The sequence below is a fragment of the Streptomyces rubradiris genome, assembly GCF_016860525.1.
GTDB classification, from domain to species: Bacteria; Actinomycetota; Actinomycetes; order Streptomycetales; family Streptomycetaceae; genus Streptomyces; species Streptomyces rubradiris.
This window is the reverse complement of record NZ_BNEA01000015.1, coordinates 919,276-1,149,961: the sequence shown is the minus strand read 5'-3', so window position 1 is coordinate 1,149,961 and position 230,686 is coordinate 919,276. Positions and strand designations below refer to the sequence as shown.

At 71.0% G+C, this 230,686-nt stretch carries 183 protein-coding genes, 1 tRNA gene and 11 pseudogenes (1 of these 195 cut by a window edge); 86 read left to right on the top strand and 109 right to left on the bottom strand.

Annotated elements, in window-relative coordinates; all coding sequences use genetic code 11:
- The first annotated feature begins 124 nt into the window (after positions 1-124).
- On the top strand, positions 125-970 hold the full coding sequence (locus Srubr_RS18320; RefSeq protein WP_189999579.1) for a class I SAM-dependent methyltransferase: 846 nt from the start codon (positions 125-127) through the stop codon (positions 968-970).
- A 176-nt stretch (positions 971-1,146) separates the two neighbouring features.
- On the opposite strand, the gene Srubr_RS18315 is transcribed toward Srubr_RS18320, so the two are convergent.
- Positions 1,147-1,623 (bottom strand): DUF4265 domain-containing protein, encoded by a 477-nt coding sequence (locus tag Srubr_RS18315; RefSeq protein WP_229926995.1) that lies wholly within the window; start codon positions 1,621-1,623, stop codon positions 1,147-1,149.
- A gap of 384 nt (positions 1,624-2,007) precedes the next feature.
- On the opposite strand from Srubr_RS18315, the gene Srubr_RS18310 reads away from it, so the two are divergent.
- From Srubr_RS18310 to Srubr_RS18300, 3 genes are all read left to right on the top strand, one after another.
- On the top strand, positions 2,008-2,154 hold the full coding sequence (locus tag Srubr_RS18310) for a hypothetical protein (protein ID WP_189999591.1): 147 nt from the start codon (positions 2,008-2,010) through the stop codon (positions 2,152-2,154).
- A gap of 19 nt (positions 2,155-2,173) precedes the next feature.
- Positions 2,174-2,973, top strand: a protein-coding gene (locus Srubr_RS18305; protein WP_230426674.1) for an IS5 family transposase whose coding sequence is annotated in 2 segments (ribosomal slippage) — positions 2,174-2,509 and positions 2,512-2,973 — 798 coding nt in all. Because the reading frame shifts where the segments join, the coding sequence is not laid out codon by codon here.
- 307 nt (positions 2,974-3,280) lie between these two features.
- On the top strand, positions 3,281-4,354 hold the full coding sequence (locus Srubr_RS18300; protein WP_229927038.1) for a PP2C family protein-serine/threonine phosphatase: 1,074 nt from the start codon (positions 3,281-3,283) through the stop codon (positions 4,352-4,354).
- Between the two features lie 51 nt (positions 4,355-4,405).
- Here the strand turns inward: Srubr_RS18300 and Srubr_RS42045 are convergent.
- The 5 genes and pseudogenes from Srubr_RS42045 to Srubr_RS18280 form a co-directional block, all read right to left on the bottom strand.
- Positions 4,406-4,570: pseudogene (locus Srubr_RS42045) on the bottom strand (DUF4158 domain-containing protein); the annotation flags it as partial.
- 10 nt (positions 4,571-4,580) lie between these two features.
- Complete coding sequence (locus Srubr_RS18290) at positions 4,581-4,733, bottom strand: hypothetical protein (RefSeq protein WP_189999986.1); 153 nt, start codon at positions 4,731-4,733, stop codon at positions 4,581-4,583.
- Positions 4,734-4,760: 27 nt separating this feature from the next.
- Positions 4,761-5,120: a hypothetical protein gene (locus Srubr_RS18285; protein WP_189999987.1), complete on the bottom strand. Its 360-nt coding sequence runs from the start codon at positions 5,118-5,120 to the stop codon at positions 4,761-4,763.
- Between the two features lie 223 nt (positions 5,121-5,343).
- Entirely contained in the window at positions 5,344-5,472 is a 129-nt protein-coding gene (locus Srubr_RS41445; protein ID WP_268257613.1) for a hypothetical protein, read from the bottom strand.
- Positions 5,469-6,268 (bottom strand): IS5 family transposase gene (locus Srubr_RS18280; protein ID WP_230426674.1). Its coding sequence is split into 2 segments (ribosomal slippage): positions 5,469-5,930 and positions 5,933-6,268, totalling 798 coding nucleotides; the frame shifts between segments, so codons are not numbered across the junction. Before Srubr_RS18280 ends, Srubr_RS41445 begins: the two co-directional genes overlap by 4 nt.
- 35 nt (positions 6,269-6,303) lie before the next feature.
- Here Srubr_RS18280 and Srubr_RS18275 point away from each other — a divergent pair.
- Together Srubr_RS18275 and Srubr_RS18270 are read left to right on the top strand one after the other, a co-directional pair.
- Positions 6,304-6,624 (top strand): DUF6233 domain-containing protein, encoded by a 321-nt coding sequence (locus tag Srubr_RS18275; RefSeq protein WP_189999947.1) that lies wholly within the window; start codon positions 6,304-6,306, stop codon positions 6,622-6,624.
- Between the two features lie 51 nt (positions 6,625-6,675).
- Positions 6,676-6,870, top strand: a complete 195-nt coding sequence (locus Srubr_RS18270; protein WP_189999946.1) for a hypothetical protein — start codon at positions 6,676-6,678, stop codon at positions 6,868-6,870.
- 267 nt (positions 6,871-7,137) lie between these two features.
- On the opposite strand, the pseudogene Srubr_RS18265 reads toward Srubr_RS18270, so the two are convergent.
- Positions 7,138-7,400: pseudogene (locus Srubr_RS18265) on the bottom strand (transposase family protein); the annotation flags it as partial.
- A gap of 44 nt (positions 7,401-7,444) precedes the next feature.
- The gene (locus Srubr_RS18260) at positions 7,445-8,350 is read right to left on the bottom strand and encodes a helix-turn-helix transcriptional regulator (protein ID WP_189999945.1); all 906 of its coding nucleotides are present in this window, start codon (positions 8,348-8,350) and stop codon (positions 7,445-7,447) included.
- Between the two features lie 193 nt (positions 8,351-8,543).
- On the opposite strand from Srubr_RS18260, the gene Srubr_RS18255 reads away from it, so the two are divergent.
- The 3 genes from Srubr_RS18255 (at position 8,544) to Srubr_RS18245 (ending at position 11,306) form a co-directional block, all read left to right on the top strand.
- Positions 8,544-9,278, top strand: a complete 735-nt coding sequence (locus Srubr_RS18255) for an SDR family oxidoreductase (RefSeq protein ID WP_189999944.1) — start codon at positions 8,544-8,546, stop codon at positions 9,276-9,278.
- Between the two features lie 142 nt (positions 9,279-9,420).
- Positions 9,421-10,398 (top strand): aldo/keto reductase, encoded by a 978-nt coding sequence (locus Srubr_RS18250; RefSeq protein ID WP_189999943.1) that lies wholly within the window; start codon positions 9,421-9,423, stop codon positions 10,396-10,398.
- Positions 10,399-10,454: 56 nt separating this feature from the next.
- On the top strand, positions 10,455-11,306 hold the full coding sequence (locus tag Srubr_RS18245; protein ID WP_189999942.1) for an aldo/keto reductase: 852 nt from the start codon (positions 10,455-10,457) through the stop codon (positions 11,304-11,306).
- A 157-nt stretch (positions 11,307-11,463) separates the two neighbouring features.
- Here Srubr_RS18245 and Srubr_RS18240 read toward each other — a convergent pair.
- Together Srubr_RS18240 and Srubr_RS18235 are read right to left on the bottom strand one after the other, a co-directional pair.
- Positions 11,464-11,842: pseudogene (locus Srubr_RS18240) on the bottom strand (NAD(P)/FAD-dependent oxidoreductase); the annotation flags it as partial.
- A gap of 93 nt (positions 11,843-11,935) precedes the next feature.
- Positions 11,936-12,931, bottom strand: a complete 996-nt coding sequence (locus tag Srubr_RS18235) for an ATP-dependent DNA ligase (RefSeq protein WP_189999941.1) — start codon at positions 12,929-12,931, stop codon at positions 11,936-11,938.
- 478 nt (positions 12,932-13,409) lie between these two features.
- On the opposite strand from Srubr_RS18235, the gene Srubr_RS18230 reads away from it, so the two are divergent.
- From Srubr_RS18230 to Srubr_RS18220, 3 genes are all read left to right on the top strand, one after another.
- The gene (locus Srubr_RS18230; protein ID WP_189999940.1) at positions 13,410-13,703 is read left to right on the top strand and encodes a hypothetical protein; all 294 of its coding nucleotides are present in this window, start codon (positions 13,410-13,412) and stop codon (positions 13,701-13,703) included.
- A gap of 12 nt (positions 13,704-13,715) precedes the next feature.
- Complete coding sequence (locus Srubr_RS18225) at positions 13,716-14,534, top strand: SPDY domain-containing protein (protein ID WP_189999948.1); 819 nt, start codon at positions 13,716-13,718, stop codon at positions 14,532-14,534.
- A 739-nt stretch (positions 14,535-15,273) separates the two neighbouring features.
- Complete coding sequence (locus Srubr_RS18220) at positions 15,274-15,552, top strand: hypothetical protein (protein WP_189999939.1); 279 nt, start codon at positions 15,274-15,276, stop codon at positions 15,550-15,552.
- Between the two features lie 292 nt (positions 15,553-15,844).
- Here the strand turns inward: Srubr_RS18220 and Srubr_RS18215 are convergent, their stop codons facing one another.
- The 14 genes from Srubr_RS18215 to Srubr_RS18150 all read right to left on the bottom strand — a co-directional run bounded on the left by Srubr_RS18215 (position 15,845) and on the right by Srubr_RS18150 (position 30,483).
- Positions 15,845-16,540: a hypothetical protein gene (locus Srubr_RS18215; RefSeq protein ID WP_203855036.1), complete on the bottom strand. Its 696-nt coding sequence runs from the start codon at positions 16,538-16,540 to the stop codon at positions 15,845-15,847.
- A gap of 77 nt (positions 16,541-16,617) precedes the next feature.
- A complete protein-coding gene (locus tag Srubr_RS42040; RefSeq protein ID WP_373313336.1) occupies positions 16,618-16,926 on the bottom strand; it encodes a hypothetical protein in 309 nt (102 codons plus the stop codon).
- A gap of 301 nt (positions 16,927-17,227) precedes the next feature.
- Complete coding sequence (locus Srubr_RS18205; protein ID WP_189989753.1) at positions 17,228-18,151, bottom strand: recombinase family protein; 924 nt, start codon at positions 18,149-18,151, stop codon at positions 17,228-17,230.
- A gap of 316 nt (positions 18,152-18,467) precedes the next feature.
- Complete coding sequence (gene gcvH, locus Srubr_RS18200) at positions 18,468-18,857, bottom strand: glycine cleavage system protein GcvH (RefSeq protein WP_189989751.1); 390 nt, start codon at positions 18,855-18,857, stop codon at positions 18,468-18,470.
- A gap of 71 nt (positions 18,858-18,928) precedes the next feature.
- Positions 18,929-19,864: a carbon-nitrogen hydrolase family protein gene (locus Srubr_RS18195; protein WP_189989749.1), complete on the bottom strand. Its 936-nt coding sequence runs from the start codon at positions 19,862-19,864 to the stop codon at positions 18,929-18,931.
- Positions 19,865-20,077: 213 nt separating this feature from the next.
- Positions 20,078-23,212, bottom strand: coding sequence for a Tn3 family transposase (locus tag Srubr_RS18190; protein WP_189989748.1), 3,135 nt, complete (start codon positions 23,210-23,212; stop codon positions 20,078-20,080).
- 136 nt (positions 23,213-23,348) lie between these two features.
- On the bottom strand, positions 23,349-25,070 hold the full coding sequence (locus Srubr_RS18185) for a relaxase/mobilization nuclease domain-containing protein (protein WP_189989745.1): 1,722 nt from the start codon (positions 25,068-25,070) through the stop codon (positions 23,349-23,351).
- Positions 25,067-25,540 carry a plasmid mobilization protein gene (locus tag Srubr_RS18180; protein WP_229926421.1) on the bottom strand — a complete coding sequence of 158 codons (474 nt, stop codon included), beginning with the start codon at positions 25,538-25,540 and terminating at the stop codon, positions 25,067-25,069. Before Srubr_RS18180 ends, Srubr_RS18185 begins: the two co-directional genes overlap by 4 nt.
- 149 nt (positions 25,541-25,689) lie before the next feature.
- Positions 25,690-25,893, bottom strand: coding sequence for a hypothetical protein (locus Srubr_RS18175; protein ID WP_308439875.1), 204 nt, complete (start codon positions 25,891-25,893; stop codon positions 25,690-25,692).
- Positions 25,894-26,016: 123 nt separating this feature from the next.
- On the bottom strand, positions 26,017-26,208 hold the full coding sequence (locus Srubr_RS18170; protein WP_189989742.1) for a hypothetical protein: 192 nt from the start codon (positions 26,206-26,208) through the stop codon (positions 26,017-26,019).
- The gene (locus Srubr_RS18165; RefSeq protein WP_203855034.1) at positions 26,205-28,073 is read right to left on the bottom strand and encodes an ICP22 family protein; all 1,869 of its coding nucleotides are present in this window, start codon (positions 28,071-28,073) and stop codon (positions 26,205-26,207) included. The genes Srubr_RS18170 and Srubr_RS18165 overlap by 4 nt, the downstream gene beginning before the upstream one ends.
- Entirely contained in the window at positions 28,070-28,714 is a 645-nt protein-coding gene (locus Srubr_RS18160) for a WhiB family transcriptional regulator (RefSeq protein WP_189989738.1), read from the bottom strand. Before Srubr_RS18160 ends, Srubr_RS18165 begins: the two co-directional genes overlap by 4 nt.
- A gap of 162 nt (positions 28,715-28,876) precedes the next feature.
- Entirely contained in the window at positions 28,877-29,569 is a 693-nt protein-coding gene (locus Srubr_RS18155) for a zinc finger domain-containing protein (RefSeq protein ID WP_189989735.1), read from the bottom strand.
- A gap of 2 nt (positions 29,570-29,571) precedes the next feature.
- Complete coding sequence (locus tag Srubr_RS18150; RefSeq protein WP_189989733.1) at positions 29,572-30,483, bottom strand: helix-turn-helix domain-containing protein; 912 nt, start codon at positions 30,481-30,483, stop codon at positions 29,572-29,574.
- A 747-nt stretch (positions 30,484-31,230) separates the two neighbouring features.
- Here Srubr_RS18150 and Srubr_RS18145 point away from each other — a divergent pair.
- The gene (locus Srubr_RS18145; protein ID WP_189989731.1) at positions 31,231-31,644 is read left to right on the top strand and encodes a helix-turn-helix domain-containing protein; all 414 of its coding nucleotides are present in this window, start codon (positions 31,231-31,233) and stop codon (positions 31,642-31,644) included.
- Between the two features lie 12 nt (positions 31,645-31,656).
- Here Srubr_RS18145 and Srubr_RS18140 read toward each other — a convergent pair whose 3' ends face one another.
- On the bottom strand, positions 31,657-32,562 hold the full coding sequence (locus tag Srubr_RS18140) for an MmyB family transcriptional regulator (protein WP_189989730.1): 906 nt from the start codon (positions 32,560-32,562) through the stop codon (positions 31,657-31,659).
- A gap of 620 nt (positions 32,563-33,182) precedes the next feature.
- Here Srubr_RS18140 and Srubr_RS18135 point away from each other — a divergent pair.
- From Srubr_RS18135 to Srubr_RS18125, 3 genes are read left to right on the top strand one after another with little or no spacing between them, the layout of a single operon-like run.
- Entirely contained in the window at positions 33,183-33,710 is a 528-nt protein-coding gene (locus Srubr_RS18135; RefSeq protein ID WP_189989728.1) for a secondary metabolite protein, read from the top strand.
- Entirely contained in the window at positions 33,707-34,891 is a 1,185-nt protein-coding gene (locus Srubr_RS18130; protein ID WP_189989726.1) for an MAB_1171c family putative transporter, read from the top strand. Before Srubr_RS18135 ends, Srubr_RS18130 begins: the two co-directional genes overlap by 4 nt.
- Positions 34,888-35,487 (top strand): hypothetical protein, encoded by a 600-nt coding sequence (locus Srubr_RS18125; RefSeq protein ID WP_189989724.1) that lies wholly within the window; start codon positions 34,888-34,890, stop codon positions 35,485-35,487. Before Srubr_RS18130 ends, Srubr_RS18125 begins: the two co-directional genes overlap by 4 nt.
- A gap of 132 nt (positions 35,488-35,619) precedes the next feature.
- Here Srubr_RS18125 and Srubr_RS18120 read toward each other — a convergent pair whose 3' ends face one another.
- From Srubr_RS18120 to Srubr_RS40825, 15 genes are all read right to left on the bottom strand, one after another.
- On the bottom strand, positions 35,620-36,450 hold the full coding sequence (locus Srubr_RS18120) for an SDR family oxidoreductase (protein ID WP_189989721.1): 831 nt from the start codon (positions 36,448-36,450) through the stop codon (positions 35,620-35,622).
- A 187-nt stretch (positions 36,451-36,637) separates the two neighbouring features.
- A complete protein-coding gene (locus Srubr_RS18115; RefSeq protein WP_189989719.1) occupies positions 36,638-37,537 on the bottom strand; it encodes a GNAT family N-acetyltransferase in 900 nt (299 codons plus the stop codon).
- A gap of 65 nt (positions 37,538-37,602) precedes the next feature.
- Positions 37,603-38,925, bottom strand: coding sequence for a UDP-glucose dehydrogenase family protein (locus Srubr_RS18110; protein WP_189989716.1), 1,323 nt, complete (start codon positions 38,923-38,925; stop codon positions 37,603-37,605).
- 93 nt (positions 38,926-39,018) lie between these two features.
- Positions 39,019-40,260, bottom strand: coding sequence for an SIR2 family protein (locus tag Srubr_RS18105; RefSeq protein ID WP_189989714.1), 1,242 nt, complete (start codon positions 40,258-40,260; stop codon positions 39,019-39,021).
- Positions 40,261-40,442: 182 nt separating this feature from the next.
- Entirely contained in the window at positions 40,443-41,738 is a 1,296-nt protein-coding gene (locus tag Srubr_RS18100; RefSeq protein WP_189989712.1) for an aminotransferase class III-fold pyridoxal phosphate-dependent enzyme, read from the bottom strand.
- A 176-nt stretch (positions 41,739-41,914) separates the two neighbouring features.
- Positions 41,915-42,841 (bottom strand): SAM-dependent methyltransferase, encoded by a 927-nt coding sequence (locus Srubr_RS18095; protein WP_229926420.1) that lies wholly within the window; start codon positions 42,839-42,841, stop codon positions 41,915-41,917.
- A gap of 55 nt (positions 42,842-42,896) precedes the next feature.
- Positions 42,897-43,880 carry an endonuclease/exonuclease/phosphatase family protein gene (locus Srubr_RS18090; RefSeq protein ID WP_230426663.1) on the bottom strand — a complete coding sequence of 328 codons (984 nt, stop codon included), beginning with the start codon at positions 43,878-43,880 and terminating at the stop codon, positions 42,897-42,899.
- Positions 43,881-43,926: 46 nt separating this feature from the next.
- Positions 43,927-44,997 (bottom strand): threonine ammonia-lyase, encoded by a 1,071-nt coding sequence (locus Srubr_RS18085; RefSeq protein WP_189989710.1) that lies wholly within the window; start codon positions 44,995-44,997, stop codon positions 43,927-43,929.
- A gap of 511 nt (positions 44,998-45,508) precedes the next feature.
- Positions 45,509-46,177: a hypothetical protein gene (locus Srubr_RS18080; protein WP_189989708.1), complete on the bottom strand. Its 669-nt coding sequence runs from the start codon at positions 46,175-46,177 to the stop codon at positions 45,509-45,511.
- A complete protein-coding gene (locus tag Srubr_RS18075) occupies positions 46,174-46,635 on the bottom strand; it encodes a DUF6082 family protein (protein WP_189989706.1) in 462 nt (153 codons plus the stop codon). The genes Srubr_RS18080 and Srubr_RS18075 overlap by 4 nt, the downstream gene beginning before the upstream one ends.
- Positions 46,632-47,039 (bottom strand): DUF6415 family natural product biosynthesis protein, encoded by a 408-nt coding sequence (locus Srubr_RS18070; RefSeq protein WP_230426662.1) that lies wholly within the window; start codon positions 47,037-47,039, stop codon positions 46,632-46,634. The genes Srubr_RS18075 and Srubr_RS18070 overlap by 4 nt, the downstream gene beginning before the upstream one ends.
- Positions 47,027-47,494, bottom strand: coding sequence for a LuxR C-terminal-related transcriptional regulator (locus Srubr_RS18065; protein ID WP_229926417.1), 468 nt, complete (start codon positions 47,492-47,494; stop codon positions 47,027-47,029). Before Srubr_RS18065 ends, Srubr_RS18070 begins: the two co-directional genes overlap by 13 nt.
- Positions 47,495-47,549: 55 nt before the next feature.
- On the bottom strand, positions 47,550-48,020 hold the full coding sequence (locus Srubr_RS18060; protein WP_189989702.1) for a hypothetical protein: 471 nt from the start codon (positions 48,018-48,020) through the stop codon (positions 47,550-47,552).
- A complete protein-coding gene (locus Srubr_RS18055) occupies positions 48,020-48,403 on the bottom strand; it encodes an ATP-binding protein (RefSeq protein ID WP_229926416.1) in 384 nt (127 codons plus the stop codon). Before Srubr_RS18055 ends, Srubr_RS18060 begins: the two co-directional genes overlap by 1 nt.
- An 83-nt stretch (positions 48,404-48,486) precedes the next feature.
- A complete protein-coding gene (locus Srubr_RS40825; protein ID WP_229926415.1) occupies positions 48,487-48,813 on the bottom strand; it encodes a hypothetical protein in 327 nt (108 codons plus the stop codon).
- Positions 48,814-49,311: 498 nt separating this feature from the next.
- Between Srubr_RS40825 and Srubr_RS18045 the strand changes: the two genes are divergently transcribed.
- Complete coding sequence (locus tag Srubr_RS18045; RefSeq protein WP_189989696.1) at positions 49,312-50,214, top strand: helix-turn-helix domain-containing protein; 903 nt, start codon at positions 49,312-49,314, stop codon at positions 50,212-50,214.
- Positions 50,214-50,426, top strand: a complete 213-nt coding sequence (locus tag Srubr_RS18040; RefSeq protein ID WP_189989694.1) for a DUF397 domain-containing protein — start codon at positions 50,214-50,216, stop codon at positions 50,424-50,426. Before Srubr_RS18045 ends, Srubr_RS18040 begins: the two co-directional genes overlap by 1 nt.
- A gap of 187 nt (positions 50,427-50,613) precedes the next feature.
- Here the strand turns inward: Srubr_RS18040 and Srubr_RS18035 are convergent, their stop codons facing one another.
- The gene (locus Srubr_RS18035) at positions 50,614-51,900 is read right to left on the bottom strand and encodes a helix-turn-helix domain-containing protein (RefSeq protein ID WP_189989692.1); all 1,287 of its coding nucleotides are present in this window, start codon (positions 51,898-51,900) and stop codon (positions 50,614-50,616) included.
- A 174-nt stretch (positions 51,901-52,074) separates the two neighbouring features.
- Here Srubr_RS18035 and Srubr_RS18030 point away from each other — a divergent pair, with 174 nt between their 5' ends.
- Positions 52,075-52,512, top strand: a complete 438-nt coding sequence (locus Srubr_RS18030) for a hypothetical protein (RefSeq protein ID WP_189989690.1) — start codon at positions 52,075-52,077, stop codon at positions 52,510-52,512.
- A gap of 370 nt (positions 52,513-52,882) precedes the next feature.
- Here Srubr_RS18030 and Srubr_RS40820 read toward each other — a convergent pair whose 3' ends face one another.
- Together Srubr_RS40820 and Srubr_RS18020 are read right to left on the bottom strand one after the other, a co-directional pair.
- Positions 52,883-53,536, bottom strand: coding sequence for a hypothetical protein (locus Srubr_RS40820; protein ID WP_229926414.1), 654 nt, complete (start codon positions 53,534-53,536; stop codon positions 52,883-52,885).
- Between the two features lie 4 nt (positions 53,537-53,540).
- The gene (locus tag Srubr_RS18020; protein WP_229926413.1) at positions 53,541-53,984 is read right to left on the bottom strand and encodes a hypothetical protein; all 444 of its coding nucleotides are present in this window, start codon (positions 53,982-53,984) and stop codon (positions 53,541-53,543) included.
- A 493-nt stretch (positions 53,985-54,477) separates the two neighbouring features.
- Here Srubr_RS18020 and Srubr_RS18015 point away from each other — a divergent pair, with 493 nt between their 5' ends.
- Positions 54,478-54,915 (top strand): MFS transporter, encoded by a 438-nt coding sequence (locus tag Srubr_RS18015; protein WP_189989688.1) that lies wholly within the window; start codon positions 54,478-54,480, stop codon positions 54,913-54,915.
- On the opposite strand, the gene Srubr_RS18010 is transcribed toward Srubr_RS18015, so the two are convergent.
- On the bottom strand, positions 54,834-55,277 hold the full coding sequence (locus Srubr_RS18010) for a hypothetical protein (protein WP_189989686.1): 444 nt from the start codon (positions 55,275-55,277) through the stop codon (positions 54,834-54,836). The genes Srubr_RS18015 and Srubr_RS18010 overlap by 82 nt on opposite strands.
- 906 nt (positions 55,278-56,183) lie before the next feature.
- On the opposite strand from Srubr_RS18010, the gene Srubr_RS18005 reads away from it, so the two are divergent.
- The 8 genes from Srubr_RS18005 to Srubr_RS17975 all read left to right on the top strand — a co-directional run bounded on the left by Srubr_RS18005 (position 56,184) and on the right by Srubr_RS17975 (position 71,990).
- Complete coding sequence (locus Srubr_RS18005; RefSeq protein WP_189989684.1) at positions 56,184-56,381, top strand: helix-turn-helix transcriptional regulator; 198 nt, start codon at positions 56,184-56,186, stop codon at positions 56,379-56,381.
- A 203-nt stretch (positions 56,382-56,584) separates the two neighbouring features.
- A complete protein-coding gene (locus Srubr_RS18000) occupies positions 56,585-57,766 on the top strand; it encodes a tyrosine-type recombinase/integrase (RefSeq protein ID WP_229926412.1) in 1,182 nt (393 codons plus the stop codon).
- Between the two features lie 675 nt (positions 57,767-58,441).
- Entirely contained in the window at positions 58,442-59,065 is a 624-nt protein-coding gene (locus Srubr_RS17995) for a tyrosine-type recombinase/integrase (RefSeq protein ID WP_189989682.1), read from the top strand.
- Between the two features lie 441 nt (positions 59,066-59,506).
- A complete protein-coding gene (locus tag Srubr_RS40815; protein ID WP_229926411.1) occupies positions 59,507-59,923 on the top strand; it encodes a tyrosine-type recombinase/integrase in 417 nt (138 codons plus the stop codon).
- Positions 59,887-60,594: a tyrosine-type recombinase/integrase gene (locus Srubr_RS17990; RefSeq protein WP_229926410.1), complete on the top strand. Its 708-nt coding sequence runs from the start codon at positions 59,887-59,889 to the stop codon at positions 60,592-60,594. The genes Srubr_RS40815 and Srubr_RS17990 overlap by 37 nt, the downstream gene beginning before the upstream one ends.
- A 485-nt stretch (positions 60,595-61,079) precedes the next feature.
- Positions 61,080-63,317: a hypothetical protein gene (locus Srubr_RS17985; protein ID WP_229926409.1), complete on the top strand. Its 2,238-nt coding sequence runs from the start codon at positions 61,080-61,082 to the stop codon at positions 63,315-63,317.
- Between the two features lie 99 nt (positions 63,318-63,416).
- Positions 63,417-69,443: a hypothetical protein gene (locus Srubr_RS17980; RefSeq protein ID WP_189989678.1), complete on the top strand. Its 6,027-nt coding sequence runs from the start codon at positions 63,417-63,419 to the stop codon at positions 69,441-69,443.
- 885 nt (positions 69,444-70,328) lie between these two features.
- Entirely contained in the window at positions 70,329-71,990 is a 1,662-nt protein-coding gene (locus tag Srubr_RS17975) for an N-6 DNA methylase (RefSeq protein WP_189989676.1), read from the top strand.
- 12 nt (positions 71,991-72,002) lie between these two features.
- Here the strand turns inward: Srubr_RS17975 and Srubr_RS17970 are convergent, their stop codons facing one another.
- The 7 genes and pseudogenes from Srubr_RS17970 to Srubr_RS17940 all read right to left on the bottom strand — a co-directional run bounded on the left by Srubr_RS17970 (position 72,003) and on the right by Srubr_RS17940 (position 83,024).
- Complete coding sequence (locus Srubr_RS17970) at positions 72,003-74,132, bottom strand: UvrD-helicase domain-containing protein (protein ID WP_189989674.1); 2,130 nt, start codon at positions 74,130-74,132, stop codon at positions 72,003-72,005.
- 40 nt (positions 74,133-74,172) lie between these two features.
- Positions 74,173-75,384, bottom strand: coding sequence for an McrC family protein (locus Srubr_RS17965; RefSeq protein WP_189989672.1), 1,212 nt, complete (start codon positions 75,382-75,384; stop codon positions 74,173-74,175).
- Positions 75,381-77,198 (bottom strand): DUF4357 domain-containing protein, encoded by a 1,818-nt coding sequence (locus tag Srubr_RS17960; protein ID WP_189989671.1) that lies wholly within the window; start codon positions 77,196-77,198, stop codon positions 75,381-75,383. Before Srubr_RS17960 ends, Srubr_RS17965 begins: the two co-directional genes overlap by 4 nt.
- A 72-nt stretch (positions 77,199-77,270) precedes the next feature.
- On the bottom strand, positions 77,271-78,542 hold the full coding sequence (locus tag Srubr_RS40810) for a hypothetical protein (RefSeq protein WP_229926408.1): 1,272 nt from the start codon (positions 78,540-78,542) through the stop codon (positions 77,271-77,273).
- Positions 78,543-78,612: 70 nt separating this feature from the next.
- Positions 78,613-80,454: a UvrD-helicase domain-containing protein gene (locus Srubr_RS17950; protein WP_189989670.1), complete on the bottom strand. Its 1,842-nt coding sequence runs from the start codon at positions 80,452-80,454 to the stop codon at positions 78,613-78,615.
- Positions 80,455-80,528: 74 nt separating this feature from the next.
- A complete protein-coding gene (locus Srubr_RS17945; RefSeq protein ID WP_189989668.1) occupies positions 80,529-82,418 on the bottom strand; it encodes an ATP-dependent nuclease in 1,890 nt (629 codons plus the stop codon).
- Between the two features lie 121 nt (positions 82,419-82,539).
- Positions 82,540-83,024: pseudogene (locus tag Srubr_RS17940) on the bottom strand (ATP-binding protein).
- Between the two features lie 168 nt (positions 83,025-83,192).
- Here Srubr_RS17940 and Srubr_RS17935 point away from each other — a divergent pair.
- Positions 83,193-84,064 (top strand): annotated as a pseudogene (locus Srubr_RS17935) (helix-turn-helix domain-containing protein).
- Positions 84,061-84,246, top strand: coding sequence for a DUF397 domain-containing protein (locus Srubr_RS17930; protein ID WP_189989666.1), 186 nt, complete (start codon positions 84,061-84,063; stop codon positions 84,244-84,246). The pseudogene Srubr_RS17935 and the gene Srubr_RS17930 overlap by 4 nt, the downstream one beginning before the upstream one ends.
- An 18-nt stretch (positions 84,247-84,264) precedes the next feature.
- On the opposite strand, the gene Srubr_RS17925 is transcribed toward Srubr_RS17930, so the two are convergent.
- The 13 genes and pseudogenes from Srubr_RS17925 to Srubr_RS17865 all read right to left on the bottom strand — a co-directional run bounded on the left by Srubr_RS17925 (position 84,265) and on the right by Srubr_RS17865 (position 112,550).
- Entirely contained in the window at positions 84,265-85,440 is a 1,176-nt protein-coding gene (locus Srubr_RS17925; protein ID WP_189989664.1) for an EcsC family protein, read from the bottom strand.
- Positions 85,441-85,680: 240 nt separating this feature from the next.
- Positions 85,681-87,798 (bottom strand): Hsp70 family protein, encoded by a 2,118-nt coding sequence (locus Srubr_RS17920; protein WP_189989662.1) that lies wholly within the window; start codon positions 87,796-87,798, stop codon positions 85,681-85,683.
- Positions 87,795-88,409, bottom strand: a complete 615-nt coding sequence (locus tag Srubr_RS17915) for a hypothetical protein (RefSeq protein ID WP_189989660.1) — start codon at positions 88,407-88,409, stop codon at positions 87,795-87,797. The genes Srubr_RS17920 and Srubr_RS17915 overlap by 4 nt, the downstream gene beginning before the upstream one ends.
- The gene (locus tag Srubr_RS17910; protein ID WP_189989658.1) at positions 88,406-89,893 is read right to left on the bottom strand and encodes a hypothetical protein; all 1,488 of its coding nucleotides are present in this window, start codon (positions 89,891-89,893) and stop codon (positions 88,406-88,408) included. Before Srubr_RS17910 ends, Srubr_RS17915 begins: the two co-directional genes overlap by 4 nt.
- Positions 89,894-90,060: 167 nt before the next feature.
- A complete protein-coding gene (locus tag Srubr_RS17905; protein WP_189989656.1) occupies positions 90,061-94,209 on the bottom strand; it encodes an Eco57I restriction-modification methylase domain-containing protein in 4,149 nt (1,382 codons plus the stop codon).
- Positions 94,209-97,145 carry a helicase-related protein gene (locus Srubr_RS17900; RefSeq protein WP_189989654.1) on the bottom strand — a complete coding sequence of 979 codons (2,937 nt, stop codon included), beginning with the start codon at positions 97,143-97,145 and terminating at the stop codon, positions 94,209-94,211. The genes Srubr_RS17905 and Srubr_RS17900 overlap by 1 nt, the downstream gene beginning before the upstream one ends.
- A gap of 29 nt (positions 97,146-97,174) precedes the next feature.
- On the bottom strand, positions 97,175-103,477 hold the full coding sequence (locus tag Srubr_RS17895) for a protein kinase domain-containing protein (protein ID WP_189989653.1): 6,303 nt from the start codon (positions 103,475-103,477) through the stop codon (positions 97,175-97,177).
- A gap of 2,342 nt (positions 103,478-105,819) precedes the next feature.
- Positions 105,820-106,627, bottom strand: a pseudogene (locus tag Srubr_RS17890) (IS5 family transposase).
- A 272-nt stretch (positions 106,628-106,899) separates the two neighbouring features.
- Entirely contained in the window at positions 106,900-108,120 is a 1,221-nt protein-coding gene (locus Srubr_RS17885) for an IS701 family transposase (protein WP_373313334.1), read from the bottom strand.
- Between the two features lie 62 nt (positions 108,121-108,182).
- Positions 108,183-108,428 (bottom strand): hypothetical protein, encoded by a 246-nt coding sequence (locus tag Srubr_RS17880; RefSeq protein ID WP_189989652.1) that lies wholly within the window; start codon positions 108,426-108,428, stop codon positions 108,183-108,185.
- Between the two features lie 397 nt (positions 108,429-108,825).
- Complete coding sequence (locus tag Srubr_RS17875) at positions 108,826-109,575, bottom strand: hypothetical protein (RefSeq protein WP_189989850.1); 750 nt, start codon at positions 109,573-109,575, stop codon at positions 108,826-108,828.
- A gap of 76 nt (positions 109,576-109,651) precedes the next feature.
- Positions 109,652-111,865, bottom strand: coding sequence for a glycoside hydrolase domain-containing protein (locus tag Srubr_RS17870; protein ID WP_189989651.1), 2,214 nt, complete (start codon positions 111,863-111,865; stop codon positions 109,652-109,654).
- Between the two features lie 142 nt (positions 111,866-112,007).
- On the bottom strand, positions 112,008-112,550 hold the full coding sequence (locus Srubr_RS17865; RefSeq protein ID WP_189989650.1) for a hypothetical protein: 543 nt from the start codon (positions 112,548-112,550) through the stop codon (positions 112,008-112,010).
- A 473-nt stretch (positions 112,551-113,023) separates the two neighbouring features.
- Between Srubr_RS17865 and Srubr_RS17860 the strand changes: the two genes are divergently transcribed.
- Positions 113,024-113,221 carry a hypothetical protein gene (locus tag Srubr_RS17860; RefSeq protein WP_189989649.1) on the top strand — a complete coding sequence of 66 codons (198 nt, stop codon included), beginning with the start codon at positions 113,024-113,026 and terminating at the stop codon, positions 113,219-113,221.
- A gap of 529 nt (positions 113,222-113,750) precedes the next feature.
- Positions 113,751-114,449 carry an alpha/beta fold hydrolase gene (locus Srubr_RS17855; RefSeq protein WP_189989648.1) on the top strand — a complete coding sequence of 233 codons (699 nt, stop codon included), beginning with the start codon at positions 113,751-113,753 and terminating at the stop codon, positions 114,447-114,449.
- Between the two features lie 213 nt (positions 114,450-114,662).
- Here Srubr_RS17855 and Srubr_RS17850 read toward each other — a convergent pair whose 3' ends face one another.
- From Srubr_RS17850 to Srubr_RS17825, 6 genes are all read right to left on the bottom strand, one after another.
- Positions 114,663-115,976 (bottom strand): MFS transporter, encoded by a 1,314-nt coding sequence (locus Srubr_RS17850; RefSeq protein ID WP_189989647.1) that lies wholly within the window; start codon positions 115,974-115,976, stop codon positions 114,663-114,665.
- A 267-nt stretch (positions 115,977-116,243) separates the two neighbouring features.
- Positions 116,244-117,197 (bottom strand): catechol 2,3-dioxygenase, encoded by a 954-nt coding sequence (locus Srubr_RS17845; protein ID WP_189989646.1) that lies wholly within the window; start codon positions 117,195-117,197, stop codon positions 116,244-116,246.
- Complete coding sequence (locus Srubr_RS17840; protein WP_189989645.1) at positions 117,194-118,276, bottom strand: 4-oxalomesaconate tautomerase; 1,083 nt, start codon at positions 118,274-118,276, stop codon at positions 117,194-117,196. Before Srubr_RS17840 ends, Srubr_RS17845 begins: the two co-directional genes overlap by 4 nt.
- The gene (locus Srubr_RS17835; protein ID WP_189989644.1) at positions 118,273-118,968 is read right to left on the bottom strand and encodes a 4-carboxy-4-hydroxy-2-oxoadipate aldolase/oxaloacetate decarboxylase; all 696 of its coding nucleotides are present in this window, start codon (positions 118,966-118,968) and stop codon (positions 118,273-118,275) included. Before Srubr_RS17835 ends, Srubr_RS17840 begins: the two co-directional genes overlap by 4 nt.
- On the bottom strand, positions 118,968-119,726 hold the full coding sequence (locus tag Srubr_RS17830; protein WP_189989643.1) for a PIG-L deacetylase family protein: 759 nt from the start codon (positions 119,724-119,726) through the stop codon (positions 118,968-118,970). The genes Srubr_RS17835 and Srubr_RS17830 overlap by 1 nt, the downstream gene beginning before the upstream one ends.
- Before the next feature lie 48 nt (positions 119,727-119,774).
- Positions 119,775-120,428, bottom strand: coding sequence for a GntR family transcriptional regulator (locus Srubr_RS17825; protein WP_189989642.1), 654 nt, complete (start codon positions 120,426-120,428; stop codon positions 119,775-119,777).
- 113 nt (positions 120,429-120,541) lie between these two features.
- Here Srubr_RS17825 and Srubr_RS17820 point away from each other — a divergent pair, with 113 nt between their 5' ends.
- Complete coding sequence (locus Srubr_RS17820) at positions 120,542-121,144, top strand: hypothetical protein (protein ID WP_189989641.1); 603 nt, start codon at positions 120,542-120,544, stop codon at positions 121,142-121,144.
- Between the two features lie 548 nt (positions 121,145-121,692).
- Here the strand turns inward: Srubr_RS17820 and Srubr_RS17815 are convergent.
- On the bottom strand, positions 121,693-122,748 hold the full coding sequence (locus tag Srubr_RS17815) for a YncE family protein (RefSeq protein WP_189989640.1): 1,056 nt from the start codon (positions 122,746-122,748) through the stop codon (positions 121,693-121,695).
- Between the two features lie 225 nt (positions 122,749-122,973).
- Between Srubr_RS17815 and fes (Srubr_RS17810) the strand changes: the two genes are divergently transcribed.
- On the top strand, positions 122,974-124,242 hold the full coding sequence (gene fes / locus Srubr_RS17810) for an enterochelin esterase (RefSeq protein ID WP_189989848.1): 1,269 nt from the start codon (positions 122,974-122,976) through the stop codon (positions 124,240-124,242).
- On the opposite strand, the gene Srubr_RS17805 is transcribed toward fes (Srubr_RS17810), so the two are convergent.
- From Srubr_RS17805 to fes (Srubr_RS17760), 10 genes are all read right to left on the bottom strand, one after another.
- Positions 124,169-124,927 (bottom strand): 4'-phosphopantetheinyl transferase family protein, encoded by a 759-nt coding sequence (locus Srubr_RS17805; protein ID WP_189989639.1) that lies wholly within the window; start codon positions 124,925-124,927, stop codon positions 124,169-124,171. The two genes, fes (Srubr_RS17810) and Srubr_RS17805, sit on opposite strands and share 74 nt — an antisense overlap.
- The gene (locus Srubr_RS17800) at positions 124,924-125,118 is read right to left on the bottom strand and encodes an MbtH family NRPS accessory protein (protein WP_189989638.1); all 195 of its coding nucleotides are present in this window, start codon (positions 125,116-125,118) and stop codon (positions 124,924-124,926) included. The genes Srubr_RS17805 and Srubr_RS17800 overlap by 4 nt, the downstream gene beginning before the upstream one ends.
- A complete protein-coding gene (locus Srubr_RS17795; RefSeq protein ID WP_189989637.1) occupies positions 125,115-128,993 on the bottom strand; it encodes a non-ribosomal peptide synthetase in 3,879 nt (1,292 codons plus the stop codon). The genes Srubr_RS17800 and Srubr_RS17795 overlap by 4 nt, the downstream gene beginning before the upstream one ends.
- On the bottom strand, positions 128,990-129,217 hold the full coding sequence (locus Srubr_RS17790; RefSeq protein WP_189989636.1) for a phosphopantetheine-binding protein: 228 nt from the start codon (positions 129,215-129,217) through the stop codon (positions 128,990-128,992). The genes Srubr_RS17795 and Srubr_RS17790 overlap by 4 nt, the downstream gene beginning before the upstream one ends.
- A gap of 3 nt (positions 129,218-129,220) precedes the next feature.
- Positions 129,221-129,853, bottom strand: a complete 633-nt coding sequence (locus tag Srubr_RS17785) for an isochorismatase family protein (RefSeq protein ID WP_189989635.1) — start codon at positions 129,851-129,853, stop codon at positions 129,221-129,223.
- A gap of 19 nt (positions 129,854-129,872) precedes the next feature.
- Positions 129,873-131,501: a (2,3-dihydroxybenzoyl)adenylate synthase gene (locus tag Srubr_RS17780; RefSeq protein ID WP_189989634.1), complete on the bottom strand. Its 1,629-nt coding sequence runs from the start codon at positions 131,499-131,501 to the stop codon at positions 129,873-129,875.
- Positions 131,498-132,697, bottom strand: a complete 1,200-nt coding sequence (locus tag Srubr_RS17775; protein ID WP_189989633.1) for an isochorismate synthase — start codon at positions 132,695-132,697, stop codon at positions 131,498-131,500. Before Srubr_RS17775 ends, Srubr_RS17780 begins: the two co-directional genes overlap by 4 nt.
- A gap of 39 nt (positions 132,698-132,736) precedes the next feature.
- Positions 132,737-133,510, bottom strand: coding sequence for a 2,3-dihydro-2,3-dihydroxybenzoate dehydrogenase (locus tag Srubr_RS17770; RefSeq protein WP_189989632.1), 774 nt, complete (start codon positions 133,508-133,510; stop codon positions 132,737-132,739).
- The gene (locus Srubr_RS17765) at positions 133,507-134,493 is read right to left on the bottom strand and encodes an ABC transporter substrate-binding protein (RefSeq protein ID WP_189989631.1); all 987 of its coding nucleotides are present in this window, start codon (positions 134,491-134,493) and stop codon (positions 133,507-133,509) included. The genes Srubr_RS17770 and Srubr_RS17765 overlap by 4 nt, the downstream gene beginning before the upstream one ends.
- 65 nt (positions 134,494-134,558) lie before the next feature.
- Positions 134,559-135,875 (bottom strand): enterochelin esterase, encoded by a 1,317-nt coding sequence (fes, locus tag Srubr_RS17760; RefSeq protein ID WP_189989630.1) that lies wholly within the window; start codon positions 135,873-135,875, stop codon positions 134,559-134,561.
- A gap of 200 nt (positions 135,876-136,075) precedes the next feature.
- Between fes (Srubr_RS17760) and Srubr_RS17755 the strand changes: the two genes are divergently transcribed.
- Together Srubr_RS17755 and Srubr_RS17750 are read left to right on the top strand one after the other, a co-directional pair.
- The gene (locus Srubr_RS17755) at positions 136,076-137,143 is read left to right on the top strand and encodes a FecCD family ABC transporter permease (protein WP_189989629.1); all 1,068 of its coding nucleotides are present in this window, start codon (positions 136,076-136,078) and stop codon (positions 137,141-137,143) included.
- A complete protein-coding gene (locus tag Srubr_RS17750) occupies positions 137,140-138,216 on the top strand; it encodes a FecCD family ABC transporter permease (RefSeq protein ID WP_229926405.1) in 1,077 nt (358 codons plus the stop codon). The genes Srubr_RS17755 and Srubr_RS17750 overlap by 4 nt, the downstream gene beginning before the upstream one ends.
- Before the next feature lie 214 nt (positions 138,217-138,430).
- On the opposite strand, the gene Srubr_RS17745 is transcribed toward Srubr_RS17750, so the two are convergent.
- Entirely contained in the window at positions 138,431-140,206 is a 1,776-nt protein-coding gene (locus tag Srubr_RS17745) for a lipase family protein (protein WP_189989628.1), read from the bottom strand.
- Positions 140,207-140,432: 226 nt separating this feature from the next.
- On the opposite strand from Srubr_RS17745, the gene Srubr_RS17740 reads away from it, so the two are divergent.
- Positions 140,433-141,821 (top strand): HEAT repeat domain-containing protein, encoded by a 1,389-nt coding sequence (locus Srubr_RS17740; RefSeq protein WP_189989627.1) that lies wholly within the window; start codon positions 140,433-140,435, stop codon positions 141,819-141,821.
- A 112-nt stretch (positions 141,822-141,933) separates the two neighbouring features.
- On the opposite strand, the gene Srubr_RS17735 is transcribed toward Srubr_RS17740, so the two are convergent.
- Complete coding sequence (locus tag Srubr_RS17735; RefSeq protein WP_189989843.1) at positions 141,934-143,337, bottom strand: MFS transporter; 1,404 nt, start codon at positions 143,335-143,337, stop codon at positions 141,934-141,936.
- 226 nt (positions 143,338-143,563) lie between these two features.
- Between Srubr_RS17735 and Srubr_RS17730 the strand changes: the two genes are divergently transcribed.
- The 3 genes from Srubr_RS17730 to lysA all read left to right on the top strand — a co-directional run bounded on the left by Srubr_RS17730 (position 143,564) and on the right by lysA (position 145,925).
- Positions 143,564-143,998 (top strand): winged helix-turn-helix transcriptional regulator, encoded by a 435-nt coding sequence (locus tag Srubr_RS17730; RefSeq protein WP_189989626.1) that lies wholly within the window; start codon positions 143,564-143,566, stop codon positions 143,996-143,998.
- 227 nt (positions 143,999-144,225) lie between these two features.
- Complete coding sequence (locus tag Srubr_RS17725) at positions 144,226-144,567, top strand: SAV_915 family protein (RefSeq protein WP_189989625.1); 342 nt, start codon at positions 144,226-144,228, stop codon at positions 144,565-144,567.
- A gap of 23 nt (positions 144,568-144,590) precedes the next feature.
- Positions 144,591-145,925 (top strand): diaminopimelate decarboxylase, encoded by a 1,335-nt coding sequence (gene lysA, locus Srubr_RS17720; protein ID WP_189989623.1) that lies wholly within the window; start codon positions 144,591-144,593, stop codon positions 145,923-145,925.
- A 129-nt stretch (positions 145,926-146,054) separates the two neighbouring features.
- On the opposite strand, the gene Srubr_RS17715 is transcribed toward lysA, so the two are convergent.
- From Srubr_RS17715 to Srubr_RS17690, 6 genes are all read right to left on the bottom strand, one after another.
- Entirely contained in the window at positions 146,055-147,485 is a 1,431-nt protein-coding gene (locus Srubr_RS17715; RefSeq protein WP_189989621.1) for an endo-1,4-beta-xylanase, read from the bottom strand.
- A 267-nt stretch (positions 147,486-147,752) separates the two neighbouring features.
- Positions 147,753-148,973: a metallophosphoesterase gene (locus tag Srubr_RS17710; RefSeq protein ID WP_189989619.1), complete on the bottom strand. Its 1,221-nt coding sequence runs from the start codon at positions 148,971-148,973 to the stop codon at positions 147,753-147,755.
- A gap of 228 nt (positions 148,974-149,201) precedes the next feature.
- On the bottom strand, positions 149,202-150,413 hold the full coding sequence (locus Srubr_RS17705) for a helix-turn-helix domain-containing protein (RefSeq protein WP_189989617.1): 1,212 nt from the start codon (positions 150,411-150,413) through the stop codon (positions 149,202-149,204).
- 210 nt (positions 150,414-150,623) lie between these two features.
- Positions 150,624-151,565: a hypothetical protein gene (locus tag Srubr_RS17700; protein ID WP_189989615.1), complete on the bottom strand. Its 942-nt coding sequence runs from the start codon at positions 151,563-151,565 to the stop codon at positions 150,624-150,626.
- A gap of 47 nt (positions 151,566-151,612) precedes the next feature.
- Positions 151,613-153,223 (bottom strand): DUF6801 domain-containing protein, encoded by a 1,611-nt coding sequence (locus Srubr_RS17695; protein WP_189989613.1) that lies wholly within the window; start codon positions 153,221-153,223, stop codon positions 151,613-151,615.
- A gap of 123 nt (positions 153,224-153,346) precedes the next feature.
- Positions 153,347-153,982 (bottom strand): hypothetical protein, encoded by a 636-nt coding sequence (locus Srubr_RS17690; protein ID WP_189989611.1) that lies wholly within the window; start codon positions 153,980-153,982, stop codon positions 153,347-153,349.
- Between the two features lie 652 nt (positions 153,983-154,634).
- Here Srubr_RS17690 and Srubr_RS17685 point away from each other — a divergent pair.
- From Srubr_RS17685 to Srubr_RS17605, 17 genes are all read left to right on the top strand, one after another.
- Positions 154,635-155,642, top strand: a complete 1,008-nt coding sequence (locus Srubr_RS17685; RefSeq protein WP_189989609.1) for an ABC transporter ATP-binding protein — start codon at positions 154,635-154,637, stop codon at positions 155,640-155,642.
- Positions 155,639-156,403: an MlaE family ABC transporter permease gene (locus Srubr_RS17680; RefSeq protein ID WP_189989607.1), complete on the top strand. Its 765-nt coding sequence runs from the start codon at positions 155,639-155,641 to the stop codon at positions 156,401-156,403. Before Srubr_RS17685 ends, Srubr_RS17680 begins: the two co-directional genes overlap by 4 nt.
- Before the next feature lie 6 nt (positions 156,404-156,409).
- Positions 156,410-157,216 carry an MlaE family ABC transporter permease gene (locus Srubr_RS17675; protein ID WP_189989605.1) on the top strand — a complete coding sequence of 269 codons (807 nt, stop codon included), beginning with the start codon at positions 156,410-156,412 and terminating at the stop codon, positions 157,214-157,216.
- 1 nt (position 157,217) lies between these two features.
- On the top strand, positions 157,218-158,471 hold the full coding sequence (locus Srubr_RS17670) for an MCE family protein (protein ID WP_189989603.1): 1,254 nt from the start codon (positions 157,218-157,220) through the stop codon (positions 158,469-158,471).
- The gene (locus Srubr_RS17665; RefSeq protein ID WP_189989601.1) at positions 158,468-159,526 is read left to right on the top strand and encodes an MCE family protein; all 1,059 of its coding nucleotides are present in this window, start codon (positions 158,468-158,470) and stop codon (positions 159,524-159,526) included. Before Srubr_RS17670 ends, Srubr_RS17665 begins: the two co-directional genes overlap by 4 nt.
- Positions 159,523-160,611, top strand: a complete 1,089-nt coding sequence (locus Srubr_RS17660; protein ID WP_189989599.1) for an MCE family protein — start codon at positions 159,523-159,525, stop codon at positions 160,609-160,611. Before Srubr_RS17665 ends, Srubr_RS17660 begins: the two co-directional genes overlap by 4 nt.
- Positions 160,608-161,630, top strand: coding sequence for an MCE family protein (locus Srubr_RS17655; protein ID WP_189989597.1), 1,023 nt, complete (start codon positions 160,608-160,610; stop codon positions 161,628-161,630). The genes Srubr_RS17660 and Srubr_RS17655 overlap by 4 nt, the downstream gene beginning before the upstream one ends.
- The gene (locus tag Srubr_RS17650; protein ID WP_189989595.1) at positions 161,627-162,892 is read left to right on the top strand and encodes an MCE family protein; all 1,266 of its coding nucleotides are present in this window, start codon (positions 161,627-161,629) and stop codon (positions 162,890-162,892) included. The genes Srubr_RS17655 and Srubr_RS17650 overlap by 4 nt, the downstream gene beginning before the upstream one ends.
- On the top strand, positions 162,889-164,166 hold the full coding sequence (locus Srubr_RS17645) for an MCE family protein (protein WP_189989592.1): 1,278 nt from the start codon (positions 162,889-162,891) through the stop codon (positions 164,164-164,166). Before Srubr_RS17650 ends, Srubr_RS17645 begins: the two co-directional genes overlap by 4 nt.
- On the top strand, positions 164,163-164,675 hold the full coding sequence (locus Srubr_RS17640; RefSeq protein WP_189989589.1) for a hypothetical protein: 513 nt from the start codon (positions 164,163-164,165) through the stop codon (positions 164,673-164,675). Before Srubr_RS17645 ends, Srubr_RS17640 begins: the two co-directional genes overlap by 4 nt.
- Before the next feature lie 236 nt (positions 164,676-164,911).
- Entirely contained in the window at positions 164,912-165,589 is a 678-nt protein-coding gene (locus Srubr_RS17635; RefSeq protein ID WP_229926430.1) for a hypothetical protein, read from the top strand.
- 26 nt (positions 165,590-165,615) lie between these two features.
- The gene (locus tag Srubr_RS17630) at positions 165,616-166,164 is read left to right on the top strand and encodes a hypothetical protein (RefSeq protein ID WP_189989587.1); all 549 of its coding nucleotides are present in this window, start codon (positions 165,616-165,618) and stop codon (positions 166,162-166,164) included.
- A 44-nt stretch (positions 166,165-166,208) separates the two neighbouring features.
- Positions 166,209-167,039, top strand: a complete 831-nt coding sequence (locus tag Srubr_RS17625) for a hypothetical protein (protein WP_189989585.1) — start codon at positions 166,209-166,211, stop codon at positions 167,037-167,039.
- 69 nt (positions 167,040-167,108) lie between these two features.
- Complete coding sequence (locus Srubr_RS17620) at positions 167,109-168,377, top strand: lytic transglycosylase domain-containing protein (protein WP_189989583.1); 1,269 nt, start codon at positions 167,109-167,111, stop codon at positions 168,375-168,377.
- 251 nt (positions 168,378-168,628) lie between these two features.
- Positions 168,629-168,991 (top strand): hypothetical protein, encoded by a 363-nt coding sequence (locus tag Srubr_RS17615; protein WP_189989581.1) that lies wholly within the window; start codon positions 168,629-168,631, stop codon positions 168,989-168,991.
- A gap of 95 nt (positions 168,992-169,086) precedes the next feature.
- Positions 169,087-169,860, top strand: coding sequence for a restriction endonuclease (locus Srubr_RS17610; protein WP_373313332.1), 774 nt, complete (start codon positions 169,087-169,089; stop codon positions 169,858-169,860).
- A 61-nt stretch (positions 169,861-169,921) separates the two neighbouring features.
- Positions 169,922-170,242, top strand: coding sequence for a DUF6191 domain-containing protein (locus Srubr_RS17605; protein ID WP_189989579.1), 321 nt, complete (start codon positions 169,922-169,924; stop codon positions 170,240-170,242).
- Between the two features lie 101 nt (positions 170,243-170,343).
- Here the strand turns inward: Srubr_RS17605 and Srubr_RS17600 are convergent, their stop codons facing one another.
- Positions 170,344-172,098 carry a M28 family peptidase gene (locus Srubr_RS17600; RefSeq protein WP_413790258.1) on the bottom strand — a complete coding sequence of 585 codons (1,755 nt, stop codon included), beginning with the start codon at positions 172,096-172,098 and terminating at the stop codon, positions 170,344-170,346.
- Positions 172,099-172,519: 421 nt separating this feature from the next.
- Here Srubr_RS17600 and Srubr_RS17595 point away from each other — a divergent pair, with 421 nt between their 5' ends.
- Positions 172,520-173,452, top strand: a complete 933-nt coding sequence (locus Srubr_RS17595) for a helix-turn-helix transcriptional regulator (RefSeq protein WP_189989576.1) — start codon at positions 172,520-172,522, stop codon at positions 173,450-173,452.
- A 184-nt stretch (positions 173,453-173,636) separates the two neighbouring features.
- Here the strand turns inward: Srubr_RS17595 and Srubr_RS17590 are convergent.
- Positions 173,637-174,317, bottom strand: a pseudogene (locus Srubr_RS17590) (polysaccharide deacetylase family protein); the annotation flags it as partial.
- 67 nt (positions 174,318-174,384) lie between these two features.
- Positions 174,385-175,080, bottom strand: a complete 696-nt coding sequence (locus Srubr_RS17585; RefSeq protein ID WP_189989572.1) for a glycoside hydrolase family 11 protein — start codon at positions 175,078-175,080, stop codon at positions 174,385-174,387.
- A gap of 379 nt (positions 175,081-175,459) precedes the next feature.
- On the opposite strand from Srubr_RS17585, the gene Srubr_RS17580 reads away from it, so the two are divergent.
- Positions 175,460-176,545: an endo-1,4-beta-xylanase gene (locus tag Srubr_RS17580; protein WP_189989570.1), complete on the top strand. Its 1,086-nt coding sequence runs from the start codon at positions 175,460-175,462 to the stop codon at positions 176,543-176,545.
- Positions 176,546-176,867: 322 nt separating this feature from the next.
- Here Srubr_RS17580 and Srubr_RS17575 read toward each other — a convergent pair whose 3' ends face one another.
- Complete coding sequence (locus Srubr_RS17575; protein WP_189989568.1) at positions 176,868-177,890, bottom strand: LacI family DNA-binding transcriptional regulator; 1,023 nt, start codon at positions 177,888-177,890, stop codon at positions 176,868-176,870.
- Positions 177,891-178,044: 154 nt separating this feature from the next.
- Between Srubr_RS17575 and Srubr_RS17570 the strand changes: the two genes are divergently transcribed.
- From Srubr_RS17570 to Srubr_RS17555, 4 genes are read left to right on the top strand one after another with little or no spacing between them, the layout of a single operon-like run.
- Positions 178,045-179,331: an ABC transporter substrate-binding protein gene (locus Srubr_RS17570; protein ID WP_373313342.1), complete on the top strand. Its 1,287-nt coding sequence runs from the start codon at positions 178,045-178,047 to the stop codon at positions 179,329-179,331.
- 7 nt (positions 179,332-179,338) lie between these two features.
- Positions 179,339-180,295 (top strand): carbohydrate ABC transporter permease, encoded by a 957-nt coding sequence (locus Srubr_RS17565; RefSeq protein WP_189989565.1) that lies wholly within the window; start codon positions 179,339-179,341, stop codon positions 180,293-180,295.
- A complete protein-coding gene (locus Srubr_RS17560) occupies positions 180,292-181,110 on the top strand; it encodes a carbohydrate ABC transporter permease (protein ID WP_189989563.1) in 819 nt (272 codons plus the stop codon). The genes Srubr_RS17565 and Srubr_RS17560 overlap by 4 nt, the downstream gene beginning before the upstream one ends.
- Positions 181,107-183,500: a beta-xylosidase/alpha-l-arabinosidase gene (locus Srubr_RS17555; protein ID WP_189989561.1), complete on the top strand. Its 2,394-nt coding sequence runs from the start codon at positions 181,107-181,109 to the stop codon at positions 183,498-183,500. The genes Srubr_RS17560 and Srubr_RS17555 overlap by 4 nt, the downstream gene beginning before the upstream one ends.
- A 76-nt stretch (positions 183,501-183,576) precedes the next feature.
- On the opposite strand, the gene Srubr_RS17550 is transcribed toward Srubr_RS17555, so the two are convergent.
- A complete protein-coding gene (locus Srubr_RS17550; protein ID WP_189989837.1) occupies positions 183,577-184,932 on the bottom strand; it encodes a cellulase family glycosylhydrolase in 1,356 nt (451 codons plus the stop codon).
- A gap of 213 nt (positions 184,933-185,145) precedes the next feature.
- Here Srubr_RS17550 and Srubr_RS17545 point away from each other — a divergent pair, with 213 nt between their 5' ends.
- Together Srubr_RS17545 and Srubr_RS17540 are read left to right on the top strand one after the other, a co-directional pair.
- On the top strand, positions 185,146-186,048 hold the full coding sequence (locus tag Srubr_RS17545; RefSeq protein ID WP_189989560.1) for a sugar phosphate isomerase/epimerase family protein: 903 nt from the start codon (positions 185,146-185,148) through the stop codon (positions 186,046-186,048).
- Positions 186,049-186,172: 124 nt separating this feature from the next.
- Entirely contained in the window at positions 186,173-186,376 is a 204-nt protein-coding gene (locus Srubr_RS17540) for a hypothetical protein (RefSeq protein WP_189989558.1), read from the top strand.
- A gap of 57 nt (positions 186,377-186,433) precedes the next feature.
- Here the strand turns inward: Srubr_RS17540 and Srubr_RS17535 are convergent, their stop codons facing one another.
- The 4 genes from Srubr_RS17535 to Srubr_RS17520 all read right to left on the bottom strand — a co-directional run bounded on the left by Srubr_RS17535 (position 186,434) and on the right by Srubr_RS17520 (position 189,821).
- Positions 186,434-187,438, bottom strand: coding sequence for a Gfo/Idh/MocA family protein (locus Srubr_RS17535; RefSeq protein ID WP_189989556.1), 1,005 nt, complete (start codon positions 187,436-187,438; stop codon positions 186,434-186,436).
- Between the two features lie 85 nt (positions 187,439-187,523).
- Positions 187,524-188,675 (bottom strand): Gfo/Idh/MocA family protein, encoded by a 1,152-nt coding sequence (locus tag Srubr_RS17530; RefSeq protein WP_189989554.1) that lies wholly within the window; start codon positions 188,673-188,675, stop codon positions 187,524-187,526.
- Positions 188,676-188,807: 132 nt separating this feature from the next.
- Entirely contained in the window at positions 188,808-189,152 is a 345-nt protein-coding gene (locus Srubr_RS17525) for a cupin domain-containing protein (protein WP_189989552.1), read from the bottom strand.
- A 90-nt stretch (positions 189,153-189,242) separates the two neighbouring features.
- Positions 189,243-189,821 carry a TetR/AcrR family transcriptional regulator gene (locus tag Srubr_RS17520; RefSeq protein ID WP_189989550.1) on the bottom strand — a complete coding sequence of 193 codons (579 nt, stop codon included), beginning with the start codon at positions 189,819-189,821 and terminating at the stop codon, positions 189,243-189,245.
- 297 nt (positions 189,822-190,118) lie between these two features.
- Here Srubr_RS17520 and Srubr_RS17515 point away from each other — a divergent pair, with 297 nt between their 5' ends.
- On the top strand, positions 190,119-191,549 hold the full coding sequence (locus Srubr_RS17515) for an MFS transporter (RefSeq protein ID WP_189989548.1): 1,431 nt from the start codon (positions 190,119-190,121) through the stop codon (positions 191,547-191,549).
- 45 nt (positions 191,550-191,594) lie between these two features.
- Positions 191,595-191,668, top strand: a tRNA-Pro gene (locus Srubr_RS17510).
- A 318-nt stretch (positions 191,669-191,986) separates the two neighbouring features.
- On the opposite strand, the pseudogene Srubr_RS17505 reads toward Srubr_RS17510, so the two are convergent.
- Positions 191,987-192,705: pseudogene (locus Srubr_RS17505) on the bottom strand (YihY/virulence factor BrkB family protein).
- A gap of 65 nt (positions 192,706-192,770) precedes the next feature.
- Positions 192,771-193,175: a hypothetical protein gene (locus Srubr_RS41690; protein WP_189989546.1), complete on the bottom strand. Its 405-nt coding sequence runs from the start codon at positions 193,173-193,175 to the stop codon at positions 192,771-192,773.
- A 297-nt stretch (positions 193,176-193,472) separates the two neighbouring features.
- Between Srubr_RS41690 and Srubr_RS17495 the strand changes: the two genes are divergently transcribed.
- On the top strand, positions 193,473-194,114 hold the full coding sequence (locus Srubr_RS17495) for a carbonic anhydrase (RefSeq protein ID WP_189989544.1): 642 nt from the start codon (positions 193,473-193,475) through the stop codon (positions 194,112-194,114).
- Positions 194,115-194,633: 519 nt separating this feature from the next.
- Here the strand turns inward: Srubr_RS17495 and Srubr_RS17490 are convergent.
- Positions 194,634-195,068: a hypothetical protein gene (locus tag Srubr_RS17490; protein WP_189989541.1), complete on the bottom strand. Its 435-nt coding sequence runs from the start codon at positions 195,066-195,068 to the stop codon at positions 194,634-194,636.
- 389 nt (positions 195,069-195,457) lie between these two features.
- Here Srubr_RS17490 and Srubr_RS17485 point away from each other — a divergent pair.
- Positions 195,458-195,739: pseudogene (locus Srubr_RS17485) on the top strand (condensation domain-containing protein); the annotation flags it as partial.
- Positions 195,740-196,060: 321 nt separating this feature from the next.
- On the opposite strand, the gene Srubr_RS17480 reads toward Srubr_RS17485, so the two are convergent.
- A complete protein-coding gene (locus tag Srubr_RS17480) occupies positions 196,061-197,824 on the bottom strand; it encodes a HEAT repeat domain-containing protein (RefSeq protein WP_189989539.1) in 1,764 nt (587 codons plus the stop codon).
- A 410-nt stretch (positions 197,825-198,234) separates the two neighbouring features.
- Positions 198,235-198,939, bottom strand: coding sequence for a glycerophosphodiester phosphodiesterase (locus Srubr_RS17475; RefSeq protein WP_189989537.1), 705 nt, complete (start codon positions 198,937-198,939; stop codon positions 198,235-198,237).
- A 705-nt stretch (positions 198,940-199,644) separates the two neighbouring features.
- Here Srubr_RS17475 and Srubr_RS17470 point away from each other — a divergent pair.
- Positions 199,645-202,668 (top strand): helix-turn-helix transcriptional regulator, encoded by a 3,024-nt coding sequence (locus Srubr_RS17470; RefSeq protein ID WP_189989535.1) that lies wholly within the window; start codon positions 199,645-199,647, stop codon positions 202,666-202,668.
- 65 nt (positions 202,669-202,733) lie between these two features.
- On the opposite strand, the gene Srubr_RS40800 is transcribed toward Srubr_RS17470, so the two are convergent.
- Complete coding sequence (locus tag Srubr_RS40800; RefSeq protein ID WP_229926403.1) at positions 202,734-203,639, bottom strand: helix-turn-helix transcriptional regulator; 906 nt, start codon at positions 203,637-203,639, stop codon at positions 202,734-202,736.
- Positions 203,640-203,800: 161 nt separating this feature from the next.
- Positions 203,801-204,814, bottom strand: coding sequence for an AraC-like ligand-binding domain-containing protein (locus tag Srubr_RS17460; protein WP_189989533.1), 1,014 nt, complete (start codon positions 204,812-204,814; stop codon positions 203,801-203,803).
- A gap of 345 nt (positions 204,815-205,159) precedes the next feature.
- Here Srubr_RS17460 and Srubr_RS17455 point away from each other — a divergent pair, with 345 nt between their 5' ends.
- The 10 genes and pseudogenes from Srubr_RS17455 to Srubr_RS17410 all read left to right on the top strand — a co-directional run bounded on the left by Srubr_RS17455 (position 205,160) and on the right by Srubr_RS17410 (position 217,235).
- Entirely contained in the window at positions 205,160-206,131 is a 972-nt protein-coding gene (locus Srubr_RS17455; RefSeq protein WP_229926402.1) for an alpha/beta hydrolase, read from the top strand.
- 383 nt (positions 206,132-206,514) lie between these two features.
- Positions 206,515-207,483 carry an alpha/beta hydrolase gene (locus Srubr_RS17450; protein ID WP_189989530.1) on the top strand — a complete coding sequence of 323 codons (969 nt, stop codon included), beginning with the start codon at positions 206,515-206,517 and terminating at the stop codon, positions 207,481-207,483.
- A 190-nt stretch (positions 207,484-207,673) separates the two neighbouring features.
- Positions 207,674-208,315, top strand: coding sequence for a GPR1/FUN34/YaaH family transporter (locus tag Srubr_RS17445; protein ID WP_229926401.1), 642 nt, complete (start codon positions 207,674-207,676; stop codon positions 208,313-208,315).
- Positions 208,316-208,477: 162 nt separating this feature from the next.
- Positions 208,478-208,801 (top strand): annotated as a pseudogene (locus Srubr_RS17440) (SsgA family sporulation/cell division regulator); the annotation flags it as partial.
- Between the two features lie 75 nt (positions 208,802-208,876).
- Entirely contained in the window at positions 208,877-210,775 is a 1,899-nt protein-coding gene (locus Srubr_RS17435) for an amidohydrolase (protein ID WP_189989525.1), read from the top strand.
- Positions 210,776-210,973: 198 nt separating this feature from the next.
- Entirely contained in the window at positions 210,974-211,636 is a 663-nt protein-coding gene (locus tag Srubr_RS17430) for a hydrolase (protein WP_189989522.1), read from the top strand.
- A gap of 39 nt (positions 211,637-211,675) precedes the next feature.
- Entirely contained in the window at positions 211,676-212,218 is a 543-nt protein-coding gene (locus tag Srubr_RS17425; RefSeq protein ID WP_189989520.1) for a DoxX family protein, read from the top strand.
- 179 nt (positions 212,219-212,397) lie between these two features.
- The gene (locus Srubr_RS17420) at positions 212,398-213,252 is read left to right on the top strand and encodes an alpha/beta fold hydrolase (RefSeq protein WP_189989518.1); all 855 of its coding nucleotides are present in this window, start codon (positions 212,398-212,400) and stop codon (positions 213,250-213,252) included.
- A 28-nt stretch (positions 213,253-213,280) separates the two neighbouring features.
- Positions 213,281-214,162, top strand: coding sequence for an alpha/beta hydrolase (locus tag Srubr_RS17415; RefSeq protein ID WP_189989516.1), 882 nt, complete (start codon positions 213,281-213,283; stop codon positions 214,160-214,162).
- 301 nt (positions 214,163-214,463) lie between these two features.
- Positions 214,464-217,235 carry a LuxR C-terminal-related transcriptional regulator gene (locus tag Srubr_RS17410; protein WP_189989514.1) on the top strand — a complete coding sequence of 924 codons (2,772 nt, stop codon included), beginning with the start codon at positions 214,464-214,466 and terminating at the stop codon, positions 217,233-217,235.
- Between the two features lie 43 nt (positions 217,236-217,278).
- On the opposite strand, the gene Srubr_RS17405 is transcribed toward Srubr_RS17410, so the two are convergent.
- Positions 217,279-218,199, bottom strand: coding sequence for a helix-turn-helix transcriptional regulator (locus tag Srubr_RS17405; RefSeq protein ID WP_229926400.1), 921 nt, complete (start codon positions 218,197-218,199; stop codon positions 217,279-217,281).
- A gap of 471 nt (positions 218,200-218,670) precedes the next feature.
- Between Srubr_RS17405 and Srubr_RS17400 the strand changes: the two are divergent.
- A pseudogene (locus Srubr_RS17400) lies at positions 218,671-219,024 on the top strand (response regulator transcription factor); the annotation flags it as partial.
- Positions 219,025-219,378: 354 nt separating this feature from the next.
- Positions 219,379-220,536, top strand: a complete 1,158-nt coding sequence (locus tag Srubr_RS17395) for an oxygenase MpaB family protein (protein ID WP_229926399.1) — start codon at positions 219,379-219,381, stop codon at positions 220,534-220,536.
- A gap of 173 nt (positions 220,537-220,709) precedes the next feature.
- Here Srubr_RS17395 and Srubr_RS17390 read toward each other — a convergent pair whose 3' ends face one another.
- Entirely contained in the window at positions 220,710-221,861 is a 1,152-nt protein-coding gene (locus Srubr_RS17390; protein WP_189989509.1) for a Dyp-type peroxidase, read from the bottom strand.
- Between the two features lie 214 nt (positions 221,862-222,075).
- Between Srubr_RS17390 and Srubr_RS17385 the strand changes: the two genes are divergently transcribed.
- Positions 222,076-223,287, top strand: coding sequence for a right-handed parallel beta-helix repeat-containing protein (locus tag Srubr_RS17385; RefSeq protein ID WP_229926429.1), 1,212 nt, complete (start codon positions 222,076-222,078; stop codon positions 223,285-223,287).
- 7 nt (positions 223,288-223,294) lie between these two features.
- Here Srubr_RS17385 and Srubr_RS17380 read toward each other — a convergent pair whose 3' ends face one another.
- Positions 223,295-223,975: a hypothetical protein gene (locus tag Srubr_RS17380; protein WP_189989831.1), complete on the bottom strand. Its 681-nt coding sequence runs from the start codon at positions 223,973-223,975 to the stop codon at positions 223,295-223,297.
- Positions 223,976-224,253: 278 nt separating this feature from the next.
- Entirely contained in the window at positions 224,254-226,803 is a 2,550-nt protein-coding gene (locus Srubr_RS17375; RefSeq protein WP_189989505.1) for an SdrD B-like domain-containing protein, read from the bottom strand.
- 753 nt (positions 226,804-227,556) lie between these two features.
- Here Srubr_RS17375 and Srubr_RS17370 point away from each other — a divergent pair.
- The 3 genes in view from Srubr_RS17370 to Srubr_RS17360 are tightly spaced (at most 43 nt apart) and all read left to right on the top strand, a layout consistent with a single transcriptional unit that may run on beyond the window.
- Positions 227,557-227,802 carry a hypothetical protein gene (locus Srubr_RS17370; protein ID WP_308439873.1) on the top strand — a complete coding sequence of 82 codons (246 nt, stop codon included), beginning with the start codon at positions 227,557-227,559 and terminating at the stop codon, positions 227,800-227,802.
- A gap of 28 nt (positions 227,803-227,830) precedes the next feature.
- Complete coding sequence (locus Srubr_RS17365) at positions 227,831-229,585, top strand: sodium/solute symporter (protein ID WP_189989501.1); 1,755 nt, start codon at positions 227,831-227,833, stop codon at positions 229,583-229,585.
- 43 nt (positions 229,586-229,628) lie between these two features.
- Positions 229,629-230,686: the 5' portion of a sensor histidine kinase gene (locus Srubr_RS17360; RefSeq protein ID WP_189989498.1), read on the top strand. Its footprint extends 244 nt past the window's final position; 1,058 of the gene's 1,302 nt are visible here — the first part of the coding sequence; the start codon lies at positions 229,629-229,631; its stop codon lies off the right edge, out of view.

The following is a 230,686-nucleotide window of genomic DNA, read 5'->3' as shown; positions in this document are numbered from 1 at the left end:
CGGTTGAGTCCAGTAGCTCACAGGGACGGCACAGGATCGTGAAGAACTGCGTATGACTACGCGGTGGGGCGCTTTCGGGAGGTGCGACACAGTGTCAGGCGGTGTTCGGCGGGTTCGTCCCGCCATGCGGCCCGTGGTACAGGAGACGTATGGTCCGGCTGATCTAAGCGGCCATCGGATCTTCGCGGGGGGATTCATCAACTTCGGGTACTGGCAAGCCGTGGACCTTGGCCTGCCGCTCAGCGAGGTGGAGCGGATCCGCAGCCAGGAGGATCTCTACCGTCATGTCCTGGACGCCGCGGGGCTGCCGCGAGGGCCGAAGGTTCTGGAAGTGGGCTGCGGGCTTGGCATGGGATGCGTGGTGACCTTGCGGGAGTACGGATCCACCACGGTTACCGGCATGGACATTCATCCGGAGCAGCTACGACGGGCGCGCAGCGCGCATGCCGACCTGCTTCGGGAGGAGCCGGCACGGCTGCGGTTTGTCCAGGGGGCTGCGGAGAGCATGCCGTTGGAAGACGGTGAGTTCGACGCTGTCATCAGCGTGGAAGCCGCTCAGCACTTCCCGGATCTCAGCGCCTTCGCAGCGGAGACGTGGAGGGTGCTGCGACCGGGGGGCCGGGTGGCTGTCGCCAGCTTCTTCACCGTGGACGACGCGCCCTCTCGGCCCGAGGAACTCGCGCGGCTGCTGGATACGTACGCCAGCGGCCTGGACATCGCACGGCCGGTGAAGGCGCTTGCTGACGCGCTCATGGAGGCCGGGTTCACGAGCGTGCGCGTCGAGTCGATCGGGCCGCATGTCTGGCCGGGGTGGGACCTCTGGCTCAGCCAGTGGTGGGCCCCGGGAACCTGGCCGCGGAACTTTCTGCACGCCTACGAGCAACGGATCCTTGACTACTACCTCGTCACGGCAGGTCGGCCTGGGCAGAACGCCGACGCTGGGACAGCCACCGCCGCTTTGGGTTCGTGATGACGCCACTCGAGCCAGGAGACCGGGAGCACAATTGAATGCTCAACTGGCCAAATGAAGCGCTCAGTCACATCAGGACGCTCGGCCCCCGCCCGTGCGAGACCCCCGGCACGTTGTCCTGTGACATCGAACATTGATCGTGTGCCACCGAAGTCTGAGCGCGAAGGTTCAGGGAGTCAGGCGTTCCACCACTCGTCGGTGCCGCAGCCGACTTCGTAGTGCCACCAGCCTTCCTCCTTCCCTTGGTTCAGGAGTGCCTTGATCCCGGCAAAGTCCGCTCCGGCCGGCGCAGTGAGAGCCACCATGGGGAAGTCCTTACTGAACACTTCGCCGCCGAGACGGAAGACGGAAAGCCGCTGGTGCACAGCCTGGGGGCTACGCCCCAGAGGGCCGCTGGGAATGGGCACTACCCGGATCGTGCAGTTGCCGCCAGAGGTCACCCGCCCGACGGCCCAGTGCAGCCCGTCGGAGTCGGTCTGGAAACGCACGACGTCACCCTCAGCCACTCCGTTCTGAAGAAAAGGAACGTTCTGAACTCTGGCCGTATCGGCACTGAGCCTCGCCGCCCACAGGCCCTCCGTGTCCTGCGGGAACCAGCCCTCGCGCGGGACGAACCGAAACCACACCTTGATCTTCTCGGCAGTGCTGTCCATGTCGGCAATCATGCGCTGACACGCCTCAGCATCTCGCCATCGGGTCTCAGCTGGGCGATCAACCTTCGCTGTCACTGAACGGCCGATGCTCAACCTTCAGTGGCAAACGGTCAAGGTTCAGTGGCAGAGGACACACGTATACCGGTCAGCCATGAGTCGGGATGCGACAGAAATCGAACAAGTGATTGAATTCAGTCATGAGTCTCATCCCGAACGACCTCGCCCGCGCGCAAGAGGAGTGGCATACCGCCTACCGCCAGCTCGCCGAGCGACCGCACACCGCGCTGCGTCGTCGGCTCCTCCACCTGTCGGCACAGGTAATGTTCCATCCGTACTGGCAGAGTCGGGGGCACGGAGCCTGGGCAGTGCTGCACGGTGCCCGCCATGACCGAGCTGCCTCCTGACCCGCCACGCCTGCGGGCGATCCTCGCGCACCTGGACCGGCAGGTCGCGGAGAACGACACGATCGGCCGATACCTGCGCCTCCAGCGCGATGCCGTAAGACGCCATCTCATTTGGCTGATTCGGTAGTCTGGGGCTCGTGGTGGGGATCGTTGAGCGGCTGGTGCCGGACGAGTTGTGGGAGTTGTTCCAGCGAGTGGTGCCCGAGGCTCCTTCACGGCCCCAGGGCGGTGGCCGACGGCGGCATGGTGACCGGGAAGTGCTGGCCGCGATCGTGTTCGTGGCCACCTCGGGCTGTACGTGGCAGCAGCTGCCGTCCGCGTCGTTCGGGCCGTCGGGAGCGACGGCCCACCGGCGTTTCTCGGAGTGGACGAAAGCCAGGGTGTGGGCCAAACTTCACCGCCTGGTCCTCGACGAACTCGGGTCCCGGGGCGAGCTGGACTGGTCCCGCTGCGCGATCGACTCGGTGAACATGCGGGCCCTGAAAAGGGGGACCTGACAGGTCCGAATCCTGTGGACCGGGGCAAATACGGCTCGAAGATCCACCTGATCACCGAGCGGACCGGTCTGCCCCTCTCTGCCGGGATCTCGGCAGCGAACCTGCACGACAGCCAGGCCCTGATTCCCCTGGTGAAGGGCATACCACCGATCCGCTCACGCCGCAGACGCAGACGGCGCAAGCCCGCCAAGCTCCACGGCGACAAGGGCTACGACTACGCCCACCTGCGGCGATGGCTACGTGAACGCGGCATCACCCACCGCATCGCACGCAAGGGTATCGAGTCCTCGCAGCGGCTGGGCCGCCATCGCTGGACCATCGAGCGCACCATGGCCTGGCTCGCGGGCTGCCGCCGACTCCATCGACGCTACGAACGCAAAGCCGACCACTTCCTCGCCTTCACCAGCATCGCCTGCACTCTCATCTGCTACCGCAGACTAACCAAATGAGATGGTCTCTAATGACGCGCTGGGTATTCAGGCCCTGGAATACCAGCTGGACCTCTGAGGCCGGCCGCTCCCGGGGCCGCTGCGTCCCGTGTTCCGCGGAGAGCCGTCGGGCGGTGCGTTGGTGCCGTACAAGATGTGCTCACTCGTACATGATGCTCACTGAAGCTTTGGACCGGGAGCTCGTGAGAGACGGGGTGACAGTGTGGGTGTAGGGCGGGCTGCGGCGCTGCGCAGACAGTGGGAGGAGGAGCACCCCTGGCCGCCCCGATGGCTCCGCTGGGTCCCGCCCGCACTCGTCGTGGTGACCATGGTGCTTGACCAGGCGACACCGCCGCACTACTTCTTCGGCTCGTTGCTGGCGGCCTCGGTGGTGCTGTCCCTCTTCACGTACCCGCCGTTCGGTGTTCTCGCCATCGGCGTCGCCGGATGTGTGCTGCTGGCGGTCACCCAGTCGCTCGAGGACTACATCGGTCCGATGACCATCGTGGCCCTGACCGTCCTGGCCACCATCACTTTGCTGTCGGCATCGCTGGGTGTGGTGCGCCGACGGACCGAGGGCCGTTTCCGCCGCGTGCAGGCGGTCGCCGAGGCCGTGCAACTGGCCCTGCTGCGTCCGCTGCCCGAACGGATCGGCCCGTTGCGCCTGGCCGGCTTCTACCGGGCGGCCGACGACGAGTCGCTCATCGGCGGAGATCTCTACAGCGTCCGCCCGACACCGTTCGGTATCCGGGTGATCGTCGGGGATGTCAAAGGCAAGGGCATCAGTGCGACGCAGACCGTGGCCACGGTGATCTCTTCGTTCCAGGAGGCGGCGTTGCTCCATCCGTCGCTGAGCCAGGTGGCCGAGCGGATCGACGTGGCCCTGCAATTGGACCGCGACAACCCTCCGATGGAGCCGATGGGGGGCGGCCGGCCGGCCTACATGCCGGGGGACACCCCGGGGCCGGCGGAGGAGGTCTTCGTCACGGCCGTCCTGCTCGAGTTCTCCGCGGACGCGTGTACCGTACGGGTCCTGGAACGGGGTCATCAGCCTCTGCTCATCATCCGGCACGGCACGGTGTCCGTCGTGGAGGCTGACCACAGCCTGCCGTTGGGCATGGGCGACCTGCTCACCGCGCCTCCGCGTACCGTGACGCACACCCTGGACCCCGGTGACATCCTGATCGCCTACTCCGACGGGGTCACCGAGGCGCGCGACAGCGCCGGAACGTTCTACCCGCTGCGCGAGCGCCTCCAGGGCCACTGCGCCAGCAGTGCCGAGCCGGTCTCCCCCGCAGGTCTTGTCACCTTCCTGGAGGAGGACGTCGTCCGGTGGGCGCCCACCCTGGTCGACGACCTCGTCGCCATCGCATTCCAGCCCGCCCCGTCCGGCGACGAGTGATCCGTCCCCGGCACGGGCGGGGAGCCCGGGCCGCATCGGGGACGAAGCGGCCCGGACTCCCCGCCCGAGCCGGTTGTGGTCACCGCGCCGCTTCGCCACCAGCTTGCGGTCCTCGTCGTCGAGGAAGAAGAACCGCTCCAGCTCCGGCCGGGTCGGCTCCTCGTTGAACTTCCCGTACGAAGCCGCCTGCTCGTCGGACAAGAACTCCACTGGCATGGACCTGACGCTAACGACGCCCGCAGCCGCTCAACGATCTTCCGCCGAACCCCGGCGGCAGGCCGATCGTGCTCCAGGTCCGGATCTTGACGCCGTCGCTGTCGGCCGGAGTCTGGGCGAGCAGAGCGATACCGGGCGCCCATCGAAAGCGGTAGAGGTTCATGGAGGCGGACCGTACGAACGGGCCCGCTCACTGTCGCGTCACGCCGGACTCGTGCTCGGTGAAGGCGCGCTCCAGGGCGTCGAGGACCGCCACGGCGTCCGGCACGGTGGCGAACGAAATGACGACCCGGCCGTGCCCGAGCGTGCCGAGAACGAACTCGAACTGCCCGCCCGACCCCTCGCACTCGTAGACGTACGTGCCCGGCGGTGCTTCGCACAGTGGCCCGTCGGCGTAGTCGAGGTACGGGAACCTGACCTCGTCGACGGCGTGCGCGATCACCTCGTTGGGCACCTGGTCGAACTCGACGTTGGCGCGGCCCTCGTCGTCGAGGCAGACCCGCCCGCCGCCGCGGCCCGTCCTCCTCGTACTCCAGCCGGATGTCGTCACAGCCGACGTATCGCGGGTGGTCGCCAAGGTGAGGGAAGGCGGTCTTCAGCGCGGTGACGGCCGCGTCCTGGGTCTGGTGCCAGTGCTGCTCCCAGGTGTCGATGGCCTGGAGGACGGCGGACTGCATGTGCTGCTCCGTTCGTTCACCGGGCAGCGGCGCGCCAGGGGGCGGCCGTGTGCCCGGCAGGGGTAGTGCAACGGAGCAGCATCCGCGCGATGAGACCTAACGTCGCGCTGACCTGGGGTCATGTGCTGGGAAGTGGTGTTCGTGGACGACGTTCATCAGGTCCAGGAGCAGGGAGTCGGCCGCGATCTGCTCCCCGCGGTCGACCGCCTTTAGAGACCATCTCATTTGGTTAGTCTGCGGTAGCAGATGAGAGTGCAGGCGATGCTGGTGAAGGCGAGGAAGTGGTCGGCTTTGCGTTCGTAGCGTCGATGGAGTCGGCGGCAGCCCGCGAGCCAGGCCATGGTGCGCTCGATGGTCCAGCGATGGCGGCCCAGCCGCTGCGAGGACTCGATACCCTTGCGTGCGATGCGGTGGGTGATGCCGCGTTCACGTAGCCATCGCCGCAGGTGGGCGTAGTCGTAGCCCTTGTCGCCGTGGAGCTTGGCGGGCTTGCGCCGTCTGCGTCTGCGGCGTGAGCGGATCGGTGGTATGCCCTTCACCAGGGGAATCAGGGCCTGGCTGTCGTGCAGGTTCGCTGCCGAGATCCCGGCAGAGAGGGGCAGACCGGTCCGCTCGGTGATCAGGTGGATCTTCGAGCCGTATTTGCCCCGGTCCACAGGATTCGGACCTGTCAGGTCCCCCTTTTCAGGGCCCGCATGTTCACCGAGTCGATCGCGCAGCGGGACCAGTCCAGCTCGCCCCGGGACCCGAGTTCGTCGAGGACCAGGCGGTGAAGTTTGGCCCACACCCTGGCTTTCGTCCACTCCGAGAAACGCCGGTGGGCCGTCGCTCCCGACGGCCCGAACGACGCGGACGGCAGCTGCTGCCACGTACAGCCCGAGGTGGCCACGAACACGATCGCGGCCAGCACTTCCCGGTCACCATGCCGCCGTCGGCCACCGCCCTGGGGCCGTGAAGGAGCCTCGGGCACCACTCGCTGGAACAACTCCCACAACTCGTCCGGCACCAGCCGCTCAACGATCCCCACCACGAGCCCCAGACTACCGAATCAGCCAAATGAGATGGCGTCTAAAGAAGGCCCTGGCCCGCGCCGAGCAGCCGTCCCCCCGGCGGCAGCGGCCCGCCCGTCCGGTGAAGGGTGCAGGCGCCCTGCCCGCCTTCGCGCCGGCGTACATCCGCACCGGCTTCGTCATACAGCAAAAACGCACCCCGGCAGGCCCGGAGCCGGCGCTCATCCACCTCGCGGACTGCTCGATGATCGAGGGCGCGCCGCACCGGATCCGGGCGGACGAGGCCCGCGCCGCGCTCACCGAGCCCACCGTCGCCCCCTGTGCCTTCTGCCGCCCGGACACCGAACTCGGCATCGATCTGGCGTGAAGGATCACTGCTTGAGCGCTGTGCCGCCTATGGCTGGATATATTCGTACACATGGACAGAGTTCTTGAGCGCATCGACCCGGCGGTGGACCGGACCGCCGCCGCGCGCCTGCTGGGCTGCTCGCCCGACGAGGTCGGGTACTGCCCGCGCTGTCAAGGGCTCACCCGCCGATACGGCCGCAACGCCCAGGTCATCTGCCCGGCGTGCCCGGACGCGCAGCATCCGGCGGCCGGTGCCCCGGCCTGAGGGCGTCCGGCCGCCTCGCCGCGGCACCGCTGCCTTCTTCGCGGTTGCGGGCCGTTCGCGATGGGGAATCTCCGCCGACGTGCTCAGTCGGAGAACCCTGGCACGTCTGCCGCCGTGAGGTCCTCGCGAATAGCTGGTACCCGACACGTATTCCTAGGCTGCGGTATTCGCACCTGAGCAGGGTCCCAGGGGGAACCTTGCCCACGTAGGTGCCAGCCCACCTGGCAGCCGCGCGCTGCGATGTTGGGGCGGCGACAGTGAGCGCTTTCAACGTTGCCGCTCCAGGGTAAGGACGGCTTTGGCGATGACGGTCATGCGGTTCGGGCTGATACGGGATCTTTGGAAGATCTGCCAGGACTTCAACCGTGCCACGCCTCGTTCGACCGGTACCCGCGCTGCGGTTAGGGCTCGGTTGACGGTGCGCTGGGTGAGGGTGAGTTCACCTTCTGGTGGCCGTTTGACTCCGTGGTGACCCAGGGGCCAGCGCCCGTGTAGGCACGGGCGGCGAGAACGAGGACACCCTGACGTTGGGCTGAGCCGACGCACGATAGTTGTCGCAGAGGCAGGCTTGTTGTCACTGGCGGGCCTGCAGGCCGTTTGAGTCGTTCCCGGTTACTGAGGACTGTGTCTCGGAGGAGGGCGTGGAGGCGAGGCTGCCGAGGAGCCGGATGCGTTCTTCGGTCGGGGACCCGGCGGCGCTGGTGTAGGCGAACATCGTCCATCCGGGGTGGTCGGGGAGGTTCATGGCCTCGTAGGTGAATTCAAGGTCGCCGACGTCGGGGTGGTGGATGTGCTTGGTGCCGGTGGTGTGGAGGCGAACGTCGTGGGCCGACCAGCGGCTGCTGAAGGCGTTGCTGCGGGTGACGAGCTCGCCGATGAGGTCGGTCAGGTGTGTGTCGCGGGGGTTGCGGCCGGCCGCTGTGCGCAAGTTCGCGGCGGCGGCGTCCGCGGCGTGTTCCCACTGCGGGTAGAAGGTGCGGGCGGCGGTGCTGAGGAAGATGAACCGCGCGGTGTTGTTGCGGGCGTCCGGGTCGTGGAGCAGGGGGGTGAGCAGGGCGCGGCCGAGGGGGTTGAGGGCGATGATGTCGGCCCGCTGGTTGACGATCCAGGCGGGTGCTCCGGTGATCGCGTCGAGGAATCGCTGGAGTGAGGGGCGGATCGTCGAGGGTGCGGGGCGGGAGCGGCGTCGGGCCGGTGTGGAGTTCGCGGCCCGGGCGAGGTCGTGCAGGTGCTCGGTCTCTGCGTCATCGAGGCGTAGCGCGCGGGCGAGGGCGTCGAGGACTTCGGGGGAGACGCCGGCGAGGTTGCCGCGTTCCATCTTGGCGTAGTAGTCGCTGCTCATCCCGGCGAGCATGGCGACTTCCTCGCGGCGCAGGCCCGGCAGGCGCCGGCGTCCGCCGCCGACGATCCCTGCCTGCTCGGGGGTGATGCGGTCACGTCGTGTGCGCAGGAAGTCCCGCACCTCGGCCTGGTGGTCCATGGATTCCACGGTACGGCCGGATCGACTGCTGAAGGAGTGACTGCCAGTACACGTATAAGCGGTCCCTCGCCCCCTGTCCGGGCCGGTGCTGGAATGGCTGTGTCGGGGTGATCCGGACCTTTCGGACCGCCGAGCATCAGTCACAGGTAGATACCCGACCACGCTAAGTGACCGCTAAGGACAGGAAATCTTTATGAGCCAGGACCACACTCAGGGGCGCGTTGCCGTCATCACGGGGGCCTCCTCCGGCATCGGCGCCGCGACCGCCCGGGCTCTGCACGCCGCGTGCTACCGTGTCGCGCTGCTCGCCCGCCGCACCGACCGCATCAAGGCCCTGGCTGACGAGCTCGGCGACGGCGCGATGGCAATCTCCGCGGACGTCACCGACCGCGACGCCCTGCTGGCGGCGGCCGGACAGGTGAAGCAGGAGTTCGGCGGCACGGACGTGCTGGTCAACAACGCCGGCGTCATGCTGCTGGGCCCGTTCTCGGCCGAGCAGCGCGAGGACTACCGCAAGATGATCGAGGTCAACCTGCTCGGAGCGATCACGGCGACCGAGGTGTTCCTCGACCAGCTCAAGGACGGCGGCGGCGACCTGATCAACATCTCCTCCGTCGCCGGCCGGGTCGCGAACGTCGGCAGCGGTGTGTACGCGGCCACGAAGTTCGGCATCAACGGCTGGTCGGAGTCGCTGCGCAAGGAACTGCTGCCCGACGTCCGCGTCACCGTGATCGAGCCCGGCGTCGTCGCCACCGAGCTGCCCACCCACATCACCCACGAAGCCACCCGCCAGGGCGCCCAGCAGCTCTACGACGTCGCCCAGGTCACCGCCGAAGACGTCGCCGAGGTCATCACCTTCGCCCTCCAGCGCCCCCGCCACCTGGCCATCAACGAGATCCTGCTCCGCCCCGCCGACCAGGCACTCTGAGCTCAATTTCGCCGCGGGCGACCGCAGAAGCCGCTTGTCCTGCCGCAAGCAGCAGGAAGCAGCCGGCCATGCGTCATGGCGTTCATGAGCGGGCTGACCCAAGTGAACGCCGCTGGCAAGGACAACATCCGAAGGAGAGCAGATGCGGTACATCAAGCTGCGTGACCTGGAGGTTTCCCGGATCGGGCTGGGCGCGATGGGCATGTCCCACGGGTACACCGACTCCGGCACGGACGAGGCGGAGTCCATCCGCACGCTGCACCGGGCACTGGAGCTGGGCGTCACGCTCATCGACACCGCCGAAATCTACGGCCCCTACACCAACGAGGAACTGCTGGCCCGGGCGCTGAAGGGGCGGCGCGAGCAGGTGGTGCTGGCGACGAAGTTCGGGCTGGTGGCGCACTCCGGGGCAGGCCCGGGGAACCTGGACTCCAGCCCGGCCAACATCCGCACGGCCGTCGAAGGCTCCCTGAAGCGGCTGGGCACCGACCACATCGACCTGTACTACCAGCACCGCGTCGACCCCAACACGCCCATCGAGGAGACCGCCGGAGCGGTGGGCGAACTGATCGCGCAGGGCAAGGTTCGCGCCTTCGGCCTGTCCGAGGCCGGCCCCGACACCATCCGCCGCGCGCACGCCGTCCAGCCGGTCACGGCCGTGCAGTCGGAGTACTCGCTGTGGACCCGCGGCATCGAGGACCGCATCCTGCCGGTGCTGCGGGAGCTGGGCATCGGCCTGGTGCCCTTCGCGCCGCTGGGGCACGGCTTCCTCACGGGGCAGATCCGCTCCACCGACGGCTTCAAGGAAGGCGACTTCCGGCACGGCAACCCGCGCTTCACCGGCGAGAACTTCCAGCGCAATCTGGCCCTGGCCGACGAGGTCCAGGCTGTTGCCGCCGAAGCCGGCGCCACCCCCGCGCAAATCGCGCTGGCCTGGCTGCTCGCCCAGGGCGAGGACATCGCCCCGATCCCCGGCACCAAGCGGGTCCACCGCGTCGAGGAGAACACTGCCGCCGACAGCGTTCAGCTGACCGCCGAGCAGCTGTCCAGGCTCAGCAGCCTGCCTCCCGCCGCCGGCGAGACCCACAACGAAGCCGGACGGCAGATGCTCGAACGCTGATCCCCATCATCCGATCCCCTCACCCCCCACGCATATCAGCGACAAGGAAGATCACCATGCAGACCGTCACCCTCAACAACGGCGTGCAGATGCCGATCCTCGGCTTCGGCGTCTTCCAGATCCCAGCCGAAGAGACCGAGCAGGCCGTCACCGACGCCCTCGCAGCCGGCTACCGGCTGCTGGACACCGCGGCCGCCTACGAGAACGAGGAAGCCGTCGGCCGCGCCATCAAGGCCAGCGGCATCCCGCGCGAGGAACTGTTCGTCACCACCAAGCTGTGGGTCCAGGACGCCCCCGCCGAGCAGAACACCCGCCGCGCACTGGAGACGTCCCTGGCCAAGCTCGGCCTGGACCACGTCGACCTGTACCTGATGCACCAGCCCTACGGAGACGTCTACGGCCAGTGGCGCGCCATGGAGGCCGCCCACCGCGAGGGCCTGACCCGGGCGATCGGCGTGTCCAACTTCTACCCCGACCGGCTCCTGGACCTGATCCTCAACAACGAGATCACCCCGCAGGTCAACCAGATCGAGACCCACCCCTTCTTCCAGCGCACCGCCGACCACGACCTCATGCGCGAGCACGGGGTGCAGCACCAGTCCTGGGGCGGCTTCGCCGAAGGCAAGAACGACCTGTTCACCCACCCCGTCCTCACCCAGATCGGCAAGACGTACGACAAGTCCGCCGCCCAGGTCGTCCTGCGCTGGCTCATCCAGCGCAGCATCATCACCATCCCCAAGTCGGTACGTTTCGAGCGCATGGCCCAGAACCTCGACGTCTTCGACTTCCAGCTCACCGACGACCAGATGGCACAGATCGCCGCCCTCGACACCAACACGACCCTGTTCTTCGACCACCACGACCCCGAGATGGTCGCCTGGCTCGCCAAGCGCCGCCTGGACGCCTGAGCAACCAGGCCAGATGGCAGCCTGGGACCTCGGTAACGGTGACCACCAGGCTGCCTCGGCTGGCCCTCATCACCAGCTCATTCGGCCTCGCCGGTGCCAACTGCTGGACTGCTTCTCACCGGTCACCCGATCAGTGGCCACGCTGAAAACGCTCAGTGATGTAGCCCTCGGCGTCGAGGTCGAGTTGGCCGGTGAACAGTTCGGTGCGCGAGTCGTGGCCGATCGCGATGAACAGCCCCGTCACGTCCAGGTCGCAGGTGGCACAGGTGAAGACGCCACGCAGGACGATGCCGACGAGCATGCCGTTCGTGTCCTCGATCTCGGCTATCTCGCTGTCGAACGCAAAGGAGATCTTGTCAGGCCCGCAGGGTGTAGCGGCGGTGGACGACGGTGACCGACTTGGCGAAGCGGGTGAGGAAGGTGGCTACCTCCATGGCGGTGTCGCCGCCGCCGACCACGACGATGCCGCGGTCACGGAAGAAGAACCCGTCGCAGGTCGCGCACCAGGACACGCCCCGTCCGGACTGTTCCTTTTCAGGTCGACTCGCCCTTCCATGGGATGCATTCAATGCATCATCGATGCGTCACATCGGTTGATCAGGCCGAAGACCACCTCAACGCCGTAATCGCTATATGTTCGGATCGCCCCCACCAGGGACTTCACCGGATTCTTCGAACCTCGGCACTTGCATTGGATGCATCTCCGCCCGGATCCTGATGAAACGGACAGGGTGGCGGTAGTGCCCCGCGTCCACGGCTGTGTCCGCGAGGAATTCCGCCACCAGCTCCGGCGTCACGGGGTCGTGCATCAGCTCTCCGCGGGTCCCCCAGCCGACGGAGAAGCGGCGGCTGGCCCAGGGGTGATCCGGTGTGGCCGGCGTCAGACACTCGGTCAGCTCGCGCCGGACGCTGGCGGCCAGGGGCGTCGTTCGTGCGACCAGCCGGAGGTCGTCGGAGGCGTCGTACCGTCCCAGCAACAGGGCCAGCGGCGCCGCCAGAGAGCCGGTGACCCCACCGATGACCGCTTCCGCGGTGGCTTGGGAGCGCACCTTGATCCACGACCTCTTCCCCGGCAGATAAGGCTGACTCAGGCCCTTGAGCACCACACCTTCGATGCCTGCGCTTCCCCAGGCCGGGTCGAGCCAGTCCTGCGCCATTGCACAGTCGGTCGTGGCGGGACACAGCGTGAAGGGCGAGTCGAGCGCTCCGGTGGCGAAAAGGGATTCGAGCCGAGCGCGCCGGTCCCGGTAGGGCAGCGGCATCAGGTTGGTGCCGTCCGATTCCAGTACGTCGAAGGCGATCAGGTAGGCGGGGTCCGCCGCGGCGGCCTGCCCGGCGCTGCGGCCTCGGCGACGGGCGCGGCGCTGGAGTGCGGCGAAGTCCAACCTCCCCTGACGGTGGACGACCAACTCACCGTCCAGGACGAGGCTGTCCCCGAGGGCCCTGGCCGCCCGGGCGATATCGGGAAACGCCGAGGTCAGGTCCGCGCCCTGGCGAGACTGCACCATCACCAGATCACGCCGGGCGAAGACGATGGCACGGAACCCGTCGGGCTTCTGTTCCGCGACGATGCCTCCGGGCAGGGCATTGGCCGGCGGCAGCTGCCGCCGGGCCTCAGCAAGCATTGGCTCGATGGGAGGAGTCAGGGACACACTTCTACCTCTACGCGCCCCTCACCCGCACCGCGCGCCGAAAGAGCACGTTCTCGTTCGCCGAAGCGATCACGGCGTAGGGTCCGAGCGCGCTGGTGGCGGAGTCCGCCACCAGTGGCACTCCGCTCCGCCGACAACGGCGGTGTACAGCAGTTCGCCCGGGGCAGACAGGAAAGATCCGCGAAAGACTGGCCAACGCGTCCGGGGCATGTCAAGGTAGACGACCTCCCCGGAAAAGCCCAGGTCAGGAAGGCTATCGGCGCCCGACGTCAGCCGCAGAGGGCGGCATGCCACCGCGGTCGGGTCGGGGAGTGGATGGCCTTCGAGGCCGAGACTGCGGAGGGCGTTGTCTCCGCGCCGTGCTCCGCTCCGTGCAGGCGCCTTCCTGTTTGACCGACGGTTCATCTGGCCGAGCGTCGTATCCGCCGCTTTCCCTCTTGAGGAGGCTTCCGTGTCGTCCGCGGAAATGACCGTCCAGGATCTCATCGACCTGCTGTCCGCCTGTGAGCGTGATGCTCCGGTTCGGCAGGCGCTGAATCCCTTCTTCCCGATGGAGCACCGGCTCGCTCAGGTCATCCAGGCCATGGACGCGACCGGGAAGACGGTCGTCTATCTCGCCGAGGGAGGTGATGAGCACAGCCAGCTCGGTGCCCTGCCGCCCGAGGTCGCCGTGAAACTGGCCTGGCAGTCTCCCGTTCAGCCCCCACCGCGTCGTGCCCGCCGCACCGCCCGCGGCGGCCAGTAAATCCCCTCACCCCTGGAGGTGCCCCTGAACCCCGACGTCCCGCTCGACCCCGCCGCCCACGACCAGTTCCCGGCGGCCTGCTGGGTCGGCCCCCGCCACCTGGCCGGCGACGACGGCCGCCTCTACGACACCGTCGCCGACACCCTCTCCACTCTGGGCTGGACGAGCCTGACGATGGTCCGCGGCCGGCAGGAGCCGGACGAGGAACCGGAGAACCGGCAGGTTGTGCGCAGCACCGTCCTGCACCTGAGCCCCGACACCCTCCGGTGGGCCCAGTGGGTCCTGGCGGACGAGCCGTTCCTGCTGGGGGATCTGCCGATCGCCTGGCATGTATCGGCCCGAGCGGACACGGGCAGTCCGCTCGCGCAGTGGTCCGCGTACTTCACCCCCGATGTCCCCGGGGAGGCCGTCGCCGACTTCCTCGTCGCGCTCGACGCACGCCGGCACCCCGCAGCGCCGTCCGGCGGTAGGGAGCTGGTCCTTGAGGCGGTTACCGGGCACGGGTGGCTTCTCGACATCGACCAGCCGCAGGCAGGGGCGATGGACGCGACCTTCACCACCCACATCAGCTACGGCACGGTGCCGCCCCTCATCCAGGACGGCGACCCGCAGACCCTCACCCGCAAGGTGGGGGAGGAGCTGGACGGGTGGCAGGCGTGGTCCGAGCCGGTGCTCGGCGGGCGGTGCCTGTGGGCGGCATCCTTCAGCTCCAGCGTCCCCGACGACCTGGTCGCGGCCTTCGCCCGCTCGGTCAGCTCCACCGCACCGGTCCTGCGCCAGGTGCTCCCGGAGAGCACCCGGGACCGGCTCCTGCGCGCGCCGGCCATCTGACGGCCCGGGCCCGCGCAGGCGGTGCGCAGGCGGCCGTAACCCTGAAGGGCCGGGGCCGTCGCGAGTCCGAACACGACATGGTTGCCCAGCCACCTTTGCCTGCCGAACATGGTGAAGCCCGGCCATCCCATGGGATGGCCGGGCTTCACCATGTTCGGTGGACATCGCCAAGGCTGGCATGGCGTAGCAGCGGCAGGGTAGCCTTTTTGACTCCTCACAGCCCCCCCGCGATCTGCCGGGAGCAATCGGTTGTCGGTACCTGCTCGTGGCGGGATGGGTGGTCTTCATGCCAGCTTTCGCTGCCGTTGCTGGCCGAAATACGGCCATCCGTTCGGGTGAGCGGTCACGGTTTTCCGTGATCCCGGCAACCGGATAGCCGTGATCGCCCGAGCATCCTGAGGAAAGCATCAGTTCGCGTCGGCTGCGCCGTCACCCTTAGCCTCGCCACGCCTGACTGGTCCTTCGGCATGGACTGCTCCCGGCGCCGAGGCCGATCACGATCACAGCGCACGTGACACCACCCCCTGTTGGGCACAACATCACGGTCATCATCGCAGCCCCGGAAGTGTGACCGAAGAGACCGTCCCTCATGTGCTGGAACAGGCACACATCTGTACAGCCTGCAGAGGATTGATAGGGCCGAAACTGCTCTACACAAGTTCGGGCCCTGTACCTACTGTCATTAGCGACATGCCAAGGCGGGGGCAAAGCATGTCCCCAGGCCAGAGGGGGAACGAACATGAAGCGTAGACTTCAGCGCATTGCAGTGGCGAGTGGTCTCGCTGTCTCAGTAGTGGTAGTGCCCGTTGCCGTCGCTGCGCCCGCGCAGGCGAACACGTCGCAATGTGTGAACTACCTGTATTCGAAGGGCTACGTCATCGGCCCGAAAGTGAAGAAGAACTGCAAAAAGGCCGCCAGCGACTTTTGGTACTTGGATGATGCGAGGCGCAACCTACGGAAGTTGGGCGTAAAGAAGAAGCACGCCGAGCGTGCCGTCCAGTACGCTTACTTCGGGTAGCCCCCGTCCTCTTCATGCGGGGCGAACAAGGCGTAAGTGTCTAGGCTTCAATCGCCCCTTCGGGTTCCACGTGTAGGGGCGATAGTGAATAATTCACTCGTCTCGCCGTAGTGGTGGCCAGCAGGTGCTCCCGGACAGCACCCGGGACCGGCTCCTGCGCGCGCCGGCCATCTGACGCGCCCGGCCGTGCCTGCCGGCCCGGAACCGCGAAGCCCGGCCATCCCGATGGGATGGCCGGGCTTCTGGCATACCCGCACGCAACGGGCAGTCGGCGGCGCCTCGACGGCGGACGCTAACGCGATATGGCCTTGGCGAGGGCCTTGTCGAGGTGGCGGTCGACGAGGGCGGGGGAGCCGGAGACGATGACGAGGACGTTGCCGTCGCGGATCGCGGTCTGCTTCATCACGCTGTCGTGTCCGCCGGCGGAGAAGGTCAGCAGCTGGCTCCACTGCTCGTCACCGAGGTGGGGCGGAGTCGTCTTCCGGGTGGCGATGTCGATGGCGGAGCCGCCGACGAGGATCTGGTACTTCGGGCATCCGGTCATGGCGTCGAAGATCCTCCCCATGCCGTCGGACAGTTTGCCGGGGGTGTCGCTGTACAGCTCTTCGGAGACTTCCGAGTCGTCGCCGCCGGCGTAGGTGAAGGCGGTCGTCGCCTGGCGGGGGAAGTCGAGTGATCCTCCGGTGGCCGCGTCGCCGCCGAGTTCGTCAAGGGCGGGGCAGCCGAGCACGGTGACGTCGTCGTTGTGCTCGGCGCGTTCGAGCTTGCGGGTGTAGCCGCTGCCCAGGTCGCCGGCGGCGAGCAGTCGCTCCGTGAGCGCGGCTGACGACAGCGGGCTGCTGCCCGGCTCCGGCACGGCCGGGCTGGTGGCGCGGGCGGAGGAGGACGTGGCGGAAGGTGTCGTTTCGGCGTCGGAGGAGCAGGCGGGCAGGACGAGGAGGGCGGCGGCGGTGATGCCGGCGGCGGTGGTGGTGACGCGCACGCGCACGAGGTGACCCCTTTTGTGCTGGGAGGCGGTTGGGCAGTGCGGGCCCGCGGGCCCGGTGGGGTGGTAGGGGTAAGGGGTCAGTGGCCGAGATGGCGCAGGCAGTCCTCGAACGAAAGGAGCGTGTTGTCGGCGGCCGGCCCGGGGTGCCGGTTGAACCAGGCGACGTCCAGACGCCTCTCCTGCTGCTGGTGACCGGCGCGGCAGCGCAGCCAGATCTGGGCGCGGGTGGCCATGATGATCCAGTCCCGGTAGGCGCCGCATCCGGTGCACGTGACGACCTCGCCGTCCAGGACGAGAGGCCACGGCCACGGCATCATCCACCCGTCGACCTGGTCGTGGCTGGGCACCCGCAGCTCCGGGGGAAGGAAGTCGTCCACCTCGGCCACCGGCTCCGACGCCCCCGCATCAACCTGTGACTGCGGGGGAACCGGACCGGCCTGCGGCGCCGGCGCCGGGGGACAGGGCATGCGCTGCGCCATCTCCCACATCTCCTGGTGCCGGCGCCGCGCCTCGATGACGAATGGGTCCTGCTTACGGCGTCGTATCCGGTGAAACACCCTGGTGTCCTCCTGCGTTTCGTCCTGCTCGCGTCAAGATCGTCCCCCAAGGATCCGGCCCGTTCAACTCACAAAAGCCCTAGTCCGGCCTCGGGGAACATCGGTACAGCGGTTAACGCTAAGCCGGTGATCATGGTCCGGGTGTGAGCGTGCTGACGCGGTTCTCGTACTCGCGGCGGGCCTTGCGCTGGGCAGGGATCGCGGGGAGGCCGTGGCCGCCGTCGAGGGGCTGACAGCGGGCGAGGAACTGGCGGTGTACGGAGGGGATGGCGGTGACACGCAGGGTGTACCCCTGGCCGCGTCGTACGGTCACGCCCTGGTCGAGCGCGGTGCGCTCGACGGCGTCCAGCTCGGCGCTCCGGAGGAAGTCGGCGACCTTGCCGGGCATGTCGAGGGTGACCGGCAGCTCCGGCGCCGGGGTCTCTTCCGCTGCGACGACGTGCTCCGGCAGGAGGTCGTCGACGGCGGTGCGTACGGCGCCGCGGCTGACGTTGTGCTCGCGGGCCAGGGCGGCGATGGACCGACCCGCCAGGAAGGCGGTGCGCACGGTAGTGATCGTTTCGCCCGCGAGGGCGGGTCGGCGTCCGCCCTTGTTGCCCTTGGCCTCGGCGGCGCGCAGTCCGTCGTAGGTCAGTTCGCGCTGGAGGTCGCGTTGGAGTTCGCCGGCGGCGGCGAGGGTCTGCACCATGAACTTCACGGTGGACAGCAGTTCTCCGGTGCGCGGGTGGCGGGCGGTGAGGTCCATGGCGGAGAACGCGCCGTCGTGGATGCGCAGGGCGAGCTGGTCGCGGTGCAGGACTTCGAGGACGTCGAGGATGTGCTGGTTGCCGCGTACGAGGCGGAACATCTCGGAGATGTGCACGGTGTCGCCTGGCCGCGCGTACGTGAGGAGTTCGCCGAACTTGGGGCGCTGGAGCGGGTGGAGGCGGCTGGAGGTACCCGGGTCCTCCTCGAAGACGACCGGGTCCTCGATCCCGGCCTCGGCGAGGACGAGGTCCTGGCGGGCGGTGGACTGCTGGTCGGTCGACACCCGCTTGTAGACGAGATTGGCCACGCTGTTTCCCCGCTTCTGCCGCCGCATCGGACCTTGGGTGTCATCTAACCCTGTCGTCATCCGTCATCGGATCTCATTGGATCGGAGCCGCCGTCAGACCCCGGAATCACCGGGTTCATTGGACGACCGCCGCGCCTGTCGTCATTCGATCGTTTGCGGACAGCGGAGGAGCGCGTCCCCTGCTCCGGAAACGAGCGTCCGGTGACAGGAACCCGGACCGATTGTCATCGGAGTTGGACCGCTAGCTGGCTGTCACCGGTGATAAATGGGCCATCCCCTCCTGTGAGGTGGCGGTCTCTCGGCATGGCCGGTTCCGCTACTCGTCGATGAAAGCGACATAGGCGTCGGCATCCAGGAGCCTCGAAAATTCGTTCGCGTCTGATGCCTTGACGCGGAAGAACCATCCGTCCCCATAAGGCTCAGCGTTGACCAGTTCCGGGAAGTCGGCCAGAGCTTCGTTGACAGCGACGATTTCACCGGAGATGGGGGCGTACATGTCGCTGGCCGCCTTGACCGACTCAACCACCGCGCCAACTTCACCTGCGGAGACGTTGGCGCCGACTTCGGGCAGGTCGTCAACGGCGACCAAGCCTGAGAGCAGCTGTTGCGCATGATCCGTCAAGCCGACTGCGTACTGCCCGTTGCCCTCATCGCGTACCCATGCGTGTGACGTGGCGTACTTGAGCTCCGTCGGAACGTTCGACATCTGTCTCCCGTGTGTAGTCACTGTGCCGTGAGTGGACCGGGTGCACTGTCCTCAAGCTGTTCGGACCCGTTTCAGAGACGGTCTTTGTTGGGGTCATCTGCGGACAGAGCGCCGTACAGCTTGGGGTTGCGTTCCCGCCGGTACGGGTTGTTGCCGCGGGAGGCTTTCAGGAAGTTCCGGTCGACGGTGCCGAAGATGAGCTCGTCGTAATCGCCGAAGACGAGCTCCTCGCTGCGGCCGGAGGACACCTTGTCCCTGCCGCCGCGCCCGGCGCGCGCCAGGGCCGTGCCATCGGGTGCGGCCAGCGTGGAGCGCCCCACGTACTCAAGCTCCCCCTCATTAGGGTGCTCCTTGCCGATGCGGTTGGCATAGGCGATGTACATGTTGTTCTCGTAGGCACGGGTGAGCACGAGGTGGTCGAGGGAGAACGCGTAGGGGTCCATCGTCGCGGTCGGCGCCACGAGCAGATCGGTGTCCGCGATGGCGTGAGCGCGGACGGTCTCCGGGAACTCCACGTCGTAGCAGATCAGGAACCCGAGCTTCAAGCCGTTCAGGTCGGCCTGGACGACGAGGTTTGTGCCGGCCTCAAAGTGGTTTTTCTCAAAATCGCCGAAGAGGTGCGTCTTGCGGTAGTTCGCCAGCGAGGAGCCGGTGGAGTCGATGAGCCGCACCGAGTTGTACACAACCGGGTCGCCGTCTGGGCGCTTCTTACCGGTTTCGTCGAGCTCGGGGTAGCCGATGGCCACCGCAATTTTGTTGCCGGCCGCAATCTCGTTGACCCGCCCGGCGGATGAGCCTCCTGATGCAATCTCTGCCGCGCAGCTCCTTACGTCGTTCACGTACCCGCCGAGGAACAGCTCCGGGGTGACCAGTAGGTCGGCGCCGGCGGCAGCGGCCTCGCCCGCGGCACCTTCCAGCCGTTTGAGGGTCCGGCCGACGTCGCTCGGAACCCCCAGGCTCTGGAGCAGTGCGACACGGAGCTTGCCCGTAGCTGATGCGGTCGACATAGAGATCCTTTGCAGAGGGAGAGGGGAAATTGCGTATCAAGGCTATATCTGCACGGACATGCCTGATCGGTTCATTTCGTCTCTATGCTCGATGTATCACTCGAATGAGAAGCGACGCAGTCCCCACCGGTCTGAAGTGCCAGGGCCTGAACGACCGCCTTACCGAGCAGACGGAGCATCACGCTCCCACGCTCCCGAAGAAGGCTGACCCGATCACTCCTCCCCACCCTGGTCATCGTCGTCCAACTCGGGCGTATCCGGGTCGCGCAGCGGGCGCAGGGCGCCGGCGGCCGGGGTGGAGGCGGTGAAGCTGTAGCGGCCGAGCAGGTTCAGGTTGCGGTGCTTGAGCGGGGACAGCCGGGCGATGTCCTCGTCGCGCAGTTCGTGGCCCTCGGCGCGGAGCTGGGCGACGGCGGCGTCGATGTACTTCGTCGTCCACAGCACGATGGCGTTGAGGACCAGGCCGAGCGCGCCGAGCTGGTCCTCCATGCCGTCGCGGTACGCCTGGTGGATGGTGCCGCGCTTGCCGTGGCACACGTCCCGGGCCAGCTTGTGGCGGGACTCCTGCACGGTGAGCTGCCGGTTCATCTGCCGCCGGTAGGTGTCGTCCACCGGGTCGACCACCCGCAGCAGGTGCTCGGTCTTGGCGATCCGCCCGTACTCCGCGAACGCCGCCCCCAGCGGCGTCGGGCGCCCGTCACGTCCGAACATGCGCAGCAGGTCGTAGGCGCGGACCTGGTTGGTGACCAGGGAACCGGCGACCTTCAGCATGTCCGGCCAGTGCGTGATCACCTTGTTCAGATTGACCCGGTTGCGGGCCAGGTCCTCCACCGCGCCGTAGTGGCCGGTCTCGACGCCGGGCATCGTGGCCCGCCAGAACCGCTGGTCGTCCAGGTCGCGGAAGCGGGGGCTGAAGTTGTAGCCGAGGATCTTGAACAGGCCGAACACCATGTCGGAGTACGAGGCGTTGTCGGTCGCCACCATCTCCGGCTTGACCCCGCCGTCGAGGTTCAGCAGGGCGTCCAGGATGTGCAGGGAGTCGCGCGGGGTGCCGGGGACGACCATCTGCCCGATGCCCGCGACTTGGTCGTTTACGGCGTTGAGCCAGGTGATGCCCCGCTTGAACCCGAAGTACTTCGGCGACGGGGCGGCGTTGATGGTGCGCACCGGCACCTGGAAGCGCAGCCCGTCCACGGAGGCGAGCAGCCCGTCGCCCCAGTAACGCACGATCGGGATGCCGGCCTGGGCAGCGATCAACGCGGCGTTCGCCGCGGCGATGGTGTCGGCGCGCAGGTAGTACTGGTCGACGTGCACGAGCCGGGCCCGGGTCAGGGCCTCGTAGCCGGGGTTCACCACCGGGGCCAGGCCGATGTTGCACGCCTCCGACACCAGCAGCGCGACCACCGAGGTGGGCAGGTCCTTCATCCGGGTGGTGCCGTCGCCGAGGTGGACAAAAGCGTCGAGGAAGCCGGTCCAGGCGTTCACCTCGAACAAAAGGTCCGGCAGGTCGATCTTCGGGAGCATCTTCTCGACCCGCTTGCGCAGCCAGGTCAGGGACTTCGGCTCGCCGAGCGCGCCGAGCTTGTCGACGTTCAGCTTCACCCGCCCGTCCTCCTGCACCTCGATGGAGACCTTCGCCGCCGGCCCTGCTTCCTCCAGGCGTGTCGCGAGCTGCTTCCACCCGGCGTCCAGGCCCCGCACCAGCTCCGCCAGGTGCTCCTGGACGGGCATGTTCAGGCTCAGGGCCGCCAGGACGTCCTCCTCGACGGCGTCCCAGTCGGGCCCGTCCAGCAGACGGGCCCGCGGGTTGGACCAGCGGTGCGAGGGCGAGGCGAAGACGTCGCGGTTGTTCAGGGCCCGGTGCAGCTGCTCCAGCACGCACACCACGTACGCGTCCCGGTCCACCGCTCCCTGCGGCAGATCAGGGTTGGCGTACACCGCCTTGCGCCACGCGGGCGGCACGAGCTTGTCGTCCACCTCCCGCGGCAGCAGCGGCTTGACGCCCACCTTCCGCCGGGCCAGCGCCGGCAGGCCCCGGACCCCGGCCAGGACCCGCTTCCCGGCACTTGCCGCGTCCAGCGCCTTCGACTCGCCCAACAACGCGAGGAACGGGCGGACCGTGGCGTACCGGGTCGCCAGCGCGGCCCGCATTGCGACGTCGGCCGTGTTCTCATCCTCGGGCACCAGGGTCACCACGGTGGCCGCCGCGCTCATCACGGCGGCGCGCGGGGCGACCTCCTCCACCGCCGCCCACAGCGCGGCCACGTCCAGGTCCGCCTCCTGCTCCTCGACCAGCTCCAGCTCCTCGAACAGCACCTTCGCGGCCCGTGCGAGCGTGCGCGATGCCTTCTCCAGCTGTGGCAGCGTCGATAGCCGCTCCTTCTCCGTCTTCCGTTTCGCGGCGTTCAGCAGCCGGGTGGCCATCAGGACCTGGAACAGGTCCAGGGCCTCATCGATGGCCTTCGCCTCCAGGTGCCGCATCACCGCGGTGAGCATCGCTGTGCGCTTGGGCTCCGCCGCCCGCTCCAGCAGCGGCGCCTTCGAGCCCAGCGCGTACCGGGCCAGCGCCGCCATCCGGTTCGGCGGGATCTGCGACAGCCTCAGCCGCCCGAGCCGGTACGCGCCGATCTCGTCCACCCGCTCCAGCGCGCGGGCGAACGCCGTCCCGGTCGTCCGCGTCGGCGGCCGGCGCAGACGCTCCAGCTCCGAGAACCGCGAGCCCTCCGGCGTCTTCAACGTCGCCACCAACTCGCCCGGCAGCGCCGGGTCGGCGCGGCGGGCCGCGCCCGCGACGGTGGCGTGCAGCCGCTTCTCCGCGACCTTCCGGGCCTCCGACACCTGCCGGGCCAGCACGCTCACCCCAGGCAGCAGCACCCGGTGTCGGCGCAGCCAGCCCACCGCCTGGTTGAACAGCGCCACCGGCCCCTCGGCGTGCGTCCACGCCCGCCCGTGCAGGAACGTACGGAACCGGCGCGACCACTCCGCATCCTCGTACTCGCGGTACTCGTAGGCGTCCCGGATCTCCCACGCGTGCTCGTACGGCGTCGGCTTGCGCTCGGTGTACCGCTTCACGCACGAGACGTCCTCGATGCCGAGCTGCACGGCCAGGTGCTCGACTACGACCCACGGCACGTCCAGCGGGTCGTCCGGGAGGAACCGGCCGATGTAGCGCACGGTGCACATCTGGAGAGCGAACCCGAGTCGACTGTGGTCCCCGCGCCGTTTCGCGATCAGCTTGCGGTCCTCGTCGTCCAGGAAGAAGAACCGCTCCAGCTCAGGCCGGGTCGGCTCGTCATTGAACTTGCCGTACGACGCCGCCTGCTCGTCGGTCAGGAACTCCACTGGCATGGACGCGAAGCTATCTGCGCCCACAGGCGCTCAGGGATCTTCCGCCGAACCTCGTCGCCGGGCCTGCCGCCCGTGGTAGAGGCCATGATCACCGGCTTAGCGTTAACGGCTGTACCGATGTTCCCCGAGGCCGTAGTCACCGGCCGCGCCCGGATCCGGCCCGGGTATGAGCTTGGCCGGTGGTGCGGCCGGCGGTGCGTCCGGTACGGCGGTCGGCGACCACCGTGTTGCTGGTGTCGGCGGGCAGGTCGGAGCTGCGGCGCAGGCGCCACACCAGTACGTCGCTGACGGACTCGGCGGTGTCGAGTTCCCTGCGCCCGGCGGCGTCGGCGAGGAGCGCGGCGGGATCATGACCGGCGGCTTCGGCGTCGGCGAGGGTCGCGGCGAGCGCGTACCAGCCGGGCTCGGCCAGAATCTGCTCCGCCAGCTGGGGCACGGCCTGGCGCAGGACGGCCGCCTGCCGCTGCAGAAGCGGGCGGCCCAAGCGCCGGCCGCGCTGATAGAGGGCGCCCAGCGGCTGGGCGGCGGCGGCCTGGTAGGCGGCACGCAGGTGCTCGGCGGCCTGGCGGGCGGCGGCGGCCTGCTGAGCGTGGCCCTTCTTCGCGTGCCAGTGGAAGGCAGCGGTGACAAGGAAGAACAGCATGTCGATCACCATCGCGGTGGTCGCCCCGTCCTCCCCGCGGCCGAGCGCAGGACCGCCCTGGACGAGGTCACGGGCGGCCTGCCGCAACGCCCGGTCGTGACCACGCTCGGCCCGCACGTGCGACCTGGAAGCCCGCTCGAAGGCGATGGCGGCCTCCCGCAGCTTGGCGCGGGTGTGCGCGGCGGAGGTCTTCGCGAGCGCGTCCAGGACCTCGCCGGCCGAGGCGATGTACGCGGCGGCGACCGCGTCGTCCTCCTGCTCGATGACGAGCAGCGCCTGCCAAGCCGCCGAAGCCGTCCGGCGGCGGGCGGCGGACGGGCCGCCCGGCCCCGTAGGCGAGGGCGGCTCGACGGGCGTGGCGCCTTGCCCGTCATCGAGGGCGCTGGTGAAGCGTTCCCGGATCCGGGGCAGGGAGAGGTCCGGGGCCAGACGCGCGCCGGGGTAGAACACCGGCTCGCCGTCCTTGTTGCGGTCATCAGGCAGGGCGACCTTGTAGCCGAGCAGGTCACCCGAGGGCGCGGTGCGCTTGCGCACGAGCAGGCCGGCGGCGGCCAGCCGGTCGAAGAACTCCTCCTCACCCGCCGCACCGGCCACCGCGCGCCGTACGGTCTCGCGCAGTTCCTCGCGGGCGGTGCGTTCGCGGCCCTGGCGCTCGGCCTTGTGCCGCTCGGCGCTGGTGGGCCGCTGGGCGGCGGTCCCGTCGCCGGGCGCGACCTGGTGCAGCCCCAGCTCCTTCTCGATCAGGCGGCACTCGGCCTGGGCGCGCCTGCCGGAGCGGTAGTCGTCGGGGCGGCTGCCGTCCTCGCACACCAGGGTGGCGACGATGTGGATGTGGTCGTCGGCGTGGCGGACGGCGGCCCAGCGGCAGCCGGGCCGGCCGCCACCGGGATCGATACCGGTGGCGGCCACGATCCGGCGGGCGATCTCGCCCCACTCCTCGTCGGTGAGGATCCGGTCGTCCGCCGCCGCGCGCACGGAGGTGTGCCAGACGTGCTTGGCGGGACGGGCGTGCCGGGGGAGGGCCATGACGGGCTGGTCGAGGAGCTGCTGGAGGTCCTTGAGGGTGGCGGCCGGGTCGCGGCCGGGGTCGGGGGACATGCCGTCGAACGAGGCCACGAGGTGCGGATCGGTGTGCTCCTCGTGCCTGCCGGGCCCGTAGAGGTAGGCCAGCAGGCCGATCGTCCGGGAGCCGGACTCGTTGACGCTGGGGATCACGACGTGCGCTGCTCGATCAGTTGTGTGGCGGCGGCGTGGACGGTCTCGGCCGCCCGGCGGACGGCGGCGATGGCCGTCTGGAGCTGCGGGGCTTCGGCGCCGGAGTTGAGGGCCTTGACCGCCTGGTTGAGGTTGCTGCCGGCCCAGCCGAGCTTGCGCCGGCTGTCGAACAGGGCGGTGATCACTTCTCGTTCGTCGGCGATCTCGGCGCTGGTGCGGTCGAGATCACGGGCGGCGGCGAGCGCGGAACGGGCGAGGAACCCGGCGACGGACAGGTTGCACCGGGCGGCGGCGGACTTGATCAGATCGAACTCTTCGTCGTTGAAACGGGTGTTGGGCTGGTGCAGGCGCTTCTTCTCGGGCGGCTGACGCGGACGCTGACGGGCGCGGACAGCGCGCTCACGGCGACTGCGGCGCTCGGTCGGCTTCTCCTCCTGCCCCGGCTTCGATCCGCCCCCGGTCGAAGCCACCAGGACCTGCGCCCCCCGGTGCAGGTCCCCTCCCGCCCCCTCGGGGGCGGGTTCGGCGGAAGCTACGCTTCCGCCCCAACTTGCTCGCGCCGAGACCGAGTTGAGGTCCCGAGCGGGATTCGGGGCGGAGCCGTTCTCGATCGGGTTCGTCATCGGCTTTCGGGCCTCGCTGCGCGGAGCCGGCGCTGGATGGCGGCGGCCAGGCCGAGGACGTCGGCCGGTCCGTCGAGGAGCCGGACGGGACCGTGCGGCTCGTGCTGGACGAGCCACCCGCCGGTCGGCAGGCCCACCATGGCGTGGACGAGGTGTCGGCGGACCAGGACGGTGGCCCAGGCAGCCGCCTCAGCGGCCACGTCCTGGGGAGCGGGAGCAGGACGGGGAATCACGTCGTGCCTTTCGGTGCGCGGGGCGGTGGCCCGGCATACGGCCGGACCACCGCGAATGATCGAGGGAAGGGACCCGCGGGATCGGGCGGGTCAGCCGCACTCGGGGCAGCGAGCGACATGGCCGCTGAGCACCCGGGCCATCCGCGCCTTCGTTGACTTCGCGTACGTCGCGCTGGCTTTCGCCGACGACTTGCCGGCATGCCGCTGGGAGTGCGCGCTCAGATAGCCGATCTCCCGTTCGTACTCCGCACGCATCGCCGCGAACTGCGGGCACGTCCTCATCTGGTACTCCTTGCCGTCGTGCTGTTCTGGTTGCGCAGAGCCGCCAGGACCAAGCTCATGCGGTCGTTCCTGAGGCCGGGCAGGTTCTGGTCCCGCAGGATCTTCCGGAGCTGGACACGGGTCACGGTGTCGTTGCCGTCCCGGTCGAGCAGGGCAGGCACGTGGGGACGGATCAGCTCGACCAGCTGGTCGACGTCCTCCTCAGGCGCCCGAGGAGGACGCTGCGCTTGCGGCCCGCGGGACCCGCCACTCCGCTTCGCCCGCCCCTTTCCCTTCGAAGCCGGCGACCGGCGTACGTGTTTGCTGTGCCGGTCCCCGTGGTCGGTCCCCGGCTCCCGGTCCCCGTGGTCGGTCCCCGGTCCCCGGTCCCCGTGGTCGGTCCCCGGTCCCCGGTCCCCGTGGTCGGTCCCCGGCTCCCGGTCCCCGTGGTCGGTCCCCGGCTCCCGGTCCCCGTGGTCGGTCCCCGGTCCCCGGTCCCCGTGGTCGGTCCCCGGTCCCCGGTCCCCGTGGTCGGTCCCCGGTCCCCGGTCCCCGTGGTCGGTCCCCGGCTCCCGGTCCCCGTGGTCGGTCCCCGGTCCCCGGTCCCCGTGGTCGGTCCCCGGCTCCCGGTCCCCGTGGTCGGTCCCCGGTCCCCGGTCCCCGTGGTCGGTCCCCGGTCCCCGGTCCCCGTGGTCGGTCCCCGGTCCCCGGTCCCCGTGGTCGGTCCCCGGCTCCCGGTCCCCGTGGTCGGTCCCCGGTCCCCGGTCCCCGTGGTCGGTCCCCGGCTCCCGGTCCCCGTGGTCGGTCCCCGGTCCCCGGTCCCCGTGGTCGGTCCCCGGTCCCCGGTCCCCGTGGTCGGTCCCCGCGTGGTGGGGTGGGGATCCCTCGTGCTGCTTGGCGGTTTCGCTGCCCGGTCCCTGTTGAGCCTGCTGTTCGCGGCCTCCGGTCTCCCCGGTGTCAGTGCGGGGACCGCCGCCGGGGGCCGGGCTGCTCTGGCGGTTTGCTGCGGGGACCACGGTGGCCATCTCCCCGGTCGGGCCCGGCGACCAGGGGGAGGCGAGCGGGACCGTGGCGAGCGTGAGGGCGTTGCGGCGGGCGGCGAGCTGGGCGAGTAGTTCGGCGCGCTGGTCGGGGTCGGTGCCGACCGAGGCCCGGCCGATCGCTTTCGACAGCCGCCGGGTCAGGCGCCGGCCCCGTCGGCTCTGCCGCTGCTCGGTGCTGAGGTCAGCGAGCCGGGTGGCGAGGTCCACGGCGCGGATGGTGGCGCGGTCCCGGGTGATCTGCGCCGCGTCGCGGTCCCGGGTGGCGATCCCGAGACGGGACAGCAGCCGCTCGCGTGCTTCCCGTCCGAGGGTGGCGACCAGGCCCTTGGAAGCGGCTCCGGGGGTGCGCAGGCGCAGCTCGATACCCATGGCCAGGTGCCAGAGCATGCCTGCCATGACCGGGCCGACGAAGGCGCGGACGGTGCCGCCGACCACCCCGCTCTCGGCATAGGCGGGGATGACCTGTACGCCGCTGATGACCCAGACCAGGGTGCCCGGCATGCCGGGCGTGCCCTGGGTGGTCAGGTTCTGCCGGGCCATCAGGGCGGTTGCGAACAAGCCGAGTTCCGCGGCGGCGAACATCCCGGCGCGTTCGGCGGTGCCGGCTACGTCGAGGTAGTCGGCGGCGAAGCGCCAGCTCGTGTCGGCGCTGTAGGCGGTGCAGCCGAGCGCGGCCAGGGCGGCGGCCACCACCGCCTTGTTGCTGGATCGTTTCTGCGAGCGTCGTGCCCGCCGGGCTGCCCAGCCGGTCAGGGCCAGGGCGGTGGCGGCGCCGGGGATGCCGAGAGTGAGGAGGAGGGAGGGGTCGGTGCCGGCACCGAGGGACAGGACGTGCTGGGTCATGCGGCCTTTCCGACAGGGGCGTGCGCCGGAGTGGGCGTCGCCGGGCGGGCCAAGGGCTGCTGCGTGGAAGGCGGTGCGGTCGCGGGCCGGGGCCGCCGGGCCACCGTGGTCTTCTTGACGGGGTTCTTCCGCCGGGGCACGCCGAGGGTGCGGTCGCGGTCGAAGACCCTGTTGGCGGCCTGCCGCAGCAGGTCCCGGGCGTGCTTGGTGCTGATCTGCAGGGCGGGGGCGAGCCGGTCGGGGCGCCATCCGCGGACGTAGGCGTGGTCGATGACGACCTGCCGCTCGGCGTCGGTGAGGTGGACGTCGCGGCCGTTGAAGAAGGCGGCCACGCGGCGGTAGTCGAGGCGGCGGGGCAGTCCGTCGTGCCAGGGCCGGCGCTCGGCTTCCGTCAGCCCGCCCCAGATGCCTTCCTTCAGGTCGTTCTCCAAGGCGTAGTTGAGGCAGTCGCGGCGGACCGGGCACGGGCCGCACAGCTCCTTGGCGTCCGCGATGGCCTCGTGGTCGCGGGGCAGCGGGAAGAAGGTGGCGTCGGCGTCCTCGGGGTCCATGCCGTGGCACACCCCGTGGGGCTGCCAGCTGGTGTCGCCGATGCCGCGCAGGCCGGTGGCCGGCGAGGTGTGGGTGGTGATGTGGCGCAAGAGGGTCTCCGGTGTGCTGCCGCGTCGGCCGGTCGGAGGGATGGTGGTGGGCGGACGCGGCGTCGGGCGCCTGCCGTGGCACCGGGCAGGGGCGCCGCGGCAGGGGCGGGACGATGGTGTCGCGCGGGTGCACCAGGCGGTGGTGCACCACGTGCGGGCCGGTCAGGCCGTCGCGGTCTGCTGCCGGTGCTGGGCGGCGGCGAGGTCCTTGCGGCCCGGGTGCGGCTTCTCCCGAAGTGCGCTGCCGCGTGCGAAGCCGTCGGGGTCGATCCGACGGCGGCGGCAGGGCTCGCCGACCGGTGCCTCGCACCAGTCGCAGGGCACCGACAGCGCGTCGGGTCGGCCCTGGGCGAGGGCCTCTTCGTGGGCCGCGCGGGCGCGGCGGAAGGGCGCGAGGGCGGCGCGGGCCTCCGGCGGGATGTAGGAGCCGACCTGCTTCAGCCGGGCTTTCAGCCTGGGGTTGGTCCGGCCTTCGGTGAGCTGCTGGTAGGCCACGGGCTGTGCGGTGCCGGTGGCGACGGCGTGGCGGGTGCCGACCAGCTCGGCGGTCCAGGCCGCCTGGTCGTCGGGGTCGGCCACCGGGATCGGGTCGGTGTGCCGGTGCAGGCGGTCGCGCTTGTAGTTCTCCCACGGGCGGGCGATGTCCGCGGGCAGGATCTGGTACGGCGAGACGCGGATGTGTCGGCGGGCGACGACGCAGGCGTCCCAGCCGTGCGGCGTGGCCAGCGGCACGTCCTCCAGCAGCTCGTGCCACTGGGCGAGCTGGTCGCGGGCCTCGGCGTGGTCGGTGCGGATGGTGCGGGGGTCGAGTCGGCCGATGTAGGCCAGCAGGGCGGCGATTTCGCGGCGGTCCATGGCTACTCCGTTCCGGTCGGCATCGGCTCGTTGAGGGCGGCCAGCAGGGCGGCGGTGTGGGCCTCGGAGCGGGTCATGCCGCCCGCCGGGGCGGACCCGCCACCGGGCAGGGCGTAGAGGTTCGGGCGGACCGGAGCGTGCTCTCGGGCGATCCAGGCCCGCCAGTCGGCAGCCCAGGCAGCCGCCGCTCGGGGTGCGTGCCCGGCACGGTGGGCGCGCCACTTGGCGTCGGCGGCGCGCAGGCCCTCCTCGCCGAGGCGGTCGAGGTGACCTTCCTGGCGGGCCCAGGTGTGGCTGGCTGGGTCGACCTGCCAGTCGGTAGCCGAGGTGACGGCAGCACCACTACTGCTGCCTTTACGGTTCACCTTCGGTTCTCTACGGTTCTGGGGGTCGGATTCCGTACCGTGGTGGGGTCGGATTCCGGCACGTCGAGGGGTCGGATTCCGTCGGGAGGGGTCGGATTCCGTACCGGCCGGATTCCGGCGGGAGGGGTCGGATTCCGTACCCTTCTTCGGCCAGATCCCGTACCGCCGCAGGTCCTTCTCATCGTCGTCGTCCAGCTCCGGCACCGGGTCGGAGTCGGTCGGAGGCTCGACGTACGCCTCGGGGTCCTCGCGCCTGGCTGCGGCGACCTTGGCCAGCCACGCGGCAGCCCGGGGCAGCCGGTAGACCGTGGTGCGCTGCGGGCCCTCCAGGTGGCTGAGGACCTTCAGCTCGCCGCTCTTGTCGAGCGCGACCAGCGCGTCCCGCACCGCAGTACGGCTCGCGTTCGTTCGCTCCACCAGGCTCGCCACCGACGCCCAGGCGACGCACTTGCCGTCCGCGACCCGGTCGGCGATCGACAGCAGGACCAGCCGTGCGGTGCCCCGGCTGGAGCTGTGCTCCCACACCCACTCGCGGGCATTGACACTCATCGGCCACCCCCGGCCGCACGGTTCGAGCGTCGCTGCGGGGACGCCGAGCTGTCACTGAGCGTGACGATGCTGTGGGATGTCGAGGAGGAGGTGGCTGCCGCGCCGGCCGGATGTCCGGGCCTTTTGCGCAGGGCGGGAGGCATGCGAGAATCCCCTTTGCAGTGTTGCCGCGCTGACGCGCCCCGTGGAAAGGGATCAGCGTGGTGATGGTGGGCAATCTCCGCCCCGTCGGGCCTAGCCGGGCCCGCCCCAGGGCGGTACGTGCCGCTACGCGTTCGGCGTCCTGGAGTAGCCGCTCCTGGGCGCCGTCGCTGTATGCGGACCTGCGGGAGTTGGTCGGTACCCGCCGCGTTCCTCGCGTTCGCGGGTGCCCCAGGCGGGCTGCCCGGGGGACGACGAACATACGCACGGACCCGCGTCAAGGTCCAGACTTGACTCTTAAACTCTGTACTAGTTGCACAGCGTGACGAGGGATGAAGTGTGCGTGCAGGGCGTGCGGATCACGGCATGGCCCGGACGCGGCCCCCTCGCGGCGGGTGACCAACATGAAGACCCCTTCTGACCTGGTCGTCAGCACTTAAGTGTTGACGGGTGGGGCGACTCTACGGCGAGACGTCAGGGCCTTGTCAACACTAAAGTGCTGGCCTGGGGTGGGGTGGCGTGCGGAATCCGCACTTGAGTACACTGCGCAGCGACGCTGTGATCGGAGGTGAGGCGGCCGTGTCGGAGACAGTCCGCGGTGCTGGCATGGACGTGCCTCTGGAGGCCGGCAGGGTGAAGGTGCGGCTCAACGCCCTGTTCGCCGGTGTGGAGAACCCGGAAACCGGCCGCCCCTACACCGTTGCCGAGGTGGCTGGCGCCACCGGAATCTCGGAAAGCGCCATCCGTCAGCTCAGGCAGGGCTCGAAGCAGAATCCCACACTGAAGACGGTTGAACTCCTGGCGGCCCACTTCGGGGTTCAGAAGGACTACTTCTCCAAGGAGATGAGCGGCGCGGATGTGGACCGCGTCGTGGCCGGCCTGAAACTCCTGGACGTACTGGAGAAAGCCGGCGTTCAGGATGTCTTCGCCCGCGCCGGCGAGCTTTCCGCGGACAGCATGCGAATGGTCGCTGCTGTCATCAATAGCGCCCGCAAGGCCGAAGGGCTCGATGCGGACTGAGGGAGAGCGCCGTCAGGAAGACTGCTTCACCCCTGTCGCCCGTAGCGTTGGCGCTCGTGTTGATGCCGGCGCAGACGGTGTGTCCCGAGCCGGAAGGATGACGGTCAGCCGATAGGACGGCATGTCCTCGACCCTCATCGTCAGAACACTGACCAGGAATTCTCTCGTTCCCTGTCGCGGCAGATACAGCGCGCGAGGCTGTGCGGCGCTGGGATGGGAGACGGCTGGCAGGTCGGGGGAATCCCACAGCCTGCGGGCTGTGGGGTCATTCTGCACCGTCCGAATGACGGCCTGAAGCCCGAGGTCGTTGCCCCGCCGCTCGGCCTCCAGCCGCAGTTCGGCGATCATCGGAATCGCCCAGTCCTCCTCCCAGCGGATGAGCTGGGTGCGAGCCTCCGGGTAAGTGAGAACCCAGACCGCCACATTCGTCCCGTAGAGCATCCACGGGAAATCGCGGCCCGCCGCACGGTTGAAGAGCGAGACCTCCCAGTGGCGGTCCCGCAGATATGCGGGCCAGGGCTGCGATTCGATGAACCGCCGCACCGCCGGCGGAGGCGTCTGGCGGGCCGGCCTTCGGGCGGGCGCTCCCTCTTCACCGGCGTCGGGCGCCGGTCTGCCGTACGTCAGCTGCCAGACGGTCTCCCACTCGTCCTCGGTCAGGGCGAGGATGCGGCGCACCCGCTCCAGCAGCGTCTTGGAGAAGGTTCGGGGTTTGCCCAGTTCCAGGTTCCGGTACCACTTCGTGGACACGCCGAGAAGTTGGGCAACCGCATCCTGTGTGAGGCCGGGGCCGCTATGCGGGCCCAGAAGCGCGGCGGCCCCCGGAATGTCGTGAGGATCGATGCGACGCCGGGCATGGCGCAGAATCCGCGTAATCGTCGTGCGCGGCGCGAGGTCAGGGGAGTTGGTCTCAGGCATAGCTCGTCGGTCTTGAGATATAGGTCACAGCTGGTGGTGACCTCTTGGCGGCTTTCCCCCGCCGGGAAGGTTAACAGGGCGAAATGTCGGGCTGTAACGGACCGATCGTCCTGTATCTTGGTTCAACGTTCAACCGTACTCGCATTGTACAGCGTAAGGGGAACTGTCAGTTCCCCTTACGTGATCTTGCCCCTGCGCGGGGTGGGGTGATGCGCCTAAGATTCTCTCCGGGGGGAGAAGTTGGGGAATTCCGAGGAAGAGGAAGGCGGTCAAGTCATGTGGCGCGTACGTGCGTTATATGAAGCCGCCCGTTTCTCGTCAGCCGTCTGACCCCCTTCCACCGCCCGCCAGGCGACGGAGGAAACGGACCGAACGTTCGCCTCTCGGTCGCTGACCCGCTACGTGCGCACAGGCATCGACTGGCTCACCAATTCGTGGCCGGGCCGTGGTGCCCTGCGGGTGTAGCGCCGCCCGGAGTTGCTCCGTGGACCGCTGGACCGAGAGCCCTGTGGACGCCTGTGCGCCGGTCACCGCCCTGAGCAGATAATCCAGTTCCGTGCAGTTAAGGACCACCCATGTTTCTTCGCCGGAGGCATGAAAAGCGCGCCCGCGTAACGGGGTTGGGGGAGCACGAGTCCCGGCTGTGGCGCGTATGCGAGGACGCCCTGCGGGGCGTGCGGGTGCAACGGCCCTTCACGATCGAGTCGTTCTGCGAGGCGCTGTCGGCGCAGCGCGGCCGGCAGCTGGTCCTTCGGGAACTGCCGGACAGTGACGGGCTGCGGCTGCCGTGCGGCCTGTGGGTCGCCTATCCCGACGAGGACCACATCTGGCACATCGCCGCCACCAGCCAGCGCCACCGCCAGCAGGTCGTCTTCCACGAGATCGCGCACATGCTGCTCGACCACAAGGGCAGCTCCGCCGTGTCGAGCCTGCTGGCGGCCCTGCCGCCGGAGATCGCGCCGTCCCGCATCAGCGCGGTCTTCGGCCGGACCAACTACTCCACTGACCAGGAACACGACGCCGAACTGACGGCGACCATCCTCGACGAGATCGTGGACCAGCTGCCAACCGCGCCGTCCGCCTCTCCGCACGGTCTGCTGGACCGCGTGGACGCCACGATGGCCCATCCGCGAAGGAACTGCCGATGAGCCACCAGATCCTTGTCGCCACCATGCTGTGGGCAGTGGCTCTGTGGAGGGCACCCTCGCTGCGCCACTCCCGCAAGCAGCGGGCCATCTCCCTGGCCTTCCTCAGCCTCGCCGCGGCGATGACCCTGGAGGTGCCCGCAGTCTCGGCGCGCTTCGACTCCGTGACTGGCATCGCCAGCACCGCCTACCTGCTCAAGCACATGCTCGGGCTGATCTCGGCCGCGGCGGTCCTGGAATTCGTGATCGCCGTGGTCCGCCCCCAAGGGTTCCTCCAGCGCTCCCGCCACGGGCTCGAAGCCGCGTGCCTGCTCCTCATGCCTGCCGCATTCGCCCTGGCCCCCGACGACGCCCGAGTCCCCGACGCCATCGTCTTCGCCCACGACACCTCCCGGTGGGCACTGCTGCACGTCGGCGTCTTCACCCTGTACATCGGCTGCGCCATGACGATGACGGCCGTCCTCTTCCTCCACGCGGCCCGCCACGCCCGCGACCGGTGGATCCGCGCCGGGCACAGCCTGCTCAGCCTCGGAGGCGCCATCGGTGTCCTGTATGCCCTGCAGCGCCTCGTTCACCTCGCCCACATCGCCACCGGCGACGCCACGGCAGCCGACGTCCACCGTGCGGACGCCGTATCGACCACCCTGAAGGTCGCCGCCATCGCCGCTATCACGGCCGGCAGCTGCCTCTCGCCCCTGTCCGTCGCGGCCACCGCCCTGCGGCAGCGACGGGCCCTTCCACGGCTCGATCCCCTCTGGCGCACCCTGACCGACGCCGTGCCGTCCGTCGTGCTGCCCATCAACCCCGGGCAAGCCCGCACCCGCCTGCTGCTCCACCGCCGGCTCGTGGAGATCAGCGACGCCACCCTCACCCTGCGCGAATACGTCCCCGCCGACCTGCAGCACCGCGCCCTGGATATGGCGAGGAGCGCCGGCTACCCGCCACGGGCGCGCTCCGCCGTCGCCGAGGCCGCCTGGCTGAAGACCGCCGTGCTCATCGCCTCCTCCTCCGCCCCCTACAAGGGCGAGCACCCCCGCTCGGGCAGTGACGGCCTGAGCCCGGCGGCCGAACTGCGGTGGACCTGCCAGGTCAGCGCCGCCTTCGACCGCTGTCCCAGCGTCGCGGCCTTCGCCCGAGCCGAGGCCGCCCACCTCCAGGACCAGACCCGGAAGCAGCCCGCATGAGCCTCACGTCGACAGCACCGACCACCCGCCAGGACATCGCCCGGACCATCAGCGACCGGCTCCACCCCAAGACGTGGATCGTGATCGTCTGCCTCGCCATCGGCTGGCACGTCGACCGCTGGAGCGGCCTGACGTGGAGCCTCGTCGCGGTGGTGTTCGCCGCGGTCATCCCCATCCTGTTCATCGACCACGGCATCAAGAAGGGCCGATGGGGCGACAGGAACGTCGGCGCGAAACGGGCACGGCTGCTGGTAATGGCGGTCATCCTCACCTCCGTGCTGACCTGCCTCACCCTCATGGCCACCCTGCACGCCCCCCGCGCCCTGATCGCCCTGGTCGCCAGCATGATCGCCACACTCGCTGCGCTCGCCCTGGTCACGCTGACCTGGAAGATATCCGTGCACCAGGCCGTCTCCGCCGGCGCCGTCATCATGCTCGCCCAGACCTACGGCCCCTGGGCCCTGTGCGGCTACGCCCTGGTCGCCGTCGTCGGATGGTCACGCGTCGCGCTGCGCGACCACACCCCCGCCCAGGTGATCGCCGGCACCATCCTCGGCTCCGCGGTCGCCGCAGCCATCTTCGCCGCGCTCCGCTGACAGCCACCACCGATTGCTCATCTGCCCGCGTCTGCGTGGACATGGGGCCTCAGCCCTCTATCTCGTCCTGCAGACGGTGGATCCGGCGTACAGTCCATCGCGCTTGGCCAGCAGCTGTCGGACGGCTCCTCCTCAACCCTTCCTGGTGAGGAACTGGCGGGCGCCGCGCAGCGTGGTGCGGATCTTGCGCTGGGTGGCGCGGCTGTCGAGACGCACGTCGAGCGCCCCCGGAAGATCGCTGTCTGCCCGGAGACCCGCGGGCAGCCGGGAGGCATCGAGCCCGTCGCGCTGGGCGATCAGGACGCCAAGCTCGTGACGGTTCACAGCGTCGGCGCCTGCCAGATGGTGAACACCGTGCGCGTCATCGCGGACCGCGAGTTCCAGAAGGGCGGCGGCCAAGTCGGAGACGTCCACTGGGCAGCGGACATCGTCGGTGAACAGGACACCGTGGCGGGTGCCGGCGGCGAGGCCGTACACGACCTGCTCATGGACGGAGCGCCCGTGGCCGATGATCAACGAGGTGCGGACGACAGCGGCCTGCGGATTCACGGCGAGGACCGCGGTCTCCGCCGCCGCCTTCGCGGCTCCGTACGGAGTGACGGGGTCCGGGAGGCTGGTCTCGTCGTAGGTGACTCGGGCGCCGGAGAAAACCGCGTCGCTGGACACGTGGACCAGGCGGCTTCCGTGCTTTGCCGCCGCCCGGGCGAGTCGGGCGGGGCCCTCCGCGGTAACGGCCCAGTCGGCACCGCCGCTCGATGTGTTCACGACGACATCCGGGCTTACCTCGGCCGCGACGGCGTCCAGTCGTTCGTGATCCCGCAGGTCAAGGGAGTACCAGACCGCCTGGGAGGCGTCGCCGGGTTTGGTGGCGTACGTGGCTGCCGTGATGTGCCCGGCCGCTGTCGCTTGCTGGACCAGTTCGGTCCCGAGGAAGCCGCTGCCGCCGATGATCAGAGCTTTCATCCGCGACACGGTAGACCGGATTCGGTCGGCGCCGACGGAGGTTCGCCGTACTCGCCGCGATGCGGGCCGCGGACGGTATGCGGCGGATCCCAGTGACTCGTCGGCCGGGTGGCGGCTCCCCGGGTTCGCTCAGAGCGACCGGAAGCATGCGCCGGACCGTGCCGGCGCGGCTGCTGATCACCGGCTGTCAGGCATCGGCGGGTGAGAAGTCGTACAGGGCGAAGGTGGCGACGGGACGGTACCCGAGCCGTTGCACCAGGGCGTTGCTGGTGGGGTTGGCCAGATTGGTGAAGAGGAGCACGTCCTGCGCACCAGCGATCACAGCAGCGCGCGTCACCTCGCTGATCACGGCTCCGGCGTAGCCGCGGCCTCGTAGAGGCTCGGGGGTGTAGGCGATGGACAGACGGATCTGGCCCGCGACCATCGGGTTGGTGCCAGCCATCGCCAAGGGGGTGCCGTCCGGGGCTTCCCACAACGTGACTCCTCCGAAGGCGATGCGCGTGTCCGCCCACTGCAAGGGCTCCCTGGTGGGCGGTTCGCCGATGGACTGGGCGAAGTCCCGGTACAGGCGCGCGACTTTCTCCCGGTCCCCTTCGTTGGCAACGCGGGCACGGCCTTCCGGCAACGGCCGTGGTGGGGTCAGGGTGCCCAGGCGGTACAGGCACTGCCGCTCGTGGAGTGTCCGGAGGGCGCCTGTGTGGCGGTGCCAGGCGGTGGCAAACGCCGTGGCGGTGTCGTGGTCGGCGTAGACGCCGGGGAGCCGGTGGCCGAGGTCAGCCAGGTGGAGGGCGAGAGTGTCGGCTTCCTCGGCTGTGAGGGGGGTGAGGTTCATGCGGTGCGGCGGCGCGTGGAAGAGGGTGGCCCGGACTGTGCCCGCGTGCTCCAGCAGGCCCAGGAGGGGGGTCTCGGGCCCGTAGGCGTGCGGTCCGCACATCCGCACTGTCTCCGTCAGCGTCAATGGGAGGGTGTGCAGTACGGGCCGCGACTGTATGAAGGGCTCGGCCCGGGTGAGGAAGTGGTTCAGGTCGTCGGTGAGATGCCAATCGGCCAGGTCGCCGAGGTGGTGGCGGGCGATGCTGGTGGTCATGGTCGGCTCCATGGGGATGCGGTGGGTGGGACACCCGCGCGGGTGTCCCACGGCTGGGTATGCGGCTACTTCCCGGGGCGGCCGAGCTGGTGGACGGTCCAGCCGGCCGTCCGCCACGGGTCAGGGTCGAGGGTGGTGCGGCAGTCGACGAGCAGCGGGGTGGCGGGGCGGTCCACGAGGGCCTGGGGGTCGGCCTGCTGGTACTCGGGCCACTCGGTGGCCAGGACGATGAGGTCGGCTCCGTCGACGGAGGCGGCGAGGTCGTCGGTGTAGTCGAACTCGGGGCTACGCCTCATGGCCGTGGCCACGGCCTGCGGGTCGTGGACGGTGACGTTGGCGCCGGCCTGCCGCAGGGCGTGGGCGAGTGAGAGGGCCGGGGACTCGCGGACGTCGTTGGTGCCCGGCTTGAAGGCGGCGCCCCACACGGTGGCCCGCGTCCCCTGGACGGGGCGGTCGGCCAGGGCCTGGGTGATGAAGCCCATGGCCACGTCGGTGCGGCTTTCGTTGATCTTCTCGGCGGCGCGCAGGAGAGTCGCGGCCTGGTCGGCGCCGAGCTGCCGGGCGGAGGCGGTGAAGGCGCGGATGTCCTTGGGGAGGCATCCTCCGCCGTATCCGAGGCCCGGCCGCATGCCGCCGCTGCCGATGCGCGGGTCGATCCCCAGGATGTCCACGATCTGGGAGATGTCGCCGCCCGCGGCCTGGCACATGTCGGCGACGGCGTTGATGTAGGAGATCTTCAGGCCGAGGAAGGTGTTCGCGGCCCCCTTGGCGAGTTCAGCGGTTGGCGGGTCGGTGACGAACAGGGGGACACCGGCGTCCAGGATGGGGGCGTAGACGGCCCGGACCGCTTTCTCGCCCTCGATGGTGGTGACACCGGCGATGATGCGGTCCGGGCGCAGTGTGTCCTGGACGGCATGGCCTTCGCGAAGGAACTCCGGGTTCCACACGACGTCGACGGATGTGCCGACGGGGGCCAGGCGCTGGGCGAGAGCGGTGATCTGGCTGGTCGTGCCGACGGTGACCGTGCTCTTCCCGACGATCGTGCACGGCCGGTTCAGGTGGGGGGCGAGCTGCCGGATGGCACCGTAGACCTGTGCGGTGTCGTAGGAGCGGCCGTCGGCGTCGATGGGGGTGCCGACGCCGATGAAGTGCAGGTCGGCGAAGTCGGCGGCCTCGCGGATGCTGGTGGTGAAGCGCAAGCTCCCGCTTGCGGTGTGGCGGGCGAGCAGTTCGGGCAGGCCGGCTTCGTAGATGGGGCACGAGCCGGTATTGAGCCGGTCGACCTTGGCCTGGTCGACGTCGACGCCGATGACCTCGTGGCCGAGTTCGGCCATCGCCGCCGCGTGCGGGATGCCGAGGTGGCCACAGCCGATCACGGAAAGGCGCATTGCAGTTCCTTGTCTGGGAGGGGGCACACCGTGCTCGATGTGCCCCCGGAAGCTAGCGGTGCGGGGCCGGGGCCGGACGCGCCCCGGTTTCGGTCAGATGTGCACGTTGAGGAGTTCGGCCAGGTGAAGCAGGGCGGGGGTGGCCTCGGAGCGGACCACGATGTCGCCCTCCCGGGCGCCCTCGATGAGGTAGGGCTTGTGGACGCCGTTCTCGGTGACGCCCTCGGTGTCCAGGTAGAAGATCGGCAGGCCGCGCTCGCGGGCGCGGGCCTGGACCGCGCGCCGGTCGGCGTGCAGGCCGATGACGAGCAGGGCCTTGGCCTCGTCGGGGAAGGGCATGTGCGGGGTGCGCTGGTCGTAGCGGCGCATGAACGCCTCCGGCAGCCCGGCCTTGGCGAAGAGGCGGTCGAAGTTGTGGGTGGCCACGGGGCCGACCATGTGGCCGGCGTCGTGGAGTGCCTTCAGGACGCGGTGCGCGCTGGTCGGCTCGGCGAGGACCACGGTGCGGAACATGCTCACCATGTCGTCGACCTTGCGGGCCGTGTCGGTCAGGACCTCCTTGACCAGGATGTCGTCGGCCGGGGCGAGGGTGAAGGCGTAGCCCTGGGTGAGGTCGTTGCCCGTGCGGGCGGTGACCCGGTAGACCTCGTGCAGCCAGTGCAGCGGCGGGATGCCGGCTTCGATGCTGGTGCCGCACCCGGCTTCCACGACGAACGGCAGGTGGTCCAGCAGACCGGACAGGTCGTCGGCGTAGGTCGGGTTCCCGCGCTGCTCCTTGACCCGCATGCCGCCCGCCAGCACGTCCCACGGAAGGTTCCGCGCGGCCCGGGTGAGGGTGTAGTCCTCGGAGTGGATCGTGACGTCGACCGACGCGAACCCCTCGGGGGTGTCCCGGTCGGCGCGCTCGTCCTGCGGGTGGACGGCGTACTCGTTGATCGTGACGCGCAGGTCGCCGCGGCGCCAGGAACCGTCCTCCCCGGCGGGCTTCCACCGGCCGTCGGCGAGCCACTTGTCCAGGTCACGCCGGTGGGCCTCGATCTCGGCGGCCGGGGCCAGCCACGACACGAACAGGTACAGGTCCTCCAGGACCAGGCGCTCCATCGGCTGGGTCCGGTCAAGGCCGTAGTGGAGCCGGTAGTGCACGACGCGCCGGCGCCCGGACTCCTCCTCGGTCCACCCGGACAGCTCCCGGTTGCCCGGCTCCTGGGTGCGCCTCCAGATTCCCTCCTCGATGGCCGGGCGACGCTGCCCGCCGGCCTCGGGGGAGAAGTGGGCGTCCCACATACGGACCTGTTCGGGGGTCAGCGAGTCACACACGGGGTGGGGCAGGAACACGATGGTCCTCCTCGATGGCAGCAGCCTGCGCGCGGTCCGCGCACGGCAGTCCGGAAGAACAGGTGATTGGTGGTCAACGAGGGCGTTGCTCGCCTCGTTGCAGCGGCGGCGGGATGCCGCCGGGTGCTCGATGCGGCGCCTGGGTGATGCCGGTGCCGGCCGGTAGAGCCGGGCTGGCCGTATCAGCCCAGGGCGCTCACCGCATCGCAAAGCGCCGTGGTCAGAAAGGTGATCTCCTCGTCCGTCGAGGTCAGCGGAGGCGCGACGACCAGGCCCTCGCTGCGCGGGTGACCGGCTCCGGTGAACGGGTAGAAGAAGACGTCGCGCTTCTCGGCCTCCTCCATCAGGGGCCAGAGCAGGCCGGGCTCGACTTCGACCCCGTACAGGTGCCCCAGGCCCCTCACCTCCCGCACCGGCCCCAGCCCGGTCAGGGCCCGCAGGGACTCCCCGAGCCGTACCCCGCGGGCCGTGAAGGCGTCGAGGTCCATGGACTCCAGCTCGTCCAGGACGCCGAGGCAGGCCGCCGCCTGGAGCGGGTGCGCGGCCATGGTGCCCATCGCCGGCAGCGGGTCCGCCTCCGTGTGCCGGAGCAGCGGCGCGATCTCGGGCGACACCAGCACGGCGCCGACCCCGGTGTACCCGGCTCCCAGGCCCTTGGACAGGATGCACAGGTCCGGTTCGGCACCGTCCCAGTGGGTGCTGGCCAGGGGGGTGCCGGTGCGCCACAGCCCGGTCAGCACCTCGTCGTGGATGACAAGGACTTCCCGCTCCCGGCAGATCTCCGAGACACGTCGCAGGTATCCGTCGGGCGGCACGTAGGCACCACCGGTCGTGCCGTTGACGGGCTCGATCAGAACCGCGGCCACGTTCTCCGCACCCCTGCTGTCGATCGCGGTCGCCACTTCGTCGGCACACGAGGCATCGCACGCCCGCCCCTCATGGCCGTGCGTCGGCGGGTAGGGCGCGGGAAAGGCCGGACCGAGACCGAGCCCATCCTCCGGACGGGGCCGACGGGCATGGTTCCCGGCGAGCGCGAGGGTGAGCGCGCTGTTCCCGTGGTAGCTCAGGGTGGACGTCAGGATGTCCCCCCGCCGCTTTCCCTTGCCGCGTACCCGGGTGATGTTCCGGGCCAGGCCCACGGCGACCTCCACGCCGAGCGTTCCGCATGTGGTCAGAGCGACGGAGTCCTGCGGGCGCCCCACGGCACGGCACAGGCGATCCATCAACTCCATCTGGACATGCGGCTGGACCACGGCGGCGCCCCCGAACGAGTAACGGAAGAACTGCTCCTCGACCCGAACGAGGACCTTGGGGCTGCTCTGCCCCACGTTCGCGCACAGGAGACCGCTCGATCCGTCGAAGACCCGCCGGCCGTCGGCACGGTGGAGCCAGGGTCCGCTCGCAGCTGTGACTTCGAAGTCCGCCATGGGTCTGGACGACGTCAGCAGCCGCTCGCGGCGGGGTAAGTACCGATCCATGGAGCAGTCCTCCTTGCTTGGGGCCGACTGGTACCAGGGCACCATCGGCACGGCGGCGGTGGTGATCGGTGGTCAGCTCGTGCACGCCGTTTGCAGGTTCTGCACGCGCAGTTGCGGGGCCGGGATGGGCCCGGTCGTCGTCTGGCGGAGGCGGGCCCATCCCGAGCCGGGTGGGCTCATGGGGCCGTGACCGGATAGGCGCCGGAAGGCGTTGTGCTCTCGGTCGGCAGGGCCCGGGGGCTGGGGCTGCACGGGTCGCGTACCGGCGCCGCCCCGTTGGTGATCACGGCGGCGTAGGCGTGGGAGTGCTCCCCGGGGGGCAGCCCGGCCTCCTCGGTCGGCCGCCACTGGCCGGTCAGGACGATGCCCGGCGGCAGAAGGTCCCACGGGCCCAGCAGGTCGGTGATCTCGCCGAGCGAGCGCGGCCGGTACGAGATGTCGGCTGCCGCGTAGTGGCCGACGAGTTCTTGCATCGTCTCGGGTGCCCAGTCCGCAGTGGCATGGGTGACGGAGATGGCGCTGCCCGCCGGCAACCACTCCCGCAGCGTCGCCATCACCAGATGTGCCTCCGCGTCGTTCAGCCACGGCAGCAGGTCGTGGAGGAGAACGGCGATCGGCGCACCCCGGTCCAGACCGGCGTTCCCGAGGTGGTCGAGCAGTCTGTCGACGTCGCGGATGTCGCATTCGACGGCCGCGGTCGTCGGGTACTCGTCCAGCACCGTGCGGGCGTGCCCGCACACTGTTGGGTCGTTGTCGACGTAAACGACCCGGGGCTCGTCGTGTACGGCGCTCGCGGCGTCGTACACGGGGGCCCCAGGCTCGTAGCGCTTCCGTGCCCGGCTCCACCTGGGCGGCAACCCGCATCCCAGGTCGGCGAACTGGGTGATGCCGAAGTCACGAGCGAGAACGAGGACGACGCGAGGACGGTACTGGCCGTTGATCTCGACCATGTCCTTCAACCACGGTGCCGAATACAGGAGCTTCCGCGCCAGCTCCCGGTCGAACTCGAAGTTTTCTGTCTCCCCGAGCATCCAGTTGTCGATCCGCGCGACGGCGGGGCGCCCCCAAGAGTCCTCCGCCAGCATCGGGTTTGTCCCCGTCACGTTGTTCTCCTCGTTGAGTGTGATGCGTTCGAAACGCTGGGCCTGCCGAGCGCGGTCACGATGGTGGGAAGGCGGCCCACTGCGGCGACGGCACGGGATCGACCTCCCGCCGCAGCGCCTGTGTGAAGAGGCGGCGGGAGTACACGGTCTCGACGGCGTCGTGGTCGCTCCATGGGGTCCGATGTGTGCGGACACGCAGCACAGCCCGCGTCAGGTACGCGTCGGAGTAGGGCCGGTCGATCCGGATCGGTCCACCCTGGTCGGGCCGGTCGTGCCCCGCCGTCGCCGCGAGGGCGCCGGTCTGCTCGAGTTCATGCGCGGCGTAGCGTGCGGCGTCGCGCAGCCCCACGGTCTCCAGCGCCCGGTCCCAATAGGTGCAGCTGACCCGGGACCCGTCGGGCGCTAGGGTCGTGCGGTGGTGGAGGTGACGTGTGTCCGTGACCGTCGACCAGTCGACGGGCGGCTGGACCTCACCCTCGGGGACCAGGACCTCACCCTCGGGGACGGGGTACTCATTGCAGTCCCCGCCGCCGATGAATCCTCCGCCACGTCTGGCCATCCGGTCCACGAACGCGGTGACCTCGTCGGCCTCCCTCTGGCGGCCTGAGGGGCTGTTGTACGCGGCGTGCCACGACATCAGCAGCACCTCGGTCTCGGGGACGTCAGCGAAGCGCGCGGAGACGATCGTCGGCGGGGTCCGCCAGAACCGTGCGTCGTAATCGACGCGCTCGCTGACCGGGAAGGTGGCCGGCCGGACGAAGAGGGCGGTCGGGTGCCTCCCCGCGCCGTTGCGCGCCAGGTAGCCCCGCATGCCCAGAATTTCCCCTGCCGCTTTCAGACGCGCGTTTTCTCGCAGGTGGCTGTAGGTGGCCTCCTGCCTCAGCAGCACGTCGGGCTTGAGGCCGGCGAGGAACTGGTGGGCCTCCTCCCAGTCCTGGGGGAAGAACCCGCCCGGCCTGTCCTTGCCGCCGTCCTCTTTCAGGTTGTAGATGACGAGCCTCACGACGGGCTCGCCGTACTCATCATCGTCGGATGCCACGGGGTTCCTCCTCATTGGCGACTTGTCGGTCACGTGGCGCGACAGCTCAGCCGCTGGTGCGGCCGGAGCCGGACAGGCCCACCAGCGCGCTGCTGGCTGGCCGGCTGGCCGCCTGCGCGGGGGAGCGGCGCACCGCGGGCTGCCGGGTGGCGCGTCTTGGCCGTTCCAGGGAGACGTCGAGCGCCTTGCGGTACAGGTCCCAGTCGACGTTTCCGCCGGAGATGATCACGCCGATGCGGCCTTCGGGGAGACGGCGTGCGGCACGTATCAGTCCGGCGAGGGCTACCGCACCGGACGGCTCGGCGACGAGGTGGCAGTGCTGCCACAGAAGGGCCATCGCGTCGGCGATGTCGGTCTCCGAGACCGTGATGACGTCAGCGAGGAACCTCTGGTTGATGGCGAAGGCGATCTTCGCCGGCTCGGTGTGGCGCAGGGAGTCCGCGATCGTCGCCGGAGGCGTTATCGACGTGATCCTCCCGGCCCGCAGTGACCGGTGGGTGTCGTCCGCGCCGACGGGCTCGACCCCGAACACCCTCAGCCGCGGGTTGTGCGCGGAGGCGATGAGCGCGGTGCCGGCGGCCAGGCCACCACCGCCCACGGGGACCAGGATCGCCGCCAAGTCGGGCAGGTCCTGCACCATCTCCAAGGCGACGGTGCCCGCGCCGGCGATGACCTTCGGGTCGTTCGCCGACGGCACGACGGTCAGCTTGTGGCGGTGCGCGATCTGGTGGACGATCGCGTCGCGGTGGTCGCTGAACCGGTCATAGGTAGCGATCCGCGCGCCGAGCGCCCGGATGGCTTCGTGCTTCGCGGTGGGCACATCGGTGGGGAGGAGGACCGTGGCCGAGGTGTCCAGCATGCGGGCGGCCAGGGCGAGGGCCTGACCGTGGTTGCCGGCGGAAGCTCCCACGACCCCTGCTTCGCGCTCTGTTCTGCCCAGGGCCAGCGCGTTGTAGGCGCCGCGGAACTTGAACGACCCGGTCAGCTGATGGGTCTCCGCCTTCAAAAAGACCCTGCGGTGCACGAGGTGGTCGATCGCCGAGGAGGTCAGGAGCGGGGTGCGCACGACGGCATCGCGTAACCGCTGGGCCGCGTACAGCACGTCGTGGTGCGTCAACGTCGCCATGGTGGTGGCCGCCGATCTCACGCGCGAGGGCGCTGGAGGACGAGGGCGCCGCGCCGGCCGCTCAACAGCGACTGGTCGCGTTGCATGACCTGCCTGTCTGTGACAACGGCGGGGGACAGGGGGCTTGTGCCGGAGGAGGGCGTGGTGCTGGTCATGTGTCGTTCCCGAGGAGGAGAGGGCAGGACGTGCAGAGCGGGTTGAGGGGGGAGGGGGTGCGGAGGGAGGGACAGGGAGGAGGTGCTGTCCCTCCCCACGCGTCATCCGGTACCGAGCCGTGTTCCAGGTCTTGTACCGGGTGGTGCACCCGCCCGCCGACCGGGACCGTCATGCACCGGTCGGCGGGCGGGCGGCTGTGGGCCGGCCGCTGATCTTCCCCACGGAGTGCGGCCGGGGCGCTGGCCGGGCGCCGCTTCCTCCCCCGCGTGGGGACTTCGTGGCCCACTGCGCACCGGCGCGGTGGTGCACGAAGCCGAGAGGAAGCCCCGGTCTGTGCCGTTCGCCGTTACCGGCGCGCGACGGGTTTGAGGTCGTCGAGACTGACGACGTCGTACTCCGTCAGCTCGCGCACGAGCTGAGAGGCCAGGAACCAGCCGAGCTGGGGGTGACCGTAGGGCATGGGCAGTTGCTCCTCCGCAGGCAGAGGCGTAAGCCCGAGCGAGCCGAACCGGTACCGGGTGCCGATGACCCCCCACAGGGGGGCTTTGCGGGCGAGGAAGGCGACGTGGCCCTTGCTGAGCCGGGGGCACAGCGAGACCGCGAGGTGTGCGTGTTCGAGGCACACCGGCGGCTGGCCGGTCCTCACCGGTTGACCAGGCTCACGCGGTTTTTCGTCGGCTGTCTCCAGGAAGAGGTAACCGCCGGAGGACAACTTGGCTGGGCAGGCCCGGACTTGGCACCGCAGGAACCTCATCGCCTTCCGCTGCCGGACGGGGTGCACCAGGCGCCACTTCGGCCGGCCGGTCGGCTGGCCGAAGGTGTCGAGTGACTGCCGGAAGCGTTCCCACAGCTCACCGCGCGGACCGCGGTCGTCTGCCGTCTCGTCCTGGTAGGCGAGCCCCATCGAGAGGTCCGGGCCCAGGCCGACGGTCAGGCGGGACCACGGGTCCGGTTCCTCACCCTCGCGAGAGGTGACGTACGGGACGTTCCTCAGCATCTCGGCCGTTGTCGTCATGCAGCGGCCTCCGCCTGTGGGCGCCGGGACGGGCGGACGGCCTTGTCATACGCGGCGGACATGATCTCGTTGAACCTGGCGTCCGTGGAGTCCATCGCCTCTTCCTCCCGGAAGCCGCCGTACGTCTCCCAGTACCTGCGGACGGCCTCGCGCTCCATGGCCGCTTTCGCCTGGACCCCCAGCGACTCCTCGTTGAGCAGGCCCACGCGGAACTTCACGGACAGGAAGCTGACCAGCCGGTTGACGTGCAGGAGCAGCGTGTACTCGCTGCGTTCGCCGCCCGGCGGCATCCAGACCTCCTGGATCTCCGGGTTCGCCGCCACCTCGGCGATCAGCTCCTGGTGCATCTGCGCGGCGTGCAGCGCGTTCCGCCGCTGGCTGTGCTGCTCCAGCCGCCAGATGCCGACGGCTCCGACGGCAGAGGCAATGAGGACGGCGGCAGGGGTGGGGATCTTCATCGGATGCCTTTCGCAGCGGAGTGTTGGTGTCGGCCGGTGCGGTCCCGTTCGTTGCTGACGGCTTCGACCGCGCGGAGCAACGCTTCGAAGAGGCGGGCGAGGTTCTGCGCCCGGTGGGCGGCTGCCCGGGGGGTGCCGGCCGGAGGCGGAAGGTACAGTCGGCCGGACGCTTCGCCGAGGGTGACGTGCGCGGCCTGCCCGACTCGCGAATCGTCGGGAAGGCCCAGGCACAGATCACGGAGGTCACCGGCGAGGTCCCGGCCGAAGGTGGTGAACTGTTCGACCAGGCCCAGCGCTTCATCGACTGGCGGGAGGCTGGAACCGTCGAGGTCCCAGTCGAGTACCAAGCCGGTGGCCGCGAGGATCTGCTCCTCGTCGAAAGCGGGGGAGGTCACCGGTACCACTTGATCACCTGCTCCGCGGTGAGGAGGCGGAACTGCCATGAGCGGGTGATCAGGTGGGGTCGGTTGCGGGCGTTGAGGGTGCTGAGGAGATCGCGGCTGTCCGCGCGGACATCGGTGACCGGCCGGCGCAGTTGTGCGGCCATCTGTTCGGCGGTCATGCCGCGGGCGATATACGGCACGAGGTCTCGTTGCTCCCGCGGCATGAACAATTGCTCTGGGTCTTCGAGCGGGGGCCGGGCGATGACTTCCAAGGCAAGGCCGATGGCGACCGCGGCCTCGGTCTCGCTGACGCCGTAGAGCTTGTCCTTCGCGTTCCGCAGGTAGCTGACGACGGTGCCCTCGCTGAGGCGGAGGTCCTGCCCCACCATGGCCACCGTGTCGCCGGTGGCCAGCCGTTCGAGCACCTGCCGCTCCCGGGGCGAGAGGCTGATCATCGTGGCGGCCGTGGTGGTCACTGTTCAACTCCTCTGTGCAGGTGCCTGGTGTTCCGGCTGGCAGGGCAACGGCGCGTCATGTGTCATCCCCCATGGCGTCGAGCACGTCGAGGATGGCGAGGGCGTACCGCCGTAAATAGGGCAGGTACTCGACGGGGTTCCCCAGGTCCGGCTGTTGACCGCGTAAGACCCGCAGCAGGTGCAGCTTCTCCGTCGGTGTCCACGACACGCGGTACGGCACGACCTGTACGAGTTGGGTGGTCGCTCTGCGGAACCTGTCGCAGATCCGCGTGGCCTCGTCCACGGTCAAGGAGGGAGCCCTGCCTGAGCGGCGGCGCAGCACGGCCCACACGCGGCGAGGGGCGCCGGGTGCGGCATCTGGGTCTTCGCCCAGCGCTTTGTCCAACGCGTCATACAGGTCGTCGCTGATCCCTTCGGCGACGAGCGATCGGCGGAGGGAGGACAGGTACTGCTGTATCGTCCCCACTTCCGAGGCGGCCGGCTGACTCAGCAGGACGGCGGCGGTGCTCTGGTCTACGGCGACCATCACGGCCTCCCCGCGGGGACGCGGAAGCGGCACCACGTCGTCTTGCCGTCACGGCTGACACCCCACGCCTGCGCCACGACCGATACGAGGACCAGCCCCCGGCCGCGCTCAGCGACGGCGGTCGGGGTGCGCAGCCGGGCGGGGGCCGGGTTGTTGTCGATGACCTCCACCAGGAGGGAGCCCCCGGTGTGGCGGACCCGCAGGCGGACCGTCCCGTGTCCGTGCTCGATCGCGTTCGTGACCAACTCCGAGACGACCAGCACAACGTCCTGCACCAGTGGGGTGGGCAGGGCTCGGTACCGCAGGGTGGCCCTGGTGATACGCCGGATCTGGGCGACGCGGAACGGGTCCGGGGCGATGACCACCTCAAAGGCGTACGGCATCTGCGGCCCCGGCGTTTCAGCCGACGCTTCGTCGGCGGTGGCCGAACTCACGGGAGCGGACCCGGTGTCGGGTGCCTGGACCTTCATGCCCGCCCCCTGTGGGCCTCGGGGACCACCAGGGCAACGAACCCGCAGTGCTGGCCGAACCAGTCGATCTCCCGCCGGTACTCGCCGAGCTGGGTGCTGATGACGGAAGCGGTGACCACCACGACCCCGTCCGCGTACCCGGCTCGGATCTGCTGCCGCACAAGGCCCCAGCCCGGCCGCAAGTCGGGCGCGACCGCGCCGTCATGGTCCGTGTAGGACTGCTCCGCGCCCACCTGCCAGGACTGGCACCGGGCGTAGTCCGCCAACGCGTCGAGAGAGTGCCGCGGTTCGTGCCCGCGGAAGGAGAGCGCGTACAGGCACACCCTCGGCTCCCGGCCTCTGGCGCGAACCCGCGCGACAACTCGTTCAAGGTGCTCGCGCCGCGCAGCCGCGGCAGGCACGAACGGATCGGCTTCGACAGCGGCGCGGAAGGCATGTAACGGCGCTTCGTACTCGCGGACCCTGTCCATCCGGGTCTGGTTCCTGCTGGTGATGCTCTGGCGCATTGCTGGCCTCGGCTTCGTGAGGTTCGTGGGTTCGAACACGATGCGTCACGTGGTGGGTGCGCAACGCGAAGGATGGGCACGCTGAGTGGCGGCGAGGTGGCACAGTGCACTCAACCCGCAGACAGCATGCCAGTAGAACGTCTACGGTGGAACCCTGTAGACAGAATTCTGCGAGACGAGTTGCTTGACGAACTTTCTTTCGAGGGTGGGAAGTTGCTCGAATCGCTCGAACGTTGCGCGACGTCGTGGAACCTGCGTTGCGCTCCTCGAACGTTCACCGTCAGACTGTGGAGCGATACTCGGGAGGGTGCGGGGATGATCGAGACCGCTGAGTCGGCGACGCCGGCCTTCGAAGCAGCAACGCCTGCCTTGTGTCGGCTGCAACTCGGTAGCGAGCTTCGACAGCTGCGCAACCAGAAGAAGATGACGGGTGCGGAGGTATGTCGTCTACTCTCCTGGGCGGCGTCGAAGCTGACGCGGCTGGAGACAGCGGACAACGGCGTTGTGGAACCGGCGGACGTCATCGCTCTGTGCCAGATCTACGGAGCGGCACCAGAGAAGCAGCGAGTCCTCGTCGGGTATGCGACCGTCACCAAGACGAAGAAGGACTGGTGGCAGTCACCTGAGGTTCGCGACGTCATCCAGCCCGGTTTCAAGGCGTACCTCGACTTGGAGGCGACAGCCGAGAAGTTGGAGAACTACGAGAGCGAGTACATCCCTGGCCTGCTCCAGACCGAGCCCTACGTCCGCGCCATCCATACGCGGGCGCACACCGGCCTTCCCGCTGAGCAGATTGATCGCCTCGTCGCCGTTCGCATGACCCGTCAAGAGGTTCTCCATCGTGAGGTTGACCCGCTCGGCTTCATAGCGATCATCAACGAAGCGGTCCTGCGGCGTGTGGTCGGCAGCCGCGAGGTGATGAAGAAGCAGCTTGAGCACATCGTCGACCTCGCCAGCTCCGTGCCCAACATCAAGGTCCAGGTCGTGCCGTTCGACATCGGTGCTCACCCTGGCATGAACGGCCCGTTCATCGTGCTCAAGTTCGGCGTGCCGAACCTGAAACCGATGGTCTACCTCGAAAACCTCGTGGGCGCCGGTGTCTCCCGTCGCGATGACGACGTGAAGAAGTACGAGGCGGCATTCAGCGACCTTCAAGCACTTGCTCCGGGCTACCAGAAGTCCCTGAGCATGATCCACCACGTAAGCAAGGAGATGTAATGCACACCAGGGCCGACGACCTCCAGGTCAACTGGTTCCGATCGAGCTACAGCAACGACCAGGGGGGTGCTTGCGTGGAAGGTGGTCGGATGCCCAACGGCTCGATGGCAGTCCGCGACTCCAAGATCCCGCATGGTGCAGCCTTCGTGGTCCCGGCTGACTCCTGGGCTCAGTTCATCGCCAGCGTGAACAACGGACACTTCAGCGCGTAATCGAGCAACCGATACGCAGAGTGGCCCGTCTCCCCCCGCCCTCAACGGGGGGAGACGGGCCACTCTCGTACAGCCGTACCTATGGGTTAGTGGAGCGTACCCCTGCCTGATCAGCCGCAGGAAGACTTTGCAAGGAGCTGCTTCGCACACACGTGTCCTACCCGCTGTCCCCGAGCGGCCAGTCGTATCAGCGCGACGGCGAGAAGACGGCGGTGTGCAGTTCCCGAACCCCGGCAGTGCGCGGGTGCCGTTCTGCCAGCTCGGTGACGATGCTGCGGATGGTGGGCCGGTCCCGGACTTCCCCGGGGCTGGCGCGGTATGCGGACAGCAGGGCCTGGGCCGTCTGGGCGGGGCGCTGCCATGCCCACCAGGCCCGTGCCATGTCGGTGCCCAGGCGCGCCTTCCGCTCGGCTGTCGTGAACTGGGCGGGCCGCAGGTCCTTGCCGGCTTCCAGGGCGGCGCCGGCGTCGCCGAGTGCCCAGTGCACGCCGACGGCGTACAGGTCGACGGCGGCCGGAGCGATGGGGAACAGGCGGCCGGCTGGAGCGCTCGCCGGTAGCCGGCGGGCGGCGCGGCGTGCTTCCTCGGTCATCGCCAGGGCCTCGGTGCGACGCCCGCCGCGGGCGGCGGTGTAGGCCAGGGTGCAGAGCATCTGTGCGTACGCCGACGTCGAGGCTTCGGTGCGTAGACCCGTGGCTTCTACTCGTGCAGCCGCTGCCGTCATGAGGCGCTGGGCTTCTTCGTTGCGGTCCTGGTGGCGCAGCACGATCGCCAGTTCCCGGACGGCTGCCGCGGATGCGAGGGGGGAGCCGGATACTTCGGCCCAGGTGCGGGCTCGGTCCGCGGTGAGCCGTGCCTGCTCGTAGGAGCCGACCTTGACCAGTACCGCGGCGGCCAGGCTGTAGACGGAGGAGAGCCGGGCCTGGTCGAGTTCTCGGCGAGACGAGGCGGCGGCGTGCCCGTCGCCGATCAGGCCGGGCAGGACGGCGAGCAGACGACCGTGCGCGCCCTTGTCGTACAGCTCGCGGGCGGTGGCCAGCCGGGCGTCCAGCGGTCCGCCGCCGGTCGGGGCGGGGGTGTCGGCCAGGGCCTCGTCCAGGCCCATCAGCAGGGCGGCCGGTCCGGCCGCCGTGGCGGCGAGCAGCGTTCGGCGGCGCATGGGGTCCTCCTCGGCGTGCGGGCTGGCCGTCACTCTAGTGGCCTCCGGTGCCGCCGGGGCGGCTGGCGCCAAGGAGTGCATCAAGATGTGTCGTGGGACGTCGACTTCGAGTGCGGCGCGGTGTACCAGGGTCAGGTCGACGACCCGGGTGCTGCGCTCCAGCCGGGACACCGTGGCCGGCGAACAGCCGAGTCGTTCACCGAGGTCGGCAAGTGTCCAGGCGCGGTGTTCACGGCCGAGACGGATGAGTGCGCCGGGGCGCCGCCGCTCGGCTAACTCGCGCGCCTTGGGGGTGTTCCATGGGTCACCGGGCACAGGTCCCCTCCCACGCCGCACGACCGGGGCCCCCACGGTACGGGTGCCGGAGAGCGCCGTCGAGACGGCTTGCACGAAGTGCAAATCCCTTGCGGGGCACGGTGTTTGACCTCGACGGTGCCAGCCGCCACAGTGTCCTGGGCGCAGCGTCCCAGGCTGTGGAGCGCCGCCCGCATGTTGTTCGATGAGGACTTTATGGAACTGACTGCCAAGGTGACCTGCCGCGAGTGCGCACGAGTTGTTGAAATCACCGTGCGCTCGGCTGAAGCCGCCGAGAAGAAATTGAAGTCGGCCGGTTGGGTGTCGGCAAAGGTGGGCGGGGACCGCGACCTGTGTCCCGAGTGCTCGAAGCCGGCCGAACACCCGTCTCGCCCGTCTTGGGAGGCCAAGCCGGAGAACACCACATGGGGGCCCGCGGAGATCGCACCCCTGCTGTTGGAAGGCGGCTTCGCGCACGAACCGGGGGCTGACGCCTGGAAGAACGGACCCGACTTCTGCTGGATCGAGGCCATGCGAAAAGACGAGTGGATCGAGGGCGCCGACCTGTGTGTCCGGGTCCACTACGCGCTGGGGCCGGCCAAACGGCGTCGCCGAGCCTCGCAGACCCCATGACGGCAGAAGACGTGCGCCAGCTCCGCGAGGGCCTGCGCCGGCTGACCCGCTACCTCGCCGAGAAGGGGTTCGACGCTAAGACGGATGCGCGAGGCAGGGAAAAAGAGCACCTGATCGTCTACCGAATCCCAGACAAGCCCGAGAGCGCGTCCACCGGCACGTCGCCTGGACCTGCCGCAGCACGCCAGCCCGACGACGCTCAAGCAGCTGGACACCCTGCTGGCGAACGACGGCGCGCCTAGCGCCCGCGTCATCATCCTTCAGCCCGTGATGGCCTCCCGGCTCCTTCGCCGGAACACCCACAACCGCAACGTGCGGACCTCCGTCATCGAGGACTACGTCCGCGACATCCAGGCCAAGTGCGGTGCAGTCACCAGTCGGTGACGTCCACCACGTACCGACAGTGGGGATCGATCGCGTCCTTCGAGATTCGGTACTCCTCATCGAGCAGGGACGGCAGAGCCGCCAGCACAGCGGTCAGCGCACCACCCGGGCGTACGTCGGCGGCGATCACTCCGGGAACCTCGTCGCTGTCCATGTACAGGCGCAGCAGACCCTCCTCGCGGAACAGGAAGCCGCGTAGTCGCGCCCCGTGCCGGTCCTCGGCCGGATCAGTCGGACGGGCCAGGCAGCGCAGGAGTGTGGCGGCCCAGTCGTCCGTGGTGAACGGGGCCTCCGTCACATCGGCCGGGTCGACCAGGTAGAGGTCCATCCCCATGACCGAGGTGACCCGGCTGCGCGGGTAGATGTGGGTGCCGGTGTGCGCGGCCCGGAGCAGTGCGACGACGTCGTGCGGCGTACGCAGATCCTCGCCGTCCCGGAGTGGGATCTCGTAGGCAGTCAGCCGTTCCGGCCTGGTCTCACCCCGGTCACCCAGCACTCCCCGGACGGCCGGCGCCTGCGACGGGGCGGGCAGGACTCCGCGTACGTGCTGGTCCTCCAGGAGCGGGGCGTAGACGTGGTCCGACAGGAGGGAGGCCACCTCGACCTGGCGGTCCGCGATCTCACGCTCGACTTCGTCCACCGGGTTACCCATTCACCCAGTTCGGGCACTTCCGCATGCCCTTGCAGTACGCGGTGATCACGCCGATCACCTGCCTTTCTCCGGCGTCGTAGCGCCCGTCGTCCGTCAGGCGAGCGTAGCGGGCCTTGACGATGATCTTGACGCGACCGTGAGCCCGGTCCGAGGCCCATCCCCAGTACTGGAGGTTGTGCCCGTCCACCTTGTCAACCTTGTCCCGGAGAGGAATGTTGACGAGCGCGCACTTCTTGATGTTGTGCTTACCGGAGAAATGGTTCCAGCCCAGCACGCCGTTGCCCAGACGGGTGGGAATCCGGCGGCCATCCGGGTCGGTCGCCTCACACTTGATGCGCTTGTTCCAGTAGGGGCCCGCGTGCACGGGGAAGGCGGCACCGCTGAGAAAGAGCGCCGCTACGGCGACGGGTGATGTGAATGCCGTGAGCTTCCTCATGCCAAGACAATGGCGTCGCCCGTGTCGGCGTGTGCATTATCTCCCGCGGGATTCATCATATTCAGGTTCCGTCGCACATGTGTCCAGCCCTCTGTCGGTCCCCTCGGTAGCGGCCGACGCCGGCGTCCGTGACGCGGGCAGCGGCGTGCCGTCACCGATAATGCCGGGCATGACGGCGAGCAGACGTCCGTGCGCGCCTTCGTCGCACAGTGCGCGGGCGGTGGCCAGCCGAGTGTTCAGCGGACCGCCGCCGGTCGGGGCGGGAATGTCGACCGGAGCCTCTACCAAGTAAGGCAAGTTCTCTTGGTGGCCGTCTGCTCCAGGCGCGGCACGGCTGCGGTAATGGATGAGACAGCGGTAGGCGGTAGCAGTGGTTCCGGTTCGCGCACCGGCGCGACGGCTCTGCCGGGTGGCTGTTGGTGCGTCTGCGGAACACGATCTTCGGGTCGCTCTAGAGTCGGGACGACCTTCCCGGTGGCGTCTCGCTGCCGGGATGATCTGGAAGCCGCGCCAGGCCGGAATCGTCGTCTGCGCGGGCACCGGCTCCATGGCGGTGCCGCTGGCAGCGATGGCCACGACCGTGCCGCTGCTCGTGCTCGTGGTCGCCACGGCGATGGCGGGCACGGGGCTGGCGGTCAGCATGACCGTGTGGGCCTCGCTGGTGCAGGAGAGGATTCCGGCGGACCGGCTGGGCCGGACCCTGTCCTACTCGACGCTCGGGCAGCTCCTGCCCGTGCCCTTCGGTTATCTCCTGGCCGGCCCCGCCTCTCACCTGGTCGGGCTCCGCACGACCCTGGCGACGGGCGCCCTGATCATCACGGCCGCCGCCATCGTCCCACTGGCCATTGCTCAGGTCCGAGGGCTCTGCCTCGCGCTGGAGGGGACGAAGGTCGCCGACGGGTCCGTGTCCATGGCGCGGGCGGAGAGGTAGAACGCTCGGGCCACTTCGACGGCGCCGGCGAAGTCGCGGAATGCCCGGTCCCGGGCCGCCGCGTCGAGCACGGCCCGGTCGCATCCCTCGGGGAGCCCCCAGCGCTGGGTGGGATGAGAGGCGATGCGGTCGGCGTTCAGGTGGGCCGGGGTGTGGTGGGGGTCGGCCGCCTCGATCTCGGCGTTGCGGGCGAACGCGGCGGTCACGGCGTCAGCTGCCAGGGGAACGGAGCCGAGCAGGTCGTCCGCTTCGGCCACCGTGGCGGGCCACACCGTCCAGGCCCCGTCGAGGCGGGCGGAACGGACGACGACCCGCACCAGCGCTTCCTCGGGCTTCGCCTCCGACGCCTTCCGTACCGCCATCTCACGCTCATGAGTGCTGGACCGCTTTCGGGAACACGCCGTCGGCGAAGCCGCCATCTTCGTGACCCATAACCTGGAAAAAACGCCCGCAGTGTGGACCGTATCGTCGTCCTTGACCACGGTCGGATCTCCGGATTCGAGACCGAACCTTCAAATGCCTTTTGGATGCGGCAAGACTGTTCGCCAGGCTGTACAGAATTGCCCAGGAGCGCTGAAGTCTCCACATGGTCGGCATTCGCTCACGGCAGACGAGTAAGGCGTGCAAAAGACTGGACACCTGCCCAGTGCTATGTCAACGTATAACACGCCGGAAGAAAGCAGCAGGAGACCGTAGCGCCGGGTAGTGACGGAGGAGTTCCCGATCTCAACGTACGGACTTTCCATTCCGTCACGGTGTCGTGGTTCCCGTTTGGCTCGCACGCCGAGGTGTCAGTGGCAGTGGGAGGTCACAGCGTTCATCGCATCCTCCACTGGGTGCTGCCTGGACCGTCGGCGGGGCCTTCCACCGGCTCCGCGGGTAGCGAGACGGGTCACCTAGCTGGGCGGCGAGCGCAACATAGACGATGATCGCCGGTTAGCCAAACCGGCGATCATCATCATCATTGATGGTGTTCGTCTTCGGCTGCTCTTGGCGGTGGAGCCGTAGCGGATGCAGGGGCCCGCGTGAGCGAAGGAGAGTCGCTAAGGGCCCTGCTTGACAGCGTCTCCGCAGAGGAGGAACCGCTTCGCGTGTTGCGCGCGATGCCGAGGCTGTCGCTTCTGTCCCGTCTCTCCTCGTCTCCGAGCAAGGAACATCCGATCCATGTACCCACCGGTGATCTGCCCTGCCCTTGTCGACCGCGGGCTGATCAGGTTCCGTAAACGACATGGTGATGCCATGCCCTGCCTGAAGGGTGAGGCCGCCCTGTGTCGGTAGCTGGCAGGCTAGCGCAGAAGCTGACGGTGGACGAGGTTTGCGCCGAGCTGCAAATCGCGCGTTCGACCTTCTACGAGTGGCGGCAAAAGGGGCGAGCCCCTCGCTGTATTCGTCTCCCTAATGGCGCGCTGCGCGTGCGTCGGGGAGATTTGGAAAATTGGCTTACCGATTGTGAGGACCACCCCTGATAGAGGGAACCTTTGACGTCCGTGTCTACGGCATCGAGCCGCGTAAGCGGGCAAACGGCTACACATACAAGGTCGTATGGAAGGTAGCCAGCAAGAAGCACAGCAAAACCTACGGCACTAAGGCCCTCGCGGATGCTCGGCGTTCTGAGCTGCTGACAGCGGTCAAGCGCGGAGAGCCGTTCAGCCCCGTTACCGGGTTGCCGGTGTCGTACTCCAGCAAGGCGGCGGAGACCAACTGGTACGACTTCGCGGTTGAGTACGTCGACCGGACATGGGCGCGCACGTCGGCAAACCACCGGAAGAACGTCGCCAAGGCGCTCACAGCAGTCACGGTTGCGCTACTGCGGACGCCGCCGAAGCAGTTCGAACCGGTGAAGGTCCGCACTGCCCTCCGGGAGTGGGCCTTCAACCACAAGCGTCGGACGGACCCCGGCCGACCCATGCCGGACGATGTCCGAGTGATCCTGGACTGGGTCCAGAGGAACACGCTCCCGATGTCCGCGTGGGAAGATCCCGAGAAGGTGGACGCTGCCGTCTCCGCCCTCGGGACTCTTCTGGATGGCACCGCCGCGAAGGCCAGCTCAGTGTCCCGGAACCGCCGGATCATGAACTTGGTCATCGGCTATGCGATCAAGCACGGCATCCTGCGGTCGAACCCCTTGCCGAAGGGCAAAACCGAGGGTGCAGGCCCAAAGGTTGCCCAGGCTATCGACAAGCGCTCCTTGCTCAACCCGCAGCAGGTCGCAGCGCTCCTCGAATGGATAGGTAAGCGGCCTCGCCGAGGTCTGCTCTACCAGGCGTTCTTCGCCACGCTCTGCTACGCCGGCCTTCGCCCGGAGGAGGCTGTCGCCCTCCGGGTCAGCGACGCAACCCTCCCCGAGGTGGGCTGGGGTGAGTTCATCGTCCACGAGGCTCAGCCTGAGGTGGGCAGCCAGTGGACGGATACGGGTGAGGTTCACGAGGAGCGTGACCTGAAGGGGAGGGCCGAAGGCGACACGCGGACAGTGCCCATTCACCCCGATCTCGTGGCCCTGCTGCGGGAGGTCATCGCGAAGCACAAGCTGGACCCGACCGACCTGCTCTTTCCGGGTGAACGTGGAGGCATGCTTGCCGGCTCCGTCTTCCGCCGCGTGTGGGACAAGGCGCGCAAGGCCGTCCTGCCGCCCCACGAATACGAGTCTCCTGCGGGGAAGCGGGTGTATGACTGCCGTCACACCTGCCTTACCGGCTGGCTGAACGAAGGCATCCCGCCCGCCCAGGTCGCCGAGTGGGCAGGTAACAGCGTGCCGGTCCTGCTGGCGATCTACGCTCGCTGCATCGTCGGCCAGCTGGCCGACTACCTCAAGCGGATCGAAGGCATCCGATACCTGCCGAGTGCGGCGTAAAGCGGTTGGGAGGGCCACGAAAGTGGCCCTCCCAACCGCTTTCGTCGTAGTTGCTAGAGGGCCGGCGGCGGGGGGAGGACTGGGGGACGCATGGGGGACGGACACCCGTAGAGACGTGGTTCCAGCCGGTGCCAACCGGACTCGCGGGGCTCCAGACCGGTGACGTGCTAGTGACCGAAAGGGCAGGGGAAAGCCCCTCTGACCTGCGAAAACGGCGCCCTCTTCGCAGAGTGTCAGTGGCGCCCCCGGCAGGACTCGAACCTGCGGCCAAGCGCTTAGAAGGCGCCTGCTCTGTTCTGGCGTACACCAGCGATTCCGAGAGTTGCCGGTCCTATCCGTGTGCTGCGCTCTGCCGCTGCCCCTGCTGGCGGGGTGGTGGCAGACGGCTCCTCTGGCCGACTCGTCATGGCTGAGGACGTTGATTCGCCGATGGCAGACACATTTGCCGCCGGTAGGGACTGGAATACGGCGGCGAAGCAAGTAAACCTAGAGCGGTCCTGGGAAATCCCGGTGACCTATCTCATGTCCTAGGCGTATCAGCGGGGTGCGCCGAGCGCCGGACTGGGCGCAACATACCCGACGATCGCCGGTTGGCCAAACCGGCGTTTCTTCGGACCATTGAATAACCAGGGGACGCAGTGCGTCCCGATATCTCGTGTAAGGAGTCATGCAGTTTTGTCACAGCTCGCAATAGACGAATCGACCTTGCTTTCCGAGCGGCGCATCGGTGCCCTGCTGCGGTGGGCGCAGGAGAATGCCGGGATACCGGGGGCGGTCTTTCCCTTCCTCGCTTCCATGGCGGGTGCGGCCCTGCTGCCTGGTGAGGCCACCCGGCTCCGGGTGCACGATGTGACGCTCCCGGAGAAGGGGTTCGGTGAGGTCCGGGTCCGCGCCGGTGAGAGCCGCAGCGTTCCTCTCACCCCGGAGATCGTGGGTGTGCTGCGGCAGTGGATCGACCAGGCCGGCTTGAAGCCGGGTGATCTGCTGTTCCCCGGCGAGCGCGGTGGGCCGCTTGCGTCTTCGGTGTACCGGAAGGCGTGGAAGCAGGCGTGCGGGGCGGTGCTGAGCGGCGAGGAGCGTGAAGCGGGAGTGGGGGAGAGGGTAGCGATTCTCCGCGAGTCCTGCCTGGATCTGTGGCTCAAGGCGGGTGTGCCTGTCTGGGTTGTCGCTGAATGGGCTGGCCTGAGCGCTAGCTGGTTCGCTCAGCGCTACCCGCATCGCTTCCGGGTAGAGGACGTCGAACTCGACTGGGAGCACCTGGCGAAGCTCACGGCTCTGCCCGACTCGCTCAACCGGTAATTTCCCGCCCCGGTCCCCGGCCGGCGCGCGAAGGCGGGGCCCCACACACCACGCCTCTGGAGCGGCGGTTGCTCTGACGGCAATGACCTTCGTCCTGGTCCGTCTCGTTGCCCGGCTGGGCCGGAACGCCGGCTGCCCCTTTTCCCTCGTCAGCTCCCGCGAGGACTCATCGATGCCTGCCCGTTTGCTGTCCGTTCCTGCCGTAGCCGCCGCTCTGGACGTCGACCGGCGTACCGTCTACCGCTTCATCGCCGCCGGGGAACTGCCGGTTGTCGACCTGCGTACCGGAACGGCCGCTCCCGTGTCCGTGTGCCTGTCGGCGGGCTGGAGGAGTTCATCGCCAGCAGGTCGGCCATTTCCCCGCGCAACCGTCGCTGACCTCGTGCTGTCAGCCTGTCCCCCATCCCCGAACAAAGGAGTAGTACCGCGTACCTGCGCAAGTTGACGTCAGGCAAGTGGCAGGCGACCGTACGCAACCGCAGCGGAGACCGGTTCAGCGAGAGCTTCCCGCTCAAAGCCCAGGCCCGTGCCTGGGGTATCGAGATGGAGACCCAGTTCGCCCGCGGCACCATGCGTGATCCGCGGGCCGGTGAAATGGCCTTCCGCGAGTGGCACGACCGGTGGTGGAACGCCCGTGTGGTCGAGCCCCACACCCTACGGGGAGACGCCTCCAGCATCAAGAACCACGTTCTGCCCTACTGGGCGGATTGGGAGATGCGGGCCATCACCCGCATGGACGTCCAGAGCTGGATCCGGTCCCTGATCGAGAAGGGCACGGGCCCCGCGGCCATCAAACGGGCCTACAACCTGACGTCTCGATCATGCGGGCGGCCGTCGACGACGACGTCATCGCGGTGAGTCCGTGCCGCAGCATCGACCTGCCCCCGATAGCCGTGAAGCCGCCGCAGTGGTTCACGCTCGACCAGGCGCAGAGCATCCTGGATGAACTCCCCACCGCGTGGAAGACGATGTGCCTGCTCGGCTTCTACACCGGGCTCGGCTGGGGTGAACTCTCCGGGCTGCACTGCCACCGCATCGACCGGCGCCGTTCGCGCCTGTTCGTGGTGGAGGTCAACACCAAGAGCGGCATCAAGGAGTACCCCAAGAGCTCCAAGAGCCGACGCGAGGTCCCGCTCCCGCCTCACGTCCTGGAGGCGCTCGAACGCCACATCCACCGGCTCGACCGTGACGCGCTGGTCTTCACCACCATCACCAAGGGCCGGGCCGGCCGCCGCCTGGACGACGGCAACTGGCGCCGGCAGACCTGGTGGCCGGCCGTCGACGCCGCCTGCTACTTCGACAGCGACGGCGAACAGCAGCCCGTCCCGCACTATCCGCCGCACTCCATGCGCCACACCTGTGCCTCATGGCTGGTGCAGAAGGGAGTCTCGCTCTACGAGGTCCAGCACCTCCTCGGCCACGAGAGCTTCCAGACCACCCAGCGCTACGCCCACCTCCAGCCCGACGCCCACAAGGCCGTCCTCGGCGCGTGGCAGCGCCTGGACTCCCCGCTCGTCATCGCCGCGTAAACACGCCTCCGCCCTGTCCCCTCAAGGACAGGGCGGAGGCGTTCGCGCACTCAAGAGGGTTCCGTGAGCGCTTCGTCGGGCGGCGTCCAGCGGCCATCACTGTCGTACGGCCAGGGGTGGGCGCAAGGATCCGCCTGGAGCTTGTCATGCCGCCATGGGATCGGCCTACTGCGTGGCCGGCTGGCCCGCTCCTGCTGGTAGGAGCTTCCCTGTCGCGGCAGGTGGTGGCGCTGGTGTACCTCTCCGGCCGGGCCGTGTTCGTGGCGTTAACGCTCCGGTTCTACGGCGTGCGTGAAAGCAATGGGCGGATTTGAGCGTCGTGGGCCATCGCAAAGTGATGAAAGCGCCACAGGAAACCCAAGGATGGGCATACTCTGCGGGAATCACCGCAAGCGGGCCGGGGCGACCTGTAGTGCGGCGGAGGTGTCATGGGTGGGGAGCCGTGTGTGTCAGCAATAGGGGTCGGAGAACGCGAGTGGACGGGGGTGCTGGATCCGTACGGTGACCAGGCTCTCCTGACCTCTGCCATGGCGGAGGGCTACGACGCCGTCCCCGGCCGGGAACGCAGTCGGCTGCAGAGCTATCTTGAAGCGGTTGTCGCGGCCCGTCCGGCGCCGGTGCACACCACGGTCGCCTTCAACGCCGTGTACTTCGGGTACGAGCTCGGCGGCGACGGCTACGGCGGGAGCCCGCTGTGCCTCGACGACTTTCCCGTCATCACCTTCGGTGAGTGCGCTCCCGTGCTCCCGGTCGGTGCCATGGTGTGTGTCGCCACCGGGTCGGACCCGCTCTACGCCGAAATCGTCTACCGGGAGGGCGCGCACCCTGAGGTGAGCGCACTCGGTGACGTGCCGGCTTGGGTTTCGGGGGCGCCCGCGGGTGCCGAGGGCTCGGGCAGGCCGGGTGTAGACGCCGAACCGCGGCGCAGGGAGCTGCTGGTCCCGGACCTCCACGCCTTCGGCCCGGCACTGAGCCTGTCACCGGCCCAGCTTCATCGCTTACGCACGCGTGGGCGATGGATCAATGAGGACGGGCATGTCGTCGTCGACGTGTGCTACCCGTCCTCCCAAGCAGCCCGGCGCGACGATCTGACGGCGTACGCGGACCATCTCCTGACGACGGCTCGGGAGCAGCTTCTCAGCCCCTTCGTCCCTGTTTCCCTTGCTTCCCTGGTGGGCGGCACGCACGACGACGATCTGCGGGCGGGGCTGCTCGGTCTCCTCGACACGGTGCGGGGTGTTCTCAACGCCAGTGCCGCGTTGCGCACTTGGGGTCACTACGCAATGACTCGTTCTTCCCTCGCGGACTGCTGGCGGGACACCGGACCGCTGGGCGGCGACGACCTCAGGTCTCTCGTGGCCGCGGTCGAGCGCGCGGCCACCCCGGCGAGGCGACGACGCGGCCTCAACGCTCCGAGCACTGTGTACACAGCGGTCGGACCACGGCTTCGGGGTTTTCCCGGGGCGGCGGAGCAGCTCAGGGGAGCGGGGTATGCCGCTGCGGTGTGTCGGGCGAACGTGGCGCTCGCCGACGTGGTCCAAGGGGATAGCGACCGTGGCTTGTTCGGCAACGGCTCCCGGATCTCGCTTGACGATGCCTTCGAGGGCGGAGGGGTGTGGCGATCCCATCATCCTGGTGACGCAGAGGCACCCGGAGACCCTCTGGTCCCGGCCGGGTGCGGCTGGAACTCCACACTGCACGCACTGCCGGAGCCAGAAACGGAAGTGGAGCTGGAACCGGTAGATGCGCCCCTCGCCGACGACGACGCCCTCGGCCTCGGAGAACTCCTGCGAAGCGACGCGCAGGAGATCGTCTGGCGGGCTCCCCTGCGGCTGGCCCATCTCATCGGCGGCTGGTTTCCCCTACACCCGTTCGTCGCGGAGGAGCTTTGTCAGTCCCACGGCGCGCACCCCCCGCTTCGCCTCGAACTCGACCATGCTGGTGAGACGTTGGACGAGAAGGTGGCGGCGCAGAACGTCGCGGCCAAACTCAAGGAGGACTCGGGTCGGTTAACGGGAGTCGTCTGGCCCGGCGACTTCTTCCCTGGCCTGATGCTGGAGCTACGCCGCCTCCGGGGCGACACAGTGATCCGCCTCGCTACGACGCAGCTGAACGAACGCGTGCAGGCCGGTGACCGTGAGACGGGGCACTGCTACGACCGTCGTGTGCTCACCAGGGAGGACGTGCCGGGCAGCAGCCGCCACGGTGACAGCGCGATCGGGCTGGGGCCCCGGCAACTGGTAATGCGCACCGTGCGCCGCTGCGGTCTGCTCACCCTGGACGGTCATGCCCTGATGGACCGGTCGGCCCTGCCGAGCGCGGTCTATGGGCGCCGACCCGCCCGGTCGCAGGCCGCCGCCCTGGACTCGGCCGTCGCGGAACTGCTCGCGGAACGTCTTTTGGAGCCGGCTCTCGGCAGCCGGGACGCCTGGGGGCAGCCGCACTTCCCACCGCGTGACGGGCAGCGGACCATTCCCCTCATCGGCTACCGCCCGGTCAGGCCGCGGGTGATACGTCCGTGGGGCGGTGACGAACCGGGCGGTGAGGGACTGCGCGGCGCTCAGTTCGTCGCTGGTCACCTGCGCCGCCTGCGACCAGGGTTCCTGCCCAGTGACCTTCAGCGCGCGGCCTTCCGGGAACACTGCCGCAGGCTCGGCAAGGCGGACGGCTGGGAACTGCCGTACGGCTACACGTTCGTGACTGAGCACGCGCGCGGTCGCTGACCTTTCACGGCTCTCGCGTGTCTATGGCTCCGGCCCCCTCTCTTCTTCCCGTGACCCACAGGCTTCTTTTCGCCACCCACTGAAACGGAGTGCGTGTACATGCAGGACCGCTACCGCGTCGTCACAGGGCCGCCGTGGTCCCCGCCGAGCGTCTCGGCCGAGGACCTGGAAGGCCTGGCCGCCGCGCTTAATGCCTTGGGATCACCGGCCGCCGCCGCCCTCAACGACCTGACGGCGGACATGGTGGAATTCGCCTTCAACTCCCTGCGGCCCAAGCACCGTCAGGAGTTGCTCACCAGTCTGGGCATCCGCATGTCGGCTCCTCGACGGGTAAGCAGCGCCCTCTGCCGGGACGTCCTCAGCAGGCTACGACGCCAGTCGCGGCAGCACACCTGCACATGCGGGATCAAAGGACTCACCGTCACCGTGATGAACCAGGTGGGCGACTTCGTCCTGACGCACGACGGGGAGCCGGTTCCCGACCCTGTTGCCCGGTGGGGCGTCACGCTGGTCCGGGCCACCGTGTTCGCGTGGTGCAACGCCTCCGTCACTGACGCCCACATCCTTGCCTGGGCGGCGGACCAGGACTGGTTCGGCGCGACAGCCGACGACGAGGGGGCGGCCCGGCTCGCCGCCGTTGCTGCCGCGGCGCGGCCCCTCGTGGAGGCGTACCCCGATTTCGCCCTTGAAGCGGCGGAAGACGATGGGCTGGCGCTTGCGGAGAACGGTGAACCAGGGGGCGCTGCCATCGCCGACCGGCTGGGCACCAGGGCCCCCGCACCGGAGACCGCTGCCGCGTGCGACAACACCGGGATCGCAGCGGGGACAGCTCCCGAGGAGGCATGTCGGCAGCTGGCGTCCGCCTTGGCGGGGGCTCGCCAGGCCGCGGAGAAGGTCACCGACGCGGTGATGGACGGCCGCCCTCCGCAGGACGCGGACCTGGCTCCGCTCGCTGCGCTGAGCACTGTCTTCGACGACGTGGACGCGGTGTTCCGGGCCGCCGGGATCGAGGGGGTGCCTCGTCGCCTGGAGGACATGTCGCTCGCCGCACGCGCACACCGGACAGCGCAGGAGCGTGACCTCCAGGCCCGCGAGCCGCTGCGGGAACTGCTGGATGTCGCCTGTCGCCCGGATAGCTCTGCCGCTGCCGCCGCCGCCGCTGAGGCCGTGCGCGGCGCGGCCAGCCGCCTGCTGGACCTGCCGGTGTGGGAAGAGCCGCAACGGGAGGAGAGCGCCGCGCTTGCCGCCCTGGCCCGGCTCATCAGGTTGGGACGACAGGCGGATGCCGCGACGGAGATCCTGGCACTGCAGGTGCAGGTCGTACGGGTCCTGCCCACGTGCGCCATGGCGGTGCTCATCGCTCCCGAGCTGACGCTGGACCAGCTGGTGGACGGTGATCCGCACCCTGCCGGGATCGACGACGCGCACGGCACCGCTGAGCACGCCGACGCCGAGACGACCGCAGGACCCGGAACCGTGCAGTCGGCCGCACCGACCGAGGCGATCGCGCTCCAGCCCGCCGCCGAGCCGGAAGCCACGACGACCGCCGAGCCGCTTCACGCCCCTGACGCAGACTCCGCGCCGGCCGCCGACAGCGACTCGGCGCCCGCTACGTCGGCTGACGTGCCTGTCCAGGCATCCGCCGCACCGACGCCTTCTCCCGTGCAGGACACACCCGTCCGGGAAGCGGCCCAGGCGGCGGACGACGCCACCGATGAGGCCGCGATCGAGGGGGTATTGGCGCAGCTGGTCGTGGAGCGGCGCTTCGGACTCGCCCACCATGTGGCGCGGGCCGCTGGCCACCCCGAGCCCCAGGTGGCGGCGATCCGCCTAGCCGCTGCCGCCGCGCTGCTCACCTCCGGGGACAGCCAGAGTGCCCGGCTGACGGCGGACCTGCTCCAGAAGTACGGCGGATACGCGGGCCAGGACAGCGAGGGCAGCGAACTCCTCCTGCTCCCTGCCCTGCTGCGTACCGCGCTGATCACCGGCGACCACACTGCGGGCGCTCAGCTCAAGGCACTGGTGCCCCGGCTCCCGGACCGGCTGGGGGAAGCGGCGACCGCCGTTGCCGACCGTGCCCTCAGCGGCGCCTTGTTGAGTGCCTCTCCACTGGTCGCCGACGTCTCTGAGGCGGAGGCTCGACTGCGTGAGCTGCGCGAGCAGAGCCGTGTCCTGCTCGCGCCGCAGCGGCTGCGGTTCGCACGGGCGACGGAGATCGCCAAGCGCTGGCTCGCCCCCGACGACGGGATGCTCGGATCGCTGCTCACGACCGTCGTCGGTGACGACCGCCACGCGCTGCAGCAGGTGCGGGAGCAGGCCGATCGGCTGTCGAAACTGGCCGAGGTCAACAGCGAGATCGACCGCATGGACCGCAGGTACCGCTCGTCCAGCGGCAAGCCGCTCCAGGGTTCCGGGCGGCAGGACCTGGTGCATCTCGTGGAGCGGGCCGTCAGCTTGGTCAAGGAGTGGTGTCTGGCGGTCGACGGCACCCGTCGCGGCGACCGTTCCGACGGCAGCCGGGCGGTCAAGGAGATCTCCTCCCTGCGCCAGTCCCTGCTGGACGGCAGGGAAGCGGCGCTGGGGGAACTGGAGCGGTTGACGCGGCGCCCGGATGCCCTCTCGGGCGCGATGGCTTGGGCCGCCCACGCCTCGATGGAGGAGCTGTTCGCTCTGCTGGCCGGCGACACTGTGACCACGCGTTCCAACGGTTCCGTCGACCCAGCGCTCGTGCTGGACGCGGAGCTGCTGAAGGTGTGTGACACCCGTGACGAACGGCCGTCCCCCGACGAACTGCTGACCGCGGTCCACCGGAGCTGGCAGGAGGCTCTGAACGAGCGGCTCTCCCACGACGCGTTTACTGCGGCCCGTGACATCGTCGAGCTGGCCGGACGAGGGCTGCTGCCGGCCGCCGGGGCGTCGGAGTTCGTTCCGCCCGCGAAAGCCGAGATCGACGACAGGGAGAATGCCCGGCGTGCGCAGTTGCGGAAGGTACACGACGCACTCGTCGCCGAGCTGCACCGTGCGCAGGCCGATGGCGCCGTGACCGAGGACCAGGACCTCGGTCTTCAGGAGCTGCTCGCCGACGCCCACAACCGTCTCGAAAGCGCCGACCAACACGACCTGCTGCACGTGCGGCGGGCGCTTGACACGGTACGGAGTGGCCTGCCGACCTTCCGGGAGCAGGCGGCGGACCGGATCCGGGCTCGGCTCGACGTCCTGGACCCCTCCGTGGAGGAGCGGGCCCAGGTCCTACGGCGCCTGGAGACGAACGACCTGGCCACCGCTGCCGACCTCGTCTACTTCCTCGAGATCGGCGAACCGGTCCCGGAGATCGAGGGCGGCGAGTCCCATCTGACCGAGTTCTTCCCGGCCGTGCCCGAGGGCCTGCCCGCAGGGATCGACCATGAGCTCGTCGAGCTGGTGCGGTCCGGCGGCAAGCATCCGATGGTCCCCGTCCTGGACTACGGCGGCCTCTCCACCGACGAGGCGGCGCTGGCGGCCGACGCGCTCGACGAGTGGCGCGCGCTTGCCGCCACCGAACGGAAGGACCGGCTCCAGGTGGCTCCGACGCGGCAGGTGCCGCCTCTCCTCAAGCTCCTCGGCTACGACGCCAAGAGCGCCAGGCCGCTGGACGACCGATCCCAGCACCGGCGGGAATACCGTCTCTTCGAAGCGACCGGCGTGGAGATCAACGGCAGGGCGAAGGCGCCCGCGTTCGGCTCACAGATCAAAGAGCAGGGCGGCAACCTGCCGGTGATGATGGTCTGGGGCAGGCCGCCCGCCAAGGTCGTCATGAGCTGGGCGGAGCGGGACACCAGCGGAGCGAGCCTTCTCATCATCTACTTCGGCACGTTGAGCCGTGAGGCCCGAGTCGAACTCGCCGCTGGGTCCGACCGGTTGCAGCCGCTTCTCGTGGTGGACGACGCGGCCCTCGCCTATCTCGCGGCCCGCGGCAACCGCCAGGTCAGCGCCACCACCCAGACTCTGCTGCCCTTCTCCGGCGTCAACCCGTACATCAGGGAGAAGCGCGGCAGGATCGGCGGCGAGATGTTCTACGGTCGCGACGCCGAACGCAAGAGCATCCTCGACCCGCGCGGCACCCAGGTCATCTACGGCGGCCGGGGCCTAGGCAAATCGGCGCTGCTCGCCGATGCCGGGGAACTGTTCACGGAGCAGCGACCCGGCTATCACCAGACGGTGTATGTCAACCTCGACCAGGAGAACATCGGCAAGGGCAGCTCGCGCGGGCCGGAGGCGCTGTGGAGTGTCCTGCTGAGGGAGCTGACCGTGGCACAGGTACTCGATGACCGGCCACAGGGGCGCGGAAAGCGACAGGAGACCTCAGAGCGGGTGCGCGCCGGCATCCGGAGCTGGCTGAACGGGGACTCCCGTCGCCGACTGCTGATCCTGCTCGACGAGTGCGACCAGTTCTTCGAGGCCGACGCCCCGCGGTTCGATCAGACCAAGAAGCTCAAGGGCCTCGGGTCCGACACCAAGGACGCCGCGAAGGTCGTCTTCGCAGGACTGCACTCCGTGCAGCGCTTCTCCAAGCTCGCGAGCAACGGGCCGTTCGGCCACCTCGCTCAGACCCCGAAGGTGATCGGCCCGCTGGCTCCTCAGTCGGCTGCAGAGCTGCTGGTCGAGCCTATGCGGGCGCTCGGGTTCGAGTTCAAGGACCTGGATCTTGTCAACCGTGTGCTCGGCTACTGCTCGTACCAGCCGTTCCTGCTGCAGATGTTCGGGCACCGGCTGGTCGAGCTGATGCACCGCAAGCGGACGCGACGCGGCGCCGGGGAACCCCCTTACGAGGTGGAGGTGACCGACATTGAGATCGTGGAGTCGGACGCCGCACTCCGGGACGGCATCTCGGCGGCCTTCAAGGACACGCTGAGCCTCGACCACCGCTACGACGTGATCGCCAATGTGCTGGCGTACCACGCCCGCCATCACGGCCTGGAGGTGCGGCTGAGCGACACCGAGTTGCGCGAGGAGTGCGAGACGTACTGGCGCAAGGGGTTCGAACAGCTCGACACCGAGGGTTTCCGCGCCTATCTCTCCGAGATGGTGGGTCTCGGTATCCTCGCGCCCAACCACGACGGACTGGGCTGGCATCTGCGCGGTCCCAACGCCCTGCGCATGATCGGTACCTCCCACGAGGTCGAGGCACGTCTGCTTAGGGCCGAACAGGACTGTGAACTGCAGGAGAGCATCGTGCAGGAGGGCCGCCCCGAGTTCACCGACGGCCGGCCGGCTCCGCTGACCAACACCCAGCTCGACGACCTCCTGGGCGAGCGGTCCAACCGGACCCGAGTCGTCCTCGGCAGCACCGCCACCGGAGTCACCGACGTCGCCCGGACCCTGCGTACGATCGCTGAACCGATCGACGGCTGGACGCTGCCACCCGTGGGCAAGCCCAGCGTCTACAAACAGGAACTCACCGGCGGACGCCCCCGAGAACGACGGGTCGTCATCAGCGACTTCGTCAACTACCGTGAACCGGTCCGGCCCGAGACCTGCCGCGAAGCACTCGACCTGGCCGAGACGCTGCTGCCCGTCACTCCGGGGGTCACCCGCGCGGTCGTCCTCGTCACCGACCCCGCTCAGCTCGCCTTGTGGCGCTCCTTGCTGACGGGAACCGAACCTACCTCGGCCGCCCCGGTGGTGCTGCGTAGGCATGACCACCGCAGTCTGCGCGGCTGGGCCCAGCGCATCAACATGTTCCACACGGAAGACCGTCTGGACCGTCTCTACGAACTGACGGGCGGATGGCCGCTCTTGGTGAACCGGGCCCACCATCTGCACGAGGAATTGGGCGACCCCGACGAAGTGTTGCGCCGTCTGGCCGACCTCCGCGCGGACCGGGCCGAGGCCCGCGCATTCGCCGAGGCGACCGGCGTGTACGCGGATCCGCTGCTGGCCGCCGGATACCGGGCCCTAAACGACGAGTTCAAGGACGACCTCTTCGACCTGGAAGGCGCGGTGACCGCCATCGCACTCAAGATCGATGACGAGGACGAGGCAGGGTGGACGGTCAACTGTCTTGACGCCCTCCAGGTTTTCGACCGCCAGGACACCCAGCTGCGCCTGGAACCGGTGCTCCGGGAGTGCGTGGCGCTCAACGGGTAACAGAGCCACACGTGAATCGTGACCGGACATGGCCGTAGAGATCGCGGGCATGCCGGTCGCGGTTCTGCAGGGGGCGGCCTGTTGCGCCGACGAGAGCGGGGCAAGCCGAAGCGAAACCAGGAACCCTGCAGGCCGCGCGACCTCATCCGTGCTGCTCAGATGGAACAGACTGTCGCACCCAAATCATCCCGAGGGATGCGCCTCTCTCTCGCCCGCGAGGCCGGGTAGCCCGACACCGACCAGGCACTGTCCGCCGTGACGCTCGTTTGACGCTCTGTGCGCCCTCAGGCTGCACAGCGAGCCGAGAAAACGCCTCTGACCTGGCCTTTCCTGTGACGCCCCCAGGCCGACATCTTTCCGATGACGCATCATGTGGAGTGCGTGGCGATCCTGGAGCCTGCCGAAAAGGGTCGCTGACCTGTTGGTTCTTCTGATTTCCGAGTTTCGGGCGAGTCAGGTCGACTTGTTTTCCTGAGTGCACAACGTGAACCTGGCCCGCGCTCCTGGTACCCCGCTGACCTGCCGTTTCACGAGGTGCGCGTAGGTGAGGGACACGCCTCATCTGTCCAGGCACGCGCGGCCGCAGGTTATCTTGACGCTCAGGTGACGCCCGTACTGACGCCCTGTCAGCGATGCTGCGGCCGGACGAGGACGGCGCGCAGCTTCGGCGGACGACTCAAGGCATTCCCGTACTGATGACCTGCGCATGGCAGGAGTTGGCGTTCCACTCCACACACAGTCGGAGTGATGACTACGTGCCCCGCGTCACGTCGGTGGACGGCATCGGCTGCATTCGTCGAATGGTCCACACGTCTTTGCATGTTTGTTGACGACGTCAACGAGTGGCTCTTGGAAAGGAGGGACGGCTCTGTGTACGGTGGGCGCATGTCAGAAACGCCCGCTCACCAGGCCGGACCATTGGTCACGGGCTCGGAGATCGCCCGGCTTGCGGGCGTCACCCGTGCTGCTGTCTCCAACTGGCGACGGCGTTACGACGACTTTCCCGCGCCCGTCAGCAGTGGCGCGGGCAGCCCGGTCTTCGCGCTTGCCGAGGTGCAGGCCTGGCTGGACAGGCAGCGTAAGGGGCATGACGTCGCGGAGGACGTGCAGCTGTGGCAAGCGTTGCGCGGTGCCTACGGCGACGACATGCTCGGCGCGCTCGCTGACGCGGCTCGACTGCTGTCCGACCCGGTGGGCGAAGTGCCCAGCGCTCTGCCGTCGGACGCTGTCCGGCTGCTCCGCGCCGCGGCGGAGCGGGACGCGGGAGGAGCGATGGCGGATGCTCTTGCCGAGCGCTTCACTGACTCCGTCCGCCGTGCCGGATCCGATCTGGCGACCTCACCGCGCATCGTTCGTGCCGTGCGGCACCTCGTCGGGGACGTCGCAGCCGACGCGACCGTCTTCGACCCCGCCTGCGGTGTCGCAACGTTGCTTCTGGCCGTCGGGGCCGAACAGGGAACGCGCCGCTACGGTCAAGAGGCTGACGCACGGAGCGCTCGCTTCGCGCAGTTGCGAGCCGAGCTCACCGGTCGCACCGGAGTCGATGTCGTCGAGGGAGACTCCCTCCGTGATGATCAATGGCCGGACCTCAGAGCAGACGTGGTCGTCTGCGATCCGCCGGTGGCCGACAGCGACTGGGGGCGCGAGGAACTACTCCTCGACTCCCGTTGGGAGTTCGGCACACCGTCCCGGGCCGAAGGGGAACTCGCATGGCTGCAGCACGCCTACGCGCACACCGCGCCGGGCGGTCGCGTACTTATGGTCATGCCTGCATCAGTCGCCTACCGGAAGGCAGGCCGCCGGATCCGGGCCGAGCTCGTACGACGCGGTGTTCTGACCGAGGTCGTCGCCCTGCCGGCTGGTAGCGCGGCGTCGCACGCGCTGCCGGTGCACCTCTGGCACTTGCGCCGGCCGCGGGCACCCGGGGACGAGGCGACCAGCGTCCGCATGGTGGACCTCACCGACAATGAACCGGACGGCTCGCTGGAGCCGATGCCCAATCAGACCGTGGCCGTGCCCTTGATCGAGCTCCTCGACGACACCGTGGACCTCACCCCGGGACGCTACGTCAGGGAGTCCCATCGTGACTACGCCGCCGAGTACGACCAGGTGCGGCAAGAGCTGACGCGGCAGGCACGTCGGCTTGCCGAGCTGCTGCCTCACCTGATCGGTGAGGGGGGAGTCGGAGTTCTGGACGGCCCGTCCGTCAGCGTCGCCGATCTCGCGCGTGCAGGACTCGTGGAATACGGGGAATCGGAGCCGGTCTCCGTCAGCGACCAGCTCGACACCGACTTCCTCCAGGGCTTCCTGCGCAGCACCGCGAACACGCGCCGCTCCACCAGTGCCAGCGGCACGTACCGGTTCGACACGAAGGGCGCCCGCATTCCCCAGATGGCTATCGCCGAACAGCGCCGCTACGGTGCCGCGTTCCGGGCGCTGCGGGAATTCGAGGAGCTGACACGAAGGATGGCGGAGCTGAGCAAAGAGGCCGCCACGCTGGCGCGGGACGGCCTGAGCAGCGGTGCCCTGGCACCTCCCCCCGATTGACCGACGGCTGACTCAGCGTGGCAGGAAGGGACTGGGCTGACCGCTCCATGACACCGCCAGGGCCTCCCGTGCCCGGGTGCACGCCACGAACAGCAGGCAGCGCTCTCGCAGCAGATCCGATTCATGCTGCAAGGGGTCCACGGAGGCCGGGGTGACCTCACGAGTGAAGGGCACCGCACCCGCGGTCACCCCGAGGACGGCCACGCAGCGGAACTCCAGTCCCTTCATGGCGTGCATGGTGGCCAACCGCACGCCTTCCACCTGCGCCCCCGGGGTGTCCCTGACGCGCGCCACCGGGACTCCGGCCGCGGACAGCTTGTCGTACGCCTTGTCCAGCAGCACGTTGAAGCGGGCACACACACCGATCTCTGACGGCCGGACGCCCTGTGCGATCCACCCCTGCACTCGCTCGACCAGCGCGGCGACCTCGGCGTGCTCCGAACCGTGCCCTTCGGCCTGCGGCCGGCGTCCGTGCAGGAGCGAGCGATAGCCCGCGAGGGAGTCACTGCCGTCACCGGCCAGATCCTCGATGGTGACGGGGCGCAGAATCCCCGTCGACCAGGAAAGGATCTCCTCCGTGCTGCGGTAGTTGACGCGCAGCCGGTGGGTGCGCCCCGTCACCGAGATACCCAGGGAGCCGAGCGACACCTTGGAGTCGTAGATCCGCTGGTGCGGGTCGCCCGTGATGAACAGGTCGTCGCTGCCGGGTGGCACAGCGCTCCGCAGGACGCGCCACTGCGCGGGGTGCAGATCCTGGGCCTCGTCCACGACCACGTGGTCGTGCGTGGGGGAGGACGCGGCGAGCAGCTCGGCCGCACGCGCGCATATCCGCAGGTGTGTGGTGGCCTTCTGATCACGCAGCATCGACTCGAACAATTCGATGGCGGGCCAGAGCTGTTCCCGCCGCGCGGGCGACAGGGCGCTGCCTCGGCCACGCCGTGCGGCGGCACGGTAGGCGTCCCGGCTCCGTAGATCCTGGGCGAGGATGACGTGCCGGTACTCCTGTGCCAGGAATTGCTCCGTCCAAGGCAGTCCGAGCTTCTTCACCACCCGCTGCCACACCTGCCGCTCCTCCCGGTCGCCGATGGGGGAGGGCACCTTGCCGTCGAAGCGGCTCACGATGCCGTGGGCGTAGGCGTTGACCGTAGTCACGTCGACGCGCGCGAGCAGTGAGGCGTTGCCGTCCAGCAGGACGGACAGGTTCTCCCGCAAGGACGCTGCCAGGGCGCCGGTGAAGGTGGTGAGAAGGACCCGTGTGTCGGGGGAGCGGGTGAGCAGGTGCTTGACCCGATGCAGTGCCGCGACCGTCTTGCCGGTGCCGGGGCCACCGGTGACCTGCACCGGCCCGCCGTACGAGATCCGATAGGCGAGGCGGCGCTGCGAGGGGTGCAGGAACACCCGCCAGGCCGCGAACGGCTTCTCGAGGACGTCGGCGAGTTCCTCCGGGCCGGTGACCAGCGTGATGCGGCTCGCGGTGTTCGCGATGGCGACGGCCAGGCTCTCGTCCGGGTCGGGACCGGCGTCGAAAGGCTGCCGTACGGCGACGACGTCCCGGTACACCTCCTCCGGGCTGAAGCCCTCGGCCAGGTACTGGAGCACCTCGCACTGGTCCTCCGGCAACAGTGTCTCGAACGCCCGTAGCTGTGCCTTGTCCACAATGGTCCGCGCTGCCCTGAGCACCTGGTCGTCGATGCCGAGTTCGCGCAGCACGGTGTCCGAATACTTGGCGAAGAGCAGCGAGTCGGCTGCCGCGGTGGCCTTCTCCAGGGCGGGGGTGAGCTCTTCGATCGCGACCACGTTGCGGACCTCCAGGGCCCGGGTGGCGGAGTTCGTCGTGTACAGCCGCTTCGCCGCCCACGCGTACGCCTCGTCGTGGGGGACGACGTTGACCAGGAGGAACACGTCGCTGCCGTCGTCGGGGGCGAGCACGACACCGCGCCAGAAGTCGTTGATGCGGATGGTGCGCATGCGTGGGTCGCGTGCGTTCTCCACGGACTCCAGGTGCAGTCCCTTGTCTGCGTGCAGCTCGGGGACGGTGAGCTGCTGGAACTTTTGCATGGCCTTGCGTACGCCGGCCCTGACGGGCTTTTCCAGGACGTCGTAGCTCTCCCAGAAACTGCTGGCGAACGCGAGCTGCGGCATGAGGTGAACTCCCCACCCTCAAAGGACACTCCGCGGTCGATCATACGCGCGGGGTGTCCACCAGGCGGGCGGCCAGCGTCCGGACGTCCCGCAGCAGCCCGGCGGGATCCTGGTCCAGGTCGAGGGCATGCTGGTGGATGACGATGCCGGCGTGGCGGACCGTGTGGGCGGCGTGCGACGCGTTGCCCCTGGCGTACACCAGATGTCCCTCGGACAGGCCGAGAGCGGTGCAGTACGCGAGCATCTGATACAGGTCGGCGTCCGGGAACCCCTCCCGCTTCTCCGCTTTGTACTTGGCGTCCACGACGGCACACACCGCGCCGTCCGGTCCGTACAGCACCAGGTCGGGCCTCATGCGGATCGCGGCGGCCTCGTCGAGGTGGTGCGGATCCTGGAGGCGAGCCGACTGTCCGTGAGCGCGGCAGGCGTCCCGCAGTGCGACCGTCACGAAGTCCTCGAAGAGCTTGTTCATGTCGAACAGGAACCCGTCGACGCGCAGTCCGCCGACGGCATGCTCGACCGACGTGTCGTCGAGAACCGCCTGCGCCAGACGGAGGGCGTGGTGGTACCGGGAGTTGAGGCGTGTGGGCTGCCACTTAGGGAGTGGTTGCCCGCGTACCAGCAGGTCCGCGTCGGCGAGCCGGGCGCGCTGGTGGAGGAGTCTGCGGCGTACGCCGGCCGGCACGCCGGGCAGCCGCAGCAGGCGCTCCACGGCCGCGCGCAGGATGCGGTTCTCGGCGATGTCGGTGGTGAACTCGTCGTACCCGATCTCGACCGGCAGTACGGTGCCGAACCGCCGCCGTATCTGCTCGGACTCCCGGATACGGCCACGCACGACGAGAGAGGCTTCCTCTGTGGCTCTGTACCCCTGGAGCAGCCCTTGCCGCAGCGCCCGGTCCATCTGCCGCTCCACGGCATGGGCGAGCGCGGGCAGCAGGTCGTGATGCCCTGCCGCCTCCACATCTCCCTCCCGCCAGATCCGTTTTTGGTCGAGAGCGAAACCGATGAGGAAGAACAGACGGGCGATGGGCACCTTGGGCGTGACGCGCACGGTGACCGGCGCGTCGATGCCCGGCACCGCGAAGGCCACCGCACCCACCTTGCTGCCCGCTCGCAGTGACCAGTGGCCGGGAGTGTAGGGATCCGGGACCGCGTCCACCATCTCGCCTGCCGCCAGCGCACGTCCGACTGCGTCCGGGAGAGGGACGGAACGGGCCGGGGCGTGCTCGATGAGCTCGACGACCAGACTCACCCGAGCGACTCCCGCAACGCGGCCAGCCCGTACCGCTTCTCGATGTCCACGCCCTCGCCGTAGTGGTGTTCCTCCAGCAGCGGCAGGATCTTGGTCCGCCAGGTCCGCTCCAGTCCGCCCTCCCGGTATACCGCCTTCTTCATGAGATACGACGGCCCGATGCGGAAGTCCGCTTCCTCGATGCGGGAGTTGAGCGCGTCGAGCAGGTCGGCCGGCTCGCTGTCGCGGCCCTCGCGCGCGAGCCAGCGGCGCAGCAGACCGCTCGTCGGCTCGGTACGCGGAGAAAGCTCGACGAAGGCGAAGCGTCGGCGCATGGCCGCGTCGACGAGGGCGATCGAGCGGTCGGCGGTGTTCATGGTGCCGATCACGAACAGATTGGGCGGCAGGGCGAAGTCGTCACCGGAGTAGGTGAGCCGTACGGACTTGTTCCTGTATTCCAGCAGGAAGTAGAGCTCGCCGAAGACCTTCGCCAGGTTGGCACGGTTGATCTCGTCGATGATCAGGAAGTGCGGGACGTGGCGGTTGCCCTCCCGGGAGGCCAGATCGGCCAGTTCGCGCAGCGGACCGGCGGTGAGCCGGAAGGCGACCTCTCGTGTGTGCGGGTCCTCCTGGGGGCGGAAGCCCTCGAAGAAGTCCTCGTACGCGTACGAGGGGTGGAACTGCACGAGTTTCACCTGCTCCGGACCGCCGCCGAGGAACTCGGCGAGTCTGAGGGCCAGGTACGTCTTGCCGGTGCCGGGCGGGCCGTAGAGCACCAGCTGGCGCTCGTCCCAGAGCAGATCGCGTACGTCCCGGAGCCAGTCGACGTCGTGCACGAGGAGTTCGTCGGCAAGCTCGTCCGTCGGGACGGGCAGCTCGAGTTCCCGGCGGGCGGTGAGGGCGGGGATCTCCACGCTCGGGTCCCGGTCGGCCGCCTCGGCCTCCTCGATCAGGTCCTCGTCGCTTATCCCCAGTCCGTCCAGAATGTCTTTGACGGAGGTCAGGTCGATCACGTCGTGCTGGGCGGAGAGCTTCTGCTGGAGCGCCTCCGGCACGTCCTCGTACGGGTGCCCCTGCTCCGCCCAGTCCACCGGCCGACGCAGGTCGGACCGGCCGTCCTCGGAGGCGAGCTGTTCGGCATCGCCCGTGATCTTGCCCACGTAGATGCGGCCGCCGGAGATGGTGCACATGGTGTCGCCGGGCCTCATCCGGGAGAGGAACATGTGCAGTTCCTCGACCAGCTGGACCTTCTGGTTGTACGTCGCCGTGGAGGCGTAGTCCTCCTCCACGGCGGCCCGCAGCCGATCCTTGCTGACCCCCTGCTCCACGCCCTGACGAAGGTGCCGGGCCTGAAGCGTCACCAGCCCTTCGGGCAGCCACATCCGGCGGACGAGATCGAGGCCCGACACGTTGGAGCCGCGCACCAGCCAGGCACGGTTGGGGCCCCACCACACCTGGTCGAGGTAGTCGGAGAGGGGGTGTCCGTCGGCAGACTTCCACTCCAGCCAGCCGTTGGCGCTGCGGCCGACCAGGATCTCCGCCGCGGCCGACGGCGAGTTGCACTCGACGTCCTGCGTGACCTCCAGCCAGCCGGGCCAGGTGGCCGACTGCGTGAGGACCCCGTCCTCGATCAGCCGCTGTCTCAGCCGGTACGACGACGGCATACGAACGGGAAACGACGGTACGACCTCCGGCCTCCCGGGCGACCCGGCCAGGACGACGAACTTCTGGCTGCCGTTCGTCCCCTTGTCGGTCAGCAGCCGTCCTCGGGCCTCGGGGCCTCCGTTGGGCAGTCGCAACCGGAACTCCGGGTACTGCGTGCTGTCGGCGGCCATCCTCACCACTTCCCCCCACCTGCACATCGCGTTCACCGGAAACGATAGAGGCCACCACTGACAACGGACGGCTCACCAGGGCTCCAACTCGCGACGGACCGGATCCTTGCGGGGCAGAAGAGCCTCATAAGCGCGGGTGTTCTCGGACGACAACTCACCGGTTGTGCGATCCAGGTAGAAGGCGAACGCCTTGGCCTGATCGGCGAAGTCGGCGGCAGGACGTGTGAGACCGGTCCCGGTGATCACGATCAGTCGCTTGGGGACCTCCTCGCCGGCCGCCGCGGCGCGGCCGTTCAACTTCTCAACGTCCGAGGTCGACAGGGACTTACGGCCGCTGTGCCAGACGATGTGGAACGTGTCCGACTCGACGGGGCTGTCGGTGTCTCCTTCCCGGAGGTCCGCGAAGCCCAAGTCGGTGAGCTGTTCAAGGACCGCTTCCGCAACCTCTGACGCGCTGAGAGACGCGGTATCGCCCTGACGCGCCGGATCCTCGCCGGCGTCCCAGAGTTCGCGGAGCCCCGCGAACCAGACGGGTACGGTCTCCTCTTCGACAGGCTCCGCGAACAGCGGTTCCTGGTGTGCCGACAACGTTGCTGCGCGGAGTGGCACGTCGGGCCGCGCAGGCTGCCACGCCGGCTCGGCGTCCCAGGCCTGCGGACCTCGGCACAGCAACTCCGCGATCTCGGGCACCGAGACCTTCGCACGGGGCATGCCCGGTACGGGAGAGGACCGGCCGCGTAGACACCAGCCGAGGTCGATACGGCTCCAGCCGTCCCAGGCAGAGCTGTGCACGTCCACCGTCCAGCCAAGGCTGGGCTTGAGCGACACACGGGCGAAGGCGTCGGGGAGCGCGGCTTCCACGATCGCTTCGGCCCGCCCGCCGGCCACCACGTCGAGCTTCGGCGCGTGCCGCGGACCGTAGGGGAAGTACCGGTTGCTCGCGGCCACCCGCAGCACCTGTACGCCATGGGCGTCCAGGAGGTCGGCCAGCTCGGTCGCCTCTGAGGGGTTACTCTCGTGCCAGCGCCACGGTGAGGCGACGGGCCGGCCCGCAAGGTAGGCCGAGGCCACGGCGTGCAGGGCGTCCACCAGCACCTCGTCGGGTGTGTGGACCGGCCAGACGGAAGGCTCGCTGTTCAGCTCCGGGTCGATGATCGCCCAGACGATCGCGTGCCCCATGCGGACGTTGGCCAGGCCCACCGATTGCCTGTCGTTCACCGCTACCTTCAGCAGCATCCGCCCGTCCGTATCGTCGAAACGGACTCGGTCGGCCAGCTCGGGATGGCGCTCGCACAGGGCTCGCTCCAGGGTCTGGAAATGCAGATGTCTGCCGAAGGAGGCCACAACGTCAGCAGGTGGAAAGGGCAAGAGGACGTGCTCCTTTCGAGAGAGGACGGGGAGTCGTCCGGTGCGATCAGGATGCTCGGTCGAGGGTAGGCGGTCGCCCGGTGCCGGTGTGCACCGGCGGCAGCATGATCTGTTCGCCGCTCTTGTCGTGAAGGGCGCGGTACGGGATGCCTCGTTCGAGGAGAAGGGACCTCACGGCGGGCAGATGGCTGTCGCTCAGTGCGAGCGCGACGAGTCGGCGGGCTCGTGTGATCGCGACGTACAGCACCCGCAGCGCCTCGGCCGTCTCGGGGTCGTCCCCCGGCCCGCTTCCCGTCGTCCATGCCTCGATCAGCCGGTCCGAGCGGTGGGATTCCTTGCCCCTGCCGACGGGCGGGACGACGACCAGGACAGCATCGGCTTCCTGGCCCTTGACCCCGTGCACCGTACCGGCCCGGCCGACAGCGGTCCGGGCGGAGTCGGGATCGCCGAATCCCACCAGTTCCCAGGCCGCGGCCTCGCCGCGCCTGCTCGGATAGGCGCGCTGGGTCTTCGGCTCGATGCCGAGCCGCCTTGCCTCCTCCTGGAGCGCTCTGCACGCCGCACGGCTCCAGTCACGTGCCGGGGTGCTCAGGGGCGGGAGCTTCCTGACCAACGACTGCTGGACCAACCGCAGTTCGAGTTCGGTGAGGCGGTGGCGGGCGAGGCCGACCGGTTCCGGTGCGTCGGGTGGTTCTCCGTACCAGTGGTCCAGTACGGCCTCACGCAGCGCCCTTCCGGCCAGCTCCTGCCGCCGGGTCGACGCACCCGGTGAACGCAGCACGGCCGTCGCCCAGACGAGACGGTCGAGCCTGGCCGTCGGCACGTCCCGGGTTCCGGTCATCCCTTTGGGCAGGACGGAGTTGGCGTGAGCGACCACCAGCCGCTGCTGCGCGGGTATGTCGAGCAGTCCCGCCTCCCGGCCGAAGTCGCCGATCCATTCCGCTTCTCTGCGACCAGTGGTGGGGATGAGTACGACCGGAGTCGCCTCGGCGTGGTAGCGGCCGGTCGCGATGTCGCGTGGCGCGTCAGAGGTGCGTACGGTGTGGGCGAGGTCGCAGATGATCTGCGTACTGCGCCAGTTGTGCCTCAACCGGTGGTCCGGCGCCGCGGCGAGGGCCGGCGTGGGCCGGTTGCCGCCCGGCAGCCGGCGGTTGTCGCGGAAGCCGTAGATGCTCTGGTCGGGATCGCCGACGAGCAGCAGGGGCACACCGGCCTCACGGATCAGGTCGACGAGCCGCAGATCCTCGTACGAGCAGTCCTGAGCCTCGTCGATGACGATCTCGGCGAACCGTGTGCTCAGCACCCTGGCGATGCGGTCACGGCGGTCGCTCTTGGTCAGCAGGTACAGGGCCATGTCGCGGAGCTGGTCGCCGGACAGGTATCCCGCCTCCCACAGCTCCCGCATGGCACCGCTCGCCCATGCCGTCAGACGCGCCGCCGCGTTCGTGTCGCGGTGAAGCCTGCGGGGCAGACGGCCGGGCCTGAGCCTGGGCCTCATGATGCGTACCGTGCCCGTGTCGGCGTACTCGAAGCGGAAGTCGTCCAGGGTCACACCCTCGCGCCGGGCCTTGGGGTGATCGCTCCATGATTCGAGCCGATGCCAGGTCCTTCCGTTGACCGGTCGCACATACGGCCGTACCAAATGACGCCAGACGAAGGTGTCGAACGTGCCGATGTAGTGCGGGAATTGAGTCAGCTCCGGATGCCCCGCCTGCATACACCGCTTGCGAACCTCGGCGCCGGCCACCTTGGTGAAGGAGAGAACGGCTCGTCCCTGCCGGGGTGGCAGGGGTCGTCCGAGGTGGCGTTCCACGACGGTCCGGGTCTTGCCCGCGCCCGGACAGGCCTGCGCGCTCACCACACGCCCCGCGACGGTGTCCAGGTCCACGAGGGCACGCTGGGCGGCTTCGGCCTCAGCGCGTAGGGCGATGATGTCTCCCAGCCTCGGAAGATCGGGGTGCGTCATCGGGCCGTCGCCTCAGTGATCCAGGCCAGGGCGTCGCGCAGGTAGTCCGGGACGGCCAGTGCAGGCGCCTCGGCCGGTCGTGCGGCGGCTTCGGCGAGGAGCGCCTGGGCGAGATCTCCCTTGCGGATCTTGTTCTTGTCCTTCAACAGCTCGCTCAGCGCCTTCGCCTGTTCGTCGGGGGAGCCCTCTCCCACGGTCTTCCAGTCGTCGGCCCACCCCTTGGGACGCTGCTCCTGCCAAGCCTTCATGAGCAGGCTCCGGTTGGGCCCGCCGGCCCGGAGGATCTCGGGCTCCAGGGTGAACTCGTTGTGGAAGACGCGGGCGATGTCGCGTGCTCCCGACGCGGCGATGAGCGCGCTGAGCTTACGGATCCGGGTCTGTGCGGCCTCCACATTGGCGGAGCCGGTGTCTCCGTCGGTGATCACGGCCACGCGCCGAGCGATCCGCTGCCCGCTCTCGCTGTCCCGGTGCAGCAGGACGCGCAGGTACGGCTCGAAGTCGACGCCGTCGATCGGGACGAGTGCCGTTCCGTGGAACCGCTGGAGGCACTCGTCGGCGAGGGTGAGGCGGGCGAACTCGGGCAGCAGGATGGCCTCGGCTATGCCCTCCACCAGGAGGACCCGCTGTCCGAACAGGAGTGTGCTGCGTGTCGCGTTGAGATAGCTGCGGATCTTGTAATGATCGCGCTTGTCCAGCCCCAGACGGTGCACGGCGACCGCTGTGGTCTGGTACGACGGCCGGGACGGCGCCGCGGCCTCGGGGGCGGCCGTCGCCGCGCTGTCGGTGGCCGGCCGGGGGCGCCACGGGCGGCGCTGAAGCACGACCAGGTTCCTGGGATCGACCGCCGTGGCCACATGGGGGGAGTGCGTGGTGACGATCACCTGGACTCTGCCGAGCCAGGGGCTTCCAGGCTCCGGCTGTCGCTCGTGACTCGCGCGGGCCTCCTCCGCGAGGTGGTGGAGGAGGATGGTCTGGAGCTGCGGATGCAGATGGGCTTCGGGCTCCTCGACCAGCAACAGGGTCAGGTCGGCCTCGGCGGCGTCCTGGAGCTGGGTGAGGACGGCGGCCATGAACAGCAGGTTCGCGTAGCCGAGGCCCGATTCGGCGAGGTCTCGCGGATCGAGGCCGGCCTGCTCCATGCGGAGCCGCAGCCCTCGCGCGATCGAGCTGACGGACGCGTCCGCGAACCCGAGGTCGGCCGTCTGGGGATGTGCGCCCTCCGTGAGCCGGGTGAGCCGGGTGCGTACGGCGGCGATCGCCTGCGGAAGAGGATCGATCGCCTCGACGGCCTCGAACTGCTCGCCGACCTTCTGGAGGAACTTCTCCCGTGCTTCGTCGTCGCGCAGCAGCCTCTCGACGACGAGCTGGATGCGCCCGCCGCTGCTCGAGGCGAGTTCCCGTTGCGCATCACGCAGCGGCGGGAGGTAGAGGTGCCGGATCCTCTCGCGGGCCCTCGGCTCGGGGTCGAGGTCGGTGGTCGCGCCGTCACCCGCCCGCCAGGACATCGCGGCACGCCGGAAGCCGGTAGGCGGTGGCGTGACGGTGAGGTGGTAGCTCGCGGTCTGGTCGTCCTCGTCGAATGCCTGGCTGAACATGTCGAGATCGCCCGGGACATTGGACCGGTAACGGGCGGACAGCTCGAATGTCGTACGGCATTCCTCGGTGTGGGCACCGTCCTCGCAGCCGTCGCGGTGAAGGTCGTCGCGATCGGGGTACAGGCCGCTTCCCTTGCCGTCGAGGGGGAGAGTGAGAAGCCGGATCGCGTCCATCACGTTGGACTTGCCCGCGTTGTTCTCGCCCACCAGGACGGTGACGCCCGGCCGGAAGGAGACCGTGGTGTCTGCCGCGGACCGGAAGCCGCGCAGATGAAGTCGTTCGAGGTACATGCCTGTCTCCGAATACGGCTGGGGGCGGGCGGCTCGGTGAGGTGCGCGCGAACGGCCGGAACGATGAAGGAGATGTGGACAGCTGAAGGATGGCATGAGTGTGTTAGCTATGTCAACGGACTTATGCCTTCTCGGTTTTCGTGGTGGTGTGCGCGTCGCCTTCCGGGGCGGCGGGTCGGCAGTCGCACTCAGCCCAGACGGTCTTGCCGCTGGGTGGGTACGGCTCTGTGCCCAGCGGTCGGCGAGCGCGGTGACCATGAGGAGGCCGCGACCGGACTCGGCCTCCTCCGGCCGGGCCGTCGTGGCGGGTACGGGGATCTGGTCACCGCGGGCGTCACTGACCGCGATGCGGAGCGTGCCGACCGTGGCGTCGAGAGTGAGGGCGAGGCGGAAGTCACGCCCTCGGACCCGGCCGTGCAGGGCCGCGTTCGCGGCGAGTTCGGCGACGAACTGCTCGGCGCGTTCGGTGACGGTCGGTGACACGTCCCAGACGTGAAGCTGAGTAGTGGCGAGCAGTCGGGCCAGGCGGGCGCCGCGGCGGGTGGAGGACAGCAGCTGGGCGAACGTCCTTACCGCAGCGGTGATGTGGGGTGGGGGGCTGTTCATGGGGCCACCGTGGCGGGCGCGCGGGGCGCTGATCCAGGAGCTCGGTCCGTACGGTGTGTCAGCGTATGGGCACAATCGGTGGATGGTACGGAGGTCATGCCGTCACGCTGGGTGTTGTCGAACGCGGGGATGCCGCACGGTTGGGTACGTACCTGGAGGTGGCCGCGGATGGCGCACGGTGCGAGCGAGAACGACGACCTGGGGGCGGTCTGCGAGGCGGAGCCGGAACGGGAGCCCGACCCCTCGGACAGTCTGCGGACCTTCGGGGCCGTCGTCCAGGCCCTGCGTGAGCACGCGGGGTTCAGCAGGGTCGAGTTCGGGGAGTTGGTGCGGTTCTCCAACACACGGTGGAGTCGGTGGAGTTGGGGAGGCGGATGCCGGACGAGTCCTTCGTGGAGCGGGCGGAGGAGGCGACCGGGAACACGGGGGCATTGAGGAGGTCGGCTCGGTTTCTGAGCCGAGGGGAGGCGGGGCTGGCGGTCTGGTTCCGGCGGTGGGCCCAGTTGGAGAAGGTGGCGGTGAGTCTGTGCACGTATGAGTGCAGGCTGGTGCCGGGGCTTTTGCAGTCGGAGGCGTATGCGCGGGCGGTGTTCGAGGGGACCGTACCCGTGGCGCCGGACGACCAGCTGGAGGACTTCATGGTCAGGCGGATGGAGCGGCAGAGGATGCTGTTCGAGAGGCCGACCACGCCGTTCAGCTTCATCGTCGAGGAGCACGTCTTCCGGCGGCAATTCGGGAGCGCGGAGCAGATGCGGGGGTTGTTCGACCACGTGCTGGAACTCAGCGCGCCCCGCAATGTGACGCTTCAGATCGTGCCGTTGGAGGCGGGGTTGCATGCCTGTCTGGATGGGCCTGTGCGCCTGCTGGAGACTCCGAAGGGGGTGCGGCTCGCGTACTCCGAGGGGCAGCAGAACGGCCGCCTGATCTCCGACGTGAAAGAGGTGAGCCTGCTCTGCCAGCGCTATGACACACTGCGCTCGCAGGCCCTCAATGCCAAGGACTCGCGGGGGCTGCTGGAGCGACTCCGAGGAGAGGTATGAGCACGACGGAACTGGCCTGGTTCAAGTCCAGCTACAGCGGCAGCCAGGGTGACAGCTGCGTCGAGGTCGCTGTGACCGAGCAGGCCGTCCATGTACGCGACTCCAAGGACGTCACCCGCCCCGACTTCGCGGTCGGCCGGGAGGGCTGGTCGCGTTTCGTGGAGTTCGCGGCGGAAATCTGAACCGCATCTTCCCGGCGGTCACATGGTCTCTTCGGCCGCCGGGTCACCGGACGAGTGGAGGTCGGGTCCGCCCGCAAGAACGATCTCACTCAACACGCTGATCTCCTCGTCGGCGTCGTCAGGGACGTCCGCGTCGGGGGCGGTGATCCAGCCGGATTCCTCTTCGTCGGCGAGATGCGGATACTTCTCCAAAAGGAATCGTCGTCGGTACGCCATCTCGGCAGCGTCGACGATTCCCTCCATCGTGGTCCAGTTGAGGGTGCTTCCCACCGCGACCCCGACCAGGGGCACGGCCTTGCCGAGACTCTTCTTCGTGAGGCGGAATCCGAAGGCCTTCGCGAACTGCTGGGACACCGTGGTGACGAGCGAGTCGTTCAGGACCTTCCACGGCTTGCCGCGGAACAGGGCCTGGGTGAGCCGTGAGATGTCGGCCATCGCGGCGTTCTTGGCGGTCGCCGAACTCGCCGTCCCCACGTTGACGACCGACATCACGAAGAGCTTCTCGGCGGGCTGTTCGGGGTCGTAGCCGTAGAACAGCGAGACCTGGCCGACCGCGCGGGAAGCGAGCCCGAGGACGGCCGCGGTGTCGGCGACGAACGCGCCTGCGATCGCGCCTCCCGACGGCGCCGCCGCTGCGCCGGCGGAGGCGGCGATGGCAAGTTGTCCTCCGGAGATCACGATTCCTGTGGTCGCCCCGGAGAGTGCGGCGGCGGCCGGGAAGTACCAGCTCGCCGCCCGCCCCCGGACCGCGTCGACCTGCTTCAAGTCGAGGCGCCGCACGTCACGCAGCGACTCGACCTCGTGCCCGTGCTTCTGATGGCGCGCCACCACCCGCTCGGGGGAGAGCCCGGCCCGCGAGACGCGTCCCACGGCCCTTCGTATGGAGTTCACCGCTGCGCCGCCCCAATCCGGCATCACCTCGGCAGCACTCCGCGCCCCGGCGCCCACCTTCTGAGCCCCCTTGGCGACGAAATCCTGTCCCCGCGAGACCGCCGCCCTGGCACGCGGGCGCTTCTCCAGCTGCTTCGACGCGCGCTTGCCGAGTTCCGCGACGCCGTTGCCCACGGCCTCGCCGGCGTTCTGGATGGTTCGCGACAGCGGGCGGCCCTTGAACTCCTGGATGGCACGCCATGCCTCAAGCTCGTAGTCCGAGGGAAGCCGATCGGGCTGCTGCGGGTCACGCCGGTCGCTCACGGTCTCGGGCGCTCCTGTCTTTGAGGTTACTGAGGATCTTCGTGTGGTGTCGCCTGATGGCCGACAATCGCTACAGGTCAGCGGGCCCTGCAGTCGGCGACATCACGCGGTGAGATTCAGTAACTGTCAGGCGGGGTGTTTGGGGGCGTGGCCGGGGCAGCCATCATGTCGTTCGAGGCCTGGATCAGTACCTTGGTGCAGTATCGCCGACGGCCGACGGAAGGCTCGTAATGTTGCCCGCTACTCCTCGTGGGGGCGGTGGTACCTGAACTCGGCGAGTGGGTACGGGCTCGGAGGAGTCAGGGCTCGGGACTGCTGAGGCAGCTCCGCTCGTACGACCCGATGGCGAGGTGGTACGCAGGTGCGCGGTGTGAAAACCCACATGCCTTGTGACAACGTGACCCCGAGCACTCGCTCCTTGTCCCGCAGCCATGGATATCTGCTGTGCAACTCGACGTAGTTGTCGTTTGTGACGACAGTTCCGTGAGTGTCCTCCGCGATCGCCGTGACAAGCGCGTCACCCTTGCCTTCGGTTCCAGCCGGAGGCTGGATGAGGTCTCCTTTGCTGAGCGCCGAGTCCACTGCCGCGCGTTCTTCTTCCGCGACCTTGTGCCTGAAAGTCGCGTCGACGACCACGTGGAGTACGGCGTCGGGATACCGCGATGCCAGGGCGTCGCGGGCGGAAAGCAGTTGGGTGTACGACGGCCGGTCATCGCTGCCGTATACACCGGGTTGCCGAGGCGATCTGCCGATCCACGCCAGGTTGGAGCCGTCCACCACGAGCACCGCAGGCGCCGAACCCGGCGCTGGCTTTTTCCTGGCCTGCGTCGGCAGTGGCCTGGTGACTGTGTTGCCCGCGAGTAGACCCTCAAGCTCCTTGCGTACTTCTGGCGTTGGACCACCAGAGCTGAAACTCTTGATCTCCTCGTTCAGCACCTCTTCGCCGGTGCGTTCAAGGGTCGCCTTGACGTGCAGGAGCCCGTTCGTGTCGTACGTGTACTCCAGCAGGAACCGGGAGTCCTCACGAGCCCGGGGTTCCTGATAGGTGAGTCGGAGGTCTGTCAGCTGCACGTTGTCGGGGTGATCCAGGGGCCGCTCCGGGTCTCCCTCCCAGATCTCCACCGCGAGACTGCGGGCATTGTCCCGGCGCGGCGTGTAGTTCTTGCGCTCCTTCCACGGCAGCGGTGAGTTGCGCGGAATGATCTGGCTGAACTTTCGCTGCCCGGTGTCGTCTGTGACGACCGTACCCAGGGCATGGCTGGTCGCCACCTGGATCACGCCGTCCACCTCTCCCGACAGCACAGCTGCCGCGATGGAGGCGCCGCGGGCGACCGCGGTCATGGGATCGCACAGGTCGACCCCGACCGGCTGCTGCTGCATGACCTCGGCGACCGCAGCCCGCACGCTCGGGATCTGGCTGGTGCCCCCGATCATCAGCACCGCGTCCACGTCCAGGGGCGCCATGTGCAGGTCGGTGAGGCACTGCTGGACCGGTGCGAGAGCTCGGTCCACCAGGTCGGTGATGGCGTCCTCCAGCTCCTCCTGCCACACCTCGATGGTGTCACCGTCCGGAGTCCTGATGGTGACGGAGTCTTCGGAGGAAAGGCGGATCTTGCTGCGCTCCACGTCCAACCCGAACTGCCGCTCCTGCGCGGGCGTCCACGCCGATCGCGCCGGAGCCCGTTCGAGGACGAGGTTACGCAGACGGCGATCGATCTCCAGACCGCCGAGCTCGGTCACACCCCGTGACGCAAGCTCCTCGAAGAACCCGTCCTGGTAGTCGAGCACGGTGACGTCGATCGTGCCGCCACCCCAGTCGAAGACCAGAATGGTGGGGTCCTTCCGTAGCTCATGTAGGTCATGTCGTAGATCGTGCGCGTATGAGATCGCGGCTGCCGTAGGCTCGTTGAGCAGCGCCAGGGCGTCGATGCCCGCGAACTGCGCAGCGACCCGCGTGCGATAGCGCGCGGCACCCGTGGCGTTGGCGGGCACGGTGATCACAGCCTGGTCGATGGCGGTGAGGTTATGCTCCGCACCCTTCCGCATGGCCTGGAAAACACTGGCGGCCACCGTCGTGGCCGCGAATCTGCGGCCGTGGATCGTGACGTACTCATCGCTCTTGAGAAGTCGCTTGCATGCCTCGGCCGCCTCCTCGGAGCGGAGCTTGGCCTCCCAGCCGAACAATGCCCCCCGACGCAGCGAACTCATGCCCACCACAGACGGGAAGAGGTACTCGAAGCCGGGATGGCGCCAGTCGGCGTCGATATGGTGGGCGTCCAGCAGCACGTCGGCGTCGGTGCCCAGCCACTGGGCCACCACGGAGTTGGTGGTGCCGAAATCGATTCCGGTGGCGGTCACATGCCCTCCCCGTCCGTTGCCTCGTCGTCCACGGCAGAGTGGTCTCCTCCGTCGGGCCCGGGTAGGCGGCGCAGTTGCCCGGAGAGCACCAACTTGCCGGTGGCCTGGTCCACGTAGGCCGGGCGCAGCACTTCGAACGCCTTACCCTCGCCTTCCACCACCACGAAGAGCTCGCTTTCGCCGTCGGGTGAGTCCACGCACCGCACACCTTGGTCCAGCAATGCGGTACGGATGCCCTTCCGAAGCGAACGGGCACTCTGGTTGGGCGCGCCGGCGAGCAGATCGACCTCGACCATCCGGGCCACGTACTCCTCCCTGGAGCGAAACGCCTCCAGAACGGCCTGCCGCAAGGCAGCTGTCACAGCTGCCTGCGTGGGTTGTGCATCCTCGGGGAGAGCGGCCATGAGATCGGTCGCCCGCTCGGCGAAACGGGAAAGCAACATGGGAGGGCTGAGTAGTTCGTCGGGACGGTAGGTGAGCGGGGAGTCCTTGGGGACATCGGCCGCCGCCCGCCGCTTCTCCCGACGATGTTTCAGGCCGTTGTTCCCCTTGGGGGTGACCCGCTTGGGGGCCACTGTGGTCTTCCGCTGGCTACGGGGCACCTTCTTCACTGTGTGTGCATCCTTGAGTTGCGATCGGGGCGCCGGGGCGCGTTGAGCAGGTGAGGCAGCAGATCGGCCACCGCCCGCTGCCGCACGAGCGCCAGACTTTCGGGGGAGTGAGGCGTCGTTCGCCTGGTCAGCGGAGCCAGGGGCGGGACCAGCGTGACCGGCACCTCGTCCGGAAGCTCGAACACGTCCGGGTCGAGTGGTAGCACGAAGAAGCCGGACCAGTCCTCGTCGCGCTCGGCGTCCCTGATGCGTTTCATCGCGCTGTTGAGCCGTGCGCTCATGTCCACGTCGTGCATATGCTCCCGGCGGAGGTCTCGGTACCGGGTTTCCCAGCTCGGCGCGCCGTGCGGCAGCCCGAGGTCCAGATAGGGGTTGGACGCTGCCAGTCTGTCGTTACGGGGAACGGCCCGACGCTGCTCGACCATGCGGAGGTTGGACTCGGCCAGCTCGTTCGATCTGCTTATCCCCTTCAGGACGATGGCCGCCGCGTTCAGTTCGTCTCGGAGCAGCAGCGTGTACGCATGGAAGTTGAGGGCCTCGGCCCGATAGGCCGGGTCAGCGGTCTCGAACGACACCAGCTTGTCTATCTGGGACGACGCACGGGCGAGGTCGTTCAGGCACAGCAGGGCGTAGGCCTGACGCAGGGCCATGAGCGCGTGCATGGGCGACCGTGACGGGTTGACGGCTGCCTTGGGCTCCCAGAGAGAGAAAATGAGCCGCCACAATCCCCTGTCTTCCCATATATCCCGGTCCCAGTTGCCGACATTAACCCCGCCCAGGATCCGGCGCAGCCGGAGCACCAGATCGCGGGGCAGCTCCCTTTCGAGCTCCTTCACCACCGAGGCATCGCCGTCGGCGACTAGTTCCAAGAGGTCGTAGACGTCGCCGACCGAGGGCAGCGGCTCGCCTCCGGCGAGAAACGCGTTCCGCCGCTGCCAGGTCGTCCACTCCAGCGCAGCTGCCTGCTCGGCAGTTACCTGGTCAGGAACCAGACGGGCTTTGAGGTACGCGTGCCTCGCCTCGTCAGTCCGGTACTGCCAGGGCTGGTGCTCAGGGCCAACTACCTCGGCGTCGATGAGGTCGTCGAGGACGCTCAGTGGTATCCAGGGAAGCACACGCGGCAGCATGCGAGGCGGGAAGGTGGCCGTACCGTCCGTCGCGAAAGCCGTGAGAAGGGCGAAGGCCCCGGAAGGGTCCTCGCTCCCGGAGACGACGAGCGCGTCGTCGCCCGCTGTTAGGGCGGTGAGCCGTTGCTCCCCGAACTCCGACATCCACAGGAAGCCGCCGGCGTGGATCGCCGTAAGCGTCGCGGCGGCGATGGCGGGGTTGGCCCGCTCGAGGACGGTCCGCACCGCGGGCAGCAGCCGGTCGTCCGGTTCGTCGCGCAGGGCGTCGGCCAGGGCGTCGTGCGTCGCGTCCCGCGCGAGGGAGGCGAGTTGTTGGAGCAGAGCGTGGGCCTGTAATACCGCCTGGGCTCCGAACACCCCCACCTTCCGCCACCTGCGTATGGTGAATCCGTCGACTCCCGCGTCCGCGCTCAGGGCCTCCCGGCGCTCCCTGAGTGCCCGCAGCCGCTCCCGCTCCCGTGCGACCGCTTCGGCCCGCGTCCCCGACATCGGCTGCCCCGCCCCGCCGGCCGGCGGCGGACTCGTCACTCTCCGATTCCTTCGTGCCGGGGGCCGTGGCCTGGGGGTGGGGTGAGGGGAGAGGTGTAGGTCTCGCCGTCGATGAGGGGCTTCTCCAGGGTCAGGCCGGCGTCGGCCATGCGGGCGTACTCGGTGAGGACGAGTCGCTTGGTGCGGTACTCGCCGAACTTGGCGATCTCGTTGTTCTTCAGGCCGCCCGACTCCGACTGGAAAGTCTCCAGGATGTAGTCGGTGTCCTCCGCAGAGATGCCGTACAGGTGGAAGAAGTACGCGTCCAACTCGGCCCGCAGCTGCGCCCGCCGCGCCTCGTCCCAGCGGAACGGCTCGCCCTCGTCGCCCAGGTCGCGGGCGAGGGGGGTCATGTCGTATGCCGTGTAGACGAGTTCGAGGACGCGGGGGAGGAGGAAGGGGAGGTGGGGTTCGAGGGTGGTGGGGGTGGGGACGGGGAGTTGCTTCCACACGAACAGTTTCATGTGGGCGTCGCTGATCTTCTGGCGGCTGACGAAGTCGAAGACCAGGGAGGACTGGGTGGCCACCAGGGCGGCCACCAGAGGTGGGGACACGCGGGGCAGCATCAGGGGGTACGTGTGGCCGACGGCAACCCGGGGGAGGAAGGCCGGGATGGCGGTGCGCTCATCAGTGGTACGGCAGATGTCGCGCCACCCGAGCAGCCAGTCGTGGTCCCAGGCCACCTCGTCGAGGCGCTCGGCGACACCGCGTTCCTCGACCTCGTTGCCCTTGCGGATGGTGGTGATCGGCCCGCGCTCCGCGATCCAGTAGCGAGGGTCGGCGCAGACTGCAGGGTCCTGCTTCTCGGTGGACTCGAACCGGCGGCGGTCCTCGTTGCCCGTCCCGGTGTAGGAGTTCCAACGGTGATCGAAGAGGTGGGCCATCTTGCCCTCGTACAGCGGAAGCATCCGCTCCCCGTACCGCAGGAAGACGTTGCCTTCCGCTCGCCAGCCAGCGTTCTCCAGCTGCTCACGTGTACGGAAGAGGTCAGAGTCGTCGGTCATGTTGCATAGGTTTTTGAAACTCATGCCCCACGGATTGCCACCCCGGCGCCTCTCGTCCCACAGCACCGGCATCCGGTGGTAGATCCCCGCCGTCAGCTCCGCGTCCCGGCGGGTCCGGAACACCGGAAGCGTGCCCGTGTTGGGGTTGATGAGGGCGAGGTCCTTGGGGCTCAGAGCGAACACGCGCTCCGGATTGTCGAGGTCGGTGATCTCGGCGAGGAAGAAGCCGAAGCGCGCGGCAGGCTCCCGTACCGCCCGACCAGTGAGCGAGATCAGGCAGAACTTGTAGCTGGAGTGCACGCTCTCGAACCACTTTCCACCCTTCGGCAGCGCAGGGCTCTTAGGACGCCGGTTCTCGAAGTCGTACAGAGAAACCAGCGCCGCCCGGCGTGTGAAGTCCGAGAAGAGGTGCTGTGAGCCCGCCCCCGTCGCAATGGCCGTAGGCAGAATGACGCCGAACCGCCCCTCCGGCGCCACCACGCTCGACATGCGCTCGGCGAACAAGGTATCTGTCTGAAGCGAGTTGACGCCCTTGACCGTCAACCCCTTCGCGCACAGCGGAAAGACCTCCGAGTCCCCCGCGAAATGGAACGTCCCCTTAACAGTCCGGCGTGCCTCCCGATACCGCGCCCCCTCCACAGGGTGCTCCCGCTCCCACTCCGCGATCCGCGTCCGCCGAGCCGTACCCGAGATCGCGGCGATCTCCGGGTCGACGACGCTGAAGTACTTCTTGTCCTCGAAGTCGACCTTGTCCCACGGCGGGTTGCCCACCACGCACGAGAACCCGCCCGCCCACCCGGTGGTCGGGTCCACCCCGTCCGCGTGCTCCTCCGGCACGCTGAACACCTCAGGAAACTCCAGGTGCCAGTGGAAGAACGCGTACTGCTCCCGCAGGCGCACGATCTCGTCGTGCGTCGACTGCGGAGCCGCGTCACCCTCGGGATCCTCCAGGCCCCGGAACACCCGGTGCGTGATGGCCGGCGGCGCATCCTCCCGCTTCACCCACACGAACGCGGCACACCAGGCGTCAGCCAGGTGCAGCGCCCGCAGATACTCCGCGGACGTCGACCACGCCTTGAACGCCTCCTCCTTGCGGCGCACCTGCGCCAGAGTGCGCGCCGGCGCGGAGGTGATGCGGCGGAGGCTTGTCGCGAACGCGGTATTGGCGACGTTCGGCTCGCGCTCCTCCGCCTCAAACAGGAGGCCCTGCCCGGCGCGCTGCTGCTCGTTCTCGGCGAACAGCCTCTTTGCGTACGCCTCGTCGTCCCCCTCTGTCTTCTTGAACGCCCGGCTGGGGATGCCGTCCTTCATCAGCGCAGGCGTGGCGCCGATGAGGCCGTTGCCGTGCTTGATGTGGGCGTCGAGGAAGCCGAGCGGGCGGCCGGGTTCCATGGCCTCCAGCCACAACGACACCTTGGCCAGCTCCACCGCCATGGGGTTGAGGTCCACGCCGTAGACACACCGGGCGACAACCTCGTGCATGGCATGCCGCACCGCGTCAACCGTCGGCTCGGGATTGCGCTCCCGTACCGACGCGACCCGCTTGGCGATCCGACGGGCGGACGCCACGAGGAAGTGGCCGGAGCCGCAGGCCGGGTCGCAGATCGTCAGGGACAGCAGTTCCTCGACGATCGTGTCGGCGGGGTCCTGGCGGCCCTCCGACCGGGCCCGCTCCTCGCCTCGCGCCACAGCTGCGTCTATCACCGGGTCGAGCGTGGAGTCGAGGAGCGTCTCCGTCAGGGCGGACGGGGTGTAGTAACTGCCCGTCTTCTTGCGGTCGTTGCCTGCCCGGTCGACCAGCTCGAACGAGCGGTTCGCCGCGCTGTGCTTCGGCACCAGCTCCAGCAGCGCCTCGTACACCGAGCCCAGCTCCTCGGCGCCCATGTGACGGTAGTCGGCGGGGCGCCAGCGTCCGGAGTCGCGGACGCGCGCGAGGTGGCGTACCGCCTCCAGGAAGTACCGGTTCGAGATGCGAGCCCCGTGCAGCGGTGCGTCCGCGTCCGTCGTGTTGAACAGGCCGCCGAGTCCGGGGAGGCCCAGTTCCGGCCGGCCCTGTTCGTCGCCGAGCGCGGTGAGGACGAGCCGTAGCGCCTCGTACTGGTCGCTGTGCGCGGTGCCCTGCCTGCGCTGGGCCCGCTCACGCAGTCGGGCTGTCGAGAAGTAGCGGTGGTAGCGGGCGCGGGCCTGCTCGTCGGCTTCCGGTGACAGCAGGGCGTCGCGGTCCTCGGCCACGAAGAGGAAGATCAGCCGGTAGACCAGGCGCAGCAGCGCCGATTGGAGTGCCGACGGGTCCAGATTCTCCCGCAGGGCCGTGTTGTCCGGGTGGCGCAGGAAACCCGTGCCGAGCGCGGCCAGGGCCTGCTGCACGCCGTCCCGGTAGTGCTCCAGGGCGCGTGTGCCGGACTCGATGGCCGCCGTGCGCCAGGCCTCCAGCCAGCACGTGGACGGCGGCGCCCCCTCCGCCACCTCGAACCGCGAGGCGTGCAGCAGCCGGTACAGCAGCACGAACTCGCTGAAGAGTTCGCCGTCGAAGATCGCCTCGAGGTCGAACTCGACGTACGACGCCGTGGCGAGCGCGCTGGAGTCCCGCAGCAGCCGCACCTGCCGCCCGTTCGTCAGGACGCCCCACAGGTGGGCCTCCGTGCGGTTCAGGCACTCCTGGAGCATCGACTGCGGCGGCACCGTGCCCGCGCCGCCGGGGCGGCGGTCCAGGTCGGTGTTCCATGGCGTCTGGTGGATCAGCGTGTGTTGCCAGCGGTGGGAGACCGGGAACTTCTTCTCCGGGTCGGAGTCGGCGGGGATGCCGGTCGCGCCGACCTGCGTCAGCCGGCCAAAGCCCAGCTCGCGCCACAAGGGAGTGAGCCAGTCGGAGTCGGCGATGCCGGTCGGGTCGGCGGCGGGCACGCCCGTCTCCCGGTTCTCCGGCAGCCGTCGGCGCAGCTCCCGCCACAGCGGCTTGAGGTACTCCCAGCCGCGTTCCGCCTCGTCCCGTACCGAGCGCGAGGAGGGCAGGCCGTAGTCGGCGGGCTTGGAGCCCGGGACATCCTTGCCCTCCGAGATTCTCAGGAGCATGTCGGCCGGCAGCAGCCCCCCGACCGTGTGGATGGCGGTGAACACCTGGTTGCGGGTGGTGGCGGACATCAGGCGGACGCTCCAGCGGGAACAGAGGTGGTGGCGGGGAGGTAGACGTAGGCGCCGAGGATGTCGGCTTCCTTCTGGGCCGTGACCGACAAGCCGCGGACGATCTCGCCGGACGCGGCGCGCACCCGGCGGTGGGCGGCGTCCAGTTCGGCGGCCAGCTCCTCGCCGTACGCCTTCAGATGCTCGTCCACATCGGTCAGCTGTCCGAGAATGCGGGCCATCGTCCGCTCGCCGAAGTGCGGGTCCGTGTTCTCCGAGGCCGTCGCGTCCAGCAGTTCGGCCGCCCGCTCCTGCGGCAGCCACACCGCGTTCCTCGGTGCGCCCTCGAACGCCAGCAGCCGGGCGTCCTCCGCCACCAGCTGGCGCTCGCCGTGCCGGGAGGGCAGGGTGAGGTGGAAGCGGTAGCGGACCAGCAGCAACGTCGTTCGCGTACTCACCGCGTCCGTCGTGATCACACCGCAGCGGCGGGCCGGGCGGGCGCCCTCCGCCTGGGTGTCCAGGGCGGCGTTCAGGACGTGGGACGCGAGCGCGCCCACGACCGGGTCCGTGCGCACCAGGGCTGCCTCACCGCGTGCCACCGCCGGATCGGTCCGGAACGGGATCGCGCGGTCCTTCTCGATCACGTCCGCGCCCACGGTCGACGCGAGCGCGTCCCGCAGGCCCGCTGGCGTGCCGCCGACCTGCGCCGTGAAGTCCTCGCCCTCGCCCCGGAGCACGGCACCGAGCGCGCCCAGAGACTCCCGTACGAACGTCCGGATCTCGCCCGCCCCGCCCAGTGCCTCCCGGATCGAGGCGACCTCGCGGGCCACCTCCTCCGGGTGGATCGAGCGCTGTGCGAAACGGGAGCGGGAGGTGCGCTCGCGCTCCGCCGCCGAGTTCCAGTCGTTCTCCAGCTTCTCCTTGCTCACCTTGAACGCGTCCGCGCTGAACAGTGCGTCCTGGTCCTCGCGGCCGCGCATCAGCAGCCACTCCACGATCGCGTCCGTCACGCCCGTGGAGAGCTCGTCCGGGACGGACACCGAGATGCCCAGGTCCTTCTTGATCTGGCGGTGCTTCTTGATCAGCACCTCCAGGACCTTGCCGTCGATGCCGTTGTCGTCGCCGTAGAGCGTGATGACCCGTACCTCGTCGCGGCGCTGGCCGTAGCGGTCGACGCGGCCCTCGCGCTGGTCGTGGCGGGTCGGGTTCCAGGCCAGGTCGTAGTGGACCACGGCGTCGAAGTAGTGCTGGAGGTTCACACCTTCCGACAGGCAGTCCGTGGCGATCAGGACCCGGCGGGCCGCCGCGTCCTCGCCGGCCTCCGCCGCCAGCTCCTCGATCCGCTCGATGCGCTGCTGCGGAGACAGCTCACCCGTGACCGCCTTCACGACCGTCTTCGCGCCCAGCGGACCGCGCTTCTTCTTCTCCGGGTCGTTCGCCAACTGCTCGGCCAGGTACTTCGCCGTCGGGATGTAGCGGCAGAAGACGATCGGGTTGTAGCCGTCAGCCAGCAGCGCCTTGAGGTGCTTGATGAGCGCCTTCAGCTTGAGGTCCTTCTCCGGGCCTTCCAACTGCGCGGCACGTTCGGCCAGTTCGGCCAGCCGGGACTTCGCGGAACCTTCGTCCGTCTCCGCGCCCGGCGCCACGTCCATGCCCTCCATGGCGTCGCTGTCCGCCGCGTCACTGTTCAGCGGGGCACCCAGCTTGTCGGCCTCCTCCGCGCTCGCCGCGATCGCCGCCGCCGAACGCGTCGTCAGAGTCTGCGCCGCAGCCCTAGGCGACGACACCAGCGAGCGCAGCAGCGCGATCGCCGACCACCAGGCGATACGGGCCTCCCGCTTGCCCTGGCCGCCCGCCTCCTCGACCCGCTCACTCGCGTAGGCGATCGCGTCGTCCAGCAGCGCCCGGTACTCGGGGGACAGCTTGTACGTCTCGTCCTTGAAGTAGCGGTCCGACGGGAAGGCCGTGCGCTCCGTGAGGGAGTCGTCCGCCAGGCCGTCCTCCTTCGTCAGGTACTGCCTTACGTCCGCCCGCTTGCGTGCCACGAAGTGCTGGGCCAGCAGCTTCCTGCCCGCCTCCGACTCCAGGTTCACATGCGCCAGCTCATGCTTGACCAGCCCGAGCAGGTTCCGGAACGCCGACTCCTTGCCGCTGTGCGGGGTCGCAGTGACCAGCAGCAGGTGGCGGTCGGCGTCCTCCGCCACGCGGCGCAGCAGCTCGTGACGCAGCTGGCTCTGGGCGCTCGCGGAGGTGTCGTCGGCGGTCACGCAGGTGTGCGCCTCGTCCACGATCACCAGGTCGGGGCAGTGACGAACGAAGTCGTCCCGGTGGCGCGGGGACTTGATGAAGTCCGTGGACACGATCACGTTAGGGTGCTTGTCGAACAGCGACTGCCCCAGATCCAGGCCGCGCTCCAGCCGCGACACCGTCGACGCCAGCACCAGCTCAGCGTCGATGCCGAACTTGCTGCGCAGTTCCTGCTGCCACTGTTCGGCCAGCGCGGGGGAGCACAGGACCGCCAGACCCGTCGCCTCGCCCTGCGCCAGCAGTTCGCTCGCGATCAGGCCCGCCTCGACCGTCTTGCCGATACCCACGTCGTCCGAGATGAGCATGCGGACCGTCTTCTGGCGCAGGGCCATCAGCAGCGGTACGAGTTGGTACGCGCGCGGCTCCACCGCGATGCTGGCCAGCGAGCGGAACGGGCCCGCGCCCGAGCGGAAGCCCACTCGCAGCGCCGTGCGCAGCAGGCCCGCGGCCCGCTGGTCGCCGAGGTCGGTCGGCTCGGGCGGCGCGAAACGGGCCTCCTCGACCGGCTCGAAGGGGAACACCGCCGCGATGTCGTCGTCCGAGCCGCCCAGCGGGCGCAGCACCAGCAGGTCGGGCTCGCTCTCGGGGAGTACGACCCACTCGCGGCCACGGGCCTTGACCAGGGATCCGGCGGAGAACGTGAATGCCATGGTGATCGTCAAATCCTCTTGGTGATCCGTCAGTGGCCTGCGGCCGGGGAGCCGAAATAGCGGGTGTGGGTGGCGGCGATGGCGGCCCAGTCGGCGCCGTGCGGGAAGCGGACGACGTCCCAGGTGGCGTCGAACAGCCGCTCCTCCGCGTCGGCGTCCCGCAGGGCGCTCTGCTCCGTGCCGGGTCCGTCGACGAACACGGCGACATTGGCGCCCGGCAGCCGGTACACGAAGTCCGGTGCCGCGTTCGCCTCCGTCAGGAGGACGTCCTTCTCGTCCGGGAGGCGCAGCCCGCACGCCTTGACCCAGCCCAGGAAGTCGCCCTTCGCGGCCAGCTCGGCGGCGGACTCCTCCAGCGGGGTGGGGCCAGGCGCCGGGTCCGACTCGGCGAGCAGGCGCCGGAACTGTTCGGAGCGGGACTCGCCGCGTGACTCGCGGCTCGCCGACGCCGACGCAAACCGCACCAGCAGCCCGGCCACCGTGTGCCGGTTGATCTGGGCGTGGTCGAGCTGATTGCCGTAGGTGAGCAGGCAGTCGTAGCAGCCGAGCGCGCAGGCGCGTCCCGGGCGGTGCTCCTCGCCGCCCTCGTCCTTGCCGTCCCGCGAGAAGTGGCAGATCTCCAGGGCGCGGCGGGCCGCCTTGGCGAGGGCGTCGTCCTCCGCCTGGAGGCGGCGCAGTACGCCCGCGCCGCCCTCCGCTGCCTCCATGAACAGGATGCGGCGCCTCGGCCCCTCGTCCGGCGGCAGCAGCTCGCTGGACAGCTCGGCGTCCTCCAGCTCGAACTCGGCCTCGATGCCCCGCTCCAGCGCGTACATCAGGGTGAGCGCGATCGGCTCGGGCAGCGCCTCGTCGAGAGTGACGACCAGGATGTTGCGGCGGTCCTCGACGAACGGGATGACGCGCTTCTTGCGGCGCCGCTCGTTGCCGTCCGAGTCGACCAGCGGGAGCTCGCTGGAGTCGCCGGAGGCCTCGGCCGCGTCCCTGTCGTTCATCCAGCGGCCGTCAGCCAGGTCCAGCCAGTAGCCCGGCGGCTCATCCGTACGGGCGCGGACCCGGCCGGTGTTGGTGATGCGGACGGTCGCGGAGTCGCCGTACGCGATCTCGGCGAGCTGCCCGCCCGCGGAATCGGTGATCTTCGCGTTGAGGCGGCCCTTGCGGGCACCGTGGTCGTGGAAGCGGTACGACGTCTCCAGCCGGAAGCCGGCCCGGCGCCGCTCCTCCTCGTCCGAGGAGATCCGCTCACGGCGGGTGGTGTAGACGGTGTGCAGGTGCAGCAGGCCGTAGGTCGCCGCGCCCAGCGTCTCGTTGCAGAAACCGCAGCGGTCCTCGCGGTCCTTGGGCTCGTGGTGATAGCCGCAGTTCTCGCAGCGGCGGGCCTCGCCCGTGGTCAGCTCGCCGGAGGAGTCCGGGGGCAGCTGGATGCGGGTCACCTGGTAGCGGGCGCCCTCGTGGTAGATGAGCGCGCCGGGACCGAACTCGCGGATGGCGAGGAAGCGGGGGCGCTGGAGGTAGTCGCCGTCGCCCCGGCGGCGGCCGATCGTCGGGATGTACGCGGCGAGCGGCAGGCGGGGGAAGCTGTAGCCGGGCAGGAAGCCCTCGGAGGCCAGGTAGCGGTACGGGTTGAAGTCGGAGAGGACCGACTTGCTGTCCACGCTCTCGTTCATCAGCAGGTTGAGCTGTGTCTCCGCCTCACGGCGGCGGGCGTTGGCGCGGTTGCGGTCGCTCTCGGTGAGGCTGTAGTCCAGGCGCCGCTTGTTCTGGACGTACTGGTCGTCGAGCGCGGCGCGGAACAGGCCGCGCCAGCGGTCGAAGGCGCGGTTGAAGCGCTCGGCGACGGTGCGGACCTTGTCGTCGATCCAGTCGTCGTGCCACCACGTCGTCTCGGCGAACTCCCTGAACAGCGGGCCGAGGACACGCAGGGCCGCGTCGACCGTGCGCCGCTGGGCACCCTCGTCGTACGCCGCGTCCCGGATGTCGGGCAGCAGGTGCAGGGCCGGATCGGGGCGGTCGCCCGTGTCCGGGTACGACACATCCAGCACCTCCGGGATGGAGCGCCCCAGGCGCAGCCCCGCCTCGGCGATCCAGATGCCCTGGAGGTGCGAGAGGACCAGATCCTCGTTGGCGAGGTCCAGGCGGGGCGGGGCGACCGCGCCCGCCACCATGCGCTCGGAGCGACGGAAGTAGTACTGGTCGTGGCTGTTGCCGGTCGCGCAGTACGTCGTCACGAGGGCGGGCTGGCCGCTGCGGCCCGCGCGACCCGAACGCTGGGCGTAGTTCGCGGGGGTGGGCGGCACATTGCGCATCATCACCGCGTTGAGCGAGGAGATGTCGACGCCCAGCTCCATGGTGGGGGAGCAGTACAGCAGCTTCAACTCCGCCTTGCGGAAGGCCTCTTCACGCGCCTCACGGTCCTCCGGAGACACCTGCGCGGTGTGTTCGCGGGCATACAGGCCGGCCAGGGCATCGGCCGTCTCCCGGTACAGCTTGAGGAAGAACGTGTTGATGCGCGGACCGTCGCCGCTCTGGTAGGTGCGGGTCAGCGGGTCGTGCGCGCCCGACTCGCCCTTGCCGGCGCGCCACACCAGCGACTGGGCGGCCACTCGATATCCGGTCGTGGTGGTCGACGCCGTCCTGCGGAAGCGGCCGGCCCGCTGCGGCGCCGCCTCCACCTCCTTCACCAGGCCCGCCTTGGTTAGCACCTTCAGCAGCTCCGTGATGATCAGCTGGAGGTCGTCCTGGTCGAGGTCACGGAAGGTGCGGTCGGCCCGTCGCAGGTACTTGCCATATTTGCCGCGTGCCGACAGGAACAGGCTGGAGCGGTCCATGCCCGGCCGGGAGGGATGCGGGTAGGCGGTGCCGACGCGGGGCTTGTCGGCGGAGGACAGGATCCACGGGTCCACGAGCCGTTCCTCGCTGGCCCGCTGAAGGGAGTCGAAGGTGTCGTCGCGGAAGTACGACACGTCGATGGCGAGCGAGCGTCGCATCTCGTCCAGCAGCGCCTTCATCACCTCCGCCCGCAGCGCCGGGTCGGCGTCCCGCAGCGCCTGGTGGGTGCCTTCCCAGCGGTCCTGCTTGGCGGCGACCCAGTCCAGGTCCTCGTAGTCGATCTCCAGCAGTCCGGTCTGCTCCAGGTTGGGCATGGTGATGCGCCAGCCGCGTTCCAGGTCGAGGTAGAGCCGGAAGGCGACCACATCCCGCAGCGTTCGGGCGGCGTTGCGCGCCAGCGACGGGGGCAGGTCGGCCTCGCCGGTGTAGTCGACGGGGGAGACGGCGAGCGCGTTGGTCACGGCGGAGGCGAGCTCCTCGTGGTGCAGGCCGTCCTCGCCGGCGTCCAGGGCCGCCCGGTACAGCGCTCCGCGCAGCTGGGTGATCTGCACGAAGTCGTTGAAGTGACCCGCCTGGAGGGACGCGTCCTGCCGGTTGTCGACGAAGGTGAGGAGCTTGCGCGCCTCCTTGTCCAGGGCCTCCTCCGGCACCGACTTCAGGGAGCGCACGATCGACGCCGAGACCAGTGAGGTCGCGGAGGAACGGCCCTCCTGGTCCAGCGTGGCCAGCTTGGCGAAGTCGCGGCCGCGTGTCTGCTCGTAGGCCACACCGCAGTGCAGGCAGAACAGGAAGGGGGAGGGGATGAACGCGGCCTTCAGCTCGCCCCGGCCCTCGTGGCCGAACGGGTCGACGGTGACGGCCTTCGGAACGCGGTCGCGGTACGCGCGCTTGACGACCTCCTGGCCCTTGTCGTCCAACTCCAGCCAGGACTCGGGCAGTCGGCGGTCGTCGACCGCGTACTGCACATTGGACGGCCACTCGCGCTCGTGGTCCACGTACAGATAGCCGTCTCCTTGTCGGCCACCGGTCGCCGAGGTGTCACGGCGGGCTTCGTAGCGCACCTCGCCGTCCTTCTCCGTGCGCCAAACCGTCAGGTACTCCTGCCCGCACTCCCGGCAGAAGGCGAGCGGCATCAGCAACTTGCCGCCGCTGCCCGGCTGTTCGAGCTGGTAGGAACGGGTGAGGTGGCGGGAGGACTTGTGCTCCAGGGTGACGTAGACGGTGTCGCCCTTGGAGAGAAACTGGTGCAGGCGGAACGCGAACATGGGACGTTCGTTGCGGGGGTTGAGTGCCTGCGAGCCGGCCTCAAGGGTGTCACGGATCGCCTGCGCGCACAGTTCCTCGTCGACGCCGGAGCTCTCGTGCAACTCGTCCGCGGCGACCTCGATCTGTGTCGGCGGCCGGCGTACGAGACTGCCGGTGGTCTCGTCCTCGACCAGTCCGAACCGGTCCTCGATCCAGCGGGCCAGCGGGTCGCGCACCAGGTCGTCGTAGGCGCGCGGAGCGGGTGAGGTGAGGCGTTCGGCCGGCACGGTGTCGGGCGCCTCGTCGGTCGCGCGGACCAGGGTCTCACCGATGACGTGCTCGGGCTGGACCGTCGTCCCGAACAGCTTGCTCGCCACATCGGCGACCACGCGTCGCTGGTCCTCCAGCGTGCCCTCGGTCGACATCGTGGCCGACGTGCCGATGCACTGAAGGTTCTCCGTCCGGCAGGCCTCCCGGACACGGCGGATCAGCAGGGCCACGTCGGCGCCCTGGCGGCCGCGGTAGGTGTGCAGTTCGTCGAAGACGAGGAACTCCAGGCCCTGGGCCATCCTGATCAGGCTCGCCCGGTCGGCCGGGCGGGTCAGCATCAGCTCAAGCATGACGTAGTTGGTGAGCAGGATGTCCGGCGGGTTGTCGCGGATCTCCTTGCGCTTGGCGTCGTCCTCCTGACCCGTGTAGCGGGCGAAGGTGACCGGCTCACGGCCGGTGCCGTAGCCGTCGCGCAGGTACTTCTCCAGCTCGCGCAGCTGACTGTTGGCGAGCGCGTTCATCGGATACACGATGATCGCCCGCACCCGCTTCGCCGCGTTCGGGCCCTCGGCGTCGCGCTGGCGCAGCACCTTGTCGACGATCGGGACGATGTAGGAGAGCGACTTGCCGGATCCTGTGCCGGTCGTCAGGACGTACGACGCTCCGGAGGCGGCGGCGTCGATGGCGTCACGCTGGTGCTGGTGGAGGAGCAGGGGCCGGCCGTCGCAGACGGTGCCGCCCTCCGTCTTCTTCGCCTGGAAGATGCGGGCGCATTCCGGGTGCAGCACCTTCTGCTGAGCGAGTTCCACTACCGTGCCGCCGCCCTGGAAGAACGGGTTTAGCGACAGCCAGGGGTTGGGCCACTGAGACTTGTCGTCGAGATCCTTTTCGACGTACGCCTTGACGCGCTCGTCGCGGATGACGGTGCCGCCCTCGGTGAAGGAGCGGTAGTCGCGGATGAGTGCCTGGTGGACGCCGAAGACGTCCATGGCGTTGCCGGAGGACGTCACCAGAGCGGGCGGTTGCTCCTGGGGAGCGGTCGGCGCCGGGGGCTCCTCCCGCAGGGGGAGTGTGGGGTCCAGGTGGCTCCAGGTGGGAACCAGGGAGCCGTCCCCAGACGGTAGGGCAAGCGGAAGGAGCGCATCCCGTACGGCCACAGCGTCGGCCGGGCGGTCGGCAGGCTTCTTGGCGAGCAGCCGGTCCACGAGACGGGCCAGCTCAGGGGGAATCTCCGCGCGGATCGCGCGGACCGGGCTCGGTTCCTGGTGGACATGGCGCTCCGCCAGCTCGTACGCCGATTCGCTGGTGAACGGAGGGACGCCGACCAGCATCTCGTAGAGGATGCAGCCCAGCGCGTACAGGTCGGCGGCCTGAGTCACCTGCTTGGCCTGGCACTGCTCCGGAGCCATGTACCGGGCGGTGCCCACGCTGACGCCCGTACTGGTCAGGCGGGTCTGGTCCGAGTCGTCGACGATGCTGCCCATGCCGAAGTCGAGCACCTTAACGGTGCCGCCCCTCGTGATCATGACGTTGGAGGGCTTCAGGTCCCGGTGAACCACGCCCTGGGCGTGCGCGGCGGCGAGGCCAGCGGCGACCTGCGCTCCGACGGCGGCGACCCAGGAGACGGGGAGCTGCGGCTCCTCATCGATGAGATCGCGCAGCGAGCTGCCGTCCAGGTACTCCATCGCCAGGTACGGCAGACCGTCGCAGTCCGCAGCGATGCCGCCCTCGATGAGCCGGGTGAGGTTGGGATGGTGATCCAGGTGCCGCATGATGCCCACTTCGCGGGCGAAGCGCTCCACAGCTTTGGTGTCGCCGCTGGTGTCGATCCGGATTCCGGTGCGGCGGCGAAGGATCGTCTTCACGGCGACCTTGCGCTCGGGCGAACCCTCAGGAGCGTGCAGGTCCTCGGCCTGATGGACTTCCCCCATGTTGCCCCTGCCGATGACGCGCACGATGCGGAATCTGCCGTCGACGAGCTCGTGGCTCACTGCCGCTCCTCTGCCCTCTACCCTCTGCTCGCGTTCTCGCGGTGGCCGACCGGCTAACCGGCGGGAACGCCCCCCTCATCTGCTGCCGCACGGCCCATCGTGTCAGAACAGACAGTGAGGCAGCCGTCACTGTACACAATCTGAAGGGTCCTGGGTAGATGAATCTCCGTTAGCGTTGTCAACGGACATCTTTTCTTCTTGGCGTGAAGTGAGTGGAGTGGGCGGCGTGACGATCAGACCGTCGGCTGGGCGGGGCGTCTGGTGGTTCGGGCCGGTCGTGCAGGCCCGGCTGCGGGTGAGCTGTCCCGGCTCGGTCTGCCCGTTCAGGGCGCACGCGTGCATATAGACGCGGACACTCCGGATGTGGAAAAGGTTGCATCGTCCCGTGGAGAAAATGTGTCACCGTGTATCGGTCGGGTGCGGGCACTTCTTGCGCGTCATGAGCACGTCGATGGATCAGGGGTGTCTCGCGCTCTCGACGGGGTAATCCGACTGGCTGGGCTGACGGCTCGCGAGGCGGGTGAGCGGCGGCGGGCAGGGTGAGGGGTGCCGCTGACTCGGGAACAGAGGCGGAGGGCCGGGGAGTGGCGGGACCGGAGGGGCCTGATGTCGCCGAGCCGCAGATACCGGAAGACGCCGGGGAGCTCGCCGTCGCCGTGGACACGGCTCCTGTCGTTCTCGATGAGGACTGGTTCTCGCGGCGCCCCGGCCGAGCACCGACTGCTCAAGGCGGAGGCTGCTCTGGGGGCTTCGTCGGAGCGCGACAGGCGCGTTGCGCTGGAACTCCGCTTCGTTCAGGGCGGCTTCGGGTCGGTGACTCAAGTGGTGCGCGATACTAAGTCAGCGGACAAAACGTTCTCGACGGCTGGTTGAAACACAGGACGGGACCGCTGTCTCGCCGGGCCGTCAGCCGACTGGACCAACTTCTGCCGGACCGGTGGCACACCGCCTGGAGCGATGAACTTCAGTATGTGCTCGCCGTCCTGTGACATTTGATCGAGCTGCAGTCGGCTCAGAATGAGCTACTCGATGGTGTTCTCATGCCATCGCTGCTCAGCGTCTCCCAGCTGCAGCGTCGGAACGTCCTGCCCGTCCCGGACACGGACACCGCAGACGTTCCGCTTCCGTACTCGTACAGGCCGACCCTATCCCTGGGACTGAGGGGATTGAGGCACGCGAGCCCCACGCCGTCAGGCCACTCACCGCGGAGACGGACTCTCCGGCCACCGCTCCGATGACGCGGGCACGGAGGACCGGAAATCCAGCGCTGCGCAGGCATCGCGCAGGAAGCGACAAGAGCCGTAGGGCTGTCGCCTGACGCGGTGTCATGATTCAGATCGCCGGGGCGCCGACCGCAGGAGGGACTGTCCTGTCGCCGTGCGTCTTGCACCGAGGCGGGTGGCAGCAGCGTACCGGGAAGGCGCGCGCCTTCCCGGAAACCTGCGGTGAGGCGAGCTAAGGGAAGGTGTGCTCACGCAGGGTGCGCTCGGTGCGACCGACCAGTTTGCGGGGTGCACCGGCAGCTCCACGACCCCTTGGTCGAGCCGTGTAACTCTTCCGGCGACTCCAGCAGACGCCGTCGGCACTTCTCCTGGTAGAGCGCGAGGTCCTCGGCCTCCTCACCAGAAATGTTCATCGGCGTCCGGCAGGAGCTCACCGGTGTCCTTTGGTAGTCGTCAGCCAGAGAAGGCGTGCGGCTCATGATGAGCGCGCCGATGTCTGGAGTGAGCGAGGCGGAGTCTGTCGGGAACTGGTTGTGGCAGCTCAGTCGAGTGGACAGGACAGGCTGTCGGCCATGACGCTCGTTTGACGCTCTCGCCATCATCTCGAGGCACGGTAAGTCAGGAAAGTGAGCTCTGACTTGGGACTTTTCCCGACTCGCGCAGGCCGACATCTTTCCTATGACGCATCATGTGGAGTGTGTGGTGATTCTGGATCCCGTCGAAAAGGGCCGCTGACCTGCGGTTTCGGTGGGTGCGCATGATGTGCGCTATGGGCGTTACGGGTGATACCTTGACGCTCATTTGGCGCTCGTTCTGATGGGTCATCAGGTGCTTCGCGATGCTGTTCAGGCGGTCTCCTGGTTCCGTAGGTGCGGCGGGTTGCTGCAGCTCCAAGAGGTAGTCGAAGCCCGGCTTCACCTCCTCGGGCGTCGATGGAAGTCGGAGCGCCGGGCGCAGCCCCACGCTCTTCCGGGCTGTCGGCCGCGCTCTGGCCGACGTGCTGGCCCTCCGATGGGTGCGCATCCGTGGGAGGGACGGACGCAACAAGCAGTGTGCTTCGCCGGCGCGTGGGGAGTAGATCAGGCTGCTTCGAACCTCGCATCGGGTGAAGACGCCATTTCACTTGGGCTGTCGGCGGTGGCATATGAGTGTCGCGGCGATGGAGGTGAAAGCGAGGAAGTGTTCCGGCTTGTGCTCGTAGCGGCGGTGGAGGCGTCGGCAGCCGGACAGCCAGGACATGGTTCGCTCCACGACCCAGCGGTGTCGTCCCAGGCGTTGTGAGGACTCGACGCCCTTGCGGGCGAGGCGGTGTCGGATGCCGCGGGAAGCCAGTCATCGCCGCAGGTGCTGGTAGCCGTAGCCCTTGTCTCCGTGCAGCTTGCCGGGGCGCCGGCGGCGAGGACCACGGCGGGAGCGTATGGACGGGATGCCGCGGACGAGCGGGATGAGGGCCTGGCTGTCGTGGAGGTTGGCGGCGGAGATGCCGATCGACAGGGGCAGGCCGGTACGGTCGACGGTAAGGTGGATTTTCGATCCCTTTTTGCCGCGGTCGGTCGGATTCGGTCCCGTCAGGTGCCCCCTTTGAGGGTCCGGACGCTGACGGAGTCGATCGCGCATCGCGACCAGTCCGGCTCGCCCCGGGCGCCGAGTTCGTCCAAGAGCAGGCGGTGGAGCTTGGCCCACACCCGGGCCTCAGTCCACTCGGTGAACCTGCGGAAGGTGGTCACCCCGGACAGACCGAAGCCCGGCGGTAGTTGGTTCTGGGTGCAGCCCGTGGGGGCCGCGAAGGTGATCGCGGCCAGTGCCTCGCGGTCCCCTCGCCGACGACGCCCTCCCCCTGCGGACGGACCGGTGTCGGCGGCACCACCCGCTGGAACAGCTTCCACAGGTCTTTCGGCGCCATCCGCTCGACAAGCGCAGCAGTCATCAGCTCAGACTGCCGCAAGATCACGCCAACTGAAAAGGTGGCTTAAATGGCCAGGAGTTAAATCGTTAGCTCTGGCCGCTGATGGCTGGGGGCAGCGAGTGGCGAGTAGGAGACAGTGGCAGCCCGCCCTGCGCGAATAGACAAATGCTTAGCGTGCATAGTCAATGAGGTGTAGAGACTTACCTGGGATCCTTGCATCACGCAGAAATCGCGAATCCTGCCCGTCTCGGCAATGCAGACAGGCCGATCCATTGAGTGCTGCGTCAAAAAATTCAGGGGGTACTGTGGTGTCTGCTCGTAAGGTCTGGATGGCCATCATTGGGGTCGGCGCATGCATCGCTCTGGCGTCTGCCCCAGCGTCCGCAGCTCAGTACGAGATCAATTATGCCGTGGATGGTTATCACGGCATCGACTGGTGCGATTGTGATGTGCCGGTACCAGCCCACGTATCGACGGACCTCGTACTCGTCCAGGCCGCACTCGTTCTTCGCTGCCTGGAAGCACTCCTCGATCGCCCAGCGGCTGCCGGCGATGCGGGCCAGGTCGCAGAGCTCGATGCCGGTGGGTGCGTAGGCCAGGTAGTAGGCGACCTTGCCGGGGTCTGACAGGCTGCGCCGGGCCATCACCCAGCGGTGATGGGTCGGCGGGTCGGGATCGAAGATGAAGTTGGCAGGAAGTTTGGCCGCAGCCCAGTCGTAGACTCGCGGGCCCTTCGCCCCGTCGCCGCAAGACAGCCGCTGCCAGGCATCAGCAGGAGCATCCTCGATGAGTTGGTCGATGCGCCAGATCCCGGCCAGGGACTTGATCTGCTGGGACTTGGGCACTGCCACCACGTAGCCGACGCCGAGCTGCTCGAGCAGGCGGCGAAAGCGCCAGTCCTGTCCATAAGCCTCGTCCGCAGTGACCCAGGCGGCGGGCAGGCCGGCGGCCAGGCAACGGCGGACGATGTCCCGGGCCAGCTCGCCCTTCGTCGCGAACGTCCGCTCGTCAGGGATCTTGGTGGCCCGGCACTGCTCACGGTCGGAGGTCCAGGACTTGGGCAGGTAGAGCTCCCGGTCGATCAACGCCCGGCCCGAGCCGGTGGCGTAGGCGGCGAACACCCCGATCTGGCAGTTGTCGATCTTTCCGGAGGTGCCGGTGTACTGCCGGCCGACCCCGGCCGAGGTGGTGCCCTTCTTGACGAACCCGGTGCCGTCGATGATCAGCACCCCGTCCCGCCCCAGTCGTTCCGCCACGTACTCGCGGACATCATGACGCAGAGCATCCGCGTCCCAGACGCTGCTGTTCAGCAACCGCTGGAAGCCGTCCGGAGTGCGGTGCCCAGCCCATTCCGCGAGCTGCCAGCCGTTCTTGCGGGTCGCCCGTCCCAGCAGACCACGGACGTAGTCCCGCATCCGCCACCGCAGATCCGCCCGGCCGAACCTCCCCGCAACCCGCGCGAACACCGAATCCAACTCGGCAGCCCAGGAAGCGACTTCAGCCATCCCCTCCATACCGGGACAACGACAACTGCCGGCTCAGGACACGGACCGCTGCTGGAGTAGTAAGTCGCCAGTCAGAACCAGTCCGTGCAATAGTGCAGGCGGTCATCGCCTTCAAACGTGGCTACTTCGACGCCGACGTTGTAGATGCCGTCCACTGCGTCCTGTACCGTGGTTTCCCATACCTTAGCCGTGCCGTAACCGTCATAGTTGGCTCGCCATGGCCAGTACCGGATCGACAGGTCTGTATATCTGCTAGTCAGCAGGCGCACCCGGACGTGGTGGCCGTCTGAGGCAATGTCCTTGACTCCCAATGTCACGCTTCTCTCCTCAGCGTAACCCCCGGGGAGTCGGTACTTCCCGATGACCGTCGCGCTTCCGCTGGCACCCGTAGTGTCGCAGGAACGGTAGTCCTGGTATCCCGCAGCATGCGCGTTGGTAGGCAGTGTTGTCACGAGAGCAGTCACCGCAACAGCTACCAGCCTTCGTAACCGATACTTCATTTACGTCCTCCTTGACGCGGTCCAGTATCCATGTGCGGTATGAGGTATCTGGACGCTACTGGATCACAGCGCACATCCCTTGACAGCATGATCTACTGCAGGGTGGTGCGGTCGTTGGCGGCGTTATAGGTGGTCAACCTGGCCGCGGCGCCCTCCTCGTTCCCAACCACTCCACCGGTACAGAAGCGCGGGCCCACAGGCAACGTGCGTGATCTCAAAGGGCGGATCGCTGAAGCCGCTCCATGGTTTCGGCGGCCCTACGCCGCTCGGGAGAAGAGACGTCGATGGAGGATCCGGCACCCTCGCCGGGGGTATTGGATAATGCGCGGATCCGCTCGGCGGTCTCGATGAGCCGCACGTTGCCGGGCCGGACATCGATGAAGAACAACGCTTCGTCTGGCCGTGGTTCGTCACCGCCCCAGCGAACCAGGCCTTCGAGTTCGGCAAGGATGTCGCGAATTACCGCGAGTTGAAAAGGGAAAAAGCCGCCTCGGCTTCCGAGCGGGTAGAAGCCGGGACGGACCTGCACAGCGGTCCCCGACGCCTGGTTCGACTCCGCCAAACCCTTGCGGACTTCGCTCGGGGCGCGCCAGCCCACGACGTCACCCTTTCTCAACTCGTCAATCTCGTAATGGAAACGCCTCAGGACATGCACCAGGAGTGTTTCCACCGGGCCCATACGGACCTGGATACCGTCGAGGGGAGTACCCGGTACGGGCCGCGTGTAGACGTGGCCGTGGTCGTCAGCGACCCGCTCCATTTCCCAGCCGTTGCGGGAGGTCTGCCCAGTGAGAACTCGCTCGTTCCGCTCAACCAATCGCTGGATGGACGCACGGAGCTGCTTCGGATCAGGAGCCTTGGGGATGGCGTGGGCAGCGGAGGAAAGGAGGCCTGAGGCGGGCAGGGTGGTCACCGCGGTGGCCACCACTGCGGCATTCAAGAGGTCTCGCCTGGACAAGCTCATGAAGCATGCTTCCCGTTCGACGGAGAACACGAGTGATTGTTCGATAGAACCAAAAGTACCCGGAGGCAGTGTTTCCTCAGACACTGCGGGAGATCGCGTTGTACTTCTCCATGAGCTGGTACACCCCCATTCGCTTTCTGGCGTCCTCTACGGCCTGATCACCGGAGCCCTGGTAACGACGGAGGAGCTCGTAGACCTCACTCTCTGCGTAATCCAGCCGCATCGACCGAAGCACCTCCTCCTGTTTAGCGTCACCGGGCTTGCCGTCCGCGCCCCACAGGTGGACCATGCATACGGTCCGCAGTGCGAACTCTTCGCTGTCGTGAACTTGCTTCCATACCGCGTACAGGTCGTCATCACTGCCCGGGTCGCGGATCTGCCCCGAAACGTACCCCTTGCTGATGCAGTGGTTCCAGGCAAGGACAGCGCTCTTACCCCCACATTGACCGATGCCGGTGGAATGATCGTTGAACTCTCCGGTGGTGTTGTAGGTGGTGATGACGGATAGATCGGCGAGCTCGTCCATGGGGTCGATGTGCCGCATCTCCCAGTACGCGGATGTCTGGATGAGCGCCTTGCGCATGCCGTACCGGACGGACAGTTCGGTGATCAAATCGTCATGTGCCGCGACAGTGCTGTCATAACACTTCCAGTGCTGGTACGACCTTGTGCCTCCGTCCAGGGGGAATCCGATGGATTCCATGTAGGCGCCGATGTCTGTTGACATGGCTCCGGTAACGGAGGGTTCGAGTACGCTATCTGGCTGGGTGGGGTTGCGTGGGGGGTCGAAGGAGCCCTGGCCCGTGTCGCGTCCAGAGGCGACATTGATGTCGATGTTGATCGAACCGTCCCCTGCCCCCAGGGTCCGAGTCACGATCTGGTCGTAGGCCCAGTCCGCCGGCAGCGGGTAACCGAAGTTCCCGGAGAATCCGGAGGACATGTCGGAGACGAAGGAGGCCCCGGAGTGCCCGGCCTCGCCGACGCGGATACAGACGTTCCGTGGCCCGTACACCCCGGCGGTGTAATAACCGCCGTCCGCAGCGAGTGCGTCCGAGATTCCCTTGAAGTGCGGCAGGACGTTGTCCGTGATCTCGTAGTCGTACGCATCGAAGTCCACGGCGAAAAAAATCCGGGTACCACGCCTGAAGCCGTGATCGCGGGCTGCGTTTGCGGCGGCCTGGCCCGCCGCCCGGCCTTGGGCATAGCTGAAACCGACGGCGGAGCGTCCGTAGGTCTGGTAGATAGGGAAGCAGCGCAGGCCGTGCGCGGCGATCGTTCCCAATTCCCCTGGCTGTACTGCCTTTTCCGGCAGATCCGTGGGGTCGGGGTTGGTGAGGTAGCGGCCGACATACTTGATGCCCTGCGCCACCAGTGTCTGCGCACGCGCGGCAGTGATGGTCTTGACCCCGTCGCACGCCTCTCCGCTGCGGTCCTGGTCGCCGTAAGACACCAGGAGGGAGGCCCATGTGGAGAAGTCTCCCTGCCCGGTGATAGGAAGCTTCACGAAGGACTGGAAGTCACGAACGGCATCGGCCAGTGAGGAGGTGAAGCTGCTGGTGAAGGAAACCGGCCGCTGGTTCAAGATCATGCCGGCCGAGAACAACTGCACCCATGTTCCGGTCGATCCGGTGGAGAGAGAGTGCTCGCGCAGCCCGGCCTTCGTGCCCGGGCCGAACACGCCATTGGCGACTCCGTCCGCCATTCCCAGCATGTACTGCACCGCCAGCAGCAGAGACTTGGCTACGTTGCGCGAGTGATGGCCGTCACAGGGGATGATGAAGAAGTCCTGACGCCCGACGAACCGGCCGTTGAGCCATTGCTGGACACTGCGGATACTGTCCGAGCCACCGTTGACCGTGACATAAGCATCCATGTTCAAAAGGCCTTTGAAGACCTTCGGTGTCAGATCACCACCAGGATCAGTGCCGGCGACGCCCATATCCGACTTCATCTCGGCCACGGAATCCTGGACGCGGGAGTTATAGCTGCCGTCCAGGCCACTTCCGTCATACCCTTTGCAGTAGAGCCCGGACTGGATTATTCGACAGAAGTCGTCGGACGGCACGGTCGAAGCATTGAGTCTCGGATATTGCGACTGCAGCAGGCTCACCGTAGTGGGGCCGAAGTTGTCGGATAACGACGTAATGCCGAGCTCGTACTGAAGGGCGCGGGTGAGCGCGAACATGGTGCTCCAGCCCGTCTGGCCGTCCTCCTCTACGAACATCCCTATTCGACTGCCGTACGTTTGGTTGACGAACCTTTGCGCGAGACGCACCATCTCGTCGGCCATGTGACCACCTGAGCATTATTTGCGGAAAAGGCACGGAGCGCCCGATCTGATCTGCCGATTGAAGACCGCAGTGGGTCGAAGCTCGACCAGTACGCCCTCAGGAAGGCACGGCTACTGACCTGGCGCCGGACACACACATACCCTAGTTACATGTACCCACGGAAAGTCTGCGATTGATGAGAGCGGCAGCATCACTGTCACTCGCGGAGTTTTTCATGATTGCGGTGACCTTGGAACATTGCTGATATTTCCAGTAGGTTTTCGAATATACCGGGCCAGCGTATTGGGAAAAGTTGCCCGCGTCTGTAACGCATTCCGGGGATTCGATTGTGCTCTCGCAGATGCTGAGCTTCATGTACTTCGAAACACCGAGATTGTTGTCGAACACTGCACACCCACGCCCTGCTGAATAATCGGACCAGTTCATGTAAGTGAACAGCGTGCCCCAGCGGCGCTCGTCGGGTAGGCGTTCCGCATAGATCAGCGTGTAGCCGTCGCCGCATAGCGTTGCCGCGGCTTGTACCGCCTCCCGGTCCTGCGCGGCTATCGCACGCGTGCCGGCATCGGCGAACGACGCCACCGGCGCCTCGGTCTGTTCGGCGGCATAAACCGACGGAACGGCTAGAATCAGCGCAGCAGTGGTAAGCCCGGCTGCACCCGACGCACACCTCACAGCAAAAGACATTGTGCGAATCCCCCCTGGTGGCCGGCCTGCAGGTCTAGTCAGGGACGCGGGTAATCGCGGATCCGCATGACATACGCCTGCTTCACCACTCTGGGCTCCTGACACCCGTCAGGATGGCGAAGCAGCACTGGGAAGTCCAGGGGGCATATTGATTTCTTGCACGCTGCTGCAAGGCCCGTGAAGGGTTCCGGAGGCCTCTACACTCTCCCTGACAGGAGCGTCCCCGCTTTTGCCGGGTGCAGGCGTTCGCACAGGAGAAAACGGTACATATGTCGAGCTACCGCACCGCGCTACTTATGGCTGACTCTCACCTGCGTAGAAATGGGAAGATTCATTCCGAATCCAGATTGGTGCATCCAGGTTGGCTGAAATGAGATGCGCAGCATCGGGAACCGGGACAATGCCTATCGAGCGATGCCACCACAGGTGTCGTACGAGACGCCCGCGTCTCGACGTGGCTGAAGGATCACCGCATGGCCCTGGACGTCCTCATGGTCGCCGAGCGCGTCGGTGTCAGCGCGTCCTCGCTCGTACGGCGCTTCCCGCACTGCTTCCAGCAGGCGAGGGAAGCCGCCGACGACCTCATCGAAGCCGCCTTCGCCGTCAGCACAGAGGGTGAGCCCAGGCATGTTGCCCTGAAATCTGTAGCGAGGCGGCGATCTGCGGTTTGACCACGGCCATCACTGCCTCCAAGTAACTGGCTGCGGTTGGGGAACCCTGTGCTCCCCGACCGCGTAGACGGATGGCCGTCGTGGCCTGAGACAGTAGAGCCGCTTCGAAGCTGTCTTGACCGTCCCGTTCTTCGGTGCGACGGCGAGCGTTGCCCACTGCCTGTGGAGCTCGCCGGCTCCTGTCGGGGGCTGCACGCAGGCCCGAACGTCGGGCAGCCACGGATGAGGAGCGCGGGGGGTGTGGACCTTCGCGATGGCTCCATCGCGCTGGCCGAGCACATTGCGATGCACCGGGCGTCAGACACAGGAGCCACTTTGAAGAGGCAGGACGGACGCGCCCCTTGGGGACCGATTGGGGGCCAGGGCGCATCCGCCCGACAGCCGCCTGCCCGGCCGGCGCGCCGAAACTCTCCCGCCCCGGAATTCGACGACCTCGCGGCGTCGCCGCACGGGGTGAAGACCAAGCCAAGGGCATGTACCGGAAGTATGTCCGGGGTGGTCGCCGTGGCCGCTTCGCTACGGTGCGGCCATGGCAAATTTTGTGCTGATCGCGGGTGCGAGACTCGGATCGTGGGCGTGGGACGACGTGGTGCCGCATCTGCGTGTGGCCGGCCATGGCGTCCACCCGCTGACGCTGTCCGGTCTCGCGGAGAAGCGAGGCGTGCCGGCTGGGCAGCAGACCCACGTCCAGGACATCCTCGATGAGGTCGAGAGCCGAAACCTGCGTGATGTTGTTCTGGTGGGTCACAGCTACTCGGGCGTCCCGAGCGGTCAGGCCGCCGGGCGGATCGGCGACCGGCTGGCGCACGCGGTCTTCCTCGACTCCAGCGTTCCGGCCGATGGTGAACCGTTCGTTGCCGCCTGGCCGGACGGCGGGGCGATGGTGAGGGCGTCGATAGCCGACAACGGAGGATTCTGGCCGGTCGCGCCCGCGGCCCACTTCGAGGGCCACGGTCTCACCGACGAGCAGATCGCACGGATCGTGGGCGGTTCGACGCCGCACCCAGGGGCCACTCTGATCGAACCCGCCGTGCTGGAAAGGCCGCTCGACGACCTCCCCGCGACGTACATCAAGTGCACGCTCGGTGACCCCGAGCCGAGCGACGACGTAGCCAGGCTGCTGGCCGGCGGGCACTGGCGGTTGATCGAGATGGACACCGGCCACTGGCCGATGTTCTCCCAGCCACGCGAACTGGCGCAGGTCCTCCTGGACATTGCCGGGGCGTGACCGCGGGTCCATGCTCGGGGCTCCTTGCCGACGCGGTAGCGACCGCGCCGCTGCTCCGGCGGCGTGCGACGGGCGGACACCGGCGCGGGCGTGGCACAAGGTTCTGCACTCTCTTACATCCGGCGGCACCGGTGGCAGGGGCCGCCTGGTGGGGGGCGGTCGGCCCCGGCGCCGCAGTCCCGGTGCCGGTGGGTCCTGTCCGGCTGTTCGCGGTCAGGCCCGCGCGGCCGTGCGTGTCTTGATGGTGAGGGCGGCCAGCGTCATCATGAGGGCGCCGAAGAGGGCGGCGCCGGCGTACATCGTGAAACCGATGTCGGCGTTGCCGGCCTCGACCAGGGCGCCGCCGATCCACGGGCCGAAGATGGCGCCGAAGCGGCCCATGCCGGAGACCCAGCCGAGGGCGGTGGGACGGTCCTCGTCGTTGTGGTGGGTGCCGACCGTCGCGTAGACCATGGTCTGGCCGGAGAAGAGCAGCAGTCCGGCGCAGAAGACCACCGCGTACAGGACGCCGACCGACATCTGGACGCCCATGAGGTGGACGAAGACCGCGGTCAGGACGAACCAGGCGATGACGACCTTGCGCGGGCCGATCCGGTCGGCGGTGCGGCCGGCGATGAGCATGCCGCAGATGCCGCCGACGTTCAGGAACGTCGAGAACAGCAACGAGTCACCGGTGTCGTGACCGAGGTCGACCATGATCTTCGGCAGCCACTGGCCGACTCCGTAGACCAGGAGCAGCCCCGCGAAGGAGGTCAGCCAGAAGCACACGGTGGTGGACCACTGGCCGCGCCGGAAGAGATTCTTCAGCGCGTCCAGCTTGTCCGCGCCGTTCGTCTTCGGCTCGGCCAGTTCGGTGCCGTAGTCGGCGGCGAGCAGCTCGGCGTCGGCGCGGCGGCCGCGGGTGAGCAGGTTGGTCGGCGACTCGGGCAGCAGCTTGAAGGCGACCGGGAGCAGGATGAGGGCGGGGGTCGCGGAGGCGATGAAGGCCGTTCGCCAGCCGTGGTCGTCGACCAGCCAGAGCGCGATCAGCGGGGCCAGGGCGCCGCCGGTCTGGTGGGCGGTCATGATGACGCCGGTGGCCAGGGCGCGGCGGCCGCGGCTGGTGAATTCCATGCCGTACGAGATCGCGATCGGCAGCAGTGCGCCGAGGCCGAAGCCGCACACGAAACGGTAGATCCCGAACTGGCCGGAGGACTGGGACCAGCCGGTGCCCAGCGTGGCGAGGGTGAAGATCGCGACGCTGACGAAGACGGTGACGCGGCGACCGATCCAGTTCGAGGCCATGCCGGACAGGATCGTGCCGAGCAGCATGCCGAAGTTGGCGTAGCTGCCGATGGTGCCCGCGGTGTCGGGGGTGAGGCCGAGGTCGTGGCCGCCGAGCATCTTCGGGAGGACGGAGCCGTAGATGAACGTGTCGATGCCGTCGAGGAGGACGAGTCCCCAGCACAGGGCGATGACGGCGGTGCGGCTGCGGCGGGCCGCCGGCCCGGTCGCCTGGGCGAGCGGGGAGGTGGCGGAGGAGGACATCGTTGTTTCCTCTCGTGCGGGACGTCGTGGCGGGACCCCGGTTTCTGGCCGCGAGGGCGGTGAGGGCGGTGAGGACGGGGAGGGCGGGGAGGGCGGGGGAGCGTGCCCCTGAGCTGTGGTCTCCGCGTGCGGGGAGCCTCGGGCCGCTGTGGCGTAGACGTTAAGAAGCCCATCACCATGACGTCAACGCTTTTGTTGACGATTTAGGCAACGATTCGGCCCCGGGGTACGTGCGGCCGTCCCCGGGGCCGGTGAGCGCGGGTCGGATCAGGGCCGCACGGGGGGCGTGCCGTGCGTGTGGAAGGACTCGATGGTCTTCAGGCCCCATGCCTGGCCCTTCCCGCGCTCCTCCTCGGTCCACGTGATCAGTGGCCAGTCGGGGGCGAGGACGAGGCGGGTGAGCGGGTTGCACAGTTCGACGCGGTTGCCGCCGGGTTCGTAGACGTAGAGGAAGAACGTCTGCTGGATGGCGTGCTTGTGCGGTCCCGTCTCGATGAAGACGCCGGTGTCGATGGCGAGGTCGGCGGCGCGCAGGATGTCCTCGCGGGTGTCGGTGGCGAAGGCGATGTGGTGCAGGCGGCCCGCGCTGCCGGTCCAGTCGGAGGTGTAGACGACGTCGTACGACTTGTCGGTGTACGTCAGCCAGCGTGCCGCGATCTTCCCGGAGTCGAGCCGGATCTGCTCGGTGGGGCGGGCGCCGAGGACCTGTTCCTGGAACTCGGCGTTGGCGAGGACGTCGGCGGCGAGGAAGTTGACGTGGTCCAGGCGGCGTACGCCGACGCCGCGGTTGGGCTTGGCCTGTGGCTGGTTCTTGAGGGACGGCTTGAGCGCGTCGGGGGCCTGGTAGTACTCGCTCTCCCAGTACAGGGCGTGTTCGTGGCCGTCCGGGTCGGTGGTGACGTAGAGCTTGCCCAGTCCGGGTTCGTCCTCGGCCCAGTGGCCGGCGCCGCCCGCCGCCTCGATGGCCCGCACCCGCCGCCGGAGCGCCTCCTCGCTGGAGGTGCGCAGGGCGAGGCGGCCGAGGCCGGGCCGGTCGCGGGCGGTGAGGACGAGGCTGTGGTGCTCGTAGTCGTCGAAGGTCCGCAGGTAGACGGTGTCGCCGTCCTGTCCGTTGACGGTCAGGCCCAGGAAGTCGGTGAAGAAGGCGACGGAGGCGTCCAGATCCGGGGTGAACAGCTGGGCGTGGCCGATGTGGGCGATGTCGCCGAGGGGCGGGGTCATGAGCGACCTCCTGTGCGGGGTACGGGGAAGACGGTGCCGTCGAAGATCTTGCGGGCGGTGCGGACGACGGCGGTGCGACGGGCTCTCGGGCCGCCGTCGGGAGCGCGTTCGATGCTGCTGTCGATGTCGGTGCATCCGCTGGGATGCTCGATGCGGAGCCGGTCGCCGTCCTCGGGGAGGGCCGCGATGCCGTGCGCGACGCTTCCCTCGATCCGCAGCCCGGCCGCCACGCCGGCGGCGCCGAGGACGCCGATGGAGGTGTGGACGCGGGCCGGGACGAAGGTGCGGGTGGTGACGGCGCCGCCGTGGCGGGGCGGCGAGAGGAGGGTGAGCTTGGGGACGGTGGTGGCGGTGACGTCGCCGAGCCCCATCAGCCGTCCGGCCGCCAGCCGGATGTCGTGGAGCCGGGCGGTGAGTTCCTGGTTCGCCTCCAGCTCCTCCGGGTCCTCGTGACCGGTGACGTCGAGGGCCTCGGCCGGGATCAGGACGGTCGGCATGCCGTTGTCGACGCACGTGACCTCGACGCCCGCGACGGTGTCACGCGCGTTGCCGGTGGGCAGCAACTTTCCTTTGCCCGGCGGGAATTCGATGACCACGGCGGCGGCACTCCCGGGCACCCCGGAGATTTCCGTGTCGCCGCGGTAGTCGACGCGGCCGTCCGGAGTCGGGAACGTCGCCGTGGCGAGGTCGCCGGTGTTCACCATGCGGATGCGCACGGATGTCACGTCGTTCCCCGCTCGTACGAGGCCGCGCTCGACGGCGAACGGGCCCACCCCGGCGAGCAGGTTGCCGCAGTTCTGACGGTCCGACACCTCCGCCTTGTCCACGGCGACCTGGAGGAAGAGGTAGTCCACGTCGGCCTCGGGGCCGGCCGACGGGGCCACCACGGCGACCTTGCTCGTGAGCGGGTGGGCGCCACCGAGGCCGTCGATCTGGCGCGGGTCCGGGCTGCCCATGACCCGCAGCAACAGCCCGTCGCGGACGGCCGGTTCGGCGGGCAGGTCACCGGCCAGGAAGTAGGCGCCCTTGGAGGTGCCGCCGCGCATCAGCATGCAGCGGACCTCCGTGGGGCCGGTCATGACCCGTCCTCCTCGTACGGCCGGTAGGTCACCCCGAGCCGTTCGAGTGTCTCGCGCAACCCGTAGCGGTCCAGGCCGAGTTGACCCTCCAGGAAGGCGGCGCGGGCCCCGGCCTCCTTCCGCTCGCGGGCCTCGGACGCCTCGGCGGTGGCGCGGGCGCGCTCACGCGGGACGACCACCACGCCGTCGTCGTCGGCGACGATCACGTCACCGGGGCGGATCACCTGGCCGCCGATCGCGATGGGTACGTTCACGCTGCCGCCGGTCGCCTTGACGGTGCCCTGCGGGCTGACGGCGGCGGACCAGGCGGGGAAGCCCATCGCGCGCAGCTCGGCGGTGTCGCGGATGCCGGTGTTCATCACGACGCCACGCACTCCGCGACGGGCGAGGGCGGTGGCGAACAACTCCCCGAACAGGCCGTCCGCGCAGGGCGAGGTGGTGGTGACGACGAGGATGTCACCCGCGCCGCACTGCTCGACCGCCGCGTGGATCATGAGGTTGTCGCCGGGCCAGCACAGCACCGTGACGGCGGTGCCCGCGACACGGACGCCCTGCTGGACCGGGCGCAGATGAGTGCCGAGGAAGCCGGTGCGGCCCATGGCCTCGCCGACGGTGGCCGTGCCGTGGCCGGCGAGCGCCTCGACGTCCTCCGGGTCGGCCTTGGGCGGGTTGGTGACGATCACGCCGGGCATCAGGCGAGCTCCTTCGCGATCTGCGGATAGGGCCGCATGTACGCCTCGGCCATGGTCTTGTGCGCCAGGCCCAGGTTGGGTCCGGCGTTCCGCTTGAGCTGCACCCCTCGGCGTACGGCGAGATCGGTGTAGTAGTCCCACAGGTGCCGTTGTGCGCCCAGGCACTCCATGGCCTTGCGCTTGGTGTCCCAGACCTCGGTGATGTCGAGGAGGACCTCGGGCCTGAAGCCGCTCATCTCGGGTTGGTGCGGCTCGAAGTAGAAGACGGGCGGGGCGCCGATGATCTCGCCCTCGCCGGGGTAGCCGATGGCCTGGGCGAGGACCCGGGCCTCCAGGGCCATGCGGTTGGCGGCCGGGTGGTCGCCGTTGTACGGGTCCTGGACCGGATGCGTGAGCACGATGTCCGGCTGCGTCTCCCGGTAGACGGAGACGAGCCGGTCGGTCAGTTCGGTGGTGGCGATCAGCGGGTAGTCGCCGGCGTCGAAGAAGCGGACCTCGGCGCCGAGCGTCGCGGCGGCGCGCTCGGCCTCGTCACGGCGGATCGCCTTGATCTCGTCGAGCTTCTTCCCTTCCCGCCACGCCTTCGCCGACTCGCCGCGCTCGCCGAAGGTCAGGCACGCGATGGTGACCTGCTCGCCGCGGGAGGCGGCCAGGGCGATGGCGCCGCCCGCCCGCCACACGAAGTCACCGGCGTGTGCGGTGACGACGAGGGTCGACCGGGGCGGGGTGGTGGCGGGTGCGCCGTTGCCGTGGGTCATGCTGCATCTCCTTGGTGACAGGTGCGGCACCCGCCCCAGGAGCGCGTTTCAGTCGGCGCGCAGGGCGTCGATCACGCTGCTGAGGTGGGCGCGAACGGCCGTCTCGGCCGCTTGCGGATCCCTGGCCCTGATCGCTTCGATCACGGCCAGGTGCTCACTCAGGGACTGCTGTGGACGGCCCGGCCGCAGCGCCAACTGGAAGCGATGGCGCACCAGTTGCGCGTTGAGCCGCTCCAGGAGACCGACGGCCGTGTGCTGGCCGGAGATGTCCCGGATCAGGGCGTGGAGGTCGTGGTTGAGCTCGGAGTAGGTGACCGGGTCGCCGTCGGCGACCGCCTTGGCCATGGCCTCGCCCAGGCCGGTCAGCTCGTCGAGTTGCGCGTCGTCGGCCTCGGTCGCCGCCTTGGCCGCGCACAGCCCTTCGAGCACCATCCGGCACTCCGTGATCTCCACTGCCTCCTCGACCGTGACCACCCGCACCCGCGAACCGCGGTTGCGGATCCGCTCGACCAGCCCCTCGGAGGTCAGCTCCAGCAGTGCGGCACGCATGCTGGCACGCGTGACGCCGTACGTCTCGGCGAGTTCGTTCTCAACCAGCCGCTGGGCCGGCGCCATCTCGCCCCGCAGGATCGCCTTCCTGAGCCGCTCCAGCGCGTACTGCTTGGCCTGCTCTCCGGAGCCTGGACGGGCTTCCTTCGGCATCTGCCCTCCCTGAGTGAGTGCCTGTCGACGCTAAATCTAGGCGAACAGAATTGTCAACGATTCTGTTCTCACTTCTCAGGAGGTGAACGACGGCCGCGGACGGCCGCGCTGGGTTGGACGCGCGGGCCCCGGTGCGGCGCTTCCTGCTCGACCGGACCACGGCCCCGTGGCACTCGGTGGAACACCAGCGGGAGGCCGGGCACCTGGTGACGGACAGGGGTACGGCCCGCTGGCTCACGCCGGCCCGACCGCGGTCGACGCGCGGCACCGTGGGGGCGGTGCACACCCCGCTGCCCGGGGACCGGGTGGAGGCGAGCCGTTCCGTGGCGGACCCGGCCGTGCTGCGTGAGCGCTACACGGCCGTCAACAGCGCCGACGAGCCGCTCGCCGTCACCGGCCTCGGCGTCCGGACACCCGTCGCCGACCGGTACCGCGACGCCCGCGCCTCGCTCGAAGGGGCCGTGCACGCCCACCTGTTCACCGGAGGCACGTGGGCGTGGGCACTGGCCCAGCCGATGTCGGGCGAGGGGCGCTGCCTCGGCCTGATCGTGCGGGAGGGGGCGGTGCGGGCCAACTCGGTGGAGCCCCGCAACCAGGCGTCGCATTCCCGTGTCCGCGGCCACCTGGCCCTCCACGTCACCGATCACGCCCGCAACCCGGACGCGTTCGGCGGGCAACCGGTGCGCGTCTGGCGCCCGGGGAATCCACCTCGGTGACACGGGAGTTGGGCTGGTACGAGTCCGTCGGGGACTTCGTCGCGGCCACCCGGCCGCCGGCCGTGTTCTCCGCGGACGCGGCCGAGACCAAAAACCCCGATCGTCGTCAAGGCGGCGTCGGTCACCAGCCGCGACGCGGAGGTGCAGGTGGAGCGGGAGGCGGACGGCCGGTACCGGGTCGGGTCGTCCGCGTGCGGCCCCCGCACCCTGGAGATCGGTGACGGCGCCCGCACCGAGGTCCTCTTCCACCTGCCCCTGGAGAAGGCCGTCCGGCGCCGCGTGGCCTGCATCGTCCGCCACCAGCGGGCGGTGGAGCGTCCCGGTCTGCTCGCCCACGCCTTCGTGCCCCGCCTTCGTCATGCCCTCCGCCGTCGACGGACGCGCCGCGTACGTCGCCGATCCCCTCGTCGGCGACCAGGACCGGCACCTGGTCCTGTGGCCGCGCCGTCACGGCGTCTGAGGGGCGCCGCCCACCCGGTTCTCGTGCGCCCGGCACGCGCCGCCGCCTGCCGTGGCGGTGCGTGCCGGGCGCCGGTGCCGGGGGAGCGTCAGCGGGCGAGGCGGATCTCGGTGAGGGTGTCCGCGGCCGCGCCGGCGCCCGACTTGTCGACCACGTAGGCGGTGCCGTCGGCGATCTCCACGTGGTTCGGGTTGGCGCCGGTGGCCACGGTCTCCTCGACGACGCCCTTCCTGACGTCGACGCGGGTGACGTTGGCGGCGGTGCGGTTGACGACCAGGACGTCGCCGGAGCGCTCGTCGGCGGCGACCGACAGGGCACCCGCGCCGGTCGCCACCGACTTGGTGACGACGCCCTTCCTGAGGTCGATCACGGACACGGTGCCCGAGGTCTGGTCGGCGGTGTAGGCGGTCTTGCCGTTCTTCGACAGGGAGACGGAGATCGCGCCGTCCCCGGCCGGGATGAAGACCGGGGTCGTGGAGCCGCGCTTCACCGCGATGAGCCGGTCGTTGGTCATGTCGGCGGCGTAGACCGTGCCGGTCTTCTCGTTGACGGCCAGGCCGGCCGGGCCGGAGCCGTCGACGGTGACGCGCTGCTTCTCCTTGAAGGTCTTGCTGTCGAAGGCGACGAGGCTGCCGTCGCCGAAGGCGCTCGCCCAGACGGTGTCGTGCCGCTCGTCCACGACGATCTCGCGGGCGTGGCCGACGTTCGGCAGGGTGGCGAGGTGCTTGCCGGTGCGCTGGCTGTAGACGGACACCGTGTTGTTGCGGGTGTTGGTCGTCCAGACGGTGTTGTGCTCGTCGTCCACGGCGACGCCGTAGACGGCCTCGACCGCACCGGTGGCGGCGTCGGTGACCGGCGGGGTGATGTCCGACTTCACGGTGAGGGTCCTGGGGTCGACCTTCAGCAGGTGGGACTCGGTGACCGGCGGGCGGCCGACGGCGGCGGTGACCCACAGCACGTGGTTCCGCTCGGAGTAGGCCGACTGGTACAGGCCCTTGGTGAGCTTGGCCGTGCTGACGGACGAGCCGCCGGTGTGCGCGGAGGCGGTGCCCGTCAGGGTCAGGACGCAGCCGGCGGCGACCGCCACGGAGACGGCCGAGGCGATCGCGGTACGGCGGTGGGTGCGGGTGCCGATGTGGGACATGGTGGGAGTACTCCCTTGTCGTGTGGGTGTCGTGCGGGGTGCGGAACTGTTCGGGACAGGTGGTTCGAAAGGAGGTTTCACGCGCCGTGCGCGGGCCGCGCGGTACGGCGGCGTCGCGTCCGGAGAGGAGGAAGGCACGTCGAAGGCGGCGAACGGCCGGCCTGCGAAGCGGCGTGCGATCAAGTAAGGTAAGCCTAACCTAATTTGAAGATCGTGAGCAGTCAAATGGATTCCGCGCACACCGTTTTCACCGCCCCGCCCCGGGCCACGGCGAACCGCCCGCCCCGCCTGCCCCGGCCGCACCCCGTACCGCGGCTCACCGAGCCGGTCCGCGCGCTGCCCGGACCGGACGGCACGGAAGAGTTCTGGAGGGAAGTGCGGCGCCTCGGCACGCCGCTGGTGGGGCCCGATCCGCAGGGCGACCCCGAGCACCGGGCGGTGACGTTCCTGTGGCGCGGCACCCCGGCCACCCGGGCCGTCGAGGTGCTGCCCAACAAGCTGGGCGACCCCCGCGACCCCGCGGGCAACCTGATGACACACCTGCCGGGCACGGACGTATGGCACTGGACCCTGCGGCTCAGGCACGACTGGCGCGGTACGTACGACTTCCACGTCGACGAAGGGGACGTGGAAGCCGCGGACACGGACGGCTACTGGCGCCGTCTGCGGTCCCGGCCCCGCCCCGACCCGTTCAACGACCGCTTTTTGCCGCGCCGCTGGGGCGGCGGGCGGGTGTCGTACGCCGAACTCCCCGCCGCCCCCGACGCGGGCGACTGGCGGCCCCGGCCGGACATCGCGCACGGCACCCTCACCGAGCACCGGATGCCGTGCGCCCGGCCGGGCGGAAACCGGCGGGTCTGGCTGTACGCGCCGGCCGGCGAGGCCCCGGCCGGCGGGCTCCCGGTGCTGGTGCTGCTGGACGGCGAGCACTGGGGACCCCGGCTCGGCCTCGCGCACCTGCTGGACAACCTCATCGCCGACGGACGCCTCCCGCCCCTGGCCGCCGTACTGCCGGAAGCCGTCGACGAAGCCACCCGCTGGACGGAGCTGAGCTGCCGCCCCGACTACGTCGCCCACCTCGCGGACGAACTGCTGCCGTGGGCGGCCGGGCACCTGCCCGTCACCGCCGACCCGGCGCGCACCGTCGTCGCCGGGCAGAGCCTGGGCGGGCTCACCGCCGCCTACGCGGCCGTGGCCGCCCCGCACCGCTTCGGCAACGCGCTCGTCCAGTCGGGCTCCTTCTGGTGGCCCGTCGGGGAGGACGCCGAGTGGCTCACCCGGGCGCTCGCCGCCGCGCCCCGGCTGCCGGTGCGGTTCCGGCTCTCCTTCGGCGAGCAGGAGTGGGTGGCGCTGCCCGCCGCCCGACGGCTGCGCGACACCCTGCGGGAACGGGGGTACCACGACTCCTCCTACCGGGAGTTCAACGGCGGTCACGACTACCTGTGCTGGCGCACCGAGCTGGCCGACGGCCTCGTGGCGCTCCTGGGCCGCTGACCCGGCTCTCCTCGCGCACCGCGCAGGCGGCGGCCCAGCCGGGCGGCACCACGACATCGGTGACACGCCAGCCGGGCACCGCGGCGGGCCGGGGCCCGGTGCCGAGGTACCGCCCGCGCAGGGCCTCGCCGGAAAGGCCCTCGCCCGTCGCCTTCAGCCACGCCTCCTTGCGGGTCCAGCAGCGCGCGAAGGCGCCGGGGCGGGCCCCCGGCGCCAGCCGCGCCAGCTCTTCCCGTTCGGCGCGGTGCAGGGCCCGGGCGGCGTCCTCGGCCGGGCCCGGTCCGGGCACCCGCTCGACGTCGACGCCGACCGGCCGCCCGGCCAGGGCCAGCAGGGCGAGGCCGGCGGTGTGCGAGAGGGAGAAGTGCAGGCGGTCACCGGCCGGTCCGGCGACGGCGGGACGGCCGTGCGGCCCGCCGCAGCCGGGGCACGGCAGCCGGGTCAGCGCCACCCCGGCGGGCGGCAGGCCCAGCCGGCCGCCCAGCAGGCGGCGCAGCGTGCCGTGGGCGGCCACGTACAGCGCCCGGTCGGCGGGCCGCCGCAGCGCCGCCGCCCGCCGGCGCTCGACCGGGTCGAGGACGCCCAGGAGGGCGGCGTCCGGCGGTGCGTCCGGGGCGGGGACGCGCACCAGCCACAGGGACGCGTCCCGCCGCGCGGCCGACCGCACCGCCGTCACCGCGCTCATCCCCGGCCCGTCTCCGCCACGCGCAGGCACGCCGCGTGCGGGGCCGGGCCGAACCGGGCCGTCCAGCCGGCCGGCACCGCACACCAGGCCGGCCACAGGGACCGCAGCCCGTCCGCGTTCTCCAGCACCAGATGGCTGTCCGCGCCCTCGTCGCACGGGGCGTCGAAGGGTCCGGCGGTGTCGGCGCTCATGCGTCCAGCTCCTTCAGCCGGGCGGCCAGCACCGCCGCGATGTCGTCGAGGTACCGGTCCCGCATCAACTGCGGGTGGGTGCACGGCAGATCGAGGTTGACGATCCGCCCGGTCACGTACGGCCGCCACGCCTCCCGGGTCAGCCAGTCCTCCGCGCGGGGCGCGGCGGCGGTGAAGAACAGCACGTCGCCGTCGTAGACGCGGTGGTCGTGCTCGCGCATCATCCGGGCGTGGTTGGGGACGATGTCGACGATCCGGGACAGGGTGCGGTCGGTGAGCCCGGCCAGCGGGCTGCCGGCCGCGCGCAGCGTGGCGAGCACGTCCTCGCGGGTGCGCTCGGTGGTGCGGTCGAAGCCCGCCATGCGCAGCACCGCGGTGAGCGCGTCGCCCTCCTCGGGCGCGGGCCGCTCCCGCCACTGCTCGGACGGGAACGCGTCGAGCAGCGCGAGGAGTTCGACCCGCTCCCCGGCCTCCTGGAGCAGCACGGCGACGGTGTGCGCGAGGACACCGCCGACCGACCAGCCGACCAGGCGGTACGGGCCGTACGGCTGGATCTCACGGATGCGCGCCGCGTAGTCCTCGGCCTCCTCCTGGAGCGTGCGCGGCAGTTCCTCGTCGCCCGCCAGACCGCGGGCCTGCAGGCCGTACACCGGCCGGCCGGGGCCGAGCCGCGCGGTCAGTCCCGCGTAGCACCAGGCCAGGCCGCCCGCCGGATGGATACCGAACAGCGGGGTGCCCCCGCCCTCGGCGCGCAGCGGCAGGACCACGCCCAGGGCGTCGTCCGAGGCCGGGGCGGCGGCGTCCAGCCGGGCGGCCAGCGCGGCGGGCGTCGGCGCCTCGAACAGCGACCCGAGGGTCAGCTCGCAGCCGAACTCCTCCCGGACGCGGCCGACCAGGCGCACGGCGAGCAGCGAGGTGCCGCCCAGGTCGAAGAACGCGTCGTCGGGGCCGACGCCCGCCGCGCCCAGCACCTCCGCGAACAGCCCGGTCAGCGCCTCCTCGCGGGCCGAGGCGAACGGCCGCGCCCCCGCCCCGCCGGCGAAGACCGGGGCGGGCAGTTCCCTGCGGTCCAGCTTGCCGTTGGGCGTGAGCGGGAAGGCGTCCAGCGCCACCACGGCCGCCGGCACCATGTGCTCGGGCAGCTCCCGGGCCAGCGCCGCCCGGACCTCCGCCGGGTCCGCGCCGCCCGTCACATACGCCACGAGCCGGTCCTCGCGGACCAGCGCGCACGCCGCGTCCACGCCCGGCAGGGCCGCCAGCGCCGCCTCGATCTCGCCCGGTTCGATGCGCTGACCGCGCAGCTTGACCTGGTGGTCGGTGCGGCCCAGGTACTCGACCTCGCCGTCGGCCGTCCAGCGGGCCAGGTCACCGGTGCGGTACATCCGGCCGCCCGCCGGGCCGAACGGGTCCGCGACGAACCGGGTCGCGTTCAGCTCGGGCCGCCCCAGATAGCCGTCGGCGAGCTGGACGCCCGCCAGGTACAGCTCGCCCGGCACTCCGGGCGGGCAGGGCTGGAGAGCGGCGTCCAGGACGTACAGGCGGGTGTTCCACACCGGCCGGCCGATCGGCACCGCACCGGAGTGGGCCGGATCGCACGCGTGGTACGTGACGTCCACCGCGGCCTCGGTCGGCCCGTACAGGTTGTGCAGCGCCACGTCCGGCAGGGCGCGGGCGAAGGCGTGCGCGGCCTGGCGGGGCAGCGCCTCGCCGCTGCAGAACACCCGGCGCAACGTGCCCGCGCACCCCGCGGCCTCCGGCGCGCCCAGGAACACCTGGAGCATCGACGGCACGAAGTGGCAGGTGGTGACGGCGTGTTCGCGGATCAGCCGGGCCAGGTACACCGGGTCCTTGTGCCCGCCGGGCTCGGCGACCACCAGCGTCGCGCCCTCGCGCAGCGGCCAGAAGAACTCCCACACCGACACGTCGAACGACGACGGCGTCTTCTGCAGCACCCGGTCGGCCGGCGTCAGCCCATACTCGGCCTGCATCCAGCGCAGCCGGTTGTCGATGGCCCGGTGCGGCACGACGACGCCCTTGGGGCGGCCGGTGGAACCGGAGGTGTAGATGACGTACGCCGGGTGGGCCGGGGTGAGCGCGCGGCCCGGGTCGGTCCGCGCGTACCCGGAGGTGTCCAGCCCGTCCAGCACGACCACGTCGGTGCCGGCGCCCTCGGGGAGCCGGCCGGCGCGGTCGGCGAGCGCGCACACGGGCGCGGCGTCGGCGAGCATGTACGCCAGCCGCTGCGCCGGGTAGTCCGGGTCCAGCGGCAGGTAGGCGGCGCCCGCCTTCAGCACCGCCAGCAGCGACACGACCAGCTCCGCCGAGCGCGGTACGCAGACGGCGACGACCGTGCCGGGCCGGGCGCCGCGGGCCTTCAGGTGCCGGGCCAGCCGGTTGGCGCGCGTGTTCAGCTCGGCGTAGGTCAGCGCGGTGTCCCGGAAGACCACCGCGGTGGCGTCCGGGGTGCGGGCGGCCCGCGCCTCGATGGGGCCGATCAGGGTGGTCGGCGGCAGCGCCCGCTCGGTGCGGTTGAACTCCTGGACCACCAGGTCCCGTTCGGCCGGGGTGGCGATCGGGTGGACCGCGAGCGGGGCCCGCGGGTCGGTGCCGGTGAGCCGGTCCACCAGGTGCAGGAACCGCTCCTGGTGCGCGGCGAGATCGGCGTCCTCGTACAGCGCCGGGTTGCCGTCGTGGTCGATGCGCAGGCCCCGGCCGTCGGCCCGGTCGTAGATGTTCACCGTCAGGTCGTCCACCGGGCCCGCGGACAGGTTCCGGGCCCGAGCGGGGGCGCCCGCGAAGTCCACGCCGTAGTCGAACGGCATGACGTTGACGAGCGGACCGACCAGGGCGCGGCTCTCACCGAGCAGGCCCAGGTCGCGGCGGATGTCCTCGTAGCGGTAGCGCTGGTGGCGGCGGACCTCGCGGATGCCGAGCACCACCTGCCGCACCAGTTCCGCGAACGCCGTCTCCGGAGTGACGCGCAGCCGCAGCGGCAGCACGTTCATCACCATGCCGGGCACGCGCAGCGCCACCGACCCCATGCGGCCCATCATCGGCAGGCCCAGCACCACGTCGGTGCGGGCCGTGGCGCGGGCGGTGTACAGCGCCTGCGCGGCGATCAGCACGTCCGGCCACGTCGCGCGGAGCCGGCCCGCCAGGTCCTTCAGCCGCTCGGTGGCCTCGGGGGAGAGGTGCGCCGTACGGCGCAGGAACGTCCGGGAGGGCAGCGCGCCGCGCCCGGCCGGCCGGGGCGCCTCCGGGCGGTCCGCGAACGCCTGAGACCAGTGCGCGCGGTCCGCCGCGAAGGCCGGCGAGGACCGGTAGGCGGCGTCGTCCTCGACGAGCGAGGCCAGCGTGCCGAAGGACCTCGGGGCGGGCTCCTCGCCGCGCGCCAGCGCCGTGTAGACCTCGGCGGTGCGGCGCACCAGCAGCGAGTAGCCGTAGCCGTCCATGACGAGGTGGTGGATGCGCTGGTACCACAGCCACCGGTCCTCGCCGACCCGGAACAGGGCGTGCCGGAACAGCGGTCCGGCCGCCAGGTCGAACGGCTCGGCCAGGTCGGCGCGCATCCACGCCTCCGCCTCGGCGGGGGTGGCCGGCTCCCGTACGGTCAGCGGCGGTTCGACGTCCGCCGCGATGTGCTGCCGGGGCCCGTCCGGGGTGTCCTCGATCCGCACCCGCAGCGCCTCGGCCTCGGCGGTCACCCGGCGCAGCGCCTCGGTGAACAGCGCGGTGTCCAGCGGCCCGTCGATCTGAAGGCACTCGGCGGTGTTCTGCGCGGGGCTGAGCGGATCGAGGGCCTGCGCGAACCACATGCCCGACTGGGCGGCCGTCAGCGGCAGCGCCGACGGGGCCGGTGCCACGGCGGCGGTCATGCCGCCCCCAGCAGCCGGGCCCACGCCTCGATGGCGGGCCGCTCGGCGAGGTCCGCGAAATCGGCGGTCACGGCGTGCTCGTGGCGCCACCGCTCCAGCAGCGCCATGACGCGGACCGAGTCCAGGCCGTAGTCGACCAGGTTCTGGTCGACGGGTATGTCCGCCGGGTCCTCACCGAGGCAGTCGGCGACATCGGTACGGATCTGTTCGACGGTGAGCGCCATGCCTCAGGCCTCCTGGAGCAGTGTGTCGGTGGTGGTGACGACCGCGCAGCGGCCGGCGGCGTAGCGCAGGGCCATGTCGTGGTCCGCGCGGGAGAAGTCCGCGACCGCGTCCGCGACGACGAACGCCTGCAGGTCCCGCTGCCAGGCGTCGGCGGCGGTCATCAGCACCCCGATGTGCGCGTACACGCCGGTGATGACGATCTGGTCGCGGCCCTTGTCCCGCATCAGCTCCGCCAGTTCGGTGCGGACGAACGCGCTGTACTTCCATTTGGTCAGCACCGTGTCGCCGTCCGCCGGGGCGACGACGCCGGGCACGGCGAGCCTCTCCGGGTCGTCGGCGACGCCGGGACCCCAGAAGTCCAGCTGGAGACCGCGCTGTTCGGGCGTCTGGCCGCCGCGCTGGGCGGAGTAGACGACCGGTACGCCGAGCCGGCGGTACGCCTTCAGCAGCCGCGCGGTGTTGGCGAGCATGCCGGTCAGGGGCTGCTCGCCGGCCGGGAAGGCGCCGAGGAAGTGCTGTTGCAGGTCGTGCACGAGCAGGACGGCACGCGCCGGGTCCACGGTCCAGGCCACGCGGCCCGCGGGCAGCTCGTCCGGTGCCGGGAGCGGGTAGGGGGTGATGGCGGGAAGTGCCATGGGGGAGCCTCTCGGAGGGTCAGGACTGTTCGGCGGCGGACCGCAGGTGCTTCTTGCTGATCTTGCCGACGCCGGTCTGCGGGAAGGCGTCGACGAACTCCACGAGGTCGGGGACCTTGTACGCGGCGATGCCCCGCTCGCGGACGAACCGTTTGACCGCCACCGGCTTCAGCGGCTCGGCGCCCTCGCGCAGGATGACGTAGGCGAGGGAGCGTTCGCCGAGGTACTCGTCGGGGACGGCGACCACGGACACGTCGTGCACGGCCGGGTGGGCGAGGATGATGTTCTCGACCTCCTCCGGCGCGATCTTCTCGCCGCCCCGGTTGATCTGGTCCTTGGCCCGGCCCTCCACGACGAGGTGGCCGCTGGGCAGGCGGCGCACGATGTCGCCGGTGCGGTAGAAGCCGTCCTCGGTGAACGAGCGGCGGTTGTGGTCGGGGGCCCGCCAGTAGCCGCGGATGGTGTACGGGCCGCGGGTGAGCAGGTGCCCGGACGCGCCCTCCGGTACCTCGTTGTCCTCGTCGTCGACGACGCGTATCTCGTCGTCCGGGGAGATGGGCCGGCCCTGGGTGGTGACGACGGTCTCGGTGTCGTCGTCCAGGCGCGTGTAGCTGACCAGGCCCTCCGCCATGCCGAAGACCTGCATCAGCCGGCACCCGAGCGCGGGCTCCAGCCGGCGGGCCGCCGACTCGCTGAACTTGGCGCCGCCGACCAGGACCAGCTCCAGGCCGGACAGGTCGTGCTCGGTGGCGCGAGCGGCGTCCGTCCACACCAGGGCCAGCGGCGGCACCAGGCCCGTCATGGTGATCCGCTCGCTCTCGACGAGCGGGAACGCGGTCGCCGGGTCGGGCTTCGGGCAGAGCACCACCGTGCCGCCCGCGTACAGCACGCCGAGCCAGCCCGGCGAACTCATCGGGAAGTTGTGCGCGGCGGGCAGCACGACCAGGAACCGGGTGCCGCCGTCCACCCCGCAGATCTCGTTCGAGCCCCGCAGCGAGTACATGTAGTCGTCGTGGGTGCGCGGGATCAGCTTGTTCAGCCCCGTCGTGCCGCCGGACAGCTGGAGGAAGGCCAGCTCGTGCGGCTCGGGCCCGTCGAACGGCCCCGACGGCTCGCACGACACCTCGCTCAGCGCGGTGTGCCCGCCGGGATCACCGGCCACGAAGACGTGCCTCAGGGACGGCGTCCGCTCCAGCATCCGCGCGGCCAGCTCCCGGTGGTCGTAGCCGGCGTGCCGGTCCGGGACCACGTACGCGACGGCCTCGGTGAACGAGCAGAAGTGCGCGATCTCCGTCTCGCGGTGCGCGGGCAGCGCGTACACCGGCAGCGCGCCGATCCGGAACAGGGCGAAGACCACCTCGACGAACTCGCCGGTGTTCGGCAGCTGCACGACGACCCGGTCGCCCTTGCGGATGCCGCGCGCGAGGAACCCGGCGGCCAGCCGGTCGGCCCGCTCGTCCAGCTCCCGGTACGTCCAGGTACGGCGCTCGGGCGCCGGGTCGACCAGGGCGGTCCGGTCGGGATGGGCGGCGGCACGCTCGCGGAGCATGTCACCGAAGGTCTGGCCGCGCCAGTAGCCGGCGGCGCGGTAGCGCTCGGCGAACTCGGGCGGCCAGGTGGGGGCGTCCACTCCGGGGGTGAGGGTCACAGGGAGGCTCCGACGGCGTGCAGGAAGGTACGGAACTTGGCGGCGGTCTCGGCGGTCTCGGCCTCCGGCGTCGACGCGGCCACGACCCCGGCCCCGGCGAACAGGCGCAGCGTGTTGCCCTCGGCCTCGGCGCAGCGGATCGTCACGACCCACTCGCCGTCACCGTCGGCGTCCTGCCAGCCGACCATCCCGGTGTAGGCGCCCCGGTCGAAGGGCTCCGACTCGGCGATCACCCGCCGGGCCAGGTCGGTGGGGGTGCCGCACACGGCGGGCGTGGGGTGCAGCGCGGACGCCAGGTCCAGCGCGCTGACGGCGCCGGGGTCGGCCAGCTCGCCGGTGACCGTGGTCGACAGGTGCCACATCGCGGCGGTGCGCACCAGCGTCGGCCGCTCGGGCACCTGGAGGGTGGCGCAGAACGGCGCCAGCGCCTCCCGTACGGCGGCCACCACCACGGCGTGTTCGTGAAGGTCCTTCTCGGACTCCAGCAGCGCGACCGCGCGCCGCACATCTTCGGCCAGGTCCTCGCTGCGCGGCGCCGAGCCCGCGAGCGGGTTGGCGGTCAGCCGGCCGCCCTGCCGGGCCACCAGCAGTTCCGGGCTGGCGCCGATCAGGGTGCGGCCCGGTCCGCCGGGCACCGCGAAGGTGTAGCCGGACGGGTCGCGGCGGGCCAGCCGGCGCAGCATCGCCGGCAGGTCGGGGGCGCGGTCCGAGGTCAGTTCCAGGCTGCGGGCGAGGACGACCTTGTCGAACTCGCCGGCCCGCATGCGGGCGACCGCCGCCGCGACGGCGGCGCCGTACCGCTCGGGCGGGGGCACTTCCTCGACCCGCCAGCGGGGCCGGTCCGCGTCGTGCGGCACCGGCAGCGCGACCAGCGGGTCCTCACGCAGCGGCGGTGCCCAGTGCACCACGTCGGGCACCGCCAGCGCGGCCGGGCCGTCGGGGGCGAAGGGCAGCGCGCCGACGACGACCGGCGCCGCGGCTCCCGGCCGGCGCAGCCCGTCGAGGGTCTCGCGCACCCGCACGGCCGGCGGGCGGGAGTCGTCGGGTATGACGGCGGCGGTGCCGCGGCCCAGCAGCGTCCGGTGGGGGGTGGCCACGAACCGGTCGGTGGCCGGGCTGTAGGCGTCGAGCAGGGAGGTGGCCGCGCCGGGGGAGACGGGCGCGAACGCGGTGGGTGCGTGCAGGGAAACGGACATCTCAGTCTCCAGTGAGGGAGGGGCCGGACCGGGGTGTGGTCAGGCCCGCAAGGTGGCGCCGCCGTCGACGTACAGGTCGTGCATCGTGATGTGCCGGGCCCGGTCGGAGGCCAGGAAGACGACGGCGTCGGCGATGTCGGCGGGGTCGGCGATCCGGCCGAGCGGGATGCCGGTGCGGTAGGACGCCGGGTCCCCGTCGATCACCCGTCGCACCGAGGACTCCTCGTCGCCCCCGGCCCACAGGGCGCGCTGCATGTCGGTCATGGTCGAGCCCGGGGAGACCGTGTTGCAGCGCACGCCCTGCCGGGCGACCTCCAGACCGAGGCACTTGGTGAACATCACCGCGGCCGCCTTGGAGGCGGCGTACGCGGCGAGGTTCGCGCGCGGGATGCCGGCCGCGTTGGAGGCGACGGTGACGATGCTGCCCCGGCCGCGTCCGGTCATGCGGCGGGCGACGGCGCGTGAGACGTGGAAGACGCCGGTGGAGTTGACCGCGAAGTGCGCCGCCCACTCCTCGTCGGTGAGTTCGGTGACCGGTGCGTCGCGCAGGACGCCGGCGACGTTCACGGCGACGTCCAGCGGGCCGAGGGTGTCCTCGGTCTCCGCGACCAGCGTCTCCACGGCGGCGGCGTCGGTGACGTCCAGGGTCCGGGCGGTGACCCGTTCCCCGGGCGCCGCCGCGTCGCCGAACGCGAGGTCCGTGGCGACCACCCGGGCGCCCTCCGCGACGAGGGCCGCGACCACCGCGGCGCCGATGCCCCGGCCGGCCCCCGTCACGAGGGCGAGGCGGCCGTCGAGACCGGTGGCGCTCACGACACGAGCGCCTTCGTCAGGTCGTCCAGGACGATCCGCGCGGCGAGCGGGCCGCCGGCGCTGTTCCAGGCGGAGCCCTGGACGACGATGACGTGGCCGTTCCGCTCGGCCTTCAGCTTGCCGAAGTTGGGGACCTTCTTCGCCTCGGCGTACGCCTTCTCGCCGTCGGCCTTGTCGCCGAGGGTGCCGAGGACCAGCCAGTCGGCGTCGATGGCGGACAGCTTCTCCAGGCTCACCGGCTCGCTGTGGCCGCTGCCCACGCCCTGCTGGGCCGCGGGCCGGCCGAGGCCCAGGTCCGAGAGGGTGGAGCCGACGTGGCCCACGCCGCGGCCGACCGCCGACGGGGCGCCGTTCTGCCAGCGGACCACGCTGACCGACGCGCCCGCGTTGGCGCCGAGCTTCTTCTTGGCGGCGGCCAGGTCCGCGTCGAAGCCACTGATGATCTTCTGGGCCTCTGACTCCTTGTCCAGGGCGTCGGCCGTGGCCGTGAACGCCTTCTTCCAGTCCTCGTTGAGCTTGGCGGTGACCACCGTCGGGGCTATCGACTCCAGCTTGGAGACCTGGGTCTTCACGGCCGTCGTCTCGTCGAGCAGGATCAGGTCGGGCCGGAGCGCGGCGACCTTCTCCATGTCGGCCTCGGCGACCGTGGCGACCACCTGCGCCTTGCCCGCCTTGCCGGCGAGGTAGGTGGAGACGCCCTTCTGCCCGCGGCCCGCGGTGGCGCCGACCGGCTCGACACCGAGCGCCAGGGCGGCGTCCAGGGTGGGCTCGCTCAGCGTGACGACCTTCTTCGGGGCGGACGGCACGTCGACCTCGCGGCCCGTGGCATCGGTGAGGTGACGGGTGCCCGTCTCCTTGCCGCTCGCGCCGGCACCGTCGCCGTCGCCGTCGTCGCTCCCGCAGCCGGTGAGGAGGACGGCTCCGGTCAGTACCGCGGCGGCGGAGGTCAGGAGGGTTCTGCGGGTGGAACGTCGGGTGGACATGGAAGAAGTACTCCTGGGTCGGGGGTGGTGGGCGGGAAATGGTTCTCTGAGTCCCGGCCGGGGGCTCAGCCGGCCAGCAGCCGGGCCAGGCCGTCGGCCAGCGCGCCGTGCCAGCAGGCGTAGTCGTGGCCGCCGTTGAAGGCGTCGAAGGTGACCCGGTGGCCGCCCGCGCGCAGGGTGTCGTACAGGACGCGGGCGTGGTCGGCCATGGCGCCCTCGTGCAGCCCCACGTCCAGATGGACGGTCAGGGGGCGCGGCGGCTCGGCCTTGAAGCGGGCGACGAGCCAGGGGTCGCCGTACACGGGGGGTTTGGGGCCGGACGGGGACGGCAGCCCCGGCCGCCACCACAGGGAGGGCGACTGGGCCAGGACGTTGCCGAACCGGTCGGGCCGCAGGTATCCGGCGTACAGGGCGGTCATGCCGCCGAGGCTCTGCCCGGCGACCACCGTCCGGCGCGGGTCGGTGGTGATCGGCCAGCGGCCCGCCGCCCAGGGCAGCAGGTCGTCGGCCAGGAAGGCGACGAACGGCTCCCGGGCGCCGAGGTCGCGCCGGCGGGCGGCCCGGTCCACGGCGTCCGGGGCGACGACGGCCAGCGGCGGCAGCGCCCCGTCGGCGATCATCGCGTCGAGCGTGTCGGCGAGACCCAGCCGCCCGAACCACATGTCGCCGTCGCACACCACGGCCACCGGCAGCGGTGTTCCGTCCCCGCGTCCGGTTTCCGGCGGCAGGTAGACCCAGGCGTCCCGGTCACCGACCGGGGCCGCGGCCGTCACCCGGTGGCGTTCGACGCGCCCGGCCGGCACGGTGCCCCGGCGGCCGGACCACGGCTGGGCCGGGGCGTCCGGCAGCGCGAAGACGGAACTGTCGGCGGACTGCCAACGCGCCGCGATCCTGCGGGGGTTCAGCGGATCCGGCGCCGCGTGCGCGGCGAGCGAGCGCAACCGCTGCTGGAGGGCGTCCGGGTCGGCCGGCGGCTCGCGCAGCGAGATGTCGGCGGCCAGCCGGTACGAGCCCCGGTGGTCGGCGCGCAGCCGCAGCCCCAGATGCCAGACGTCGGTCCCCGGGACCCGCTCCAGGAGCGAATCGGCGAGCCGGGCGCGGTCGGTGATGCGGTTGCCGCTGAACAGCACCTGCCGGGTGGCGCGGTGACCCCGCCACAGGAAGGTGACCGCGCGGTGCCCCGGATCGCCGTCGATCTCTTCGACCAGCGGCGTGCCCGAACGTTCCGCCTCGCGCCAGAACTCGGTGGCCGTCGCGGTGCGGCGGGCCGCGTCCGCCCCGGCCGTCTCCGCCAGGAGGCGGGCGACGCGCGGGCCGGTGACCCGCACCGGACGGACGTCCGACGCTGTGTCATTCGGGGCGGAACTGGACAGGCTGGTCATCGGTGTTCTCCGTGAACCGCGGTTGAGGCGCGCAGGGGTGACCGGTTGTCGACGTGATCGTCAACAACACCGGTTAGGTTAGCCTAAGCTAAGCACATGTCCATTGGAATGTGTGCACACCATCGGCCGAAAACGGTGTCCGTTCCCCGGCGCCGGCCGCGGTACCGGGCCCGGTGCCGAGCCCGCGCGGCGGCGGCCTCATGAGCGCCGCCACCGCGTCCGCCCCGCCGCCGGACACCGCCCCGGACGCGGCACCCGGCTCCCGGACCGCGCGCACCCGGGCCGCGCTGCGCCCGGCCGGTCTGCTCCTCGGAGTCGTGCTGCTGGCGGCGGCGGCCGCCCTGTCACTGGCCGTGGGCACCAAGGGAATCCCCCTCGACCAGGTCTGGTCCGGCCTGTTCACCCCGTCGGGCACCGAGAACGACGCGATCGTGCGGGAGTTGAGACTGCCGCGCACGCTGATCGGCGTCGCGGTCGGCGCGGCCCTGGGCCTGGGCGGCGCGATCATGCAGACCCTGACCCGCAACCCGCTCGCCGACCCCGGTCTGCTCGGCGTCAACGCGGGCGCCTCCGCGGCCGTGGTCACCGCGATCGGCGTCCTGGACATCACCTCGTTCACCGGGTACCTGTGGTTCGCCCTGGCCGGCGCGGCCGTCGCCGCCACCGCGGTGCACGCCCTCGGCGGCGGCCGATGGGCCACCCCGGTCCGGCTCGCGCTCGCCGGAACCGCCGTCAACGCGGCCCTGTTCGGCTACGTCAACGGCCTCTCGCTGTGGCACCTGAGCACCCTCGACGAGATGCGGTACTGGTCGGTCGGCACTCTCGCGAAGCGCGACGTGTCCCTCCTGCTCACCGTGGCACCGCTGCTGGTGGCCGGCGCGCTGCTCGCCTTCGCGCTGGCCCGGCCGCTCGGCGCGATCGCGCTCGGCGAGGACCACGCGCTGGCGCTCGGCACGCGGGTGCGGCGGGTACGGGTGCTGTCCGTCGTCGCCATCACCCTGCTGTGCGGCGGCGCGACCGCCGTGTGCGGCCCGATCGCCTTCATCGGCCTGATGATCCCGCATGCCGCCCGCGCCTTCTGCGGCCCCGACCCGCGCTGGCTCATGCCGTACTGCGCGGTGTTCGCCCCGGTGCTGCTGCTCGTCTCGGACGTCGTCGGGCGGATCGTCGTCCCGCCGTCGGAGATCGAGGTCGGCACCGTCACCGCGTTCCTCGGCGGACTCCTCTTCATCCATCTGGTGCGGCAGCGGAAGGTGGCCCAGCTGTGACTCCGGTGCGGGAGGAGAAGCGCCCGGCCGTCCACGTCGACCTGCGGCGCGGGCTGTTGCGCACGGGGCGCTGGTCGCTGCGGTACGACCCCCGGGCGGTCCTGGTCTGCGTGCTGCTGGCCGCGCTGGCCGCCCTCGCGATGGTCCTCGCCCTCGGCACCGGGACGTACGCGCTGTCCCCGGCCGAGGTGGTGCGGACCCTGTTCGGCGACGGGCCGCCGGGCGCCGGCTTCGTGGTCCTCGACCTCCGGCTGCCGCGCGCCCTGGTCGCCGCGCTCGTCGGGTTCGGGATGGGCATGGCGGGCGCGGTGTTCCAGTCGCTCACCCGCAACCCGCTCGGCAGCCCCGACGTCATCGGCTTCGGCAACGGCGCCTCGGCCGGCGCGCTCGTCGCCATCATCGTGCTGGACGCGGGCACGACGCAGACGGCCGTCGGCGCCGTGTCCGGCGGCTGTGCCACGGCCGCGGCGGTCTACCTGCTGGCCTGGAAGCGGGGGGTGCACGGCTACCGGCTGGTGCTCGTCGGCATCGGCGCCTCCGCGGTGCTGGGCGCGGTCACCAACTTCCTGTACCTGCGCGCCGACATCGGCAAGGCGGCGCAGGCGGCGAGCTGGACGATCGGTTCGCTCAACGCCCGGGACTGGAGCGACGTCACCGTCGCCGCGCTCGGCGTGGCGGTGCTCGGGCCGGTCGTCCTGGGGTACGCGCGGCGCCTGACCATGCTGGAGATGGGCGACGACACCGCCGCCGCGCTGGGCGTGCCGCCCGAGCGCAGCCGCCTGATCCTGCTGAGCGCCGGTACGGGACTGACGGCGCTGGCCGTCGCGGCGGCCGGGCCGGTCCCGTTCGTGGCGATGGCCGCGCCCCAGCTCGCACGCCGGATGACCCGCGCGGCCGGCCCCAACGTCCTGCCCGCCGCCTGGACGGGCGCCCTCCTGCTCACCGCGGCCGACCTCGCCACACAACGCCTGACCGGCTCGGCCCTGCTCCCGGTCGGCGTCCTGACCGGCGTGGCCGGCGGCGCGTACCTGGCGTGGCTCCTGCGGGGCGAGCGGAGGGGGGCGCGGCTGTGAGGGCGGGGCCGGGCGGGCAGCGGGCCTTGGAGCGGCCGGACGTGCCGCACGCCTGGCCGGTGGAGGACCTGCCCGGAGGCCGGGTGCGCGTCCTGTCCCAGGAGACGCGGCTCGGCCGGCCGGCCGGTGACCGGGCGACGGGGTCGTGCCCGGCCACCGTACGGTGCGCGTGGGGAACACCGTGATCCGCCCGGCCGGCCTCGGCGGGAGTGGCTCAGTACGACTTGGGTGCCGGGGGCACGACCGTGAAGGTGTAGCCGTTGCCGGGGCCGGAGAAGGCCAGGCTGAGCGCCGGCCCGAACAGTCCGCAGTCGGTCAGGGAGGGGAAGGCGGTCGTTCCGGAGAACGTCAGCCCGCCGCTGCCGAGCGCGGCGACCGGTCCCTCGAAGTCCAGCGCGAACTCGACGGGTTCGGCGGTCCGGCAGCCCAGCGGGATGTGGACTCCCAGCTCACCGGCGGACACGATCTCCACGGTGGCGAGCGCCTTGCCGTGGATGGCCAGCCGCCCCGCGTCGTCCAGCGAGACGGTGCCGCTCGTCCCCTCCGACTTCAGCCCGATGCGCGCCTGCACCGGCAGCCCGATCACCCGCAGGTGTTCCAGGAACGTCGGCACGGCGAGGGAGCCGTCGAGCCGCCGGGCCGTCAGGTCGGTGTCCGCCGTGAAGGTGGACCCCTCCGGCATGAGCACCGTCTCGCCCAGCGTCTTGAGCTGGAGGCCGCCCTTGAGCAGCCACTTGTCCAGCGAGACGACGAAGTCGCCGCCGCCGGGGTTGGCCGTGGAGCGGGGCGGCGGAAGGATGTTCAGGCAGTCGCCGACGAGCTGCGGCTTGCCGTCGAACCGGTCGGTGAGCCACTTGGTGACGTTCGGCGCGGCCTGGAACTGGGTGGCGATGTGCTCGCTCGGGTATACGTCGAACTTCACCGCCGTGCCCCGCGAGCAGTAGCGCTTCTTCAGGCTGATGGCCTGGTCGAGCGGCAGGATCTCGTCCGCCTGCCCGTGGTACTGGTACACCGGTGCCTGGATCTTCGCACCGCCCAGGTCCTGCTCGCCCAGCACCTCGCCCACGGACCCGATGGCCATCAGCTCGTCCAGCGTGCGGCCGTCCGCCGTGTACTGCTTGATGTCGTCGTTGATGTAGTCGAAGAGCGTCTCGAAGACGCACTTGTCCTTCGCGTCCGCGACGGCCGCCCGTCCCGCGTCGTTGACCAGCTCGTCGAAGGGGATCTTGTCCGGGTACTCGGCCGCGAGCCCCACGACCCCTTGCAGCAGGAAGGACGCTCCGGTGCTGCCGTTGAGGTAGCGCGCCGACGCCTTGAAGTCGCCCGGCACACCGCCCGCGACCACACCGGCCAGGTTCAGCGACGAGGCGTACGACGGTTCGAGCTGACCGGCCCATCCGGCCGACTGCCCGCCCTGCGAGTAGCCCCAGACCGCCGTCATCGCGCTGCCGCTCAGCCCGCTTCCCGGCACCTGGAACGCGGCGAGCGCCGAGTCCAGCACCGCCTGCCCCTGGGACCGGCCCGCCAGGTACGTCGGTGTCTGCCCGGCCCCGTATCCGGCGTAGTCGGTGACGACCACGGCCCAGTTCTTCTTCAGCAGCGCCACGATGTTCGCCGTCTCGTAGTCCGTTCCGGCCGCGAGCTGCGCGGACGGCGCGCACCTCGACGCCAGCCCGTGGGTCCCGGGCGCGTACGCCACCAGGGGCCGTGCCGAGCCGCCGGACCATGCGGTGGCGGGCACGAGAACCGTTCCGGTGACGGTGTTCGCGCCGCCTCGTGAGTCGGTCGACGCGTACGAGATGTGCCAGGCGTTCACGGCGGGCGCCCCGGTGCCCAGCTTCACGGCCGCCGGGGCGGACGTCAGCAGGGTGCCGTGGGCGGGTGCGGCGACAGCGGCCGCGCCGGCCGTCGCGGGCAGCGCGGCGATACCGGCGGCGGCCAGCGCCAGGGGTAAGGCTCTTGCCGTCAGCTTTCTGACCAGGCTTTTCACCGTTGATCTCCTTATGCGGGAGCGTCCGGTTGGATCAGATCCTTACTTACTGCGGAGTAAGTTACCGCCGGTAAGCCCATGAGGGAACCCCCGCGCCGGGCCCGCGCTGTCGCACATCGTCCGCACCGCGGAGACGCCGCACCCGGTCCGCCGGGCGGCGCTGCGGGCGCTGCTCGAACTGCCGGGACAGGAGCCATGGCTGGCCGCTTCCCGGATCGAACCGCTGGTGGGGCTGTTGCGCGGCCCCGACCGCGAGACGGCGCGCCTGGCCGGACGGCTGCTGGCCCGGAGCGAGCAGGGGCGGGCGCGGACGCGGTGGCTCCTGCGGGACCCGCGGGGCCACTTGCTCCGCAAGCGCCGGGAGCACCTTCCGCGTCCGCATCCGCAGGAGGCTTACCCGTACGAGGCCGCGTGCGTCGTCATCTGCGAGGTGATGACCGAGCGGCCGGAGCTGTTCGCCTCGCGCTGCTCCGGTGAGCCGCGCTTCGCCGAAGAGGCGGAGGGACTTCTGCCGCTGCTGGACCCGGCACTGCCGGCCGAGCTGCGCAGGGCCGCCGTGCGGGCGCTCGGAGCGTTCGGAGCGGTCGACTCCCGGGCCGGGCGGGTGGTGGGGGCGGCGCTGCTGGAGCGTGCGCTGCCCGAGCGGCGGACCGTCGAGGCCGCCGCGGCGACGCTGGCCCGGCTGCCGGAGCCGCCCGCAGCGGAACTGCTGCGGCTGCTCGGCGCGGGCGACGACGGGCCGGGCGGCGGGCGCCGGGACGTGGGCACGCCGGTGTCCCGGCGAGGCGCGGCGATCGCGCTCGGCCTGCTGCGGCACGAGGGCGCAGCCCCCGCACTGCTCGCGGCCCTCGCCGCCGACGAGCCGCCCGACCTGCGCCGCGCCGCCGCCGACGCGCTGGGCCTGCTCGGCCACCGTCCGGCCGTCCCGGCGCTGGTGGCACTGGCCGGGGACGAGGAGGAGGCGACCGCCCTGCGGGCGCGCGCGGTCACGGCGCTGGGACGGATCGGCGCCCACGAGGCCCTTCCGGCGCTGCTGGACGCGGCCCGCTCGGACTCCGAGTCGCTCCGGCTGCCGGCCGCCCCATCCCTCGGGAGCTTCCCCACGGCACCAGCGATCACCGCCCTCACGCACCTGGCGTCCGACCCGGAACCGGAGACCGTACGGGCGGCAGTCGACTCCCTGGCGCGCAGCGGCCCGCCGGCCGCCGCCGCCCTCTGCGCCCTTCCCGGCCTGGCCGTCCGTGACCACTGGCCGAGCGACACCCTCCGCGCCCTGGTCACGGCGCTCGCGGCCTGCCCCGGGCCGGAGTGCACCACGGCCCTGGCGCGGCTGGCGCACCCGCCGTACCAGCGGTCCGTCCAGGCCGCGGCCGAACGCGCCCTGGCCGGGCGCCCCGCCGCCGAGGCCCTCCCCCACCTGCTGCGGCTGCTCGCCGACCCGATGATGCGGCACCCCCACGGCCCGGCCCTGCTCGCGCTGGCCCGCGGCGGCGCGCCGGAGGCGGAGGCGATCGTCGTCGAGCACTTCGAACACCAGCGGTCGTTCGTCGCCGGCCGCTACCGGGACGAGGCGCGGGAGGCGCTGCGCGTCCTGCGGCGGGCGGCGGCGCCGTAGGCCGGCTCCACCAAGGCGCCGCCCCGGCCCGACGGGTGTTCGGCCGGGGCGGCGCGGCGCGGGAACCGGGTGTCCGGTCGCTGGGAGCCGGCCGGGGCGGTACGGGCGGTGGCTAGACCTCGGCCGACGCGGGCGTGGGTGCGCCGGTCACGTCGTCCGCGCGCTTGCGCAGGCCGAAGGCGCTGATCAGCGCGGCACCGAGCGCGGCGACGAGCGGCACGACCAGGGCCGCCTGGTAGCCGTCGAGGAGTTCACCGGGCGAGGAGCCGTCGGTGGCCGCGATGTCGACGGCGGCGGCCGCGGACAGGCCGATCGCGGCGCCGAACTGGAAGCTGGTGTACAGCAGTCCGCCGGCGACGCCCTGCTCCTCCTCCTCGACGCCCTCGGTGCCGGCGATGGTGAGCGGCCCGTACGCGAGGGAGAAGGCCAGGCCCAGTACGAGCAGGCTCGGGAACATCAGCGCGTAGCTCCAGTCCGCCTCCAGCGGCAGCATCAGGGCGTACGCCAGGCAGGCCAGCACCAGTCCGCCGAAGATGACCCGGGCGTTGCCGAACCTGTCGACCAGCTTGGGCGTGAGCGTCGGCGACAGCACCGTGTCGACGCCGATCACGATCATCGCGAAGCTGGTCTGGAGGGCCGACCAGCCGCGCAGTTCCTGCAGGTAGAGCGTGACGATGAACTGGAAGCCGAAGAACCCGCCGGAGAAGAGCAGCGCGGCGAGGTTGGCGCGGACCAGTCCGCCGCGCCGGAGCAGGCCGAGCCGCACCAGCGGCGCCGACGACTTGCGCTCGACGACGGCGAAGGCGAGGAACAGCGCGAGACTGACCGCGACCGTGCCGGTCGTCCGGACAGCGTCGACGTGCGTGGCGCGTTCGACGGCGAACACCAGCAGCAGGATCGCGCCGGTCACGGTGACGGCGCCGGCCAGGTCGACGGGCCGGCCCCGCCGGTCGGGGCGGGGCGAGGCGGGGAGGAGGGCGACGGCGGCGAGCAGGATGACCGCCGAGAGGATCACCGGGGCGAAGAACACCCACCGCCAGCTCACCGCGGTGAGCAGACCGCCGACGACCAGGCCGATGGAGAAGCCGCCGGCGGCGGTGCCGGAGTAGACCAGCAGGGCCTTGGTGCGCTGGGGGCCCTCGGCGAAGCCGGTGGTGATGATCGACAGGCCGGCCGGGGCCATGAAGGCCGCGGCGACACCGGTCACGAACCGGGCGACGAGCAGCATCCAGCCCTCGGTCGCCAGCCCGCCCAGGCCTGAGAACAGCAGGAACACCGCCAGCCAGAACACGAACATCCGGCGCCGGCCGAAGAGGTCCGCCGCCCGGCCGCCGAGCAGCATGAACCCGCCGTAGCCGAGGACGTAGGCGCTCACCACCCATTGCAGCGTGCCGGTGGACATCCCGAGGTCGTCACGGATCGACGGGAGGGCCACATTGAGCATGGCCACGTCGATGCCCTCCAGGAAGATCGCGCCGCACAGCACGAACAGCACGCCCCGGGCGCGCCCGCTCATGCGACCGGTGTCGCCGCCCGACGGGGATTGCACTGTGGACACTGAAGTCTCCTTGAGAATGCCGAGGTTGCCTGACGGACGGACGCGCGGGAAATCCGCGGAGTCCGGACATGGACGAGGGGAATCGAGGAAAAGGGCTCGATTCCACGGGTGCGCACCCCGGTTACGCGAGAGCCTGTCGGTTCCCTGTTGTAACTGCCGGAATCATCCGACAGGCTGAGGCCCCATGGAAGAAGGCACTTCGAAGTCACCGAGGCACTGCGCGGGTACCGAGGACTACAACGTCCTTCAGTGGGACGTCCGCGAGGGGTGCGAGGTCCGCCAGATCCTGGACCGCGTCGCCGACAAGTGGTCGCTCCTGGTCATCGCACTCCTGGAGAACCGCAGCCTGCGCTTCAACCAGCTGCGCCACAGCATCGAGGGCATCAGCCAGCGGATGCTGACGGTGACCCTGCGTCAACTGGAGCGGGACGGGCTGGTGCGCCGCACCGTCCACCCGGTGGTGCCGCCCCGGGTGGACTACGAACTGACGCCGCTGGGCGTGACGTTGCACGACACCATCCAGGCGCTGGTGACCTGGACCGAGGAGCATCAGGAGGAGATCGCGGTGGCCCGCGCCGAGTACGACCGGCGTACGGAGGTCAGTGAGAAGGTCTCCTGAGGGGGAGGCATCCCTTCGGCAGCCGGCCGGTGAGTGCGCCCCGGCCGGCCCCCCGAGCGCTGGTGCCCACCCGGCACGTCAGCACCCCGTCAAGGTCGTCCCGGCCATCGTCAGCGTTCCGTCAGGAGGGGCCGGTGACCGGGCGCGGACGGGCTTAGCGTCGATGGCGAGCCCCGGTCCGCCGTCCGGCGACCGGGGCACCCCAGCACTCTCCTGGTAGGTGTCCCGTGGAAGAACTCCCATACGGCGAAGACCCCGAGCCCTCCGATCGGTTCCCGGCCGGACCCCTGTACGTCCCGGTCCGGCCGGGCCCCTCCGGGTCTGTGGTCCGCCTCTTCCGTACCCAGCTCGGCGACCGCTCGGCCGTCGGCTTCACCTCCGAGCGCGGGCTCGTCGCGGCCCTCGGCACCGGTCAGGCGTGGATCCGTCTCGCCGAGCCCGCACTGCGCACACTGACCGCACCGCTCGGCGTCACCACCGTCACGATCGACCCGCCTTTCACGGCCTGCGCGCCGGCGCCGGCCGTCCCGGCCGTCCCGGCGGCGGCCCTGGCCGCCACGGCCCGGTGAACCGGCTGGAAGGAGAGCAGGCGATGACCACCGTTCACGAATCCGCCGTCCCCGCGGCCCTCGCCGAGCTGTCGGTGTGGCCCGCTTCGGCCACCGAGTCCCGCCCCGGCGACCTGGCCGTGGGCGGAGTACCGCTCACGGAGCTGGCCGACCGCTTCGGCACCCCCGTCTACGTCCTCGACGAGGCCGAGGTGCGCGACCGCTGCCGCACCTACCGGAACGCCTTCCCGGACGCCGAAGTCCTCTACGCGGCCAAGGCGTTCCTGTGCCGGGCCATGGCCCGCTGGATGGACGAGGAGGGCCTCGGCCTGGACGTCTGCTCGGCCGGCGAGCTGGAGCTCGCGGTCACCGCCGGCTTCCCGCCGGAGCGGATGGTGCTGCACGGCAACGCCAAGTCCCCGCGGGACCTGGAGACGGCACTCCGCCTGGGCGTGGGCCGCGTCGTCATCGACAGCCCCTCGGAGATCGCCCGGCTGGCCGCCGCCGTGGGCCCCGGCGGCCACCAGAAGGTCATGGTGCGCGTCGTGCCCGGCATCGGCGCGGGCGGCCACGAGAAGATCCGCACCGGCACGGACGACCAGAAGTTCGGGCTCTCCCTCACCGACGGCCACGCCCAGCACGCCATCGCCCGCATCCTGGGCCGGCCGCAGCTCGAACTCACCGGGCTGCACTGCCACCTGGGCTCACAGATCACCAGTGTCAAGCCGTATCTCGCGGCCGTGCGCCGCATGGTCGGCCTGATGGCCCGCCTGCGCGAACAGCACGGGCTGGTCCTGCCCGAACTCGACCTCGGTGGCGGGCACGGCATCGCCTACCGCCCCGGCGAGGACGCCCTGGACCTGACGTCACTGGCCCGCAAGGTGCGCAGGGAACTCGCCGGCTCCTGCGCCGCCGCCGGACTCCCCGTCCCCCGGCTGGTCATCGAGCCGGGGCGGGCGATCGCGGGCCCCGCCGGTGTCGCTGTGTACCGCGTGCTGTCCGTGAAGCGCTCGGGCGGGAACGTCTTCGTGGCCGTGGACGGCGGCATGAGCGACAACCCCCGCCCGGCCCTGTACGGCGTCCGCTACGCCCCCCGCCTGGCCGGCCGGCACAGCACCGCGGAACGGGCCCGCGTCACCGTGGCGGGCCGGCACTGCGAAGCGGGCGACATCCTGGCCGCCGACGCCGAACTGCCCGCCGACGTCCGCCCCGGCGACCTGCTCGCCGTGCCCGTGGCGGGCGCGTACCACCTGTCCATGGCCTCCGGCTACAACCTGGTCGGCCGCCCGCCCGTGGCCGCCGTACGCGACGGCCACGCCCGCCTCCTGGTCCGCCGCGAGTCCATGGCGGACATCCGCGGCCGGGACGTCGGCCTGTAGCAGGGCCGGTTCCGGAGTGGAGCCAGGAGCATCCGGCCTGGCTCCACTCCGGGGTGCGGGCGAGTCACGGCAGCCCGAGCAGGCGGTGGCGGCGTGCGTCCGGCCGCCCGCCGTCGGCGGAGGGTTTCCTCAGGTGCGCGTCCAGCGCTGGTTGCCGCCGCCCGAGCAGGTGTAGAGCTGGATCTGGGTGCCGTTGCCGGTGCCGGCTCCGACGGCGTCGAGGCAGAGGCCGGACTGGACGCCGACGATGGCTCCGTCGGAGTTCAGGCGCCACTTCTGGTTGTCGCCGCCCCAGCAGCCGTAGATCTGGACCTTGGTGCCGTTGCCGGTCCCGGCGGCGTCCAGGCACTTGTTGCCGTAGACCCTGAGCTCGCCGGCGTCGGTGTACGTCCACTGCTGGTTGGTCGCGCTGTTGCAGTCCCACAGCTGGACCTGGGTGCCGTCGGTGGTGGCTGCGTTGGGTACGTCCAGGCAGCGGCCGGACGCCACCCCCTTGATCTGCCCGCCGCCCGTGGGGGGCGGCGTGGTGGAGCCGCCGTTGAGGGCGTTGAGGACGGCGGTGTAGGCGGGCTTCTTGCTGCCGTCGTTGTTGAACAGCAGCGGCGTGTCACTCGACCGCCAGGAGTCGCTGTCGCGCACGCCCCAGACGGTGATGCCGAGGCAGCGCGAGACGGCCAGGCAGTCGTTGGTCACGTTGGCGTAGGTCGTGGACGAGGCGCCCTGGATGTCGAGCTCGGTGACGGCCACGTCGACGCCGAGGGCGGCGAAACTCTGCAGGGTGGTGCGGAAGTTGCTGTTGTAGGGGCTGCCGCTGTTGAAGTGCGCCTGGAAGCCGACACAGTCGATCGGGACGCCGCGCTGCTTGAAGTCCCGGACCATGTTGTACACGCCCTGGGTCTTGGCCCAGGTCCAGTTCTCGATGTTGTAGTCGTTGTAGCAGAGCTTGGCGGCGGGGTCGGCGGCGCGCGCGGTGCGGAAGGCGACCTCGATCCAGTCGTTGCCGGTGCGCTGGAGGTTGGAGTCGCGTCGGCCGCCCGAACCGTCGTCGGAGAAGGCCTCGTTGACGACGTCCCACTGGGCGATCTTGCCCTTGTAGTGGGCCATCACGCCGTTGATGTGGTCGATCATCGCCTGGCGCAGGGTGCTGCCGCTGAGGCTCTGCATCCAGCCGGGCTGCTGCGAGTGCCAGGCCAGGGTGTGGCCGCGCACTCGCTTGCCGTTCTGCACGGCCCAGTTGTAGACGCGGTCGCCGGCGGAGAAGTTGAACTGGCCGCGCTGCGGTTCGGTGGCGTCTATCTTCATCTCGTTCTCGGCCGTGACCATGTTGAACTCACGGTTCGCGATCGAGGTGTACGCCGAGTCGCCCAGTTTGCCCGAGGCGATGGCGGTGCCGAAGTAGCGGCCGCTCTGCGCCGCCGCGGCGCCGAGCGTGCTCTCGGCGGCGTGCGCGGCCGGCGCGGCCAGTGCGCCGGCCGTACCGAGGGCGCCGACGAGCAGCGCCATGAGCGGGCCGCGGAGCCTGCGGCGGACAGCGGATCTGGGAAGGGCGTACGAGCCCATGACTGTGCCTCCAAGATGGACGTCACGGAAGGACTGAGGCGCGGGGGGCGCGTCCCGGGACGGGACGATCCCGGCGTCGCGCGGGTGTGCGTGGATCTGCCGTACGGCATGGATCGCGTAGGGCCGATGTGGCTCGAAATATCGAACTGCGGTCGCTTTCTCAGACAGGGATGATCGAGCCATGACGGTGCACCGTCAATACTCCCCGCAGGAAAAGATTCCGAATTTCGCTCGAAAGTTTCGTATTTCCGTGGCGTGACACCCGTGTTACGACGAGGTCGACGGGTGCGGGGAGCGGAGCACGAGCAGGGTGATCTCGCTGGGGGCGAAGACCCGGAACGGCGGGCCCCAGAAGCCGGTGCCGCGGCTGGTGTACAGGAGGGTGCGGGTGCCATGGCGGGAGAGGCCGGCGAGGGCGGGCTGGTCGAGGCGGACCAGATGGTGGAAGGGCCAGATCTGGCCGCCGTGGGTGTGGCCGGAGAGCTGGAGGTCGATGCCGGCGGCTGCCGCCCGGTCGACGAACTTGGGCTGGTGCGCCAGGAGGAGGACGGGCAGCCCGGGATCGGCGCCGTCCAGGGCTCCGGCGAGGTGGGCGCGGTGGCCCGCCAGACCGGAGGACTCGGCGGTGACGTCGTCCACGCCGGCGACCACGAGGGTGTCGCCGCCGCGTTCGAGCAGCAGGTGGCGGTTGCGCAGCGGCTCCCAGCCCAGCTCGTCCATCAGGTCGACCCAGCCCTGCGCCTCGCTGTAGTACTCGTGGTTGCCGGTGACATAGACCCGGGCACGGGTGGCCCGCACGGTACCGAGCGGGGCGGCCTGGGCGCGGCGCTGTGCGGCCGTGCCGTCCGCGATGTCGCCGGTGTGGCACACCAGGTCGGCCTCCAGGGTGTTCACCCTCTCGCACACCCGCGCCGACCAGCGGGCGCGGTCGAGCGGGCCGTAGTGGGTGTCGGTGACGAGGACGACCCGCAGCCCGTCCAGCCCGGCGCCCAGGCGCGGGAGTTCCACGTCGACCCGGCGCACGCGCGGCACGCGGCGGGCCTCGGCGTACCCCCAGGCGAGCAGCGCGGCGGTCACGCCGAGGACGGCCCACGTGACGATCCGGGCCCGGCCCTGACCGTCCTCGACGCCGGCCACGGTCAGGGCGGGCCGCAACAGGACGCCGAGCAGAACGGACCAGGTGAACAGCACCCAACTGGCGCCCAGCAGGGTGTCACCGACGATCGCGGCCCGGTCCTGCCGGCGCCGCCCGTGTCCGCGCGCCATCGCGAGCGGCATACCGACGAGGCCGGCGGCGAACAGGACGGTGCCGGCCAGTGTGCCGGGCAGCGGCCAGTGCTGGCCGGCGTACAGGAGCACCCAGCAGGGCACGGCCCACAGCAGCACGGGGGCGATCAGGGGGAGGTGGCGCAGCAGGCGGTGCGGCAGGCTCCGCCGCGGTGCTCGCGCCCCGCCCTCGGCGGGCCGGGTGCTGCTGGTGTCGGTCACGCTTCCCCTCCCTGACCGGGCTGCCGTGTCGCCGCACTGTATCCGGTCGCCCCGGGGCCGACGGGCCGGTGCTCGGGGGAGCGGCCGCCGGGCGAGGTTCTGGCGGGGCACGTACGGCGCTGCCGTCATCGGCCGTCGGGTGGAGGGGCCGGCGGAGCGCGCACGGCGCTGTCGTCCGCCGGCGGGGCCGCCCCGGCCGCCCGTTCCCACGCGACGTACCGTGCCGCCTCACCGCGGGCCGTCGTGCCCCCGCAGGTGCAGCGCGCGCAGGGCGACCTCCAGGGCGAAACGGTGCTCGGGGTCGGCGAGCCGGTCGCCGAGGTGGGAGTCCAGGGTGCGCAGGCGGTAGCGGACGGTCTGGGCGTGGACGCCCAGCATCTCGCCCACCTGCTCCGCGGGCGCGCGGGTGGAGATGTGGACCCGCAGGGTCTCGATGAGCCGGCCGCGCCGACTGGGCGGGAGCCCGTCGAGCGGGGCCAGTTCGCGGGCCGCGAGATGGTCGGCCAGGGCCTGGTCGGACAACAGCCACAGGGTGGTGAGGTGGTCCTCGCAGGCGATCAGCGGGGCGTTGGGGACCACTCCGTCGTCCACCAGTTGCAGGATGCGGCGCGCCCAGCGCACCGAGTCGGCGGCCTGGCCGAGCGGGACGGTGAGACCGAGCACGGCACGGGTGCCGGACAGCGCCTTGCGGAGCATCGCCAGGCGCTGCGGGGTGAGGCTGCCGGGGACGAGCAGGTGGGGCTGGGGCATGTCGAGGTCGACGAGGACGTCCTCGTCGAGCGCGGCCTGGACGCGGTCGGCCACCGGGGGGCGCAGCGCGACCAGGGTGCACCGTAGGGGCAGCTCCCAGCCGGCCGCCTCGGCCAGCTCGGTGACGGTGGTCCCGGGCAGCGGCGGTGCGGCCAGGATGAGGTGCAGCAGGCGTCTTCGTAACGCGGACACCTCGGAGGCGGCCCGCTCCCGCACCTCCGCGTACCCCTCACGGGTGACCGCCTCCAGCTCGTCGACGTAGGCGAAGAGGGCGTCGGCGAAGGAGAGGACGAGGGCGGGGGAGAGGTTGTGCTGCCGCCCGATCGTCTTGGCGCGGCGCAGCGTGATCCGCGCCCCGAGGCGGTAGGCGCCTTGCAGGGTGTGCAGGTCGCGGCCTTCGTACGCCTCCACCCGGCCGAACCTGCGCAGCAGTTCGTCGCGGGCTTCCGAGCGCTTGCCGGGATCGGCCACCCGGTCCACGAAGGTCACCACCGCCAGTTCCACGCCCTGGCGGATCGCGTCCCCGCTCGGCCCGTTGAGCAGCCGGCCGTACACCGGGTAGGCGCGGGTGACCTCCGCTCGTATCTCGTTGAGCAGGCCCGGCAGTTCGGGCCGTATGAAGGCCGCGAACCTCTTGGGGAGGGGGCCGAGCGGTTCGCCGACCTCGGGGGACCGTGCGATCGAGGGCATAAGTCACCTCTTGCGCTCAGAAGTGTCCGGCGAGGTGGCCGGCCGGGCACCGCCCGCCTCGCGCGGACGGCGCCCGGACCGGTCCACCAGGTGTCACACCGGTCTGGGTGCTGACACTTAATCAACTCGGCCGCCGGGTGTACACCGTTCAGGCGGATTACGCCGGTGCCCGGCGAAGCTCGCCGCCCGGAAACGGCCGGGCCGTGGCCGTCACCGGACGGCGGAGTGCCAGTCGCGGGCGAGCACCTTGCCGGCGTCGGGTACGACGGTGCCGGGCGCGGTCAGGCCGGCCAGGGAGGTCTGGGCGTTGTTCAGGGTGAGGCTGTTGTTCCCGGCGGCGGAGGGCAGGCCGGTCTTGGCGTTGACGGCGGCGTTGATCAGGCCGACGTTCAGGCCGCAGCCGGTGGCCCCCGGTACCGCGAAGCTGCTGTCGTTCTGCGGGGCGCCGGTGAGGTCGATCCGGCTCATCTCGCCGGCGTCGTCGGCCGTGCCGTCCCCCTTGAAGAAGGTCATCCCGAACGCCGGGTAGTCGAGGTTCTTCGGGCGCAGCACGATCGGCGCGGACGCCGACCCGATGTAGCAGTTGTCGCCGAGGAGCGGGTTCTGCAGGTGGACGCGGACCGGCAGGGCGATGATCGGCATGTCCTTCAGGACGCCCGCGGTCTGGTCGAAGGCGTACGGCGCGCCGACGGACTCCATGGTGGCGGTGATCTTGTTCAGCTTGGCGTCGCTGAGGGTCTGGCAGATGCCGGTGATCACCGGGATGTCGCTCGGGCACATCAGGCCGAGCAGACCGCCGGGGACGGTGGCGGAGTCGGCGACCAGCGCGCCGGAGGGCGGGGCGACGACGGTGCTGGTGCCGTCCGCGTTCTGCACGACACCGAACTGGAGGTTGGTCCGGCCCGTGACCACGGTGGTCTTGCCCAGCTTGATGGAGCCGCTGGCCGAGGTGGAGACCACGCACTGCGGGGTCCGGTCGGAACCGTCGGCGGCCAGCATCGCCGGGGCGTCCACGGGGCAGCGGGTGAAGGGGGCCCACTGACCGTTCAGCGTGGGGTCGGCGGCCGTCGCGCCGCCGATGGAGGCGAGGGTGCCGAGCGCGGTGAGGGCGGCGACGGCACAGAGCCGGGTGCGGGTGGAGAGCCGGGGCATGGTGGTGGCCTTCCGGGGCGAAGGGGGAAGTGCCGAGCGGGGACGGCTCAGCGCTCGGGGACGGGAATGACGAGGGGTTGCAGGTCCTTGGTGCACTGGTCGGGGTTGAAGACCTGCACCGCGCAGGTCTGGCCCTGCATCTGCTTGACGTAGTTGCCGGGGCCGGACACCGAGGCGGTGAGCAGGCGGTCGAGGTTCTCGCCCTTGCCGCCGCAGTGGGTGAAGGCGGGGATGGTCACCTCACCGGTCAGCGGGCCGCCGGAGCTGAGCAGATAGCCGACGGGCAGGGCGGGGGGCTGGTGCGAGCTGCGGCCGGTCAGCACCAGGTGGTCACCGGGGAACTTCGCGGGCTCGGGCTCCTCCGAGCGCAGCGGGGACCGCGTCCGGCAGCCGGTACCGACGTCCAGCGGGGTCCCGTTGACCTCCAGGGCGGTCACCCGCAGGACCAGCGGGACCCGGATCCGTGTCTCCAGCTTGGTGAACTGGGTGACGAACGAGGTCTCGCCCTTGCCGTCCATGGTCATGGGCCCCGTCTGCTCCAGCACCATGGTGGCCTTCGTCGGCACGAAGCCGAAGGTCAGGAAGGTCGCCTGGAACGGAGGGGTCCGCGGCTCGCCCCGGTACCAGAGCGTTCCCTGCGAGTGCTGGGTGAGATAGCCCCCGCTGTAGTCCGGGAAGAGCTCGATGTCGGTGGGGCCCTGCTCGATCAGCGCGCAGGACAGGGGGATCAGGGAGGCTCCGGCGAGCTTGCGCACGTTGGTGTAGCCGGTGATGTAGGCGTTCAGCGATGCCGAGGTGGACGGGTGCCGCTCGTCGTAGCGGCAGGGCGGGGCGTCCGGGCGGCGGGTGGCGGCACCTCGCGGGGCCCGTTCCGTCACCGTCGGCGCCCGGCCCTTCTGATCGTCCCGGCCGTCCTGGCCGGTCTGCTCGTTCGGGGCGTGCGGGCTGCCGGACGCCCCGGGTGAGCCGCCGTCCGGCGCCGGGACGGAGGGCGTCGGTGAGGCGGGGGTGGTGGCCGGGGGCCCGGGGTCCGGCCCGATCGGTACGGTGGCCAGCAGGCCCCGCTCGGGCGCGTCCTCGGCGAGCGAGCAGCCGATGGTCAGCGCGGCGGGGTCGGCGGCGGTGCCGTCCGGGGTGTCGAGCGCCAGATCGAGGTCGAGGGCGCGGGCGGAGAAGGCGAGGTCGCCGGCCACGCGGGCGGTGACGGAGGGGACTTCGCCCGTCGCGGTCAGCGTCAGGGGTCCCGAGGCGGGCAGGGCGGCCGGCCGCGCGGTACCGCGCCAGGTCGCCTCGGCCGCCGCCTCGCCCTGCGCGATGCCGACCCCGAGGCGGGTCACCGCGCGCACGCCGGCCGCCCGGCCGCGGGCGAGGTCCGCCACCGCTGCGGCCGGCAGCTCGACGGTGGTGGTGACACCGGTGGGGGTGAACGCCCTGCCCGCCTCGGCGGTGGCGGGGAAGCCTGCCGTGACGCGTACCGTCGCGGGCTGTTCTCCCGAGGGCAGCCGGCAGACGTAGGGGAGCGCGACATCCGCCTCCTGGGTGCCCGCGGCCGAGACCGCGGCCGGGACCATGGCGGCGAGCACCACGAACGCGCCGATGGCCGAGGTGCGGGCGCGGACCCGGGGCAGCCGCGGCGCGGCGGCGCGATGGCCTCTCATACAGCTCCAGTCGGTCGTACACCGGTGGGGACAAGGGGGAACGGCGCCGGGGGCGGGGCCGGGCGGTCCGCGTCCGCCCGGCCGGGGTGCGTGACCGGCCGGGCGGACGCGGACGGCGGCGCCTTACGGGTTGGAGCCGACGATCTTCGGGATGGAGCCGTTGGAGGCCTTGATGACGTAGTTGCCCTTGAAGGTGGGCTTGGTGGAGGTGGTGACCACCGTGCCGCAGTTGACGGGGGCCGGGTTGGAGCTGACGACCAGGTCGCCCGCGACGCTGTTGACCGCCAGGACGCCCGAGGAGTTGGTGTAGGTGCCCGAGGCCTTGCCCGTCACGGTGAACTTGCAGGCGCCCGCGGTCACGTTGGCCTTGACGTTGCCGACGTAGCCCGTGGTGACGCCGGTCGTGGCGTTGTAGTCCTGGGCGACGACCGTCCAGGGGGTGACCGCCACGGTGCTGACGTTGCCCAGGACGCTGGTGCACGGCGAGGCCGAGGTGCCGAAGCTGATCGAGCTGATGGTGGCGACCGTGGCCGGGTTGCCGGTGGCGTTGGACATGGTGCCGGACGCGCCGGAGGTCGTGCACGTCATCGGAATGGTCGCGGTCAGCACGATGTTGCCGCTGTTCGTCGCCGTGTAGCTGCCCGTCGGGGTGACGGTCCAGTTCGTGGAGGGAGCCGCCGAGGCGGGACCGGCGGTGAGACCGAAGGCGGCCGCGGCCGCACCCGCCACGACGGCGAGCCTTCTCGTGTGCTTCTTCATGGCGTCAGGGCTCTCCTTGTGGTTGAACGGCAGGGATGGGCCGCCGCTGAATCGATCCGGGGTGTGCGGCCCGCGGCTCGGTGTTCCCCGTCCGCGGACCATGACGTTACTGGCGGGAAACTTCGCCGAACAATGCCGTTGTTCATGATTCTTTGAAAAGAGGAACCATCTCTTTCCGGGGTGAGTGATCCACCACCGGTCTTAGTCATCCGCTGCCAAAGCCGGGGCTCTTCGGCGGTGCGGGAGATGGTGTCCCCGGCCTGCCCGCACGGGGCCGGATCGCTCACTCTGCGACAAGTTCCGCAGGCGGGTTTGTCTGCGCCGTGACAGATTTCGCATGGCCGGACCGGGACTCACCGAAAACCTGGAACCCTGTATTGCCCCCCGCGGTTACTGGGCCGTAACGTGCCGGTGCGGTGCTCGGTGCCAGGTCGGCGACCCCCGCCGGCCGAGCCGTGGCGGATGCCTTCCGGCCGCCGGCCCGTCCTGTCCGCGCCGAGGCGCGGACGGGCGGAGCGGGATTGTCTGCGGGGTGACAAACGCCGGGCCGGCGGCGGGGGTTGTGGCGCCGCACCCGATGCCGGCGGGCTGCGCCCCGAGTTGACGCGCGCACCCGTGCACACGGAACCAACCTGCGTCCGCTGGAGGTGATATGGGCGTCGAAGTGGTGGTCGAAGGTCTGACCAAGTCCTTCGGTAAGCAGAGCATCTGGCGGGACGTGACACTCACTCTTCCGGCCGGAGAAGTAAGCGTCATGCTGGGGCCGTCCGGCACCGGGAAGACCGTCTTCCTGAAGTCGCTCGTCGGGCTGCTCAAACCCGAGAAAGGCCGGGTGCTCATCAATGGGGTGGACATGGTGAACAGCCCCGAGCGGGAAATCTATGAGACCCGTAAGTTGTTCGGGCTCATGTTCCAGGACGGGGCCCTGTTCGGATCCATGTCGCTGTTCGACAATATCGCCTTCCCGTTGCGCGAGCACACCCGCAAGAAGGAGTCGGAGATCCGCCGCATCGTCATGGAGCGGATCGAGATCGTCGGACTGCTGGGCGCGGAGGGCAAACTGCCGGGGGAGATCAGCGGAGGCATGCGCAAACGGGCCGGACTGGCCCGCGCGCTCGTGCTGGACCCGCAGATCATCCTCTGTGACGAACCGGACTCCGGCCTCGACCCGGTCCGCACCGCCTACCTCTCCCAGCTGCTGATCGACCTGAACGCGCAGCTCGACGCGACGATGCTCATCGTCACCCACAACCTCGACATCGCCGCCACCGTGCCCGACAACATGGGGATGCTCTTCCGGCGCGAACTCGTCACCTTCGGCCCGCGCGAGGTGCTGCTCACCAGCGAGGAACCGGTGGTCGCCCAGTTCCTCGCCGGCCGGCGTGAAGGCCCCATCGGAATGTCGGAGGAGAAGGACGCGGCCACCCTCGCGGCCGAGGCGAGCACCGCCCGCGCCACCGCCGAGCCCCGCAGGATCGTGCCGCAGCTGGAGCCGTCGCCCGGACTGCCGTACCGCCGCGCCGTCACCCGACGGCGGGAACGCGTCCTGCGGATGATCGACCAACTGCCCTCCGCCGCCCGCGCCGCCATCCTGCGGACCTACGCGGACAGCGCCGCGCCACCCACCCGGCCGATCCCCGCCGCCGGGAGCGGCGCATGATCACCGGAGCGCTGCGGCAGACCGGGCGGCTCTTCGCGCTCGCCGTCGAGGTCGGCCGTGCCATGTTCCGGCGGCCCTTCCAGTTCCGCGAGTTCATCGAGCAGTTCTGGTTCGTCGCCGGAGTCACCATCCTGCCCGCCGCTCTCGTCTCCATCCCCTTCGGCGCGGTCATCGCGCTCCAGGTCGGCTCGCTCACCCGGCAACTGGGCGCCCAGTCCTTCACCGGGGGCGCCAGCGTGCTCGCCGTCGTCCAGCAGGCCAGCCCGCTCATCGTCGCCCTGCTGATCGCCGGCGCCGGCGGCTCCGCCATCTGCGCCGACCTGGGCTCCCGCAAGATCCGCGAAGAGCTGGAGGCCATGGAGGTCATGGGCGTCTCGCCCGTCCAGCGCCTGGTCGTGCCCCGGGTGCTGGCCACCATGGGCGTGGCGGTCCTGCTCAACGGCCTGGTCTCCGTCGTCGGCACCCTCGGCGGCTACTTCTTCAACGTCATCCTGCAGGACGGCACCCCCGCCGCCTACCTGTCCAGCTTCTCCTCCCTCGCCCAGCCGGCCGATCTCTACATCAGCGAACTCAAGGCCCTGGTCTTCGGGTTCATCGCGGGTATCGTCGCCGCCTTCCGGGGGCTCAACCCGCGTGGCGGTCCCAAGGGGGTCGGCGACGCCGTCAACCAGTCCGTCGTCATCACCTTCCTCCTGCTCTTCTTCGTCAACATGGTCATGACGGTCCTGTACCTCCGGATCGTCCCGCCGAAGGGGGGCTGACCCGCGATGGCCTCCCCGCTCGCCTGGCTCGACCGCTCCGGCGACCACCTGCTCTTCTACACCCGGGCCCTGCTGTGGATCCCGCGCGCCCTGCGCCGCTACCTCAAAGAGGTCCAGCGCCTCCTCGCCGAGGTCGCCTTCGGCACCGGAGGGCTCGGCGTCATCGGCGGCACCATCGGCGTGATGATCGCGATGACCCTGTTCACCGGGACCGTCGTCGGACTCCAGGGGTACGCGGCCCTCGACCAGATCGGCACCGCCGCGTTCACCGGATTCGTCTCCGCCTACTTCAACACCCGCGAGATCGCCCCCCTCGTCGCCGGGCTCGCCCTCTCCGCGACCGTCGGCGCCGGCTTCACCGCGCAGCTCGGCGCCATGCGCATCAACGAGGAGGTCGACGCCCTCGAAGGCATGGGCATCCGCTCCATGCCCTACCTCGTCACCACCCGCGTCATCGCCGGGGTCGTCGCCATCATCCCCCTCTACGCGATCGGCCTGCTCTCCTCCTACCTGTCCTCCCGACTGGTCACCGTCCTGTTCAACGGCCAGTCGCGGGGCACCTACGACCACTACTTCAACCTGTTCCTCTCCCCGACGGACGTGCTCCTGTCCGTGCTGAAGGTGCTGATCTTCAGCGTGATGGTGATCCTCGCCCACTGCTACTACGGCTACCGCGCCGCCGGCGGCCCGGCCGGCGTCGGCGTCGCCGTGGGCCGGTCCGTACGCAACGCCATCGTGCTGATCAGCGTCACCGACTTCTTCCTGTCGCTCGCCCTGTGGGGCGCGACCACGACCGTGAAGGTGGCGGGGTGAGATGAGCCGACCACGAGGCGACACGCTGCGCCGCCGCTTCGCCGGGGTGGTGTTCCTGCTGGTGCCCGCCCTGCTGATCTGGCTGGCCGTCGCCGTCTACGACAAGAGGTTCACCGACTCCGCCCCGGTGGTCGTCGAGACCGGCAGCGTCGGCAACGAGATGCACCTGGGCGCCGAGGTCAAACTGCGCGGCGTCGTCGTCGGCGAGGTCCGCGCCGTCCACGCCACCGGCGACGGCGCCCGGCTCACCCTCGCCATGAAACCCGGCGCCCTCGACCGGGTGCCGTCCGACGTGCGCGCGCAGATGCTGCCGACCACGCTGTTCGGCGAACGGTACGTCGCGCTCGTACCGCCCGCGCGCCCCTCGCCACGGCCGCTGACCGCCGGGGCCGTCATCCCGCAGGACCGCTCCGCGAACGCCGTGGAACTCCAGCAGGTCCTCGACAACGTGCTGCCGATGCTCACCGCCGTCCAGCCGCACAAGCTCTCCGCCACCCTCTCCGCCGTCTCCCAGGCCCTGGAGGGCCGCGGCGACCGGCTCGGCGCCACCCTCACCCGGCTCGACGCGCACCTGCGCCGGTTCAACCCCCAGCTGCCCACGCTCAACCGCGACCTCAAGGAACTGGTGAAGGTCAGCCATGTCTACGCGGACGCCGCCCCCGACATCCTCGCCGCGCTCACCGACTTCACCACCACCAGCGGCACCCTCGCCGAGCAGGAGGCCGAACTCGCCGGCACCTTCGGCGCCACCACCAAGGCGGCCGAGGACATGACCGCCTTCCTCCAGCGGAACGCGGACAACATCATCCAGCTCAGCGCCGCGAGCCGGCCCACCCTGGAACTGCTCGCCGAGTACTCCCCGTCCTTCCCCTGCACCCTGCGCACCCTCGCCGAGTTCGTGCCCGCCATGGACAAGGCGCTCGGCAAGGGCACCGACCGGCCCGGCATCCACGTCGACGTCACCACCGTGCCCTCGCGCGGCGCCTACCGCCCCGGCCGCGACACCCCGGTCTACGACGCCGGGGGCGGCCCCCGCTGCCACCCCGTCCCCTACCTCGGCACCGCCGCGGAACCCGCCACGACGGCATACCCGCGAACCGGTTCCGAACTCGGCCCGGCCAACACCCCGCAGGAGAACGACCTCATCGACGAACTGCTGGCCCCCGCCACCGGCCGGCCCCCAGGCGAACTGCCCGACTGGAGCAGCCTGCTGGCCGGCCCGGCCTACCGCGGCACGGAGGTGACCCTCGGATGACCGCCCCCGACCACGCCCACACCCGACGGCGCTCCCTGGCCGGACCGCTGCTGAAGTCGCTGGCCTTCGTGATGGTGACCGGCCTCGCCACCGCCGTGCTCGGCCTCAGCGTCGCCGACACCGGCATCGGCGGCGGCACCGCCACCTATCGGGCGCTGTTCACCGACGTCACCGGCCTCGACGAGGGCGCCAGTGTGCGGATCTCCGGGGTGAAGGTCGGTGAGGTGACCGACGTGCGGGTCGTCCACCGCCGCACCGCACAGGTCACCTTCACCGTCCGCGAGGACCGCCGGCTGCCCCGGTCGGCCACCGCCGCCGTGAAGTACCTCAACATGGTCGGCCAGCGCTACGTGGCCCTCGACCGGGGCAGCGGAGACCTCACCGGCACCCTCCGGCCGGGCGACACCATCCCGTTGGAGCGCACCACCCCCGCCCTGGACCTGACCCTGCTCTTCAACGGGTTCAAGCCGCTGTTCGAAGGACTCTCCCCGAAGGACGTCAACGAACTCGCCGGGTCCATCGTCCAGGTGCTGCAGGGCGAGGGCGCCACCGTCGACAGCCTGATCCGCCACATCGGCTCGCTCAGCACCACCGTCGCCGCCAAGGACAAGGTGATCGGCGAAGTCGTCGACAACCTCGGCACCGTCCTGCGGACCCTCAACGAACGCGAGGCCGGCTTCGACGACCTCGTCGCCACCCTGCGGTCCCTCGTCACCGGCTTCAACGACGACCGCGAACCCCTCGGCGAAGCCGTCCAGGCCATGGGCGAGCTGACCACCGTCACCGCCGGACTCCTCCAGGACGGCCGCGCGCCCCTGAAGAAGGACATCCGCGAACTGGGCCGGCTGTCGACGGGCCTGGCCGAACACACCCCGCAGATCGAGGACTTCCTCGACCGCAGCCCCGCCAAGATGTCCGCCCTGGCCCGGCTCTCCTCCTACGGATCGTGGTTCAACCTCTACCTGTGCGAGGCACGGGTGAGCGGCGTGACCACCTCCGACGGCTCCGAGGCACCGACCGGTATCGCCCTCACCGAATCGAGGTGCCGCGGATGAGACCCTTCGCACGGGGCGGCGGCACCGGCCGGCCGGACGCGGCCCGGCGCCCGCGCTTCAAGCCGGTCAGGGAACGGGACCCCCGTGCCGTGGGCGTCGTCGGACTGCTCGCCCTCGCCCTGCTCGCCGTCCTCGTCCTGCGGGTGGACCGGCTGCCGTTCGGCGGCGGCACCACCTACAGCGCCGACTTCTCCGAGGCGGCCGGGCTCGACGAGGGCGACGAGGTGCGCGTCGCCGGCGTCAAGGTCGGGGAGGTCACCGGCGTCGCCCTCGACGGCCCCAAGGTCAAGGTCAGCTTCGAGGTCGAGGACGCCTGGATCGGCGACCGGACGACCGCGGCCATCGCCATCAAGACCGTCCTCGGCGACAAGTACCTGGCGCTCGACCCGCTCGGCGCCGCCCGCCAGGACCCCGGCAGCCGCATCCCGCTGACCCGCACCACCTCCCCGTACGACGTGACCCAGGCGCTCCAGGACCTCGGCGGCACCATCGACGCCCTCGACACCCGGCGGCTCGCGGACAGCTTCGAGACCATCTCCAAGACCTTCGCCAACTCCCCGCCCCACGTGCGCAAGGCCGCCGACGGCCTGTCCGCGCTGTCGAAGACCGTCTCCCGGCGCGACACCGAACTCGCCGAACTCCTGCGCGGCAGCGCCAGGTTCACCCAGACGCTGAAGGACAAGAAGTCCAGTTTCGAGATCCTCCTGCGGGACGGAGGCTCCCTGCTCGGCGAGTTGCGCGACCGCCGCGACGCCATCCAGGCGCTGCTCGAGGGAAGCCGGGACCTCGGCACCGAACTCGGCGGCCTCGTCGAGGACAACGACCGGCAGCTGGGCCCCACCCTTGAGGCGCTCGGCCGGGTCACCACCGTCCTGGAGAAGAACAGCGCCCAGCTCGGCAAGACCCTCGCACTGGCCGGACCCTACTACCGCCTCGTCGGCAACACCCTCGGCAACGGCCGCTGGTTCGACAGCTACCTGTGCGGCGTCGTCCCCCGCGCCTATCTGCCCGAGGGCTCCCGGCCCTCGACCGGCTGCGTGCCGCCGAAACAGCCGGCCGCGGCCGAGCGGAAAGGTGAGCGATGAGCACCCGCCGGAAACTCCTCGCCTGCGCGCTCGCCCTGACGGTGCTGATCGCCGCCGGGCTCGCCGCCGTACGGGTCCTCGGCTCCGACGGCACCCGCCTCACCGCCTACTTCGACCGCGCCGTCGGCATCTACGCCGGATCCGACCTGCGGATCCTCGGCGTACGGGTCGGCGAGGTCGAGTCGGTGCGGCCGCAGGGCACCACGGTACGGGTCGGCCTCCGGGTCGACGAGGGCGTCAAGGTACCCGACGGCGCCCGCGCCGTCGTCGTCGCACCGAGCGTCGTCTCCGACCGGTACGTGCAGCTCACCCCCGCCTACCGCGACGGCCCGGCCCTCGCCGACGGCGCCGTCCTGCCCGCCGCCCGCAACCGCACCCCCGTCGAGATAGACCAGCTCTACGACTCGATCACCGAACTCAGCCGGGCGCTCGGCCCCGACGGCGCCAACTCCGCCGGCGCGCTGTCCGGCCTGCTGCGCACCGGGGCGGCCAACCTCCGCGGCAACGGCGAGGCCATCGGCGAGAGCATCGAGCAGTTCGGCAAGGCGGCCAAGACCCTCGACGGCAGCAGTGACCACCTGTTCGACACGCTGAGCCGGCTCCAGGCCTTCACCACCATGCTCAAGGAGAAGGACGACGACGTGCGCACCGCCCAGGAACGCCTGGCCGAGGTCGTCGGCGTCTTCGCCGACAACAAGGACGACCTCGCGGGCGCCCTGGCCGAACTCGGCACCGCCCTGGGCCAGGTCAAGACCTTCATCGAGGACAACCGGGGCGCGCTGAAGGAGAACGTGGACCGGCTCGTCCCCCTCACCCGGACCCTGGTCGAGCAGCGGGCCTCCCTCGCCGAGGCCCTGGACGTGGCGCCGCTGGCCGCGGCCAACGTCGTCAACGCCTACAACCCCGACACCCGCACCCTCGACGGCCGCGCCAACCTCAACGAGATCAGCCTGGGCGGCCCGCTGCTGCCGCTGTACCCGACGGACGGCATCACGGCGTCCGGGAAGGGACAGCGATGAAACTCCTCACCCGGCCCGCCGACCCGCCGGCCGAGGCGGTCCGCAGGCGGACGCTGACCAAACCGGGCGCGGCCCGCCTCACCGTCGGCGGACTGCTCGCCCTCGGCCTGACCCTGGCCCTCGGCGCGGCCACCCTCGGGCTGACGCGCTTCGACGGCGTCCAGGAACTGCCGCTGCCCGGCGGCGCCGACCTCGGCGACCACCCGTACACCGTCACGGCGGAACTGCGCGACGTGCTCAGCCTGGTGCCGCAGGCGGCGGTGAAGGTCAACGACGTCGCCGTCGGCCGGGTCACCGGCATCGAACTCGACGGCTGGTCCGCCCGCGTCACCATGAAGATCAACGGCGCGGTACGGCTGCCCGCCGACGCCACCGCCCGGGTCGGACAGTCCAGTCTGCTCGGCGAGAAGTACATCCAGCTCGCGGCGCCCGCCCGGGAGACCGGCGCCGGGCGGCTCGCGGACGGCGCCGTCATCCCGGTCTCCCGCACCAGCCGCAACACCGAGGTCGAGGAGGTGTTCGGCGCGCTGTCCCTGCTGCTCAACGGCGGCGGCGTCAACCAGCTCAAGACCATCACCCGGGAACTGAACGAGGCGCTCGGCGGCCGGGAGGGCGACGTCCGCTCCGTACTGAAACGGGTCGACACCCTGGTGACCGACCTCGACGACCACCGGGGCGACATCACCGACGCGCTCGACGCCGTCAACCGGCTCTCCGCGACCCTCGCCACCCGCGAGGACGACGTCGCCACCGTCCTCACCGACCTCTCACCCGGACTGAAGACCCTCGACCGGCAACGCGGCTCGCTGCTGACCATGCTGCGCTCCCTCGACACGCTCTCCGAGGTCGCCGTCGCCACCATCGACGCGAGCAAGGACGACATGATCGCCGACCTCAAGGCCATCGCGCCCTCCCTGAAGGCCCTCGCGGACGCGGGCACGGACCTGCCCGACTCGCTCCAGGTGCTGCTCACCTACCCGTTCACCGACGAGGTGCTGCGCGGAGTGAAGGGCGACTACCTCAACGTCTACCTGGAGATGACGGCCGCGCCGGGAACGCGGATCATCCCGCCGCTGGTGCCGCGGAGCACGCCCGCCCCGACCGCGAGCGCACAGCCCGGCACGACCGCCCGCGAAGGCACCGGCAAGGCACCCCGGACCGCCCCCGCTCCCACCTCGCCGCTGCCCCTGCCCGCCGTCTCCACCCCCGCCTCCGCCGGCACCGGCTCCGGGGCACCCACGCCGGGAGGTGAACTCGGGTGATCACCCGCGCCGTCCGGCTGAAGAACCTCGCCTTCCTCCTCATCGCCGTGCTCGCCTGCTCCTACCTCGGCATCCGCTACGCCGACCTCGGCCGGTACGCCGGGGTCGCCGACTACTACACGGTCGACGTGCTCCTGCCGCGGACCGGCGGCCTGTTCACCCACTCCGACGTCACCTACCGGGGCGTCTCGGTGGGCCGCGTCGGACCGATCGGCCTCACCGCGGACGGTGTCGTGGCCGAACTGCGCATCAAGAAGTCCGCCCCGCGCATACCCGCCGACGCCCGTGCCGTGGTCGCCGGGCTCTCCGCCGTCGGCGAGCAGTACATCGACCTGCGCCCGCGCGGCGACGACGGTCCCTACCTCGCCGACGGCGCCCGGATCGAACAGTCCGACACCCAGGTCCCCGCACCCGTCACGGACGTACTCGCCGGCATCGACGACCTGACCCGGTCCGTACCGCTGGAGGACCTGCGCACGGTCGTGGACGAGTTCGGCAAGACCTTCGAAGGGCACGGCGACGACCTCCAGGCGCTGCTCGACAGCGGCGACGCCTTCCTGCGGGCCGCCGACCGCAACCTGCCCGCCACCACCCGGCTCATCGCCGACGGCGAGACCGTGCTGCGCACCCAGGCCGAAGAGACCCGCGCCATCCGGGACTTCGCCGGCGGAGCCGAGGAACTGGCCCGTACCCTCAAGGGCTCCGACGCCGACCTGCGCCGCCTCCTCGCCACCGCGCCCGAGGCCGCCACCCAGGTCAGCGCGGTCCTGCGGGACCTCGACCCGAGCCTCGGCGTCGTCCTCGCCAACCTGCTCACCACCTCCGAGATCGCCGTCACCCGGCAGCGCGGCCTGGAGGAACTGCTCGTGAAGTACCCCGCGGCCGTGTCCGCCGGGGCCACCGCCGTCGACGGAGGGAAGCTGAACCTCGGCATGGCCGTCACCTTCTTCAAGCCCCTGCCCTGCACCGCCGGTTACGGCGCCACCCGCTACCGCAACGGACTCGACCTCGGCACCGCGCCCGCCCTCAACACCGGCGCGGCGTGCACCGCCTCCGCCGCGGACGGGTACAACGTACGCGGCTCGGCACACGCGCCCGAGGGCGGCCCGGTCCCCGACCCGGCGCGGCCCGGCTCCCTGCCCTCCGGCGGCGCGGCGGCACCGGGCGGCACCGCCGGCGCGCTGCCCGGCGCCCTCGCCCTGCCCGGCCAGGACGGCGCGGCGCCGAAGGACATGGCGGACCTCCTCCTGCCCGGCACCGGGAGCACACGGTGAGGGGGGCCAGGCTGCTCGCGGGCGTGGGGCTCGTGCTGGCGGCCGGCTTCTGCGGGACCGGCGCGTGGACGTACGCGCAGGCCCGCACCGACGACGCTGCCGCCTACGGCCGGCAGCGGGACCGGGCGCTCGCCGAGGGCCGCGCGGGTGTCACCGCCCTCACCACGCTGGACGCCTCCACCCGGCAGCGGGCCGAGGCGGGCATCCGGGCCTGGCGCGCCGCGTCGACCGGGCCGCTGCGCGACACGCTGGGCCGTACGGAGCCGAAGGCGGGCGCCTCGGCCCGCGGCACGGTCACCGAGGCCGCCGTCACCGCGCTCGACACCCGCGCCGGCACGGCCAAGCTCATCGCCACCGTCAGCGTCGAGGTCACCCCGGCGGGAACCAAACGGCCGGCCACCGACCGAAAACGCCTGGAGGCCGTCCTGTCCCGCACGGACGCGGGGGAGTGGAAGGTACGGGCCCTGAACGCGGTGCCGCTGACCGGGGACGGGGAGGACGGCCGATGAGACTCACACGCCCGCGACGCGCCCCGGCGCCGGTGCTCACGCGCACCGGGACGGGCGGCTCCGCCGAGGACGTGACGGCGCCTGGCGCGCCCGCCACGGAAGCGGCCCGGCCGGGCCCCGCGTTACCGGGGGGCGAGCCGGCCGGCTCCGGGACCGCCGGGACTGCCGAGGGTGAGCCGGCCGGCGCGCGCGAGGCAGGGGCGGCCGAGGCCGGGGCGGATTCCGGGCCGGAGTCCGTGACGCCCGTCGGCGAGTCCACCGGGCCGGAGGCGGACGACGGGCCGGAGGCGGACGGCCGGCCGGAGGGCGAGGCGCGCGAGGGCGGGCCCGCCGGGCCGGAGTCGGAGAGCCCCGTGGACGGGGCCGCCCAGGCGGAGGCGGGCGGGAGCGTGTCCCGTCGGTGGCGGTCACGGGTCGGCCGGCTGCGCGGGGCCGCGGCGGCGGGGATCGTCGCCGTACTCCTGGGCGGCGGGGGCGGCTTCCTCTACGGCGCCCACCAGCTGAGGTCGACGGAGGCCGCCCGTAACCGCGCGCTCACCGACACCGAGGCCACCGCCCGGGTCGCGGGGGAGATCGACAACGCCCTCGCCCGCGTCTTCTCCTACACACCCGACGGCACCGCGACCGCCGAGCGCTCCGCACGCACCGTGCTCGACGGCCGCGCGGCCCGCCAGTACCAGGAACTGTTCGCCAGGGTCCGCGACGACCTCGCCGGCCAGCGGATCACCCTCAGTACCAAGGCCGTACGCACCGGCGTGATCGAACTCGACGGAGACCGGGCCCGCCTGCTGGTGTTCCTCGACCAGGTCTCCCGCCGCGGCAACGGCAAGGCCACCACGGCCGCCGCCCAGCTCACCGTCACGGCCCGGCTGGTGGACGACCGTTGGCGGATCGTCGACATCAAGGCCCGCTGACCGTGCGCGCAAGACGGGAGAACCTCATGCCACGTACCCCGCGTGTCCTCGCCGGAAGACGTCCGCGGTTACTGACCGCGCTGTCCCTCGCCCTCGTCCTCTGCGCGGCGGGTTTCGCGGCGTGGGCGGGCGAGGACTGGTACGAAGCGGCCCATGACGACCGGTCGGCGTACGCCGCCCAGCGGGACGAGGCGCTCGCCGCCGGGGAACAGGCCGTGCAGAACCTCAACACCCTCGACCACCGCGACCTGGACCGCGGTCTCGACCTGTGGGAGTCGTCCACCACCGGCGAGCTGCACGAGCAACTGGCCTCGGGGCGCGAGCAGTTCGCCGATCAGGTGAAGGCGGCGAAGACGGTCACCACGGCCCGGGTGCTGTCGGGCGCCGTCACCGAGCTCGACGACCGTGCCGGGCGGGCCCGGGTACTGGTCGCCCTGCGCGTGACCGTCAAGGCGTCCGACGGGGCGAAGACCGAGAAGGACAGCCGGATGTTCGGCGAACTCACCCGCACCAAGAGCCAGTGGCGGCTCAGCGCCCTGGGACAGGCCCCGGTGGGCGGCGCCTCGGCCGGCTGACCGTTCCGTCCGCGCCCGCCGCCCGCACGAGAGGACACCGCACGATGCCGACGACCCGCCACCACATCAACCGCGAGCGGCGCCGCCAGTCGCGCGACACCCGGCCCGCCGCCTTCCCGGAGCAGCAGAACCAGCCGGGGCAACCGAAGCAGCAGAAGCAGCCGGGGCAACCGAAGCAGCCGGGGCAGGCCGGGCAGCCGGAACAGTCGGAGCGCCCGGCACCTCGCACCCGTACCCACGCGACGGCCGTACGCCCCCGATCCGCCCGAACGGCAGTCAGGGCCCCGGACACGGCACGGGACCGGAAGCCGGACGGCCCTCCGCCCCCCGCCGGTGAGGCCGGCCGCCCCCACCACCGCACCGCCCTCGCACTCCTCTGCGCCCTCACCCTCCTCCTCGGCGGCTTCGCCGGCTGGGCGCACGCCAAGGCCGAGGCCCTGCGGGACGACCCCGCGCTGGGCAACACCGCGCTGACCGACCTCGCCCGCACCAGCGAGATCAAGGGGCAGGCCGCCAAAGCCGTCGACCGGCTCTTCTCCTACGACCACACCGACCCCGGCGCGCTGAAGAAGGCCGCCGGGGACCTCCTCACCGGGAAGGCCGTCGCCCAGCACCGCGCCCTGCTCGCCGATGTCCGCAAGCGGGCCGACGCGCAGAAGGCGGTGATCACCACGACGGTCACCGACAGCGCGGTCGAACGCATCGACGGCGACCGGGCCCGGGTCCTGGTCTACGCCGACCAGAGCAGCGTCAGCACCTCCGGGACCCGCGGGAAACAGGACGAGGGCGTGTACGCGGGAGCGATGCTCGCCGTGGACGTCGTGCTCCGCGACGGGCGGTGGCTCGTCTCCGGCATCGACACCTTCGGCCGCTGAGGACGACGCGACCACGCCATCGAGTGCGCCACCGCGAAGCCCACGACAACCACGGGAGTGACACCAGCGATGTCCATGCGCCGCGCACGACGCCCGCTCACCGTCCGGACCCGCAAGGGGCTGCGGAGCACCGCCCTCGTCGTGACGGTCGTGGCGGCCCTCACCGCGTCCCAGGCGCCCGGCCTCACCGGCCGCACCGAGGAGGCGAAGGACGCCCACGCGGCACCGCCGGCCGACGAGGACCACCGGCCGGTCACAAACGCCCCGTACGCCGAACCCGCCCCGCCCGGCGACGGTTCGTACCACACGGAACTGCCGCCCCTGGCCGTGCGGTCCGGCGTGGCTTCCCCGGCCGTTCTGCGCGACACGCGCGCCCAGTCCGGCATCCCGGCCACCGTGCTGCGTGCCTACCGGGCCGCCGAGACCTCGGTCGCCCGGACCGATCCAGGCTGCCGACTGCCCTGGGAACTGCTCGCGGCGATCGGCAAGGTCGAATCCGGCCACGCGGGCGGCGGCGCCGTCGGCCCGGACGGCACCACCACGCGCCGGATCACCGGGCCCGCCCTCGACGGCCGCGGTTTCGCCCTGATCCGGGACACCGACGGCGGGTCCCGTGACGGCGACCGGCGCTACGACCGCGCGGTGGGCCCGATGCAGTTCCTGCCCTCCACCTGGGCCCGCTGGGGCACGGACGGCAACGGCGACGGCCGGGCCGACCCGGACAACGTCTTCGACGCGGCCCTGGCGGCCGGACACTACCTGTGCGCGGGCGACCGTGACCTGAGCCGGAACGCCGACCAGGCCGAAGCGGTCCTCAGCTACAACCACTCGCGGTCCTACCTCGAACTGGTCAGGCGCTGGCTGGAGTTCTACAGCGGGGGAGTCCACGCCGTACCGGACGGCACGGGTGTGCCGCCGCGGAGCCCCGGCGCGGGCGGCGACACACCGGCGGCCGAGCCCGCCGACGGCGCGGGCGGCGGCGCGGGGAACAAAGGCGCGGGGGACGGCGACGGGGACATCATCGTCGGCCCGGACCCGACCCCGCCGGGCAACCCCGGGCCGTCCCCCTCCGCTCCCTCGCCGACCCCTGCCCCGACATCGGCCTCCCCGGCCCCGACCCCCTCCGCTCCGACGACGCCCCCGGCGAGCCCGGAGCCCTCCCGGTCACCCGGGCAGCCGACGGGCAGTCCGACACCGTCCACCACACCGGCCCCGACGGCCGAGCCGAGCCCGTCGCCCACCGAACCGGACGACTGCGCCACCTCATCCGCCACTCCGTCCCCCACCCCCAGCAGCTCCGCGAGCCCGACGCCGTGCCCCACCGCCGTGACCGGGTGACAGCCGGCCGAAAAGGTGACGGAGCACTGCCGTCGGTATTCCGGCATATCGCCCGCGCCCGGGGTGGTGTGCCGGTACCGTGAGGCAGAAGTCAGTACGGGGGTCCGACAGGTGCGTGCCTCCGCCGTCCGCTCGGCGTCGGCTTCGCTCGGGCCCCGCTGAGCGGCGCGCGGGACGCCTCGTCCACGTTTCCCGGCCAGGCCCGAGATGCGCCGGTGCGCCCGGGCAGGACCGAGGGGGAGGAATCGCCGATGACGGGTTGGCTGCGTCGCCGGGCGGCGAAGAGGGACCACGAGGCGATGCTGAGGCAGCGCGTCGATCACGAGCTGCTGAAGAGGACGGTCACGCGCGGCCTGGCGGAGGTGCGGCGCACGGCCCGTGGTGTGCGTCAGCCGGCGTTCGCGGCCGCGGCCGAGGAGGTGATCCGGGAGGCGGAACAGATCAGCACTCAGTTCATGATCGATGCGATCGTCTGCTGGAACTTCGGTGTCCGCGGCAACGGACTTCCGCCTGAGGACAGCAGGCGCATGGTGGTCCGGGAATATCTGAGCTGGCGGGCCCACATGGACGTGTGCGTCCAGAAACTCCGTCGTTACGCGGACCAGGCCCAGTGAACATCAACCGTCGCCCCCGGGGGTGAAGGGAGCGCGGGCTTTGCGGGCAGACGGATGTGATCTTCACGTTCCGTCAGGGAAGGGGGCGTCACCTCGTGACCATGCCCGCACGCCGCATCCGACCGCGCACCGGCCGCCGGTCGTTCGATCTACGCTCGACCGCCCTGTTCTTCGTGCTTCTCGCCCTGCTCCTGTGCGTCCTGGGCTTCGCCGTCCGTACGCTGGCCGGGACCGCCGAGCGGCGCCCCGCCTGGGTGGCCGTGCTGTGCCTGACGGGTCTCGCCGCCGTCCTGGCGTGGGGCCGCCGACGGCGCCGCCTCTTCGGTGCCCGGACCGCCCGGCGGGCCGCCGCGGCACTGGAGGAGGGGGTGCACACGGCGCTGGAGGAGTGGGAAGCGCCCGCGGCGGGCACCCCGGCCGCCGGCCACCGGCACCTCGCCGATGCGGCCGGGTACGACCGTGCCTACGACTACGACGCCCTGGACGCCGACGAGTTCGAGCGGGCCGTGGCCGGGCTGTGCGAACGGGACGGCTGTACCGGGGTCGAAGTCGTCGGCGGGGCCGGGGACTTGGGCGCCGATGTACTGGCCGTGGCACCGGACGGGCGGCGGGTGGTCATCCAGTGCAAGCGCTACGGCGACGGGCACCGGGTCGGCTCGCAGGACCTGCAGCGCTTCGGCGGCACGTGCTTCACCGTGCACGAGGCCGATGTCGCGGTCCTCGTCACCACCAGCGACTTCACCGCACCGGCCGCCGAGTACGCCGAACAGTGCGGGATCGTGTGTGTCGGCCGGCCGGCCCTGCGGGCGTGGCACGACGGCACCGGTCCGGCACCCTGGATGCTCGTGGACACCGCCGGCGGATGCTGACCGGGATCGGGCCCGGGTTCGGAGGTTGACCGCCGGCCGGCCGGGGTCCGGATACTGGTGTATGGCATTCGTCTTCTTCATGACCCTGCCCGGACTGGTGGTCGTACTGACTCTGCTGGCCTTCGCCGACCAGTTGCTGCTGCGCGCGGGACGGGCCGGAGCGCTGCCGTGGCGCAACGGCGCGCGGCAGGGTCAGATAGCGGCCACCGGATTCGAGCAGCTGCACGCGAGCCTGTCGCCGGGCAAGCAGCACGAGTTGAAGGAACGGCAGTCGGCGCTGGTCGTCCCGGACCACGAGGACGACGGGGCGCCGCCGAACAGGACCACGGTGGACCTGGACGGAGGAACCGCGGTGGTCCGGATGCCCCGGCGGGACCGGTAGGAGACGTGTCCGAGCGCCGTCGGCCCGGTGCGGCCTGGACACAGGACCCGTGGCGGGGGAGCCGGGAGTGGCGGTCCGGCTCCCCCTCGGCGTGCGTGCGGTCAGCCGGTCGTCAGGGTGGCGTCGTCGACGACGAAGCTGGTCTGGAGGCCGGAGTCCTCGGTGGCCGTGAACGTCAGCGTGATCTGCTGGCCGGCGTACTGGCCGAGGTCCAGGGTGCGTTCGGTGTACCCGGTGGCCGCGTCGGCGTTGGAGTAGGTCTGCTTGACGGTCCCGTTCACCTTCACCTGGAAGGTGTCGTACACCGTCGTGCCCGACTCGGCGGTGTCGATGTGCAGCCAGTACCTCAGGGTCGCCTGCGCGCAGCCCGCCGGGACGGTCACCGTCTGGCCGATGCTGTCGGTGGCGGCGTAGCCGTACCCCGCCAGCCAGGCGTACCGGGACCCGGAGTGCGCGGACTGGCCGCTGAACGTGCCGATCGCACTTGTGCTGCCCGTCCACGGCGACGTACCGCTCTCGAAGCCGCCGTTGGAGATCACCTGGGACGGCGTGCAGCTCCCGGCGCCCTTGACGGTCAGCGTGTAGGAGGCGCTGCGCGTGGCGGTGCCGGTGCCGGTGATGGTGAGCGGGTAGGTGCCCGGCGGCACGGAGGAGCCGACGGAGACCGTCGCCGTGGACGAGGCACCGGAGGTCACCGAGGCCGGGCTGAAGGACACCGTGACGCCCGCCGGGGCACCCGAGGCGGACAGGTTCACCGTCTGCGCCGAGCCGCTGGTGGTGGCCGTGGCCACGGTGGTGGTCAGCGAGGACCCCGGGTCGGTGCTGCCGGTGCCCGGGTTCACCGAGACCGAGAAGTCGTTGGCCGGGGCGGTGTCCGAGACCGCCTGCTTCCACAGCGTGTAGGCGACACCGTCCGCGCTGCGGTTCAGCCCGGTGGCGTTGATGTTGCTGGTGGTGTCGCACGCGGAGTGGTAGCAGCGGTCGTACGCGGTGCCCGCCGTGCCGCCCCACTTGGCGGCCTGCGCCGAGGTCTTGCGGGCGCTCGCGCCCATCGCGTAACCGGAGGTCGGGATGCCGTAGTTCTCGAAGGAGTAGTCGTCGGAGCGGCCCGCGCCCTCGGTGTTCTCCTCGGGCTGGAGGTTCAGCGAGTCCCAGTACGCCTTCATCGGCGCGGCGGCGGCCGAGGTGATGTGGTTGATGAAGTAGCCGCCGTTGGGCGAGGCGACCATGTCGAAGTTGTAGTACGCCTTGATCGCCGAGCGCTGGGCGGAGGTCAGCGAACGGACGTAGAACTCCGAGCCGTTGAGGCCCTGCTCCTCGTCCGTCCACCAGCCGAAGCGGACGCGCGCCGCCATGGAGGGGCCGGTCTCGGCGAGTTTCAGCGCTACCTCCAGGAGGGTGGCGCTGCCGGAGCCGTTGTCGTTGATGCCGGGGCCGGCGGAGACGCCGTCCAGGTGGGCGCCGAACATGTACACCTTGGACGCGTCACCGCGGGGCCACTCGGCGATCAGGTTGGGGCCGGCGCCGCTGGTGCAGCCGGAGGTGCAGGGCTGCTCGGTGACGGTGTAACCGGCCGCCTGGAGCTTGCCCTTCACATAGGCCACCGAGTCCCGGTAACCCTGGCCGGTGGAGCGGCGGTTGCCGCCGTTGCGGGTGGCTATGGCGTTCAGCTCGGTGAGGTGCGCCTGCACTCTGGTGACGTCGATGTCGGGCGCGGCGGCCAGGGCGGGGGCGTGGGCCGCCGTGGGGAGGTGGCCCGTGGGGGCCGCCTCGGCGCTCGCGGGCAGCAGGGTGAGGCCCGCGGCGGCCGTGGCCAGCGCCAGGCCCGCCAGGGACAGTCTTCGTGGTCGTAGCACCATGTCTCCTTGTGGGGTGGAGGAAACGCCGGGTGTGCGGCGGACTCGGGTGAGCCGCACCACGACACCCTGAAGAGCATGCGCATGCCAAGCCCTCGGCAACCACGGGCGTGCGGGACCGGCCGGATCGCGGCTCCCGCCCGTCCTCCCGGCGGGCGCCGGCACGGGTGCCGTACGGGCGCGCCGAGGCCCCGAGGAACCGGGCGGGCGGCCATGAGGTTAACGGCCCCGCCCTGCTCGCGCCCCCGGCCGAAACCGGCGCGTCCGCTCCCGGCCAGATCCACCACCCCGGGTCCGGGGCCGCACGACCGCTCTGGCCTCCGGTGCGAGCCGCCCGTATCGTGCGCGCATGCGTGCGCGGGAGAACCCTTCGCGGGGTCGGCGGCCGACGGACTCCGAGGCGAAGGAGGCCTATCTGGCCATGAGGGAGCGGATCGGGGCATCGGACGCGCGGCACGCCACCGAGCGGGAGGAACTGCGCGGACTGCCCGCCGAAGTGACGCGGTGGCTGGCCGAGCGGCGGCTCCTGGACCCGAGCGGGGAGCGGCTCAGCCCCCCGGAGAGCGCCCTGCGGCACGTCGTCGCCGAGCACCGGCGCCGCCTGCGGGAGACGGTCGACGGACTCGCCCGGGATGCCCGGGCCCTGGACGACGTCCTGTCCCTGCTGACGGCCCCCCGGCCCGGCGCCCGGGAAACCGTGGAGACGGAATTCTTCACCGACCGCGAGCGCACCCGGCAGCGGTTGGAGGAGCTCGACGCGTTGAGCCGGGAGGAGTTCCTGGCGATGCGGAACACCTTCCCCGGGGCCCGGGTCCTGGACGCCAGTCTCGCGCGGGACCTGGAGATGGCGGCCGACGGAATCCGCATGCGGGTGCTGACCTCCCAGCAGGCGCTGCGCTCGCCCGCGCCGGCCCGCTATCTGGCCGCGCTGGCCGAGGCCGGGGTCGAGGTGCGGGTCGCGGCGACGGTGCCGCTGCACATGAACATCATGGACCGCGCGGTCGTCGTGATCGGGGTGGGGGCCGGTCCCCGTGGCGAGGGCGGTGACGTCATCCTGCACAGCGGGCCCGTCGCGCAGTGCTTCGCCCGGGTCTTCCTGCACGCCTGGGACCTGGCCCGCCCCCACACCGAACGGCCCGCCGGACCGGATCGCCCCGGGCCCGCACTGACCGCGCTGGAACGCGAGGTGCTGGCGCTGCTGGCCACCGGCGCCAAGGACGACACCATCGCCCGCCGGCTGGACTGCTCGGACCGCACCCTGCGCCGCGTGATGCACCAGATCATGGCGAAACTCGGCGCCTCCAGCCGCTTCGAGGCGGGAGTGACCGCGGCCCGCCTCGGCCTGGTGGACTGAGACCGCCTCGGTTCGGTGGACCGACAACCCGCGACGCCGTGGGCGGGCACCCCGGACGGCGGGACGGGGCCGGGGCCGGCCGCTGTGCGACGCGGGGTGGCCCCGGAGAGATCCGGGGCCACCCCTGAAGCGCGCTCGGCCGTCGGGACGGTGTCCTTTCCGGGACGCGTGTCCGTTCCGGTCAGGGGGCCACGGCGCGGCCCGTCTGCGGGGAGATGCGGCCGGCGCACAGGCCCTTGCCCGCCAGGGTCTGGGCGATGCGCGGGATGGCGGCGAGGGTGTTGGCCGGCCACTCGTGCATCAGGATGATCTGGCCGTTGCCCAGCCGCGACACGGCCTGCACGATGGCGTCGGTGCTCGCGCCGTTCCAGTCCTGCGAGTCGACGTCCCAGATGACCTGCCGCAGGCCGTACTTGGCCGCCACCGCCTGGACGGTGGCGTTGGTCTCCCCGTACGGCGGGCGGAACAGCTGCGGTGTGCCGCCGCCGGCCGACGCGATCGCCTGCTGGGTGCGGGAGATCTCGGAGTCGATCTGGGCCTGGCCGAGCTGGGTCAGGTGGGGGTGGGTGTAGCTGTGGTTGCCGATCCACATGCCGGCGCTCACCTCGGCCCGCACCTGGGCCGGGTAGGCGGCGGCGAACTGGCCCTCGTTGAACATCGTGGCCCGCAGGCCGTTCTGCCGGAGCGCGTTGAGCAGGGCCGGGGTGCGGTCGTTGGACGGGCCGTCGTCGAAGGTGAGTCCGACGTAGCCGGTGCAGGCGGCGGCCCGCGCCGGAGGGGCCTGGACGGCGGCGGTGACGGTGCCGGCCACGGCCGTCACGGCGACGGCCAGTCCGATCAGCAGGGGACGGGGTGCGGCGCGCATGCGGGTGGGTCCTCCTCGGGTCGTGCGGGACCGCGGGCGGGGATGGGCGGACGGGAGGAAGGGCGGGTCAGCCGCTCACCGTGAGGTTGGAGTAGCCGCTGCTCTGGTAGCCCTCGGTGGCGAGGATCATGTAGTACTTGAAGCTGCCGAGGGGCATGCCGACGCGGGACCAGGCGTCGAAGTGGTTGCCGGTGGTGATGGTGCCGCCGGTCCGCTTGGACTGCCGGACGCTCCAGTACTGGTTGAAGGTCCTGGTGCCTTCCACGGAGGGGGCGTTGTACCGCGTCGTCTGGTAGATGTCGTACGTGCCGCCGTCGCTGGTGACCGTGCCCTTGTACGTGCCGGTGGGCCGGTAGGTGCCCCAGTTGTCGACGATGTAGTACTCCACCAGCGGGTTCGACGTCCATCCGTACAGGGCCAGGTAGCCGTTGCCGGACGGGCTGAAGCTGCCCGAGTAGTTCACGGTCCTGCGTCCGCCGGTGCTCCAGCCCTTGCCCGCGACGAAGTTGCCGCAGTTTGTCCACGAAGTGCTGTAGTTGCCACCGGAGTTGAGGGTCATCGAGACCGCTCCGCCGCCGTCGGTCCAGAACGAGTAGTAGAAGCCGTTGTTGGTGCCGGTCTGGTTGGTGGTGATGACGGTGGCGGCGTCGGCGGTGCCGGGCAGCAGCAGCCCGGAGGCGGTGGTGGCCGCCGCCAGGGCGCCGGCGCGGCCGATGAAGCCCCTGCGGCTCATCGGGCGGGAGAGGGCGTTGTCCATGTCCATGTTTCCTCCTGGTGGGGGTGGATGAGCACCAGGCCCGGGGCGGGCACGGCCGTGCGGGTGCCGGGCGCAGGGGTGGTGGGGCCGGCGGATGGAATGGCATGTACGTGCCATGCGCCAGGACGGGGCCGTTCCTGCCAGGGGCGGGCTCGATTGCTGGAGAGTATGCGGCCGTGCCGAAACGACGGTCAATCCGTCTGTTTCCGAAACTTCATCGAAACAAGGTGAGCATTCATGGGAGGTGCGGCCGAAAGTTTCGTCCGTGCTGGCAGGCGGCGGGTCAACCTTGGCTGTCCATACGGTTGACGGGGTATGGGTGGGTGTCTAGCGTGACGCAACGCTCGATGCCACACTCGAAACTTTCGGATGCCCAGGAGTGCACGTGAACCTGCCCCGCCTCACCGCGGTCGCCGCCGCGGCCTGCTGCCTCGCCTTGCTTCCGCTCACCACCGCGAGCCCCGCGGGCGCGGCGGGCGGCCCCGCCGCGGCGGACCGTCCGCTGCGGCAGCTCGCCGCCGACGACCACCTGCGGATCGGCACCGCCGTCGACATGTCCGCGCTCGCCGACGACGCCGCCTACCGACGGCTCGCGGGCTCCGAGTTCTCCACCGTCACCGCGGAGAACGTGATGAAGTGGGAGGCGATCGAACCCCGCCAGGGCGAGTACGACTACGTCGCCGCCGACCGGCTCGTCGACTTCGCGCACCGCAACGGGCAGAAGGTGCGCGGCCATGTCCTGGTCTGGCACAGCCAGTTGCCGTCCTGGCTGACCTCCGGCGACTTCACCGCCGACCAGCTGCGGGAGATCCTGCACCGCCACATCACCGACACCGTCCGGCACTTCAAGGGGCGGATCTGGCAATGGGACGTGGTCAACGAGGCGTTCAACGAGGACGGCACCCTGCGCGACAGCATCTGGCTGCGCGAGCTCGGGCCCGGCTACATCGCCGACGCCTTCCGCTGGGCCCACGAGGCCGACCCGCGCGCCCTGCTGTTCTACAACGACTACAACACCGAATGGACGGGCCCGAAGAGCGACGCCGTGTACGAACTGGTGAGCCGCCTGCGGGCCGAAGGCGTGCCCGTCGACGGCGTCGGCTTCCAGGGACACCTCGGCATCCAGTACGGCCTGCCCACCGACATGGCGGCCAACTTCGCCCGCTTCGACAGGCTCGGTCTGGCGACCGCCGTGACGGAGGCGGACGTCCGCATGGAGATGCCGGCCGACGACGCGGAGCTGGCCACCCAGGCCGAGGGCTACCGGCGGCTGCTCGACGCCTGTCTGCGTGCCCGGCACTGCATCTCGTTCACCGTCTGGGGCTTCACCGACAAGTACTCCTGGGTGCCGGACACGTTCCCCGGTGAGGGTGCGGCCAACCTGTTCGACGAGAACTACCGCGCCAAGCCCGCGTACCGCACCCTCCAGGAACAACTGACGGGCCGGGCACGGCCGCGGTCCGCCGAGTAGCGGCGGCGTACCGGCACGCCGCCGCGAGGGGCGGGCGGGTCCGTTACGGCGGCGGCGAGGGGCAGACCTGCTGCGGGCACCGCCGGGCGGTGCCCGCAGGAGCATGTGCGCCCCGGGGCATGTGCGCCCCGGGCCCCGTTGTGGAATAGCCGGTGCGGAACGCGCCCGGTCGCCGGGGTCGCGGGCGCGCCCCGTCCGGCGAGCGTTCGGGCGCCGGCCGGCGCCGGCCGGCGGCAGCGCACCGGCGCCGAGGTGCCGAGGCGAGTGAGCGTCGCCCTGGTCCGCCCCCCGTCGCCTCCCCGGCCCCCCCTGATCCCCCCCGTCACGGCCCCCCGGGCGGAGCCGTGCTCTGCCGTACCACCAGGTGGGTGGCCAGTTCGATGCGCAGGGCCGTCTTCCTGGCGTCCTTGGGTCGCAGCAGCATGCGCGCCGCTTCCTCGGCCATGCGCTGGAGGGGCTGCTGGACAGTGGTCAGGGGCGGGCTCGACCAGCGGGCCGGAGGCACGTCGTCGTAGCCCACCACCGACAGCTGCCCGGGGACGCTCAGCCCCAGGACCCGGGCCGCCTCCAGGACACCGAGGGCCTGGAGGTCGCTGCCGGCGAAGATCGCCGTCGGCCGGTCGGGGCGCCGCAGCAGGTCCATGGCGTGTTCGAAGCCGCCCTGGACGTGGAAGTCGCCGAACCGCACCAGCGCCGGGTCCGGTTCGTGTCCCGCCATCGCCATCGCCGAGCGGTATCCGTCCAGCCGGGCCAGCGAGCACATCAGGTCCTCGGGGCCGGTGATGATGGCGACCCGCTCGTGGCCCTGGTCGGTCAGGTGACGCGTCGCGGCCATGCCCCCGGCCCAGTTGGCCGAGCCCACGGACGGCACGTCGGGGTCCGGATCACCCGCCGGGTCCACGATGACGAACGGGATGGCCCGTGACCGCAGTTGGCGTTTCACGTCCTCCGGCACAGTGGAGAAGACCAGCAGCACGCCGAGCGGGCGGCGGCGCAGCACGCCCCCGATCCACTCTGGGCCGGGCGCCTGCCGGGTCCCGCTCTCGGTGAGCGCCACCGTCGCGTCGTTCTGCTTGGCGACGTTCTCCACCCCGCGGATGAGTTCCATCGCCCACACGCTCTCCAGCTCGTGGAAGACGATCTCGATGAGCGGCGCCTGCGGCGCGCCCGCGGTCCGCCGACGGTAGCCGTGCGCCTCCAGCAGACGCTCCACCTTGGCCCGGGTCGCGGGGGAAACATCCGAACGACCGTTGAGAACCTTCGAAACTGTCGGAAGCGAGACGCCGGCCTCTCTGGCCACGGCTGCCAGGGTGACTCTCCGACCGACCTGGGCTTCTTCGCGCATGGTCGCAGCATAGGGCACGGACGCCGGGTAACGGTTTGGCCGCGTACGTGCACGACCGTTGACCACTTCTTCCCCCGCCTCCTACTGTCCAGCCGCAGGACTTTCGGCTCTTATGCCGAAACTTTCGGAAGGCGGATGACTCATGCGTACACGGATGTCCAGAATGGTCGCGGGCGGCGCGACCCTCGCCCTGGCGGCGACCCTCGCCGCGTGCGGCAGCGGCAGCGGCGGCGGTTCCTCCAACGACGGCAAGATCCACGTGCTCGTCTACGGCGACTCCGGCAACAAGATCGAGAAGCAGATCGTCGACACCTTCAACAAGACCTCGAAGGTCAAGGCGGTCCTCGACACCATTCCCGGTGCCGACTACCAGCAGAAGCTGCAGACCATCATCAGCACACCCCAGGCGCCGGACATCTTCTTCCACTGGGGCGGCGGCAGCATCAAGCCCTTCGTCAAGGCGGGGCTGCTGATGCCGCTGGACGACTTCATCAAGAAGGACCCCAACCTCGACGACAAGTTCCTGCCCACCGTCTACAACAGCTCCGTCGTGGACGGAAAGCCGTACGGCATCCCCATGCGCGGCACCCAGCCGGTGCTGCTGTTCAGCAACAAGGACGTGCTCGACAAGGCGGGGGTGAAGCAGCCCGGGACCTGGGACGAACTGCTCGACGCCGTGAACAAGCTGAAGTCCTCGGGCGTCACCCCCATCGCCCTCGGCGGTGGCGACCAGTGGCCGACGCTGATGTGGTTCGAGTACGTCTACGACCGGGTCGCCGGCCCGGGGCTGTTCGAGAAGGCCCTCAAGGGTGACAAGGACGCCTGGGCGAGCGCGGACAGCAAGAAGGCGCTCGGCATGCTCAAGCAGCTGGTCGACGCGGGCGCGTTCGGCAAGAACTACGACTCGGTGAAGTACACCAACGGCTCCTCGCCCGCCCTGGTCGCGCAGGGCAAGGCCGGCTTTGAGCTGATGGGCTCCTGGTACTACTCGCAGCAGCAGACGGACGCCAAGGACTTCGCCGCCAAGGGCCTGGGCTACGGCACCTTCCCGACCATCCCCGGCGGCAAGGGCGACGCCTCGAACGTCGTCGGCAACACCAACAACTTCTACTCGGTGCTGAAGAAGACCAAGCACCCCGAGGCCGTCGCCGAGTTCCTGAAGCTCATGTACTCCGACGAGTTCGTCAAGGCCCAGTTGTCCATCGGCAACCTGCCCACCACCACCAACACCCCGCAGTTCCTGGACGAGTCGGCGAGCCCCGAGTACTCCCGCTTCCAGTACGACCTGGTGGCCAAGGCCAAGTCCTTCCAGCTGTCCTGGGACCAGGCCTACCCGCAGACCGCCGCCACCCCCATGCACCAGGCCGTTCAGCAGTTCTTCAACGGACAGCTCGACGAGGACGGCTTCATCCAGGCCATGCAGGCCCTCCCGACCGAATGAACCGCTCATGACCACACAGTTCACGAGCGCCCCGCCCACCGCCGAGGCCACCCGTAAGGCCCGGCGGCGGCCGGAGGACTCCTACGCCGCCCGCGGCACCCGCCCCGGCTTCCTCTGGGCGCTGCCCGCCACCCTGTTCTTCACCCTCTTCGCCATCGCACCACTGATCATGGTCGCGGTGCTGTCCTTCATGAGCTGGAACGGCCTGGGATCACCCGAGTTCGTCGGCACCGACAACTGGAAGCGGATCCTCGACGACCCGGTCATGATCCGCAGCATCTGGCTCACCCTGCTGCTCACCGCCCTCGGCGTGGTCCTCCAGACCCCGCTGAGCATCGTCCTCGGCGTCTGGGCCGCCGGACACCAGCGCAACCGGGCCGTCCTGTCGGCGGTCTACTTCATCCCGCTGCTGCTGTCCGCCACCGCCGTGTCGGTGCTCTGGCGGGCGCTGCTCGACCCGAACTTCGGCATCCCCGCGCGGATGACCTGGCTGTTCGGCGACGGCAACCTGTTCGGCGAGCAGGCCACCGCCATCGGTGTCCTCGCCTTCGTCAGCACCTGGCAGTTCACCCCGTTCCACACGCTCATCTACCAGGGCGCCGCCCGCGCCATCCCGCCGGTGCTGTACCAGGCGGCGGAGATCGACGGCGCCGGGCGCTTCCGCCAGTTCTTCCACATCACCCTGCCGCAGCTGCGCAACTCGGTCGTCACCTCGATGATCCTGATGATCGTCGGCGGGCTCACCACCTTCGAGACCGTGCTGATCCTCACCCAGGGCGGACCGGGCACCGACACCACCATCAGCGCCTACTACATGTACCAAAAGGCCTTCAAGGGCTTCGACTTCGGAGCCGGCGCGGCCATCGCCCTGTGCCTGGTCATCGCCGCCACCATTGTCTCGCTGATCGTGGTCCGCGTCTCCGGCTACGACAAGATGCGCAGCGACATGGAAGGGGTGTCATGAGGCGCCGCCCCAACTACCTCGCCGGAGCCGGGTCGATCGTCTGGCTCGTCGTCGTCGGCCTGCCGCTGTACGTGATGCTCGCCGCGACCCTGCGCACCCGGCAGGACTACGCCAAGAAGGGCCCCGTGTCCTTCCCCGACGAGTTCACCCTCGACAACTACACCAGGGCGTTCGACTCGGGCTTCGGCCGGTACTTCGTCAACACCATCGTCGTCACCGTCTGCGTCGTCGGTGTGGTGCTGCTGCTCGTACCGCCGCTGGCCTACGCGATCGTCCGCAGCCGCTCCCGGGTCACCTCGCAGATCTTCCGGCTGTTCCTGCTGGGCCTCGCCATCCCCGCCCAGGCCGTGATCGTGCCGATGTTCTACCTGATCAGCGAGGCCGGGCTGTACGACAACCTGCTGGGCGTCATCCTGCCCACCGCCGCGTTCTGCCTGCCGATGTCGGCGCTCATCCTCAGCGGGGCCATGCGGGACATCTCCCCGGAGCTGTTCGAGGCCATGACCATGGACGGGGCGAGCCCGAGGCGGATGTTCTTCCAGCTCGTCGTGCCGCTCTCACGCGGCGGACTGTCCACGATCGTGGTGTTCTCCGCCCTCCAGGCCTGGAACGGCTTCCTGTTCCCGCTGGTCCTGACCCAGTCCGAAGAGACCAAGCTGATCACCCTGGGCCTGTACAACTTCCAGACCGCTCACGGAATCGACATCCCCGGCCTGCTGGGAGCCGTGACGCTGTCCATGGTGCCCGTCCTGCTCGTCTACCTGTTCGCCCGCCGTGCCCTGGTCCAGGGGCTGATGGGCATGGGAGGAAAGTGACCGCCAACGTGGCCGTAGAGACCACCCCCGAAGTCCCCGTCTGGAACGACCCGACCCAGGACATCGGCACCCGCGTCTCCGCGCTGATCGACGCGATGACCCTGGAGGAGAAGACCGCCCAGCTGTACGGCGTGTGGGTCGGCGCGTCCGACGAGGGAGGTGAGGTCGCCCCGCACCAGCACGACATGGAGGAGGCCGTCGACCTCGACGCCCTGCTGCCCGCCGGACTGGGCCAGCTGACCCGCCCGTTCGGCACGGCACCGGTCGATCCCGCGCTCGGCGCGCTGTCCCTGCTGCGCACCCAGAGCCGGATCACCGCCGCCAACCGCTTCGGCATCCCGGCCCTGGCGCACGAGGAGTGCCTGGCCGGATTCGCCACCTGGGGCGCCACCGCCTACCCCGTCCCGCTGTCCTGGGGCGCCACCTTCGACCCCGACCTGATCCGCCGGATGGCCGCCGCCATCGGCCGCGACATGCGCTCCGTCGGCGTCCACCAGGGCCTCGCGCCCGTCCTGGACGTGGTGCGCGACGCCCGCTGGGGCCGTGTCGAGGAGACCATCGGCGAGGACCCCTACCTCGTCGGCAGCATCGGCACCGCCTACGTCCAGGGGCTGGGCTCGGCCGGTGTCGTCGCCACCCTGAAGCACTTCGCCGGCTACTCCGCCTCCCGCGCCGGCCGCAACCTGGCACCCGTCGGCATGGGCCCGCGCGAACGGGCCGACGTCCTGCTGCCGCCGTTCGAGATGGCCATCGTCGAGGGCGGAGCCGACTCCGTCATGCACGCCTACACCGACACCGACGGCATCCCCTCGGCGGCCGACGAGGACCTCCTCACCGGGCTGCTGCGCGACACCTGGGGCTTCAGGGGCACGGTCGTCGCCGACTACTTCGGCATCGCCTTCCTCAAGACCCTGCACGGGATCGCCGGGGACTGGGCCGAGGCCGCGGCGGCGGCCCTGCGCGCGGGCGTCGACGTGGAGCTGCCCACCGTGAAGACGTTCGGCGCGCCCCTCGCCGAGGCCCTCGCCGAGGGCCGGGTGCCGGAGGCGCTCATCGACCGCGCCCTGCGCCGGGTGCTCACCCAGAAGGCCCGGCTCGGCCTGCTCGACGCCGGCTGGGACCCGGTCCCGGCCGCGCTGCGCGGAGCCGACCTGGACGACCCCGGCACCCTGCGCGGCACCGTCGACCTGGACACCGCGGAGAACCGGGAACTGGCCCGGACCATCGCGGAGGAAGCCGTCGTCCTGCTGGCCAACGACGGCACCCTGCCCCTCGCCCGGCCCCGCCGCATCGCCCTGGTCGGGCCCAACGCCACCGTCGGCACGGCCGTGCTGGGCTGCTACTCCTTCCCCCAGCACGTCGGCGTGCACCACCCGGGAACCCCGGCCGGCATCGACCTGCCCACCCTGGAGGACGCCCTCCGGCGGGAGTTCCCCGGCACGGAACTCACCGTCGTCCAGGGCACCGGCGTGGACGACGGCGACGTCTTCGGCATCGCCGAGGCCGTCGACACCGCGCGCCGGGCCGACGTCGTCGTGGTGGCCCTCGGCGACCGCGCGGGCCTGTTCGGCCGCGGCACCAGCGGCGAGGGCTGCGACGCGGAGTCCCTGGCCCTGCCCGGCGCCCAGCAGCAACTGCTCGACGCGCTGCTCGACACCGGTACGCCCGTGGTGACGGTCCTCCTGGCCGGCCGGCCCTACGCCCTGGGCCGGGCCGTGGACGAGGCCGCCGCCATCGTGCAGTCCTTCTTCCCCGGGGCGGAGGGCACCGGCGCCATCGCGGGCGTGCTCAGCGGCCGGACCAACCCGTCCGGACGGCTGCCGGTCAGCGTGCCCCGCGACACCGGCGGCCAGCCCGCCACCTACCTCGGCGCACGGCTCGCCCAGGCCAGCGACGTCTCCAGCATCGACCCCACCTCCGCCTTCGCGTTCGGGCACGGGCTGTCCTACACGTCCTTCGACTGGGGCGAGCTGGCCGTCGACCGGGCGGAGGCGGACACCGGCGGCGAGTTCTCCCTCGCGTTCACCGTGCGCAACACGGGGGAGCGGGCCGGCACCGAGGTGGTCCAGCTGTATCTGCACGACCCCGTGGCCTCCGTCGTCCAGCCGGTGCAGCGGCTCATCGGCTACACCCGGGTGCGGCTCGCCGCGGGCGAGGCCCGCCGGGTACGCGTCACCGTGCCCGCCGACCTGGCCTCCTTCACCGGCCGCGACGGCCGCCGGGTGGTCGAACCGGGCGAGCTGCACCTGCGTCTGGCGGCGTCCAGCGCGGACGCCCGGCTGACCGCGACGGTGACCCTGACCGGCGAGGAACGCCACGTGGACCACACCCGCCGGTTCCACGCGCGGTTCGAGCAGGAGACGGTAGGGTCGGCCGACCCCGCCGCCTGACCCGCCGCGCGCGGCCGGCCCCACCCGTGGCCGGCCGCACGCCGGCGCCGCGACCGGCCGTGAGCGAAGGCCGTACTCACCCGCGCGTCACCGTCACGGTCACCAGCTCGCCCGGGGCCGCCCGGACCCAGGCCCGGCCGGCCGTCCGCCGTACGACGTCCGCCCCGCCCTCGGCCCTGATCCGCCAGGCACCGGGCGGCACGGACAGCACGCTCAGCCGGGAACCGTGCGCTGCCGCGCGGTAGACCAGCCGGTACTCGCCCGCCCCGGCGTCGTAGGCGGCGGAGCGCACCGTACCCGCGACGGCCTCGGCGTACGGCTCCACGGTGAGCTCCTTGTTGACGCGGAACGCGCCCGTCCCGTCGAGCGCGCAGTACCCGCCGCCGTAGCACCACACATAGCCCGCCCAGCCGGAGGCGTAGCGCCCGAGCGAGGCCATGGCGTCCCGGTAGAAGCGGTTCATGTGCGGCAGCGAGCTGTCCGGCGGGCCCCACTCGCCGACCACCACCGGCACCCCGTACCGCTTCGGGTACGCGGTCACGGCCCGCTCGTACGCCTCGATCCAGCCGGCCCCGGGGTCGTAGTCGGCGCCCGCCTCCATCGCGGTGTCGTAGAAGTGCGGCGCGTACACCACCCGGGGATCACGGACCCGGCCGAGACCCGTCGGCACGCCCTCCCCGACGACCGGGGTCGGCTCGACGAACAGCCAGGCGTCCCGGTCGGCCGGGCGGACGGCGTCGGCCAGCCGGTTGTACATCGGGGTGAGCTGTTCGCGTTCGATGCGGCGCGCGGCCGCCGGCAGGTCCTCCCCGGGCCGCGGCTCGCCCATGGGCTCGTTGATCAGGTCGTAGCCGAGTACCGCGGGATGGCCGGCGAAGCGGGTGGCGAGCGTGCGCCACATCCGGGCCTGGGCGCGCCTGAGGTCGTCGTCCTCGTAGAGGTGGGTGAAGGCGCGCTGCACGGCGGGCTCGAAGTACTCGGCGAACCAGTCGTCCGGGTGTGGGGTGAACGGCAGCCCGTCGGTCCTGGTCGCCCACTCGGGTATGCCCCGGTGGCCGAAGGCGGGCCCGAAGACGTCCTGGTGGGCGTCGAGGACGACCCGCACGTCCTGGCGCTCGGCCCAGTCCAGGACGCGCTCGATCTTGCGCAGGTACCTCTCGCTGTACTGCCCGGGCCGGGGCTCCAGGTCGTCCCAGAAGACCAGCAGCCGGGCGAAGCCGAAGCCATGGGCGCGCAGTTCGCGCAGATGGCGTTCGGTGATCGCGCTCAGGGCCTGCTCGCCCCGGTGCGTCTTGTCCTCGATGTTCCAGCCGCGCAGGGTGAGCACCCGCCCCTGCCCGTCGGTGAGCGGGGGGATGCCCGGCCCGGCCTCCTCGGCGTGGGCGGTGGCGGGGGCCAGCAGCGCGGCGACGGCCGCGCCCGCCGTCAGCATCGCTCGCAGCACGGGAAACCTCCGGGACGGTAACTGCCTTGACCGTGCGCACACTTGGAGCACCTCTGTGCTACCAGGCGCACACCGGAAAGGCCAGCGTGAGGGACCGTGCGACCCCCCTTGCACGCGGACCTGTTCGTGAAATGATGTCCTGACAAAGGAGGGACGGGCGGGCCCCCGCCCGCGACGACCGCCCGGAGAGGAACCGCTGCCATGGCCCAGACCCTCGACCGCATCCGGGTCGGCTCCGCCCCCGACTCCTGGGGCGTCTGGTTCCCCGACGACCCGCACCAGATCCCCTGGCACCGCTTCCTCGACGAGGTGTCCGAGGCGGGCTACGACTGGATCGAACTCGGCCCCTACGGCTACCTCCCCACCGACCCGGCCCGGCTCGCCGACGAACTGGCCCGGCGGCACCTGAACGTCTCGGCGGGCACGGTCTTCACCGCCCTGCACCGCGGACCGGCCGTCTGGGAGGAGACCTGGGCCCACGTCGGCCGGGTCGCCGAGCTCACCCGGGCCATGGGTGCCCGGCACCTGGTGGTGATCCCCTCCTTCTGGCGCGACGACAAGACCGCCGAGATCCTGGAGCCGCCCGAGCTGACCCCCGAGCAGTGGACCCACCTGACCCGGGGCATGGAACGGCTCGGCCACCTGGTCAGGGAGACCTACGGCCTGGACATCGTCGTCCACCCGCACGCCGACACCCACCTCGACACCGAGGCCCACGTCACCCGCTTCCTGGACGCCACCGACAGCCGGCTGGTGAGCCTCTGCCTGGACACCGGGCACTACGCCTACTGCGGCGGCGACAGCGTCAAGCTGATCGAGACCTACGGCGAGCGTGTCGGCTATCTGCACCTCAAGCAGGTCGACCCAGACATTCTCGCCGAAGTCGTCGCCCAGGGGCTGCCGTTCGGGCCCGCCGTGCGGCGCGGGGTGATGTGCGAACCGCCCGCCGGGGTGCCGGACCTGGCGCCGGTGCTGCGGGCGGCACAGGGACTGGGCGTGGACCTGTTCGCGATCGTCGAGCAGGACATGTACCCGTGCGAGCCGGACCGGCCGCTGCCGATCGCCGTCCGCACCCGGCGCTTCCTGCGCTCCTGCGGCGCCTGAGCGGGCGTGCGCGCCGGATCCTGCGCTGCCCTGACGGATTCGGCCACGGCGGAGCCGGGAACCAACCGGGGCACCCGGGCGTTCCACCGACAACGGGGAACGCCCGCGCGGACGGGAGGACGACATGACACACCGCACGCACACCCACGACACGCCCCGGGACACCGCCGAGGCCGCCGACGCGGCCGTCACCCGGCGGCACCGCTTCGGCCGCCTGCCCGAGCGGATACGCCTAGAGGACACGGTCGAGACGAAGCCGGCCACCCGACCGGACCCGGCGCGGGACGCCTACCACCCGGACGAGTGGCTGATCCGGTACTGCGGCTGACCCCGGTGCGGGGACGGGACGGCGCCGCGCACCGGCCCGGCACCGTCCCCGTACCGCTCAGGCCGACCGCACCTCCGCGAGCGTCACCGGCCGGTGCTCGCGTAGGGACAGGGTGCACGCCTCGGCGATCCAGCCCGCCTCCAGGGCGTCCTCCACGGTGCAGGGGGAGGTCCGGGTACCGGCCACCACCTCGGTGAACGCGGCGAGTTCGGCGCGATAGGCGGCGGCGAACCGGTCCATGAAGAAGGTGTGCGGAGTGCCCGAGGGGAAGTCCGCGCCGGGCTCGGCCGAGCGCAGCGCGAGCCGGTCGTCCAGGCCCACGGCGAGCGAGTCGGCGAAGCCGTGCAGTTCCATGCGCACGTCGTAACCCCGCCGGTTGTGCCGGGAGTTGGACACCATCGCGACCGTGCCGTCGTCCAGGGTGAGCAGCGCGCCGGTGGTGTCGGCGTCGCCGGCCGCCGCGATGTGACCGGCGCCGCGGTTGCCGCCCACCGCGTACACCTCCGTGACCTCACGGCCCGTCACCCAGCGGATGCTGTCGAAGTCGTGCACGGAACAGTCCCGGAAGATGCCGCCGGACGCGGCGACGTACGCGGCCGGCGGCGGCTCCGGGTCCAGCGTCGTGGACCGCACGGTGTGCAGCGCGCCCAGCTCACCGGCCCGTACGGCGGCCCGGGCGGCGGCGAACCCCGCGTCGAAACGCCGGTGGTAGCCGATCTGGACCGGCACGCCCCCGCCCCGCACGACGTCCAGGAGCTCGACGCCCTCGCGCATCGTCCGGGCGACGGGCTTCTCGCAGAAGACGGGGACACCGGCCTCGACACCGGCCCGGATCAGCGCGGGGTGGGCGTCGGTGGCCGCCGCCACCACGATGCCGTCCACCCCGGAGGCCAGCAGTGCCCGCGGCGACGGGGCCACCTCGGCGCCGAACCGCTCGGCCGCCCGCTCGGCCGCGTCCGCGAACGGGTCGGTGACGACGAGCGATTCGACGGCGTCGAGCCCGAAGAGGGTCTCGGCGTGGAAGGAGCCGATACGGCCGAGACCGAGGATTCCGATACGCATGCGTCCCATTCTTGTCCGTACAAACCCCGCGCACCATCGGCGGAGAGCCACCGGACCCCCGCGAACAGCCCCGCCCCCGGCGCCCCTACGGGCTGACCCAGCCGCCGGTCCGCGCGGACCGCGCCATCGCGTCGAGCGCACGCGCGCCGCGCACCGCGTCCGCGAGGGTGGTGCCGTACGGCGTGCCCTCGGCGACGGACCGTACGAAGCGGTGGGCCTCGATCACCTTCAGGTCGTCGTAGCCCATCGCGTTGGCCGCGCCCGGCTGGAACGCGGCGAACTCACCGGCGCCCGGGCCGACGTGGACCGTGCTCACGGGCTGGTCCCGGTAGCCGGTGCCGCGGCACACACCCAGCTCGTTCATCCTCCGGAAGTCCCAGAACACCGCCCCCCGGCTGCCGTGCACCTCGAAGCCGTAGGCGTTCTGCTCGCCGACCGAGACCCGGCAGGCCTCCAGCACCCCACGGGCGCCGGAGGCGAAGCGGAGCAGACAGCCGACGTAGTCCTCGTTCTCCACCGGGCCCGGCTCGCCGCCCGGGGCCAGGGCGTGCCCGGCCGTCGCACCGCCCGTGCGGGCCCGCTCCGGGACGAAGACCGCGGTGTCCGCGGCGAGGGAGGCGATCTCGCCGCACAGGAAGCGGGCCAGGTCCACGCCGTGCGAGGCCAGGTCGCCGAGCACCCCGCTGCCCCCGCGCCGCCGCTCGTAGCGCCAGGTCAAAGCGGTGTCCGGGTCCGCCGCGTAGTCGCTGAAGAGGCGGACGCGCACATGCGTGACCGTGCCGATCCCGCCGGAGACGATCAGCTCGCGGGCGGCCTCCACGGCGGGCGCGTTGCGGTAGTTGAAGCCGACCGTGCCCTGCACACCGGCCCGTGCGACCGCGTCGGCGACCGCGCGCGCGTCGGCGGCGCTCAGGCCCACCGGCTTCTCGATCCACAGGTGCTTGCCGGCCTTTGCCAGCGTCACACCGATCTCCCGGTGCAGGAAGTTCGGCGCGGTGACGCTGACGGCCTGGACGCGCGGGTCGGCGGCCACCTCGCGCCAGTCGCGGGTCGCGCAGGCGAACCCGAACCGCTCGGCGGCCTCCTCGGCCCGCCCCGCGACCTCGTCGGCGACCGTGACCAGCCGGGGGCGCAGCGGGAGATCCGGATAGTGGTGCGGGAGCCGCGCGTACGCCCGGGTGTGCACACGGCCCATCCAGCCGAACCCGATGACGGCGACACCCAGCGCATCCACCATGACAGCCTCTCCCAGAAGCGTGGGACCGGCGCCCGGACCGGTCCGTCCCGGCTCCGGGCCACCTTTGTCCGGACATGGTGAGGTGTCAACCCTCCGAACGCGTCCCCGTCCGGCAGGCCGTTCGCGTGCCCGTCAGAGGTTGATGGCGTACGCCTTGCGCAGCGTCTCGTGCACCGTCCACCGCGTACGGTCACCCGCCCGCAGTACCGCCATGTCGCCGGGCCCCACCCGCAGCGTCGGGCCGTCCTCGACCTCGATCGTGGCCGAGCCGCTGATCACCACGAACAGCTCGTCGGCCTCCGTGTCCGTGACCACGCCCGGGGTGATCTGCCAGATCCCCCGGATCTGCCGCCCGTCCGGCGACTCCCAGACGACCTTCCCGGTCACCTCCGGGTGTCCGGAGACGATCTGTGCCGGGTCCAGGGGCTCGGGTTCGAGGTCGGCGTCGGGGATGTGGAGCGCGAAGCTGTGCGTCATGCGGCCGACCCTAGTCGGCGGGTGCGCCGCGGTGCCGTGGACAGGGTGTGGGGCATCGGGCCCGGCCGCAGGACACTTCGTCGCCCCAGGTCAGCGGCCGGTGCGCACCCCGTCCAGCGCGATGGCCAGCACCCGGTCGCGCTGGGCGGCGTCCTCGAAGTTCGTCGCCATGATCCCGGCGACCAGCCGCAGCAGGTCCCCGAAGTCCATGTCCGTCCGCGCGGCGCCGCTGCGCTGCGCTCGCTCCAGCAGCGGGCCGCCGGCCGCGTACATGGAGTCGCGGCAGGTCTGGAAGATGTCCGACTCGCCGTTCAGCGCCTCGCGCACCGCCCGCTTGGTGACCATGTAACCGGCGAACCGGTCCAGCCACGCCGTCAGCGCCTCCCACGGCTCCCGGTCCGCCACCTCCAGGGCCGCCCCGCACAGGGCGGCGACCTCGTCGGCGTAGACCGTCTCGAACAGGTCGCGGCGGGTGGGGAAGTTCCGGTACAGGGTGCCGATGCCGACGCCGGCGCGGCGGGCGATGTCCTCCAGGGAGGCGTCGGCCCCGTGCTCGGCGAACGCCTCACGGGCCGCGTCGAGCAGGGCGTCGTAGTTGCGGGCGGCGTCCTTACGGTGCGGCCGGCGGGCCGCGACGATCTCGCTGACGGGGAACGGCGTGGCCGTCACTGCTGCCTCCCGGGGAGGGGATTCGAATTGAAGCGGAGGGTGGCCTCCGCTAGAGTGGAGGCGTACCTCCACTTTACCAGTGCGGGGTGGCTCAGTCGTGGCCGGACGCGGCCCGCGCCGCCGCCCCCGCGACCGGGGCGGGCCCCGTACGACCGTGCCCCGGCACCACGCACCCCAGGTACCCGACCCTCGGGCTTCCCTGACCGCTTCCGTGACCCGCTTCCCTGATCCGCTTCCCTGATCCGCTTCCCTGATCCGCTTCCCTGATCCCTTCCTTGATTACGGAGAGGCTTCTCCATGCCCCGCGCCTCCACCCGTCTCACCTTCGCGGTCCTCGCGACCGGAGCCGGCGTCTTCTCCATGCTCCAGTCGCTGATCGCGCCGGCCCTGCCGACCGTGCAGCACGCCCTGCACGCCTCCCCGTCCACCGCGACCTGGGTGATGACCGCGTATCTGCTGTCCGCCTCGGTCTTCACCCCGATCCTCGGCCGGGTCGGCGACCTCGCCGGCCGGAAACGGACCCTCGTCGCCGTCCTGCTGGCCGTCCTCGCGGGCTGCCTGGTCGCCGCGCTGGCCCCGAACATCGGCGTGCTGATCGTCGCCCGGGTCGTCCAGGGCGTCGGCGGCGCCCTGTTCCCGCTCTCCTTCGGCATCATCCGGGACGAGTTCGCCCCGGCCGAGGTCAGCGGCAGCATCAGCAACCTCTCCGCGGTGATCGCGGCCGGCGGCGGCGTCGGCATGGTGGCCGCCGGACCGATCGTGTCCGCGCTCGACTACCGCTGGCTGTTCTGGATCCCGGTGGCGATCGTCGCCGCGACGGTCCTGATCGCCCTGCGCTACATCCCCGAGTCGCCCGAACGGACCGCGGGCAAGGTCGGCTGGACCGGTGCCGTGCTGCTCTCCGGCTGGCTGGTGGCCCTGCTGCTGCCGCTGAGCCAGGCCGGGCAGTGGGGCTGGGGCTCGGCGAGGGTGCTCGGCCTGTTCGCCGCCGCCGTCGTGCTGTTCGCGGTGTGGCTGCTGACCGAGGCCCGCTCGCGCACCCCGCTGATCGACCTGCGGGTGCTGCGGCTGCCCGCGGTGTGGACGACCAACACCGCCGCCCTGCTGTTCGGCGCCGGCATGTACTCCATCTGGTCCTTCCTGCCGGGCTTCGTCCAGACGCCGTCCGCGGCCGGCTACGGCTTCGGGGCCAGCGTCACCGAGTCCGGACTGCTCATGCTGCCGATGCTGGTCGCGATGTTCCTCTCCGGCGTGCTGTCGGGCCGGCTGGAACCCCGTGTCGGCGCCAAGGCGCTGCTCACCACGGGCGCCGCGCTCGGCGCGGTGGCCTGCGGCTTCCTCACCCTCTGGCATGACGCCCGGTGGCAGATCGGCGTCGTCGCCGCCCTGTTCGGCCTCGGCATCGGACTGGCCTTCGCCTCGATGGCCAACCTCATCGTGGGCAGCGTGCCCGTGGCCCAGACCGGCGCCGCGACCGGCATGAACGCCAACATCCGCACCATCGGAGGCTCCATCGGCGCCGCGCTCACCAGCGTCCTGGTCACGGGCCGGCTCCAGCCGTCGGGCCTGCCGCACGCCTCCGGCTACACCCACGGCTGGGCCCTGCTCACCCTGCTCTGCCTGGCAGCGACCGCCGCCGCCCTCCTGGTCCCGGCCCGCCACCAGGGCCGTCCGGCCGAGGCCCCCGCGACCCCGGGGGTGACACCGGCACCCGTCCGGGTGCGGTAGTGTTGACCTGCGTGATCACGCGGGAAACCCCGCGTGGGACCGCGGCGGGACGTGGCGCAGCTTGGTAGCGCACTTGACTGGGGGTCAAGGGGTCGCAGGTTCAAATCCTGTCGTCCCGACTCGTGAGAGTCGCAGGTGAGGGCCGGTTTCGGAGATGTCCGAGACCGGCCCTCGGCCGTTTCTGGGGACCAGTTGGGGGCCAGTGCTCCCTTGACCGGTGTCGGCGGAGCATGACGACCGGGCCCGGGAACGGGCGGGGGCGCGGACCGCGCCGAGGTGTGTGGGGGAGTGCTGCGCCGGCGGTCGGCTGGACGAGGCGCCCCAGTCGGGCAGGGCCGGTGCGCGCGGATCACGGCTTCGTGGTCTCGGGCGTCTCCTCCACCGCCGGCAGCACCTCGGCGACGCCCGCGGGATGCGCGAGGCCGTCGCACGACCGGTCAGGGCTCACCCGGTCGACGCCGGTCGTCCTCGTCCCGCTTCCGGGTGTCGCGGGGGCGGGTGTACGGCTCGGTGTCAGGCGGCAGACCGCCCGCGACGGCCCTCTGGCGTAGGGTCTCGGCGTGGAACTCCAGGCCCAGGAGCATGGCCGCATTGGTGAGCCACAGCCAGACGAGGAACACGATGACGCCGGCCATGGTCCCGTACGTCTTGTTGTAGGAGGCGAAGTTCGCGACGCAGAAGGCGAACGCAGCCGACGCGATCGTCCGGATGACGAGGGCGACGAGGCTGCCCGGGGTGATCCACCTCAAGCCCTTCACCTTCGCGTTGGACGTACGCCCAGTACAGAATCGCGATCATGACGGCGGCCAGGACCACCAGGACCGGCCACTTCCCGGGCCGAGCCGGGAGCGAGTTCCTCGATGTCGGCCAGCACCGCGTCGGTCGTGGACTCGCCGGTGATACCCAGCACGGACACGAGTGCCAACAGTGCCGGGAACAGCGACAGCACCCCGTAGTACGGCAAAGCTGCTGCCCGGTTGGTCAGTTCATCGTCCTTGAACTCCCGCAGCGCTCCCTTGAGCACACCGAGCCAGGCCCGCTTGGTCAGCTCCGTCGGCGTGTCCGGTGCCCGGCGCTCCACCTCGGGCCCGGGCCCGACCTCCTCGGGTGCCGGGGCCCCGCCTACGCCACCAGGGGCCGCCCCGGACATCCGCATCGACTACGCCCGCTGCTCGTCCCTCGGTCGGGCGGGAACCAATCCGCCGACCGTCCGGCACCGGATCACGTGGGGGCGTCCACCTTGGGCACCACGAGCGCGGTGTCCACCCGGTAGAAGTCGTCGTTCGGGTGACGAAGGGACCGATGCCGGGGACGCGTAATCCGGCCCTCTTGGGCACCGGTCGCACCGGTGACCCGGGAGAAGGCAGCACGAGCTTCCTGCGGGAAGCGATCGCGTCTTGGCCGCGCGAGGCGTTCAGGGACCGGCCGCCCACCGCGGCCGAGGCCGCTGCCACGGACGCGGCGGCGGCCACGATCGACGACCGGGCCGGCCTGCGGACGCACTCCCGCCGCGACCAGTTCGGCCACCGCCGGCGCGGCGAAGCCCGCCACCGCCCCGCTCAGCGCACCCAGCGCCACTGGAGGCCGAGCCGGCCGTACTCGCTGGTCCTTCTCTTCGTCCCTCACGGGGGGAATCCGGTGCTGCCCGCCGGGCGGATCGGTCCCAGACCTGATCGGGTGACAAAAGATCCCGGACCGATCCGCCGTGCGTTCCGCTACGGATCAACTCGTCGAGGCCCTCGACGTTCCGCTCGCCGGGCAGAGGAGACCGGGATCGTTCCTTACGGCCCTCGGCGGATTCGCCTCCGGGCGGGACCGACAGCGATTCCAGGGGGCGGTGCCGTCCTGGTGACCTCCGGCCTTCCGGCCCTTGCGGCCGGTCCCGGCTGTGCGACGGCTGGTGCCGCCTCGTAGGCTGCCGTCATGACCGAGATCCAGAACCCGACGCCCCGCGACGCCTTCGAGCTGCTGATGGCCGGTAACCAGCGCTTCGTCGCAGGCTCCCCCGAGCACCCGAACCAGGACGCCACCCGCCGGACCGAGATCGCGCCGTCCCAGCGGCCCTTCGCCGTGCTGTTCGGGTGCTCCGACTCACGGCTGGCCGCCGAGATCATCTTCGACCGCGGCCTGGGCGATCTGTTCGTGGTGCGCACCGCGGGGCATGTCGCCGGTGCGGAGGTCCTCGGTTCCATCGAGTACGGCGTGAGCGTGCTGGACGCCCCGCTCGTCGTCGTGCTCGGCCATGACTCGTGCGGGGCCATCGCAGCCGCCCGTGCCGCGGCCGACGGCGGCGAGGTGCCCGGCGGTTTCGTCCGTGACGTTGTCGAACGGGTGACCCCGAGCGTGCTGGCAGCCCGGGCCGCCGGACGCGACCAGGCCGACGAGATCCTGGCCGGGCACATCGAGAACACCGTGGACCTGCTGCTGGAGCGCTCCCGCGTCCTGGCCGAGCGGGTGGCCGCCGGCCGCCTCGGCGTGGTGGGGCTGTCCTACCGGCTGGCCGACGGCAGTGCGCGGCTCGTCGCCGCTCGCGGCCTGGACGCGACGGTCCCCGCCGCGTCCTGACCATGCCGGCCGTGGCCGCCGCGGTGGTGTGAACCGGTGGGGCGTCGCGGTGATGTGACCCGGTCGGAGCAGACCCGTGTACGCGGACGGGGCTCCTACCGGGCTCACCGCTCGATCGCCTCCGGCAGGCCACCGCCCGACGGCCCGCCCGGTGCCCTTTCCGGCGAAGCGCTGGGGCTACCGCGCGCGGGCTTGCCGGGGACCGGGCGGAGGTCAGTGCCGGGCTCCGGACCGCCGATGGACGACACCGGCCGGCTGGACGCGCTCGTCGGGCGGGCGATCGACATGGCCGTCCGGCATCCCGGCCGTGGCACCTCCCTTGCCGGTCCCCGTGCGCTTCCTGTGCGCTGCCTGTCGTATGGACGACGACACGGACCGGTACTCGCGCCGCACGGCAAGGAGCGGGCGTGTCCAGGTTGTTCGGGTGGCCCCGCCCCCACCCGCACGCCCGGCGCGCGTGCCGCCGGCTCGCGTGGGGGAGCACCGCGTCGAGGCGGGCGGCGGAAGTACCGCGACGGCTCACCGCCGCTCGCGCGGCGAACACGTCTGCTGTCCCACCTCGGGCTGCCGGTCCAGTTTCGCCATCGCGGGTCCTTCGTGCCGATGAGGGCACAGATGCTCAACAAGAAGGTCGCCGCCTCGAAGAGCGGGACGCTGTCGTACGAGGGCTTCGAAGGCGGGCCGGAAGAAGGCGGCGCCGACGCCCGTCATCGCGGCCGGTGCGGAGCCGAGGCCGACAGCCTGACGCCCGTTCACGACGATGCCGGCCATCGCGACGGCGAAGGCGCCGGCGCCGACGGAACCGGCGAGCCGACTCAGCCACAGACGACGGAACCGCGCGTGCCGCGTGGGCCGGAAGAACGCACCCATGGGAAATCCGCTTTCGGCTTTTCTGGTTCTTCGTGGCTGGCACGGAACGATGGCGGGGCGGGCATTCTGCCCCGCCATCTTCATTCCGCCCGTTCTCCTTACCAGGGCTTGCCCGGGAACGCTCCCATGCCGCCCACCCCCTTTCCATGGACGACTCCATCAGACATTCCCAGCCCATCGGATTTTTTCCTCAGCGTGCACATCGTTTGTCTGAGCGTGAGCCGTCGCTGTTCGATTCCGGACCGGAAGGGCCGGGGACCGGGAAGGGTCGGGGAGCGGGAAGGGCCGGGGACCGGGAGGCCCGGCGTGCGGGGCGGAGCGAGGAGGCCGCCTGACGGCACCGCAGCTTCCGCAACACGCCTGCCCGGGCGTCGTTCTACCAGGCCGCGCGGGCGTTCCGGCGGGGGCGGTCGTGTCCGGAAACGGCTGGCTGGATAACCTGCGTCCGGCGCGCGCGGGCCCCCGGTACCGCCGTGCGCGCGGAAGTGCGGTACAGCGATCTGCGGGACATCCCGGACGCCGAACGGGCCGCGTCCGAGGCCGCCCTCGCCGAGGCCCGCCGGCCCTTCGACCTGTCGGCGGGCCCCCTGATCCGCTGGCACCTGATGCGGACGGCGGACGAGGAGCACGTCCTCGTCCAGACCGAGCACCACGCCGTCCACGACGGGCACTCGGCACGGCTGCTCCTCACCGACCTGGTGCGGGGCTACGCGGAGCACGTCCGCCACGGACGCGTGGACACTCGGCCGGCCCCTCCCGGCTACGGGACGCTGACAGCCGCCGAACGGCACTGGACCGCCGGGCCCGGGGCCGAAGCACACCTCCCACTCGGTCTGCTCGGTAGCTGTCGCGCATCCAACGAGCAAGGAGCGCAACGAAGCCGGGCGAGTATGCGCGTGATCTCCGATCGATCCGCCTGCCGCGACGGGGCCGGCGCTCCGAGCGCAGCCGTCCCCACGCCCACCACGGTCCGCCCGATCCGTATCGAGGCGAGGGCCGGCTCCGGCACGACCCGAAGGTCCCGCGCCGCCGGCCCCGGCAGATGGTGGACGAGCGGTGGAACGAGTCGTCGGGGCTCAGTGGGGTGGGTGCTGTCCGTAGCCGTCGCTGGGCGTCGATGGGGTGGGCAGGGGGTGCTTGCCGTCGGTGAGTGCGTCGAGTGCGGTTCGGGCGGCGGTGCGTACGGTGTTGTCGGGGGCGTTGGCCAGGGGGCGGATGAGGGTGTGGGCGGCTTGCGCGATGGGTCCGAAGGCGGCGAGGGCGTTGAGGGCCGAGGTCACCACGGTCCAGTTCCGGTGCCGGTTTGCCCAGGTGAGGGTGTCGGTGATCACGGGTATGGCGCTGGAGTCTTTCAGTCCGGCCAGGCCGGACAGGTAGAGGCCGGCGGGGACGGGGGAGTCCGGGCGGTGTGGGTCGATGCGGCGCAGGCCGTCGGCCAGGAGGGGGACGAGCCGGTCGGCGGCTTGCGGGTAGCCGTCGATGTCGTGGAGGACGCGCCATTCGTCCACGCGGGTTTCGAGAGCGCGGATGATGTCGGGCAGGGCACGGGGGTCGTGGTGGTCGGCCAGGATCATGACCGCCTCTTGGTAGGCGCTGCGCACGAGGGGGTTGTCGGTGGCCCAGACGTCGGGGCCGTGGATGTCGCGCAGGGTGGCCATGTGGTCGGCGAGGGTGTCGAGGAGCAGTGCGGTGTCCTCGGCGGCGACCGTGAACCGGCCGCGCAGCCACGCGCTGAACCCGCGTTTGATCATGCGGGCTGCGGCCCAGTCGTCGGGGAGCAGGGCGAGGAGGTGGGTCAGGACGGGGCGGGGCAGGGGGCCCGGGATGTCCTCGGCCATGGCGAGGGCGTCGTACCGGGTGGCGGCATCGGGGCTGGTCAGTTGTGCGACGAGGAGGTCGGCTCGCTCCGCGATCCGGTCGCCCAGGGCGGTGTGCAGGGCACGCAGGACGCTGCTGACCGGGGAGTGTTCCTCCCAGGGATGTTCGGGGTCGAAGAAGTCGGCGGCCAGGTGGACGGGGCGGACCGTGGGAGCGACGCTCCGGCCGCGGCCGCGGCTCGATGTCTCGCACCAGCGGCATCCGTCGCACGGCTTCCCGGCGGCCGGGGTCGCGGTGATCTCCCGCAGGAGAGCGATCGCGCGCGGTACGACAGCGGAGTCGGCTCGGTCCGGGGCGAGTGGGAACCGGTGGGTGAGCGCCGAGAGCCGGACCGGGGCGTCGGCGTAAGGCCGCGGGGGGCCGTCGAGCAGGTCGTCAAGCCAGGCCGTCACGGTCGGACCGGTCGCCGGCAGCCGTTCCGCCAGACGCGCCATCGTACGGACGACCAGCAACCGCTCCACGATCCCCTCCGCGGCCGGCAGGCGTTCGGCCAGGACGCGGGCGGCACGCCGGCCGTCGGTCAGGAAGAGACCGACCGCCGCGATGGCCGGGCGGCGCACCAGCGGGTCCGTGTCCGCCGCGTACCGGGCGAAGGCCTCCGCCCGTTCGGTCATCTCGGCGACGATGTCCACGTGGGCCGTCGACTCCACTCCGCGCACCGTGAAGTAGCTGGTTTCAGGGTCCCGGTCCAGCGATTCACGTCCGATGCTGAGGAGCAGCTTGACGATCTCGCCCCGGTCGGGCGTGGCCGGGTTGTCGGCCATGGCGAACAGCAGGGGCACGCTCGCCGCGGTGCACGGGTCGACAGCTCCTTGGTCATGGGCCTCCGCATAGAAGTCCTCCAGCCCCTCGGCCCGCACCGCCGGGTCTTCGGAGAGCATCTTCGTGAGGTGGCCTGGGACTCCGCAGACCTGACCGGGCAGGTGGCCTGCCCTCCAGTCGACATCGTTCACGTTGATCACGAAGGACAGTCTGCAAGGCGCCACTGACACCGACGGCTCACGCCACCAGGCTGAACTCCCCGCCCGGCCAGGCAGAGCCGCCGCCGTGCACGGCCTGAGCCGGCCGAAGACCTGCTCGCCGCGTGCGCATGCCGTCGCTCGTATGCCCCTCATCGGGGAGACGCCACCGTTTTCCGGGCATGTCGTACGGAGCCGTCAGGAACCGACCGGTCTCAAGCGGCTTGCTCCGCAGGGCACTCACATGCGTGTCGATCGTCCGACTCGCCTGCGCGCTCGGCTCCGCCGCGGCCGGGTGCCCCCGTCCCACCGCGCGCAGAGGGACACAAAGGTGGGCTGCCGGAAGACTCCACCCTTGGCAGCCACCAGAGCACAAGCCCCGATGACAGCGGGGTCTTCGGACCCGTTCGGCGTTACGGTGCGGCTGTCACCGTCGGGTCGCACGCGGTGCGGGCCCACTCCTTGTACGGCTCCACGCGGTCGGTGAGCACCGCGTCCACACCGGCGGCCTTCGCCTTCTCCCACGCCGGCGGCCAGTTCGCCGTCCACGTATAGACCTTCAGCCCGGCGGAGTGCCAGTCCCGGACCGCACTGGGGGTGGCGAGGAACCGGGAGACATTCAACGATGTTCCGTACCGAGCCGCTTCCTTGCCGGTGATCTGGGTCTTCTCGTGGGTGAGCGCGGTGTGCAGTTCGGGTGCGGCCCGGCGCACGGCGTCGACCGCGTCGGCGTTGAAACTGTGCACGACGACGTAGGGGGCCGCGCCGGTGGCGCGGATGACGGTCAGCAGTGAATCCACCTGCGCGGGCGTCGGCGTCGGCTTCAGCTCGACCATCGCCGTGAGGCGACGCGCGGCCGTGAAGCCCAGTGCCTCCTTGAGGGTCGGCACCGGCTCACCCCTCTTGGTGCGCAGGGCACGTACCTGTGAGGCCGTCATCGCGGCGATGGGCCCGTGCCCCGTGGTGGTGCGGTCGACCGTCGGATCGTGCGAGAGGACCGGCACGCCGTCCTGGGTCCACCACACATCGAACTCCACGCCGCTTGCCCCGGCGTCGGTGGCGTCCCGTAGCCCTCGCAGCGTGTTCTCGTCCTCGGGAGTGCCGCGATGGCCGATCACCTGGGGCACTGTGCACCGTGACGCGGCAGCGGCAGCGGTGGTGTCCGCGGCTGCCGCGGATTCCTCCGCCCAGGGCGGCGAACAGGCGGTCATCACAGTGACAGCGGATGCCACAAGGGTTGCTATTCGAACCGACCTTCGCTTTGTCACCGGCCAACGTTAGCCCGTGCTTGGCTGTGCTGGCACGGAAGTGGTTCGAATCACTGGCGCGCAGCCTGCGTATACGGGGTAGATGCCCGAATTGTCGCCAATTGAGTGCGCGTACCGTCGTGCTCTCGTCCTCCGGTCGGACCGCGACCATGACATGACCGGACGGACCGGTATGTGGCAGTAGGACACGTCCGACGCCAACGAACTCGCCGCCTGGAGCTTCGACCAGCTCGCCAAGGACCGGCAGGTCACCGCCGCCTCACCGAAGCCTGGACCCCCGAAACCGCGGACTGCGCGACCTCCGGCCGCACCCCCACCGCCACGTCCGACGCCCGTGTCGGGACCTCTTGGTCCGGGAAGCGCGCTCGTCGACATGGCGTCGGCCCTGGTTTCCGACGGCACGACGTCGCGGAGACCGGCACGGCGGCCGCCGCGGCCTTCCCGGCTGTGGCATGGGCATGGGCGATACTCTCGTGTCGGCGCCGGCACGACCGGCACGTGCGGGGAACGGGCACGAATGCGCCGGCAGACGGGGCATAGGGGGGCGACGTTCGGGTGTCTGAGGCGGAGGACCGCGAACTCCTGGGCCGGGAGCGGGAGACGGCCTTCCTGGACGGCATCCTGGACGCGGCGCTCTCCGACGGGACCGGAGCGGCGGTCCTCCTGCGGGGCCAGGCCGGCATCGGCAAGTCGGCACTGCTGGCCTGGGCACGGAACGCGGCGCGGCGGCGCGGCTTCGCCGTCCTGGGCGCCGTGGGCGCCGTGGCCGAGGCCGAGCTCGCCTTCGGGGGCTTCCACCAGGTCTTCTGGCCGCTGCTGAAACGCTCCCGGACCCTCCCCGCACGGGACCGGGAAGTCCTGGAGCGCGCCTTGGGCCTGAGCGAAGGACCGGCCGCCGGCGCGGCCCCGCTGGGTGCCTCGGCCCTCGCCCTGCTCACCGAGGCCGCGCGCGACCGGCCGCTGCTGGTCGTGGTGGACGACGTGCAGTGGATCGACGACTCCAGCGCCGCGGTGTTCGCCTTTCTGCACCGGCACGTCGCCGCCCTGCCCGTGGTCTTCGTCGGTGCGGGCCGCGAGGACGGCCCGGCCACCGAACGGTGGACCGCGGAGCCGGTACTGGTGGGGGCACTGGAACCGGCCGCCGCCGAGGCGCTGTTGCGCCGGCACCATCCGAGCCTGCCCGCGGCCGCGGCCACCCGGGTGCTGACGGAGGCCGCGGGCAATCCGCTGGCCCTCCTGGAACTGCCCCTGCTGCCGGACGACGAGCACGGCGCCGGGCTCCCCGGCGCCCCAGGGCGGATGCCCCTGGCACACCGGCTGGAGCAACTCTTCGCCGAGCGGATCCGGTCGTTGCCGGCCGACGCCGCGCACACCCTGCTCCTGGCCGCTCTCGGCGGCCGGGTGAGCCTGCGGAACACGGACGTCCGTCCGGCTCCGACGGTGCCCGGCGACCCCGCCGCGAGGTCCGGGGCCCCTACGGCCGTTCCGGGAGGTCCCGTGGTTGTTTCCGAGGGTCCTACGGTCGTGTCTGGAGGCGCCGTGGTTGTTTCCGAGGGTCCTACGGTCGTGTCTGGAGGTCCCGTGGTTGTTTCCGAGGGTCCTACGGTCGTGTCTGGAGGTCCCGCCGTCGTTTCCGACGGTCCCATGGCTGTTTCCGGAGGCCCCGCGGTCATGTGCGAGGGCCCCACGGGCGGTCCCGCCGTCGTATCCGGGGGCCCCACGGCCGTACCCGCGAACCCCGCGGCGGTCGTCGCCGCCATCGAGGCGAGCGGGCTGGCGCACCTGGACGGGACCGGTGCCCTGGCCTTCCGCCACCCGCTGGTGCGCAGTGCGGTGATCTCCCTGGCCTCGCCCGAGGACGAGCGGGCGGCCCACCGGTTCCTGGCGGGGCGGCTGGCGCCCGGCGATCCCCGGCGGCTCCGGCACGAGACGCTGGCCGCCGTCCTGCCGGACGCTTCCCTCGCCGGGCGGCTGGAAGAGGCCGCGCGGCAGATCGCGCGACGCGGCGGCGACGCCGAGGGCGCGGTGCTGATGGACCGGGCGGCGGCCCTGAGCGCCGACGCCGGGTCCCACACGGCACGCCTGACCTGGGCCGCCGTCATGGCGGCGCGGGGCGGACGACTCGCCCACACCGCGGAGTTGGTGGAGGAACTCAAGCGCCGGCCGGTGCCACCCGGCTTCGAACCCCTCTTCGCCTACGCGGTGGTGTACGTCGACCAGAGCCACCGGATCGACTTCGAGTCGTCCTTCACGCTGCTGCCGCGGGCCCTGGACCTGCTGTCGCGGACCGGGGTCGAGCCCTTCGAGGGGCTGGCGGAGCAGATCTACTTCAAGCTCCTGCTCGCCGCCTCCTACACCGACGACCCCCGGGGCTGGCGCGCCCTGGAGAAGCACGCCGGCGCCGTCTCCCCGCTGGCCAGACTGTGCCGTGCGGTCTGGTCCGACCCGCCCCGCACCGCGCACGGGGCGACCCGTGAACTCGCCCTGCTGAGCGGGGAGATGAGTGAGGAGCAGGAAGCGGGAGCCGCGTGGCTGCTGCTGTGGACCGCGTCGGCGGTCGACGCGGCCGACGAGACGCTGTGGCGCCGCTTCACCGGCCAGCACGCCTATGCCACCCAGGGCTCGGTCGCGAAGGCCCGGTTCTACCAGGACTACCTGCGGGGCCGGTGGGAGAGCGCCGCCGCCTGCCTGCGGGAGGCGGAGGCCGCCGACGACCGCGGCTACCACTGCAACGCCCTGCTGTTCCGTCACTACCACGCGCACTTCCTGGCCGGCCGGGGCGACGAACAGGGGCTGCGAGAGGTGGAGGCGCTCATCGAGCCGACGGCCTCGGGGGCCCGGATGCGGTTCGTCACCGACCACCTCGTCCACCTGCGGGCCCTGGCCGCGCTGGCGCACGGCCGGTACGAGGAGGCGTACCAGCTCCTGGTCCAGCTCATGCCCCCCGGTGTGCTGCCGCGCGGTCTGCCGTGGTTCCACCTGCCGTTCTACGACCTCGTGGTGGCCGCCGTGCACACGGGCCGCCGGGCCGAGGCCGCCGCGCACGTCGAGGCCGGGCGGGCGGCGCGGATGGCCGGCGTCTCCGCTCACCACGCCTTCCTCCTGGCCGCGGCCGCCGCCGTGGCCGCCGCCGACGAGGCCGCCGACGCCCGATACCGGACCGCGTACGCCGTCGAGGGCGCCGAGACCTGGGTCTTCACCATGGCCCGGCTGCGGCTGGCGCACGGCTCGTGGCTGCGCCGCCGTCGGCGTGCTGAGGCACTCGACGTGCTGCACCGGGCGCGCGACGCGTTCCGGCGGCTGGGCGCGGAGCCCTGGACGGAGCGCTGCGAGGAGGAGCTGGCCGCCGCCGGGCCCCCGACGGCGGCGGCCGGCGGACGCGGGCACCTGACGGGCCAGGAACGGCGGATCGCCCAGCTCGCCGCGAGAGGGCTGACGAACAAGGAGATCGGCAGGGCGCTCCAGGTGTCGCCCCGTACCGTCGCGGCACACCTGTACAAGATCTTCCCCAAGCTCGGGGTCACCTCCAGGGCCGGGATCTCCCGGGCTCTGGCCGACGACTCGGCCGAGCGGGACTGAGGCCGCGGCACGCCGGGCGCCCGCCGCCTACCGGTGGTGACGCCGGGCGGACGGGGCTCTTGCCGTCAGTACGTCCCGTCGAGCGCGCCGGTCCGCGTCGCCGCCCCCACGGTGCCGGTCTGCGCCCGCAGGTCCCGCCACTCGCTCGGCGACATTCCGTACCGGGCGCGGAAGCACCTGCTGAAGTGGGCGGCGGTGGCGAACCCCCAACGCTGGGCCACCGCCTGCACCTTGGCCGGGCTGCCGCCGCCGCGGCCCAGTTCGCGCCGGCATTCCTCCAGCCGGCGCCGCTGTATCCAGCGGCCGATCGTGCCGCTCTCCTCGGTGAAGAGCTTGTGCAGCCGGCGCACGGACATGTGGTGGGCCTCGGCGATGGCGTCCGGGCGGAGCCGGGGGTCCGCGAGCCTGGAGTTCGCCCAGCGCCGGATCTCGTCCGTCAGCCGGCGGTCACCGTCCGGGAGGCCGCTCCGTCCGGGGTGGGCGTCGCGTCCGGCCTCCTCGGCCACCAGGGTGGTGACCAGGTCCGCCGTCTGGTTCCTGAGCCGTGTCGCCATGCCGGCCGTCCCCGCCTCCGCTCCCCAGGGGCCGTCGGCCGTGGCCAGGGAGCGCAGCAGGGGCAGCAGCAACGAGGCGACGCCCGTGGTGGCGTCGTACGTCCGGCCGGTCGTCCGCGCCAGGGCGTCGTCCGGGACCGGCACCAGCAGGCGGGGCACGCGGAGTACCGCGAGGACGCATCCGGCCGTCCCGCTCACCGGGACCGGCCTGGCCGAATCGGTCAGGAGCAGGCTGTCCGGCGTCACCCGGCCACCGTGCTCGGGGGCGAGGACGAGGCTGCCCCGGAGCGGGGCGCAGACCACGATCTCGCGCGAGTCCGGCTCGCCGGCCGGCCGGACCGGCAGGGCACCCGTGTGGGCGAGTTCCGCGCCGGGGACGACACCGATCCGGACGTGCGGCGGCCGTCCCGGATCCACGGCGAGGGGAACCGGACCGGAACGCGGGCCCGTGTCATGGGGTGAAGGCGCGGAGGACGGCACCGTGGGCTCCTTTGGGTCTTGTGCGCGAACGGTCCGTGCCCCACTCTCGGCGTGCCCCGCCTCGGGTACGTAGGTCGGATGACTGACACCCGGGCGCGTCAGTGCACGGCGGCGCGCTGTGCTGCCCTCGGCAGCTCCGGGCCGGGAAGCTCCTCCTCCAGGGCACCGGTGAGCCGCCACTGGCGCGGCGGCACGCCGAACACCCCCTTGAAGGCACGGCTGAAGTGGGCGGGGCTGTGGAACCCCCAGCGGCGGGCGACCGTCGACACCGTCGGGCTGACGCGTCCGCGGCGGGCCAGTTCCCTGGCGCACTCCTCGACCCGGCGCCGCAGGATGAGCCGCCCCACCGTCGTCCCCTCGCCTTCGAAGAGGCGGTGGAGGTAGCGCACCGAGATGTAGTGGGCTTCGGCGATCCGTTCCGGTGTCAGGTCCGCCTCGCCCAGGTGCCGCTCGATGTAGCCGCGGACGCGCGGCACCAGCCGGGCGCGCGTGCCGCCCGGCGGCTCCTGGTCCCTTCCGAGCAGTTCGTCGGCGAGGAGGGCGATGAACTCGACGGTGTTCCCGGCGAGCAGGTCACCGGTGTCCGCGGTCACCCGGTCCGCGAGGCGGGCGAGGCGTTCGAGGAACGGGACCAGCAGGGCGGCGACACCGCTCCGTCCCGGTACGGCACGCCCGGTGAGGCGGAACAGGTGGTCCGCCGGGTCGCCCAGCGCCTGCCGGGGCACGGAGACCAGCAGCATCCGGTGGGACTCGCGCTGGTCCAGGGTGAAGGGCCGGCGCGGGTCGAGGAAGGCCACCTCTCCCGGCTCCAGCGCGGTGCTCCTTCCGTCCTGGGTGAGGAGAGCGGTGCCCGACCGCTGGAGGACGACGGCGATCCGCTCGCCCGGGCTCCGGGCGATGTGCCGGGGGGTACGGCTCAGCTGCGACGGCCCCGCTTCGACGAGCAGCAGGCTCAGGTAGCCGAGGTGAGCGATCACCGGTGCCGGGGGGCCGGCCGCAGTGGTGCGCATCACGAGCCGGACGGGGGCGACAAGACCGTCGAAGGCGTCCTGCCACAGTCGTGGCGCCTCGTCTTCCCGTCCGGCCGTCATGTCCCGAAGAACGTGTCCCACGCGTGCTCCTTGTTCTCGGACGCCGGCCGGTCGGCGAACTCTCCGCTCAGGGGGGGTGAACGGCCATGTGCGTTCCCGTTCATGCTCGGTGGCGCGAGAAGACCCCACATAGGTCATTTGACGTGCGGTCACGCACACGGGCGGAGCGTCCGCCGCCCCCCTGGGACAAGAGGTGTGCACGGACAGGCACATGAGGCCGGTGCGGAGGGGCGGCGGGGCCGGTACCTGTCCGTAGGCTGGGGGTCCGTCGCCCCGGCGGCCGCCGCTGTCAGGAGCGGGCCGGGCCCGACGGATTCGTCAGCTCTTCCATCCCGGGATCGCGCCCACGCGCGGGAGTGTGTCGTCGTGGAACATGTCGCTGGACCGCCGACGGTCCTCGAGCAACTGGCCCAGGCCTTCGTCGAGGCCCATGAGTGTCCGGGCGTGCCGGGCGGAGCGGGGCCCGCTCCCTCCGGAGAGGCACTCGCCGTCCTGCGCGGAGAGGCGGACCGGACGCCGGACGTCGGGGAGGAGTGGCTGGCGCTCCCCGGGTGCGACGGGGACCGCGTCCGCGTGCGCATCCTGCGGCCGGCCGACAGCGAGGAACTCCTGCCGGTGGTGCTCTACCTGCACGGCCTGGGCTGGACCCACACGACCGCCACCACCCACCAGCGGCTGCTGGAGGACCTGGTCCTCGGTTCGGACGCGGCCGTGGTGGTGCCCGAGTACGACCGTCCGCCGGCCGCCCGCTATCCGGTGGCCGTCGAGCAAAGCTACACCGTGGCCCGCTGGATCGCGGAGAACGGTGCCGACTGGCGTCTCGACGGCTGCCGCATCGCCGTGGTCGGCGTCTCGGCGGGCGCCAACCTCGCCGCCGCCCTGACGCTGGTCGCCAAGGAGCGCGGGGGAGTGCACTTCGTCCACCAGGTCCTGGTCTGCCCGGTCACGGACGCCGCCGGACGGACGGCTTCCTACCGGCACTTCGCCGAGGGCTACTTCCTCGGCGGCGCCGTCATGCGGAGCTTCTGGCGGAGTTACGTCCCCGACGCGGCACGGCGCACGGAGATCACCGCCTCTCCGCTGCTGGCGACCACGGACGACCTGCGCGGGCTTCCGCCGGCACTGGTCCTGACCGCGGAGGCCGATGTGGTGCGCGACGAGGGGGAGGCGTACGCGGCGAAACTGAGGGCGGCGGGCGTCTCCGTCGTCTCCGTGCGTTACCACGGCACGATCCACGGGTTCATCCTGTTCGACATGCTCCGGGAGAGCGACGCGGGCCGGGCCGCCCGGACGCAGACCGTGGACATCCTCCACGTCGCCTTGCACCGGGGGTGGTGAGGGACCGTCCGCGGGAGCAGGCACCAGGAGGGCCGGCTCCCCGTGTCCCCTCGGACAGCAGGAGCACCACGAGGGCCGGCGCCCCCGTACGCCCTCGTACAGGAGGAGGCACCAGGAGGGCCGGCTCCCCGTGCGCCCTCGTACAGGAGGAGGCACCAGGAGGGCCGGCTCCCCGTGTCCCCTCGGACAGCAGGAGCACCAGGAGGGCCGGCGCCCCCGTACGCCCTCGGACGGGAGGAGGCTCCATGAGGCCCCGTGCGCCCTCGGGCAAGGGGTGTGCACGGGGGGCGGCCCCATGCCGGGCGCAGGGACATAACGTCCCGGTGTGCCGCCTCGCGGCGGCGCGCCGAACGTCCCGCGTCCCTCACGAAACGGGTTCAGCCATGCACGAGTTCCCTCCTGTCACCCCTGTCCTGGAGCCGGCCGCGGCGGCCTTCGCCGAGGCCACCGCCCAGCCGCCGTTCCTCTTCCAGCTGCCCGTGGCGGACGGCCGCAAGGCCGTCGACGAGGTCCAGTCCGCACCGGTGGACAAGCCCGCGATCGACGAGGAGTGGGTCACCGTCACCGTCCCCTCCGGCGGCTTCGTCAGGGCGCGCGTCGTGCGTCCCGCCGGTGTCCGGGGCGAGCTGCCCGTCATCCTCTACATCCACGGAGCGGGCTGGGTGTTCGGCAATGCCCACACCCATGACCGGCTGGTGCGGGAACTGGCCGTCGGGGCCGGTGCCGCCGTCGTCTTCCCGGAGTACGACCTGTCGCCGGAGCACCGCTACCCGGTGGCCGTCGAGCAGAACTGGGCCGTCGCCCGCTGGATCGTGACCGGCGGGCCGGACAAGGGCCTGGACGCCACCCGCATGGCGGTCGCCGGGGACTCGGTCGGCGGCAACATGAGCGCCGCGCTCACCCTGATGGCCAAGGAGCGGGGCGGTGTTCCCCTGCTCCAGCAGGTCCTGTTCTACCCGGTCACCGACGCGTCCTTCGACACCGCCTCCTACCACCAGTTCGCCGAGGGCTACTTCCTGCGCCGCGACGGCATGCGGTGGTTCTGGGACCAGTACACCACCGACGAGGCCGAGCGGGCGCAGATCACCGCCTCCCCGCTGCGCGCCACCACCGAGCAGCTCACCGGCCTGCCGCCCGCCCTGGTCATCACCGCCGAGGCCGATGTCCTGCGCGACGAGGGCGAGGCGTACGCGAACAAGCTGCGGGCCGCCGGCGTGCCGGTGACCGCCGTGCGCTACCAGGGCATCATCCACGACTTCGTCATGCTCGACGCGCTGCGGGACACCCACGCCGCCCGGTCCGCCGTCGCCCTCGCCGTGGGCACGCTCCGGGCCGCGCTCGCCAAGGACTGAGTCCGTCCCCGGGCGGCGACGCCCGGGGGCAGGCCCCCGCCCGTGCGGACGCCCCGGGGTACGCGGGCCCGGCAGGCGTGCGTACCCCGCTCTTCCCGTTCTCCTCCGAGCAGGCAGGCAGCACATGGACACCCCCGACAGCCCTCCGCCCGTCCCGGGCGGCCGGCACCACGAACCCGATCTGCGGAGCATGACCCGCATCAACCTCCGTCCGATCGCGTCACCGATGCCCCTCGGCTTCTACGCCGTGGCCATCGCCTCGGTCCTCGTCGGCTGTTTCCAGCTCGGCGTCTTCGAGGAGAACGCGGACCGGGCCGTCGCCTTCACCGTCCTGCCCGCCTTCGTGCTCCAACTCCTCGTGGGCGTCCTGGCGTTCGGTGCCCGTGACGTCCTCGCGGCCACGCTGATGGCCTGCTTCTCCGGGACCTGGCTGGCCACCTGCCTGGTCCTGGCCCTCGACCCGCCGGGCGGCGCGGCGGTGCTGGGCGTGCTGAACCTCGCCTTCACCGTGTTCGCCGTCCTCATGGCGAGCGTGGCCAGGGCCAAGCGGGCCCTGTGGCTCGTGCTGTGCGTGGCCGTCCCCCGGTTCGCCGTGGCCGCCGCCGCGAACCTCTCCGGCGTCGCCTGGCTGGGCACCCTCTCCGGCGTCCTCGCCCTGCTGCTGGCCTCCGCGGCCCTGTACGCGGCCTTCGCCCTCATGCTGGAGGACATGCGCGGCGAGCAGGTCCTGCCGATCGGCCGCAGCGGCCCGGCGCACCACGCCGTCGAGGGCGACCTCGCCGTCCAGCTGCGCGACCTCGAACGCGCGGCCGGTGTCCGCCGCACGCTCTGAGCCTCCTTCGCCGCGTCCGCCCGCACCGGCGGCGCCGGCGTCCCGTTCCAGGAGCACGTCCCGAGGAGTGTCCGTGAAGCCCATCGAGCGACTCGTCACGGCGAAGGTGTCGTCGCCGGAGCACGGCGCGGGCCGGCTGGTGGTGGGGACCGTCACGACCCCGGCGACCCGCCGGCGGTGCGGCTCGACTTCGCCCCCGCCGCAGGGCCGGGCGAGGGCGGGGCCGCGACCTGGGTCTTCGCCCGGAGCCTGCTGGAGGAGGGGGTCGGCGTGGCCGTGGGCGACGGTGACGTCCGGGTCCGGCCGGGCGCCGCGGGCGAGACGGACATCGAACTGGTCTCCCTGTACGGCTCCTGCGTGGTGCGGCTCCGCACGGACACGCTGTGCTCCTTCCTCGCCCTGTCCGAGACCCGGTCCGCCCAGGTCTCCACGCGGATCCGGACCGAGCTCGACCGGACGCTCGACGCCATCCTCGGGCGCGCGTAGGACCCGCCGTCCCTGTCCTTCCGCGGGGCCCGTCCGGTCCCGCCCCCTTCCCTTTCGAGAACGAGAGGCCCCGTCATGACGACGATGCCGGTCAGCGGTGTCACCCCCTTTCCCGGCCTAGAGGACGGCGACGCCGCCGACCTCGTCGTCCGCAACGCCAAGGTCCACACCGGTGATCCGGAGCGGCCCGCCGCGACGGCCCTCGCGGTCCGCGACGGCAGGATCACCGCTCTCGGTGACGAGGCGACGGTCGCGCGGCACGTGGGGCCGCGGACGCGCGTGGTCGACGCGCTGGGCCGCCGGATCGTCCCCGGCCTGAACGACTCGCACCTGCACGTGATCAGGGGCGGCCTCAACTACGTGCTGGAGCTGCGCTGGGACGGCGTGCCCTCGCTGCGGCAGGCGCTGGCCATGCTGCGCGAGCAGGCCGGCCGCACCCCGAAGGGCCAGTGGATACGGGTGGTCGGCGGCTGGACGGCCGAGCAGTTCGCCGAGCGGCGGATGCCGACGGTCGCGGAACTGAACGCCGCGGCCCCGGACACCCCCGTCTTCGTCCTGCACCTGTACCAGTCCGCGCTGATGAACCGTGCCGCCGTGCGCGCCGCCGGCTACACCCGCGACACCCCCGACCCGCGGGGCGGGCAGATCGTGCGGGGCCGGGACGGGGAACCGACGGGGGTCCTGCTCGCCGCGCCCGGCGCGCTGGTCCTCTACTCCACGCTGGCGGCGGCACCCACGCTGGGCGAGGAGGACAGGAAGACGTCCACCCGGCACTTCCTGCGGGAACTCAACCGGTTCGGCCTCACCTCCGCCGTCGACGCGGCCGGCGGGTTCCAGAGCTTCCCGGAGAACTACCGGACCGTCACCGAGCTGGCCCGGGCCGGAGAGCTCTCCCTGCGGATCGCCTACCACCTCTTCCCGCAGGCCGCCGGGCAGGAGCTGGACGACCTGCGGCGGTGGACCGAGACCGTGGACCCGGACGAGGGCGACGAATGGCTCCGGCTGAACGGCGCCGGGGAGAACCTGACCTGGGCGGCGGCCGACTTCGAGAACTTCTCCGAACCCCGGCCCGAACTCGCCGCCGGCTACGAGGCCGAGTTCGAGAAGGCGGTCCGGCTGCTCATGGAGAACGGTTGGGGCTTCCGGCTGCACGCCACCTACGACGAGACCATCCGCCGGGACCTGGCGGTCTTCGAGAAGCTGGCGGCGGAAGGCCTCTTCCCGGCCGGCAACCGGTGGCTCTTCGACCACGCCGAGACGGTGTCCCCGGGAAGTCTGGAGCGGATCGCGGCGCTGGGCGGCGCCATCGGCGTGCAGAACCGCATGTCCTTCCAGGGCAAGGCCTTCGTCGACCGGTACGGCGCCGAGGCGGCCGAACGCACGCCGCCGGTCACGGAGATGCTGGAGCGGGGCCTGCGGGTGGCGGCGGGCACGGACGCGACCCGGGTCTCGTCGTACAACCCGTGGGTGGCCCTGCACTGGCTCGTCACCGGACGCACCGTGGGCGACCTGCGCCTGTACCCGCCGGACCGGCTGGTGTCCCGGGAGAAGGCACTGGAGCTGTACACCCGGGGCGGCGCCCGGATGACGGGCGAGGGCGAGGTGAAGGGGCTGCTGAGGACCGGTTTCCTGGCGGACTTCGCGGTCCTGTCCCATGACTACTTCGCCGTGCGCGCGGACGACATCCCGCACATCGAGTCGGTGCTCACCGTCGTCGGCGGCCGGCTGGTCTACGCGGCGGCGGAGTACGAGGGCCTGGACGAGGCGGTCCCGCCCGTCAGCCCCTCCTGGAGCCCGGTGGCCCGCTTCGGCGGCTACCAGGCGACCCCGCCGCCGGGAATCACGGGGGCACGCCAGGCCGACCGCCTGGCGGAGGCGGTCGCGGAGTCGGAGCGGCACCGCCAGTGGCGGGCCGCCCGTGGCTCCGCCCCCGGGAACGGCCCTCAGGTCTTCGATCCCTGCTTCGTCCTCTGAGCGGACGCCACCGACGAGCCGTGCAGCGTGGGGACAGTCCCGGACACCCTGAGCAAAGCGCCGGGAAACCGTGCGGCCGTAGCGTCGGATCGTGAACGGGGCTGCCAGGCAAGCAAGTTGACTGTACATCAGATGTTCTTCCGCGCGCCCTGCGTCTCTCTTCGCCTTCTCGACTCTCCTCTCTTGGAAGGATCCGTCATGAACAAGTTCGACTCCGTCGAGGCCGCGCCCAGCCCCGACCTGCTCACCCCCGACAACGCGATGATGCTGTTCGTGGACCACCAGCCGCAGATGTTCTTCGGCGCGGCCAGCGCGGACCGGGCCGGGGTCATCAACGCCACCGTCGGCCTCGCCAAGGCGGCCACCGTCTTCGACGTGCCCGTCGTGCTGTCCACCGTCGCCGCCGAGTCGTTCTCCGGCCCGCTCCTGCCGCAGCTGCGCGAGGTCTTCCCCAAGCACGAGATCGTGGACCGCACCTCGATGAACGCCTGGGAGGACCCGGCGCTCGTGGAGGCCGTCAAGGCCACCGGCCGCGGCAAGATCATCCTGTCCGGGCTGTGGACCGAGGTCTGCCTCGTCCTGCCCGCCCTCTCCGCCCTCAGCCAGGGCTACGAGGTGTACGTCGTCGCCGACGCCTCCGCCGGCGTCACGCCCGAGGCCCACGAGCACGCCATGCGGCGCATGACCGCGGCCGGCGCCGTCCCGGTCACCTGGCTCCAGGTCCTGCTGGAACTCCAGCGCGACTGGGCGCGCGGGGAGACGTACACCCAGACCCTCGACGTGGTGAAGGAGCACGGCGGCGCCTACGGCATGGGGGTCGTATACGCCCAGTCCATGATCGACCCGCACGCCGCGGGCTGATCCCACGTCCGGCGTTCACGACCTCGGGAGCACGAAACGATGGACATCGGTCTGCTGGTCCTGCGGCTCGCCGTCGGGCTTCTCGTCGCCGGGCACGGAGTGCAGAAGGTGAGCTTCCGGCTCGGCGGCAAGGGGCTGGCGGGCGGCGCCGCGGAATTCCGGGGCGACGGTTTCCGCGGCGGCGCCCTGACGGCCGTCGCCGCCGGCGGCACCCAGATCGGGGCGGGGCTGCTGCTCGCCGCCGGCGCCCTGACCCCGCCGGCCGCGACCGGTGTCATCGGCGTGATGATTGTGGCCGTGACCGTGAAGCTGCCGCACGGGCTGTGGGTGCAGGACGACGGCTACGAGTACCCGCTGGTCCTCATGGCCCTGCCCGCGGTCCTCACCCTCACCGGTCCCGGCCGCTGGTCCGTGGACGCGGCCCTGGGCCTGACGCCCTGGCCCGTCTGGTGGACCCTCGTCGCCGTGGCCGGCGGGGTGGGCAGCGGCCTGGCCGTCCGGGCGCTGCTGCACCGCCCCGCGCCACCAGGACCCGGCACCGGGCCCCGTACCCGCCCCGCGGACATCCGCGGCAGAACCTGACGGCTCGCCCGTCCCCCGACGGCTCGTGCGGGGCCCGCCTTCCACCAGCCGCACCTGCTGCCGGACCGGCCGCCGGGCAGCAGCCGGCGACCACCGGCCTGCCCGCCGAGCCCCACCGACCCGCGCCCGAGAGGCGTATCCCGCCCCTCGGCGACACCCCGCACAGAAAGCACACACACATGTCCCCTGCTCAGGCCACGTCAGGAAAAGGCGTCTCGCGGCGTACGGCGATCGTGGCCGGTTCCGCCACGGTCGCCTCGCTCGGCACCGGGACCGCCGCCGCGAGCCCCGCCGCCCAGGACCGGGAGCACTCCGAGAAGCATCGGCCCACGATCGTCCTGGTCCACGGCGCGTTCGCCGACGCGTCCAGCTGGGCGCCCGTCATAGAACGGCTCCAGGACCGCGGTCACCGGGTACTCGCCCCGGCCAACCCGCTGCGCGGACTGCACCACGACGCGGCCCACATCACCGCCTTCCTGGACAGCGTCGAGGGCCCCGTGGTCCTGGCCGGCCACTCCTACGGCGGAGCGGTGATCACCCAGGCCGCCGCGAGCGCCCCCGGCGTCCGGGCGCTCGTCTACATCGCGGCGTTCATGCCCGACGCCGGCGACGTGCTCGGCGAACTGACGTCCCGGTTCCCCGGCTCCCAGCTGGCACCGGCGCTCACCCAGGTGCCCTCGCCCGCGCCCGACGGCACCCCCGGCCTCGACCTCTACCTACGGGCCGACGAGTTCCACCAGGTCTTCGCCCAGGACGTGCCGCGCGACACCGCGCGCACCCTGGCCGCCGTCCAGCGTCCGCTGAGCGCCACCGCCTTCGGCGACCGGGCGACCGCGGCGGCCTGGCGCACCCTGCCGTCCTGGACGCTGATCGCCACCGAGGACCACGGCATCCCGCCGGAGCTCCAGCGCTTCCAGGCCCGGCGCGCGGGTTCGCACACGGTCGAGGTCCCCAGCTCGCACCTGCCCCTCCACAGCTTCCCGCACGCGGTGACCTCGCTGATCCGCTCGGCCGCCGGCGCCGTCCGGCGCTGACGCCGCCCCACTCCCGAAGGACTGCCCCGTGTCTCTCCCCTCCGAGAACTCCTACGCTCGCGACCTGGCCCAGGTCGAACGGGCCAACGCCGACGGCCGCGTGCCCGTGGTCTTCGTCCACGGCCTCTGGCTGCTGCCCACCAGCTGGGAGCGGTGGGCGGCCGTGTTCGACGCCGCCGGTCTCGTCCCGGTCCTGCCGGGCTGGCCCGACGACCCCGAGACGGTCCAGGAGGCCAACGCCCACCCCGAGGTCTTCGCCGGCAAGAGCGTCGGCCAGGTCGCCGACCACTTCTGCGGCCTCGTGCGCAAGCTCGACCGCACGCCGGTGGTCGTCGGGCACTCCTTCGGCGGCCTGATCACCCAGATCCTCGCGGGCCGCGGACTGTCCCGGGCCTCGGTGGCCATCGATCCGGCCCCGTTCCGGGGCGTGCTGCCCCTGCCGCTGTCCTCGCTGCGCGCGGCCGGCGCGGTGCTCGGCAACCCCGCCAACTACCACCGGGCCGTGCCGCTCACCTACGAGCAGTTCCGGTATTCCTTCGCCAACGCCGTCAGCGAGGCCGAGGCGCGCGAGCTGTACGAGACCTTCGCCGTGCCGGCGCCGGGCGAACCGCTGTTCCAGGCCGCGGTCGCGAACGTCAACCCCTGGACCGAGGTCAAGGTGGACACCCTGAACCCCGACCGGGGCCCCCTCCTCATCCTCTCGGGGGAGAAGGACAACACCGTTCCCTGGGCCATCGCCCACGCCTCGTACAAGAAGCAGGTGCGCAACGCGTCCGCGGTCACGGAGATCCTGGAGATGCCGGGCCGGGGCCACGCCCTCACCATCGACAGCGGATGGCGCGAGGTCGCCGACACCGCCCTCGCCTTCCTCAGGCGGCACGTCGACCTCGCGGCGGGAGACGCGGCATGACCGCCGACTGACTCCCGCGCCCCTCCGAGCGGCCGGTCCGGACCTCTGCGTCCCGGGCCGGCCGCTTCGCGTTCCCCATCGCTCCTCCGCCGCTCGGCGGGCCCCGCCCGGAGGCAGGACGGAGGAGTGCGCAGGGGCATCCTTGCGGTCCGCGGCTGACGAGTTTCGGCCTGTGGCTGCAGAGGTTTGGCCTGTGCGTGCGTGACCGCCGGTCCCGCTCCGCCCGCGTCCTAGCGTCGAACCGCGGTGGGGGCCGTGACCCCACCGCTCGACGCGGTCACGGTTCTCGAGGAGCGGCACGATGACATCCGACGGCACGGCGGGAGCGTCCCGGCCCTGTACGTCGTTGACGGGGCGCGACGCCCCTTGGACGGCCCTGCGGAACGCCCTGCTCGCGGCCCCGGCCGGAGGGCGGGCGCTGTGGCTGCGCGGGGAGGTCGGCATCGGCCGGACCGCGCTGCTGGACCAGGCGGTCTCCTTCGCCGCGGAACGGGGGATGGGCGTCCTGCGGGCCGCCGGCAGCGCAGCGGAGTCGGGCATGGCCCTCGGTGTCCTGCGCCGGCTGATCCGGCCCCTGACGGACCGGTACGACGTGCTGACCGCCGCACAGCGCCGCTGCCTGGAAGGGGCCCTGGACACCGCGGCGGACACACACCCCGCGGGGCCGGCCCTCGCCGCCGCCACCCTGGCCCTGCTGAGCGGGATCGCCGACGAACAGCCCCTGCTCCTGGCCGTCGACGACCTCCAGTGGGTGGACGCGCCCAGCGCGGGCGTTCTGGCCTTCGTCCAGCGCAGACTCGGCGCCGCGCCGGTCGTCCTGGTCTGCGCCGTGCGCGCGGAGGGCTCGTCGGCCCTGGACAGCACCGGTGCCGAGATCCTGGACCTCGCCCCGCTGACCGACGCCGAGTCGGCGGCGGTCCTGCGCCGCCGCCGTCCCGACCTCACGGCGAAGGCCCGGGCCCGCCAGGTACGGGAAGCGGCCGGCAACCCACTGGCCCTGCTGGGCGGCCCCGCGCGGCCGGAGCACGTCCACCGCACGGCGCACGGTCCGGCCCCCGCCGACCCGTCGCCGGACGATCGGCTGGAGCACGACTTCGGCCTGCGCCTGGACGCCCTGCCCCCGAGGTCCCGGTTCCTGCTGCTGCTCCACGCGCTCGCGGGCCACGAGGAGCGGAGCACCCGCCTGGCGCTCGAGGCGGCCGATGCCGCCGGATCGCCGGCCTCGGAGGACACACTGGTGGCGGCCGAGAGATCCGGTCTGGTCAGGCTGCACCACGCCAGGATGACCTTTCTGCACCCCCTTGTCCGTACCTGCCTGGTCCGGACGGCCTCCGCCGCGGACCTGCGCCGCGCCCACGCCGCGCTCGCCGCCGTACTGCCCCGTGACGACGAGCGGCGCGCCGCCCACCTGGCCGCGGCCGTCGCGGGCACCGACGACGATGTGGCGGCTCACCTTGAGGAGGTGGCCCGCCGCACGATCCGGCGCGGCGGCCACCCCGAGGCCGCGACGCTCCTGGAGCGCGCCGCTCGGCTGAGCGCACGCCCGGGAACACGCGGCGCCAGACTCACCGCCGCCGCCAACGCGGCGGCCATCGGCGGACAGCCGGCCGTCGCCGCCCGCCTGCTGGCGGACGCCGAGGCCGACGGCGTACCCGCCCGCAGCCGCCCCCTGTGGGAACTGACCGACGCCTACGTGCGGTTGGAGAGCGACGGTGACCTCTCCCCGGCCGTCACCCGCCTCCGGGCGCTGCTCGCCGGTCCGCGCCCCCCTTCGCCGACGGCGGACGACACCGTGCGCGACACCGTCCGCTTCCTGCTCCATCTGACGGCCGTCTTCTCCGACGAGCCGGTGCTCCGGGACGCCTTGCGCACACAACTGTCCCGCTCCGGGCCCGTCGCACGGCTCTGTCTCGATCTCTGGAACCGGCCCGCCGGTCCGGGCCCCGGCGGAACGCGGCGCCTGCGGCGGCTGGTCGCGGTGCCGGCGCCGGAGGAAGAGCTCGGGGAGGCCTGGCGGTTGCTGTGGATCGCGGCAGCCCTCGACAGCGTGGGCGAGCACACCCGGCTCTGGCACCGCGTCGTCCAGCGGGCGCCCTACCTGACCCAGGCGCACGTCCGGCTCGCCACCTGCGGGGACGACTACCTGCGGGGCCGATGGGACCGCTGCCTCACCGACTCCCGCCAGGGCGCGCACACGGCCCGGGAGCAGGGCTGCGGATTCCACGAGCACCTGTTCCGGCTCACCGAGGCCGCGGTCCACGCGGCCCGTGGCCGGCGGGCCGAGGCGGAGGCGCTCCTGGAGCGGACCGAGTCCTGGGCGCGGACCCGCGGCCAGTCGTACGTCCTGCGCCGGATCGCCGGCATCCGCGCCGTCCACGCCCTGGCCTCGGGAGACGACGAGACCGCGTACGCGCTGGCGGCGTCCCTCACCCCGCCGGGCACGTTCCCCCCGCAGGAGCCGCGTTTCCAGCAGGTGTTCCTGGACCTGGTCGAGGCGGCGGTGCGGACCGGGCGGCGCGCCGAGGCGCTGCGCCATATCGCGGCCGGCCACGAGATCCGGATGGGGGACATCGGCCCCCGTCACGCCTTCGTGCTGGCGGCCGCCGAGGCGATGGCCGCCGAGGGCGAGGACGTGCACACCCTCAGCGAGGCCGCCTACGCCGTGCCGGGGGCCGAGGCCTGGCCCTTCGAGCTGGCGCGCCTGCACCTGCGCCACGGCGCGTGGCTGCGGCTCGCCCACCGCCCCGAGGAGGCCCGGGCCCACCTGCTGACCGCGCACACGCATTTCACCCGGCTCAAGGCGGAACCCTGGGCGCGCACCGCCGCGGCGGAGCTCCGGGCCGGCGGCACGGTCGTCGCGCGGGCCCGGCCGACGGAGGTGTGGCGGCTGTCCCCCCAGGAGCTGCGCATCGCGCGGCTCGTGGCGTCCGGCCTGAGCAACGGGCAGATCGCCGAACAGCTGAAGGTGTCACCCCGCACGGTCGGCACCCACCTCTACAAGATCTTCCCGAAGGTCAACGTGGCCTCCCGCGCGGCCCTGGCACACGCGGTGCGCGAGGCGTACGACCGGTGAGCGGCCGCGAGGCCCGCGAACCGCGGAGGCGCGCCTCCTGGCGTCAGCCGGTGGGCGGGGTGCTCGCTTTCTGCTTTGCCTGCTGCCTCCACTCACGCGGGGACAGGCCGTAGGCCGACCGGAACCTGCGGGTGAAGTGGCTCGGGCTGGAGAAGCCGCAGCGTGCCGCGACGACTCCGATGGCGAGGCCCGCGTGATCGGGGGAGGCCAGCATCCGCCGGGCCGTGGCGAGCCGCTCGGAGATGATCCACTGTTCCAGGCTCACCTCGGCCTCGCGCAGTACCTGGTAGAGGTGGCGGACCGACACCCCGTGCGCGGCGGCGATGCTCTCCGCGCAGAGGCCGGGGTCGGTGTGGTGCCGGCGGACGTGGGCCGTCACCCGGGTGAGCAGGGTCTCGTCCATCACCGACCGCACGACCGGCGTCCCCGGGTCGTGCGCCGCGGACACCAGCAGCGCGCGGACCAGGTCGGCGGTGGCCCCCGCCAGGGCCGTCGCGCCGGGGTCCCGGGCCAGCCGACCGGGATCGCGCCACATGTCCCGCAGGTGACGCAGCACCAGATCGTGGAGCGGACTCGCCCGCAGCCGGAGGGAAGCCCGCACCACCGTCTCCACGGGCAGGCCGATCCGCTCGACGTCGAACACCATGGCCTGGGAGCCCCCGTCGCCCGACCATCCGTAGACGCGGGGCGACAGCTCGTGGAAGACACAGACGTTGTCCGGCCCGAGGAGCATCCGCTGGCCGGCGACCTCCGCGCGGCCCGTCCCCCGGTGCTGGAGCGACACCGAGACGACCGGGTTGCTGCGCTGTCTTCGGATGTGAGCGGGGGTGCGGTGGGCCTCGAAGCCGCTGTTGTACGTGGAGAACATCGGCAGGCCCCCGACGCTCCAGAGCTCCATCCGGGCGTGGACGCCCTCGGATGTCTTCTCGTGGACGATGTGGTTGGGCACCGAATCGTTGGTCATCCCGTGACGGAATGCCTCCAGTCGTTCAGCGGGGGGCAAGGCGCTGGTGTCCAGCAGCAACAACGTTCCTCCACGTGCGTCTCATGGTCCGGGATCCGATTCTCACCGCGCTCATGGCGGTGCTCAAGACACTTCCGGCACACACGCCTTGGGAGCACGGCCGGGTCGCCGGCTCGCCTGACCGCCCCTGTCAGGGGTGGGGCTGGACCCACCCCTGACAGGGGCGCAGGTGGATTCTGCCCCCGCCCGGCAACGCCCTACTGTCCGAGACGAGTCGCTTCGAGGAGCGAAGCGGCGGTGAGCGGCCGAAGTCGCCGACGGGGTGGGAGACATGGTACGAGCAAGGGTGCGGCAGGGGTTCCGGCCGCGGATCGACGAGAGCGCTCCGGCGCTGCGGCTGTCGGGCCTGCGCAAGCGGTTCGGGGCCGTCACCGCGGTGGACGGTGTCGAACTGGTGGTGCCGAGCGGGTCGTCGGCTACCTGCTCAAGGAGCGCGTCTCCAAGACCGACCAGTTCGTGGACGCGGTGTCCACCGTGGCGGCCGGCGGTACGGTGATGGACCCCCAGGTGATCTCCCGGCTGCTCGCCCGCATCGCCTACGACCAGCCGCTGGCCCTGCTCACGCCCCGGGAGCGGGACGTCCTGGCGATGATGGCCGAGGGCCGGTCCAACGCGGCCATCGCCCAGCGCCTGCACTTCAGCGAAGGTGCCGTGAGCAAGCACACCTCCAGCATCTTCGCCAAGCTCGGCCTCGGCCCCTCCGACGACGACAATCGCCGCGTGCTCGCGGTGCTGGCGTACCTCGACGGGACCCGGTCGGCCTGATCCGGCTTACCCGGAGCCCTTCGCCGACCTCGCGCCGCGGGGCCTGCTCGGCGACGGCGAATGCCCGCGGGCGCGGGGTGCGGACGGCGGAGTGCCCGCGGTGGTGCGGTGGAACCCGATCGGCATCTCGGCACAAAGCCGGGAACGAAGAATCGCTGCGGCCCGCAATTGTTTCTTCCGTTTCTTCCGCGGGTGTTCGCGGAGACGGCAGAGCGCCAAGCAGTGAAGGCGCGACGCAAAGCACTCCCGTACGCCCCTGAGCGGCCCTTGCCCACCGCGCGAGGCGGCGGAAGCATCGATTCCGCGATCTTGCCGGCGTGTCCGTACCGAAGTCATGGGAAAGGGAGATCGGCTGTGGCGCTGACGGAAGCGAACTTCGCGCAGGAGCTGGAAGCGGCGGCGCAGGCGGGTGATCCGCCCGCCGACGAGCTGGTGTCCGCGATGATCGACCAAGGGGAGGTGCCCGGGGTCAACGAACTCTTCCGCACGGTCAACACCCTCAAGCCCGGCATGGACTACGCGCAACTGCCGCCGCGGCTGGCGGACTTCATGCGACAGGCGGAGGCCGAGCCGCCGGGCTGGAGCGAGGACGACACCAAGGCCGCGGAGGGCTTCTTCGCCCACCACCACGGCGAGGCGTCGATGCTCCAGGGCACGGTCGGCCTCATCGGCACCTACCTCTCGCCTACCGGGGCCTACACCCTGCGGTCCACCGGCCGCCTCGGCGGCGTCGAAGGCCCCGGCCGCCGTCTTTCGCAGTCCACCCGGCTGTTCCAGGGCATGGGCGACAAGGGCGCCATGCGCGACGGGACGCTGAAGGCGACGGTCACCAAGGTCCGGCTCGTCCACGCCTCGGTGCGGCAACTGCACCGGAAGAGCGGCGAGTGGGACTACGCGAAGTGGGGGATGCCCGTCTCGCAGAAGTACACCACCGGCGCGGCCTGCGTCTTCAGCGTGCAGATCCTGCAGGCCATGCGCAACCTCGGTATCGACGTCTCCAAGGCCGACGCGCACGGCTTCATGCGCGCCTGGCACTACGTCAACCACTATCTCGGCACGCCGGAGCGGTGGCAGCTGCCCAAGGACGTGGACCTGGTCGACCGGATGTGGACCAGGGTCCGCGACGACGAGTGGAAGAAGACCGACGACGGTGTCTTCATGACCCGGCAGGCCATCACCTACTACAAGCAACTGGTGGGGAACGTCCCCGGCGTCACCGACATGTTCCTCGCGATGGTCCGCCAGGCGCTCACCGACAAGTACGCCGACATGGCCGGTGTCCCGCGCAGTCCCGTCGACCTCGGCGCCAAGGCCGCTGCCGTCGGCAACAGCGCGCTCGGCGGGTTCGGGAGCGTTCTCGGCGGTGCCGCCAAGAAGGTCACCGGTGTCGACCCCCGCGAGGAGGCCATCGGCGCGGGCAGCAAGGTGTTCAACAGGGTGCTGGAGGACGCCGTCACCCACGACAAGGACAGGCAGCCGCAGATGCACCAGGAACTCCATGACGGCCGCTGACCTCACCCGGTGCTGCCCCGGCCCCCACCGGCCGGGGCAGTCCCGCGTACAGCGGCCGTCGTAGCCGCTCACCCGCTGTTCCGTCCGCACCGGCAGGCCGGAGACCGCCTCCCTGCTCCCCGCCGGTCACCGGCGCCGGCCCGGCCCGTGACGAGAGCCGAAACCCAGCCCGTTCAGGAGAACAGCCCCGCGCCCAGCGGCCGTTGCCGGTCGAAGCCGGGGAGGATGAGGAAGGTCGCTCCGGCCGTGGTGGTGGTGAAGGGCAGCAGTGCGTCGGAACTCTCCATGTGGGCCAGTGTCTTCGTGAAGGTGCGCAGGTCGTTCTGGAAGCTGATGAAGAGCAGGCCGGGGGCGGGCCCGTCGGTGCTGTAGGAGCGGCGGAGCATGAGGCCGACGCCGACCACGCCCGGGTGGGCCCGGCGGACGTGGGCGTCGGCCGGGACCAGGTAGCGTCCGTCCGGTGTCTTGGCGCCGAGGTCCGGGTCGGTGGCGGCGGTCCCGCCGGAGAGAGGCGCACCGGTGGTTCTGCGCCGGCCGAGGACCGCCTCCTGCTCGGCCACGGAGAGCGCGGCGAACCGTGGCAGGTCGAGTTCCATGCGCCGTACCACGGCGATCGTGCCGCCGGCGACCGGAGCGGGTCCGGCCAGCCACAGATCACGCCGCTGTTCGGCCACCGTGTGCGGGCCCACGATGCCGTCGACGAAACCGAGCAGGTTGCGCGGCGCGGAGACGTCCTCGCTCACCCGGACGTCCGGACCACGGTGTCCGGACTGCCGCCAGCGTTCCCGGACCCGGTCCCCGGCCTGCCCCAGCAGCGCGGCGGCGACGACCGGCAACAGCAGGGGGTCGCCGGCGCAGATCTGTACCAGCAGGTCCCCGCCGCGCGACCCCGGGGCGATCCGCTCGCGGGAGAACCGGGGCAGGTCCGCCGCGCCGGGCAGGGCGGGACCGGCCCCGCGCACCAGCCGTGGTCCCACCCCGATCGTCACGGTGAGGTCGCCCGGCGCCAGGCCCAGCAGACGCGGATCGGTCCCCGCGGTGAGCGTGAGGACGGCCTCGCCGAGTTCGGCCAGCAGCGGGCCGACGGCCACGCCGTCGTCCACATCGGCCACCACCGCCAGGAGGTTCGGCTGGGCCGTGCGCGGGAGCGTGACGCCCGCCTGGTGACGACCGGTGGGGGAGACCCGTGGGGTGGGCGTGGGGGACGGGGGGCGGTCCTGCCGGGCCGCGGGCGATTCGCACCCCGCCGTGAGTCCGGTGGCCGCCACGGCCCCACTGGCGCCGATGAACGCGCGGCGGGACGGGCGGGGTTCGGCTCGGCTCACGGTGTGCAGGATGTCATATCCCTTCCCGATGAGACGAGTTGACCGGCCCCGCGGCTGGCCGGCTTCATGCCAGGATGAGGCCATGCCTCGTCTGCGTCTTCGTGTGATGGCCGCGTCATTGAGCACACTGGCATGCGTACTGGCGGGCTGCGGGTCCGGTGACGACGGGCCGGACCACGGCCGGCGGCCCGACGGGGCGCACGTGACCATCAGGGTGCCGGCCGACGCCCCGACCATCTCGGACGCGGTGTCCCTCGCCCGCCCCGGTGACCTGGTGCTGGTCGCACCGGGCGTCTACCACGAGTCGGTGAAGGTCTCCACGCCTCGGATCACCCTCCGTGGCGAGTCCCGGGACAAGGTCGTCATCGACGGGCGGACGCGGCAGCCGAACGGCATCGTCGTCTCCGCGCCCGGAGTGGCCGTGCAGAACCTGACCGTGCGGAACAACACGCAGAACGGGGTCCTGGTCACCGGTTCCGCGAAGGCGGCCGCCGGACTGCCGGGGCGTTCCGGGGGCTACGACACCGGTGACGAGCCGGTCACCTTCCTGAAGTCGTTCCTGGTCTCGCATGTGACCGCCACCCGCAACGGCCTGTACGGCATCTACGCGTTCTCCGCGCAGAACGGTGTCATCGAGCACTCGTACGCCTCGGGCGCCGCCGACTCGGGAATCTACGTCGGCCAGTGCAAGCCCTGCCGCATCGTGGTGCGGGACAACATCGCCGAGCTGAACGCGGTCGGTTACGAAGGCACCAACGCCGGCGGGGACATGTACGTGGTCGGCAACCGCTTCGCCGGCAACCGGGTCGGGCTCACCACCAACTCCGACCACCAGGAGAAACTGCTCCCGCAGCGGGACGCCGTCATCGCGGGCAACCTGATCGCCGCCAACCAGCAGCGGGCCACCCCGGAACAGGCCGACGGCGGCTGGGGCACCGGCATCGGCGTCGACGGCGGCAGCGGCAACCGGTTCCTGCGCAACCGCGTCACCGGCAACAGCACCGCCGGGCTGGTGATCACCGCGACCGCCGACATCCCTCCGGTCGGCAACCAGATCGTGGACAACACGTTCGACGGCAACGGCGTCGACGTCGGCTGGTCGTTCCCCACCGCCACCCGGGGGCGGGGCAACTGCCTGCGCGGCAACGCACTGGACAGCACGGCGCCCGCCCGGCTCGCGACGACCGCGGCCTGCCCGCTGCCCGCCAAGGCGCCCTCACCGACCGGTACTTGGGCGACGCCGACGGCACCCGGCGGCATCCCGTTCACCGAGGTCGCCGCGCCCGGTCCGCAGCCGCAGTTCCCCCACGCGGCGACCACGGGCGCCACCGTCGTCCCGGCCGTCCCGGCCCTGCCCGAGCCGGCGGACGTCCCCCTGCCGCCGGTGTCCCTGCTCGCCGCGCACGCGCGGGTACGGACGCCCTGAACGGCGGCTACCGGGCCGGGGTCACCCCGGGCACCGGCTCGACCGGCACGTACGTCCGGCTGTCGAAGGCGATGACCACCGGCTGCTCCTCGGACTCCACGCGGACGCGGACCCGGTACATGGTGCCGTCCGGGCCCACCCAGTAGCGCACGTTGCCCGCCGTGCCGGAACGGTCCGGGGAGGCCGGCCCGGTCATGACGTCCACCCGGTGCCCGTCCACCTGGTCCCGTCCCCACCAGGCGGCCCCGTTCTGCGGCAGCAGTTCGGCGTTGTCCGGCCGGTCGCTGCCGAGCTTGAGCGCGATGGCGAGCGAAGTGTCCAGCGCGCTGCCGGATGCCTGGAGCGGACGGTCGTACCAGCCGGAGCCGGGTGGTGACGCGGGGGCGTGCGCCGGGGCATGCGCCATCGGGTGGACGTACACGGAGGTGGCCGTCCACTGGATCAGCCCGTCGCTGGACGTGTCGCGCCCGCTGCCGCGCACCACGCCGTAACCGACCTTGCCCCGGTAGTCCACGGAGCCGGTGACGGTCAGCCCGCCGGTGGCGCCCGGCACGGTGATCGTCACCGCGCGGCCCCGCGCCTCGTAGTTGCGGAACCGGGCGATGGCCAGCCGGTTCGCCTCGTCCTCGGTCAGCGCGCGCGGGCCGCCCGGGTCCGGGCCGCCGCCGGCGAGGAGGAACACGGCCACCGCGACCGCCGCCAGGCCGACGGCGACCGCCGCCCAGTGTGGCCACCGCCATCGGCGCCGGCCGGGCGCGCGGCCCGGTGGGGCCTGCCGGATTCTTCCGCCGCGCACGCGGTTCGTCACTGGCACTTGACTGCCTCACCCTCTTGATCGTCACCCCGCCGCCCGGCCGCCGGGGTGGCACACGACGCGAGGCCGGCCCTCGGGGGCCGGCCGGGACGTGATCCGCCCGTGCGCGCCGTCCTGATCGCGGACGGGCGGATCACCGTGGTGCGGTGCGTTCAGTGGTGCCGGGCGCGACGGTTCCGGGTCACGAACGCGATGACCAGGCCCGCGCCCACCAGCAGACCGGCGAGGCCGATCAGCGTCGGCACCCCGGACATACCGGTGTTCGCCATCGAACCGCCCCCGCCGCCCGGGGCCGGGCCGACCGGCGGCGCCGGTGACGGTGGCACCGGTGACGGTGGCGTCGAGGCCGGTGGTGAGGCCGGCGGCGAACTCGGGGCCGGTGTCGGAGCCGGGGTGCTCGGACCGGGGGTCGGGCTCGGGCTCGGGCTGGGGGACTCCTTCGGGATGTACACCCCGGCGTCGATGGTGTGGTCGACGCCGCCCGGCTTGTCCGGAGCGGTGACGGGCGCGTAGCCGTTGCACAGCTCCCCGGTGGTCGGCGGGGTCACGTTGGAGTCGTGCGCACGGTTGTCACCGGCCCGCGGGAGCGTGAACCTCAGCTCGCTCGCCGCCGGCTGCTCGGGCACCTGGCTGGTGTCCGCGGTGCACACGTCGAACTGCACCGTGTACTTCGCGCCGGGCGTGAGCTGGTACGCGGCGCCGACACCGCCGAAGTAGTACTCGCCGGCCGCGTTGGTCCTGGTCGTGGCGACCTGTTCGCCGTCCGCGTCCAACAGGTTGATCGTCGCTCCCGGCAGCAGTACGTGCCCCGGGTCCTGGATGCCGTTGTGGTCGCCGTCGAACCACACGACGTTGCCGATCTGGATCGGCGCGTTCGCCGCCGCGTAGGCGATGTCACCGAGCCCGCCGGCCTTGCCGAACCCGCCTTGGGCCGAGCTGACGAACTGGTACCCGTTGGCCTTCGGGGCGTTGCCCGGGCCCTCACCGGTCGTGATGTCGTGGTAGCCGGTTCCCGAGGTCGCGACCTGCTCGACCGGGTCGAACTCGGTGCTGACGACCCACTGTTGCTGCGGGATGTAGGCCACCGACCCCAGCGAGGTCTCCTGGTGGGCGCTGGCGAAGGAGTCGCCCGGGAAGTATTCCACGACGTCGGCGGGCTGGCCGCCGCTGTTGGCGGGGGTGGCGTTGTTGGGACAGCTCCCGGTGCCTTCCCACTGGTATTCACCGGTGGGAGTGGCGCAGACCATGGTGATGTCGCCACCGGACATGGCGTATTCCGCCTTGTCGATCCCCGGGCGGGGGTCCAGCCCTCCCCAGCTGAGCACGTCCATGAACCGGTCGCGGAAGCCCAGGATCATCGAGCCGTCCCGGGCGAAGGCGAGGGAGGCCAGCTCCGGCTGCGGATCGATGAAGGTGTCGCGCACCTTCCGGTCGTCCCACGTGTCCAGGCTGGTGTTCCACGGGTTCCAGTGGGTGGCATGGGCGTCGTCGGAACGGTGGACGCTGCCGCGTTCGGCCGTGAGCGGGTGGCTCAGGACCGTGGTGAACCGCTTGCCGTCGAAGGTGGCGACGACGGCCTTCAGGTCCTCGCGCTTCTGCGTGCTCTCCGCGCTGCACACGCCGCCTACGTACAGCGTGTTGTCGTGGGTCTGGAGCCCGAACGGCCGCCAGTCGCCGCGGTTCGCGCACCCCGGGTCCGGGATCGGGACCGTCGACTTGGGCGCGGAGGCGGTGGCGCCGGTCGCGTCGAAGCTCACCAGGCTGCGGGTGCGCAGGTTCACCGCGTACAGCGTGGTGCCGTCCTCCGACAGGGCCAGGCCGCCGATGCTCTCCTTGCCGGGCGCGTCGGTGAACCCGGCGTCCTTGATCATGTTGGCGGTGTCGTGCCGCGTCACCGTGGCGTCCGGCACCCGCGCGAACAGCTTCGGGGCACCCGAACCGTCGACCGGCACCGTGTAGATCGCGCCCCCGCCCTGCGGCCCGTACGGGGTGTACCGGCGGGCGAACGCGCTCTGGAACAGCCGGGTCCGGTACGTGTCGTACGCCAGCCCGAACGTCGTGCCCACCTGGGCCTGGGTGGCCAGGGTGGTCGGGCACGCCGCGTCGGTGGGACACGTGCCCCGGACCTTCGTCCCGAACGCCACCAGCGCCCGGTTGTCGTTCCCGTTCGGGCCGTTGTGGACCGGCACGAAGTACCGGGAGTCCGGCAGCGCGTAGTCGGCCGGATCCCACACCCCGGTCACCACCGAGGCGTCCTTCCCGTCCGACACGTCCACGAACGACGTGAAGCTGTCGAAGTGGTTCTCCGCCGTCGACGCGGGCGCCGCCCGCAGATAGCGGCGATACGGTTCCGGGACGCTGACGTCGACGCGGTACCGGCCGCCGTCGAGCGCGGCCGACTCGGCCACCACGACCTTTCCGGTGGTGTCCGTGACACCGGTGACCCGGTGCCCGTCGGGGTCGGAGACCTCCACCCGCATGCCCCGCTGCGGCACGTCCATCGTCGTGTTGATCACGCCGGTGCCGAAGAAGTCACGCAGCACTTGGACCGTCAGCGTGCCGTCGTCGGCCGCGGCGGTGGCCGGTCCGGCCGTCGCCCCGACGGCGGCGCCCGCCAATAAGAGGAGGGACAAGCCGGTGCGCGCCAGAGGCTGCGCGAGCCCCCCGGCCGCCCGGTGCGAGTCTCTGCCGACTCGGTTCATGGCATCACACTCCACACTTCCTTTGTCTGGAAAACGAAGCCCCCGTGTCCGGAAAACGAAGCCCCCGGGGCAAAGAAAAAGGGCCCACACCGCTGTGCATGGGCCGTTTTACGGTGATCGCCGGAGGATATCGCGGGTGAGCCGTGAGGAGTGCGGGCCAGAAAAAGCGAACACGCGTTCAGGCTCTTGGGCGGGACCGCCCCGGTCCGGGAGTTTCCGCAGCTCAAACGTTGGGAGTTCGCGCAGCTCGAACACGGTACCCTCGCCCCCACCACCGACCTCGCCGACCGCCATCGCGGGCGGCGCGCGACATTCTATCCATGGGGATCTCGCCGTTACCACCAGAACTCCCGAAAGCGCCGGTATCCGCATTCTTGAAGATCCTCACGGTTTTCGGCCCCGCACCGGCCGATTACGGCTACGGGGCCGCGGCGGACGGCCGCGTCCCGCATCGTGGCCGGCCGCCCACGCCGGCACCGGCGCCGGCGCGGCGTTCGACGCTCCGCCGCTGAGGAGACGGGGTCCCGGTGGCGGCGGGGGCCGGCGCCGACCGGGAGCTGTCCCTTTGGTTTTGGGGTGCGTACACTCCACTGCGACGTGTGATCTTCGCGGGCCGGAGGGCGCGGCATGGGTGGACCCGGGACTCCCCGACGTGAGGTGGTCACGGGGGCACCCCGGACGTCCCGCCCGGCGCCCGGTCCGGTTCCCCCCGCCCGGACACGGCCCCAGGACACCGCCGTAATCAGGGAATTGATGCGCCGTCAATTCCGGCTCGGCGTGCTGGCCTTCGGAATGCTCGTCGGGCTGACCGGCCCGCTGCCCCTCGTCTTCGCCGCCCTGCCCGACCCGGCGGCCCGGCCGGGCAGCGCGCTGCTCGTCTGGGCCGTGCTCGGAGTCGGCGCCTACCCCGTGTTCGTCGTCATCGGCCGGTGGTACGTCGTGCGGGCCGAACGCAACGAACGGGACGCCGTGGAACGGGACGAGGGGACCCGGCGGTGACCGGGGCCCGGGCCCTTGGAGCCGCCGGGTGAACCAGACGTACGGCATCGTGGCCGTGTCGGCGGCGGTCCTGGCCACGCTGGTGATCGGCTCGGTGGGGCTGCGCGTCTCCCGCACCACCTCCGACTTCTACGTCGCCTCCCGTACCGTCCCGCCGTACCTCAACGCGATGGCCGTCAGCGGGGAGTACCTCTCGGCCGCCTCCTTCCTCGGCATCGCCGGGCTCGTCGCCGCCGAGGGCGTCCAGATGCTCTGGTTCCCGGTCGGCTACGCGGCCGGCTACCTCGTCCTGCTCGCGTTCGTCGCCGCCCCGCTGCGCCGCTCCGGTGCCTACACCCTGCCCGACTTCGCCGACTCACGGCTCGGCTCCACGGCCGCCCGGCGGGTCGCCGGGGTGCTCGTCGTCGGCGTCGGCTGGCTCTACCTGCTGCCCCAGCTCCAGGGCGCCGGCCTCACCCTCGGCCTGGTCACGGGCGCCCCGCACTGGCTCGGCGGCGTGCTCGTCGCCGTCGTCGTCACCCTGGCCGTGGCCGCCGGCGGCATGCGCGGCATCACTTTCGTGCAGGCGTTCCAGTACTGCCTGAAGCTGATCGCGCTCCTCGTACCCGCGCTGTTCCTGCTGCTCGCCTGGCACGGCGACCCGCGCCCCGCCGGCGCCCTGGAGGAGCCGCCGGCCTTCCGCCGGCACACCCAGGTCACCGTCGACAGCACCGTACGGCTGCGGATCGAGGCGCCGCTGCGGGCCGTGGCGAGCGGTGCCGTGGACGGCAGGACCTACGACGGCGCCCCGCTGGCGCTGGACCCCGGGGTGCACGAGATCCGGGCCGGCACCACCCTGCGCTTCACGCCCGGGACTCCGGTGCCCGAGCGCGCCTCCGGCGACGGCCGGCCGGGCGGCGCCGCCGGCTGGGCGGCACCGCTGTCCGGCGGCGAGGAGGCGCATCCGCTCTACGCCACGTACGGGCTGATCTGTGCCACCTTCCTCGGCACCATGGGGCTGCCGCACGTCCTCGTCCGCTTCTACACCAACCCCGACGGCCGCGCCGCCCGGCGCACCACCGTGATCGTGCTCGCCCTCGTCGGCGGCTTCTACCTGCTGCCGCCCCTCTATGGCGTCCTCGGCCGGCTCTACGCTCCCGACCTGCTGCTCACCGGCGACACCGACGCCGCCGTCCTCGTCCTGCCCGAGCGGCTGCTCGGCGGCACCGCAGGCGATCTGCTCGGCGCGCTGATCGCCGCCGGTGCCTGCGCCGCCTTCCTGTCCACCGCCTCCGGGCTCACCCTGTCCGTCGCGGGCGTGCTCAGCCAGGACGTGCTGCCCTCGCTCGGCGTCCGCCGCTTCCGGCTCGCCACGCTGCCGGCGGTGGCCGTGCCCGGCACCGTGAGCGTGGCCGCCGGCCAGCTCCCCGTCGCCGGCGCCGTGGGACTCGCCTTCGCCGTGGCCGCCTCCGCCTTCTGCCCGCTGCTGGTGCTCGGCATCTGGTGGCGCGGGCTGACCCCGCCCGGCGCGATCGCCGGACTCCTCGCCGGCGGTGGCGGCGCCCTCATCGCCGTCACCCTGACCATCGCCGGGCCACCGGCCGGCGGCTGGGCGCACTCCCTGCTCGCCTGGCCCGCCGTGTGGTCCGTCCCGCTCGGCTTCCTGACCATGATCCTGGTGTCCCTGGCGACCAGGGACCGCGTACCGCCCGGCACCGAGGCCGTCATGGCCCGCCTCCACCTGCCCGAACGCCCGGCCGGCCGGGACCTGCCCAGCACCCGCCGAGGAGTGACGACGCCATGACCACCCACCGGCTTCGGCGGTACGCCGCCCACGGCACGCGCCCGTGAACGGCCTCGCCCTGCTCGCCGCCGGGGCCCCGCTGCTCTTCGCCGCCGGGCTCGCCACCGGACGCCTGCTGGCCCGCCGGGCGGCCCACGGCGGCCCGGACCCCGGCACCCCCGTGGAACGCGCCACCTTCCGCACCCTGCACACCGCGTCCGTGGCCGCGCCCCCGCTGCGCGCCGGACTCACCCCGGAAGCCGCCCGCAAGGCGGTCCGCGGGCTGCGGCCGCTGTTCGGCACGGCCGCGCTCGGGCTCACCGCCGAGGACCGGCTGCTGGCCTGGGAGGGGCCGGGCCGGCACCACGCGGAGGCGGCCCTGGAGCGGGTCCGCCAGGTGCTGGACACCGGCCGCGCGCAGACCTTCGCCGTCGCCTGCCCGGACCCGGACTGCCCGGTGCGCTGGGGCGCCGCCGCCCCGCTCACCGTCGACCGGCGGGTGCCCGGCGCCCTCGTCGTGCTCGGCGCGGGCGAGCCGGGGTCCGGGGCGCGGGCCACCGAGGAGGTGGCGCGCTGGGTCTCCGTCCAGCTGGAACTCGCCGACCTCGACCGGACCCGCACCGGCCTGATCGAGGCGGAGGTCCGGGCGCTGCGGGCGCAGATCTCCCCGCACTTCGTCTACAACTCGCTGGCGGCGATCGCGTCCTTCGTGCGGACCGACCCCGAGCGGGCCCGCGAGCTGCTGCTGGAGTTCGCCGACTTCGCCCGCTACTCCTTCCGCCGGCACGGCGCGTTCACCACCCTGGCCGAGGAATTGCGCGCCGTCGAGCAGTTCCTGGAGCTGGTCCGGGCCCGGTTCGGGCCGCGGCTGGAGGTCACCCTGCGGATCGCCCCCGAGGTGCTGCCGGTGGCCGTGCCCTTCCTCTGCCTCCAGCCCCTGGTGGAGAACGCGGTCAAGCACGGACTGGAGGGCAGCACCGGGCGCGGCCGGATCACGATCACCGCACGGGACGAGGGGGCGACGGCCCGGATCGTCGTCGAGGACGACGGGGTGGGCACGGAGCCCGGCCGGCTCCGCCGCATCCTGCGCGGCGAGGACGGCCCGACGGCGGGCATCGGGTT

Bases quoted from the DNA above. Each gene is read 5' to 3' on its own strand.
- Srubr_RS18320 (WP_189999579.1), top strand. From the start codon at position 125: ATGCGGCCCGTGGTACAGGAGACGTATGGTCCGGCTGATCTAAGCGGC.
- Srubr_RS18315 (WP_229926995.1), bottom strand. From the start codon at position 1,623: ATGGACAGCACTGCCGAGAAGATCAAGGTGTGGTTTCGGTTCGTCCCG.
- Srubr_RS18310 (WP_189999591.1), top strand. From the start codon at position 2,008: ATGACCGAGCTGCCTCCTGACCCGCCACGCCTGCGGGCGATCCTCGCG.
- Srubr_RS18300 (WP_229927038.1), top strand. From the start codon at position 3,281: ATGGTGCTTGACCAGGCGACACCGCCGCACTACTTCTTCGGCTCGTTG.
- Srubr_RS18290 (WP_189999986.1), bottom strand. From the start codon at position 4,733: ATGAACCTCTACCGCTTTCGATGGGCGCCCGGTATCGCTCTGCTCGCC.
- Srubr_RS41445 (WP_268257613.1), bottom strand. From the start codon at position 5,472: ATGAGATGGTCTCTAAAGGCGGTCGACCGCGGGGAGCAGATCGCGGCC.
- Srubr_RS18275 (WP_189999947.1), top strand. From the start codon at position 6,304: ATGAGATGGCGTCTAAAGAAGGCCCTGGCCCGCGCCGAGCAGCCGTCC.
- Srubr_RS18270 (WP_189999946.1), top strand. From the start codon at position 6,676: ATGGACAGAGTTCTTGAGCGCATCGACCCGGCGGTGGACCGGACCGCC.
- Srubr_RS18260 (WP_189999945.1), bottom strand. From the start codon at position 8,350: ATGGACCACCAGGCCGAGGTGCGGGACTTCCTGCGCACACGACGTGAC.
- Srubr_RS18255 (WP_189999944.1), top strand. From the start codon at position 8,544: ATGAGCCAGGACCACACTCAGGGGCGCGTTGCCGTCATCACGGGGGCC.
- Srubr_RS18250 (WP_189999943.1), top strand. From the start codon at position 9,421: ATGCGGTACATCAAGCTGCGTGACCTGGAGGTTTCCCGGATCGGGCTG.
- Srubr_RS18245 (WP_189999942.1), top strand. From the start codon at position 10,455: ATGCAGACCGTCACCCTCAACAACGGCGTGCAGATGCCGATCCTCGGC.
- Srubr_RS18235 (WP_189999941.1), bottom strand. From the start codon at position 12,931: ATGCTTGCTGAGGCCCGGCGGCAGCTGCCGCCGGCCAATGCCCTGCCC.
- Srubr_RS18220 (WP_189999939.1), top strand. From the start codon at position 15,274: ATGAAGCGTAGACTTCAGCGCATTGCAGTGGCGAGTGGTCTCGCTGTC.
- gcvH (WP_189989751.1), bottom strand. From the start codon at position 18,857: ATGTCGAACGTTCCGACGGAGCTCAAGTACGCCACGTCACACGCATGG.
- Srubr_RS18195 (WP_189989749.1), bottom strand. From the start codon at position 19,864: ATGTCGACCGCATCAGCTACGGGCAAGCTCCGTGTCGCACTGCTCCAG.
- Srubr_RS18190 (WP_189989748.1), bottom strand. From the start codon at position 23,212: ATGCCAGTGGAGTTCCTGACCGACGAGCAGGCGGCGTCGTACGGCAAG.
- Srubr_RS18170 (WP_189989742.1), bottom strand. From the start codon at position 26,208: ATGAGGACGTGCCCGCAGTTCGCGGCGATGCGTGCGGAGTACGAACGG.
- Srubr_RS18165 (WP_203855034.1), bottom strand. From the start codon at position 28,073: ATGACCCAGCACGTCCTGTCCCTCGGTGCCGGCACCGACCCCTCCCTC.
- Srubr_RS18155 (WP_189989735.1), bottom strand. From the start codon at position 29,569: ATGGACCGCCGCGAAATCGCCGCCCTGCTGGCCTACATCGGCCGACTC.
- Srubr_RS18150 (WP_189989733.1), bottom strand. From the start codon at position 30,483: ATGAGTGTCAATGCCCGCGAGTGGGTGTGGGAGCACAGCTCCAGCCGG.
- Srubr_RS18145 (WP_189989731.1), top strand. From the start codon at position 31,231: ATGGACGTGCCTCTGGAGGCCGGCAGGGTGAAGGTGCGGCTCAACGCC.
- Srubr_RS18140 (WP_189989730.1), bottom strand. From the start codon at position 32,562: ATGCCTGAGACCAACTCCCCTGACCTCGCGCCGCGCACGACGATTACG.
- Srubr_RS18130 (WP_189989726.1), top strand. From the start codon at position 33,707: ATGAGCCACCAGATCCTTGTCGCCACCATGCTGTGGGCAGTGGCTCTG.
- Srubr_RS18125 (WP_189989724.1), top strand. From the start codon at position 34,888: ATGAGCCTCACGTCGACAGCACCGACCACCCGCCAGGACATCGCCCGG.
- Srubr_RS18120 (WP_189989721.1), bottom strand. From the start codon at position 36,450: ATGAAAGCTCTGATCATCGGCGGCAGCGGCTTCCTCGGGACCGAACTG.
- Srubr_RS18115 (WP_189989719.1), bottom strand. From the start codon at position 37,537: ATGACCACCAGCATCGCCCGCCACCACCTCGGCGACCTGGCCGATTGG.
- Srubr_RS18110 (WP_189989716.1), bottom strand. From the start codon at position 38,925: ATGCGCCTTTCCGTGATCGGCTGTGGCCACCTCGGCATCCCGCACGCG.
- Srubr_RS18100 (WP_189989712.1), bottom strand. From the start codon at position 41,738: ATGGATCGGTACTTACCCCGCCGCGAGCGGCTGCTGACGTCGTCCAGA.
- Srubr_RS18080 (WP_189989708.1), bottom strand. From the start codon at position 46,177: ATGACGACAACGGCCGAGATGCTGAGGAACGTCCCGTACGTCACCTCT.
- Srubr_RS18075 (WP_189989706.1), bottom strand. From the start codon at position 46,635: ATGAAGATCCCCACCCCTGCCGCCGTCCTCATTGCCTCTGCCGTCGGA.
- Srubr_RS18060 (WP_189989702.1), bottom strand. From the start codon at position 48,020: ATGGTCGCCGTAGACCAGAGCACCGCCGCCGTCCTGCTGAGTCAGCCG.
- Srubr_RS18055 (WP_229926416.1), bottom strand. From the start codon at position 48,403: ATGCCGTACGCCTTTGAGGTGGTCATCGCCCCGGACCCGTTCCGCGTC.
- Srubr_RS18045 (WP_189989696.1), top strand. From the start codon at position 49,312: ATGATCGAGACCGCTGAGTCGGCGACGCCGGCCTTCGAAGCAGCAACG.
- Srubr_RS18040 (WP_189989694.1), top strand. From the start codon at position 50,214: ATGCACACCAGGGCCGACGACCTCCAGGTCAACTGGTTCCGATCGAGC.
- Srubr_RS18030 (WP_189989690.1), top strand. From the start codon at position 52,075: ATGTTGTTCGATGAGGACTTTATGGAACTGACTGCCAAGGTGACCTGC.
- Srubr_RS18020 (WP_229926413.1), bottom strand. From the start codon at position 53,984: ATGAGGAAGCTCACGGCATTCACATCACCCGTCGCCGTAGCGGCGCTC.
- Srubr_RS18015 (WP_189989688.1), top strand. From the start codon at position 54,478: ATGATCTGGAAGCCGCGCCAGGCCGGAATCGTCGTCTGCGCGGGCACC.
- Srubr_RS18010 (WP_189989686.1), bottom strand. From the start codon at position 55,277: ATGGCGGTACGGAAGGCGTCGGAGGCGAAGCCCGAGGAAGCGCTGGTG.
- Srubr_RS17990 (WP_229926410.1), top strand. From the start codon at position 59,887: ATGCGGGCGGCCGTCGACGACGACGTCATCGCGGTGAGTCCGTGCCGC.
- Srubr_RS17980 (WP_189989678.1), top strand. From the start codon at position 63,417: ATGCAGGACCGCTACCGCGTCGTCACAGGGCCGCCGTGGTCCCCGCCG.
- Srubr_RS17975 (WP_189989676.1), top strand. From the start codon at position 70,329: ATGTCAGAAACGCCCGCTCACCAGGCCGGACCATTGGTCACGGGCTCG.
- Srubr_RS17970 (WP_189989674.1), bottom strand. From the start codon at position 74,132: ATGCCGCAGCTCGCGTTCGCCAGCAGTTTCTGGGAGAGCTACGACGTC.
- Srubr_RS17960 (WP_189989671.1), bottom strand. From the start codon at position 77,198: ATGGCCGCCGACAGCACGCAGTACCCGGAGTTCCGGTTGCGACTGCCC.
- Srubr_RS17945 (WP_189989668.1), bottom strand. From the start codon at position 82,418: ATGTACCTCGAACGACTTCATCTGCGCGGCTTCCGGTCCGCGGCAGAC.
- Srubr_RS17930 (WP_189989666.1), top strand. From the start codon at position 84,061: ATGAGCACGACGGAACTGGCCTGGTTCAAGTCCAGCTACAGCGGCAGC.
- Srubr_RS17905 (WP_189989656.1), bottom strand. From the start codon at position 94,209: ATGTCCGCCACCACCCGCAACCAGGTGTTCACCGCCATCCACACGGTC.
- Srubr_RS17900 (WP_189989654.1), bottom strand. From the start codon at position 97,145: ATGGCATTCACGTTCTCCGCCGGATCCCTGGTCAAGGCCCGTGGCCGC.
- Srubr_RS17885 (WP_373313334.1), bottom strand. From the start codon at position 108,120: ATGGAGGGGATGGCTGAAGTCGCTTCCTGGGCTGCCGAGTTGGATTCG.
- Srubr_RS17875 (WP_189989850.1), bottom strand. From the start codon at position 109,575: ATGAGCTTGTCCAGGCGAGACCTCTTGAATGCCGCAGTGGTGGCCACC.
- Srubr_RS17870 (WP_189989651.1), bottom strand. From the start codon at position 111,865: ATGGCCGACGAGATGGTGCGTCTCGCGCAAAGGTTCGTCAACCAAACG.
- Srubr_RS17865 (WP_189989650.1), bottom strand. From the start codon at position 112,550: ATGTCTTTTGCTGTGAGGTGTGCGTCGGGTGCAGCCGGGCTTACCACT.
- Srubr_RS17860 (WP_189989649.1), top strand. From the start codon at position 113,024: ATGGCCCTGGACGTCCTCATGGTCGCCGAGCGCGTCGGTGTCAGCGCG.
- Srubr_RS17855 (WP_189989648.1), top strand. From the start codon at position 113,751: ATGGCAAATTTTGTGCTGATCGCGGGTGCGAGACTCGGATCGTGGGCG.
- Srubr_RS17850 (WP_189989647.1), bottom strand. From the start codon at position 115,976: ATGTCCTCCTCCGCCACCTCCCCGCTCGCCCAGGCGACCGGGCCGGCG.
- Srubr_RS17845 (WP_189989646.1), bottom strand. From the start codon at position 117,197: ATGACCCCGCCCCTCGGCGACATCGCCCACATCGGCCACGCCCAGCTG.
- Srubr_RS17840 (WP_189989645.1), bottom strand. From the start codon at position 118,276: ATGACCGGCCCCACGGAGGTCCGCTGCATGCTGATGCGCGGCGGCACC.
- Srubr_RS17835 (WP_189989644.1), bottom strand. From the start codon at position 118,968: ATGCCCGGCGTGATCGTCACCAACCCGCCCAAGGCCGACCCGGAGGAC.
- Srubr_RS17830 (WP_189989643.1), bottom strand. From the start codon at position 119,726: ATGACCCACGGCAACGGCGCACCCGCCACCACCCCGCCCCGGTCGACC.
- Srubr_RS17825 (WP_189989642.1), bottom strand. From the start codon at position 120,428: ATGCCGAAGGAAGCCCGTCCAGGCTCCGGAGAGCAGGCCAAGCAGTAC.
- Srubr_RS17815 (WP_189989640.1), bottom strand. From the start codon at position 122,748: ATGTCCCACATCGGCACCCGCACCCACCGCCGTACCGCGATCGCCTCG.
- fes (WP_189989848.1), top strand. From the start codon at position 122,974: ATGGATTCCGCGCACACCGTTTTCACCGCCCCGCCCCGGGCCACGGCG.
- Srubr_RS17805 (WP_189989639.1), bottom strand. From the start codon at position 124,927: ATGAGCGCGGTGACGGCGGTGCGGTCGGCCGCGCGGCGGGACGCGTCC.
- Srubr_RS17800 (WP_189989638.1), bottom strand. From the start codon at position 125,118: ATGAGCGCCGACACCGCCGGACCCTTCGACGCCCCGTGCGACGAGGGC.
- Srubr_RS17795 (WP_189989637.1), bottom strand. From the start codon at position 128,993: ATGACCGCCGCCGTGGCACCGGCCCCGTCGGCGCTGCCGCTGACGGCC.
- Srubr_RS17790 (WP_189989636.1), bottom strand. From the start codon at position 129,217: ATGGCGCTCACCGTCGAACAGATCCGTACCGATGTCGCCGACTGCCTC.
- Srubr_RS17785 (WP_189989635.1), bottom strand. From the start codon at position 129,853: ATGGCACTTCCCGCCATCACCCCCTACCCGCTCCCGGCACCGGACGAG.
- Srubr_RS17775 (WP_189989633.1), bottom strand. From the start codon at position 132,697: ATGTCCGTTTCCCTGCACGCACCCACCGCGTTCGCGCCCGTCTCCCCC.
- Srubr_RS17765 (WP_189989631.1), bottom strand. From the start codon at position 134,493: ATGTCCACCCGACGTTCCACCCGCAGAACCCTCCTGACCTCCGCCGCC.
- fes (WP_189989630.1), bottom strand. From the start codon at position 135,875: ATGACCAGCCTGTCCAGTTCCGCCCCGAATGACACAGCGTCGGACGTC.
- Srubr_RS17755 (WP_189989629.1), top strand. From the start codon at position 136,076: ATGAGCGCCGCCACCGCGTCCGCCCCGCCGCCGGACACCGCCCCGGAC.
- Srubr_RS17735 (WP_189989843.1), bottom strand. From the start codon at position 143,337: ATGAGCGGGCGCGCCCGGGGCGTGCTGTTCGTGCTGTGCGGCGCGATC.
- Srubr_RS17730 (WP_189989626.1), top strand. From the start codon at position 143,564: ATGGAAGAAGGCACTTCGAAGTCACCGAGGCACTGCGCGGGTACCGAG.
- lysA (WP_189989623.1), top strand. From the start codon at position 144,591: ATGACCACCGTTCACGAATCCGCCGTCCCCGCGGCCCTCGCCGAGCTG.
- Srubr_RS17715 (WP_189989621.1), bottom strand. From the start codon at position 147,485: ATGGGCTCGTACGCCCTTCCCAGATCCGCTGTCCGCCGCAGGCTCCGC.
- Srubr_RS17705 (WP_189989617.1), bottom strand. From the start codon at position 150,413: ATGCCCTCGATCGCACGGTCCCCCGAGGTCGGCGAACCGCTCGGCCCC.
- Srubr_RS17700 (WP_189989615.1), bottom strand. From the start codon at position 151,565: ATGCCCCGGCTCTCCACCCGCACCCGGCTCTGTGCCGTCGCCGCCCTC.
- Srubr_RS17695 (WP_189989613.1), bottom strand. From the start codon at position 153,223: ATGAGAGGCCATCGCGCCGCCGCGCCGCGGCTGCCCCGGGTCCGCGCC.
- Srubr_RS17690 (WP_189989611.1), bottom strand. From the start codon at position 153,982: ATGAAGAAGCACACGAGAAGGCTCGCCGTCGTGGCGGGTGCGGCCGCG.
- Srubr_RS17685 (WP_189989609.1), top strand. From the start codon at position 154,635: ATGGGCGTCGAAGTGGTGGTCGAAGGTCTGACCAAGTCCTTCGGTAAG.
- Srubr_RS17680 (WP_189989607.1), top strand. From the start codon at position 155,639: ATGATCACCGGAGCGCTGCGGCAGACCGGGCGGCTCTTCGCGCTCGCC.
- Srubr_RS17675 (WP_189989605.1), top strand. From the start codon at position 156,410: ATGGCCTCCCCGCTCGCCTGGCTCGACCGCTCCGGCGACCACCTGCTC.
- Srubr_RS17670 (WP_189989603.1), top strand. From the start codon at position 157,218: ATGAGCCGACCACGAGGCGACACGCTGCGCCGCCGCTTCGCCGGGGTG.
- Srubr_RS17665 (WP_189989601.1), top strand. From the start codon at position 158,468: ATGACCGCCCCCGACCACGCCCACACCCGACGGCGCTCCCTGGCCGGA.
- Srubr_RS17660 (WP_189989599.1), top strand. From the start codon at position 159,523: ATGAGACCCTTCGCACGGGGCGGCGGCACCGGCCGGCCGGACGCGGCC.
- Srubr_RS17655 (WP_189989597.1), top strand. From the start codon at position 160,608: ATGAGCACCCGCCGGAAACTCCTCGCCTGCGCGCTCGCCCTGACGGTG.
- Srubr_RS17650 (WP_189989595.1), top strand. From the start codon at position 161,627: ATGAAACTCCTCACCCGGCCCGCCGACCCGCCGGCCGAGGCGGTCCGC.
- Srubr_RS17630 (WP_189989587.1), top strand. From the start codon at position 165,616: ATGCCACGTACCCCGCGTGTCCTCGCCGGAAGACGTCCGCGGTTACTG.
- Srubr_RS17625 (WP_189989585.1), top strand. From the start codon at position 166,209: ATGCCGACGACCCGCCACCACATCAACCGCGAGCGGCGCCGCCAGTCG.
- Srubr_RS17620 (WP_189989583.1), top strand. From the start codon at position 167,109: ATGTCCATGCGCCGCGCACGACGCCCGCTCACCGTCCGGACCCGCAAG.
- Srubr_RS17615 (WP_189989581.1), top strand. From the start codon at position 168,629: ATGACGGGTTGGCTGCGTCGCCGGGCGGCGAAGAGGGACCACGAGGCG.
- Srubr_RS17605 (WP_189989579.1), top strand. From the start codon at position 169,922: ATGGCATTCGTCTTCTTCATGACCCTGCCCGGACTGGTGGTCGTACTG.
- Srubr_RS17595 (WP_189989576.1), top strand. From the start codon at position 172,520: ATGAGGGAGCGGATCGGGGCATCGGACGCGCGGCACGCCACCGAGCGG.
- Srubr_RS17585 (WP_189989572.1), bottom strand. From the start codon at position 175,080: ATGGACATGGACAACGCCCTCTCCCGCCCGATGAGCCGCAGGGGCTTC.
- Srubr_RS17575 (WP_189989568.1), bottom strand. From the start codon at position 177,890: ATGCGCGAAGAAGCCCAGGTCGGTCGGAGAGTCACCCTGGCAGCCGTG.
- Srubr_RS17570 (WP_373313342.1), top strand. From the start codon at position 178,045: ATGTCCAGAATGGTCGCGGGCGGCGCGACCCTCGCCCTGGCGGCGACC.
- Srubr_RS17565 (WP_189989565.1), top strand. From the start codon at position 179,339: ATGACCACACAGTTCACGAGCGCCCCGCCCACCGCCGAGGCCACCCGT.
- Srubr_RS17560 (WP_189989563.1), top strand. From the start codon at position 180,292: ATGAGGCGCCGCCCCAACTACCTCGCCGGAGCCGGGTCGATCGTCTGG.
- Srubr_RS17550 (WP_189989837.1), bottom strand. From the start codon at position 184,932: ATGCTGACGGCGGGCGCGGCCGTCGCCGCGCTGCTGGCCCCCGCCACC.
- Srubr_RS17545 (WP_189989560.1), top strand. From the start codon at position 185,146: ATGGCCCAGACCCTCGACCGCATCCGGGTCGGCTCCGCCCCCGACTCC.
- Srubr_RS17540 (WP_189989558.1), top strand. From the start codon at position 186,173: ATGACACACCGCACGCACACCCACGACACGCCCCGGGACACCGCCGAG.
- Srubr_RS17535 (WP_189989556.1), bottom strand. From the start codon at position 187,438: ATGCGTATCGGAATCCTCGGTCTCGGCCGTATCGGCTCCTTCCACGCC.
- Srubr_RS17530 (WP_189989554.1), bottom strand. From the start codon at position 188,675: ATGGTGGATGCGCTGGGTGTCGCCGTCATCGGGTTCGGCTGGATGGGC.
- Srubr_RS17525 (WP_189989552.1), bottom strand. From the start codon at position 189,152: ATGACGCACAGCTTCGCGCTCCACATCCCCGACGCCGACCTCGAACCC.
- Srubr_RS17515 (WP_189989548.1), top strand. From the start codon at position 190,119: ATGCCCCGCGCCTCCACCCGTCTCACCTTCGCGGTCCTCGCGACCGGA.
- Srubr_RS17495 (WP_189989544.1), top strand. From the start codon at position 193,473: ATGACCGAGATCCAGAACCCGACGCCCCGCGACGCCTTCGAGCTGCTG.
- Srubr_RS17490 (WP_189989541.1), bottom strand. From the start codon at position 195,068: ATGAAGATGGCGGGGCAGAATGCCCGCCCCGCCATCGTTCCGTGCCAG.
- Srubr_RS17450 (WP_189989530.1), top strand. From the start codon at position 206,515: ATGCACGAGTTCCCTCCTGTCACCCCTGTCCTGGAGCCGGCCGCGGCG.
- Srubr_RS17445 (WP_229926401.1), top strand. From the start codon at position 207,674: ATGACCCGCATCAACCTCCGTCCGATCGCGTCACCGATGCCCCTCGGC.
- Srubr_RS17435 (WP_189989525.1), top strand. From the start codon at position 208,877: ATGACGACGATGCCGGTCAGCGGTGTCACCCCCTTTCCCGGCCTAGAG.
- Srubr_RS17430 (WP_189989522.1), top strand. From the start codon at position 210,974: ATGAACAAGTTCGACTCCGTCGAGGCCGCGCCCAGCCCCGACCTGCTC.
- Srubr_RS17425 (WP_189989520.1), top strand. From the start codon at position 211,676: ATGGACATCGGTCTGCTGGTCCTGCGGCTCGCCGTCGGGCTTCTCGTC.
- Srubr_RS17420 (WP_189989518.1), top strand. From the start codon at position 212,398: ATGTCCCCTGCTCAGGCCACGTCAGGAAAAGGCGTCTCGCGGCGTACG.
- Srubr_RS17410 (WP_189989514.1), top strand. From the start codon at position 214,464: ATGACATCCGACGGCACGGCGGGAGCGTCCCGGCCCTGTACGTCGTTG.
- Srubr_RS17405 (WP_229926400.1), bottom strand. From the start codon at position 218,199: ATGACCAACGATTCGGTGCCCAACCACATCGTCCACGAGAAGACATCC.
- Srubr_RS17375 (WP_189989505.1), bottom strand. From the start codon at position 226,803: ATGAACCGAGTCGGCAGAGACTCGCACCGGGCGGCCGGGGGGCTCGCG.
- Srubr_RS17370 (WP_308439873.1), top strand. From the start codon at position 227,557: ATGCGCCGTCAATTCCGGCTCGGCGTGCTGGCCTTCGGAATGCTCGTC.